This is a genomic window from Altererythrobacter sp. CAU 1644 (assembly GCF_029623755.1).
Taxonomy (GTDB): domain Bacteria; phylum Pseudomonadota; class Alphaproteobacteria; order Sphingomonadales; family Sphingomonadaceae; genus Erythrobacter; species Erythrobacter arenosus.
This window is the reverse complement of record NZ_CP121106.1, coordinates 165,996-392,918: the sequence shown is the minus strand read 5'-3', so window position 1 is coordinate 392,918 and position 226,923 is coordinate 165,996. Positions and strand designations below refer to the sequence as shown.

228 protein-coding genes, 3 tRNA genes and 1 pseudogene (2 of these 232 running past the window's edge) are annotated in these 226,923 nt (G+C 61.3%); 105 read left to right on the top strand and 127 right to left on the bottom strand.

From position 1 onward, the window contains the following. Both P7228_RS02050 and P7228_RS02045 read right to left on the bottom strand, forming a co-directional pair. A protein-coding gene (locus P7228_RS02050) for a phosphatase PAP2 family protein (RefSeq protein WP_278016566.1) crosses the window boundary here: on the bottom strand, positions 1-40 show its beginning. The gene continues 1,010 nt to the left of window position 1, outside the view; only the first 40 of its 1,050 coding nucleotides appear in the window; it begins with the start codon at positions 38-40; the stop codon falls past the left edge of the window. A 179-nt stretch (positions 41-219) separates the two neighbouring features. Further along, on the bottom strand, positions 220-1,221 hold the full coding sequence (locus P7228_RS02045) for a phosphatase PAP2 family protein (protein ID WP_278016565.1): 1,002 nt from the start codon (positions 1,219-1,221) through the stop codon (positions 220-222). A 227-nt stretch (positions 1,222-1,448) separates the two neighbouring features. On the opposite strand from P7228_RS02045, the gene glmS reads away from it, so the two are divergent. From glmS to P7228_RS02030, 3 genes are all read left to right on the top strand, one after another. After that, positions 1,449-3,272 carry a glutamine--fructose-6-phosphate transaminase (isomerizing) gene (gene glmS / locus P7228_RS02040; RefSeq protein WP_278016564.1) on the top strand — a complete coding sequence of 608 codons (1,824 nt, stop codon included), beginning with the start codon at positions 1,449-1,451 and terminating at the stop codon, positions 3,270-3,272. Further along, a complete protein-coding gene (locus P7228_RS02035; protein ID WP_488350064.1) occupies positions 3,269-3,646 on the top strand; it encodes a GFA family protein in 378 nt (125 codons plus the stop codon). The genes glmS and P7228_RS02035 overlap by 4 nt, the downstream gene beginning before the upstream one ends. A gap of 75 nt (positions 3,647-3,721) precedes the next feature. Then, positions 3,722-6,076 (top strand): putative bifunctional diguanylate cyclase/phosphodiesterase, encoded by a 2,355-nt coding sequence (locus P7228_RS02030; RefSeq protein ID WP_278016563.1) that lies wholly within the window; start codon positions 3,722-3,724, stop codon positions 6,074-6,076. Positions 6,077-6,106: 30 nt separating this feature from the next. Here P7228_RS02030 and purQ read toward each other — a convergent pair whose 3' ends face one another. Beyond that, on the bottom strand, positions 6,107-6,784 hold the full coding sequence (gene purQ / locus P7228_RS02025) for a phosphoribosylformylglycinamidine synthase subunit PurQ (RefSeq protein ID WP_278016562.1): 678 nt from the start codon (positions 6,782-6,784) through the stop codon (positions 6,107-6,109). Continuing rightward, on the bottom strand, positions 6,784-7,032 hold the full coding sequence (gene purS, locus P7228_RS02020) for a phosphoribosylformylglycinamidine synthase subunit PurS (protein WP_278016561.1): 249 nt from the start codon (positions 7,030-7,032) through the stop codon (positions 6,784-6,786). The genes purQ and purS overlap by 1 nt, the downstream gene beginning before the upstream one ends. 275 nt (positions 7,033-7,307) lie before the next feature. On the opposite strand from purS, the gene P7228_RS02015 reads away from it, so the two are divergent. Further along, the gene (locus tag P7228_RS02015; protein WP_278016560.1) at positions 7,308-9,533 is read left to right on the top strand and encodes a TonB-dependent receptor; all 2,226 of its coding nucleotides are present in this window, start codon (positions 7,308-7,310) and stop codon (positions 9,531-9,533) included. 15 nt (positions 9,534-9,548) lie between these two features. Here P7228_RS02015 and P7228_RS02010 read toward each other — a convergent pair whose 3' ends face one another. After that, the gene (locus P7228_RS02010; protein WP_278016559.1) at positions 9,549-12,431 is read right to left on the bottom strand and encodes a M16 family metallopeptidase; all 2,883 of its coding nucleotides are present in this window, start codon (positions 12,429-12,431) and stop codon (positions 9,549-9,551) included. Positions 12,432-12,528: 97 nt separating this feature from the next. On the opposite strand from P7228_RS02010, the gene P7228_RS02005 reads away from it, so the two are divergent. Beyond that, positions 12,529-13,410, top strand: a complete 882-nt coding sequence (locus P7228_RS02005; RefSeq protein ID WP_278016558.1) for a diacylglycerol/lipid kinase family protein — start codon at positions 12,529-12,531, stop codon at positions 13,408-13,410. A gap of 3 nt (positions 13,411-13,413) precedes the next feature. Here P7228_RS02005 and purC read toward each other — a convergent pair whose 3' ends face one another. Then, positions 13,414-14,220 (bottom strand): phosphoribosylaminoimidazolesuccinocarboxamide synthase, encoded by an 807-nt coding sequence (purC, locus tag P7228_RS02000; protein ID WP_278016557.1) that lies wholly within the window; start codon positions 14,218-14,220, stop codon positions 13,414-13,416. A 130-nt stretch (positions 14,221-14,350) separates the two neighbouring features. Beyond that, on the bottom strand, positions 14,351-15,664 hold the full coding sequence (locus tag P7228_RS01995; protein WP_278016556.1) for a cation:proton antiporter: 1,314 nt from the start codon (positions 15,662-15,664) through the stop codon (positions 14,351-14,353). Between the two features lie 114 nt (positions 15,665-15,778). On the opposite strand from P7228_RS01995, the gene P7228_RS01990 reads away from it, so the two are divergent. The 3 genes from P7228_RS01990 to P7228_RS01980 are packed head-to-tail and all read left to right on the top strand — an operon-like array spanning position 15,779 to position 18,716. Next, positions 15,779-16,921 (top strand): acyl-CoA dehydrogenase family protein, encoded by a 1,143-nt coding sequence (locus tag P7228_RS01990; protein WP_278016555.1) that lies wholly within the window; start codon positions 15,779-15,781, stop codon positions 16,919-16,921. Positions 16,922-16,935: 14 nt separating this feature from the next. Continuing rightward, entirely contained in the window at positions 16,936-17,673 is a 738-nt protein-coding gene (locus P7228_RS01985; protein ID WP_278016554.1) for an SDR family NAD(P)-dependent oxidoreductase, read from the top strand. Positions 17,674-17,690: 17 nt separating this feature from the next. Beyond that, on the top strand, positions 17,691-18,716 hold the full coding sequence (locus tag P7228_RS01980; protein ID WP_278016553.1) for an aldo/keto reductase: 1,026 nt from the start codon (positions 17,691-17,693) through the stop codon (positions 18,714-18,716). Here P7228_RS01980 and P7228_RS01975 read toward each other — a convergent pair. Then, complete coding sequence (locus P7228_RS01975; protein ID WP_278016552.1) at positions 18,713-19,453, bottom strand: queuosine precursor transporter; 741 nt, start codon at positions 19,451-19,453, stop codon at positions 18,713-18,715. The genes P7228_RS01980 and P7228_RS01975 overlap by 4 nt on opposite strands. Positions 19,454-19,513: 60 nt before the next feature. Here P7228_RS01975 and P7228_RS01970 point away from each other — a divergent pair. Beyond that, a tRNA-Arg gene (locus P7228_RS01970) sits at positions 19,514-19,590 on the top strand. A 17-nt stretch (positions 19,591-19,607) separates the two neighbouring features. On the opposite strand, the gene P7228_RS01965 is transcribed toward P7228_RS01970, so the two are convergent. The 9 genes from P7228_RS01965 to leuC form a co-directional block, all read right to left on the bottom strand. Beyond that, positions 19,608-20,390, bottom strand: coding sequence for an NUDIX hydrolase (locus tag P7228_RS01965; protein WP_278016551.1), 783 nt, complete (start codon positions 20,388-20,390; stop codon positions 19,608-19,610). A 288-nt stretch (positions 20,391-20,678) separates the two neighbouring features. Then, positions 20,679-21,011: a Grx4 family monothiol glutaredoxin gene (grxD, locus tag P7228_RS01960; RefSeq protein ID WP_278016550.1), complete on the bottom strand. Its 333-nt coding sequence runs from the start codon at positions 21,009-21,011 to the stop codon at positions 20,679-20,681. Positions 21,012-21,046: 35 nt separating this feature from the next. Next, positions 21,047-21,280 carry a BolA family transcriptional regulator gene (locus P7228_RS01955; protein ID WP_278016549.1) on the bottom strand — a complete coding sequence of 78 codons (234 nt, stop codon included), beginning with the start codon at positions 21,278-21,280 and terminating at the stop codon, positions 21,047-21,049. Between the two features lie 31 nt (positions 21,281-21,311). Next, a complete protein-coding gene (locus P7228_RS01950; RefSeq protein WP_278016548.1) occupies positions 21,312-21,635 on the bottom strand; it encodes a DUF1476 domain-containing protein in 324 nt (107 codons plus the stop codon). 81 nt (positions 21,636-21,716) lie between these two features. Then, complete coding sequence (locus P7228_RS01945) at positions 21,717-22,715, bottom strand: NADPH:quinone oxidoreductase family protein (protein ID WP_278016547.1); 999 nt, start codon at positions 22,713-22,715, stop codon at positions 21,717-21,719. Then, positions 22,712-23,314 (bottom strand): 3-isopropylmalate dehydratase small subunit, encoded by a 603-nt coding sequence (gene leuD / locus P7228_RS01940; protein ID WP_278016546.1) that lies wholly within the window; start codon positions 23,312-23,314, stop codon positions 22,712-22,714. Before leuD ends, P7228_RS01945 begins: the two co-directional genes overlap by 4 nt. Further along, complete coding sequence (locus P7228_RS01935; RefSeq protein ID WP_278016545.1) at positions 23,314-24,159, bottom strand: N-acyl homoserine lactonase family protein; 846 nt, start codon at positions 24,157-24,159, stop codon at positions 23,314-23,316. The genes leuD and P7228_RS01935 overlap by 1 nt, the downstream gene beginning before the upstream one ends. 29 nt (positions 24,160-24,188) lie before the next feature. After that, positions 24,189-24,347, bottom strand: coding sequence for an isopropylmalate isomerase (locus tag P7228_RS01930; protein WP_278016544.1), 159 nt, complete (start codon positions 24,345-24,347; stop codon positions 24,189-24,191). Between the two features lie 38 nt (positions 24,348-24,385). Beyond that, positions 24,386-25,819 carry a 3-isopropylmalate dehydratase large subunit gene (gene leuC, locus P7228_RS01925; RefSeq protein WP_278016543.1) on the bottom strand — a complete coding sequence of 478 codons (1,434 nt, stop codon included), beginning with the start codon at positions 25,817-25,819 and terminating at the stop codon, positions 24,386-24,388. A 248-nt stretch (positions 25,820-26,067) separates the two neighbouring features. Between leuC and P7228_RS01920 the strand changes: the two genes are divergently transcribed. The 3 genes from P7228_RS01920 to P7228_RS01910 are packed head-to-tail and all read left to right on the top strand — an operon-like array spanning position 26,068 to position 27,691. Then, complete coding sequence (locus P7228_RS01920; protein WP_278016542.1) at positions 26,068-26,466, top strand: acyl-CoA thioesterase; 399 nt, start codon at positions 26,068-26,070, stop codon at positions 26,464-26,466. Between the two features lie 18 nt (positions 26,467-26,484). Beyond that, the gene (locus P7228_RS01915; protein ID WP_278016541.1) at positions 26,485-27,006 is read left to right on the top strand and encodes a sterol desaturase family protein; all 522 of its coding nucleotides are present in this window, start codon (positions 26,485-26,487) and stop codon (positions 27,004-27,006) included. A gap of 4 nt (positions 27,007-27,010) precedes the next feature. Then, positions 27,011-27,691, top strand: coding sequence for a DUF6445 family protein (locus tag P7228_RS01910; protein WP_278016540.1), 681 nt, complete (start codon positions 27,011-27,013; stop codon positions 27,689-27,691). A 27-nt stretch (positions 27,692-27,718) separates the two neighbouring features. On the opposite strand, the gene P7228_RS01905 is transcribed toward P7228_RS01910, so the two are convergent. Genes P7228_RS01905 through P7228_RS01845 form a run of 13 tightly spaced genes read right to left on the bottom strand, consistent with a single transcriptional unit; the run spans position 27,719 to position 32,315 of the window. After that, the gene (locus tag P7228_RS01905; protein WP_430732492.1) at positions 27,719-28,072 is read right to left on the bottom strand and encodes a YbaN family protein; all 354 of its coding nucleotides are present in this window, start codon (positions 28,070-28,072) and stop codon (positions 27,719-27,721) included. 10 nt (positions 28,073-28,082) lie between these two features. Continuing rightward, positions 28,083-28,490 carry a SufE family protein gene (locus P7228_RS01900; protein ID WP_278016539.1) on the bottom strand — a complete coding sequence of 136 codons (408 nt, stop codon included), beginning with the start codon at positions 28,488-28,490 and terminating at the stop codon, positions 28,083-28,085. A 41-nt stretch (positions 28,491-28,531) separates the two neighbouring features. After that, positions 28,532-28,708: a hypothetical protein gene (locus P7228_RS01895; RefSeq protein WP_278016538.1), complete on the bottom strand. Its 177-nt coding sequence runs from the start codon at positions 28,706-28,708 to the stop codon at positions 28,532-28,534. Then, entirely contained in the window at positions 28,705-28,938 is a 234-nt protein-coding gene (locus tag P7228_RS01890; protein WP_278016537.1) for a hypothetical protein, read from the bottom strand. The genes P7228_RS01895 and P7228_RS01890 overlap by 4 nt, the downstream gene beginning before the upstream one ends. Before the next feature lie 46 nt (positions 28,939-28,984). Continuing rightward, on the bottom strand, positions 28,985-29,257 hold the full coding sequence (locus P7228_RS01885; protein WP_278016536.1) for a hypothetical protein: 273 nt from the start codon (positions 29,255-29,257) through the stop codon (positions 28,985-28,987). Beyond that, positions 29,254-29,559, bottom strand: a complete 306-nt coding sequence (locus tag P7228_RS01880; protein ID WP_278016535.1) for a hypothetical protein — start codon at positions 29,557-29,559, stop codon at positions 29,254-29,256. Before P7228_RS01880 ends, P7228_RS01885 begins: the two co-directional genes overlap by 4 nt. Beyond that, a complete protein-coding gene (locus tag P7228_RS01875) occupies positions 29,559-29,876 on the bottom strand; it encodes a hypothetical protein (protein WP_278016534.1) in 318 nt (105 codons plus the stop codon). Before P7228_RS01875 ends, P7228_RS01880 begins: the two co-directional genes overlap by 1 nt. Beyond that, positions 29,876-30,220: a hypothetical protein gene (locus tag P7228_RS01870; RefSeq protein WP_278016533.1), complete on the bottom strand. Its 345-nt coding sequence runs from the start codon at positions 30,218-30,220 to the stop codon at positions 29,876-29,878. Before P7228_RS01870 ends, P7228_RS01875 begins: the two co-directional genes overlap by 1 nt. Further along, complete coding sequence (locus tag P7228_RS01865) at positions 30,220-30,534, bottom strand: hypothetical protein (RefSeq protein ID WP_278016532.1); 315 nt, start codon at positions 30,532-30,534, stop codon at positions 30,220-30,222. The genes P7228_RS01870 and P7228_RS01865 overlap by 1 nt, the downstream gene beginning before the upstream one ends. Positions 30,535-30,558: 24 nt before the next feature. After that, the gene (pspC, locus tag P7228_RS01860) at positions 30,559-30,936 is read right to left on the bottom strand and encodes an envelope stress response membrane protein PspC (protein WP_278016531.1); all 378 of its coding nucleotides are present in this window, start codon (positions 30,934-30,936) and stop codon (positions 30,559-30,561) included. Next, positions 30,933-31,220 carry an envelope stress response membrane protein PspB gene (pspB, locus tag P7228_RS01855; protein WP_278017684.1) on the bottom strand — a complete coding sequence of 96 codons (288 nt, stop codon included), beginning with the start codon at positions 31,218-31,220 and terminating at the stop codon, positions 30,933-30,935. The genes pspC and pspB overlap by 4 nt, the downstream gene beginning before the upstream one ends. 13 nt (positions 31,221-31,233) lie before the next feature. Then, entirely contained in the window at positions 31,234-32,166 is a 933-nt protein-coding gene (gene pspA, locus P7228_RS01850; RefSeq protein ID WP_430732491.1) for a phage shock protein PspA, read from the bottom strand. After that, positions 32,163-32,315 (bottom strand): hypothetical protein, encoded by a 153-nt coding sequence (locus P7228_RS01845; protein WP_278016529.1) that lies wholly within the window; start codon positions 32,313-32,315, stop codon positions 32,163-32,165. The genes pspA and P7228_RS01845 overlap by 4 nt, the downstream gene beginning before the upstream one ends. A 151-nt stretch (positions 32,316-32,466) precedes the next feature. Here P7228_RS01845 and pspF point away from each other — a divergent pair, with 151 nt between their 5' ends. The 11 genes from pspF (at position 32,467) to rbfA (ending at position 43,090) form a co-directional block, all read left to right on the top strand. After that, positions 32,467-33,507 (top strand): phage shock protein operon transcriptional activator, encoded by a 1,041-nt coding sequence (gene pspF / locus P7228_RS01840; RefSeq protein WP_278016528.1) that lies wholly within the window; start codon positions 32,467-32,469, stop codon positions 33,505-33,507. Between the two features lie 24 nt (positions 33,508-33,531). Next, entirely contained in the window at positions 33,532-33,846 is a 315-nt protein-coding gene (locus P7228_RS01835) for a hypothetical protein (protein ID WP_278016527.1), read from the top strand. 255 nt (positions 33,847-34,101) lie between these two features. Continuing rightward, on the top strand, positions 34,102-34,968 hold the full coding sequence (locus P7228_RS01830; RefSeq protein WP_278016526.1) for a hypothetical protein: 867 nt from the start codon (positions 34,102-34,104) through the stop codon (positions 34,966-34,968). 209 nt (positions 34,969-35,177) lie between these two features. Then, the gene (locus P7228_RS01825) at positions 35,178-36,047 is read left to right on the top strand and encodes a hypothetical protein (RefSeq protein ID WP_278016525.1); all 870 of its coding nucleotides are present in this window, start codon (positions 35,178-35,180) and stop codon (positions 36,045-36,047) included. A gap of 184 nt (positions 36,048-36,231) precedes the next feature. Further along, positions 36,232-36,798: a ribosome maturation protein RimP gene (rimP, locus tag P7228_RS01820; protein WP_278016524.1), complete on the top strand. Its 567-nt coding sequence runs from the start codon at positions 36,232-36,234 to the stop codon at positions 36,796-36,798. Next, a complete protein-coding gene (gene nusA / locus P7228_RS01815; protein ID WP_278016523.1) occupies positions 36,798-38,459 on the top strand; it encodes a transcription termination factor NusA in 1,662 nt (553 codons plus the stop codon). The genes rimP and nusA overlap by 1 nt, the downstream gene beginning before the upstream one ends. After that, a complete protein-coding gene (locus P7228_RS01810; protein ID WP_278016522.1) occupies positions 38,440-39,177 on the top strand; it encodes a DUF448 domain-containing protein in 738 nt (245 codons plus the stop codon). The genes nusA and P7228_RS01810 overlap by 20 nt, the downstream gene beginning before the upstream one ends. Positions 39,178-39,193: 16 nt before the next feature. Further along, positions 39,194-41,707, top strand: coding sequence for a translation initiation factor IF-2 (infB, locus tag P7228_RS01805; protein ID WP_278016521.1), 2,514 nt, complete (start codon positions 39,194-39,196; stop codon positions 41,705-41,707). Continuing rightward, positions 41,704-42,153 carry a PaaI family thioesterase gene (locus P7228_RS01800; protein WP_278016520.1) on the top strand — a complete coding sequence of 150 codons (450 nt, stop codon included), beginning with the start codon at positions 41,704-41,706 and terminating at the stop codon, positions 42,151-42,153. The genes infB and P7228_RS01800 overlap by 4 nt, the downstream gene beginning before the upstream one ends. Beyond that, a complete protein-coding gene (locus P7228_RS01795; protein ID WP_278016519.1) occupies positions 42,153-42,695 on the top strand; it encodes a DUF1697 domain-containing protein in 543 nt (180 codons plus the stop codon). Before P7228_RS01800 ends, P7228_RS01795 begins: the two co-directional genes overlap by 1 nt. After that, a complete protein-coding gene (gene rbfA / locus P7228_RS01790) occupies positions 42,695-43,090 on the top strand; it encodes a 30S ribosome-binding factor RbfA (RefSeq protein ID WP_278016518.1) in 396 nt (131 codons plus the stop codon). The genes P7228_RS01795 and rbfA overlap by 1 nt, the downstream gene beginning before the upstream one ends. An 81-nt stretch (positions 43,091-43,171) precedes the next feature. Here the strand turns inward: rbfA and P7228_RS01785 are convergent, their stop codons facing one another. Further along, positions 43,172-44,776 (bottom strand): AbgT family transporter, encoded by a 1,605-nt coding sequence (locus tag P7228_RS01785; protein ID WP_278016517.1) that lies wholly within the window; start codon positions 44,774-44,776, stop codon positions 43,172-43,174. A gap of 102 nt (positions 44,777-44,878) precedes the next feature. After that, the gene (locus P7228_RS01780; RefSeq protein WP_278016516.1) at positions 44,879-45,448 is read right to left on the bottom strand and encodes a YceI family protein; all 570 of its coding nucleotides are present in this window, start codon (positions 45,446-45,448) and stop codon (positions 44,879-44,881) included. A gap of 98 nt (positions 45,449-45,546) precedes the next feature. Between P7228_RS01780 and P7228_RS01775 the strand changes: the two genes are divergently transcribed. Both P7228_RS01775 and P7228_RS01770 read left to right on the top strand, forming a co-directional pair. Then, a complete protein-coding gene (locus P7228_RS01775; protein WP_278016515.1) occupies positions 45,547-46,125 on the top strand; it encodes a thymidine kinase in 579 nt (192 codons plus the stop codon). 24 nt (positions 46,126-46,149) lie between these two features. Further along, on the top strand, positions 46,150-46,830 hold the full coding sequence (locus tag P7228_RS01770) for a site-2 protease family protein (RefSeq protein WP_278016514.1): 681 nt from the start codon (positions 46,150-46,152) through the stop codon (positions 46,828-46,830). On the opposite strand, the gene glpD is transcribed toward P7228_RS01770, so the two are convergent. Beyond that, positions 46,827-48,308 (bottom strand): glycerol-3-phosphate dehydrogenase, encoded by a 1,482-nt coding sequence (gene glpD / locus P7228_RS01765; protein WP_278016513.1) that lies wholly within the window; start codon positions 48,306-48,308, stop codon positions 46,827-46,829. The two genes, P7228_RS01770 and glpD, sit on opposite strands and share 4 nt — an antisense overlap. A 65-nt stretch (positions 48,309-48,373) precedes the next feature. On the opposite strand from glpD, the gene truB reads away from it, so the two are divergent. From truB to P7228_RS01745, 4 genes are all read left to right on the top strand, one after another. Next, the gene (truB, locus tag P7228_RS01760) at positions 48,374-49,378 is read left to right on the top strand and encodes a tRNA pseudouridine(55) synthase TruB (protein WP_278017683.1); all 1,005 of its coding nucleotides are present in this window, start codon (positions 48,374-48,376) and stop codon (positions 49,376-49,378) included. Positions 49,379-49,389: 11 nt separating this feature from the next. Next, positions 49,390-49,659 (top strand): 30S ribosomal protein S15, encoded by a 270-nt coding sequence (gene rpsO, locus P7228_RS01755; protein ID WP_278016512.1) that lies wholly within the window; start codon positions 49,390-49,392, stop codon positions 49,657-49,659. Positions 49,660-49,829: 170 nt separating this feature from the next. Next, a complete protein-coding gene (gene pnp, locus P7228_RS01750; protein WP_278016511.1) occupies positions 49,830-52,118 on the top strand; it encodes a polyribonucleotide nucleotidyltransferase in 2,289 nt (762 codons plus the stop codon). Positions 52,119-52,207: 89 nt separating this feature from the next. After that, on the top strand, positions 52,208-52,888 hold the full coding sequence (locus P7228_RS01745) for a spermidine synthase family protein (protein ID WP_278016510.1): 681 nt from the start codon (positions 52,208-52,210) through the stop codon (positions 52,886-52,888). On the opposite strand, the gene P7228_RS01740 is transcribed toward P7228_RS01745, so the two are convergent. Next, on the bottom strand, positions 52,885-53,415 hold the full coding sequence (locus P7228_RS01740) for a DUF1993 domain-containing protein (protein ID WP_278016509.1): 531 nt from the start codon (positions 53,413-53,415) through the stop codon (positions 52,885-52,887). The two genes, P7228_RS01745 and P7228_RS01740, sit on opposite strands and share 4 nt — an antisense overlap. Before the next feature lie 153 nt (positions 53,416-53,568). After that, on the bottom strand, positions 53,569-54,249 hold the full coding sequence (locus tag P7228_RS01735) for a GcrA family cell cycle regulator (protein ID WP_278016508.1): 681 nt from the start codon (positions 54,247-54,249) through the stop codon (positions 53,569-53,571). Positions 54,250-54,372: 123 nt separating this feature from the next. Between P7228_RS01735 and P7228_RS01730 the strand changes: the two genes are divergently transcribed. Then, positions 54,373-55,224: an ABC transporter permease gene (locus tag P7228_RS01730; RefSeq protein ID WP_278017682.1), complete on the top strand. Its 852-nt coding sequence runs from the start codon at positions 54,373-54,375 to the stop codon at positions 55,222-55,224. A 14-nt stretch (positions 55,225-55,238) separates the two neighbouring features. On the opposite strand, the gene hspQ is transcribed toward P7228_RS01730, so the two are convergent. Then, on the bottom strand, positions 55,239-55,619 hold the full coding sequence (gene hspQ, locus P7228_RS01725; RefSeq protein ID WP_278016507.1) for a heat shock protein HspQ: 381 nt from the start codon (positions 55,617-55,619) through the stop codon (positions 55,239-55,241). Between the two features lie 159 nt (positions 55,620-55,778). Between hspQ and P7228_RS01720 the strand changes: the two genes are divergently transcribed. After that, positions 55,779-55,868 (top strand) — tRNA-Ser (locus P7228_RS01720). 375 nt (positions 55,869-56,243) lie between these two features. Here P7228_RS01720 and P7228_RS01715 read toward each other — a convergent pair. Genes P7228_RS01715 through P7228_RS01705 form a run of 3 tightly spaced genes read right to left on the bottom strand, consistent with a single transcriptional unit; the run spans position 56,244 to position 58,479 of the window. Beyond that, positions 56,244-57,851 carry a recombinase family protein gene (locus P7228_RS01715; RefSeq protein WP_278016506.1) on the bottom strand — a complete coding sequence of 536 codons (1,608 nt, stop codon included), beginning with the start codon at positions 57,849-57,851 and terminating at the stop codon, positions 56,244-56,246. Beyond that, positions 57,848-58,255 (bottom strand): DUF2924 domain-containing protein, encoded by a 408-nt coding sequence (locus P7228_RS01710; protein WP_278016505.1) that lies wholly within the window; start codon positions 58,253-58,255, stop codon positions 57,848-57,850. Before P7228_RS01710 ends, P7228_RS01715 begins: the two co-directional genes overlap by 4 nt. Continuing rightward, complete coding sequence (locus P7228_RS01705; protein WP_278016504.1) at positions 58,252-58,479, bottom strand: DUF3489 domain-containing protein; 228 nt, start codon at positions 58,477-58,479, stop codon at positions 58,252-58,254. Before P7228_RS01705 ends, P7228_RS01710 begins: the two co-directional genes overlap by 4 nt. Before the next feature lie 190 nt (positions 58,480-58,669). Between P7228_RS01705 and P7228_RS01700 the strand changes: the two genes are divergently transcribed. Genes P7228_RS01700 through P7228_RS01690 form a run of 3 tightly spaced genes read left to right on the top strand, consistent with a single transcriptional unit; the run spans position 58,670 to position 61,044 of the window. Further along, positions 58,670-59,977: a site-specific DNA-methyltransferase gene (locus P7228_RS01700; protein ID WP_278016503.1), complete on the top strand. Its 1,308-nt coding sequence runs from the start codon at positions 58,670-58,672 to the stop codon at positions 59,975-59,977. Further along, complete coding sequence (locus P7228_RS01695; RefSeq protein ID WP_278016502.1) at positions 59,974-60,450, top strand: DUF5681 domain-containing protein; 477 nt, start codon at positions 59,974-59,976, stop codon at positions 60,448-60,450. Before P7228_RS01700 ends, P7228_RS01695 begins: the two co-directional genes overlap by 4 nt. Before the next feature lie 36 nt (positions 60,451-60,486). Then, a complete protein-coding gene (locus P7228_RS01690; protein ID WP_278016501.1) occupies positions 60,487-61,044 on the top strand; it encodes a DUF5681 domain-containing protein in 558 nt (185 codons plus the stop codon). Positions 61,045-61,107: 63 nt separating this feature from the next. Here P7228_RS01690 and P7228_RS01685 read toward each other — a convergent pair whose 3' ends face one another. The 3 genes from P7228_RS01685 to P7228_RS01675 form a co-directional block, all read right to left on the bottom strand. Next, the gene (locus P7228_RS01685) at positions 61,108-61,380 is read right to left on the bottom strand and encodes an usg protein (RefSeq protein WP_278016500.1); all 273 of its coding nucleotides are present in this window, start codon (positions 61,378-61,380) and stop codon (positions 61,108-61,110) included. After that, complete coding sequence (locus P7228_RS01680) at positions 61,377-61,610, bottom strand: hypothetical protein (protein ID WP_278016499.1); 234 nt, start codon at positions 61,608-61,610, stop codon at positions 61,377-61,379. The genes P7228_RS01685 and P7228_RS01680 overlap by 4 nt, the downstream gene beginning before the upstream one ends. Positions 61,611-61,741: 131 nt before the next feature. Next, on the bottom strand, positions 61,742-62,608 hold the full coding sequence (locus tag P7228_RS01675) for a M48 family metalloprotease (protein ID WP_278016498.1): 867 nt from the start codon (positions 62,606-62,608) through the stop codon (positions 61,742-61,744). Between the two features lie 252 nt (positions 62,609-62,860). On the opposite strand from P7228_RS01675, the gene P7228_RS01670 reads away from it, so the two are divergent. From P7228_RS01670 to P7228_RS01655, 4 genes are all read left to right on the top strand, one after another. Further along, positions 62,861-63,175, top strand: a complete 315-nt coding sequence (locus P7228_RS01670; RefSeq protein ID WP_278016497.1) for a co-chaperone GroES — start codon at positions 62,861-62,863, stop codon at positions 63,173-63,175. Between the two features lie 57 nt (positions 63,176-63,232). After that, positions 63,233-64,852: a chaperonin GroEL gene (gene groL, locus P7228_RS01665; RefSeq protein ID WP_278016496.1), complete on the top strand. Its 1,620-nt coding sequence runs from the start codon at positions 63,233-63,235 to the stop codon at positions 64,850-64,852. 240 nt (positions 64,853-65,092) lie between these two features. Continuing rightward, positions 65,093-65,563 (top strand): Hsp20 family protein, encoded by a 471-nt coding sequence (locus tag P7228_RS01660; protein ID WP_278016495.1) that lies wholly within the window; start codon positions 65,093-65,095, stop codon positions 65,561-65,563. Positions 65,564-65,761: 198 nt separating this feature from the next. Next, positions 65,762-66,271, top strand: coding sequence for an Hsp20/alpha crystallin family protein (locus P7228_RS01655; RefSeq protein WP_278016494.1), 510 nt, complete (start codon positions 65,762-65,764; stop codon positions 66,269-66,271). A gap of 79 nt (positions 66,272-66,350) precedes the next feature. On the opposite strand, the gene P7228_RS01650 is transcribed toward P7228_RS01655, so the two are convergent. Next, the gene (locus P7228_RS01650; protein WP_278016493.1) at positions 66,351-67,421 is read right to left on the bottom strand and encodes a S1C family serine protease; all 1,071 of its coding nucleotides are present in this window, start codon (positions 67,419-67,421) and stop codon (positions 66,351-66,353) included. 250 nt (positions 67,422-67,671) lie between these two features. On the opposite strand from P7228_RS01650, the gene P7228_RS01645 reads away from it, so the two are divergent. From P7228_RS01645 to pal, 3 genes are all read left to right on the top strand, one after another. Beyond that, on the top strand, positions 67,672-69,147 hold the full coding sequence (locus P7228_RS01645) for a sensor histidine kinase (RefSeq protein WP_278016492.1): 1,476 nt from the start codon (positions 67,672-67,674) through the stop codon (positions 69,145-69,147). Continuing rightward, the gene (locus P7228_RS01640) at positions 69,147-69,839 is read left to right on the top strand and encodes a response regulator transcription factor (protein WP_278016491.1); all 693 of its coding nucleotides are present in this window, start codon (positions 69,147-69,149) and stop codon (positions 69,837-69,839) included. Before P7228_RS01645 ends, P7228_RS01640 begins: the two co-directional genes overlap by 1 nt. A gap of 254 nt (positions 69,840-70,093) precedes the next feature. Continuing rightward, positions 70,094-70,600 carry a peptidoglycan-associated lipoprotein Pal gene (pal, locus tag P7228_RS01635; protein ID WP_278016490.1) on the top strand — a complete coding sequence of 169 codons (507 nt, stop codon included), beginning with the start codon at positions 70,094-70,096 and terminating at the stop codon, positions 70,598-70,600. A 429-nt stretch (positions 70,601-71,029) separates the two neighbouring features. On the opposite strand, the gene P7228_RS01630 is transcribed toward pal, so the two are convergent. Both P7228_RS01630 and P7228_RS01625 read right to left on the bottom strand, forming a co-directional pair. Then, a complete protein-coding gene (locus P7228_RS01630; RefSeq protein WP_278016489.1) occupies positions 71,030-71,899 on the bottom strand; it encodes a hypothetical protein in 870 nt (289 codons plus the stop codon). A 97-nt stretch (positions 71,900-71,996) separates the two neighbouring features. Next, complete coding sequence (locus P7228_RS01625; protein ID WP_278016488.1) at positions 71,997-73,229, bottom strand: S8 family serine peptidase; 1,233 nt, start codon at positions 73,227-73,229, stop codon at positions 71,997-71,999. 113 nt (positions 73,230-73,342) lie between these two features. On the opposite strand from P7228_RS01625, the gene P7228_RS01620 reads away from it, so the two are divergent. Together P7228_RS01620 and P7228_RS01615 are read left to right on the top strand one after the other, a co-directional pair. Then, a complete protein-coding gene (locus tag P7228_RS01620) occupies positions 73,343-73,798 on the top strand; it encodes an RNA polymerase sigma factor (protein WP_278016487.1) in 456 nt (151 codons plus the stop codon). After that, positions 73,795-74,508, top strand: a complete 714-nt coding sequence (locus P7228_RS01615) for a transcriptional regulator (protein WP_278016486.1) — start codon at positions 73,795-73,797, stop codon at positions 74,506-74,508. The genes P7228_RS01620 and P7228_RS01615 overlap by 4 nt, the downstream gene beginning before the upstream one ends. Before the next feature lie 282 nt (positions 74,509-74,790). On the opposite strand, the gene P7228_RS01610 is transcribed toward P7228_RS01615, so the two are convergent. The 5 genes from P7228_RS01610 to P7228_RS01590 all read right to left on the bottom strand — a co-directional run bounded on the left by P7228_RS01610 (position 74,791) and on the right by P7228_RS01590 (position 79,839). Further along, positions 74,791-75,138 (bottom strand): hypothetical protein, encoded by a 348-nt coding sequence (locus tag P7228_RS01610; protein ID WP_278016485.1) that lies wholly within the window; start codon positions 75,136-75,138, stop codon positions 74,791-74,793. 265 nt (positions 75,139-75,403) lie between these two features. Continuing rightward, on the bottom strand, positions 75,404-76,900 hold the full coding sequence (locus P7228_RS01605; protein ID WP_278016484.1) for an amidohydrolase family protein: 1,497 nt from the start codon (positions 76,898-76,900) through the stop codon (positions 75,404-75,406). Then, positions 76,897-78,099: a sensor histidine kinase gene (locus tag P7228_RS01600; protein WP_278016483.1), complete on the bottom strand. Its 1,203-nt coding sequence runs from the start codon at positions 78,097-78,099 to the stop codon at positions 76,897-76,899. The genes P7228_RS01605 and P7228_RS01600 overlap by 4 nt, the downstream gene beginning before the upstream one ends. Continuing rightward, entirely contained in the window at positions 78,092-78,787 is a 696-nt protein-coding gene (locus P7228_RS01595) for a response regulator transcription factor (RefSeq protein ID WP_278016482.1), read from the bottom strand. Before P7228_RS01595 ends, P7228_RS01600 begins: the two co-directional genes overlap by 8 nt. A 5-nt stretch (positions 78,788-78,792) precedes the next feature. Next, positions 78,793-79,839, bottom strand: coding sequence for a type 1 glutamine amidotransferase domain-containing protein (locus P7228_RS01590; protein WP_278016481.1), 1,047 nt, complete (start codon positions 79,837-79,839; stop codon positions 78,793-78,795). A gap of 290 nt (positions 79,840-80,129) precedes the next feature. Between P7228_RS01590 and otsB the strand changes: the two genes are divergently transcribed. From otsB to P7228_RS01570, 4 genes are all read left to right on the top strand, one after another. Further along, complete coding sequence (gene otsB, locus P7228_RS01585; protein ID WP_278016480.1) at positions 80,130-80,882, top strand: trehalose-phosphatase; 753 nt, start codon at positions 80,130-80,132, stop codon at positions 80,880-80,882. Beyond that, positions 80,879-82,669, top strand: a complete 1,791-nt coding sequence (locus P7228_RS01580; RefSeq protein ID WP_278016479.1) for a glycoside hydrolase family 15 protein — start codon at positions 80,879-80,881, stop codon at positions 82,667-82,669. Before otsB ends, P7228_RS01580 begins: the two co-directional genes overlap by 4 nt. A gap of 7 nt (positions 82,670-82,676) precedes the next feature. Further along, entirely contained in the window at positions 82,677-84,062 is a 1,386-nt protein-coding gene (locus tag P7228_RS01575) for an alpha,alpha-trehalose-phosphate synthase (UDP-forming) (RefSeq protein WP_278016478.1), read from the top strand. Between the two features lie 515 nt (positions 84,063-84,577). Beyond that, positions 84,578-85,006 (top strand): PRC-barrel domain-containing protein, encoded by a 429-nt coding sequence (locus tag P7228_RS01570; protein WP_278016477.1) that lies wholly within the window; start codon positions 84,578-84,580, stop codon positions 85,004-85,006. Positions 85,007-86,140: 1,134 nt separating this feature from the next. Here the strand turns inward: P7228_RS01570 and P7228_RS01565 are convergent. From P7228_RS01565 to P7228_RS01555, 3 genes are all read right to left on the bottom strand, one after another. Next, the gene (locus P7228_RS01565) at positions 86,141-86,317 is read right to left on the bottom strand and encodes a hypothetical protein (protein WP_278016476.1); all 177 of its coding nucleotides are present in this window, start codon (positions 86,315-86,317) and stop codon (positions 86,141-86,143) included. Positions 86,318-86,575: 258 nt separating this feature from the next. Beyond that, positions 86,576-86,905: a hypothetical protein gene (locus P7228_RS01560; protein ID WP_278016475.1), complete on the bottom strand. Its 330-nt coding sequence runs from the start codon at positions 86,903-86,905 to the stop codon at positions 86,576-86,578. 269 nt (positions 86,906-87,174) lie between these two features. Then, complete coding sequence (locus P7228_RS01555; protein WP_278016474.1) at positions 87,175-87,540, bottom strand: response regulator; 366 nt, start codon at positions 87,538-87,540, stop codon at positions 87,175-87,177. Positions 87,541-87,832: 292 nt separating this feature from the next. Between P7228_RS01555 and P7228_RS01550 the strand changes: the two genes are divergently transcribed. After that, positions 87,833-88,861, top strand: a complete 1,029-nt coding sequence (locus P7228_RS01550) for a sensor histidine kinase (protein WP_278016473.1) — start codon at positions 87,833-87,835, stop codon at positions 88,859-88,861. Between the two features lie 585 nt (positions 88,862-89,446). Further along, positions 89,447-89,851, top strand: a complete 405-nt coding sequence (locus tag P7228_RS01545) for a hypothetical protein (protein ID WP_278016472.1) — start codon at positions 89,447-89,449, stop codon at positions 89,849-89,851. Positions 89,852-89,963: 112 nt separating this feature from the next. On the opposite strand, the gene P7228_RS01540 is transcribed toward P7228_RS01545, so the two are convergent. Next, positions 89,964-90,743, bottom strand: a complete 780-nt coding sequence (locus tag P7228_RS01540; RefSeq protein ID WP_278016471.1) for an SDR family NAD(P)-dependent oxidoreductase — start codon at positions 90,741-90,743, stop codon at positions 89,964-89,966. A gap of 297 nt (positions 90,744-91,040) precedes the next feature. Next, on the bottom strand, positions 91,041-93,407 hold the full coding sequence (locus P7228_RS01535) for a TonB-dependent receptor (RefSeq protein ID WP_278016470.1): 2,367 nt from the start codon (positions 93,405-93,407) through the stop codon (positions 91,041-91,043). Between the two features lie 135 nt (positions 93,408-93,542). Between P7228_RS01535 and P7228_RS01530 the strand changes: the two genes are divergently transcribed. After that, positions 93,543-95,441, top strand: coding sequence for an outer membrane protein assembly factor BamB family protein (locus P7228_RS01530; RefSeq protein ID WP_278016469.1), 1,899 nt, complete (start codon positions 93,543-93,545; stop codon positions 95,439-95,441). Here P7228_RS01530 and P7228_RS01525 read toward each other — a convergent pair whose 3' ends face one another. Beyond that, positions 95,442-96,014, bottom strand: a complete 573-nt coding sequence (locus P7228_RS01525; protein WP_278016468.1) for a nucleotidyltransferase family protein — start codon at positions 96,012-96,014, stop codon at positions 95,442-95,444. 114 nt (positions 96,015-96,128) lie between these two features. Between P7228_RS01525 and P7228_RS01520 the strand changes: the two genes are divergently transcribed. From P7228_RS01520 to P7228_RS01500, 5 genes are read left to right on the top strand one after another with little or no spacing between them, the layout of a single operon-like run. Next, a complete protein-coding gene (locus tag P7228_RS01520; protein ID WP_278016467.1) occupies positions 96,129-96,605 on the top strand; it encodes a (2Fe-2S)-binding protein in 477 nt (158 codons plus the stop codon). Further along, complete coding sequence (locus tag P7228_RS01515; RefSeq protein WP_278016466.1) at positions 96,602-98,968, top strand: xanthine dehydrogenase family protein molybdopterin-binding subunit; 2,367 nt, start codon at positions 96,602-96,604, stop codon at positions 98,966-98,968. The genes P7228_RS01520 and P7228_RS01515 overlap by 4 nt, the downstream gene beginning before the upstream one ends. After that, positions 98,968-99,750: an FAD binding domain-containing protein gene (locus tag P7228_RS01510; protein WP_278016465.1), complete on the top strand. Its 783-nt coding sequence runs from the start codon at positions 98,968-98,970 to the stop codon at positions 99,748-99,750. The genes P7228_RS01515 and P7228_RS01510 overlap by 1 nt, the downstream gene beginning before the upstream one ends. 18 nt (positions 99,751-99,768) lie before the next feature. Continuing rightward, positions 99,769-100,356: an SRPBCC family protein gene (locus P7228_RS01505; RefSeq protein WP_278016464.1), complete on the top strand. Its 588-nt coding sequence runs from the start codon at positions 99,769-99,771 to the stop codon at positions 100,354-100,356. A gap of 13 nt (positions 100,357-100,369) precedes the next feature. Beyond that, positions 100,370-101,326 carry an XdhC family protein gene (locus P7228_RS01500; RefSeq protein WP_278016463.1) on the top strand — a complete coding sequence of 319 codons (957 nt, stop codon included), beginning with the start codon at positions 100,370-100,372 and terminating at the stop codon, positions 101,324-101,326. Here P7228_RS01500 and P7228_RS01495 read toward each other — a convergent pair. The 5 genes from P7228_RS01495 to P7228_RS01475 are packed head-to-tail and all read right to left on the bottom strand — an operon-like array spanning position 101,304 to position 104,758. Then, positions 101,304-101,711 (bottom strand): nuclear transport factor 2 family protein, encoded by a 408-nt coding sequence (locus P7228_RS01495; protein ID WP_278016462.1) that lies wholly within the window; start codon positions 101,709-101,711, stop codon positions 101,304-101,306. The two genes, P7228_RS01500 and P7228_RS01495, sit on opposite strands and share 23 nt — an antisense overlap. Positions 101,712-101,723: 12 nt before the next feature. Then, positions 101,724-102,194: a MarR family winged helix-turn-helix transcriptional regulator gene (locus P7228_RS01490; RefSeq protein ID WP_278016461.1), complete on the bottom strand. Its 471-nt coding sequence runs from the start codon at positions 102,192-102,194 to the stop codon at positions 101,724-101,726. Beyond that, on the bottom strand, positions 102,191-103,435 hold the full coding sequence (locus tag P7228_RS01485) for an MFS transporter (RefSeq protein WP_278016460.1): 1,245 nt from the start codon (positions 103,433-103,435) through the stop codon (positions 102,191-102,193). Before P7228_RS01485 ends, P7228_RS01490 begins: the two co-directional genes overlap by 4 nt. After that, positions 103,432-104,217: a 2-keto-4-pentenoate hydratase gene (locus tag P7228_RS01480; protein ID WP_278016459.1), complete on the bottom strand. Its 786-nt coding sequence runs from the start codon at positions 104,215-104,217 to the stop codon at positions 103,432-103,434. The genes P7228_RS01485 and P7228_RS01480 overlap by 4 nt, the downstream gene beginning before the upstream one ends. 4 nt (positions 104,218-104,221) lie before the next feature. Then, on the bottom strand, positions 104,222-104,758 hold the full coding sequence (locus tag P7228_RS01475; protein ID WP_278016458.1) for a VOC family protein: 537 nt from the start codon (positions 104,756-104,758) through the stop codon (positions 104,222-104,224). Between the two features lie 68 nt (positions 104,759-104,826). Between P7228_RS01475 and P7228_RS01470 the strand changes: the two genes are divergently transcribed. The 5 genes from P7228_RS01470 to P7228_RS01450 are packed head-to-tail and all read left to right on the top strand — an operon-like array spanning position 104,827 to position 108,898. Continuing rightward, a complete protein-coding gene (locus tag P7228_RS01470; RefSeq protein WP_278016457.1) occupies positions 104,827-105,219 on the top strand; it encodes a limonene-1,2-epoxide hydrolase family protein in 393 nt (130 codons plus the stop codon). Positions 105,220-105,235: 16 nt separating this feature from the next. After that, a complete protein-coding gene (locus P7228_RS01465; RefSeq protein WP_278016456.1) occupies positions 105,236-106,012 on the top strand; it encodes an SDR family oxidoreductase in 777 nt (258 codons plus the stop codon). Further along, on the top strand, positions 106,009-106,998 hold the full coding sequence (locus P7228_RS01460) for an amidohydrolase family protein (RefSeq protein WP_278016455.1): 990 nt from the start codon (positions 106,009-106,011) through the stop codon (positions 106,996-106,998). Before P7228_RS01465 ends, P7228_RS01460 begins: the two co-directional genes overlap by 4 nt. Positions 106,999-107,001: 3 nt before the next feature. Then, a complete protein-coding gene (locus tag P7228_RS01455; RefSeq protein ID WP_278016454.1) occupies positions 107,002-108,114 on the top strand; it encodes an LLM class flavin-dependent oxidoreductase in 1,113 nt (370 codons plus the stop codon). A 4-nt stretch (positions 108,115-108,118) separates the two neighbouring features. After that, the gene (locus P7228_RS01450) at positions 108,119-108,898 is read left to right on the top strand and encodes an SDR family NAD(P)-dependent oxidoreductase (RefSeq protein WP_278016453.1); all 780 of its coding nucleotides are present in this window, start codon (positions 108,119-108,121) and stop codon (positions 108,896-108,898) included. On the opposite strand, the gene P7228_RS01445 is transcribed toward P7228_RS01450, so the two are convergent. The 6 genes from P7228_RS01445 to P7228_RS01420 are packed head-to-tail and all read right to left on the bottom strand — an operon-like array spanning position 108,899 to position 114,853. Beyond that, positions 108,899-109,660 (bottom strand): SDR family NAD(P)-dependent oxidoreductase, encoded by a 762-nt coding sequence (locus P7228_RS01445; protein ID WP_278016452.1) that lies wholly within the window; start codon positions 109,658-109,660, stop codon positions 108,899-108,901. After that, a complete protein-coding gene (locus tag P7228_RS01440) occupies positions 109,653-110,342 on the bottom strand; it encodes a ThuA domain-containing protein (protein WP_278016451.1) in 690 nt (229 codons plus the stop codon). Before P7228_RS01440 ends, P7228_RS01445 begins: the two co-directional genes overlap by 8 nt. Further along, positions 110,342-111,085, bottom strand: coding sequence for an SDR family NAD(P)-dependent oxidoreductase (locus tag P7228_RS01435; protein ID WP_278016450.1), 744 nt, complete (start codon positions 111,083-111,085; stop codon positions 110,342-110,344). Before P7228_RS01435 ends, P7228_RS01440 begins: the two co-directional genes overlap by 1 nt. After that, positions 111,082-112,290: a cytochrome P450 gene (locus tag P7228_RS01430; protein ID WP_278016449.1), complete on the bottom strand. Its 1,209-nt coding sequence runs from the start codon at positions 112,288-112,290 to the stop codon at positions 111,082-111,084. The genes P7228_RS01435 and P7228_RS01430 overlap by 4 nt, the downstream gene beginning before the upstream one ends. Next, a complete protein-coding gene (locus P7228_RS01425) occupies positions 112,290-113,510 on the bottom strand; it encodes a cytochrome P450 (protein WP_278016448.1) in 1,221 nt (406 codons plus the stop codon). The genes P7228_RS01430 and P7228_RS01425 overlap by 1 nt, the downstream gene beginning before the upstream one ends. Next, positions 113,510-114,853 (bottom strand): metal-dependent hydrolase family protein, encoded by a 1,344-nt coding sequence (locus P7228_RS01420; protein ID WP_278016447.1) that lies wholly within the window; start codon positions 114,851-114,853, stop codon positions 113,510-113,512. The genes P7228_RS01425 and P7228_RS01420 overlap by 1 nt, the downstream gene beginning before the upstream one ends. A gap of 1,302 nt (positions 114,854-116,155) precedes the next feature. Between P7228_RS01420 and P7228_RS01415 the strand changes: the two are divergent. Next, positions 116,156-116,236: pseudogene (locus P7228_RS01415) on the top strand (molecular chaperone DnaJ); the annotation flags it as partial. A 136-nt stretch (positions 116,237-116,372) separates the two neighbouring features. Beyond that, entirely contained in the window at positions 116,373-116,900 is a 528-nt protein-coding gene (locus P7228_RS01410) for a GNAT family N-acetyltransferase (RefSeq protein ID WP_278016446.1), read from the top strand. A 1,328-nt stretch (positions 116,901-118,228) separates the two neighbouring features. Here the strand turns inward: P7228_RS01410 and P7228_RS01405 are convergent. From P7228_RS01405 to P7228_RS01395, 3 genes are all read right to left on the bottom strand, one after another. After that, on the bottom strand, positions 118,229-119,047 hold the full coding sequence (locus tag P7228_RS01405; protein WP_278016445.1) for an SDR family NAD(P)-dependent oxidoreductase: 819 nt from the start codon (positions 119,045-119,047) through the stop codon (positions 118,229-118,231). A 44-nt stretch (positions 119,048-119,091) separates the two neighbouring features. Continuing rightward, positions 119,092-120,420 (bottom strand): cystathionine gamma-synthase family protein, encoded by a 1,329-nt coding sequence (locus P7228_RS01400; protein WP_278016444.1) that lies wholly within the window; start codon positions 120,418-120,420, stop codon positions 119,092-119,094. Positions 120,421-120,584: 164 nt separating this feature from the next. Then, a complete protein-coding gene (locus tag P7228_RS01395; protein ID WP_278016443.1) occupies positions 120,585-122,012 on the bottom strand; it encodes an SLC13 family permease in 1,428 nt (475 codons plus the stop codon). 131 nt (positions 122,013-122,143) lie between these two features. Between P7228_RS01395 and P7228_RS01390 the strand changes: the two genes are divergently transcribed. Beyond that, positions 122,144-122,785 (top strand): hypothetical protein, encoded by a 642-nt coding sequence (locus P7228_RS01390; RefSeq protein ID WP_278016442.1) that lies wholly within the window; start codon positions 122,144-122,146, stop codon positions 122,783-122,785. Between the two features lie 67 nt (positions 122,786-122,852). Here P7228_RS01390 and infC read toward each other — a convergent pair whose 3' ends face one another. Next, positions 122,853-123,371 (bottom strand): translation initiation factor IF-3, encoded by a 519-nt coding sequence (infC, locus tag P7228_RS01385; protein ID WP_278016441.1) that lies wholly within the window; start codon positions 123,369-123,371, stop codon positions 122,853-122,855. A 94-nt stretch (positions 123,372-123,465) separates the two neighbouring features. Beyond that, complete coding sequence (pdeM, locus tag P7228_RS01380; protein ID WP_278016440.1) at positions 123,466-124,158, bottom strand: ligase-associated DNA damage response endonuclease PdeM; 693 nt, start codon at positions 124,156-124,158, stop codon at positions 123,466-123,468. 44 nt (positions 124,159-124,202) lie between these two features. Here pdeM and hemF point away from each other — a divergent pair, with 44 nt between their 5' ends. After that, entirely contained in the window at positions 124,203-125,060 is an 858-nt protein-coding gene (gene hemF, locus P7228_RS01375) for an oxygen-dependent coproporphyrinogen oxidase (RefSeq protein WP_278016439.1), read from the top strand. On the opposite strand, the gene P7228_RS01370 is transcribed toward hemF, so the two are convergent. Further along, the gene (locus tag P7228_RS01370; RefSeq protein ID WP_278016438.1) at positions 125,061-125,960 is read right to left on the bottom strand and encodes a glycoside hydrolase family 16 protein; all 900 of its coding nucleotides are present in this window, start codon (positions 125,958-125,960) and stop codon (positions 125,061-125,063) included. A 166-nt stretch (positions 125,961-126,126) separates the two neighbouring features. Here P7228_RS01370 and P7228_RS01365 point away from each other — a divergent pair, with 166 nt between their 5' ends. The 3 genes from P7228_RS01365 to P7228_RS01355 all read left to right on the top strand — a co-directional run bounded on the left by P7228_RS01365 (position 126,127) and on the right by P7228_RS01355 (position 130,564). Next, positions 126,127-128,004, top strand: a complete 1,878-nt coding sequence (locus P7228_RS01365) for a M1 family metallopeptidase (protein ID WP_278016437.1) — start codon at positions 126,127-126,129, stop codon at positions 128,002-128,004. Positions 128,005-128,066: 62 nt separating this feature from the next. Next, complete coding sequence (locus P7228_RS01360) at positions 128,067-130,157, top strand: RelA/SpoT family protein (RefSeq protein ID WP_278016436.1); 2,091 nt, start codon at positions 128,067-128,069, stop codon at positions 130,155-130,157. Continuing rightward, positions 130,157-130,564, top strand: coding sequence for a VOC family protein (locus P7228_RS01355; RefSeq protein ID WP_278016435.1), 408 nt, complete (start codon positions 130,157-130,159; stop codon positions 130,562-130,564). Before P7228_RS01360 ends, P7228_RS01355 begins: the two co-directional genes overlap by 1 nt. On the opposite strand, the gene P7228_RS01350 is transcribed toward P7228_RS01355, so the two are convergent. Both P7228_RS01350 and P7228_RS01345 read right to left on the bottom strand, forming a co-directional pair. Continuing rightward, positions 130,561-130,878, bottom strand: a complete 318-nt coding sequence (locus tag P7228_RS01350) for a DUF1905 domain-containing protein (RefSeq protein WP_278016434.1) — start codon at positions 130,876-130,878, stop codon at positions 130,561-130,563. The two genes, P7228_RS01355 and P7228_RS01350, sit on opposite strands and share 4 nt — an antisense overlap. After that, complete coding sequence (locus tag P7228_RS01345; protein WP_278016433.1) at positions 130,875-131,882, bottom strand: peptidylprolyl isomerase; 1,008 nt, start codon at positions 131,880-131,882, stop codon at positions 130,875-130,877. Before P7228_RS01345 ends, P7228_RS01350 begins: the two co-directional genes overlap by 4 nt. Positions 131,883-132,228: 346 nt before the next feature. On the opposite strand from P7228_RS01345, the gene P7228_RS01340 reads away from it, so the two are divergent. Further along, positions 132,229-132,319 (top strand) — tRNA-Ser (locus P7228_RS01340). 278 nt (positions 132,320-132,597) lie between these two features. Here the strand turns inward: P7228_RS01340 and P7228_RS01335 are convergent. From P7228_RS01335 to P7228_RS01325, 3 genes are read right to left on the bottom strand one after another with little or no spacing between them, the layout of a single operon-like run. Next, positions 132,598-132,849: a lipoyl domain-containing protein gene (locus P7228_RS01335; RefSeq protein WP_278016432.1), complete on the bottom strand. Its 252-nt coding sequence runs from the start codon at positions 132,847-132,849 to the stop codon at positions 132,598-132,600. Then, complete coding sequence (locus P7228_RS01330) at positions 132,836-134,902, bottom strand: alpha-ketoacid dehydrogenase subunit alpha/beta (RefSeq protein WP_278016431.1); 2,067 nt, start codon at positions 134,900-134,902, stop codon at positions 132,836-132,838. Before P7228_RS01330 ends, P7228_RS01335 begins: the two co-directional genes overlap by 14 nt. After that, on the bottom strand, positions 134,899-135,294 hold the full coding sequence (locus P7228_RS01325) for a RidA family protein (protein ID WP_278016430.1): 396 nt from the start codon (positions 135,292-135,294) through the stop codon (positions 134,899-134,901). The genes P7228_RS01330 and P7228_RS01325 overlap by 4 nt, the downstream gene beginning before the upstream one ends. A gap of 152 nt (positions 135,295-135,446) precedes the next feature. Here P7228_RS01325 and P7228_RS01320 point away from each other — a divergent pair, with 152 nt between their 5' ends. The 6 genes from P7228_RS01320 to P7228_RS01300 all read left to right on the top strand — a co-directional run bounded on the left by P7228_RS01320 (position 135,447) and on the right by P7228_RS01300 (position 142,529). Then, complete coding sequence (locus tag P7228_RS01320; RefSeq protein ID WP_278016429.1) at positions 135,447-136,088, top strand: TetR/AcrR family transcriptional regulator; 642 nt, start codon at positions 135,447-135,449, stop codon at positions 136,086-136,088. Positions 136,089-136,353: 265 nt separating this feature from the next. Next, positions 136,354-138,558, top strand: coding sequence for a TonB-dependent receptor (locus P7228_RS01315; RefSeq protein ID WP_278016428.1), 2,205 nt, complete (start codon positions 136,354-136,356; stop codon positions 138,556-138,558). A 129-nt stretch (positions 138,559-138,687) separates the two neighbouring features. Next, on the top strand, positions 138,688-139,719 hold the full coding sequence (locus tag P7228_RS01310; RefSeq protein WP_278016427.1) for a Rieske (2Fe-2S) protein: 1,032 nt from the start codon (positions 138,688-138,690) through the stop codon (positions 139,717-139,719). A gap of 130 nt (positions 139,720-139,849) precedes the next feature. Then, complete coding sequence (locus tag P7228_RS16095; protein ID WP_430732490.1) at positions 139,850-140,050, top strand: DDE-type integrase/transposase/recombinase; 201 nt, start codon at positions 139,850-139,852, stop codon at positions 140,048-140,050. 590 nt (positions 140,051-140,640) lie between these two features. Then, positions 140,641-141,516, top strand: coding sequence for a PhzF family phenazine biosynthesis protein (locus tag P7228_RS01305; protein ID WP_278016426.1), 876 nt, complete (start codon positions 140,641-140,643; stop codon positions 141,514-141,516). Further along, positions 141,513-142,529 carry an ornithine cyclodeaminase family protein gene (locus P7228_RS01300; RefSeq protein WP_278016425.1) on the top strand — a complete coding sequence of 339 codons (1,017 nt, stop codon included), beginning with the start codon at positions 141,513-141,515 and terminating at the stop codon, positions 142,527-142,529. The genes P7228_RS01305 and P7228_RS01300 overlap by 4 nt, the downstream gene beginning before the upstream one ends. A gap of 79 nt (positions 142,530-142,608) precedes the next feature. Here the strand turns inward: P7228_RS01300 and P7228_RS01295 are convergent, their stop codons facing one another. The 4 genes from P7228_RS01295 to P7228_RS01280 form a co-directional block, all read right to left on the bottom strand. Next, positions 142,609-143,535, bottom strand: coding sequence for an AraC family transcriptional regulator (locus P7228_RS01295; protein ID WP_278016424.1), 927 nt, complete (start codon positions 143,533-143,535; stop codon positions 142,609-142,611). A gap of 42 nt (positions 143,536-143,577) precedes the next feature. Then, positions 143,578-144,612 carry a transporter gene (locus P7228_RS01290; protein ID WP_278016423.1) on the bottom strand — a complete coding sequence of 345 codons (1,035 nt, stop codon included), beginning with the start codon at positions 144,610-144,612 and terminating at the stop codon, positions 143,578-143,580. Positions 144,613-144,680: 68 nt separating this feature from the next. Then, positions 144,681-145,142: a cupredoxin domain-containing protein gene (locus P7228_RS01285; RefSeq protein WP_278016422.1), complete on the bottom strand. Its 462-nt coding sequence runs from the start codon at positions 145,140-145,142 to the stop codon at positions 144,681-144,683. Continuing rightward, a complete protein-coding gene (locus P7228_RS01280; RefSeq protein WP_278016421.1) occupies positions 145,139-145,669 on the bottom strand; it encodes a DUF4142 domain-containing protein in 531 nt (176 codons plus the stop codon). Before P7228_RS01280 ends, P7228_RS01285 begins: the two co-directional genes overlap by 4 nt. 389 nt (positions 145,670-146,058) lie before the next feature. On the opposite strand from P7228_RS01280, the gene P7228_RS01275 reads away from it, so the two are divergent. Both P7228_RS01275 and P7228_RS01270 read left to right on the top strand, forming a co-directional pair. Beyond that, the gene (locus P7228_RS01275) at positions 146,059-146,424 is read left to right on the top strand and encodes a DUF4383 domain-containing protein (protein WP_278016420.1); all 366 of its coding nucleotides are present in this window, start codon (positions 146,059-146,061) and stop codon (positions 146,422-146,424) included. Between the two features lie 84 nt (positions 146,425-146,508). After that, entirely contained in the window at positions 146,509-147,345 is an 837-nt protein-coding gene (locus tag P7228_RS01270; protein ID WP_278016419.1) for a dienelactone hydrolase family protein, read from the top strand. Positions 147,346-147,433: 88 nt separating this feature from the next. Here the strand turns inward: P7228_RS01270 and P7228_RS01265 are convergent, their stop codons facing one another. After that, complete coding sequence (locus P7228_RS01265; protein ID WP_278016418.1) at positions 147,434-148,030, bottom strand: TetR/AcrR family transcriptional regulator; 597 nt, start codon at positions 148,028-148,030, stop codon at positions 147,434-147,436. Positions 148,031-148,122: 92 nt separating this feature from the next. Between P7228_RS01265 and P7228_RS01260 the strand changes: the two genes are divergently transcribed. Together P7228_RS01260 and P7228_RS01255 are read left to right on the top strand one after the other, a co-directional pair. Further along, positions 148,123-148,530 carry a hypothetical protein gene (locus P7228_RS01260; RefSeq protein WP_278016417.1) on the top strand — a complete coding sequence of 136 codons (408 nt, stop codon included), beginning with the start codon at positions 148,123-148,125 and terminating at the stop codon, positions 148,528-148,530. Further along, complete coding sequence (locus P7228_RS01255; protein WP_347402849.1) at positions 148,496-149,650, top strand: serine hydrolase domain-containing protein; 1,155 nt, start codon at positions 148,496-148,498, stop codon at positions 149,648-149,650. The genes P7228_RS01260 and P7228_RS01255 overlap by 35 nt, the downstream gene beginning before the upstream one ends. A 23-nt stretch (positions 149,651-149,673) precedes the next feature. Here P7228_RS01255 and P7228_RS01250 read toward each other — a convergent pair whose 3' ends face one another. The 5 genes from P7228_RS01250 to P7228_RS01230 are packed head-to-tail and all read right to left on the bottom strand — an operon-like array spanning position 149,674 to position 152,588. Beyond that, positions 149,674-150,315 (bottom strand): glutathione S-transferase family protein, encoded by a 642-nt coding sequence (locus P7228_RS01250; RefSeq protein WP_278016415.1) that lies wholly within the window; start codon positions 150,313-150,315, stop codon positions 149,674-149,676. Positions 150,316-150,330: 15 nt separating this feature from the next. Continuing rightward, on the bottom strand, positions 150,331-151,290 hold the full coding sequence (locus tag P7228_RS01245; protein WP_278016414.1) for an NAD(P)H-dependent flavin oxidoreductase: 960 nt from the start codon (positions 151,288-151,290) through the stop codon (positions 150,331-150,333). A 13-nt stretch (positions 151,291-151,303) separates the two neighbouring features. Continuing rightward, the gene (locus P7228_RS01240) at positions 151,304-151,516 is read right to left on the bottom strand and encodes a tautomerase family protein (RefSeq protein ID WP_278016413.1); all 213 of its coding nucleotides are present in this window, start codon (positions 151,514-151,516) and stop codon (positions 151,304-151,306) included. Between the two features lie 3 nt (positions 151,517-151,519). Next, complete coding sequence (locus P7228_RS01235; protein WP_278016412.1) at positions 151,520-151,915, bottom strand: nuclear transport factor 2 family protein; 396 nt, start codon at positions 151,913-151,915, stop codon at positions 151,520-151,522. A gap of 55 nt (positions 151,916-151,970) precedes the next feature. Continuing rightward, complete coding sequence (locus tag P7228_RS01230) at positions 151,971-152,588, bottom strand: glutathione binding-like protein (protein WP_278016411.1); 618 nt, start codon at positions 152,586-152,588, stop codon at positions 151,971-151,973. Between the two features lie 120 nt (positions 152,589-152,708). Between P7228_RS01230 and P7228_RS01225 the strand changes: the two genes are divergently transcribed. Continuing rightward, on the top strand, positions 152,709-153,062 hold the full coding sequence (locus P7228_RS01225; protein WP_278016410.1) for a winged helix-turn-helix transcriptional regulator: 354 nt from the start codon (positions 152,709-152,711) through the stop codon (positions 153,060-153,062). A 49-nt stretch (positions 153,063-153,111) separates the two neighbouring features. Next, positions 153,112-153,939, top strand: coding sequence for a PhzF family phenazine biosynthesis protein (locus P7228_RS01220; RefSeq protein WP_278016409.1), 828 nt, complete (start codon positions 153,112-153,114; stop codon positions 153,937-153,939). Between the two features lie 225 nt (positions 153,940-154,164). On the opposite strand, the gene P7228_RS01215 is transcribed toward P7228_RS01220, so the two are convergent. Both P7228_RS01215 and P7228_RS01210 read right to left on the bottom strand, forming a co-directional pair. Continuing rightward, positions 154,165-154,806, bottom strand: coding sequence for a TetR/AcrR family transcriptional regulator (locus tag P7228_RS01215; protein ID WP_278016408.1), 642 nt, complete (start codon positions 154,804-154,806; stop codon positions 154,165-154,167). Positions 154,807-154,837: 31 nt separating this feature from the next. Continuing rightward, positions 154,838-156,694, bottom strand: coding sequence for a DUF3604 domain-containing protein (locus tag P7228_RS01210; RefSeq protein ID WP_278016407.1), 1,857 nt, complete (start codon positions 156,692-156,694; stop codon positions 154,838-154,840). A 232-nt stretch (positions 156,695-156,926) separates the two neighbouring features. Here P7228_RS01210 and P7228_RS01205 point away from each other — a divergent pair, with 232 nt between their 5' ends. Continuing rightward, on the top strand, positions 156,927-159,188 hold the full coding sequence (locus P7228_RS01205; RefSeq protein WP_278016406.1) for a TonB-dependent receptor: 2,262 nt from the start codon (positions 156,927-156,929) through the stop codon (positions 159,186-159,188). Between the two features lie 461 nt (positions 159,189-159,649). Here P7228_RS01205 and P7228_RS01200 read toward each other — a convergent pair whose 3' ends face one another. Further along, positions 159,650-160,564, bottom strand: coding sequence for a LysR family transcriptional regulator (locus tag P7228_RS01200; protein ID WP_278016405.1), 915 nt, complete (start codon positions 160,562-160,564; stop codon positions 159,650-159,652). A 163-nt stretch (positions 160,565-160,727) separates the two neighbouring features. On the opposite strand from P7228_RS01200, the gene P7228_RS01195 reads away from it, so the two are divergent. From P7228_RS01195 to P7228_RS01150, 10 genes are all read left to right on the top strand, one after another. Then, complete coding sequence (locus P7228_RS01195) at positions 160,728-163,742, top strand: TonB-dependent receptor domain-containing protein (RefSeq protein WP_278016404.1); 3,015 nt, start codon at positions 160,728-160,730, stop codon at positions 163,740-163,742. Between the two features lie 94 nt (positions 163,743-163,836). After that, the gene (locus tag P7228_RS01190) at positions 163,837-165,972 is read left to right on the top strand and encodes a S9 family peptidase (protein WP_278016403.1); all 2,136 of its coding nucleotides are present in this window, start codon (positions 163,837-163,839) and stop codon (positions 165,970-165,972) included. Continuing rightward, complete coding sequence (locus P7228_RS01185; RefSeq protein WP_278016402.1) at positions 165,969-167,207, top strand: DUF819 family protein; 1,239 nt, start codon at positions 165,969-165,971, stop codon at positions 167,205-167,207. Before P7228_RS01190 ends, P7228_RS01185 begins: the two co-directional genes overlap by 4 nt. Before the next feature lie 26 nt (positions 167,208-167,233). Next, a complete protein-coding gene (locus P7228_RS01180; RefSeq protein ID WP_278016401.1) occupies positions 167,234-167,953 on the top strand; it encodes a Type 1 glutamine amidotransferase-like domain-containing protein in 720 nt (239 codons plus the stop codon). A 194-nt stretch (positions 167,954-168,147) separates the two neighbouring features. Next, a complete protein-coding gene (locus P7228_RS01175) occupies positions 168,148-168,912 on the top strand; it encodes an SDR family NAD(P)-dependent oxidoreductase (RefSeq protein WP_278016400.1) in 765 nt (254 codons plus the stop codon). A gap of 29 nt (positions 168,913-168,941) precedes the next feature. Next, positions 168,942-169,910, top strand: a complete 969-nt coding sequence (locus P7228_RS01170; protein WP_278016399.1) for a thiamine pyrophosphate-dependent dehydrogenase E1 component subunit alpha — start codon at positions 168,942-168,944, stop codon at positions 169,908-169,910. Position 169,911: 1 nt separating this feature from the next. Further along, complete coding sequence (locus tag P7228_RS01165; RefSeq protein WP_278016398.1) at positions 169,912-170,898, top strand: alpha-ketoacid dehydrogenase subunit beta; 987 nt, start codon at positions 169,912-169,914, stop codon at positions 170,896-170,898. Positions 170,899-170,901: 3 nt separating this feature from the next. Next, positions 170,902-171,132, top strand: coding sequence for a lipoyl domain-containing protein (locus P7228_RS01160; protein ID WP_278016397.1), 231 nt, complete (start codon positions 170,902-170,904; stop codon positions 171,130-171,132). A 10-nt stretch (positions 171,133-171,142) separates the two neighbouring features. Next, positions 171,143-171,529 (top strand): nuclear transport factor 2 family protein, encoded by a 387-nt coding sequence (locus tag P7228_RS01155; protein ID WP_278016396.1) that lies wholly within the window; start codon positions 171,143-171,145, stop codon positions 171,527-171,529. Between the two features lie 5 nt (positions 171,530-171,534). Beyond that, a complete protein-coding gene (locus tag P7228_RS01150; protein WP_278016395.1) occupies positions 171,535-172,452 on the top strand; it encodes an SDR family oxidoreductase in 918 nt (305 codons plus the stop codon). Here the strand turns inward: P7228_RS01150 and P7228_RS01145 are convergent, their stop codons facing one another. The 3 genes from P7228_RS01145 to P7228_RS01135 are packed head-to-tail and all read right to left on the bottom strand — an operon-like array spanning position 172,453 to position 175,435. Beyond that, positions 172,453-173,223: a sugar phosphate isomerase/epimerase family protein gene (locus tag P7228_RS01145; RefSeq protein WP_278016394.1), complete on the bottom strand. Its 771-nt coding sequence runs from the start codon at positions 173,221-173,223 to the stop codon at positions 172,453-172,455. Between the two features lie 32 nt (positions 173,224-173,255). Beyond that, on the bottom strand, positions 173,256-174,011 hold the full coding sequence (locus tag P7228_RS01140) for an SDR family NAD(P)-dependent oxidoreductase (RefSeq protein ID WP_278016393.1): 756 nt from the start codon (positions 174,009-174,011) through the stop codon (positions 173,256-173,258). After that, positions 174,008-175,435, bottom strand: a complete 1,428-nt coding sequence (locus P7228_RS01135) for an aromatic ring-hydroxylating oxygenase subunit alpha (protein WP_278016392.1) — start codon at positions 175,433-175,435, stop codon at positions 174,008-174,010. Before P7228_RS01135 ends, P7228_RS01140 begins: the two co-directional genes overlap by 4 nt. A gap of 102 nt (positions 175,436-175,537) precedes the next feature. Here P7228_RS01135 and P7228_RS01130 point away from each other — a divergent pair, with 102 nt between their 5' ends. Beyond that, the gene (locus P7228_RS01130) at positions 175,538-176,071 is read left to right on the top strand and encodes a VOC family protein (RefSeq protein WP_278016391.1); all 534 of its coding nucleotides are present in this window, start codon (positions 175,538-175,540) and stop codon (positions 176,069-176,071) included. A 9-nt stretch (positions 176,072-176,080) separates the two neighbouring features. On the opposite strand, the gene P7228_RS01125 is transcribed toward P7228_RS01130, so the two are convergent. The 12 genes from P7228_RS01125 to P7228_RS01070 form a co-directional block, all read right to left on the bottom strand. Beyond that, positions 176,081-176,890 carry a helix-turn-helix transcriptional regulator gene (locus P7228_RS01125; protein ID WP_278016390.1) on the bottom strand — a complete coding sequence of 270 codons (810 nt, stop codon included), beginning with the start codon at positions 176,888-176,890 and terminating at the stop codon, positions 176,081-176,083. 124 nt (positions 176,891-177,014) lie between these two features. Beyond that, on the bottom strand, positions 177,015-177,911 hold the full coding sequence (locus P7228_RS01120) for an SDR family oxidoreductase (RefSeq protein WP_278016389.1): 897 nt from the start codon (positions 177,909-177,911) through the stop codon (positions 177,015-177,017). A gap of 29 nt (positions 177,912-177,940) precedes the next feature. Continuing rightward, positions 177,941-179,149 carry an acyl-CoA dehydrogenase family protein gene (locus P7228_RS01115; RefSeq protein WP_278016388.1) on the bottom strand — a complete coding sequence of 403 codons (1,209 nt, stop codon included), beginning with the start codon at positions 179,147-179,149 and terminating at the stop codon, positions 177,941-177,943. Between the two features lie 19 nt (positions 179,150-179,168). Further along, positions 179,169-179,921, bottom strand: a complete 753-nt coding sequence (locus P7228_RS01110; protein ID WP_278016387.1) for a ThuA domain-containing protein — start codon at positions 179,919-179,921, stop codon at positions 179,169-179,171. Positions 179,922-179,928: 7 nt separating this feature from the next. Then, positions 179,929-180,699, bottom strand: a complete 771-nt coding sequence (locus P7228_RS01105; protein ID WP_278016386.1) for an SDR family NAD(P)-dependent oxidoreductase — start codon at positions 180,697-180,699, stop codon at positions 179,929-179,931. Positions 180,700-180,711: 12 nt separating this feature from the next. Then, the gene (locus tag P7228_RS01100; RefSeq protein WP_278016385.1) at positions 180,712-181,857 is read right to left on the bottom strand and encodes a thiolase family protein; all 1,146 of its coding nucleotides are present in this window, start codon (positions 181,855-181,857) and stop codon (positions 180,712-180,714) included. Further along, complete coding sequence (locus P7228_RS01095; RefSeq protein WP_278016384.1) at positions 181,854-182,270, bottom strand: Zn-ribbon domain-containing OB-fold protein; 417 nt, start codon at positions 182,268-182,270, stop codon at positions 181,854-181,856. The genes P7228_RS01100 and P7228_RS01095 overlap by 4 nt, the downstream gene beginning before the upstream one ends. Positions 182,271-182,280: 10 nt before the next feature. Next, entirely contained in the window at positions 182,281-183,366 is a 1,086-nt protein-coding gene (locus P7228_RS01090; RefSeq protein ID WP_278016383.1) for an acyl-CoA dehydrogenase family protein, read from the bottom strand. Next, the gene (locus P7228_RS01085; protein ID WP_278016382.1) at positions 183,363-184,601 is read right to left on the bottom strand and encodes a cytochrome P450; all 1,239 of its coding nucleotides are present in this window, start codon (positions 184,599-184,601) and stop codon (positions 183,363-183,365) included. Before P7228_RS01085 ends, P7228_RS01090 begins: the two co-directional genes overlap by 4 nt. Positions 184,602-184,734: 133 nt before the next feature. After that, positions 184,735-185,517, bottom strand: coding sequence for a ThuA domain-containing protein (locus P7228_RS01080; protein WP_278016381.1), 783 nt, complete (start codon positions 185,515-185,517; stop codon positions 184,735-184,737). Continuing rightward, the gene (locus P7228_RS01075) at positions 185,517-186,527 is read right to left on the bottom strand and encodes an NADP-dependent oxidoreductase (RefSeq protein ID WP_278016380.1); all 1,011 of its coding nucleotides are present in this window, start codon (positions 186,525-186,527) and stop codon (positions 185,517-185,519) included. Before P7228_RS01075 ends, P7228_RS01080 begins: the two co-directional genes overlap by 1 nt. A gap of 23 nt (positions 186,528-186,550) precedes the next feature. Continuing rightward, on the bottom strand, positions 186,551-188,695 hold the full coding sequence (locus tag P7228_RS01070; protein WP_278016379.1) for a molybdopterin-containing oxidoreductase family protein: 2,145 nt from the start codon (positions 188,693-188,695) through the stop codon (positions 186,551-186,553). A gap of 121 nt (positions 188,696-188,816) precedes the next feature. Here P7228_RS01070 and P7228_RS01065 point away from each other — a divergent pair, with 121 nt between their 5' ends. Further along, on the top strand, positions 188,817-190,271 hold the full coding sequence (locus tag P7228_RS01065; protein ID WP_278016378.1) for a carotenoid oxygenase family protein: 1,455 nt from the start codon (positions 188,817-188,819) through the stop codon (positions 190,269-190,271). A 28-nt stretch (positions 190,272-190,299) separates the two neighbouring features. Then, on the top strand, positions 190,300-191,301 hold the full coding sequence (locus P7228_RS01060) for an NADP-dependent oxidoreductase (RefSeq protein ID WP_278016377.1): 1,002 nt from the start codon (positions 190,300-190,302) through the stop codon (positions 191,299-191,301). 6 nt (positions 191,302-191,307) lie between these two features. Here P7228_RS01060 and P7228_RS01055 read toward each other — a convergent pair whose 3' ends face one another. Together P7228_RS01055 and P7228_RS01050 are read right to left on the bottom strand one after the other, a co-directional pair. Then, positions 191,308-191,646 (bottom strand): putative quinol monooxygenase, encoded by a 339-nt coding sequence (locus P7228_RS01055; protein ID WP_278016376.1) that lies wholly within the window; start codon positions 191,644-191,646, stop codon positions 191,308-191,310. A gap of 2 nt (positions 191,647-191,648) precedes the next feature. Continuing rightward, a complete protein-coding gene (locus P7228_RS01050) occupies positions 191,649-192,062 on the bottom strand; it encodes a nuclear transport factor 2 family protein (RefSeq protein WP_278016375.1) in 414 nt (137 codons plus the stop codon). Between the two features lie 127 nt (positions 192,063-192,189). On the opposite strand from P7228_RS01050, the gene P7228_RS01045 reads away from it, so the two are divergent. Continuing rightward, positions 192,190-193,002: an SDR family NAD(P)-dependent oxidoreductase gene (locus tag P7228_RS01045; protein WP_278016374.1), complete on the top strand. Its 813-nt coding sequence runs from the start codon at positions 192,190-192,192 to the stop codon at positions 193,000-193,002. On the opposite strand, the gene P7228_RS01040 is transcribed toward P7228_RS01045, so the two are convergent. Together P7228_RS01040 and P7228_RS01035 are read right to left on the bottom strand one after the other, a co-directional pair. Continuing rightward, positions 192,999-193,280 carry a hypothetical protein gene (locus P7228_RS01040; protein WP_278016373.1) on the bottom strand — a complete coding sequence of 94 codons (282 nt, stop codon included), beginning with the start codon at positions 193,278-193,280 and terminating at the stop codon, positions 192,999-193,001. The two genes, P7228_RS01045 and P7228_RS01040, sit on opposite strands and share 4 nt — an antisense overlap. A gap of 37 nt (positions 193,281-193,317) precedes the next feature. Then, entirely contained in the window at positions 193,318-194,094 is a 777-nt protein-coding gene (locus P7228_RS01035; RefSeq protein WP_278016372.1) for an SDR family NAD(P)-dependent oxidoreductase, read from the bottom strand. A gap of 118 nt (positions 194,095-194,212) precedes the next feature. On the opposite strand from P7228_RS01035, the gene P7228_RS01030 reads away from it, so the two are divergent. Then, positions 194,213-195,823 carry an FAD-dependent oxidoreductase gene (locus tag P7228_RS01030; RefSeq protein ID WP_278016371.1) on the top strand — a complete coding sequence of 537 codons (1,611 nt, stop codon included), beginning with the start codon at positions 194,213-194,215 and terminating at the stop codon, positions 195,821-195,823. A gap of 142 nt (positions 195,824-195,965) precedes the next feature. Next, entirely contained in the window at positions 195,966-196,736 is a 771-nt protein-coding gene (locus tag P7228_RS01025) for a SpoIIAA family protein (protein WP_278016370.1), read from the top strand. Positions 196,737-196,760: 24 nt separating this feature from the next. Here P7228_RS01025 and P7228_RS01020 read toward each other — a convergent pair whose 3' ends face one another. Beyond that, positions 196,761-198,026: a cytochrome P450 gene (locus P7228_RS01020; RefSeq protein WP_278016369.1), complete on the bottom strand. Its 1,266-nt coding sequence runs from the start codon at positions 198,024-198,026 to the stop codon at positions 196,761-196,763. 89 nt (positions 198,027-198,115) lie between these two features. Between P7228_RS01020 and P7228_RS01015 the strand changes: the two genes are divergently transcribed. After that, complete coding sequence (locus tag P7228_RS01015; RefSeq protein ID WP_278016368.1) at positions 198,116-198,640, top strand: nuclear transport factor 2 family protein; 525 nt, start codon at positions 198,116-198,118, stop codon at positions 198,638-198,640. On the opposite strand, the gene P7228_RS01010 is transcribed toward P7228_RS01015, so the two are convergent. Next, complete coding sequence (locus P7228_RS01010) at positions 198,641-198,994, bottom strand: nuclear transport factor 2 family protein (protein WP_278016367.1); 354 nt, start codon at positions 198,992-198,994, stop codon at positions 198,641-198,643. 10 nt (positions 198,995-199,004) lie between these two features. Next, positions 199,005-200,591, bottom strand: coding sequence for a fatty acid--CoA ligase (locus tag P7228_RS01005; protein ID WP_278016366.1), 1,587 nt, complete (start codon positions 200,589-200,591; stop codon positions 199,005-199,007). 104 nt (positions 200,592-200,695) lie between these two features. Between P7228_RS01005 and P7228_RS01000 the strand changes: the two genes are divergently transcribed. Next, complete coding sequence (locus P7228_RS01000; protein ID WP_278016365.1) at positions 200,696-201,115, top strand: PaaI family thioesterase; 420 nt, start codon at positions 200,696-200,698, stop codon at positions 201,113-201,115. Here P7228_RS01000 and P7228_RS00995 read toward each other — a convergent pair. Continuing rightward, entirely contained in the window at positions 201,112-201,651 is a 540-nt protein-coding gene (locus tag P7228_RS00995) for a nuclear transport factor 2 family protein (protein ID WP_278016364.1), read from the bottom strand. The two genes, P7228_RS01000 and P7228_RS00995, sit on opposite strands and share 4 nt — an antisense overlap. Beyond that, on the bottom strand, positions 201,648-202,649 hold the full coding sequence (locus tag P7228_RS00990; protein ID WP_278016363.1) for an NADP-dependent oxidoreductase: 1,002 nt from the start codon (positions 202,647-202,649) through the stop codon (positions 201,648-201,650). Before P7228_RS00990 ends, P7228_RS00995 begins: the two co-directional genes overlap by 4 nt. Positions 202,650-202,783: 134 nt before the next feature. On the opposite strand from P7228_RS00990, the gene P7228_RS00985 reads away from it, so the two are divergent. Then, positions 202,784-203,731 (top strand): SDR family oxidoreductase, encoded by a 948-nt coding sequence (locus P7228_RS00985; RefSeq protein WP_278016362.1) that lies wholly within the window; start codon positions 202,784-202,786, stop codon positions 203,729-203,731. Between the two features lie 99 nt (positions 203,732-203,830). Continuing rightward, entirely contained in the window at positions 203,831-204,286 is a 456-nt protein-coding gene (locus P7228_RS00980; RefSeq protein ID WP_278016361.1) for a hypothetical protein, read from the top strand. Between the two features lie 48 nt (positions 204,287-204,334). Here the strand turns inward: P7228_RS00980 and P7228_RS00975 are convergent, their stop codons facing one another. The 3 genes from P7228_RS00975 to P7228_RS00965 form a co-directional block, all read right to left on the bottom strand. Next, positions 204,335-205,564 (bottom strand): aromatic ring-hydroxylating oxygenase subunit alpha, encoded by a 1,230-nt coding sequence (locus P7228_RS00975; protein WP_278016360.1) that lies wholly within the window; start codon positions 205,562-205,564, stop codon positions 204,335-204,337. A gap of 171 nt (positions 205,565-205,735) precedes the next feature. Continuing rightward, on the bottom strand, positions 205,736-208,321 hold the full coding sequence (locus P7228_RS00970; protein ID WP_278016359.1) for a TonB-dependent receptor: 2,586 nt from the start codon (positions 208,319-208,321) through the stop codon (positions 205,736-205,738). Positions 208,322-208,504: 183 nt separating this feature from the next. After that, positions 208,505-209,806 carry an aromatic ring-hydroxylating oxygenase subunit alpha gene (locus tag P7228_RS00965; protein WP_278016358.1) on the bottom strand — a complete coding sequence of 434 codons (1,302 nt, stop codon included), beginning with the start codon at positions 209,804-209,806 and terminating at the stop codon, positions 208,505-208,507. A 165-nt stretch (positions 209,807-209,971) separates the two neighbouring features. Between P7228_RS00965 and P7228_RS00960 the strand changes: the two genes are divergently transcribed. Together P7228_RS00960 and P7228_RS00955 are read left to right on the top strand one after the other, a co-directional pair. Further along, a complete protein-coding gene (locus tag P7228_RS00960; RefSeq protein WP_278016357.1) occupies positions 209,972-210,739 on the top strand; it encodes an SDR family oxidoreductase in 768 nt (255 codons plus the stop codon). Then, a complete protein-coding gene (locus P7228_RS00955) occupies positions 210,720-212,033 on the top strand; it encodes a spinster family MFS transporter (protein ID WP_278016356.1) in 1,314 nt (437 codons plus the stop codon). The genes P7228_RS00960 and P7228_RS00955 overlap by 20 nt, the downstream gene beginning before the upstream one ends. A gap of 9 nt (positions 212,034-212,042) precedes the next feature. Here P7228_RS00955 and P7228_RS00950 read toward each other — a convergent pair whose 3' ends face one another. From P7228_RS00950 to P7228_RS00935, 4 genes are all read right to left on the bottom strand, one after another. Further along, complete coding sequence (locus P7228_RS00950) at positions 212,043-212,810, bottom strand: SDR family NAD(P)-dependent oxidoreductase (protein WP_278016355.1); 768 nt, start codon at positions 212,808-212,810, stop codon at positions 212,043-212,045. Next, positions 212,810-213,454: a glutathione S-transferase family protein gene (locus P7228_RS00945; RefSeq protein ID WP_278016354.1), complete on the bottom strand. Its 645-nt coding sequence runs from the start codon at positions 213,452-213,454 to the stop codon at positions 212,810-212,812. The genes P7228_RS00950 and P7228_RS00945 overlap by 1 nt, the downstream gene beginning before the upstream one ends. A 50-nt stretch (positions 213,455-213,504) precedes the next feature. Then, a complete protein-coding gene (locus tag P7228_RS00940) occupies positions 213,505-214,269 on the bottom strand; it encodes an SDR family NAD(P)-dependent oxidoreductase (RefSeq protein WP_278016353.1) in 765 nt (254 codons plus the stop codon). Between the two features lie 138 nt (positions 214,270-214,407). Continuing rightward, on the bottom strand, positions 214,408-216,441 hold the full coding sequence (locus P7228_RS00935) for a TonB-dependent receptor (RefSeq protein WP_278016352.1): 2,034 nt from the start codon (positions 216,439-216,441) through the stop codon (positions 214,408-214,410). A 328-nt stretch (positions 216,442-216,769) separates the two neighbouring features. On the opposite strand from P7228_RS00935, the gene P7228_RS00930 reads away from it, so the two are divergent. After that, positions 216,770-217,786 carry a HupA family protein gene (locus P7228_RS00930; protein WP_278016351.1) on the top strand — a complete coding sequence of 339 codons (1,017 nt, stop codon included), beginning with the start codon at positions 216,770-216,772 and terminating at the stop codon, positions 217,784-217,786. Positions 217,787-217,789: 3 nt separating this feature from the next. Further along, complete coding sequence (locus P7228_RS00925; protein ID WP_278016350.1) at positions 217,790-219,115, top strand: surface lipoprotein assembly modifier; 1,326 nt, start codon at positions 217,790-217,792, stop codon at positions 219,113-219,115. Positions 219,116-219,123: 8 nt separating this feature from the next. On the opposite strand, the gene P7228_RS00920 is transcribed toward P7228_RS00925, so the two are convergent. The 5 genes from P7228_RS00920 to cysN all read right to left on the bottom strand — a co-directional run. Then, positions 219,124-220,629, bottom strand: a complete 1,506-nt coding sequence (locus P7228_RS00920; protein WP_278016349.1) for a winged helix-turn-helix domain-containing protein — start codon at positions 220,627-220,629, stop codon at positions 219,124-219,126. Positions 220,630-220,743: 114 nt separating this feature from the next. Then, complete coding sequence (locus tag P7228_RS00915) at positions 220,744-222,321, bottom strand: winged helix-turn-helix domain-containing protein (RefSeq protein ID WP_278016348.1); 1,578 nt, start codon at positions 222,319-222,321, stop codon at positions 220,744-220,746. 2 nt (positions 222,322-222,323) lie between these two features. Next, positions 222,324-224,378, bottom strand: coding sequence for a TonB-dependent receptor (locus P7228_RS00910; protein WP_278016347.1), 2,055 nt, complete (start codon positions 224,376-224,378; stop codon positions 222,324-222,326). A gap of 111 nt (positions 224,379-224,489) precedes the next feature. Continuing rightward, positions 224,490-225,224, bottom strand: coding sequence for a 3'(2'),5'-bisphosphate nucleotidase CysQ (locus tag P7228_RS00905; RefSeq protein ID WP_278016346.1), 735 nt, complete (start codon positions 225,222-225,224; stop codon positions 224,490-224,492). Between the two features lie 10 nt (positions 225,225-225,234). Beyond that, on the bottom strand, positions 225,235-226,923 hold the 3' portion of the coding sequence (gene cysN / locus P7228_RS00900) for a sulfate adenylyltransferase subunit CysN (protein ID WP_278016345.1). Its footprint extends 237 nt past the window's final position; only the last 1,689 of its 1,926 coding nucleotides appear in the window; its start codon lies beyond the right edge, outside the window; it ends in the stop codon at positions 225,235-225,237.

Here is a 226,923-nt window from a genome sequence, read left to right as displayed (position 1 = left end):
TCGCCACACCGATGAGTGCGACGAAGGAAACGATGAGCACGTCTTCGCGTCTTGGTATCAGACGTTTGAAATCGAAATTCGGTATCCGACCGGCAATAACGTCCATCAATGCAACCCCCCGAAAATGAACGCAGTTCGCAACGGGTCGCCGCGGTCCGCTACAACCCCTTCCGCGGGTCTAGATCGACATGGTAAACAAGAGATAAACGCCAAGCTTTTTCAAGCAGTTCTCGATTTCGCCGGGGCGGAGACATCGCGGCGGCGCACGAGGCGGACCGCCAGCCATGTGGCGACGGCGGCGAGCGCCATGCCGACGGGCAGGTCGATCGCGTAATGCCAGCGGTTCGCTATCGCATCGAGCGAGATGAAGGCAAACAGGAGCGCGAACGGGATCGCCAGCTTGCGCGCATGACGCAGGGCATAAAGCAGGAACAGGAACGACCCACCGGCATGGAGAGAGGGCATCGCCGCAAGGCCCACCGTGAGCTGTCTGCCGCCTTCCGCCGCGATCCACTCGCCCCCGCCGGCGACATTCGCCTGCCAGGATGCCAGCATCGATTGCTGCGCCAAAGTGGCGGGCGGCTCGACCCCGGCCTCGTACAGGAACGGGCCAAGGGCAGGTGCGACCAGATAGGCGAACGAACCCATGATCTGCAGGATGATCGCGGCCAGAACCAGTTCGCGGAAGCTCTCGGGACGCTTGAGGCAGGCGAAGCCGAAAGCGATGTAGAACAGCACGATAAAGCCGATCATGTAGAAATTGCTTTCAAGCGGAATGACCGGATCGAGCGATGTGCGGATTGCCATCGATGCTTCGATGGCGGGGCGAATGGCCTGGTCGGTCGCCCAATAGGTTTCGTCCCACAGCGCCGGGTTGAGGTGGGGAATCCACAGCTTGAGATTGAAGTGGCACAGCAGCACGAGCGCATAGGCGGGTAGCGCGACGAAGAAGGTCGCGGCGATTTCCTCGCGCCGGCTGAACACCATGATCGCCGCCCAGATCGCGATACCAATCAGCGGGTAGAGATAATGAACGCCGACGAATGCGGCGCGCTCTCCACTCGGCAGGCTGAAGGGCAGACCGTAAAGGTTGGAGACTGCGAGCGTGAAGGCGAGGAATGCCAAGGCGATCCCGATCTCGAGCGGAATCCGCAAATTCCTGAGGCGGACGGGGCGGAGGTTCTCCCCGGCTTGCTCCGCGATATTTGCCGTACCGTGCATCGAACTCAGCAAACCCTAGTTGATCCCGAAGATCCCGCCCTAGGCTGAAGAGCTAAAGCACTCGTTAACCCTGATCGAATGAGCAGCGAAAACAGGCTTCGCGGGCGTGGGGCTGGGGGCAGTGCGTCAAAGCCGATTGATCGCCCGGAATTTAAGGCTAGAGCCAAGCAACCGTTCACCAAAGCGCCACCATGGGCGCGTTGCCCTGCAGGATTGCGAGAGATCATATGTGCGGAATTATCGGCATCGTCGGAACTGAACCGGTCGCAGAGCGGCTGATCGACGCCCTGCGACGCATGGAATATCGCGGCTACGACAGCGCCGGTCTCTGCGTGATCGATAACGAGCGACTGATCCGTCGCCGCGCCGAAGGCAAGTTGGCGAACCTGGTCGAAGCGTTGGCGAAAGACCCGGTCGACAGCGACATCGGCATTGCCCACACACGCTGGGCGACGCACGGCGCCCCGACCGAGGAGAACGCGCACCCGCATGCGACGGGCGAAGTTGCCATCGTGCACAACGGTATCATCGAGAATTTCAAGCCGCTGCGCGATGAGCTGCGCGAGGCCGGCCGCTCATTCGAGAGCGAAACCGACAGCGAGGTGATTGCGCACCTGGTCTCGCAACTGGTGGAATCCGGGAAGAGTCCGGAAGAGGCGATGGGGGAAGTGCTTCCCCGGCTGCGCGGAGCCTTCTCGCTGGCAATTGCGTTTCGTCAACATCCCGGGCTCCTGGTCGGAGCTCGGCTCGGCTCGCCGCTGGTCGTCGGATATGGCGAGGGCGAAATGTACCTCGGCTCCGATGCACTGGCGCTGGCATCGCTGACCCAGCGGATCGCCTATCTCGAGGAAGGCGACTGGGTCGTCATCCGGCACGATGGTGCGCAGATCTACGACGCCGAAAACCAACCCGTCGAACGCGAAATTCGCGCCTCGGGCGCTTCGGCTGCGGCGGTGGAGAAGGGCAATTATCGCCACTTCATGCAGAAGGAGATTTACGAGCAGCCGACGGTGGTCGCGCAGACGCTCGGATCCTACCTGCGCCAATCAGACAATTCGGTAGCCTTGCCCCAGCTCGATTTCGACATTTCGGAGATCAAGCGCCTCACAATCGTTGCATGCGGGACCTCCTTCTACGCCGGGATGGTGGCCAAATACTGGTTCGAGCACTTCGCCCGCGTTCCCGTCGATATCGATGTGGCGAGCGAGTTCCGGTACCGCGAGCCGGTGCTGGAGGATGGCGGGCTTGCGCTGTTCATCTCGCAAAGCGGGGAGACGGCCGACACGCTTGCCGCGCTGCGCCACTGCAAGGCGGCGGGCCAGACCATCGGCGTCGTGGTCAACGTGTCGACCAGTACGATGGCGCGCGAGGCCGATCTGCTGCTTCCCACCCACGCTGGCCCGGAAATCGGCGTCGCCTCGACCAAGGCCTTCACCTGTCAACTGGCCGTCCTGGCCGCGCTCGCGGCGCATATGGCGGTGAAGAAGGGCTTGATGAGCCGCGTCGAGGAAGAAGAAGTGGTCAAGCATCTGCTTGAAGCCCCGGCCGCGCTCAACGCCGCGCTCGACCATGACGATGATATCGCCAGCATGGCCCATCTGATCGCCCCGGCACGCGACGTTCTGTACCTGGGGCGGGGGCAGGATTATCCGCTCGCGCTCGAGGGCGCGCTCAAGCTCAAGGAGATCAGCTACATCCATGCCGAAGGATACGCTTCGGGCGAGATGAAGCACGGTCCGATCGCCCTGATCGACGACGAGGTACCTGTGGTGGTGCTTGCGCCTTCGGGACCGCTGTTCGAGAAAACCGTATCGAACATGGAAGAGGTCCGGGCGCGCGGCGGCAAGATCGTGCTGATCTCCGATGCGGCAGGGCTCGAAGAGGCCGGTGAAGGCTGCATGGCGACCATCGAGATGCCCAAGGTGCACCCGCTGATCGCGCCGCTGGTCTATGCCGTACCCGTGCAGCTGCTCGCCTATCACGTCGCCGTGGTGAAGGGCACCGACGTCGATCAGCCGCGCAACCTCGCCAAATCGGTAACGGTCGAGTGATCGTCACGGGCGGTTGCCATTGTGGCGCGGTCCGTTTTCGCGCCGAAGTCGAAACCTCGCGCGAAGTGCTCGATTGCAACTGCTCGATCTGTACGATGACCGGATATCTGCACGTTTTCGTGTCGCACGAGGATTTCGAGCTGCTCAGCGGACAGGCAGAGATCACGGATTACCGTTTCGGTACGGGCGAGGCCGAACATCTGTTCTGCCGGAAATGCGGGATAAAGAGCTTCTATCAGCCTCGCTCGCACCCGGATTGCTGGAGCGTTAATTTTCACTGCCTTGACCAGGGTCATGGGTGGCAGCCCAGCCCGGTTACTTTCGATGGCCGAAACTGGGAACAGTCGGCAGCCTCTATCCCGCAGAAATCCTAGCGTTAGGGCGAATTTTACCATCGTATAATGGATTGCTTTACCGCAGGATAACCTTTGGCGCTTATCCGCATTGGCGTGAGTAACGAAGACACCCTTCGCGAAACGCTCGACGGGAGCATTCCGATTGCCGCCGTTCTGGGTCTCAGGGACTCGGATGGCGTCGATTGGACGCGGCTCAGGGGCCTGCAATTGGCCACTGTCGCTCGTCATGCGCGTATTCGCATGGCAGCGCATATCGTGCTGGGGCTTGTCACGGTCTGGACATTCTTTGGCAGCGTAAGCCTGGCTTCGCTCGCCTTGTGGTTCGGAGTCCTGTGCGTCGTCCACATTCGCGGCGGACTGGCAGATTTTCGCCTGATCGATGCCGAACGGCGCCGCGTCACGATGACCGAGTTTCGCCGGCCGCTGATTACACCGATAGGATCGGCCATCACCTGGTCGGTCGCGACACTTGCCTTTGCCCCATCGGCGGGCATGGCAGAGCAGGTGATCCTGTGGAGTTCGCTCGCCGTACTGATTGCGGCGTCGATCCTGTTCTATTCAGCCGCCCCGATGGGCGTGTTCATCTTCGCTTCGGTCGTCGGGGCAGCATCGATCGTGAACTTCACGATCCAGGGCCATCCCGAAATGGTGCTCCTTGTCACGGCGATGGTGGCCACGGCGCTCGCCGGTTCGATCGAAATCGCTCGCACGACGCTCAGTTCGCGAATGGCGGAAAGCCGCGTGCGCGAGAAGGAAGAAGTCGTTTCGCTCTTGCTGCGCGAATTCGAAGAGAACGAGGCTGACTGGTTGTGGCAGATCGACACGGCGCGTCGCTTGAGAGCTGTATCGCCGCGTTTCGCTTTCGCTCTGGGTCGCCAACAGGCCGAGGCCGAGGGTCGACCGCTGTTCGAGCTCATCGGCGGCAAGAACTGGGAATCCGGGGATCTCCCGCCCAGTCTCCATGACCTGATCGAGCGGATCAAGGCGCAGGAGAATTTCTCCAACCTGCTGGTCAAGGTTTCGATCCGCGGCGAGCAGCGCTGGTGGGAACTCTCAGGGACGCCGATCCGCGACAAGAATGGCAACTTCGGTGGGTTCCGCGGTGTTGGCTCGGATGTGACCGAGCAGCGCGAATCTTCCGAGAAGATCGCCTATCTGGCCAAGTTCGACACGCTAACCTCGCTCCCCAACCGCGTGCAGGTGAACGAGGCCCTGGGCGAAGCGCTACGTTATTCCGAACAGTGGAAGACCACTTGCGCCTTCCTGATGATCGACCTCGACCGGTTCAAGGCCGTCAACGACTCGCTCGGTCACCAGGTGGGGGACAAGCTGCTCGCGCAAGTATCCGAGCGGCTCCAGTCGATCATGGGCGAGAACCAGCTCTGCGGTCGCCTGGGTGGTGACGAATTCGCCGTCGTCATTCGTGACGCGTCGAACAAGAAGGTCGTGAGCGAAGTCGCCAACAAGGTGATCACGCTGCTTTCCAAGCCCTATCGCGTCGATGACCAGACCCTCCACGTGGGGGCCAGCGTCGGTTCGGCCATCGGGCCGCGCGACGGCAGCACGGTCGAAGAACTGATGCGCAATGCCGACCTGGCGCTGTATCGGGCCAAGGACAACGGACGCGGGGGCCACTTCGGCTATGTCCCGAGCCTGCATGCCTCGGCCGAAGAGCGCCGCCAGCTCGAACTGTCTTTGCGCGAGGCGCTCGAACGCGAGGAATTGACCCTTCAGTTCCAGCCGGTCGTCAATGCGCAGGATTCGAGCATCGTCAGCTTCGAAGCGCTCAGTCGCTGGAACAGCGAGGAACACGGTTTCGTCAGCCCGACCAAGTTTATCCCGATTGCGGAGGACACGCGCCTGATCGTGCCGATCGGCAAGTGGGTGATGCGCAAGGCCTGCACGGAGGCGCGCAATTGGCCCGAGCACGTGAAGGTCAACGTCAATGTCTCGCCCGAGCAGTTGCTCGAAGAGGATTTCGCCGAGGATGTGGTCAACTGCCTCGCGCAGACCGGCCTGCGCCCCGAGCGGCTCGAGATCGAGGTCACCGAGAGCATCTTCCTGCGCGATGCGAGCATTGCGCGGGCGGCGCTTGAGCAGGTCCTGGCGCTGGGCTGCCAGGTCGCGCTCGACGATTTCGGAACCGGATATTCCTCGCTCGGCTACATTCGCCGCCTCCGCTTCTCCACGATCAAGGTCGATCGCACCTTCGTGAAGGGTGCGGCGCAGAACAATGCGGAAAGCCTCGCGATCATCCGCGCGGTGGTGGCGATGGCGCAGAGCCTCGACATGTCGACGACCGCAGAGGGTGCGGAGACCGCCGAGGAAGTCGAACTGATCCGCAAGCTCGGCTGCGACAAGATTCAGGGATATTACTTCGGTCGCCCGATGACAGCGACCGATGCCCGCCGCCTGTTCCGCGATCCGCAGGAATTGCGCCGCGCCTGAGGCGCCAGATGCGCTACCTAGCTGTCTGCGTCAGGCGCCGACCAGCGCTTCGACCGCACCTTCGAACAATTTGCGCCCATCGCTGCTGCCAAGCTCCGGCTCGATCGCGCGTTCGGGATGCGGCATCATGCCGAGCACGTTGCCGGCCGAATTGATGATCCCCGCGATGTCGCGCTGCGAGCCATTGGGGTTCGCAAGGTAACGGAACACCACACGCCCGTCGCCTTCGAGCCGGTCGAGAGTCTCGCGATCCCCGAAGTAGTTGCCATCGTGGTGTGCAATGGGAATGTGGATCGTGTCGCCTGCTTCATACCCGCGGGTGAAGAGCGACTGGTTGTTCTCGACCTTGAGCGGCACCGTGCGGCAGATGTAATTCTGGCTGGCATTGCGCATCAGCGCGCCGGGCAGCAGCCCGGCCTCGGTCAATATCTGGAAGCCGTTGCAGACGCCGAGCACGGGGACACCCTTGCCCGCAGCTTCAACGACCGAACGCATGATCGGGCTATTGGCCGCCATCGCGCCGGAGCGGAGATAGTCGCCGTAGGAAAAACCGCCGGGCAGGGCGATGAAATCGAGCCTTTCCGGCAGTTCGGCATCGCCATGCCAGACGCGCAGCGGTTCGCTGCCCGAAATCTTCTCCAGCGCCACCGCCATGTCGCGGTCGCAGTTCGAACCGGGAAAGGTGATGACGGCGGCGCGGAAGCTCATCAGGCGGGCTCCTCGGCGCCGATCTTTTCGATCGCGTAGTCCTCGATCACCATGTTGGCGAGCAACTGGCGGCACATCCGGTCGAGGTCGTCGTCGCTCGTGCCGTCTGCCACGTCCATCTCGATCATCCGACCGATGCGGACATCCTCGACGCCGTCGAAACCCAGACCTTCCAGAGCATGATGAACAGCACGACCTTGGGGGTCGAGCACGCCGGGCTTGAGGCGGACCATGATGCGGACCTTCATGCGTGGTTCCTTCGCTTGCGTTCGAGCTGGGGTTCGAGCTTTGGCTTTGGCGCTGCCTATAGCGAAGGCGGCGCAGGGTGCAATCGGCCCGTTGGCCTTGTTCGCAGCCGAATTGCCGCAATAGTGTCGCGGCATTGCAACATTCTGGCCGTTTCCGTGGTGAAAGCGACACAGATTCCCGGAGTGAACCTCGCCAAGCAGGGCGATTTGAGGCAAGGGCCGGGTCCTCCACCATTCCATAGTCCGGCATTTCGGACCCGCTTCGAGGTTTTCCCATGACCAAGCGCTTATCCACCGCTCGCCGTGCCCTGATTGGCACCAGCCTGATTGCTGCCGCCATCGCCATGCCGCAGACTGCATTCGCACAAGACGATGCAGAGGCGACCGAGGCCGACAGCGGCCAGCTCAACACCATCATCGTGACGGCCAACCGCCGCGAGGAAAATCTGCAGGACGTCGCAGTTTCGGCCGCGATCCTCGATTCCGCGCGCGTCGACACGATCTTTGCCGCCGGCGCCGACAACACTGCGCTGGCCGGCCAGGCGCCAGGCCTCAACGTCGAAAGTTCGAACGGCCGCGTCGCTCCGCGCTTCTACATTCGCGGCCTCGGCAACACCGACTTCGACCTCGCCGCTTCGCAGCCTGTATCGGTGGTGATGGACGAGATCGTGATGGAAAACACGACGCTCAAGAGCTTCCCGATTTTCGATGTCGAGCGGATCGAAGTCCTGCGCGGCCCGCAGGGTACGCTGTTCGGCCGCAACACGCCGGCCGGGATCGTCAAGATCGACACGCGCAAGCCTGAAGACCAGTTCAGCGCGCACGGTGCACTGTCCTATGGCTCGTATGGTTCGATGAGCCTCGAGGTTGCTGCCGGTGGCCCGATCGTACCCGACACGCTGGCGTTCCGCGTTTCCGGGCTGGTTCAAAGCCGAAACGACTGGGTCGATAACGGCTTTACCGGCGAAGACGACGCATTGGGCGGCTATCTCGACTTCGCGATGCGCGGCCAGTTGCTCTTCACTCCGGGTGACCGCTTCAGCATGCTGGGTGCAGTCCAGTACCGCAACCTCGACGGTTCCTCGACGCTGTTCCGCGCCAATATCCTTGGCCCCGGCAACAACGACCTGAACGACAATTACGATCGCGACACGGTGTTCTATGATGCCGGCGACGGCAATGTTGCCGAGTACGAAATCTTCGGCGCGTCGCTGAAGATGGACTATGAGTTCGACGGCCTCACCCTGTCTTCGATCACTGGCCACCAGGAAAGCAAGGGCTCGAGCCGCGGCGATATCGACGGCGGATTCGGTGCTGTTTTCCTGCCGGTCATGGGCCCTGGCTTCATCCCGTTCCCGTCGGATACGCAGGACTCGATCGACCTGCGCCAGTTCACGCAAGAAATCCGCCTTGCTTCGGACACGAGCGGGCCGCTCACCTGGCAGATCGGCGGCTTCTATTTCGACAGCGATTTCGACGTGACCACGGTTGGCTTCACCTTCCCGCCGCCCGTGACTGTCAATCACACCAACGAAAGCTGGGCAGTCTTCGGACAGGCGACCTACCAGCTGACCGAAATGCTCAAGCTGACGGGTGGTCTGCGCTGGACCGACGACGAGAAGGATTTCGTGGTCGTTTCGGGCGCCGCGCCGCAGCCGGTTTCGGTTTCGGACGATCGCCTGAGCTGGGATCTTAGCCTGTTCGCCGATCTTTCGGATGACGCCAGCGTCTATGGCCGCGTCGCCAGCGGTTTCCGCGCGCCGACGATCCAGGGCCGCGACGTGGCGTTCTTCCAGCCACCTTCGGTCGCGCAGTCGGAAAAGATCATGTCGTACGAAGTCGGCTTCAAGAGCGAGCTGGCCGACCGCCGGGTCCGTCTCAACGGTGCCGTGTTCTACTACACCGTCGATGATCCGCAGTTCACTGCGGTTGGCGGGGGCGGCAACCTCGTCCAGCTGATCAATGCCAATGAGGGCAAGGCGTGGGGCTTCGAGCTCGACAGCGCGTTTCAGGTCACGTCCGATTTCCTGATCACACTTGGACTTGCCTACAACGACACCGAGATCAACGATGACGCCCTGGCTGTGGGCATCTGCGCCCAATGCACCGTCACCGATCCGCTGGTGACGATCAACGGCAATACTCGTGCACAGGTGGACGGAAACCCATTCCCCAACGCACCCAAGTGGAGCGGCGATATTACCGCACGCTACGGCCTGCCTGTGGGCGACGATGGCGAGTTCTTCATCTTCACCGATTGGACTTACCTCGGCGAAACGAATTTCCTCCTTTACCAAAGCGAGGAGTTCAACGCCGACAGCCGCATCGAAGGCGGTCTCAAGGTCGGCTATTCGGGCGGCAATGGCACCTGGGAAATCGCTGCGTTCGCTCGCAACATCACCAATGAGGACAATGTCCAAGGCGTGATCGATTTCAACAACAACACCGGCTTCGTCAACGAGCCGCGCATCTTCGGCGTCTCGGCCCGCATCAATTACTGATCGGACGCGACCGAACTATTCGACGGGGTCGGCGGCTGCTGCTGCCGGCCCCGTTTCCGTTTGGGGTAGGGCAATCACCTCGACCGCATCCCCCGGTGCCAGGTATTTGCGCGCAACCTGGCGGATGTCTTCAGGCGTCACCGCGCGGATGATCGCAGGTGCGGCGAAATAGCGGTCGAGGCGCTCCGATTGGCTCTGGGCATTGTCAGTCAGCGACATCCAGCCGCCCAGCGACTTGAGCATATTGGCGTAGTTTTCGAGCATCGGCTCGCGTGCCCGGTCGAGCAGGTCGACATCTAACGGCCGCTCGGCAAATTCTGACAGCAAATCCGCAATCGCGGCCCGTGTCGCTTCGACTTCACTCACGTCAACCGATGCCGTGATGCTGAAGGTACCGTAGCCTGGATAGGTGCGCGTCGGTGAGCTGCTGGCCGAGGGCGAATATGTCTTGCCGAGCTCTTCGCGCAGCTTGTCCTGCAGGGCGATCCGGATGACACGCTCGAGCAATTCGAGCCTGAGCGTTTCGCCCAGGTCGCTATCGTCAGTGGTCGGCCAAGTCATGCGTACAAGCGCCTGGTCGGGCTCCCCGCGGTGCATGATCCGGTGGCTGATGCGCTGCGATGTGAATACGCGCTGACGGGCTTCCTCGCGCGGCAGGAAATCGGTCTCCCGCGGAGGAAGTGCGCCGAGCGTCTGGGCGACCGCTGCAATGGCCGCGTCCTCATCGAAATCACCGACCAGCGCCAGCTCGATCGCGCCATGCGACAGCCGGTCGGCGATATCGGATCGGAGCTTCGCAAAATCGAGTGTCTCGAAGGCTTCGCGCGATTGCAGGGTGAAACGAGGATCGTTGTCCGACAGAATCCCGCCCAGGCTGTTGCTGACCGCGCTGCCCGGGGTGGCATCGAGCCTGGCAAAGAACTCGTCGAGGCTGCGGCGGTACCTCTCGATTGCCTCGCCGCGGTAGCCCGGATCGGTGATTGCCGCGGCCAGCAATTGCATCTGCAGTTCGAGATCCTTCGGCCTGGTTCCGCCACTGAAGCGGAAGGCGTCCGAAGTCGATGACAGCGAGAAGCGCACGGTACGACCGGCGAGGACGGTCTCGAGCTCGTCCTGACTGTGCTTGCCGAGCCCGCCTGCTGGAAGCGAGGATACCAGCGCGGTCTTGAGCGGATCTTCCCGCGTGTTGAGCAGGTTGCCGCCATCGAGCGAAAGTCGAAAGCTGATCTGGTCCTTGCGGATATCGGTCTGCTTGAGGTTCAGCATCACGCCATTGGCGAAGCGAATCAGGCGCAGGCCCAATCGCTCATCCCGGGTGTCGCTAACAACGGTGCCGGGCTCGCCAAAATCGGTGTAGGCAAATTCTGCCGCTTCGCTCGTTTGCGGAGGCAGGATCGGGAGGGCGACGAGTTCATTCCAGGCGCTGCGCAACGCGCTCTCGCCTCCTGCGGGTTCGGTGCGACCCTGGAAGCGGATCATCGGATCTTCGAGCGGCGCTGCTTCGGCGAGGAGCGCGGCCAGCGTCAGTTCGGGTGTGATCGCATCGGCGTAGGATTCGAACCTTTCCAGCGCGCTTTCGGGCGTGGAGGGCACCGACTGTTGCTCGACCAGCGCGAGGGCCGATTGAACCAGGGCACTGTTGGTGCGGGTTTCGCTGCTCCGCGTGGCGTTTTCCAGGCTGCTGCGCAGCCTTGCCAACTGCTCGGCAACTTCGGCCTCGCTGAAACCGTGCGCCAGGGCGCGGCGCAGCTCCGCAGTCGCGGCCGCGAGACCCTTGCGCCATTCACCGTCGGCAGTGTCGACAACGAGCCGCGTCATGCGGCCGTCCTCGAATATGTCGCCCGTCCCGAAACCGGCGCTGCGGAAGGGGGCGTTCTCGCCGCGCGCAAGCGTGGCCAGACGGCGGTTCACGATGGCATAACCGATCTGCCGCAACACATCCTCGCGCCGCTTGGCGAAGCTGTCGGGCCGGTCTTCCCACGCCCCAAAGCTGCTGACGACGACCCGTTCGGACAGTGCCGGATCGACATAGATGTCGGTCTCGCTGCGCCGCGTCAGGTCGACCGGGCCAGTCTCCGGTTCGACGGGATCGGGCCCGCCGCGCCACTCGGCGAAGTGGCGGTGAACCAGTTGCTCCATCGTCGCGATGGGGAAATCACCGACCACCACCACGACGGTATTCTCGGGCACGTAAGTCCGCTCGTAATAGCCGCGCAGGTCGGCAGCGGTAGCGCTTTCGAGCACTTCGATCGCCCCGATCGGCAGACGATCGATGAAGCGCGCGGCAGGCGAAGCGAAGGTCAATTCGTCGATGGTCTGCTTGTAGGCGTAGTTGTTGCGGTCACGACGTTCCGAGAGGATGACGCCGCGTTCGCGCTCGACCGCTTCCTGTTCGATCAGCAGTTCGCTCGCCGTTTCGCGCATCAGCATCAAGGCGGTGTCGAGCAAGGCCTCGTCGTTACGTGGCAGGTTGAGCATGTAGGTGGTGGTTTCGAGCGATGTCGTGGCATTGGTATCGGCGCCGAACGACAACCCCTCTCGTTCGAGGAGCTTGACCATCTCCCCTTCGGGAACGCGCTTCGAGCCGTTGAAGGCCATGTGTTCGAGAAAATGCGCCAGGCCGCGCTCGCTGTCGGTCTCATCGAGCGAGCCCGAACCGATGTGAAGCCGCACGAGCGCCGTCCCTTCGGGCGTGGCATTCTGGCGCAAGATGTACCGCACGCCATTATCGAGCCGACCGAAGCGAAACTCGGTGTCGACCGGGATGTCGCTGCCTTCGACGCCCCAGTCTGCGGCATTCCAGCCCGCAGCCGCGGGAGGCGAATCTTCGGCGGTCAGGGCGCTCGAACAAAGCAGGAGCGCGGCAAAGGAAAGCGTCAGGCGGGACTTCATCATCATGTGCTGCCCTATGGCGCGGGGCGTGACAATCAGATGAATGTGGTTTTCCCTTGCGGCGCTTATGGTTCTTCAACCTGCGCGCCGCTAAGCAATTCCAATGCCGACGCTCGACCTCGTCTATAACCCTGTCTCGGGGAGTTTCCGGAAGGATCGGATGGAGCGACTGGCAGCGGCATTCGAGCAGCGGGGATTTTCGGTCGAGAAGCTCGGCACAAAAGCCGACGGCGCACAGCTTTCGGGACGCGCCGACCTCATCTGCGTCCACGGGGGTGACGGGACCTTGCGCGATACGATCCAGGCGATGATGGCGCAGGGGATCGATGTACCGCTGTGCATCGCGCGTTCCGGTACGATCAATCTCGTCGCGCGCGAGCTCGACTATCCCAAGGACCCCGAAAAGCTGGCGCAGAAGGTCGCCGACGCCTGGGCGCGCGGACCGGAGGGGTGGGTGCATTCGCCGCTCTATACGTTGGGTGAGATGCCGATCGCATCTTGTCTCAGCATCGGTCCCGATAGCCACGCTGTGGCGCAGGTTTCGGGCACGCTCAAGAAGCGGATCGGGCGCTTCGCCTATGCCGTCGCCATGCTGCGGCAGTTGCGCGAATGGCCGCGCAACCCGATGACGATCCGTGGCGAAATGGCGGAGGGCGCAGGCTTCGAATGCGAGGCGGAGGCTGCCATCGTCTCGCATGGCGCGCTCTATGCCGGGCCGTTCAGGCTCAGCCCCAAGGCGGCGCTCGCGGCGGATTCAATCGAGCTGATCACCCTACGGCGCTGTACACGCCTGGGCATGCTTGGTTTCGTGATCGCGGCGATGCTCCGCCTGCCGGTCGAGAAGTTCGCTTTTGCCGAAATCCGCAGTTGCCGCAGGGTTGCGTTCGATCGCTGCGTCACCCCGGTGCAGGTCGACGGCGATCACATGCCCGAGTGCGCCTTTGCAATCGGGCCGAGCGGACGCACGATCCGCTACGTCGTCTAGCAGCTACTTCTTGGGAGGCTTGGGCGTGCTGCGCAGCCGGCCGCGATGGGCCGAAAGGTCGAACACCTCGCCCGGACCGTTGTCATCGCCCTGCAGCAAGCCGAGACGTCGCGCGACTTCCTGGTAGGCTTCGCTCTCGCCGCCGAGGTCGCGGCGGAAACGGTCCTTGTCGAGCTTCTCGTTGGTCTTCATGTCCCACAGGCGACAGCCATCGGGGCTGATCTCGTCGGCCAGGATCACTCGGCTGTAGTCGCCGTCATAGATGCGCCCGAACTCGAGCTTGAAATCGATCAGGCGGATATCGATCGCCGCGAACATGCCGCACATGAAGTCGTTGATGCGGATGGCCATGCTGGCAATATCCTGCATCTCTTCGGGACCGGCCCAGTTGAAACAGGCGATATGTTCTTCCGCGATCAGCGGATCGCCCAGCGCGTCATCCTTGTAGTAATATTCGATCAGCGTGTGCGGCAGCGGTTCGCCTTCCTCGATGCCGAGGCGCTTCGAGATCGAGCCTGCCGCCACGTTGCGCACCACGACCTCGATCGGGATGATTTCGACCTGGCGCACCAGCTGTTCGCGCATGTTGAGGCGGCGGATGAAATGCGTCGGAATGCCGATATGCGCGAGGCGGGTGAAGACGTGTTCGCTGATGCGATTGTTGATCACGCCCTTGCCGTTGATCGTGCCCTTTTTCTCGGCGTTGAAGGCGGTCGCATCATCCTTGAAATACTGGATGATCGTGCCCGGTTCGGGGCCTTCGTAAAGGATCTTGGCCTTGCCTTCGTAGATCTGGCGGCGACGCGACATGGAGAGACTTCCTGCGAGAAAAACACATGGCCCCGGCTTGGCGAAACCGGTGGAGTCGCGCGGGCCGGGGCGAGGGCTTGGCCTTTACTCGCAAAGCAGCCGCAAGGCAATTGCGGCGGAGCGCGGCGGTTCAGGTCGTCTCGGAACTGGCCGGAATGCCCTCCTCGACTGCAGGAGCGTGGCTCGCCTTCATGCTGTCGATCAGCTTACCCAAGGTGGCGCGCTGGACCAGAACGCTGAACAGCACGGCGGCAAAGGTTGCGGCAAGCAGCAGGTCACGCGTCTCGCCTGCCGGGAGCGAGAGCGCCAGGGCGATCGAGATGCCGCCCCGCAGTCCGCCCCACCACAAGACGCGTCCGGCGCCCTTGGTGTCGAGGCGGGCAGCAGGGATGATTTTGATCGCTCCACCAACCGCGATGGCGCGCGCCGCGAGGGTGATCGCGATCGCGGCGAAGCCAAGGATGATGTGTGGGACGCCTGGGACCAGCGCGATCAGTTCGAGCCCGATGAGGAGAAACAGGACCGAATTGAGCAGTTCGTCGACCAGTTCCCAGAACTTGATCACGTAATCGCGAGTCACGTCGCTCATGGCATAAGTCACGCCGTGGTTGCCGATCAGCAGTCCCGCTACTGCCATCGCCAGCGGGCCGGAGATGTGGAACTGCATGCAGAGCGCGTAGCCGCCCATGACGATGGCCAGAGTAATCAGCACTTCGAGCGCATACTCGTCCATGCTGGCGAGCGCGCGGTAACCGATCCAGCCGAAGAGGAGGCCGACCAGCACCCCACCGCCAGCCTCGAGCGCGAATAGCCGCGCGCCTTCCGAAATCGAGAACTCTGCCCCGGTCACCGCCGCGCCGAGCAGGATGGTGAAGACGACGATGCCGACGCCGTCGTTGAACAGGCTTTCGCCGGCGACCGCGCTCTGGAGCGATGCGGGGACGTTTTCTTCCTTGAGCACGCCGAGCACGGATACGGGATCTGTGGGTGATATCAGCGCGCCGAACACGAAATACCAGATCGGCGCAATCGATAGGCCAAGCAAGCCGCCGACGCCCCAGGTGGCGAAACCGATCAGCACGGTCGAGATCATCACGCCAACAGTCGACAACAGCAGAACGGGGAACCAGCTCTGCCGGAGTCGCTCAAGGTCGACGTGGAGCGCGCCGGCGAACAGCAGGAAGCTCAGCATCCCCTCAAGCAGCGTGTCGGTAAAATTCATCGTTTCGAGCAGCCGAGCGACCGTGTCGTCGAGGGTCACGCCCGGAATGAAGGCATTGGCGAGCATCAGCCCGATCGCCGCAAGCGCGCCCATCACGGTTAGCCCGATCACATGCGGTAGCTTCAGGAAGTGATGGTTGAACCAGCCCAACAGGGCAGCGGCGACCACCAGCATGGCGGCAAGATCGAAAGCGGAAAGCGCGCTGTTGGCAGTCTCATGCATGGCGCAGCGATAGCGCGGCGATACGCAGGTGGCCAGCACGCGCCCTTTACAAAACCGTGTGGGCTGGCATTCCTGCTAGCGATCAATCTCGATTTGCAACGAAAGCCGATTGCCATGCTCGATACTGCTAGGCGCTTCGCCTACAACGAAGATCATGAAGCCTTCCGCGACACGGTGCGCAAGGTCTTGGCCGAGCATATCGAGCCGCATCTCGATCAGCACGAGGCCGACGGTATCGTCCCGCGCGAGGCGTGGAAGGCGGTGGGCGAGGCAGGCATGCTGTGCCCGACGGTGGCAGAGGAGAACGGCGGTCTGGGTCTCGATTTTGGTTTCAACTGCATCGTCAATGAAGAGATCTGCTACCTCGGCTCCTCCGCCGGTTTCACCCTTCAGAATGATATCTGCGCCAATTACTTCGAGCGGCTCGGCACCGAGGAGCAGCGCCAGAAATACCTGCCCGGCATGGTTTCCGGCGACATTATCACCGCAATAGCGATGACTGAACCGGGGGCGGGTTCGGATCTTCAGGGGATCCGAACGACGGCGATCGAGGATGGCAACCACCTCGTGATAAATGGCTCCAAGACCTACATCACCAACGGCCAGAATGCCGACGTGGTGATCGTGGTGGCCAAGACCGACCCGAGCCAGGGCGCAAAGGGCACTTCGCTGGTGCTGGTCGAGGCCGGCACCGAAGGGTTCGAGCGAGGGCGCAATCTCGATAAGATCGGCCAGCACTCGGCCGATACCTCCGAACTGTTCTTCACCGATGTACGCGTTCCCAAGACCAATATCCTTGGCGGTGAAGGTCGTGGCTTCATCCATCTGATGGAAGAACTGCCGCAAGAGCGCCTGTCGATCGCCGTCAGCGCCCAGGCCGGGGCGCAGCGCGCCTTCGACGAGGCGGTGAATTTCACCAAGGAGCGCAAGGCATTCGGCCAGACGGTGTTCGAATTCCAGAACACCAAGTTCACCCTCGCCGATCTCAAGGCCAAGCTCCAGGTCGGCTGGGCGCACCTCGACTGGGCAATCAAGCGGCACCTCGATGGAGAACTGACCACCGACGAAGCCTCTGCCGCCAAGCTGTGGCACACCGATCTGCAATGGGAAGTCTGTGACGCGGCGCTGCAGCTTCACGGCGGTGCTGGCTACATGAACGAATATGCGATTGCGCGGCTGTGGCGCGATGCGCGTGTCACCCGCATTTTCGGCGGCACCAACGAGATCATGAAGGAAGTGATCAGTCGGGCGATCTAGGGAGGCAGGATAGAATGAGCGACCCACTCGATTTTTCCGGCAAGCGCGTGCTCGTAATCGGCGGCTCGAGCGGGATCGGCAATGGAATTGCCCAGGCTTTCCGATCGCGCGGAGCGGAAGCGCATGTCACCGGCACGCGGCATGACGAAGGGGATTATCTCGAGAACGAGGATTGCGACTTCACCGGGCTCACCTATCACCAGCTTGACGTGACCGACCGAGACGCGGTTGACCAATTGGCGGGCGGGGTCGGCGCGATGGACATCGTCGTCTGCTGCCAGGGCGCGGTTCGCTACGGGCGGCAGGAATTCGAGCGCGCGGGCTGGGACTTGGTGGTCGACGTCAATCTCAACTCGGTGATGGATTGCGCGCGTGCCTTCCATCCCGGATTGGCCGAGCGCGACGGCTCGCTGATCATCGTCAGCTCGACCGGCGCCTTTCACGCGATGATCGGCAACCCTGCCTATGGCGCGAGCAAGGCTGGCGCGGCCAGCCTGGTCGGGTCGCTGGCGCAAGCCTGGGCGCGTGACGGCATCCGCGTAAACGGCATCGCTCCGGGCTTCGTCGCCACCAAGATGACGCGCGTGACGACCGAGAACGAGAAGCGCCGCGCGGGCGTGATCGAGCGGGTGCCGCTCAGCCGGATGGGCACGCCGGAGGACATGGCGGGCGCGGCACTGTTTCTTGCCTCGCCACTCGCCGCTTACATTACCGGACAGTCGCTGATCGTCGACGGCGGTCTATCGCTTTAGTTTTATAAGGATAGCGCATGAAATTCACCCGCCTAGGAAACTCCGGTCTCAAGGTATCGCGCCTCTGTCTCGGCTGCATGAGCTATGGCGACACCAGCAAGGGCTGGCACGGCGACTGGCTGCTCGACGAGGAACAATCGCGCCCGCATTTCCGCCATGCGCTCGAGAGCGGGATCAATTTCTACGACACCGCCAACGTCTATGCCGGTGGCACGTCTGAGGAGATCACCGGCAAGCTGCTGCGCGAGATGGCGAAGCGCGACGAGATTGTCGTAGCGACCAAGGCCTTCTTCCCATGGCGGCAGGCTCCAAATGCTGGCGGGAACTCGCGCAAGGCACTGATGCAGGCGGTGGATGACAGCCTCGCGCGGCTGGGCATGGACTACATCGACCTGTTCCAGATCCACCGCTGGGATAGCGAGACGCCGATCGAGGAAACGATGGAGGCGCTGCACGACATCGTGAAAGCGGGCAAGGCGTTGCATATCGGCGCATCGTCCATGTTTGCGTGGCAATTCGCCAAGGCGCAGGAAGTTGCGCGCGCCAATGGCTGGACGCGCTTCGTGTCGATGCAGAACCAGCTCAACCTGCTCTACCGCGAGGAGGAGCGCGAGATGCTGCCGCTCTGCGCTGAGGAAGGCGTGGGCGTAATTCCTTGGAGCCCGCTCGCGCGCGGCCGGCTGACCCGCGCACCCGATGAGGAGACGGTGCGCAGCAAGACCGATGGCGTGGGCAAGGCGCTCTACAAGGATGACGATGCCGCCGATCGCGCGATTATCGAGGCGGTGGGCGAGATCGCCGACGCGCGCGGGGTAAGCCGCGCGACCGTTGCGCTGGCATGGCATTTCACCAAGCCGCAGGTTTCGGCCCCGATCATCGGGGCGACCAAGCCGCACCATATCGACGATGCGGTCGCAGCGACCGAGGTCGAGCTCAGCGAAGAGGAAGTGGCGACGCTGGAAAGCCCCTATCGCGCCAAGTTCCCGACCGGCATGGGCATGCCCCTTCCGCCGATGGACCAGGTATCGGTCGTCGAGGGTTAGCGTGCATCGCTTGTCGCGAAGGGCGAGAAATCGGTATTGCTGTCGTAGATGTCGACGCCTTCGGCCCGTTTGAGGCGGTTCACCACCAGATAGGTCACCGGCGTCAGCACGGCCTCCCATACGGTCTTGATGATCCATTGCGAGATCACGACCTGCATCAGCGTTTCGGGCGGCCATCCGGCGAGTCCCCAGAACGCGAGCGGGTAGAAGATCAGGCTGTCGAGGCCCTGTCCGACAACGGTCGAACCGATCGTCCGCATCCATAGGAAGCGCCCTTCTGTCCAGACCTTCATCTTGGCGAGCACGATCGAATTGGCGAATTCGCCGACCCAGAAGGCGGTCATTGAGGCAAGCACGATGCGCCAGCTGTTGCCGAAGACGTTCTCGTAGTCGCTCTGGAACGGCCAGCCCTCAGCCGGCGGCAGCTTGACCACGACCCAAGCCATGAATGCCATGAATGCAAGCGCAGCAAAGCCGGTCCAGATCACGCGGCGCGCGCGGGCATAGCCATAGACCTCGGTCAAGACGTCGCCGATAATGTAACTGATCGGGAAGAACAGCACCCCGGCGCCGAAGATCCAGGTCTCGCCGCCCGGCAGGCTGATGTAGCTCGGTTTCGAAGCACCGATGATGTTCGACAACAGCAGGATCGCGACGAATGCCGCCATCACGAGGTCGTAATAGCGGAAGCTCTGCGGCGCCTTGCTCGTGCGGACGGGTGAGGGTTCGTTATCCATCGATTGCCTGCCTATCCGCATTTGAAAGCGCGGAAAAGCGCGCTAATGCGGCAGCGGCGCGCGCCCGTAGCTCATCTGGATAGAGCGCGAGACTTCTAATCTTGAGGCAGCAGGTTCGAGTCCTGCCGGGCGCGCCAACCATCTGGCATCCGATCTACCCCCGCATCACGCTGTCAAGCGGTTCGCCGGTCACCGGATAGCCAAGGTCTTCGCCGATGTTTAGCCAGGTCTTGCCTTCGAGCTCCGCCATATAGGGCGTGATCGTGCGTACCGGGATCGCCTCGGCCTGGGCCCTGGCTTCATCGTAGCTGGAAAAGAGTGCCAGCCGTTCAAGATTGCGGCGCGTCGGAAAGATGACCTTGATCTCGCCCGCCTCGGCCGCGTCGAGCGCACCCTGCGCAGTGGTCCAGAACAAATGCGTGTTTTCCGATAGGTCCGCCTCGATATCGACCGCACCGGTGCCGAGGTTGGCGAGGTAGAACCGCGTATCGTAGACGCGCGGAATGCGCTCGTTCTTGGGAAACCACCGCGCGAAGGGCGTGAGCTGGCCAAGATCGAGCGACCAGCCGAATTCGTCGAGAACCGGGGCGAGGGCGCCCGTTTCCAGCAGGCGGTCGCGCGCCGCGTGGGCTTTTCCTGCCGTCACTTTGCCCGCCAAGCCGATTGCAAGTGCAGTCTCTTCGAGCGTCTCTCGCACGACGGCAATCTGATGCGCCGCCTCGTCCAGTTCGAGGCCGGTGTCGAGATTCTTGGCAAGTTCGAAATCTGCCGGATCGACGCGTCCGCCGGGAAAAACCGCCATTCCGCCTGCAAAGACCATGTTGCGCGAACGGATCGTCATCAGGATTTCCGGAGGGCTGCCCTCGGCGCCGTTGCGAAAGATTATCACCGTTGCGGCGGGGATCGCGTCGGGCGGGCTATCGGTTGCGTTGCTCATCGCCACTGGTTCTGGCCTGAACCCGTAAGAAAGCCAAGCCCGGTCGAGAGGATGCTTGTCGGGAAAGTTTACAGGGCGGGGCGTGGCAAATTTCTGTTAAGCATGAAACTCCGCAGTTTTCCGGGGCTTGCCATTTTTGGCACGGCCCATGCAAAGTTACAGGCATCCCAACTGGTCTTCGACATGAGGCGGGACCACCCTGGTCTCCCGGTCCCGCCTCCCCGAAACAAGAAACCGCCCCAAGGTAACCCCCGGGGCGGTTTTTTTGTTGAGTTGAGGACGCGCGCGTCAGCTTTCCGCTTTGGCGACCTGCTGTTCGTCGAGCATCTGCTGAAGTTCGCCCGCCTCGAACATCTCCATCATGATGTCGCTGCCGCCGACGAATTCGCCCTTCACATAGAGCTGCGGGATGGTCGGCCAATCGGAGAACGCCTTGATGCCCTGACGGATCTCCATGTCCTGCAGGACATCGACGCTCTCGTAGGAGACACCGCAATGATCGAGGATCGCGACCGCGCGGCTCGAAAAGCCGCACTGGGGAAAGAGTGGCGTACCCTTCATGAAGAGCACGACATCGTTATCGCCGATGATGGAGGAAATGCGAGAATTGACGTCGGACATGGCTACCGGACCTGACTTTAGAATTATGCTGCGACTTAGTTGGGAACGGCGGTGGTCAGTTGCAAGGCGTGGAGGGCGCCGCCCATCCGGCCACCCAATGCCTCGTACACCAGCTTGTGCTGCTGCACCCGGCTCTTGCCGGCAAACTGCGGAGCCGTGACCTTGGCCGCCCAGTGATCGTCGTCGCCGGCCAGATCCTGCAACTCGATCTCTGCGCCCGGCAGTGCCTCGGCTATGAGGCGCGTGATTTCATCGCCGCTCATCGGCATGTCGAAATTCCCCGTAGGTCTACGATTTGAACTAGACTTCGCCCATCAGCTGGCGGCGCGCCTCGATGTTCTTTTCTTCAAGCTTGCTGCGGATGTCGGCCTCGGTCACGTCGCATTCGGCGGCGGTGAGATCGCCCAGAAGCTTGCGGATCACGTCTTCGTCACCCGCCTCTTCGAAATCGGCCTGGACGACCGCCTTCTTGTAGGCGTCGGTTTCTTCTTCGGTGAGGCCCATGAGACCGGCGGCCCACTCACCCAGCAGGCGATTGCGGCGTGCTGCGATCTTGAAGGCGTTTTCCTCGTCGAATGCGAATTTGGCTTCTTCACCGCGTTCGCGGTCTCTGAAATCGGTCATGGGGTCCCCTCGGGAATTGCTATCCCATTCAAAATAGGGTGCTGCGCACTCCGCGGCAAGGTTCGCGAAGGCCGAATTTCGTCAATCCATCGTAACGACGAGCTTGCCCACCGCCTGCCGGCTCTCAAGCTTGGCAATGGCTTCGCCGCCGCGTTCGAGCGGGAATGTCTCGGACACCAGCGGATCGATCTTGCCGTCCTTCATCAGTTGGAACAGCTCTTCAACCTGTTGGCGGAATTTGACAGGTTCGCGTGCGGTAAACGCGCCCCAGAACACGCCCGCAATGTCACAGCTTTTCAAGAGCGTGAGGTTGAGCGGCATCTTGGCGATTCCGGCCGGGAAGCCGACCACGAGGAAGCGGCCCTCCCACGCGATTGAGCGCAGGGCGGGCTCCGAGTACTGGCCGCCGACGATATCGTAGACAATGTTAGCACCCTCGGGGCCGCATGCGGCCTTGAAGGCATTGGCAAGTTCCTTGGAGGCATCCTTGTCCATCTCGCCCCTGGGATAGATCACCACCTCGTCAGCGCCGGCGTTGCGCGCGACTTTGCCTTTCTCCTCGGACGAGACTGCCGCGACCACGCGCGCACCGAATGCCTTGGCGAGTTCGACTGCAGAAAGCCCGACGCCGCCCGCGGCGCCTAGTACCAGGACGGTGTCGCCTTCCTTGATGTGGCCGCGGTCCTTTAGCCCGTGGATCGTGGTGCCATAGGTCATCAGGAGCGAGGCGGCCTTCTCGAACGAGACACCATCGGGCACCGGGAACATGCGCCCTGCCGGCACGACTACCTTTTCCGCCAGGCCACCATTGCCGATTCCGGCCATGACCTTGTCACCCACCGCAAAGCCTTCGACTCCTTCGCCGATGGCCTCGATCACCCCGGCGATCTCGCCGCCTGGCGCGTAGGGCCGCTGCGGCTTGAACTGGTACAGGTCGCGGATCATCAGCGTGTCGGGATAGTTGATTGCGCAGGCCTTCACATCGACCAGCACCTCGCCCTTGCCGGGAGTGGGCACACCGACTTCATCAAGCGTAAGTGTGTCCGGTCCACCGACTTCGTGCGTGCGAAGTGCCTTCATACTGCAATCTCCGTTCCCTTGGTAAGCCACGGCAGCGTCGCGCCGAGCCTCTTTTCATATCCTGCGATGGCGTCGTCGCGCTCCAGCGTCAGGCCGACTTCGTCGAGCCCGTTCAGCAGGCAATGCTTGCGAAACGGGTCTATCTCGAAGGCGAAGCGATCCTGGAAAGGGGTCGTGACGGTCTGGGCTTCCAGATCGACGTGGATCTGCTCGGTTTCCGCGACTTCCATCAACCGATCGATCTGATCCTGTGGCAGTTCGACCGTCAGGATACCGTTTTTGAAGGCGTTGCCCGAAAAAATGTCCGAAAAACTTGGCGCAATCACGGCCCTGATACCGAGATCGAGCAAGGCCCAGGCGGCATGCTCGCGGCTCGAACCGCAGCCGAAATTGTCGCCGGCGATCAGGATGGGTGCGCTTGAGTATTCTGGATCGTCGAAGATGTTGCCTTCCTGAGCACGAATGGTTTCGAACGCTCCCTGGCCCAGCCCCTCGCGGCTGATCGTCTTGAGCCACTCGGCAGGAATGATGACGTCGGTATCGACATTCTTCGCGCCGAAAGGGTAGGCGCGGCCTTCAATGGTGGAAACCTTGTCCATTATTTCGCCGACTCCGGAAAGGCGGGGAGGCGATTCAGATGGCGCGCATCGTGCTGGATCACCACCGTAGCATCGAGCGATTTGGCAATGGCGTTGAAGCGTTCGAACGATGCCAGCGTATCGGCGCGATTGGTATTGAATGTCGGGACGCCGCGATTGGTGACCTGCTCCTCGAAATGGTAGAGATCGCCAGTCAACAGGACGTCACCCTTTTGCGGCAAGCGCACCAGCAGGCTGGTGTGACCAGGCGTGTGACCAGGCATGGCCTTTATGATCACCGAACCGTCGCCGAAAACATCATGATCGTGCGGTATCGCGGTTACAGGCGATGGAGTTTCACTCAGCCACGGCGCAAATGGCCGCGGATCGATCAGCGGGTTAGGCTCCGCGGTCGACTTTACGATATCCCAATCGGCCGCCCCGATCAGCAATGTCGAGCTGGGAAAGGCGGTGAGCTGGCTGGTGTGGTCGAAATGGTAGTGGCTGACGCCCACAAAGGTGACCCGTTCCGGGGCAACGCCTATATCGCCAAGCTGGTCGACGATCGAGCGCTCCATCGAAACCGTGAAGGGGCCTTCCGTCATCGTGGTCCCGACGAGATCTGCTGTCAGCCCGGCATCCCACAGCAGGTAGCGGTCGCCGTTGCGGATCAGATAGCAGCTGACGATGAGTTCGAAGGATTTCCCGTCATATAGATGGGCGTCGGAGAATGCGCCCAGATCTGACGTAGTGAGTTCGCCGCAATCGAGCCGCCACATCTCCAGGTCGGGGGTATCCTGCGCCAAGGCCTGTGGCGCGAGTACGGAGCCGGCCAGTACGGCCGCTACGGCGATCAGTTTTCTCATCAGACTCTCCCCCTTCGATTAGGCGGCGTTCAGTCGGTTTCGGGGTTCTCGCCCGAAGGAATCTTGCCCGGCTGCGTCGGCTCGTTCTTCTTCTTGCGCTTGCCTGCATAAAGCAGAGCGGCGGCGATAGCGGCGGATCCGATGGCGGCAGCGCCTAGGGCGGCCTTGCCTTTGAGGTTCTTGGTCATGGAATTCTTTTGGTGAGGGTCATGAGCGAACGCAAGGACTAACGGGTGAATTCACGTACATCTGCCAGCCTACCGGCGACTGCGGCGGCCGCAGCCATCGCGGGTGAAACCAGGTGGGTCCGGGCTCCGGGCCCTTGTCGACCTACAAAATTTCGGTTGGAGGTCGAGGCGCACCGCTCGCCCGGTGGGACCTTGTCGGGGTTCATGCCGAGGCAGGCAGAGCAGCCTGGCTCGCGCCACTCGAATCCGGCAGCGGTGAAAATCTTGTCGAGACCTTCCTCTTCGGCTTGGGCCTTCACCAGGCCGGAGCCTGGAACAACGATCGCCCAGCGCACGCCCGGTGCCTTCGTCCGGCCGCGCAACACTTCCGCTGCTGCGCGCAGATCCTCGATCCGGCTGTTGGTACAACTGCCGATAAAGACGTTTTCGATCGCGACGTCCTGCATCCGCGTACCAGGCGTAAGCCCCATATACTCAAGGCTTTTCTGCGCCGCCTGCCGCTTCGACGCGTCGGCAAAGCTTTCGGGTGAGGGCACAGTTCCGCCAATCGCTACGACATCTTCCGGGCTGGTGCCCCAGGTGACTGTCGGCTCGACGGTAGACGCGTCGATTGTCACGGACTTGTCGAAGGTCGCGCCGGGATCGGTCTGGAGTGTACGCCAGTAAGCGACGGCAGCGTCCCACTCCTCGCCCTTTGGCGCTAGCGGACGCCCCTTTAGATAGGTGAACACGGTCTCGTCGGGCGCAATCAGCCCGGCACGCGCACCACCCTCGATGCTCATGTTGCAAACGGTGAGTCGTTGCTCGACGCTCATCGCCTCGAACACCGGACCGCGATACTCGATGACGTGGCCGGTTCCGCCGGCGGTGCCGATGACGCCGATAATGTGAAGGATCAGGTCCTTGGCGGTAATGCCCGGACCGAGCTCGCCCTCGATCCGCACTTCCATCGATTTCGAGCGCTTGAGCTGCAGCGTTTGTGTCGCCAGCACATGCTCTACTTCACTGGTGCCGATGCCGAACGCCAACGCACCGAGCCCGCCATGGCTGGCGGTGTGCGAATCTCCGCAGACGATTGTGGTGCCGGGCAGCGAAAAACCCTGCTCGGGTCCGACGACATGGACAATTCCCTGCGCCGCCGCGGTAGCATCGATATAGCGAATGCCGAAAGCAGGAGCATTGGCCTCGAGCGCGGCAAGCTGGGCCGCGCTTTGCGGATCGGCGATAGGGATGCGGTTGCCGGCTGCGTCGCGCCGGGGCGTAGTGGGAAGATTGTGATCGGGGACCGCCAGTGTCAGTTCGGGGCGCCGAACCTTTCGACCCGACAGCCGCAGCGCCTCGAAGGCTTGCGGGCTTGTGACCTCGTGGACAAGGTGGCGATCAATATAGATCAGGCTGGTTCCGTCGTCGCGGGTCTCCACGACATGCGCGTCCCAGATTTTTTCATAGAGTGTGCGGGGGCGACTGGCCATGGATCGGGCCTAGGCTCTGCGCCCCGGAATGGGCAAGATGGGAAAACTTGGTCCGGCTATAGCTTCAGGCGGGAACCTGTTGGGCGCGTTCATGACGGCGTGCATTCTCTCGGAAGTCGCGCACTTCGCTTGTTTGATATCTCGCCCAACAATTTTGGTTGGCAAAGGCGCGGATGGTCGCAGATTTATTCTTTGCACAGAGCCCTGTGGTCATTGATTCGCAATGATTGCGTGTTTAACTGACAGATATGTCAGCAACGCCCTTTGCCTTTTCGATCAAGGTCCTGCCCGAGGATATCGATTTCATGGGGCACGTGAACAACGCGCGCTACCTCAACTGGGTGCAGGATGCGGTGCTGGCGCATTGGCGCAAGCTCGCCCCGGCCGATGAGGTGGCCAGCAAGGCCTGGGTCGCGCTCAAGCATGAGATTACCTACCGCAAACCCGCCTTTCTCGAGGACGATGTCATGGCGCAGACCGTGCTCGAACATTTCCAGGGTGCACGGGCGTTCTATCACACCGTGATCTCACGCGGCGAAGAGGTGCTTGCGGAAGTGAAATCGAGCTGGTGCTGCATCGACGCAGAAACGCTCCGCCCTGCGCGGATCGGCGAACATCTGCGCAGCTTCTTTTTCCCGGACGTCTGATCGACTATACTGCCGGGCATGCCCGACTGGCTCCTTCCGATACTGATCGTTTTCGCCACCATCCTTGCGATGGAGTGGGTCGCGTGGGCGAGCCATAAATACATCATGCACGGCTTTGGATGGGCTTGGCATCGCGACCATCACGAGCCGCATGACAATGTCCTCGAGAAGAACGATCTCTACGCTCTCGTCGGCGCGGCCATGAGCATCTCGATGTTTGCGATCGGATCACCCCTCGTCATGGGAGACGGTGCCTGGTGGCCGGGTACATGGATTGGCCTTGGCATTCTCTTCTACGGCATCATCTATACGCTGGTTCACGATGGACTGGTTCATCAGCGCTATTTCCGCTGGGTGCCGAAGCGCGGTTACGCCAAGCGATTGGTGCAGGCGCACAAACTCCACCATGCGACGATCGGCAAGGAAGGCGGGGTGAGCTTTGGCTTCGTCTTTGCGCGCGACCCGACGAAGCTCAAGGCCGAACTCAAGGCGCAGCGATTGGCAGGAATAGCTGTCGTCAGGCCAGGCGCCGGGGATTGATCGAGTGAGCGCGGACCTGGAAATTCGGGTCCAGCCCATCGTCCCAGGAAATCCTCCCGTCGCCATCATCGAAGACTTCGCAGAAGATCCGTCGGCTCTGCGCAAGCAGGCGATCATGTCTCCTTTCCGCCCGGCCCGCGAACACTACCCCGGTTTGCGCGCTGAGCTGCCGCGACAGTATTGGGTCACGCAGCAGCCGATCATCTCGCGCATCCTGAAGCGGGTCTACGGATTGGCCGGCGCGGTAGAATTGATCGACGCCAGCTTTTCGATGGTGACGTCCACGCCGGCGGAGCTTTCGATCCTGCAACGTATTCCGCACTGCGATGCTTTCAGCAATCGGCAGTTCGCCCTGATCCATTACCTCTCGCCGGATTTCAGCAACGGCACCGCATTCTTCCGGCATCGCTCGACGGGACTTCAGACCCTCAATGAAGGGCAGCGAGACCGCTTCTTCGATTGCTTGGAGGCGGAGTTCGAAGAGCATGGAACTCCTCCTGCCGACTATATTTTCGGTGACTCGCCGTTGTTCGAGCAGGTGCTGGCGATAGACGCGCGGTTCAATCGCGCCATTATCTATCCAGGAAACGCGCTCCACAGCGGGGTCATCCCGCCGGGTGCAAGACTGTCGACTGATCCGGCAGATGGCCGACTGACGATAACGGCGTTCTTCACTGTGGGTTGAGGGACGGTCGCCTCAAACCCGAACCCGCTACTCGTTCCGCGTCGCGATCCAGCTACCGGCGATTACGAGAATGGCTATCGAAATCCAGTACCAGGGCGAGCCGAGCGTATACCAGGTGAACACCGCGCCAGTCGCCATGGCGCCGATCGCCATGGTCTTCGCCCGGCGGCTGATGGCGCGGCGCTCGCGCCAGTCCTTGACCTGCGGGCCCCAGGTCGGATGGTCGAGAATCTTCTTTTCCCACTCCGGATTGCTGCGAGCAAAGAAATAGACCGCCAGCAGCAGGAACGGCACTGTCGGCATGATCGGCAGGAATGCGCCGACGATGCCGAGACCGACGGCGATCAAGCCCAGGGCGCTGTAGAGTGGCCGCATCACCATCGAATGCATCCTAGCCGGCAGCGATCCTGGCGGCGTGTTCCTTGACCAGCGCAATCATGTTGGGGACGCCCTGCGTGCGATTGGAGGAAAGCTGATTCCTGAGGTCGAATGGGGCGAGAACCTGGGAGATATCCATGTTGGCGACTTCATTAGCCGGTCGATCCTGAACTGCAGATATCACCAGCGCGACAATACCCTTGGTGATTGCTGCGTTGCTGTCGGCGAGGAAGTGCAGCTTTGCCGCATCGCCGGTTGGATAGACCCAGACCTGTGCCGAACAGCCGCGCACAAGCGTGGCATCGGTCTTGAGCGCAGCCGGCATGTCATCGAGTTCCCGGCCAAGCTCTATCAGCAGGCGATAGCGTTCGTCGCCTTCGAGGAATTCATACTCTGCAAGGATGTCGTCGAGGGTGCGCATGGCCGCGCCACTAGCGAGGGAATGCCGCCGCGTCCAACACTTCAGCCCGACAATCCGCCTTCGCGGGTAAACGCATAATAGATCACATAGAACCAGCTGAAGACCCCGTGGACAATGGCCCAGATGATCGACTTGTGGAGGCTCCACGAGATCGCGACTGCAATCGCGCTGCCGAGGCCGATGCCCGCTCGCGCGGCGTCGGTTCGGACGACAGTCAAAGGTCTACCCCGCTGGCGATCGCCTCGAGCTTCTTGATCCGCTCCTTGAGGTCGGCGATTTCAATCCGCGCAGCACCTACGCCGACGCCGCCTTCGACCTCGTGCGCATGGCTGTCGAGTTCGCGCTGCTTCAGCGCGAGCCAATCTTGCCATCCCTTGAGCATCGCGAAGGCGACCACACACAGGCCGATCAGCGATGCTGCCGCGATGATGAATGCTGGTTCGAACATTTCCTCATGTCCTCCTTGAACCTCGGCACTGGGCCTCGAATTGAACCTAACTGTCCTGCTTGTCGCGCAGGGCTTCGATCTCGGTTGCGATGCGTTTGGTTTCGGTGGCGTCGAGCGAATTGCCGTCGGTGGCGATCCGTTCGAGCACCTGGATCCTCTCACGCAGGGCTTCGATCTCCTTGCGCGTTTCCTGGTCTTCTTCGACTACGCGGTGTTGGTTGCCGTCCTTGTCGGTGGTGATCCCGTGCCGCGCTTTGATCGCCTGGACGATACCCCAGACAGCTATTGCGACGACCGCGACGATTGCCCAACTGCTCATCGTGCAACTTCCTTCTGGGATTCAATGCCATCCAGCTCGTGCAGGTCGCGCAGCTGTTCGATCTGCGTTGCCAGCGCATGGTTGCTGTCGGTGGCGATCCGCTCGAGCACGCGAACACGCTCTTCGAGTTTGCGGTAGGTTTCACCGCCTTTTCCGCCCTTGGCCTCTTCGGCGCGGGCGAGCAGCTCCAGCTTGCGCTCTTCGTGCATGATCGTTCTCAGATGTGCCTTCTTGGCAAAGGAGAGCAGCATCGAGGCCGCGATCAGGATGAAGCCGAAGATGATGAGAAGTTCAAAGTCCATCAGTTGACCTCCTTCTCTTCGCGCAGCCGGTCGATCTCGTGCGTCAGCTGATAGCCGCTATCGGTCACGATGCGCTCGACATTGGCGAGCCGATCTTTCAACGAGCCGAGCTCGGCGCGCAGTTGAGCATTCTCCTGGCTGAGTAGCTTGACCCGCTCGATCGACTCATCGTTCTTTTGCGGATAAATCGGCTTGCCCCAGCTGCTTTCCAGCGGATAGCCGTTGCGTACGCGAATCCAGGTGTTGACCACCCAAGCGATCGACATGCTGACGACGCCGATGCCCATCACGGCGGGGGTGATAATTCCGAAATCCATTATGCAGTTTCCTTGTTCGAGAAATCGAGCGACATCACGCTGCCGGTCTCGTCGCCGCGCTTGTCGCGCAGTGCTTCGATTTCTTCGGAAAGGCTGTAGCCGCGGTCAGTGACAATCTTTTCGAGCACGATCATGCGGTCTTGCATGGTGTCCAGCTTCTTGAGCAGTTCGCGATTTTCAGCGCGGAGCTGTTGCGCTTCTACAGTGTTGGATTTTTCAGTCGTGCCACCCCACTCGTTCTCGAGAGCGTAGCCATTCTTCGCGCGGATCCAGTTATTCACCAGCCAGCACGAGTAGCTCAGTGCGATGATCGCCAGGACAAAAACAGGGCTCCCCCAATCCATCACGCGGTCTCCTTCTTGGCGATCTCGAGCGGCACGCCGCTGCCAGCCTCTTCAACCTGGCGCGTGTCGCGCAGCGCCTCGATCTGGGTTGCGACGTCATAGCCGCGATCGGTCACAATCCGTTCGAGCACCTGGACCCGGTCTTCGAGCCGCTGGATCTGGCTCGCGTATTGCGCAGCCTTTTCAGCGCTGGCTTCAGCCGTGGCCCCGATTTGCATCTCCATCATCTTCTGGCGATGTTTCGACCAGATCGCGACGATCGGAATGGACACACCGATAATCGGAATGAGAAGTGCTAGAAATCCGGCATCCATAATTCAGTCCCTCCCCTTCCAGGCTCAGCGCAGGCGCTCGATTTCGGCATTCAGTCGCGGATTGCTCGAGACGTAGTAGGTCTCGACATCGGCCAGCCGACGATCCACGTCGCGGAAGCGGGCGCGGATCTCCCTGGCGGTGCGCTTGGGACTCTGCCGGACTCGCTGCCAATACTGCTGTTCGTCCTTGTCGACGTAGAGATTGGCGGGCTTCTTGTTCAGCAGGATGCCGGCGATGAAGTAGGCCGGGATCACCATGCCGCTCGTCATCGGGATGAGGAGCAGCGCGCCAAGGCGGACCCAGAAGGTATTAACCCCGGTGTAGTCCGCGATGCCGGAACAGACGCCCATCAGTTTCGCGTTGAACTTGTCGCGGTACAGCGTCGTGCGGGGGCTATTCATCGTGCACTTCCTTTCTTCTCGGCAAGCAGGTTCTCAAGCTCGCGCAACTGCAGATTGTCGCGTTCCTGGTCGGCGATCAGGCGCTTGGGCTGGAACTCGGGGTTGTCGCTCGCGACCAGGCGTTCGACCGTGTCCATCCGTTCGTCGAGGCGCTTGGCAAGCTGATAGAGCTCGTCCAGCAGCACTTCATCGTCGGTGGTGATGGTCGCGGCGGTTTTCCAGCGGGTGATGTAATGCAGGATCAGCCACGGAAGTCCGATCACAACCATGGGTATGATGAACATTTCTTCCACGGTCTTAGCCCTCCTTCTCGGCGCTATTCTTTCCCAGCGCCTTCTTCATCTGTTCAAGTTCGTCATCGATCTGGTCCGCGCCTTCGAGCGCGGCGATCTCGTCGGACAGGCTCGGCTTGCCCGACTGGTCGGCAATGCTTAGCGCTTCGGCGCGGCCTTCGGCGTAATCGACCCGGCGTTCGAGCTGGTCGAAACGGGCGAGCGCCTCGTCGGTCCGCTCGGTGCTCATCAGCGTGCGCAGTTTGACGCGGTTCTCGGCGCTTTCGAGGCGCGCGGCGATGGCGGTCTGGCGGCTGCGGGCTTCGCGAAGGCGATGCTGCAGCTTCTGAATGTCGGCCTCGTAGGCGCGCAATGCATCGTCGAGCACCGCGATTTCCTGCTTCAGCTGGTCGGCCATGTCGGCCGCTTTCTTCTTCTCGACCAGCGCTGCACGGGCAAGGTCTTCACGATCCTTGCTCAACGCCAGCTGCGCCTTCTCGCCCCAGTCGGCCTGGAGCTTGTCGAGCTTGACGGTGTGGCGGTGCATTTCCTTCTGGTCTGCGATCGTGCGGGCCGCGCTGGCGCGCACCTCAACCAGCGTCTCCTCCATCTCGAGGATGATCATGCGGATCATCTTGGCCGGGTCATCGGCCTTGTCGAGCATGTCGTTGAAGTTGGCAGCGATGATATCGCGAGTGCGGCTGAAAATGCCCATGAAGGCTACTCCATTGATGAAAGCGTCGTCACGCTGGCGTTCGGCGCTGGTACCTTGCGCCTGGGTTGGTGTTGGGCTGCGGCGCAGCTTTTCTATTTCGGCATCGAGGCGCGAGATGCGCTTGCCGGGAGGGGTTTGGGCCGGAGCGGAAGCGCTGGGACTGGAAGAAGCGCCTCCGGGGGGGGTATCAGAGGGGACTGAGCGCTCCGGCCCAATTTCGGTATTAGGTGTAGGCTTGGTCATGCGATCTCAACGAGTTCATGTTGAGGCGCCGACGCAAAGGCCGGGCTCGCATGCATCTGCGTGGAGAGGGCCACGAAGGCGGCCATCGCCGCGATGCTCGCGAGAGCAGCCTGTCCCAGCTTGGTCTGGAAGAAGCGGCGATTGTACATGTTCTCAAACTCCCTTGTGTTTCGTTCATCATTCAGCAAGGGGTGTGCCAAACTGTAAAAACCATGTAGTAACAGTGTATTACGAGATAGATTAAAATTCCGAAAAGGTAGGTATTGCCAAGAATTGGGAATTTTCACTATAGATTGGTCAATGGAACGGGATAACCAGTTTATCGGCCAGTCGGGCGCTTTTCTTGATGCGGTCGAGCGTGCCTCGCGCGCCGCCCCGATGAACCGCCCCGTGCTGGTGATCGGCGAGCGAGGAACGGGTAAGGAACTCATCGCCGAACGTCTTCATCGCCTCTCAACCCGCTGGGACGAGCCGCTGGTGGTCATGAACTGCGCCGCGCTTCCCGAAACGCTGATCGAAGCGGAACTGTTCGGTCACGAGGCAGGTGCGTTTACCGGTGCTACCAAGGCGCGGGTCGGAAGGTTCGAGGAAGCCGACAAAGGCACGCTATTTCTCGACGAATTGGGCACTCTTTCGATGGGCGCGCAAGAGCGGTTACTCCGCGCGGTAGAATATGGCGAGGTTACGCGCATCGGATCTTCGCGTCCGATCCGGGTCGATGTGCGGATCGTCGCTGCGACGAATGACGATCTGCCCGCGCTGGCCGATCGCGGCGAATTCCGTGCCGACCTGCTCGACCGATTGAGCTTCGAGGTCATCACACTGCCGCCCTTGCGGGTGAGGGAGGGCGATATCCCCGTGCTCGCCGATTACTTCGGGCGCCGCATGGCAGCCGAACTCGACTGGCATGACTGGCCGGGTTTCGCGCCGCATGTCGCGAACGAGCTCGAGAAGCACGAATGGCCCGGCAATGTTCGCGAACTGCGTAACGTCGTCGAGCGCGCGGTCTATCGCTGGGACGATCCCGGCCAGCCGATCGGCTATGCCCAGTTCGATCCATTCGAAAGCCCTTGGAAACCTTTCGTGCCTAACCACCGCAAATCGGCAGATGCCTCTGCGAGCGCAATGGTGAGTAACGGGGCGGCCTCAGCCGCAGCACCCGATTACGACTCGATTGACGATCTGCGCGCTGCGGTAGACGAGCATGAGCGGACGATAGTCGAGCATGCGCTGGGCAGGCATCGGTGGAACCAGAGGCAGACTGCCAAGGCGTTGGGATTGAGCTATGACCAGTTGCGCCATTGCATCAAGAAGCATGGCCTGATCGAGGCGAGCGAGTAGAGGTAAGAGAAGGGTCAGGGTTGCATGCGCGGACCGGGTCGATTGTTGGGCATCTTGCTCATTGCGCTGATCATTGCTGCGGTCGCCGTTGCTCTCAACAAGTATGCCGACGACCAGGCGGAAGAGATCGCCTCCGTTGCCTTGGAGCAAAGGGCTGAGCAGGAGGATGACGCAGACGAAGTGGAGCCGACGACAGACGAGCCCAGCGAGGATTGCGTCAGTGCGCAGGCGGAATATGACGAGAAGTGGGACCGCAGCGTCGAGGAGCCGGACAACGTTGAAGCGGAGGAAGCGCTCGAGGAGGAATTGACCGAGCTCCTGGCGGCCTGCGAAACGTAGCGATCTTCAAGCTTCCGTTGGCCAATGATTCATCCGCTCGCGTTGAGCCCGGCGATTTCCATGGTTGATGACGATCTCGTGCCAAATTCGTCCCTATTGCCCAAGTACCTGTAAACACAGAACTTACCCGATTCTCCCTGGCTTATGATCATACTTGCATCGACATTAGCCATCGATGTCAGTCATCAAATTTCAGCTGGAATTAGCCTTCACTGGTCGAACCCCTGATCCGGGAAAGACCGAGGGGACCAGGCAATGATTTCGAAGCGGCTATATTCTGCTGGAGCGGCTGTCGCAGCCTTGGGGGCTGGACTCGCGGTGCCGACCGCACAGGCGCATCACTGGTGGGGGAGTTATGCCTGGTCCTATGACGGGGTGAACCCGGTCGATGCGGTGATCGTCGACAATACCGATGTCAATTGGCGGGCGCACGTCGAGGAAGCAGCATACGATTGGAATCTTTCACCGGCGATCGAAGCGCCAATGGCCTATGGCAACAATACCTCCTGCAGTTTTGTCAGCGGCACGATCCAGGTCTGCAACGACAATTATGGCTCGAATGGCTGGCTGGGACTGGCCAGCATCGCGCTTTCCGGGGGCAAGATCGTTGCGGGCACGACCAAGCTCAACGATTATTACTTCCTGCAGGAGCGGTACAACACTTACAGCTGGCGCCAACTGGTGACCTGTCAGGAAATCGGCCACGACTACGGGCTCGCCCATCAGAACGAGAACTTCGGTACCGATGCCACTAATTCGTGCATGGAATACACGAGTTGGCCTGCCGACAACGAACATCCCGACTACCACGACTACGAGCAGTTGCAGATCATGTACGCCGGTGGCGGCGGAACTGACGGCGGCGGCGGGACCGATGGCGGCAGCGGTGGCGGCGGCAAGGGCAAGGGCGGCGGCAAGGGCGGGGGATCCGGCGGTGGCAAGGGCAAGAACAAGTTCACCCTGCCTCCGGTCGGCAACACGCCCGAACACTGGGGGCGCCCGGTCGATTACCTTCCGAACGGGAAACCGCACGTTTTCGTCCGCGATGTCGCGGGCGTGAAATTCGTCACGCATGTCACTTGGGCACCCGACAAGGGACCCGACCACGATCACGAACACTGATCGGCTGAATCAACCGTTGCCCTTGGGTCGCGCCAGGGCCGCATCGGGGCGGGAGGAGGGGTCTCTCCCGCCCCTTTTTGCTCCGCCAATAATTCCTGCGCCCGGTTTGCCTTGAGCAAGGTCAGCGCTTATCAACAGTGACTTGGGACTGGGGTTTTGGAGCAAGGGCGGGGTCGCCAGAGCGAAAATCCCCATTGCGGGAGATGATCATGAAATTTCTGCTGAAATCCGGCGCAATTGCCGGCGTATCCGTTGTCGCACTTCTCGCCACTTCGGCCGATGCGCGCCACCAATGGCGCAAGTATGCCTGGGCTTGGGACGGAACGCCCCTTGCCGTGGTGATCTACGACAATACCGCCAGTAGCGATTGGCAAGGCCGCGCCGCTGCAGCCAGTGCGGCCTGGAATGAATCGCCTAGCGTCAATGGTACGGTAAAGGGCGGCAACAATCCTGAATGCGACTTCATCACGGGACAAATCCACGTTTGCAGTGACGACTATGGCTCGGTCGGGTGGCTGGGCCTAGCCAGCATCAGCCTCAACGGGAACGAGATCAAGGCTGGCTGGACCAAGGTCAACGACTTCTATTTCAACCAGCCCCGCTACGATAGCGACATCTGGCGCCAGCTCGTGATGTGCCAGGAGATTGGACACGATTACGGTCTCGGCCATCAGAACGAGAACTTCAATTCGAATACAACCGACTCGTGCATGGAATATACCAGCACTCCGACCGAGATCGACATGACGCCCGACGCGCACGATTATGAGCAATTGGAGGCAATGTATCCCACCAGCGGCGGAACTGGCGATGGGGGCGGCAATGGTGGTGGCAAGGGCGGGAACAAGCCGCGTGGCAAGCCCGCCAGTCTTCCATCCGTGGGCAACACGCCTGAGAGTTGGGGCAGGCCAATCGACTTCCTGCCCAATGGCAAGCCATTCGTCTACGAACGCGCACTGAGCGACGGGACGAGGATCGTTACTCACGTAACATGGACGATCGAGGCAGCGGGCGAGCATGGTGATCATCATCATGAAGGACCCCGGCGTCACAAGGGTGAGCGGATCTTCGACTTCTGATTTTTTGGGTCTGACTGGGAAAGGGGTTCGGTGGACGGCCCCTTTTCTTTGGTGCTTGCCTTTCTATTTGGCCGCGCCTATTTAGCCGCCATCCCGACATTGTCGTGACAAGGTTTGGATGCTGGCGCCGCAAGGGGCCGGCCCAAAACCTCGTTGCTGCGATGCGGATCGAAACGGAGACCGAATGGCGGATATCGCGCGACTGACCGAGATCATCGAACCCGAGGCGAAAGCCCTGGGATTCGACCTCGTGCGCGTGAAGATGATGCCGTCCGAAGCCGGCGATGGCGGCATGGCGCTCCAGATCATGGCCGAGGACCCGGCAACCGGGCAGCTGATCATCGACCAGTGCGCCGCGCTCAGCCGCCGTGTCTCCGATGCGATCGACGCGGCCGAAGAAATCGGCGAGGTGCTGATCGAGGGTGCCTATCATCTCGAAGTAAGTTCGCCCGGCATCGACCGTCCGCTGACCAGGGCGAAGGACTTCGCCGACTGGGCCGGGCACGAGACCAAGGTCTCGCTCAACGAAAAGGTCGACGGCGTTCGCAATTTGCGTGGTAAGCTCCTCGGCATCGAGGGCGACACGGTTACCGTTGAAGATAACAAGGCGGGCGCGGTTTCCTTCCCGCTCGACAATATTCATAGCGCCAAGCTCGTCCTGACCGACGAGCTGATCGCTGCAACCCAACCTCTCGACACCACCGGTGCCGAGGACATAGTCGAAGACGAAACAGAGAAGGCTGACGACTGATGGCCAGTGCAATTTCCGCCAACAAGGCCGAGCTGCTCGCGATCGCAAACGCGGTTGCCTCGGAAAAGATGATCGACAAGGCGATCGTCATCGAGGCGATGGAAGAAGCGATCCAAAAGAGCGCCCGCAACCGCTATGGTGCGGAGAACGACATCCGTGCGAAGCTCGATCCGCAAACCGGCGACCTGCGCCTGTGGCGCGTTGTCGAAGTGGTCGAGGAAGTCGAAGACTACTTCAAGCAGGTCGATCTCAAGCAGGCGCAGAAGCTGGACGCGGATGCCAAGCTGGGCGACTTCATCGTCGATCCGCTGCCGCCGGTCGATCTCGGCCGCATCGACGCGCAATCGGCCAAGCAGGTGATCTTCCAGAAGGTCCGCGATGCCGAGCGTGAGCGCCAGTTCGAGGAATTCAAGGATCGCGCGGGCGAAGTCATCACCGGCGTGATCAAGTCGGTCGAATTCGGTCACGTGATCGTCAATCTCGGCCGCGCCGAGGGTGTCATTCGCCGCGACCAGCAGATCCCGCGCGAAGCCGCGCGTGTCGGCGAACGAGTTCGCGCGCTGATCACCAAGGTCGAGCGTAACAATCGCGGCCCGCAGATTTTCCTGAGCCGCGCGCACCCCGATTTTATGCGCAAGCTGTTTGCGCAGGAAGTACCCGAAATCTACGACGGGATCATCGAGATCAAGGCCGCTGCCCGCGACCCGGGCAGCCGCGCCAAGATCGGCGTGATCAGCCACGACAGCTCGATCGATCCGGTTGGTGCCTGCGTCGGCATGAAGGGCAGCCGCGTCCAGGCCGTCGTGCAGGAACTGCAGGGCGAGAAGATCGACATCATTCCGTGGTCGGAAGACACCGCGACCTTCATCGTCAACGCGCTGCAGCCGGCAACGGTTAGCCGCGTGGTTCTCGACGAGGACGATGGTCGCATCGAGGTGGTCGTTCCCGACGATCAGCTTTCGCTCGCCATTGGCCGCCGCGGTCAGAACGTGCGCCTCGCCAGCCAGCTCACCGGTCACCAGATCGATATCATGACCGAGGAAGAGGCGAGCGAAAAGCGGAGCAAGGAATTCGCCGAACGCTCGAAGATGTTCGAGGAAGAGCTCGACGTCGACGAAACGCTGTCGCAGCTGCTCGTGGCGGAAGGTTTCGCCGAGCTCGAGGAAGTCGCCTATGTCGAGTTGGCCGAACTTGCCAGCATCGAAGGCTTCGACGACGAACTTGCCGAGGAACTCCAGAACCGCGCCCAGGAAGCGCTCGATCGTCAGGAAGCAGCGCACCGCGAGGCACGCCGCGAACTGGGCGTCGAAGACGACCTTGCCGAAATCCCGCACCTCACCGAAGCTATGCTGGTGACGTTGGGTAAGGCCGGGATCAAGACGCTCGACGACCTCGCCGATCTCGCCACCGACGAGCTGATCGCGAAGAAGCGCGAGGCTCCGCGCCGCCGCAACAATGCCGACGGGCCGCCGATGCGGCGCCCGCAGCGCACCGAAGACAAGGGCGGCGTGCTGGGCGAGTACGGCCTCAGCGAAGAACAGGGCAACGAGATCATCATGGCTGCCCGCGCCCATTGGTTCGACGACGAGGAAGAGGCACCCGCCACTTCCACGGAAGAGCCCGACACCCAGGAGGCCGCCGATGCGGACTCCACCCAATGAGCGCCTGACGTCCGACATCGCTGGCCGGCCCAAGGCACGGAACGCTTCCGAGCCCGAACGCCGCTGCATCCTTTCGGGAGAGCATGGCTCGCGCGATAGCCTCGTGCGGCTGGCGATTTCTCCCGAAGGGCTGGTGTTGCCCGACCCGGCCGCAAAGGCGCCGGGACGCGGGGCCTGGATCGGCGTGACCCGCGCTGAACTTGAAGCAGCCACGGCCAAGGGCCATCTCAAGGGAGCGCTGGCGCGTGCCTTCAAGGGTGCGTCGCTGTCGATCCCGGAGGATCTCGCCGATCTGGTCGAGCAGGCGCTGGAACGCAGCCTCAGGGACCGGTTGGGCCTCGAGCTGCGAGCGGGCAAGCTTGTGCTTGGGTCGGACCGTATCGCCGAACAGGCCCGGATGGGCCGAATCGCAATGCTGCTCCATGCAGCGGATGCGAGCGAGGACGGACGCAAGAAGCTCGATCAGGCATGGCGCGTGGGGCGCGATGCCGAAGGTTCGGGCGAACGTGGGCGAGTGTTACCACTGGACCGGGCGGCTTTGTCTGTGGCATTGGGCCGCGAGAATGTCGTCCATCTGGCGCTAGCCGATGCCGCAGCGGCAGAGCGGGTCGAACAGGCCCTGGCGCGCCTGCTGCACTATATCGAGGGCGAAAAGCCTGTTGAAACAGAAGGTTCTGTGCCGATGGCGCAGCGCCAGGACGACGAATTGAACGCGTGAAGGAAAAGCGAGCTAGATGAGCGACGAAGAAACCAAACCTGCCCGTAAACCGCTAGGCCTCAAGAGGTCGGTCGACGCTGGCGAGGTCAAGCAGACCTTCAGCCACGGCCGCACCAACAAGGTTGCGGTCGAGGTCAAGCGCCGCCGCAAGCTCGTCAAGCCGGGCGAAGCGCCCGCGCCCGAGCCGACGCCCGAACCGGCACCCGAGCCCGCACCGGTTGCGGAGGCACCCAAGAAGGCTGCGCCCAAGAAGCCTGCTCCGGCTGCCGAAACGCCGCAGGAGCGCGTCGCTCGCCTCCAGCGCGAGGCCGAGGAAGAGCGCCTGCGCCTGGCCGAGGAAGCGCGCAAGCGTGACGACAAGGCTGCCAAGAAGGCTGCCGAAGACGAGAAGAAGCGCGCCGAAGAAAATCGCAAGGCCGAGGAAGAGGCCGAGAAGCGCGCCGTTGACGAAGCCAAGGTCGAGGCCGAGGCTCCGGCAGCGGATGACGCCGTCGAAGTGCCGGACCAGGCCGATGAGGGTACGCCCACGCCTGCTCCGCGTAAGTTCACTCCGGTAGCCCGGCCCGAGCCGAAGCGTCCGGAAAAGAAGAAGAAGGAAGAAAAGCCCGCTCGCGGTGCGCCGACCGGTGGCAAGGACAAGCGTCGCTCTGGCAAGCTGACCGTCACTCGTGCGCTCAACGAAGACGAGGGTCGCCGCGCCCGTTCGCTCGCCGCGCTCAAGCGTGCGCGCGAAAAGGAACGCCGCCTTCACGGTGGACCAGCCGCTCCGCGCGAGAAGCAGGTCCGCGACGTGGTCGTGCCTGAGGCGATCACCGTCCAGGAACTCGCCAACCGCATGGCGGAAAAGGGCGCCGACCTGGTGAAAGCGCTGTTCAATATGGGCATGATGGTGACCGTCAACCAGACGATCGACCAGGACACGGCAGAGTTGCTGGTCGAGGAATTCGGCCACAACATCACCCGCGTTTCCGAAAGTGATGTCGATATCGACACTTCGGAGGATCAGGATCCGGAAGAAACGCTCAAGGCACGCCCGCCGGTCGTGACGATCATGGGCCATGTCGATCATGGCAAGACGTCGCTGCTCGACGCGCTGCGTGGCACCGACGTGACCAAGGGCGAAGCCGGAGGCATCACCCAGCATATCGGCGCCTACCAGATCCAGACCAAGGACAAGCACAAGATCACGTTCCTCGACACGCCGGGGCACGAGGCCTTTACCGAGATGCGTGCGCGTGGTGCCAATGTCACTGACATCGTCGTGCTGGTCGTGGCGGCCGATGACGGCATCATGCCGCAGACGATCGAGGCCATCAATCACACCAAGGCTGCTGGCGTCCCGATGATCGTGGCGATCAACAAGATCGACAAGCCCGAGGCGAACCCCGACAACATCCGCAACCGCTTGCTCGAACACGAAGTGATCGTTGAGAAGATGTCGGGCGATGTGCAGGACGTCGAGGTCTCGGCCAAGGCCGGAACGGGTCTCGACGAGCTGATCGAGAAGATCCTGCTGCAGGCCGAACTGCTCGAGCTCAAGGCCCGCCCCGACCGCGATGCGGAAGCGACAGTGATCGAAGCGCAGCTCGACAAGGGCCGCGGCCCGGTCGCGACGGTGCTCGTCACGCGCGGCACGCTCAAGCGCGGCGACACCTTCGTCGTCGGCACCGAGAGCGGTCGTGTGCGTGCACTGATCGACGACAAGGGCAAGCAGGTGAAGGAAGCCGGTCCTTCGACGCCGGTCGAGGTGCTTGGTCTCGGCGGCGTGCCGGGGGCAGGCGACCAGATGACCGTGGTCGAGAACGAACAGCGCGCCCGCGAAGTCGCCGCCTATCGCCAGGAAAAGGCAACCGAAAAGCGTACCGCCCTCGCGCCGACCAGCTTCGATACGATGTTCAACAACCTCGCATCGAACGTGATCGAATTCCCGCTGCTGGTGAAAGCTGATGTGCAGGGTTCGGTCGAGGCGATCACGACTGCGCTGCACAACCTTTCGAATGACGACATCAAGGTCCGCGTCCTGCACGCTGGCGTCGGTGCCATCACCGAAAGCGACGTGACGCTGGCTGCGGCGTCCAACGCGCCCATCATCGGCTTCAACGTGCGGCCTAATGCCAAGGCACGCGACCTGGTGAAGCGCGACGGTGTCGAGATGAAGTATTACGACGTCATCTATCACCTGACCGAAGAAATCGCGAAGGAGATGGCAGGCGAGCTCGGCCCCGAGCGGATCGAGCATGTCGTTGGCCGGGCCGAGGTCAAGCAGGTCTTCCCTGCGGGCAAGAAGGACAAGGCTGCCGGTCTGCTGGTGCTCGAGGGTGCGATCCGCAAGGGTCTCCACGCTCGCCTCACCCGCGAGGATGTCATCGTTTCGGCAACCACAATCGCCTCGTTGCGAAGGTTCAAGGACGATGTGGACGAAGTCCGCGCCGGTCTCGAATGCGGCGTGGTGCTGGAAGACACCAACGACATCAAGCCGGGCGACAACCTCGAAGTCTTCGAAGTCGAGGAGCGTGAGCGGACCCTGTGACCGAGGCGTTCTTTCCGGACGACCAGATCGGCGATCACGGTTCGCCCCATACCGCTCTGCTCGGCTCCGAGTTCCTCGGTTTCGACGAGGAGAGCGCGACCGCGACCATGAGGTTCGAGATCAAGCGTGCGATGACCACCTGGCGCGGCGGCGTGCAGGGTGGTCTCGTCGCGGGCTATCTCGATGACGTCATGGGCTATGCCTATGTCGCGATGACTGGCGGCGAACAGGCGCCGCTCAACCTAGAGATCTCGATGCAGCTCCTGGGGCTTTTGCCCGAAGGGGCGACGATCATCGGCAAGGGCAGAGTTGTACGCGCTGGCCGTCGGGTGGTGTTCCTCGAAGGCGAATTGCTGAGCGAGGAAGGGCAGGTGCTTGCCCGCGCCACGTCGACCGCCATTCCGACAGCACGACCGGTTCCGCCAGAAGCGGGATCGACCCGCTAGTGGCGCGTTATCTGGCGTTGCTCGGCAGCATCAATGTCGGCGGCAATCGGATCAAGATGGAGGCCTTGCGCGGCGTGCTGGATAAGGCGGGCTTCGGACCGGTAGAAACCGTCGCCGCCAGCGGCAATGTCATCTTCAGCTCGAGCGAAAGCCGCGAATTGCTCGCCGATCGCATCGCCGAGGTGATCGCCAGGAATTTCCAGATTGCGAGCGTCGTCACGCTGCGAACACTCAATGAAGTTCGCTCGGCCGTCAGGGACAATCCGTTTCACGGCGAGGGGAGCGACAGGATGGTGCACACCATCTTCCTGCCCCGGCAGCCTTCGCAGGAAAGCTTCGACACACTGCTGCAAGAACATCGTGACCGCGGAGCCGAAAGGCTCGCATTGGGAAACCAGGTACTTTATCTGGACTATGTCCATGGGGTAGGGGTTTCCGACCTCACGGGGAGGTTCCTCGAAATTAGGCTTGGCTGTCGCGGAACGGCGCGCAATATGACCTCGCTCAAGCGTATCATCGCGAAGATGGAAGCATCGGAATAATGGCCCGCCAACAATTCACCCCCGAACAGCACTCGGTCCGAGTTCTCAAGGTGAGCGAGCGCGTGCGACATATCCTCAGTGAGCTGCTCGCCCGCCAGGAGGTGCATGACGAGCGCGTTTCGGCTGCCAATATCGCAGTTACCGAGGTGCGCATGACGCCGGACCTGCGCAATGCGACAGCTTATGTGAAGCCGCTGCTCGGCAAGGGTGAGGACGAGATCGTCACCGCGCTGCGGCAGAATACCGCCTTTCTCCAGCGCGAAGTCGCCAAACGACTGGGCCTGAAGTTCGCGCCCAAGCTGCAGTTCCGCGCCGACGAGAGCTTCGACGAGGCAGACCGGATCGAGGCTCTTCTCCGCGATCCCAAGGTTGCGCGCGACCTCGACGAGGACTGATCGCCCATCAACTAGCGGCAACCATGTCGCTTCGCGGGCCCGTCACGTCGCGCCAATCCGCGACGCACGCAGATCGGCAAATCAACCAGTAGAAACCGCTCCCGCTGGCTCGATCGTAGTCGGCGTTTCGATGAACACGTCTGCACCCGGACCAAGCGGCAAGTCGAACACGACCCAGCCGATCGTCATTGCCAGCCCTGCGATCATCAGGCCGATCGAGAAGGGCAACATCATCGCAGTAAGGCTGCCGAGGCCGAAATTCCGATCCCAGCGCTGGGCGAAGATCAGGATCAGCGGGAAGAACGTCATCAGCGGCGTGATGATGTTCGTCGCGCTATCCCCGACGCGGTAGGCGGCGGTTGCCATCTCCGGCGAGATACCGAGCAGCATCAACATCGGCACCAGCACCGGGCCGAGCAGCGCCCATTTCGCGCTGGCCGATCCTACGAACAGGTTGATGAAGGCCGACACCAGGATGATCGCGGCGAGCAGAGCCCAGGCCGGTAGACCGGAAGAACCCAGCACATCGGCTCCGAACACGGCGAGTATCAGCCCGAGGTTCGACCACCCGAACATCGCCACGAAGTGCGAGATCGCCAGCACCAGTACGAGGTAATAGGCCATGTCCTCCATCGCGCCGGTCATCATCTTGACCAGGTCGCGATGGTTGCCGATCACGCCCGTTGCCTTGCCATAGGCCCAGCCCGCGGCGAGGAACAGCACCATGAAGAAGGCGACGAGGCTCTTGTAGAACGGTGCGAGGCGCGCTTCGGGCGCTGCCTGTGCATCGTAGAGCGGGGCATTCGGCATGAAAACGAACAGCGCCCACACAGCGCATACGGCCAGCACGGCGAGGCCGGCCCAGCGTAGCCCCTTGCTTTCGCCTTCGGTCAGCGGGCGGTCCTCCTGCGGGCCGGCCAGCTTGGCATCGGCGAACTGCGGATCCCAGGTGCCCAGTCGCGGTTCGACGATCCGGTCGTTGACGTACCAGATCACCGGCAGGAAGATGAAGGTCATCCCGGCGATGAAGTACCAGTTACCGGCAATGTTGGCGGCGTAATCCCCGAACACGGTTTCGACCGAAGCCTCGGTAATCCCGAACAGCAGCGCATCGAGCTGGCCGGGAATGAGATTGGCCGAAAAGCCGCCAGATACCCCGGCAAACCCGGCGGCGATGCCTGCGATCGGATGGCGACCGGCGGCATGGAAGATGATGCCAGAGAGCGGGATCAGGACGACATAGCCTGCGTCTGCGGCATGATTGCCCATCATCCCCACGAAGACCACCAGCGGCGTGAGCAGTGCCCTGGGCGCATTGCGCAGACCTGCCCGCATGGCCGTACCGAACAGGCCGACCCGTTCCGCCACGCCCGCGCCGAACATAACGATGAGCACATATCCCAAGGGGTGGAAATGGGTGTAGGTCTCCGGCATCTCATTCCAGAGACGGCGGATGTTCTCGCTCGACAGCAGGCTCTCGGCGGCGATGATGCGCGCCGCGCCCGTGTCGGGATCGATCTCGGTCGGGTGTGCGGCGCCCAGGCCCATCAGGTCGGCCACCAGGCTGATCGCGATCAGCGCGAGGATGAAATAGAAGAACAGGAAGACGGGGTCGGGTAACTTGTTACCGCTACGCTCTATCCAGCCGAGGAAGCCGCCATTCTTGGCGGTTGCCGCTCCATCCATCCAAATTCTCCGGGTTCGACGATATTTTCCAGGGGCCTAGCATTGGGAATACTCCCTGTCTGCCCCGTGAATGGCGGTCGTCGAATACGGCGGAGCGTCCAGTCAGCCGCCGGGCACCAGCCGCGCGTTCATCCTGATCGTGACCTTGCGACCCACGATCAGGCGATAGGCGGTCATCCCATAATCGCGGCGGTCGATCTGCATTTCGCCCGAGAGCGTGATCGCCTTGCCCTTGGGGGCAGTCAGGGGCGCAGTATCGAATGTGACATCCAGCGTCTCCTCGCGGGTGACACCGCGCGCGGTGAGCTTGCCCTGGACCTTGGCGCGCCTGGCATCGATCATCGTCAACCTGTCGCCGAAGAACTGGATGGTGGGATATTTCTCTACCCAGAAGAACTTTTCTCCCCGCAGGCGCTTGAGTGTCACTTCGTCGGGCGCAGTCAGCTTCCTGGCATCGAGTGTGACTGCAATGAAGGCCTTGTCGGGTTGCTCAGGCGCGATCCGGACGCTCCCGGCCATGTTGGGAAACTGCGCGGTCTTGCTGGCGAGGCCGAAGAAGGCGACCTTGGCGGACACCGAGCTGGCGCTGGCATCGAGCACGTAGTTGAGCGGTGAGCTGGCGATTGTGAGCGCAGCCAGGATCGGCAACAGCAACAGGCGGACATGTATCATGCGACTCTCCATCATGTCCCCAGCGGGCACCATAACCCAATTGTGGAGTAACGTTTAGGGTGCTGGTCTATTCCCTTCCGCTGGGCAAGAAGGGGCGCATGGCGAAACTCTATTTCTACTATGCGAGCATGAACGCTGGTAAGTCGACCACGCTGCTGCAGGCGGACTTCAACTATCGCGAGCGCGGGATGCACACCATGCTGTGGACTGCACAGCTCGACGATCGCGGTGCCGACAAGGCGATTGAAAGCCGGATCGGGCTCGGCGCAGAGGCGCATCGCTATGGAAAAGCCACCGATCTGTGGGCGGACGTCATGGCGTCGCATCGGGTTGAACCCCTCGATTGCGTGCTGATCGACGAGGCGCAGTTCCTCAGCAAGGAGCAGGTCTGGCAGTGCGCGCGCCTCGCGGACGAGGGCGGAATTCCCGTGCTTTGCTATGGCCTGCGCACCGATTTCCAGGGCGAACTCTTCCCGGGCTCGGCAGCGCTGCTAGGCATTGCCGATGCCTTGGTGGAGCTGAAGGCGGTGTGCCATTGCGGCCGCAAGGCGACGATGAACCTGCGGGTCGATGAAAGCGGCGCTGCGGTAAAACAAGGCGCGCAGACCGAGATCGGAGGCAACGATCGCTATGTCGCGCTGTGCCGCAAGCATTTCAGCGAGGCTCTGGCGGGATAGGCCGGGCTACCCTATCTACCGTCAATGAACGAAACCCTCGCTCTCATTATCGTCCTGGTCCCGGCACTGATTGTCGCGATTGTCTTCCACGAAGTTGCGCATGGCTATGTCGCCAACCTGCTCGGCGATCCGACCGCCAAGGAACGCAAGCGGCTGAGCCTCAATCCGCTGCGCCATGTCGACCCGGTCGGCACGCTGCTGGTGCCGGGCATGCTCGCGCTGGCGAGCGGTCCGATTTTCGGCTGGGCCAAGCCAGTGCCGGTGGTGAAGCAGCGGCTCGATAACCCGCGCTATGGCATGATGGCAGTGGCCGCGGCAGGGCCGGGGACCAATTTTGTCCTCGCTGCTATCGGAGCGATTGCGCTCGGCCTGCTGGCGCCTTCGCTGCAGATCGAGGCGGGGGCCGAACCGGGATTGCTGACGCAGGGCCTGTTCTACTTCATCCTGATCAACATATTCCTCGGCATTTTCAACCTGTTGCCGATCCCGCCTTTCGACGGCTCGCACATCGTCGAGGGCTTGATGCCGCGCAAATACGTGCATCTCTACGAGAAGCTGCGCCCGTTCGGCATGGTCCTGTTCTTCGGATTGGTCGCGGTGACATGGTTCGCGCCTGAGCTGGGCGTGCTCGAAAACACGATCGGTCCTCCGGTCGAATGGGCGCTCGAAAAATACCTGTCGCTGGCCGCTGCCGTCTCGGGCTAGGTACGGGCAGCAAACCAGTCGGCGACGCGCTGCTGCGCTGCGGAGTCGAGATGCAGCCCCAGCTTGCTGCGCCGCCAGAGCACGTCTTCGGCACCCTGCGCGAATTCCTCTCGAACAAGGTATTCAAGCTCGGCTTCGTAGAGGTCGCCGCCCATGTGTTCGCCCAGATCGTCGGTGCTCCGCGCTCCGCCCAGGACGCGTTCGATCCGAGTGCCATAGGCGCGCATCAGGCGGCGCACGCCTTCCGGGCCGAACCAGGGAAAGCGGGCCATGGTTTCGGCAAACTCGTGATCGAAGCGCGCCGGATCGATATCGCCCCCCGGTAGCGGCGAGTTCGCGGTCCACGCTTCGCCGTCGAGGCCGCCCAGCTTCTCGAGCGCGTGTTCGGCGAGCTTGCGATAGGTGGTGAGCTTGCCTCCGAAGACCGACAGGATCGGCGGCGCCCTTTCCGTATCGTCGAGTTCGAAGACGTAATCGCGCGTAACCGTGGAATTGTTCGCCGAGTTATCCTCGTAGAGCGGGCGTACGCCGGAGTAGTCCCAGATAGCCTGATGGTGCGTGACATCGACCTTCAGGTATTCGTTGATAGCGTCGCAGATGTAGCGCTTTTCCTCATCCGAGATTCTGACCAGATCGGGATCGTCCTTGAACAGCACATCGGTGGTCCCGACCAGCGTGAACTCGCGCTCGTAGGGAATCGCGAAAACGATCCGGTTGTCGCGGTTCTGGAAGATATAGGCGTGGCGACCTTCGTAGAGCTTGGGGAAGACCAGATGGCTGCCTTTGACGAGCCGCAGGTTCTGGTGCGGCTTGTCGGGAATGGCGCGGCCGAGGACTTCGTCGACCCACGGCCCCGCGGCATTGACGACGATGCGGGCCGAAACCTCGCTTTCGCCATGCCGGTCGCGCAGGCGAGCGGTCCAGCGATCCTTGCCGCGTTCGAGCGCGATACACTCGGTCCGGGTGCGAATGTCGGCGCCGCTCTCGCGGGCGTCCATGCAATTGAGCACCACCAGCCGCGCGTCCTCGACCCAGCAGTCCGAATATTCGAAGCCCCTGGTCAGCCGATCCTCGAGAATTTCCGAATGCGGGTAGCGGCGCAGGTCGACCGTGCTGGTCGGCGGCAGGAGCTTCCGCCCGCCGAGGTTGTCGTAGAGGAACAGGCCGAGGCGCAGCATCCACTTGGGCCTCAACCCCTTGTCGTGCGGCAGGACGAAGCGCAGCGGCCAGATGATATGCGGCGCGATCCTGAGCAGCCGCTCGCGTTCGATCAGGCTTTCGCGAACCAGCCTAAACTCGAAATGCTCGAGATAGCGCAAACCGCCGTGCACTAGCTTGGTCGAGGCGCTGGAGGTGTGCGCCGCCAGGTCGTCCTTCTCGACCAGCAGCACCTTCGCACCGCGCCCCGCCGCATCGCGCGCGATGCCCGCTCCGTTGATACCGCCGCCAATGATGAGAAGGTCGAAGTCTGCGCTCATTGCCGGAATGCTTGGCGTCAATGCCCAGGTTTGGCTAGGGGGCGCCCGTGACCGATGCCGAAAAAATGACCGCTAGCAGGAAACCTGCACCACACGGATGGCTGATCCTCGACAAGCCGCGCGGCCTCGGCTCGACCCAGGCCGTTGCCGCGGTGAAGCGCAATCTGCGCGAAGGGGGCTATGCCAAGACCAAGGTCGGGCACGGCGGCACGCTCGATCCCTTGGCCGAAGGCGTGCTGCCGATCGCACTTGGCGAGGCGACCAAGCTCGCCGGGCGCATGCTCGATGCGAGCAAGATCTATGAATTCGCGATTCAGTTCGGCGAGGAAACCGCTACCCTCGATACCGAGGGAGAGGTGATCGAGCGTTCAGATCGCCGGCCGCCGATGGTCGCGGTCGCGGCAGTGCTCGAGCATTTCACGGGCGAGATCGAACAGGCGCCGCCCGCCTATTCTGCCATCAAGATCGACGGCAAGCGCGCCTATGACCGTGCGCGCGCTGGCGAGGACGTCGAGATGAAGACGCGGCGGGTCACGATCCATTCGCTAAGCCTCGCTTCGACCTACCGGGAAGGTCGCGAGATCGAGTCCACCTTTCAAACAACCAGTGGCAGGCCCGATCCCTACGATCCATCTGCCCCGCTCGAACTGGCCGATGCCGTGACCCTCATCGCGCATGTTTCGAAAGGCACATATATCCGCTCTCTTGCACGGGATATCGCACGTGCGCTTGGAACGCTCGGTCACGTTACCTATCTGAGGCGTATCAAGGCCGGCCCGTTCCGCGAGGAACAGGCGATTTCGCTGGACAAACTGAACGAAATCGGTAAGGGCGCGCCACTTCAAGACCTACTCCTGCCGCTCGAGGCAGGGCTGGACGACATCCCGGCCTTGCAACTCGATTCCGTTAGCGCGCAGGCGGTCCGCCAGGGCCGGGTGCTTACGGAGATGCCCCACAGCGATGGGCTCTATTGTGCGATGCTGGACTGCGTGCCCGTGGCGCTGATGGAACTCAATGCTGGTACGGCCAAGGTCGTCAGGGGCTTCAACCTACCAGATGTCGCAGAGTAAGTGAGAAGAACATGTCGGTTACTGCCGAAAAGAAGACAGAAATCATCAAGGACAACGCCCGCGACAACAACGACACGGGCAGCCCGGAAGTACAGGTCGCGATCCTCACCGAGCGCATCCGCAACCTGACCGAGCACTTCAAGGATCATCACAAGGACAACCACTCGCGTCGTGGCCTGCTGATGATGGTCAACAAGCGTCGCAGCCTGCTCGCCTATCTCAAGAAGAAAGACGTCGAGCGCTACAACGCACTGATCCAGAAGCTGGGTCTTCGTAAGTAAGAATTTTACGGAGCGGCCCCTTTGCGGGCCGCTTCGCTTATCTGGCATCCTTCACAATCCGGTGAGGGGGCCTCGGGGCTAAGACAGGCCCCACACCGGACCGGGACGGCTTACCCGGAACTGTAGGCCCCGCGCGGCAATGAGGCCCCGCGGGTTCAGAAGGAAAATCAATGTTCGACACGAAAACCGTATCGCTGGAGTGGGGCGGAAAGACCCTCACTCTGGAAACCGGCCGCATTGCCCGTCAGGCTGACGGCGCGGTCCTCGCCACCTATGGCGAAACCGTGGTGCTCTGCGCAGTTACTGCCGCCAAGAGCGTGCGCGAGGGGCAGGACTTCTTCCCGCTCACCGTTCACTACCAGGAAAAATTCTCTGCCGCGGGCCGTATCCCGGGCGGCTTCTTCAAGCGCGAAGGTCGCGCCACGGAGAAGGAAACGCTGACCTCCCGCCTGATCGACCGCCCCGTGCGGCCGCTTTTCCCGGAAGGTTTCTACAACGAAATCAACGTCATCGCCCAGGTCCTGTCGTATGATGGCGAGACCGAACCCGACATCGTCGCCATGATCGCTGCTTCGGCCGCGCTGACGATCTCGGGCGTGCCCTTCATGGGCCCGATCGGCGCCGCACGCGTCGGCTTCAAGGACGGCGAATACATCCTCAACCCGAGCCTCGACGATGCGCTCGGCGAAGACGGTCGCCTCGACCTCGTCGTCGCTGCGACGCAGGACGCGGTCATGATGGTCGAATCCGAAGCCAAGGAGCTGACCGAAGAGGAAATGCTCGGCGCCGTCATGTTCGCGCATGAGGAAAGCCGCAAGGTTATCGGTGCGATCATCGATCTCGCTGAACAGGCCGCCAAGGATCCGTGGGAAATCGACACTTCGGACGATACTTCGGCGATCAAGGAAAAGCTGCGTGGCATCGTCGGCGACGACATCGCCGCTGCCTACAAGCTGACCGACAAGTCGGCCCGCTCGGATGCGCTCAACAATGCCCGCGCAAAGGCCAAGGAAGCCTTCGCCGAGGAAGAGCCGCAGACGCAGATGGTCGCCAACAAGGCGGTCAAGAAGCTGGAAGCGGAAATCGTTCGCGGCGCCATCCTTAAGGACGGCCAGCGCATCGATGGTCGCAAGCTCGACCAGGTTCGCCCGATCGAGGCGATGGTCGGCCTGCTTCCGCGTACGCACGGTTCGGCGCTGTTCACCCGCGGTGAAACGCAGGCGATCTGCACCACCACGCTGGGCACCAAGGACGCCGAGCAGATGATCGACGGCCTCGAAGGCCTGTCGTACAACCACTTTATGCTGCACTATAACTTCCCGCCCTATTCGGTCGGCGAAGTGGGTCGCTTCGGCTTCACCAGCCGCCGCGAAACCGGCCACGGAAAGCTTGCATGGCGCGCGCTGCACCCGGTGCTGCCGAGCCATGAGGACTTCCCCTACACGATCCGCATCCTGTCGGACATCACCGAGTCCAACGGCTCGTCCTCGATGGCGACCGTCTGCGGCGGCTGTCTGTCGATGATGGACGCCGGCGTTCCGATCGAGCGTCCGGTATCGGGTATCGCCATGGGCCTGATCCTCGAAGGCGAAGACTTCGCCGTCCTGTCGGACATCCTGGGTGACGAAGATCACCTTGGCGACATGGACTTCAAGGTCGCCGGTTCGGAAAAGGGCATCACCTCGCTCCAGATGGACATCAAGGTCGCCGGCATCACGCAGGAGATCATGAAGACCGCGCTCGAGCAGGCCAAGGCCGGCCGTGCGCACATCCTCGGCGAAATGACCAAGGCTCTTGGTTCGGCTCGCGGCGAAGTGTCCAAGCACGCTCCGCGCATCGAGACCATGCAGATCGACAAGTCGAAGATCCGTGACGTCATCGGCACCGGCGGCAAGGTGATCCGCGAGATCGTCGCCGAAACCGGCGCCAAGGTCGACATCGACGACGAGGGCGTGATCAAGATCAGCTCCTCGAACGCCGACGAAATCGCCGCCGCGCGCGCGTGGATCGAAGGCATCGTCGAAGAGGCGGAAGTCGGCAAGATCTACAACGGCAAGGTCGTCAACATCGTCGACTTCGGTGCCTTCGTGAACTTCATGGGCGGCAAGGACGGTCTCGTCCACGTCAGCGAAATGAAGAACGAGCGCGTCGAAAAGCCGACCGACGTCGTGTCGGAAGGCCAGGAAGTGAAGGTCAAGGTCCTCGAGATCGACCAGCGCGGCAAGGTCCGCCTGTCGATGCGCGTGGTCGACCAGGAAACCGGCGAAGAGCTGGAGGACACCCGTCCGCCGCGCGAAAAGCGCGAAGGCGGCGGCGGTGACCGTCGTGGCCCACGCGGCAACCGCGATCGCGGCCCGCGCGGTGACCGTGGCGGGCGTCGTGGCGGTCGCGATGGTGGCCGTGACGGTGGCGACAGCGATGGCGGCGCCGCACACGTGCCGGACTTCCTGAAGGACTAAACCCTTCAGTACGAGTTGGAGAGGAAAGGCCGCGGGGAGCGATCCTCGCGGCCTTTTTCCATCACGCTGCGAAGGCTAGGACAGATACGATGTTACCACGCGAAACCATTGCGACAGCGCAGATCCCGGACGGCGAGGAGTTGACGCTCGTCAGCCACGGGCGCGACTTCATCATCATGCTCGGGCGCGACGAGCTGATGGGCACGCGCATGCAATATAGCGAAGAGCAGCTCGCGGTGCTGACCCTGGCGGAATTGCGGGCGGCGCAGCCGCGCGTGCTGATCGGCGGCTATGGCATGGGCTTTACCTACCGCGCAGCGCTGGCAGCCATTCCTGAAGGCGGAAAGGTTGTCGCCGCCGAGATCGTGCCGGAGATCCTCGACTGGGCCCGCGGGCCGCTGGCCGAGCTATCGGGTGACTGCCTCGACGATCCGCGGGGCGAAGTCGTCATCTGCGACGTGGCAGCGCTAATCGACGATGCGAACGACGGCACCTGCGCCAAGTTCGACGCGATCCTGCTCGACGTCGATAACGGTCCCGACGGGATCGTGCGCGACGCGAATTATCGCATCTATTCGAAGACCGGCCTCGGCAAGGCGCGCGATGCGCTCAATCCTGGCGGCATTCTTGCCGTGTGGTCAGCCGCGCCGGACCACAAGTTCACCCGCCGCCTCAAGGATGCGGGTTTCGACGTGCAGGTGCGTGAAGTTCGCGCTCGGCCCAACAACAAGGGGCCGCGCCATACGATCTGGTTTGCGCGCAAGCTTTAGGCCGGGGTCAGCATCCGCGGCACGCCCATGAAGTCGCGCTTGCCCAGCGGCACGCCCTTCATGCGCAGGATGTCGTAGAAAGTCGTCGCGTGGAAATAGACGTTGGGCTGGCTGAAGCTCATCAGGAAATTCTGCCCGGTGAACTCCATCAGGCGCTGGCCGCCCAGCACGAAGCCGATCGTCTTGTCGGCCATTTCCTCGAGATCGTTTGGCGTGACCTTGGCCAGCGCGTCGAGCGTTGTCGCGACCTGTTCGCGCATCCCGTCCCAGCTGTCGGCGATCTCGGTGAAGTCCGGCGAGAACTCGCCGGTCGGCAGCAGGCTGATGACATAGGCCGAATGGACCCAGCAGCTGCGCACGTGCCAGGGAAGGTTCCACATGTCGTCGGCCAGCCGGGCGCCGATCATGGCTTCCTCGGCGATGTTATTGTCCCTGGCAAAGGCTTCGCCCTTGTCGATCAGACCGTTGAGGGCACCGACCATCTGCTGGCAGTTCGGGACGAAAGCTTCATAGAGCGAGAGCGACATGCGGGTTTCCTTCCTTGATCCGGTTGCCGAAAGCTAGGGCACTGGGTTGCAAGTCGCAACTCAAATTGAGAATCCGGTTATTGGGCAGGTAGCACAAAGAAAACGCCGCGCTCCGGGTGGAGGCGGCGTTCGCTTGTTCGATAGCTGCGTGTCCTAGCGGACGCGCGGGCCGCCGAAAGGCAGCGGCGGAGGGGGGCGGCGTGCGCCGCGCGGCAGCTGTGCCTGATAGGCGCGGCCGCAGTGTTCGACGCAATAGGGGAACCCGGGGTTCACCTGCTCGCCGCAGAAATGGAAGTCCGGCTCGCCCGGGTGACCCATCGGCCAGCGGCAGACCTTGTCCGACAGGTCGAGCAGGCTGGTCTTGTCGGCGATCTCAGCGCTCGGCTTGGCCGGAACTAGGCGCCGGGGCGGGGCCGGCGGGATCGGTGCCTGCTGGTCGCCGGGGCCTTGCCGCAGGAAACCGCCGGGACCGACCGAAACGATCTTGGGCAGGTCGGGCGTCGGATTGGGCAGCGGCTGCGAAGGTACCGAGCTCTGCGCGCCCGTTGCGGCGGCAGGAGCATCGGCCTTCGCGGCGGGCTTGGCGGCAGGCTTTGCCGGTGCCTTGGCCGCTGTCTTCTTGGCCGCGGGCGCTGGAGCGGCCGCCTTTTTCGCGGCAGCTTTCTTGTCGTTCGCCTTGACCGGGGAAGGGCGCGCCTTGAGGCCAAGCCGGTGCGCCTTGCCGATCACGGCGTTACGGCTCACCCCGCCCAGCTCGTCGGCGATCTGGCTGGCGGTTGCGCCGCCTTCCCACATCTTCTTCAGCGTTGCGATCCGCTCGTCGGTCCAACTCATCGAATTCTCAATTCCTGTTCAAATCTCGCGCCATGCTTGCCAGGCCCGATGCTTCGCCCTAACCGCGCATTCATGGCCGATCAAGCACCAGCCAGTCCAAGCATCACCCAGAGCGCCGAGGACATGTCCCTCTCCGATAACAACCCGGGGGAGGGCACCCGGTTTCCGCCGCGAGGCGAGCCGATCATCACCGGCATCAACCGCATTGGATTGTGGAGCCTCTATATTAAGGAGGTTCGCCGATTTCTCAAGGTGCACACCCAGACAATCTGGGGCCCTGCGGTCACGACCCTGCTGTTTCTGATCATTTTCTCCGTCGCCCTTGGCCGCGGCGGGCGAGAGGTGCTGGGCGCACCCTTTGCCAGTTTCGTTGCACCGGGCCTCATCATGATGGGAATGATGCAGAACGCCTTTGCGAATTCGTCATTCTCGCTACTGTCGGGCAAGATCCAGGGCACCATCATCGACCTGCTGATGCCCCCGCTGTCCGAAGGCGAGCTGATGACGGGGATCATCGCCGCCGCAATAACACGCGCGGTGATGGTGGGATGCACGGTCGCGCTCGCCATGGCGCTATGGCCGGGAGTGTCGCTGGCGGTCGAGCACTGGTGGGCGGTGATCTGGTTCGGGCTGATGGGTTCGGCGATGCTGGCGATCCTCGGCCTGGCGACCTCGATCTGGGCGGAGAAATTCGACCATAACGCGGCGATCACCAATTTCGTGATCGCGCCGCTCTCGCTGCTGTCGGGGACATTCTATGTGATCGACAACCTCGCGCCCGCATTCCAGGCGGTCAGCCGCGCCAACCCGTTTTTCTACGTGATTTCGGGCTTCCGCTATGGCTTTCTCGGCCAGAGCGACATCGGCGACGCTGGCGCCGTCATGGTCGCTGCCGTCTGCCTGCTGGTGCTGAACGTGGTGATGGGCGTGGTGACCTACCGCGTGCTCAAGTCGGGCTGGAAGCTGAAGGACTGAGGGCTGGGGCCAGGCTAGTGCGTCAGCGCGCGCCGCATGCGGTAGCGGCCGTTCTTGAACTGCTCGAACAGATGCGACAGCTGCGGATGATCGACCGGGCCGCCTTCCGGATCCGCCAGCAGGTTTTGCTGGCTGACATAGGCGACGTAGGAGCTGTCCTCGTTCTCGGCCAGGAGGTGATAGAACGGCTGGTCGCGGCGCGGCCGGATTTCCTCGGGGATGGACTCGTACCATTCCTCGCTATTGGCGAAGACCGGATCGATGTCGAAAATGACGCCCCGGAAATCGAACATCCGGTGGCGAACGATATCGCCGATACCGAACCGGGCGCGGGCGTGGCGCGGAACCTCGATGGTGCGACCTGCCTGGGTCGAAAAGAACACGGCACGATCCATGGTTGGGAGGATATGGCCCTTCGCAGGTGCAAAACAAGGCGTAGGGCAGGAGATTCCCCAGTTTTGCGACGAAAGAGGGCTTGGCAAGGCGGTGGGCATCGGCTAACCGGCGCGCTCGCTTCGACCGGGGCCACGAGCCCGCGAGCGCACCCTACATGCGGAGAGGTGGCAGAGAGGTCGAATGCGCCGCACTCGAAATGCGGTATGCGGGCAACCGTATCGTGGGTTCGAATCCCACCCTCTCCGCCACCCACCCCCGGCACTTGTCTCTGGTTACAGGACCGCGTGCAACTCGCGGATAACAGGCGGGTTTTCGCAGGCCAATCCGTAACTCCCGCATCATTCGTGCAGTCTCTGGAGCCGTTTCAGGAGCCATTTCGAGGGACCGTCTCTGCGCCCACGAACATCGGTTCGGTTTGCCCGGATTTCCCTGTTTATCAGGGAAAGAACAGGGAATTCTGCAAATATGAGGCCCAAAACAGGCGATTTGGGACAAATCTGGCGGATGTCGTCCGGATAAATCGCCCACTTTTCCGTGGCTTACGCGCCCGAAATCACGGTTTCCCTGTTCTTCGACGGAACAGGGAATGTATTCGCCGGTATCAGGGACTTTAATCGCCCCTATCAGGGTATTTGTTCGGCGGAACAGGGATCGCTGGGTTCGCCAAATCCGAGCGCTTTGCGCTGCTCAGGCCAGGCCAGCGGGATCGCTGATTTCTTCAATGTCTCGAGGTTGAGCTCGAGCGGCTGGCGGCCGTCAAGGATGGCGCGCTGGATGTCGGGCGCGAGGAATGCGAGCCGCAGAATGTTGCGCTCGTAGGGTGAGCCTGGAGCGGTCTCCATGACCGGCATCCCGCGCTCGGATCGCAGCATCGCATGCGCCTTGCGCAGCGCAGCGATGAGGACCGGGTCTGGCTGCGCTGGTCTTGACTTGGCCGGCAGGATCTTCTGCTTGCTGCCGCGCGCCGCAAACCGGATCGGCAACAGGATGGTGATCGTGTCGGCGGTGCGATCAAGGATGATCTCGTCCTCGGCGAGCCGCGCAGTGAGGCTGGCCGAATGTGCATTCTCGGCGCTGACCTGCAGCCCTCGCTCGCTGAGGCAGACCGACCGGACGATCGCAAGTGGATCGCCAGCGCTGGGGTCCCAGCGGCATACGGCTTCGGAAACCACCTTCTCGATCTCGGTCGCTGACACCCGCTGGACGAAGTCGCGATCTGAACGACCTGATCCCTGCTGGAGCGATGCCGAGACATAGTAGCGATAGGAGCGCCCCGACTTCCCGCGCGAGGTAGTTGGACTCATAGCTTCGCCTGCAGCGTCGAGCAGCTTGCCGGTGAGCGGGGCCCTGGCGGTGCGGCGCTTCGCTTTGCCGCGATGTCGCCGCACCTGCGCGTCGAGCAGCGCCTGTACCTGGTCGAACAGATCTGCATCGACGATCGGATCGTGCTCGCCTTGATGCACTTCGCCCTTGTGCGTGATCTGGCCGAGATAGACGCGGTTGCGCAGCAGGTGGAACAGCGCGCCGCGGCTAAATGGCAGACCACCCATCCTGTGACCCTTGGCGGTCATGTGGAGCTTGGAAGTTACGCCGCGCTTCTCGAGATCGCGCTGCAGCGCATGGACCGAGCCGAGTTCAAGGTAGCGGGTGAAGATGTGCCGCACGCGGTCAGCCTCGCTCTCGTTGAGCTTGAGTGTGCGCGAGCCATCGGTGGGCGGATCGTAGCCCAGTGGCGGAACGCCGCCCATCCACATGCCCTTGGCCTTGGAGGCGGCGATCTTGTCGCGGATCCGTTCGCCGGTTACCTCGCGCTCGAACTGCGCGAACGAGAGCAGGACGTTGAGCATCAGCTTGCCCATCGATCCGGTGGTGTTGAACGACTGGGTGACCGAGACGAAGCTGACGTCAGACCTCTCGAAGATCTCGACGATGCGCGCGAAGTCGGCGAGGCTCCGGGTAAGGCGGTCGATCTTGTAGACCACGACGATGTCGATGCGTCCTGCTTCGATATCGGTGAGGAGCGCCTGCAACCCTGGCCGTTCGGTGTTGCCGCCCGAGAACCCGCCATCGTCGTAGCGATCTGGACGCGCTTCCCAGCCTTCGCATGCCTGGCTCAGAATGTAGGCCTCACAAGCCTCGCGCTGGGCGTGGAGGCTGTTGAACGACTGGTCGAGGCCTTCCTCGGACGACTTGCGGGTATAGATCGCGCAGCGTTTGGTCTTGGTGCTCATGGACTAGCTCGCAATCCGAAGAACCGCGGCCCGTTCCAGCGGCTCCCGGCGATCGCGGTCGCGGCAGCCGAGAGGCTGGGGAAGAGCTGGTCATTCCAGCGAAACCCTTGTTCCTCGACTAGAACAGTCACTTCGCGCCCCTTCCAGATGCGGGTGAGCCTTGCCCCGACACCAAGGTGCTTGCCCTCCGGCTGGACCGGTCCGCTGCGAGCAAGCGCCTTGCGGGTCTCCTCATCCAATCCGCCCAGCGCCTGGGCTTGCACCCGCCACGCGAGCAGCTGCCGCATGATCGGCTCCGAACGCAAAGGCGGAGGGGCGCCGAAGCGGCCCTGCCAGAATGCGCGCAGGCCATCGAGATCGAGCGTCTCGATCTCGTCGGCGAGCCGGTCGATCGCCTCTTTCATTGTTCGGTCTCAATCCGGTAGTGGCGGGAGCCATCGATCTTCTCCGAGGCGATCGCGTGCCCGCGCTTCTTGAGCGCTCCTGCCATCGCCCCGCGCACCGAGTGTTGCTGCCACCCGGTCGCGCTGGTCATCTCGGCGATGCTCGCGCCGGTCTTGCGCTTCAGCAGCTTCTCGAGCGTGTCGAGCTTGCTGGCAGGCTTCTTGATGGTGTTCGTGCTGGTCATGTTGTTCTCCGGTTCTACGCGGCGACCGGAAATGGCCGCCGCTACCGGGACGAGCCCGGCTCACCGGGCGTGGACGACAGCTATGCTCTGAAAAGGCACGAAGTCCAGTCCAAACTGCGGGGATGGCTTGTGGAAAGATACGGGAAAACGTTCCCTTCCTGATTGCGCTTTGTTCTATTATAGTTCCCGCATGACGAACGACGCCATGATGGCAGACATGACTGCCACTCGCCGGCTCGAGGTCACCTATCGCGACCTTGAAAGCCTTGTTCCTGACCCACGCAATGCGCGGACGCACCCCAGGCGGCAGATCGAGCAGATCGCCCAATCGATCCGCGCCTTCGGGTTTACCAATCCGATCCTCGCCGATCCCGATGGTCTGCTTATCGCCGGTCATGGCCGCTTGCGGGCGGCGAAGGAGATGGGGCTCGAGAAGGTCCCGGTGATCACGCTCGATGGCCTGACAGATACGCAAAAGAAGGCACTTCGGCTTGCCGATAACAAGATCGCGCTCAATGCTGGCTGGGACCTTGAGATCCTCAAGCTCGAACTTGCCGATCTCGCGCTGCCCGAAATCGACATCGATCTGGGACTGACCGGCTTCAGTCCGGGCGAGATCGACGTGGTCCTGTCCGAGGCCGACGATCCTGACGACGAGGTCATCCCGGCAGTGCCCGAGAACCCGCGGGTCCAGCCCGGAGACATCTGGCAGCTGGGCGAGCACCGCATCGCCTGCGGCGATGGCCGCGATGGGGCGTTCCTCCAGCGCCTGGTCGGTGCAGGCGAGGCGATCGACTGCGCCTTTCTCGATCCGCCCTACAATGTGAAGATCAACGGCCACGCCAATGCCAAGGGCCGCCACCGCGAGTTCGCCATGGCCTCGGGCGAGATGACCGAAGCCGAGTTCCGGACCTTCCTCAGCGATACACTGGGCGCCTGCGCCAAGGTATCGCGCCAGGGCGCTGTGCACTTCGTGTGCATGGACTGGCGCCACATGGATGACGTCACCGTATCGGTCGAAGGCGTCTACGATGACCTTCTCAACATCTGCGTGTGGAACAAGAGCAATGCCGGGATGGGTTCGCTCTATCGCTCGAAGCACGAAATGGTGTTCGTCTACCGTGTCGGTAGCGCGCCGCACACCAACACGGTCGAGCTCGGCAAGCATGGCCGCAACCGGACCAACGTGTGGGATTACCCTTCGGTCAACTCGATGCGCGGGTCGAGACGTGAGGATCTCGCGCTCCACCCGACCGTCAAGCCCGTTGCAATGGTCGCCGATGCAATCTGCGATGTGACCAGGCAAGGCGAGCTGGTGCTGGATATCTTCCTGGGCTCTGGCACAAGCCTGATCGCGGCTGAGCGCGTCGGACGCCGGTTCCGCGGGCTCGATATCGACCCGGCCTATGTTGATCTCGCAATGCAGCGCTGGAGTGATCTGACGGGCAAGGAACCCGAACTGGTCCACCGCGAAGGCACGGCCGAGGCATCGGCATGAGCGACACCCGGTTCCAGAAAGGCCAGTCGGGCAATCCCCGGGGCCGTCCGCCCAGGCCGCGCCGTCCCAATATCTCAGCGTTCGAGATCGTGCTCGACAAACGCCTCACAACAACCGTCGGCGGCAATGAGCGCGAACTGACGGTCGAAGAGGTCTTGCAGCAACAGACACTCAAGGATGCGCTGGCCGGCAAACGCATGGCAATCCGCAAGGTGCTCAAGATGATCGAGAAGCGCGAGGCGGCGCTGGCGAAGAAGTTCCCTTCCAGCCTCTGCGTCCGTCACGATGGAAACGCATCACTGCGCGGACAACGCCAACCAAGCCATGCGTATCTTGGACATCGCAGTGCCGGATCACACCCATCCCAACAGATGGATGGTTCAGGCATGGGCTACACAAGCCGCGATCAGCCGGCCCGGTCGCAGCAAGTTCTCTCAGAGGGACGTCCACGACATCAAGTTCTTCACCAATGATGCCGGCACGCTGCGTTGGCCGCGAGGCAGGATCGAATGAGTGGAGCGAAGCAGCAGGTCGGATACCAGCAGCCGCCCAGCTCAACCCGGTTCCGCAAAGGACAGTCCGGCAATCCGCGAGGTCGCCCGAAAAACCGGCGGCGCGAGATCCCCTATGACACCGTCCTCGGACAGATGGTCACGATCCGCGAAGACGGCAGGGAACGGCGGGTGACAGCAGCCGAAGCATTCCTGCTTCAGCTGACCCAGAAGGGCCTCGCCGGTGACAGCGCCGCCACCCGCGCCTCGCTTGATGCAATCGAGGCAGCGCGGGCGACTCGGTATGGCAACATGTCCGGACCTTCAAAGATCATCCGCTTCGCGATCGACAGCGGGGCCGATGCGATCATCGGCAAGCTCGGGATCGCCTTCCATAAGTATCCCGCTGACGAAGCGCGGACACGCTGGGAACTCAACCCATGGATAGTCGAGGCGGCGCTGGACCGACTGGGCGATCGGCAACTCTCCGAAACCGACCAGAGCGAGGTGTGGGGTGCCACACGCACGCCGCAGAAGGTCGCTTGGCCAGAATGGTGGCGGCACTTCGGCGGATGACCGCTTTGCGCCCCAAAAGTCGGACTTACAGGCCAGGAAAGAGCCACCTAGAAAGCGGACCTATCAGTCTTCCCACGAGATAACCCCATCCGCCGAGCGCCAGTTGGCGGGGCGGATGAGTTTGTCGTGTGCGATCCGCACTGACTGGATGTCAGCCTCGATCTCGCGCCTCCAATAGTCAAGAAAGTCGAACAGCACCGGAAAGTCCGGTGCTGCGTCGTATTCCTGCCATGCGAAGGTTTGTATGATGGTCGGATGATCGGGCATGAAATAGCAGATTTCTGCCGTGGTCAGTCCGTAGCCATCAAGTTGCACGAGAAATGCCCGATCCGTCATTGTGACCTCCTAGGGCGGTTTTCGTCGTCGAGTGACTTCATGGCATCGAAGATATCATCAATCCCCACAGGCTTTCCCAATTCGGGCGGCTTTCGCATTCCGGGCTGGCTCTCGACCGCGTTGCGGTCGGATGCCCAGGAGGCAAGTATCGCCCGCTTTACCTCGGGTTCAAGTGAGGGATGATGGGCAACATCAAAGGGATGCAAATAGCGAGAGACAGGTTGCGACATAATCGATCCTCCTTTGTTTTGCGTCGCGTTTTGCCATTTTGCGCTTTCAACATTTGAAGGGCGTTCGCTGATACTGAGCGAACTCCAAGGCAGCCTTGCAGTGATACCTCGGAGTAACGCTTAGCCGCACACTAGCCCGGTAGCGGCGTCCGGGTTGCGGTGAAGCTGTTCTGCTTCATCGTTCTACGCGTCAATTCGCGCAGAGCCGAAATCCGGCGTTCGGTCGCCGGATGGGTCGAGAACAGCTCGCCCACATGCGTCGGAACGATGTAGAGCTGGGCTGCAGCTGGGTTCCGCTCTGTCACCGGGTTCGGCACCTGGCGCGCCGCGTGAGAGATCTTTCGCAGCGCCGAGGCCAGTGCATCGGGATCTCCGCAGATCTCCGCTCCCGCTCGGTCAGCACCGAATTCGCGTGTCCGACTGATTGCCATTTGCACAATCATCGCGGCAAAAGGTGCCAGCAGCACGGCTCCTGCGAGTGCAAGCGGGTTGCTGCGATTGTCGCTGGAGAAGAACATGCCGAAGTTCGCCAGCATGGAAATCGCACCGGCAATGGTCGCCACCATCGTCATGATGAGCGTGTCGCGGTTGCGGATATGGCCAAGTTCGTGCGCCATCACCGCCGCGATTTCATCGCGCGACAACATGTCCAGTAACCCCGTCGTAGCCGCGACGGCCGCGTTTTCGGGATTGCGTCCCGTTGCAAAGGCGTTGGGGTGCGGGCTGTCGATGACATAGACTTTGGGCATCGGAAGACCGGCGCGTTGAGCCAGGATGGCGACGACGCCGTAGAAGTCGGGCGAGGTATTCGCATTCACTTCGCGCGCTTTATGCATCGACAGAACGATCCTGTCGGCCTTCCAGTAGGTAACGAAATTCACCGCGCCCGCGATGATGAGCGCAATGAGAGCGCCGCCGGTGCCGCCAATCATGTAGCCGGTGCCCATGAACAGCGCGGTCAGGGCAGCGAGCAAAATGAAAATTCTCATAATGTTCACTGTCAATCCTCCAACCTAGAGAAACTTCCCCAAACCTAGTGAACGGGCCTTTCGTTTCAATACCTCTGATGCTCACGAATGAATCATGTGAATGAGGGGCCAATCCATCGCGATTCATGCGCTCGCCAAGCCGTGCAAACTTTTTGCCGAGAGGTTCTTGAAGCCGTTTTCGCAAAAACTAGATCGCAAAAATCTCCTGCCGAGAATGGGGGAGATGTTTGTGTTCATATCGCTTTGTAACGGAGGTTATGCATGCATTTTAAACCTTTGCACGATCGTGTGCTGGTTCGTCGCATTGAAGCGGAAGAGAAGACCGCTGGCGGCATTATCATTCCCGACACTGCCAAGGAAAAGCCGATGGAAGGCGAAGTCGTCGCAGTCGGTCCAGGCACTCGTGACGAGGCCGGCAAGCTGATCGAGCTTGGCGTCGAGCCGGGACAACGCATCCTGTTCGGCAAGTGGTCCGGAACCGAGGTGCGGATCGATGGCGAGGATCTGCTCATCATGAAGGAGAGCGACATTCTCGGCATCATCGAAACCACCGCCGAGCTCAAGAAGGCGGCTTAAGCCCGATACGTTCAATCTTCTGTTCAACCGAAAGAAGCTAAGAAAGGAGCAGGCCAAATGGCTGCTAAAGAAGTAAAATTTGCGTCGGATGCGCGTGATCGCATGCTCCGCGGCGTGGATACGCTTGCGAATGCGGTCAAGGTAACTCTCGGTCCGAAAGGCCGAAACGTGGTGATCGAAAAGAGCTTCGGCGCGCCTCGCATCACCAAGGACGGCGTCACCGTCGCCAAGGAAATCGAGCTTAAAGACAAGTTCGAAAACATGGGCGCGCAGATGCTGCGCGAAGTTGCCAGCAAGCAAAACGACAAGGCCGGTGACGGCACGACCACCGCGACCGTATTGGCTCAGGCCATCGTGCGCGAAGGCGCCAAGGCTGTTGCGGCCGGCATGAACCCGATGGACTTGAAGCGCGGGATCGATCTTGCGGTAAGCACCGTGGTCAAGGACCTCGAAAGCCATGCCAAGACGGTCTCCGCCAACAGCGAAATCGCGCAAGTCGCCACCATCTCGGCTAACGGTGACACCGAAGTCGGTCGCATCCTTGCCGAAGCGATGGACAAGGTCGGCAATGAGGGCGTCATCACCGTCGAGGAAGCCAAGAGCCTCGAGACCGAACTCGAGACCGTCGAAGGCATGCAGTTCGATCGCGGCTATCTCTCGCCCTACTTCGTAACGGATGCTGAGAAACTGCGCGTTGAGCTCGAAGACCCTTACATTCTCATCCACGAGAAGAAGCTGTCGAACCTGCAGGCGCTTATCCCGCTGCTTGAAAAGGTCGTTCAGTCGAACCGTCCGTTGCTCATCATCGCGGAAGATGTGGAAGGCGAAGCGCTGGCGACGCTCGTGGTCAACCGCCTGCGCGGCGGCCTGAAGGTCGCGGCCGTCAAGGCACCCGGCTTCGGCGATCGCCGCAAGGCCATGTTGCAGGATATCGGTATCCTGACAGCGGGCGAAGTGGTGAGCGAAGAGCTTGGCACCAAGCTCGAAAACGTCACCATCGGCATGCTGGGCCGCGCCAAGAAGGTCATCATCGACAAGGACAACACAACGATCGTCGATGGCGCGGGCGAAAAGTCCGAGATCGAAGCGCGCGTCAGCCAGATCCGCGCCCAGATCGAAAGCACGACCAGCGACTATGACCGTGAAAAGCTGCAAGAGCGCGTGGCCAAGCTCGCTGGCGGTGTCGCCGTCATCCGCGTTGGCGGTGCGACCGAAATCGAGGTCAAGGAACGCAAGGACCGCGTCGACGATGCTCTGCACGCAACCCGTGCGGCCGTTGAAGAAGGCATCCTTCCCGGTGGCGGGATCGCTCTGCTGCGCGCGCTCAAGTCGCTCGAGGGCCTCAAGGCTGCCAATGATGACCAGCAGTCGGGTATCGATATCGTCCGCCGTGCGCTGCGTGCCCCGGCTCGCCAGATCGCCGAAAATGCAGGGGAAGACGGTGCCTATATCGTCGGCAAGCTGCTTGAAGGCGAAGACTACAACCATGGCTTCAACGCCGCGACCGGCGAGTATGAAGACCTGGTGAAGTCCGGTGTGATCGATCCGGCGAAGGTCGTTCGCACGGCGTTGCAGGATGCGGCATCGGTCGCTTCTCTGCTCATCACTACCGAGGCGCTCGTGGCCGAACTTCCGAAGGAAGACGCACCGGCACCGATGCCGGCAATGGACTACTGATCCGCCAGGCTACAGTCTTCGCAGACTGGCAGGCGCGCTCGAAAGGGCGCGCCTGTTTTTCTTTCAAACACCTGAATTGAACGCAGAAAAAGTTGAATTTCGGCTCTTGAAACCGTTTTTGACCTTACTAGATCAAAAGTTGCCGGATGCCATAATGGGTCCGGTTGGACATTAGGGCGTCAGCTCTTTCGTTCGCTGGCGCTTCTCGTGCCCAGATTGCTCAATAAGGAGGATTTGGAAATGAGAACTGCATTTGACCTTGCTCCGTACCGGCGTTCCACCGTCGGCTTTGACCGTCTTTTCGACGCTCTCGAACGCAGCACGCGCGTCGAGACGCAAGACGGCTACCCACCCTTCGATATCGCCCGCACTGGCGAGGACAGCTATCGCATCACGCTCGCGGTGGCTGGTTTCAGCCCGGACGAAATCGACATCACCGCGCAGCAGAATCAACTCGTCATTTCCGGCGAAAAGGCCGACAAGGACGAGGAAGGCGTCGAAATCATTCATCGCGGAATTGCAATGCGAGCCTTCGAACGCCGGTTCCAGCTTGCCGATTATGTCGAGGTCCGCGACGCATCCTATGAAAACGGGATGCTGACTGTCTCGCTCGAACGCGTGGTTCCCGAAGCGATGAAACCGCGCAAGATCGAGATCGGTACAAGCGGCAACGACAACACCCCTCAGCTGACAAAGGACAAAGCCGCTTAAAGGCTTTGGACCCTGGCCAAACGGGTGGGCCGATGCACCAACCCGTCCGTCATCGGGTTCGCCCTGTCCCCCTGGCGAACGTGAGACGGTGGCTGATGTCTGCCCGTTTGGCAGAGGGATGCTCGCTCTCCCCCAAGTGACCCGAACGCGGGCATCCCTCACCCATTCTCAAAGGTTGAATAGTGAAAGGAGAAAATGATGAACGTTCGTGATCTTATTCCATGGTCTCGTAATGCCGAGTCTCTCCCTGTCACTCGGCGGTTGGAGCGCACTGACCCTGTCAGCACTCTTCGCAGCGACATTGATCGCCTTTTCGACCAGGCCTTTGGTTCTTTCGGCTCATTCGGTTTTCCAGCCTTTGGCCGAACCCCCTCCTGGCCAAGCGTCGAAGTGCGCTGCAACGAGGGAGAGATGCTGGTAATCGCTGAAGTCCCCGGTCTTTCGCAGGACGATATCGAGCTCTCGCTTGATGACGGCATGCTCGTCATTCGTGGCGAACGTCGTTCGGATGAAGGCGAAACCGCGAGCGGTTACTCAGAACGCTTCTATGGCCGGTTCGAACGGCGAATGAGCCTTCCGGCAGGCATAGAAGAAGACAAGGTAAACGCTGAATTCCGCGACGGTGTGCTCACGGTGCATTTGCCGCACACTAAGGAAAAAGAAGCCTCAGGCCGACGCATTCCCATCAATCAGGAAACGCGCCACTGATCGAGGCGGCATGGAGCGACCGGATCCCGCGTCGCTCCGTGCGATTTTCCATTTCTGGCGAAGAAGCAGGCGGGGCAACTCAGTCGCTGGCTTCCAGCTCGAGCCGCACCTGCCTTCTCTCCCCATCGCGCAGGACGGTAATCTCCACCGTATCGCCTATCTTGAAATCGTCAAGACGGGCGAGCAGGTCTCCCCAGCGCGCGACGGGGCGGTCATTCAGAGCAACAATTACGTCGCCGGGCACCACTCCACGTCGTTCGCGAGTGGCTGCGGTGAGGCCAGCGCGGTCAGCGGCAGAGCCGGGTTCGACGCGCAAGATGAACACGCCTTCGAGGCGAGCTGCCCGTTTTAGCCGGTCATTGATGGAATCGTCGCTATCGACACCCAGTCCGGGCCGAGCATAGGAGCCAGTCGCGATCAGTTGTGGGACAACGCGCATGACGGTGTCGACCGGAACCGCAAAGCCAATTCCGGCAGAAGCGCCCGAGGGGCTGTAAATCGCCGTATTTACGCCAATCAGCCTTCCTGCGGAATCGAGCAGGGGACCGCCCGAATTGCCCGGATTGATTGCCGCATCGGTCTGGATGAGATTGCGGATATCGGCGCCGTCCTTGCGGGGAAGCGAGCGGTCAAGGGCCGACACGATCCCCTTCGTCAGCGTCCAGTCGAGACCAAAGGGGTTGCCGATTGCGAACACGTTCTGGCCCACCTGCAGATCGTTGCTCGTCCCGATCGGCACCCGTCGCGGAGCGGTAAATCCGGCCCCACCGATCTTGAGGACTGCGAGATCATGTTGCGGGCTCGCACCCACAAGCTGCGCGCTGAATTGCCTTCCATCGGCAAGCTGAACCTCGGCTTCCGATGCGCCTTCGATTACGTGGTAATTGGTGATGATGTGTCCTGCTTCATCCCAGACAAAACCCGAACCTGACCCTCGCGGAACGCTGTAAGCGTTGCGGGTCCAGATGTTTGTGACGCGGCGCTTGGTTGAGATGAAGACGACCGATTCCCGTGCATTGCGGAAGAGGTCAATGGTCGCCTGTTCATCGGCAGCGAGGTCACCGCGAGGGGTCACGACGGGCGTTGGCGCTGCGGGCGCAGACTGCATCAAGAGAAGCGCGGCGACCGCCGAAAGAGAGAGCAGATTCATAGCGACTAGAACAACGACGAGTTTGTGGTTTGAGGGTTTGGAGATCGATTGGTTTGACGACATTGCGGCGATCTAGTGAGCAAGCCTGTCGGTTCAATGAATGGCCTTGACCGGCAAAAGGAAGCACTCGGCGCATATAATCCGGACGCTTTTTTATCGAGCAGAAAGGTGGTGTAAAAATCGCGTGGATGCACATTTGGCGTCGATCAGGTATCTGGTGCGGCAATTCGGAACCAGGGATAACGATCACGTGAACAAGCGCATTCTTCTGAGCGCCGCGATAGACAGCGCAATCTTTGCAGCGACGGTGGGCGGAACATACCTTGCCCAGCAAGCAGACCGGCCGATCACAGCTGTCCTTGTGTTCCTGTCAGGCGTCATTCTGGTCGCGTTTCGCTCGGGCCTTGTGAGCGGTGTAATTGCGGCAATCGCCGCGTCTCTGATTTACAATTTCTTCCTCAGCGAACCCACCTTCCAATTCGGCATCACCTCAGCAGACGAAGCCGTTCCGCTTCTGGCTTTCAACGTCGCAGCAATCGCAGCGGCCGCAATGGTCGGCCGGCTCAAGGATTCGGCAGAGAGAGCCTATATCGCCCAATCGGAAACCGCCTTTCTGCTGACGGTCAGTGATCGCCTGCAGTCAGCGGTCAAAATCGAGGGAGTTGAGAAGGCAATACACAACATCGTCCCCCGCCAAGGAGTAAGCGCGGTCGAGATCTTTCTCGAACGCGGAAATGTCTATTACCGACCTTCAACAGGCGAGGTCGAGGTTGATAAGCTTCAGCCGCTGCTCGACTATGACGATGAAGCTCTGCCTTGGCGACCCACGAAATCGATCATCGTCGAACTTCCCGGCGCACGAGGCCCCCTCGGCTTGGTGAAGTTTAAGCTGACCGAAGGGGGAGTGGAGAAGGTCGACCAAAAGAACCTTCAATCCGTCGCAGCGATGCTTGGTCTTGCTGTCGAGCGATGCCTCTTGCTTGATGAGCTTACCGAAGCGCGCGCCTTGGCACGTAGTGAAGCCTTGAAGGACGCGCTGTTATCGTCTGTCTCGCATGATTTGCGGACCCCGGTCACCGTCATCCAGGCTGCCGCCGGCGCACTGACCTCGAAGGAAGTCGATTTGCCTCCCGCGGGACGCGAACGCCTGCTCTCGTCGATCTTGCAACAATGCGAACGGCTCGACCGCTATACGAGCGAATTGCTGGATGTCGGCCAGATCGAATCCGGTATTCAGAACGATGCGCTGGAAGTTGTCAGCCCTGCGGAAGTTCTCTCTGCGGCAATCAAACATATCCGCGTCACCCACCCTTCGGTAAGGTTCGATCAGGATGTGTCGCGACAAGAGCACTACCTCCGTGCAAATCCCACCATGCTCGAGCAGGCGCTCTACAATGTTATCGACAATGCCCAGAAGTTCGGCGGAGAAGCTGGCCCGATCAGCGTGAAGCTCGACTATGAGGAAAACCAGGCAGTGATCTCCATCACCGACATGGGACCCGGTATATTCGAGCACGACCGGGCAAAGGTTTTCACCCGGTTCTTCAAGGGCAATGCAACCGATAGCAAAAGCGGTCTCGGACTCGGATTGTTCATTGCAAAAGGCTTCATCGAAGCATTCTCCGGCACGATTGCGGTGGAATCCCCGGTGGCAGAGGGGCATGGTGCACGTTTCGTGGTCCGCCTGCCGCTGATCGCTGCGAATGAGAATATGGTGGCAGCCTAGTGCGCATACTCGTTGTCGATGACGAGCCATCCATTATCGATGCTTTGCGACCGGTCCTTCAATCTCTGGGCCATGATGTCGTCGAAGCTGCAAACGGGAAACAGGCGCTTGAAGCGATTGCGGCATCGCATATTGATCTTGTCCTGCTGGATCTGGGGCTCCCCGATGCAGACGGGATCGAATTGATCCCGACAATCAAGCGCACGGCGAAAGCCGCGCTGATTGTCATCTCCGCCCGTCACCTCGAAAAAGACAAGGTCCGCGCTCTCGATGAGGGTGCGGACGATTACGTCGACAAGCCCTTCAGCCTTGGCGAGCTTTTGGCGCGGATCAGAGTGGCCGGTCGCCGCCTTGCCGAGCAATCGGGCGGTGCGGTGGTCAAGTATGTGTCCGATGATCTCGTCCTCGATATCGCGAAGCGCGAAGTGATCCTCATGGATGAGCCGATCCGGCTGTCTCCCAAGGAGTTTGCCTTGTTCGAGCTGCTCGCGCGCAACAGCGGCCAGATTGTGACCCAGCGTCAGATGATGATTGCGGGCTGGTCCACACCTACCGTCGATGGGCAGTACCTGCGCAGCTACATCGCGATGTTGAGAGAGAAGCTGGAAGAAGACCCGTCGGACCCGGAATTGATCCTGACCGAACCGGGTGTTGGCTATCGGTTGAACGCCGAGCTTACGCCATCAAGCTAAGCGATCAGTCGGCAGGCCCGACCCACTGAGGGGCGTTGGGGGGGCGGGTAGAGCCTGCCGACCTTCACTCGCTGTCAAGGAGCCACTATGCGTAAATCGCTCCGGACATTGTTGTTCTAGCAGCAGAATCTCCGATCAATTAGCACGGCTTTTTTATGCCGCGCGTGAAAATCTCATACTAACCCGAGGCCAACGTCGACGGCTATCTGAAGGGTAACAGAAGTGTTCTGATCCCACCCTTGGAGTATCTTTCAATGTCGCGTTTCGTCACCACCATTACCGTAGTTTCGCTCGCCCTGGCCGCCAGCGCCTGCTCGAAGAAACCGCCTGAGTCCCTTCCACCTGCACCAACGGATGCTCGGATTGATGCGGAACCACGCGGAAGCAGTATTTTACCCGGAAGCCAGGCCGATTTTGTGCAGCAGATGGCAGGGCAGGATGTCATCTTCTTCGACACGGACCGGTTCAACATCGACGACATCGATGCGGTCGCCTTGCAGGCGCAGGCCCAGTGGCTGATGCGCTATCCGAACAAACGCGCCACAATCGAAGGTCACGCAGACGAACGCGGGACTCGCGAATACAACCTTGCTCTGGGCGAGCGCCGCGCAAATTCGGCAAAGAATTACCTGGTTTCCCTCGGCATCGACGCATCGCGTCTGACCACGGTCAGCTATGGGAAAGAGCGGCCCGTCGCGACAGCAAGCAACGAAACCGCCTGGGCACAGAACAGGCGCGCAGTAACCATAACGATCGACTGAAACTGCGAGCCATGCGAGGCGGCGCGACTGGTGGACCGCCGCCTCGCATTCCTTACTCATCGCTTCCTGAGCAATGGAAACAGGGCACCATCTCGAATGAACCGCAAGGCGTTCGTACCCAGATCAAATAGGATCGTTTCACTTCGCTAGAGCTGGAGTCCTGAAATTGGACCTCAATGCCTACCCGCAAAAGCAGAATCTAATGGATGGCAGAATTACGCCACCGGCCGGCTATTAGCAGACGGTCCGCAATCGGCCCAAAAACTGGTCATCTGCTGATTGGCAGTAGAGGCGTCTGGAACTGGGCCGGAAGCTGACTGCCTGTGTTTTGAATGATAAGCTCGATTAGCGGCCGTTCCCAACTCCAGAAATGCGAAAACCGGGAGACCCTTGGGACTCCCGGCTTCATGTAATCTAGGGCGATTTCCGTTACTCGGCTTTGGCTTCGGCGTTCTCCGGCCCGGAATCCTGTTCAGCGGTATCGGCAACAACATTGCCTTCGCCGGCGATCAGCGCGTTCCCGCTGGCAGCAAGATTACCCACCGGAATGAGCGTACGGGCATTCCCATTCGAGACAAGGACGTGCTGCACCTGGCCACGCGAGTCGGCGACGATTTGGCGCACCTTGCCGATCGGCAGGCCTTCAGGCGTTACGACTGGCATTCCTGGTGCGACGGTCGCAGCGCCATGCGCCGCGCTGGCAGCGGTTCCGGCGACCGCGAGTGGCATCGAAGCGAAGCTGGCCGAGCCTTCACCCGAAGCCGAACCTTCGCCGTTGGCCGATCCGCCTAACACCGGCAAGATGCCCGCCAGCGAGCCTGCAGCACCGCGTGCTTCGTTCACGACCGGGCTTGCGAGTGACTGGGTGGTTGAGGCGGCAGAGCGCGCCTGGCCGACAGCAGAGCCGGCCAGGCCGCGAACCGCGTCTGTGCCGATCAACTGCGCTTGGGCTTCGCCGCCGCCCGATGCCTGTCCCCCTCCGTTGGCCGATGCGGCAACCGGCGCGATGGGCGTGGTGGCGAACTGGGCTACGTCTGCGGCACCTGTAATATCGGCGCTACGGCGCGCTTCGACGCGGCCGGACTTGCGGTCGACCTTCTGGTCGCCATCGGTCTTTGCGCTACCGTTTACCGCGCCGCGGGTGGTGGTGCGGACGGTTTCGGTGGTGCGGGTGATCGTGCTGCCGAGATCAAGGCCCGAGGTCAGGCCACCTGTCAGGCTGCCGTTGCCCAGCAGCTGGGCGTGCGCGGGAACGGCGGTGAGAGCGATAGCCGTGGTGGCGATAAGGAGCTTTTTCATCGTTACTTCCTTTCATTTCGTAGCGAGCTGGGTTTGTGCTCGCTCAAGGAAGAAACGGATGGGTTTTGGTGCTTAATCCATCGATCGCGAAAAAATTTCAGTTACGCGGCCGACAGGTCTCGCACAGCAGCCCGCGCCCATAAACCGGATCGGGGCCCTTCTTGCCCAAATCGCGCGCTTCTTTGTCGAGCCGCGTACGCCAGTTGCCGCCCACCTCCATGGCCGCGGCGAGCCGCGCCGCTACGAGCGGAGAGGCGAATGAGGTGCCGCGCAACTTCATGCGATTGCCCTTCGCGTCGCGCGCATAGATATCCGCGCCCGGGCTTGCATAGTCGAGGTGCAGGGCACGGCCAGCCTCGATCAGGGCGCGGTTTTTTCGGTCGACGGCGGTGACGGCAATCACATTGTCATAAGACGCGGGAAAGGCTGGCGGGGCGGCAGGACCATCGTTGCCCACAGCGGCGACCACTGCGACACCGCGCGACTGCGCCCGAGCAATTGCGCGCTCGACCAACGCATTCCTCGGGCCGACAAGGCTGATGTTAATCACCTTGCTGCCGTTGCCGACCAGCCAGCCCATCGCTTTCGCCACAGCGAGCGAGTTGCCGCCCGCCTTGTCGGTCCCGTAAACGTCTGCGACGCGAATTTTGCGAGCACCGGCATAATGAAGCAGCGAAGCCACCGCACTGCCGTGATTACTCGGATAGGGCGCGCCCTGCGCGAAGCCGCGCACCGCGTCGACCTCAACGCTCTTACCAGGGGCGCCATCGATGACCCCCACAGGCGTGGTGATCTGTGCCGAGGCGCCAGCCGCCATCATGGCTGCAGAGGAGACGGCGCCGCTCTGAAAATGCAAATTGTCCGCAGTGATCGTTGCAGCGGGCAATGCGTTTTCTAGCAGCGCCTGTGCAGCCTTGAGCGAGAGATCGCCTGAGGCACCCAGCCTCACGACCTGCAGTTCGAGGCTATCGAGCCTCTCGGTTCCGAGCACGGTGAAGCCCAGCGCCTTTGCGGCCTCGACCTGTGCATAGACGGGGTCGACCAGTAACAACTCGCCCTTTCGCGCAGGGGCGCCGCGTGCATCGAGATCGATGATGTCGCGGTTGCCGCGAATGAGCCGGTCAATCCGGTTCAGCCGTTGCTCGGCCAATCGCATCGCCTGATGCGCGACCGAGCGCGCTCGATCATCGATTTCATCCAGCAATTCGCCCGTGAGCGGGTCGATCACGCCGCCCAGTGGCGGCGGCAGGTCGGTCCTCGGAAGCGAAAGTTGCGCACTCGCGGGCACGGCCAGCAAGGCCAACGATATGAGGAAAATCCGGATGCGCATATGGTGCCCTTTCACTAATTCGCATTAAGCATGGATGAAACGGGCGAGCCCAATCGTTTAATCCACGGAAGGCAAAGGCACTGAGCACGTCGTTCGAGCAAGATGTCCTTGAATTGCTGCCCCGGCTGCGGCGTTTCGCAACCGGGCTGGCAGGGCACCCTGCGGACGGCGACGACCTTTGCCAGGTAACGATCGAGCGCGCGCTGACCCGGCAGGACCAATTTACACAGGGCACGCGGCTTGACAGCTGGATGTATCGGATCATGCGCAACGCCTGGATCGATGAAAGCAGGGCCCGCTCGCGGCGGTCCGAGACCTTCGTGGACGAAGAAGCCGGCCTTTTGGTCGGCGGCGAAGGCGCGCAGGAAGCGGCCGTCGCATTGGGCGACGTCGACCGCGCGATGCAACGCCTGCCCGAAGAACAACGCGAAGCCGTGCTGCTGGTGATGGTCGAAGGCTATTCCTATAAAGAAGCCGCCGAAATTGTCGGATGCCCGGTCGGGACGCTGAACTCGCGACTCGTGCGCGGACGCGATGCGCTGATGGAAATGATGGAGGACGGGACATGAGCATCTCGCCCGAAGAACTGGCCGCATTCGCCGACGGCGAACTTATCGGCGAGGACGAAGCACGCGTCGCCGCAGCCGTGGCTGCCGACGAAGATCTCGCGCGCCAGGTCGAAAAGCATCGCGCCTTGAAAGCGAAGCTCTCCGGCCATTTTGCTCCGATCCTCAAGCAGGAGGTACCTGAGCATCTCAAGCAGATGCTCGCTGGCGCGGACGAAAGCGAAGCAAACGAACCCGCTGAAGTGGTCGATTTCGCCGCCGCGCGCGAAAGGCGCGATGCCAGGCGCACTCTTCCCGGCTGGGGCTGGGCAGGTGGCGCAATCGCGGCGTCGCTGGTCGCGGTGCTTGTATTCACCACAGGCGACGAAGCGAGGCCCGGCTATGCCGATGCGCAACTGGCATCGGCGCTGGACAGCCAGCTCGTCGCGACCCAGCCAGGCGACGCCGACACGCGCATTTTGCTCAGCTTCCGCAATGATGCGGGCGAGTTCTGCCGTGCCTATAGCGCCGCCCAGGAGAGTGGCATCGCATGCCGCGATTCCGAAGGCTGGCGCCAGCAGGTAATCGGTGCAGGCAGCGAGAGCGCGCAAACTGAATTCCGCATGGCGGGCAGCGAGGCCGAGATCCTTGAAGCTGCACAGGATATGGCCAGCGGCCCCGCCCTTTCCGCCGAAGAAGAAGCCGAAGCGCTCAAACAGAGCCGGTCGCGCTAGTCCGACCTGTCGCAGCGCCCCTTTCGGCGCATCTCTCAGCTTTCGCCAGAAGTCACGACAGACGGGGCGCGCTTGTGGACCTCCTACCGACGCGCTGCGGTTTGAATGCCGCCTACTCCATGAGTGGCGCTCGTTTCTTGACAGCGCTCGCCGCCGAAAATTCTTAAGCGAGCCCAGCACCCTTTCGGTTCAACTACGCAAAAAGGAAGGGCCGGATTTGCAACCGGCCCTTCGCGGACGAGCAGGTTAGGAGTGGGAGGGTCGGCCTGTCCGTCCTTGGGGTCAACCTTCGACGGTCACGGTTCCCATGCGGTAGCCGCGCTCGGCCATTTCCTCGATGTAGTGGAAACGCTCTTTGCGCAGCTCGACGCCGTACTCTTCCCAGGCATCGCGCTGGTCCTCGATATCGCTGGCGCGGCGAAGATCGCTCGCGAGTTCCTTCTGCGCTTCGGTCACGTCGATGCGATAATCGAACCACAGGCTATTCTGGATGCCGGCGATCGGGCTCTGGATGATCAGCTTTTCCTCTTCGCGAGCAAAGGCTTCTTCGTAGAGCATCGGGGCGGCAGCCTGAACTGCAAAGCTCGAAGCGAGGGCCGCAATGGCGGTGGCAAAAACAGTCTTCTTCATCCGAATTCTCCTTCAATCGTGGACCGGGTTCTCCGGCCGGTCATGAAGGGAACGAAACGCGCTTGTGGTTTAATCCACCGAACCCGAACTTTTTTCCGATGCTTTGAATCTGGATCGCTCGCAAAGCTGGTGGCGTGAAGTGGGCCGTAAGCGGTTCGTCCGGTTTTCGGCAATTGCGTAACAAAAGCGGACCTTTGACAGGAAAACCCAGCTTAGTTTTTCGACATCGCAACCATTCGATGACGTCGCCCGGCCGGTGCATTGCCTAAAGATCCGATCTGACCGACGTCCGCGCGAAACCCCAGAGCAATTTCGCCCAATTATGCGGAGCACGAGCCTGCCCTCGAACAAACGCGAGCATGTCATCGAGACGCTCCCGATCATACAGCCGTCCGTTCTGGAAGACAGCTCGGATGGTTCGTGTGTTATCGATATTCTGTAGGGGATTGTCGCTCAACAGCACAAGATCGGCTCGTTTCCCCACTGTGACAGAGCCGGTCGCGTCTTCAAGACCAACGTATCGCGCTGCATCAATTGTAGCGGCGCGGAGCACTTCGGCCGTGGTTAGACCTGCTCGAATCAGATGCGCCATTTCGTCGTGATAGCGAAACCCGCCGATCACGGTGTCGGTGCCGACCAATATCCCGACCCCGCCATCATGCGCTTGCGATGTGAGATGCAGGCCATGATCGAAATCGGCATTTAGGGCACGTTTGCCGCGTTCACCGGGATAGCGGTCGCGAGTGCCGCTCAAATCGTCGTTATACGCCCAGCGTGAGAGCGGATCGAGATAGGCAAGCCTGGGATCATCGATAAAGTCCGGATCGGTGGCGCGCGCGTCTTCCTCCCGCGTCGTATGGGTGGGGACGATCCACGCTTCGGCGCTCGCGAGAGCGGCTATCGCTTCGTCGCAGCGAGCCGGATCGTAGCCAGTGACGAACAATTCGGTCAGCGCTGTATCCGAGAGGTCATCCAGTTCACCCTTGCGCCAGGCTTCGACTCGGTCGAAGCAATGGCGTGGCAATACGCGCGCGTGTTCGAAGCTGATCTGCCCGGCCTCGATTGCTTCCGGAAGACTGACAGCTTTGGGCAGATGGCCCACCAGCCTCAGCCCCCGCGATTGCGCTTCGTCGGCTGCCGCGAAATAACTGTCCGGGCGCAGGCGGTTATAAACCTTGATCGCGTCAAGGCCTCGCTTCTTATAAAGACGCACCCTCGCGACTGCTTCCGCCGGCGTCATATCAGGATTTTCGAGATAATAGCTGCCTGTTTCAACGAGATGGGGCGCAGCGAGGCGCCCTTCCGCGCTTTCGTTGTTCCAACGTCGCTTGTCTTCGACACAGGCAATCAGGCTGTCCTCCTCTTCTGGACAGTCCATCAAATCCCGAACGCTGGTAACGCCATTGGCCACCCAGAGCGGCAGATGCATTTGCGGCGACGACTGGAAAGTGTGGACGTGCATGTCCCAGAACCCCGGCACCAGATATCCGCCAGCGCCCTCAGTCACCCGTTCGCCCTCAACCGGTGCGAGGTTCGGATCGATTGCGGCGATAACCCCGTCGCGTATCCGCAGGTTGGTAAGTTGGCTGGTCTCGCCCCTTTCGACGTCGATGATATGAATGTTCGATATCAGCCTGTTTTGCGACGCGTCTGGTAGAGGAGCAGAGCGCTGAGGCCAAGCTACTGCCACGAAGAAGAGCGCGACGAGGATCACGATCATCAGGCCTAACGCTTTCCCTGTGACGGTGGCCGCCTTCTTCACTTGTTGTCTCCAGATAAAGTTATCCGAGCTTCGAAATGCTCGTCCGCTTCGCGCACGCTTAAATCCCAATCCAAACGCTCGCAGAGGCGCTCGACTATGGTCAGACCCAAGCCGAAGCCAGGGGAGATGTCTGCTGCGATAGAATTGCTTATGACAAATGTGCCGCCTTCGGCCCGAAATCTTATCGCTCCCGACCCGCTATGACGGAGTGCGTTGGCGAGCAGATTGGAGACGATTGCTTCCACCGCCTCAAATGGCGCAACCGGCATCGGATCGTCGCCGGTCGCTTTGGCTAGCGTTTGTCCCCGATGCTTCGCCAGAGGCGCGAACTCAGCGCACAGTTGATCCCATATCGCGAATAACGACAGAGGACTTTCTGCGACCGGGGCGGTTTTTGCGCCGAGAAAGAGGGCTGCGTGCGATGCACGGATCAACCGCGAGATCGCGCGACTAAGCCGCTCCACGGCGACGATATTTGCCGTTTCGCCGTGAAGGAGCGCGAGGCTCGTTCGGGCCGATTGCAGCGGTGTTCTCAGTTCATGCGCGAGGAAGCTGACGAGCTCCTCCTGCTGTTGCAAGGTCTCGCTTCGCTCATCCCAAACATCGGCATGAACCGACAAGAAGGCATGCATTTCATCCATTTCTTGGCTGGCGGCGAGAGTGCGAACTTCTCCGGGCGTCCGGCATCCGGCAAGGTCATTCAGAAGTCGCTGGCCCTCGATCCCCGCCCGCCGCCCCAAAATGCGTGCGACGAAGACTGCGACTAGTACGAAGGCGAGCAAGCAAGCGAGACCAGCCAGCGCCGCGTGTGCCATGTTCGGTCCGACGACCAACGCATCCGAAACGTCATGCAGGAGATATTGGCGTTCGGCCCTTTCGCCGATTACAAGCACATGGACATAAGAACCATCGGGCCTGCGAAACTCGCGAATGTCGCCATTTTTCGGCGAGACGAACTGCGCGCCGATATCGATCGGCAAATTGGATTCGCGAAAGAGCGTGAAGTCCGAAGGCAGCGATGTCGCATCCCTCGTGCCGCCGCGCACTCCCATCGCGGTGTTTAGTAATTGTCCGTCGATTAGCCTGTCTTCGACGACATAGGCGGTGATGGCCGCCAGCCCGAGCGCCGCCGCTCCCGTCAGCAGCGTGAAAGCCAGCCAATACCGCAACAGTATGTCGCGCAGCCGGTGCCTACGCATCGCCTTGCCACCGGTATCCGAGTCCGCGCACCGTCCTGATCGGATCGCTCCCCAAAGCCTCTTTCAGCGCGCGGCGCAGGGCATGGATATGTGCGCGTAGCGGATCGCTGTCAGGCGTGTCATCGCCCCACAAGAGCGCGTTGAGGCGTTCTCGTCCCACAGTGCCGGGACTTGCCTCCATCAATGCTCCGATGATGCGCAGGCCAGACTTCTGCAGATGCATTTCGCGATCCGCACGTCGAAGAAGCCCGGTCGTCCGATTTAATGCATATTCACCGGCATCGAGGCGATCGTCAAGACGCTTGGTCGCCGTCCGACGCAGCGCCGCTCGTATGCGGGCCAGAAGTTCGGCAGGCTCGAAGGGCTTAACGATATAGTCCAGCCCGCCCGCTGCAAATCCTGCCAGCCGGTCGTCCAGATGGCTACGCGCGGTCAGGAACAGTACAGGTGCGGGAAGGTGGCCTTCATCGGCGATAGCCCGGCAGAAGGCAATGCCGTCTCCATCCGGCAATTCCACATCCAGAAGGATGATATCTGGATCGGTTTCCGAGAGGCAGCGCCGCGCATCTCCGAGCGAGTAGGAGAAATCCACCTCAACCTCGTGCGTTTCTAGATATTCCGACAGCCCTTCCGCCACATCGAAATCGTCCTCGATCAACAACACGCGGATCGACCAATCCTCGTCCAACTTGCTCAATGCGCCAGACTCTGCAGTTCGAAGGCCCGCCATAGTTCCCATTCCATTGCTGCAATGAGGGAATGAAGCAGGATCAGTCGCTTGTCCGCATCCGGTAACGCCTTCCGAGTATTCTTCGCCGCTTCGAGTCCCTGTTCATAGTAACTTGCCAAGACCTCTATCGCTTCCTCTTCCCGCGTTGCCTCGCGTTGAACGGGTTCATGTCCCATCGCGCGAACCATCTCCTCGGCGACCGACCAGGTCGACCAAGGATTCTGCCCTGTCACGAGACGCCCGTCGACCACAGTGTGGTCGAGGTATTTCTGCGCTTCTGTATAATGGCTGCTTTGATCGCGCAGAGCATCTTCTAGGAGAAATGGAAAAACCTCGCCTGCGTTCGGAATGAGAAAAATCTCCTCCTCGTTCGTGAATCCCGCAACCGACTTATCAACCAGGAAGGGCGTGCCATCACTCAGCCGAGCACCGACTAGGGCAGCGGGACCGTGGCACACCGCGCCGACCACGCCGCCTCGTTCGTAAATATGGACCGCCAGATCCTCTGCCTCGGGATTGTTGCCGAAATCGAACATCGCGCCCTTGCCGCCCACGAAATACACCGCATCATACTCGCTGCTGTCCACATCGGTAAGGCGCCGGGTAGCATTGACGAGTCGCTGCGCTTCTGGATCGTTCAGAAACGCATAATCCGCTTCGGTCAGCTCTTCATCAATGTTCACTGGCGCACGACCGCCCTGCGGGCTGGCGATCTCCACGTCGTATCCATTTGCTCGGAATACGTAATATGCTCTCGCAAGCTCTGTAAGCTCATAACCAGCGTTGATCGCATCCCCGGCTGTCGTAGTGCTGGTGACCACGGCAAGGATGGTCCCGCGCTTTTCCTGAATGCCATCGGAGAGGAAAGCGAGTTGACCCGGCATCGTCCGCGGATCGGCTAACCTTTGGCTGCTCAGGTCGAGGCTGTTCCACCAAAGGGCACCGCCGAGCACAAAGGCGGCGAACAAAACCAGTGTCGCCTTAATCACGGTTCTGAGAACACTTTTCATGAATATCAGCCATCCTGGGTTGCGTTGAGGATGGAATATCGGATCAATGTAAAATGAAACTCAGTCGGTCGTGCTTAGCCTCACGTGACTTTGAAAATGCGAACCGCAAGCTAATAGCGCTCCATTACCTCCTAAGCCACTAATGGGAATATCACAGATGGGGCCGAATGCGGAATGTCTGCATACAGTAAGATTATCGTGCAAAGCCGCCGCTAAGCATCACAAATGCTGTTGTCAGCAACTCGACGATGATTTGACCCCGGCATTCGTCGCGCTATGGAGCTGCTGCAATGCAGCAATACCCGCTCGCACCTCCTCCTTCGCTTGACGAAATCCGATCCGATGGTGCCGCGGCATTGTTTCTCGATTTCGACGGTACGCTGGTCGATATTGCACCAACCCATAATGCGATCGAGGTCCCTGCGGATTTGAGCCGGGATTTGGAGTATCTTTCTTCCCGGCTAGAAGGCAGGCTCGCGCTGGTTTCGGGTCGTTCGCTGGAGGACCTTGCTTCGCACATCGGAGAACTTGCCATAGCCCAAGCGGGGTCGCATGGCGCGGATAGCAGGCTGGCTGATGGATCGCGGATAGGCGCTGAACCGCGCACCATGCCGCTAGAAGCGGTCGAGCAACTCAAAGCACTTGTCGAAGGCGACGATGGACCAAGCCTCGAAATCAAGACCCATGGCGCCGCGGTTCATTACCGCGCCCGGCCCGAAATCGAGGATGAAGTCATCGCAGCCGCCAGCGAGATTGCCGCTCGGCACGGACTTGCCGTCAAGCGCGGAAAATGTGTTATCGAACTGCTGGCCGACACCAGGAACAAGGGCAATGCGGTTCACTCCTTGATGGCCGAAGCGCCTTTTGTCGGATCGCGACCGATCTTTATTGGGGACGATTTCACCGACGAGGACGGGTTTGCTGCAGTAAAGGATTTCGGGGGACTGGGCATATTGGTCGGGGGTTCACGCGAGACCTTGGCTTGCTATCGCCTAGAGAGCCCGCACGAAGTCCACCGCTGGCTTGGCCTGGAGATAGAATGACAAGCAGCCTCGAACTCTGGCCGATCGGCAATTGCCAGGTCTCCGGCCTGCTCGATACGACCGGCTCGATCGTGTGGGGCTGCGTACCGCGCGTCGATGGAGATCCGGTGTTCTGTTCGCTGCTCAACGGAGATTTGCGCGATCAGGGGCTGTGGCAGTTCGAGCTCGAAGGGCAGGTCAGCGCGCGACAAGGATATATCCGTAATACTCCCAACCTGTTGACCACGCTCGAGGCGGAAGACGGCAGCGCGGTCGAGATTCTCGATTTCTGTCCGCGCTTCGAACGTTCGGGCCGGATGTACCGTCCGGTTGCTTTCGTGCGGATCGTGCGGCCGATAGCTGGTAGTCCGCGCATCACCGTGCGGCTCAAGCCGATGCGCGACTACGGAGAAAAACTCGCCAAGGGAACCAATGGTACGAACCATATCCGCTACCTCGTCGGTGACCAGGCGCTCCGCCTCTCGACCGATGCTCCGGTGGGCTATGTGCTTGAGGAGAGAAGCTTCCGCATCGAGCAGGATACGCATTTTTTCCTCGGCCCGGACGAGCCATTCGTGGGCAATCTGCGCGAAGAAGTACGCCATATGGAGCAGCTCACGCGCAAATATTGGCAGCACTGGGTAAGGGGCCTCGCCACGCCCTTCGAGTGGCAGGACGATGTGATCCGCTGCGCGATCACGCTCAAGCTGTGCCAGCACGAGGAAACGGGGGCGATCGTGGCGGCGCTGACCACTTCGATCCCCGAAGCCCCGGGCAGCGAACGCAATTGGGATTACCGCTACTGCTGGATTCGCGATTCCTATTATACAGTGCAGGCGCTCAACAGGCTGGGCGCGCTTGACGTGCTAGAGAAATATCTCGGTTACTTGCGCAATATCGTCGACCAGGCTGCAGGTGGGCAGATCCAGCCGCTTTATTCGGTGATGGGCGTGGCCGAACTGGAAGAGAATATCGCGGAAGAGCTCGCGGGCTATCGCGGCATGGGCCCCGTGCGGGTCGGGAACGCCGCCTACAAGCAGGTGCAGCACGATGCCTATGGCCAGATCGTCTTGCCGACGGTGCAGGGTTTTTTCGACCGGCGTCTGCTGCGGATGGCCGACGAATCTGATTTCGAAAGCCTCGAGCAGGTGGGCGAGATGGCCTGGGCGATGCACGACCAGCCCGATGCTGGCTTGTGGGAGTTTCGCACCCGGCAGGAGGTGCACACCTATTCAGCGGTGATGAGCTGGGCGGCCTGCGACCGGCTCGCCAATGTCGCCGAGCGCCTGGGCAAGGAAGATCGACGGACTTTCTGGCAAAACCGCGCCGACGCAATTCGCGAAAAGGTACTCGCCAATGCCTGGACCGAGAATGGAGGAGAGAGTCATTTTACGGCCAGTTTCGAGAGCGACTATCTCGACGCCAGCCTGCTGCAGATGATCGAACTAAGATTCATCGATCCGCACGATCCCAAGTTTGTTTCCACCTTCGAGCAAATCGAGAAGGCGCTGCGGCGCGGCGAACACATGCTGCGCTATGCTGCGGAGGATGATTTCGGCGCGCCGGAGACTGCATTCAACATCTGCACCTTCTGGCTGATCGAGGCGCTGGCGATGTCCGATCGCAAGGACGAGGCGCGCAAACTGTTCGAAGCAATGCTGTCGCATCGCACGCAATCGGGGTTGCTGAGCGAGGATCTCGACTTTGAAACCGGCGAGCTGTGGGGGAACTTCCCCCAAACCTATTCGCTGGTGGGTATTATCAATTGCGCTGGCCTGCTGTCCAAGAACTGGAATACGATCCGTTGACCTGCTCATGAGCCGTCTTGTCGTAATCTCGAACCGGGTCGCCGTCCCCAAGGCGCGGGGGGCGGCCGGTGCGCAGGGCGGATTGGCAGGCGCATTGCTCGCCGCGCTCAAGCCGCAAGAGGGATTGTGGGTCGGATGGTCGGGAAACGAAAACGACAATCCACCGAGCGCGCCTCATATCCAGACCAATGACGGGGTCACGACCGCAACCATCGATCTGCACCCGCAGGACGTCGAGGAATACTACAACGGTTATGCCAATTCGACACTATGGCCACTATTCCACTACCGGATCGACCTGACCGAGTACAGCCGCGAGACGGGCAAAGGCTATGAGCGGGTCAACGACCTCTTCGCCAATGCGGCAGCGCCGCTGATCGAGCCCGACGACTTGGTGTGGGTGCACGACTACCACTTCATTCCGCTGGGCGAACGGCTGAGGAACCAGGGCCTGAAAAACAAGCTCGGTTTCTTCCTCCATATTCCTTGGCCGCCGACGAGGCTGCTGGTGTCGCTACCGTACCACGAGCGGTTGGTGCGCGCGTTGCTCAAATATGACCTGATCGGCTTCCAATGCACCGAATGGCTCGAAAGTTTCCTGCATTATTGCGTCAAGGAGCTGGGCGCACAGGTGGATGAACGGACCGGCGAGATTACCATCGAGGGTCGAACGACCACGGCGCGCTCCTATCCAATCGGCATCGACTACGAACATTTCATGGAAGAGGGCCGCTCGCGCGAAGCAGGCCAGGCCGAACAGCGCATCATTGCCAGCACGCGCGACCGCACGGCCATGATCGGGGTCGACCGGCTGGACTATTCGAAAGGCCTTCCCGAACGACTGGAAGGGCTTGCTCGCCTGTTCGAGCGCTATCCCGAGCGTGTGCGCGACCTTGTCTTCATCCAGATTGCGCCGCCCAGCCGGGAAGATATCGGTTCCTACCAGCGCATCCGTGAGACGCTTGAGCAGAAGACCGGCGAGATCAACGGCGCGTATTCTCAGATCGATTTGGTGCCGATCCGCTACGTCAACCGGGGACATTCGACGGCCGAACTCTTCGGCATATATCGCGCCTCCAAAGTCGGTTTCGTCACGCCGCTGCGCGACGGCATGAACCTCGTTGCCAAGGAATATATCGCAGCACAAGACCCAGACGATCCCGGAGTCCTGATCCTCTCTCGCTTCGCTGGGGCAGCTCAGCAATTGACCGAGGCATTGCTGGTCAACCCGCATAGTCCGGACGAGCTGGAATCGGCCATCCGCACCGCGCTCGAAATGCCGCTGGCCGAACGCAAGACCCGCTGGAACAAGCTCAGCGAGTGCGTCCGCAACGAGAATATCTCCAGCTGGACCGCGAGTTTTTTGGGCGACTTGCGTGATGCCAACTTATAGCGCGCGGCGACCGCCAGCTTCGCGGAACTAGAGGCGACTACTTTGGTCGAACACTGAAAGTCAACTCGTTGAAGGCTTTGGGGCAATAACGGATGATCGTCGACCCACGATTTCTGACGTCAGCATTGCGGAACAAGCCCGGCCACCTGCCGTTCTATTGTTACGCAGGGCCATCCTGCGTCGAGCGGCCTGTCTTCACGTGCTGACCCTCCCAACGGTGGGCAGGTCGTTCGCTTCCTCTACCGATGCACTGTTAGGTTCGCGGAGATCATTTTGCGTTGCAGCAAAGAAGCGTGAGCTGAGTCCCGACTATAGTTTCCGCGCCTGATGATTGCCTGGCGCGACGCTGCCAAAAGAAGCGAGTAGATCACGCTCTCCCCGAATTTCGGAACAGTAAAGTCGGTTCGCTCGTAGATAGGGTACACCGATGGCGCGCAAGATGCCGTCGCCTTAGTTTCGACAAGCCGACATTCTCCATTTGGAGCATCCGCCATCGATCCTTCCAGGAGGAGTAAATGGCAGAAACGATTGAGAAAAAGCAGAAGCAACATGTGATGCTGTCCCTGCGCGAAAGAGCTGGAGAGGACCCGTGTTTTGCAAGAGAACAAGGCCCGGACCTGGTTTCATCGACACATGTGACAGGGACTGCGGTCTATCGACCGAATGGCACCAAGATCGGCCGTGTCGATCGCGTGATGATTGGAAAGTACAGCGGTCAAGTTCAATACGTATTGATCAGCTTTGGAGGGTTCTTGGGCATCGGTGCCGAGTTAAGACCAGTTCCTTGGGAAGCGCTCGTCTACAGCAAGGATCTGGGGGGCTTTGTTGTCTCCGCGGAAGACGATGTTCTCGAGTCAAGTCCCTATCTCGAAGGGAACGAAGAACCCAATTGGAGCAGCGCCTACGGGCAGTACGTCTTCACGCACTGGGGACTGGCTTACTGAACGATGGAGCTTATTCTTCTTATGGAGAGAAGTCGCGTAGAGTAGCGCATCTTCGGCGCCCAGCCCTCTGCGCCAAGCGGTGACAGACAGCGAGTGCTCCTTAATCTAATCGAACACGGAGATGACCAAAACAATGATGCTCAAATTACTCAGCAGCGGCACCGTCGGTCTTCTCGGCTATTTGATTTGGTGGAAGCGTAGGCAGCCAAGAAACGCGGCGTATGCCGACCATCAACCTCAGTTTAGTCATAGAGACGTGCGTGATGCAGGGCCACAAGCTATGCGTGATCCGACCGACCGAGAGTGGACCGAAACTGATCAAGACCTAGATGAAAGTTTTCCCGCGAGCGATCCGCCTGGCGGATATTGAGCGGGCGCGCCTACTATCCCACTGCCGCTACCGAGGTGCTCCTGTCAGCTTGATCGACGGACGGCACACGGATCATCTTGAATGATGGAGTGTGGCGCCAAGTTAACGCGGCGAACCGCCGGACAAGCTTCTGCCCTTCATAGTCAGTCTTCAGAAAAATGCCCCGCCTCAAGCCTTGCCAGGGGCGGGGTTGCCAAGTTGAAGGCCAAAACAAATGCTCGGGCCTTTCGGGTCGCATTTTGACAGCTAAGCGATCGATGAGTGGTGTTCAAGCGGGAAGGACTATGCCGCCCCAAAGTCGCACTTTTGCGGCGAGTGTTGTTAATACCGATTATTTTGGCCAACTCATCCAGCGAGTGCGCGGGCAGTTCGATCGATCCGGCCGTTACAGCCGAACATACTGCATTTCCATTTCTGTCAGCAACCCTCGCCTTCCAGATCAAAACTACGAAAGGCGATCATTACTCACTCAATGGTTGAAGCTTGGGCCCGTTAGGCAACACGGCAAGTCCACCATCGTCGTCAGCTGCGACTGGCGTTCCGTCAATAAGCTGGTAGCTCCGTTCTCCGGAAATCCAGTGAACGCCTCCCAGAGCCTGAGCCCGTATATATTGCTGGGTTTCCTGGACGGTATGAACGGCTCCGTCAGGAGCTTTCATTCTTCGACTTGTGGTGATGGTCTTCTTCAATGCTTGCCTTCTGCGCTTTGAACGGCGCGACCGAATTGCTTTTTCGAAACCAATCCCTCGGTCGTCCGGCGACGACTAAATCGATTCTGCGGGCAAGAGCGCGACTGCGTTCGCGCCCTTGGCGGCCTGCAGGAATGTTATCTTTTGTGCGATTTCATCGGCCTTGGCATTAAGTTCATCTCGGTCACGCGCATGCTCTGCGGCGGAAGCGTCGATGAGTGTGCGCTGGTGGAGAGAAAATAGTTCATTCAAATGCATGCTCATTAGCATAGCATAGAATGACTGCGCCTCGGATCGATCCGTCCTTCAAGCTGAACGTACTACCGCGCAATAATTGCGCAATCCCGCCTTCGAAGACTTCAAATGGCGCGAGCGCTCAGGGCGCACTTGGATTGGAGGGGAGGCAAATCGGTGGTGCACCAAATTCGAAATCAATTCAGCGCATCTGAATGACCAACATTATCGCGATCAGTATAGCAAAGCCTATCATGATGAGTTGGTAGCCGCGTCTCATTGGATTGCCCAAAAATCATCCCCGAGACGGGTCAGCTCTGCCAGACGCTTATCATCCTCATGGAGAATTGCTTTTCTGCCCTTGGGTTCATTTTGCAGCACATTTAGCGCGGCAAAGCTGCTGATCGCATCGAATTCCATGCGTCGTGCCGGACCGAAATCGTCGTCTTCGAATATGAGGGTATAGGTGGGGATAGTGGTGCTCCTGCATCCTCCTGGATGCTTCGGCATGTCTTGTTCCCAGAGACCGGAAATTGGCGGCGAGAAAAAATCTATGACCTTGAGCCTCAAAACATGTCGTTCGGGATTCTCCACCAACAGGCTCAATCAGGTAGCTAACTGCTTATAGCATGATCGAGAAGTGATCGCGAATCGGAACAAGGAGCCCGCAGAGTTCGCGCGTGGAACCAATGCTTGAAAATGGAAACCGGTGAAGCGATTCTGGGATCAATGCGAAAATCCAACAAAGGGATGATTCTGCTATGTTTTCCTCGAGTGCGAAAACGGGGCGGAGGAACGATCATGAGTGCCAAGGATTCAGTTTCAATGCGCGCTAGTCGATTTCGCGTATGCCAAAAAGAATCGAAAAGTATTGGCTAAAGGCGGCTACTAAGTTCGCGCAGAAGAGCAGAATCGAGAACTGGCTTCTCCATCAGCACGCTGTGCTCGACCCCTTCTGTTTCCCAATCGGCTTGGCTGTCCCCAGTCATATAGATGACCGGTAGCTTTTCCAGTATCGAACGGGCGTGGCGGGCTACACTCCACCCATCGGCACCTTCGCCCAGCCGTATATCGGTGATGAGAGCGCCAAGCTTGGCTCCCAGCTGATTGATCAGATTGTTTGCTGAAGATGCATTTGAGGCTGTCTCGACTGCATAACCTGCGGTTTCGAGCGTGTCTTGCAGGGCGATCCGGATGAGCGGTTCGTCCTCCACGATCAGTATGTGCGGTGGGCCCGTCATTTCATACCCGTATTCATTGCGCCCGATTCGTCATAGAATCGCCCGATAAGCGGTCTGGTTCCGTCCCATTCAAGAATGACGCAGCATGTTGCAAAATCGACACATAAGGAATTATCTCTGCAAATGAGCACATTCGAACTAATCGTAGCTTCCCAATTGTCGTGCTCTGGTGGTTCATTCGACATCCTATCTGAAGAGGAGTAAGTTCACATGGCCGAATGAGCGGGACCGTATCGGCTGACCGGATTGAACCATCGATCCGGTGACATTTGTCCCGCTCGAAAGGGTCTCAATGCAACGCCTCGCGCAATTCGACGTCAGTCGACAATTCATTTCACGACCGGCCAAGATCACCTCGCAGATCATGTTCGGCGGATTTTGTGCAGCTGCCATGATCGGCTTGCGAACGCTATTCGACATCTGGGCTCCGACCTCGGGACCATTTGCGCTGGTTTATCCGACCTTACTGCTTGCAACGCTCTATGGTCATTGGCGCGCGGGCATCACGGCGATGATCGTCTCGTTTTTTTGGGCGTGGTATTTCATTTTGCCCGCCACAGGGTCGTTGGCATTTGTCGATCCGACCGATCCACAGCGCGTGATTCTAAATGCCTTGTGCTGCCTCGTGGTGATCATCTTCGCCGAGGGTTTTCGCAAAGCGGCCAGCATCACGGTTGAACAGATCCGCGAATCAGCCGATCGCAGACTGATGTTGCTCGCCGAGCTCGAACATCGGACCAAGAACAATTTCGCGCTTGTCGCAAGCATGCTCGAAATCCAGAAGGGGAGGCTCACGGACGAAGCCCTGCATGGTCCGCTCGACGACGCAGTCGGTCGTGTTCGGACCTTCGCCGATGCTTACAGCAATCTCGACCTGGAACATGCCGAGGAAACGACGGTGGCCATGAAGCCATACCTCGAGCTACTGCTCGATCGAATAGAACGTGCAGCGATCCCGAAGAACGTTAGCCTATTCCGCGAAATCGAGAATCTAATCGTTCCCCGCGATACAGCGGCTGCGATAGGGCTTTACCTCAACGAGGCGATTTCCAACGCGCTCAAATACGCCTTTCCCTCCGGCACTGCGGGCGCGATCGGTGTGTATTTCAACGTCGATGGCGCTCATTGGCACTTGTCCGTAGAAGACGACGGTGTGGGTGAGGCTGCCATCAAGGATGGCGCCGGGGGCCTGGGCTCAAAACTGATGACGGCATTTGCGAGCCAGGCGCAAGCAGAGCACGACGCCAGGCCGACTGCGAAGGGCTTTCGTGCCGAACTGACGGCCAGGAACGCGGATTTTCGGGAATCGATTGGGAATTGAAGCAGCAATAGATTGCCAACGCGACGGGCTAGATCCGCTCATGCAAGGCCGCAGCTCCACCCATTTTTAAGCATGAAAGGGCGCCGCAGCTGACGGATGGGTCTGCTTCAGGAGCGGCGGCGCCCCCCATCGCTCAATTTCAGCCCAGCGCTTGGCATTTGCCAAGCTCTGTTGCACCTAGGCGCCCGACATGATGCCAATCGATGGAAAAGCCTTATGACAAGCGTTGTCCATGGACAGCGTGTGGCCCTCGACACCTTCAATCCAAAAATTACGTTCCATTTCCCAGACTGCGACGTCACTCATAAAATGCCTCCAGTATTCCATACGAGACAAGGACCTGAAGCGCCGCCGGGTCGAATAATAGCAAGTCATCGTTCTTCTCCTGGATCGACATGGCCGTGGGGAATGTCCGCTTTCGGGAACTAATATCTCGAAGTGCTACGTCTTACATTGGGGCGCAAAGCGGACGCTGATATGGAGACGAGTAACGGTCAGACTGACAGCACCGCCATCACTTCCTCGGCAAACGAGATAGAGGGCGATAGTGGTGGAACTCGGGCGACGAAGCTCAGTTCTGCCCTCATGAACAGCAAACTCATCGCGGCGGGCGCCGCATCTGCCCTATTCGCATCTTTCTTGGCTGGATGCGGCTCGAACGAGACACCCGCTCCGGACAGCGAGCGCGTGCAGGCCCCGGCTACCGATGGGTCGGCCACGGGCGCTTCCGGTAAGGCTGGCGCTCCTCACGCGGTCGAAACCAATCCCGTCGGCGATCCCGATGCGCCTGATATTGCGGGCACCAATTGCATCGAAGAACTGGCGTCGACGGCGAACCAGCCCAAAGCGAGGATATCCATCCAGCGCGTGGAAGTCGACGAGACCGGGCCGACCCATTTCCTCATGATCGAGGGTGCAGAGGCTCCCTGGTCCTGCAAGACGCTGCCCAACGGCAGCGTGACCGAGCTCATGTACACCCAGGAAGGCTAGGTGTGACCGACGGACACCGCCTTCAGGATTAAGCCTTCTCACCTGATTTGGGCGGTTTGGCACAGTCCCAATTATTACTGACAAGCGTCGGTGCCCCCAACGCCACCTCGGTTCAGACCGAGACGTAGCCGCCGTCGATGACCAGTTCGTCGCAGGTCATGAAGCTTGCTGCATCCGAGCACAGGAACACCACGCCCCCAGCGATCTCCTCGGGCTTGCCCATGCGGCCCATCGCATGGCGCTGGCTCGATCCGGCCGCAGCGGTTGCCGCATCAGGCGCAAAACCCAGCTCGACATAGCGCTCGAAGATCGAATTGAGCAGGCCGGTATCGACCCCGCCCGGGTGAACGCTATTGACGCGTATCCCGTATCCGAGCGCTGCGAATTCCGCACCCATGCACTTGGTCAGCATCGCGACAGCCGCCTTGCTGGTGCAATAGGCCGCATTGAAAGCAGCTCCGCGCAAACCGCCAATGCTCGAGATATTGACGATCGAGGCACCGCTCGCGCGCGCCTTCGCCCCCTCGTGCAGCAGCGGCATCAGCGCCTGTGTACCCAGGATGACGCTGTCGACATTGACCGCGTTGACGGCATGGAACTGCTCAAGCGGGGTTTCCTCGAACTTGGTGACGATCGAAATGCCGGCATTGTTCACCAGCGCATCGAGCTGCCCGTATTCTTTCGAGACAAGGTCGCGCACCGCCTCCCAACCAGCACTGTCGGTCACGTCGTGGCGCAGGAAATGGTCGCATTCCAGATGATCGCCGCGCTCGCCCAGGTCTGTCCCCACGACCTGCGCCCCGGCAGCCTTTATTGCCTTGGCAATCGCGCTGCCGATGCCACCATTGGCCCCGGTCACCACGCAAACCACACCGTCCAACCCAATCGTCATTCCGCCCCCTCCGGTCAGGCAATTAACGAGAGGATTTCTAGCAGACCCGGCAAAATCGAGATACATCGAAATCGATAGGAATTGGGCAAGCGCGAACACTCGCGGCGAGATCTGCGCCGCTTTCGCGCGCCGCGCTTCCTGCCAAACTCCAGGACCGGGCCTGCAACGCACCCATCGGATGTCGCGCCGGGCAACCAAAAAGGGCCCGGCGTTCAGCCGGGCCCCTGGTTGCCCTTCACCCCCCAAAAGTGAAGAGCGGCGATCAAGTTTGGAGCGAGAGCGTTGCTCCGTCCCCGATCAGAACTCGATCGTCACCTCCGCACCGTAGGTGGTTGGCGCGTTGATCGTGCCGAAGCTCCAGAGCGCGAAGGTCGGAATGGGTTCCGTGCTGCCCGGCAAGACTCCGAAGGTGGTGCCGACATCCAGCACGTGCTGGAAGTAGTCGGCGCCGGTCAGGTTCCGCCCGAAGATCGAGACCTTGAAGTTCTCCGCCTTGTACGAAACCGACCCGTTGAGAAGCCCGAAGCTGTCGATCAGCCCGGGATTGCTGCCACCGGGCAGAGCCGTGTGCGTGTTGATGGTATTGGCGACGATGTAGTAGTCGTCCTTCAGCGCGTAATCGGCGGCAAAGACCAAGGAGTCGCCATTGCCCAGGACGTACTCGTAATTGACGTCTGCCTGAACCGTCCAATCGGGCGAACGACGCAGTTCGAAATCGGACTTGTCGATCAAGGCGAGATCGCCTGCATTGGGCCCTGCCAACAGCGGCGCCTGGTCGAACCATTCGTCGTAGCTTGCACTGAGATGACCCACTGACAAGCCGAAGGTCAGGCCGTCGGTCGGCATGATCCGGGTTTCGAGTTCGAAGCCGCTCAACGACGCCGCTGCAGCGTTCTGCACGATTGTGACGGTTGCCCCGCGCGGGTCGGGGAAGACGACGTCCTCCTGCTTGTCCTTGTATTTGGTATTGAAGTACGCACCGTTCACGATCAGGCGGTTGTCGAGCCATTCGCTCTTGAAGCCGACTTCCCAGTTCTCGACCGTTTCGGGGTTGTACGGCCCGAGCGTCAGGATGTTGTTGCCGCGGCCGTTGAAACCGCCCGAACGGAAGCCTTCCGAATAGGACGCGTAAATCAGTTGATCGCCAAAGTCGTAGCTGAGGCCGATCTTGGGAGTGAATTTTTTCCAGGTTTCCCGCCCTGTGGCGGTGCCCCCGCCAGGAATGGCGTTGTCGAACGAGGGGTCGGCGCGCCGTTCGGCGCTGCAATCGCCGTAGGAGACCAGAAACGTACGATTGTTGCGAGGACCTTGGCCGAGTCCGCCGCAGGCGGATTTCTTGTCGACCAGGTAACGGCCGCCCAGCGTCAGCGTCAGACCATCGAGAATCTCCCAGTCCAGCTGGGCGAAGGCCGCATAGCTCTTGGCACTTTGCTGGTAGTCGGTCCCGCCGACCTCTCCGCCGAAGAAGAAGGTCTGCTGATTGATATTGTAATCGCTCTCGAAGTAGTAGAGCCCGGCAACCAGCTGTGCCGCACCCAGATCGCCGTGATAGCGCAATTCGGCAGAAAGCTGATCGATCTGCTGTGGCCTGATCGTGTTGAACAGGGTCGCCGCCACGGCGTCGAATTCCTGGATCGCATTCTCGTCCGTGTCGCGATAATTGAACACCGCGTGGAATTCGTGGCCGTCGGCAAACTCGTAGCGTCCGTTCGCCGTGATCGAATGGGTGTCGAGCCTGGCATCCTGCTCCAGCGATGTGGTCGTGCGCCGGTGGAAGCTGGCATCGCTCGCTGGCGCGCCCAGGCCGGGGCTGCCCGGCGGGAAGCCGAACAACTGGTTGACATCGGTCAGCGAGGTAACAGGCCGGGTCGGCGTCCGATCGCGGATGTAATCATAGACCAGCGTTAGCTCGCCGCGATTGCCAAGCTCGAACTCGACCATCGGACTGATCATCAGCAGGTCGTTGTCGCCCTCGTCCACACCGCGAGTGATATTCTTGAAGTAACCGCCGCCATCGAGCCGCACCGCCGCAACCTTGGCCTTGATCGCGCCATTGGCGAATGAGGGGAGGTTGAGCACGCCCTTGATGTCGAACTGGTCGAAGCGACCGTAAGTGACGCTGAGCTTGCCCCCCATCTCGCCGGTTGGCCGATTACGACGGACATGCATCAGGCCGCCGATGGTGTTGCGCCCGAACAGTGTACCTTGCGGTCCGCGCAAGACTTCGATGGTCTCGGCATCGAAGACATTGAGTAGCGCGCCAGTGGTCGATGCCAGGTATACGCCATCGAGGAACACGCCGACCGGCGGATCGAAGCTTTTCTCGACATCGTTGAGCTGGATACCGCGGATCGAGATCGCCGCGGTTCCGTTGCCGAGGATCGGGTCGACCACAAGGTTTGGCGCGATGCTGCCGAGGTCGAGCAAGTCGCGGCTGAACTTCTGTTCTATCAGCTCCTCGTTGAGCGCGGTGACAGCGATGGCGACGTCCTGCACGTCTTCGGCGCGGCGGTTGGCCGTGACGATGATCTGACCGAAGCCGCCTTCCTGGGCTTCGGCAGCCTCTGCCTCACTGTCATCCTGCGCCCATGCAGGCGCAGCCGTTGCGAGCAGCGCGAGCGCGCTGACCGATGCCATAGTATATGGAAATGCGCGGAGCTTCACGTCAATCCTCCCCAATTGACCTTTCGATAAGTACAAGACATATATCGATTTCGATATAAGTCAATTGCGGCGGTTCGGCTTTTCTACACACGCTATCAAGATGGATAGGGCCAGCCGGGGAGAGGAGAAAATCCAATGACTCAGGCACGTGCTCTCGCCGCTTTTGCGATCGCCTTGTTGCTCGTTTCCTGTGGTGACACGGCCGACTTGGTCGGCGGAGAAACGCTGGGATCAACCGACGAATTTGCGACGGGCGAAGGGCTGATCGCTGATCGCGACAGCCTGCCAGGTGCAAAGCTCTATGCCGAGAATTGCGCCTCTTGCCATGACGGGAGCGTACCGAAAGCGCCGCACTTCCAGTGGCTTGAAATGATGTCGCCCGCCTCGATTGTCGCCGCGCTGAGCGGAGGCGTGATGGCCGAACAGGGCGCGATGCTCTCCGAAGATGAGAAGCTACGCGTGGCCGAATATATCACCCGGGTGGACCTTTCGGACGGACTGCCTGACGTGAATTATGCCGCCAAGTGTAAAGGTTCGGCAGCCCGGTTCGATCGCGCCAAGCCCGCCGTCCAGGCCGGCTGGGGCCACGATACGCGCCGGTTCGTTTCTTCGGCGCTCGGCGGCCTCGAGGGTGGCGATCTGGGCGAACTTGAGCTCAAATGGTCCTATGCATTCCCCAATGCGACCAAGGCACGCTCGCAGCCTGCGATCGGCTATGGCGCAGCCTACGTGGGCAGCGACGACGGTACGGTCTATGCCTTCGACCTTGAGACGGGCTGTGCGCGTTGGACTTTCAAGGCTTCCGCAGAAGTCCGCACGGGCATCGTGCTGGTCGATGGTGCTACGCCGATGGTCTATTTCGGGGATCTCACCAGCAAGCTCTACGCCGTCGATGCCCTGACCGGCGAGCAGCAGTGGTCGCGGCGAATGGACGACCACCCCAGCGCCACGCTGACGGGCACGCCGGCGTTCCATGACGGCACGCTATATGTACCGGTATCCTCGCTCGAGGTCGTCCCGGCGGCAGATCCGAATTACGAATGCTGTACCTTCCGCGGCCATCTCGACGCAATCGATGCCAAGAGCGGCGAAGTGAAGTGGCAGTTCTGGGCCATTCCCGAAGAGCCCAAGCGTAGCGAGAAAAACGGCAAGGCCAGCTACGCCCCGTCGGGCGCGCCGATGTGGACCAGCCCGACCGTGGATCCCAAGCGCGGCGTGCTCTATGCCGGGACCGGCGAGAACTATTCCTCGCCCGCTGACGGGAACAGCGACTCGATCTTCGCAATCGACCTTAACACCGGGCGGCGCGTGTGGCACCGCCAGACGATCTCGGGCGACGCGTGGAACGTCGCCTGCATGATGGAGGACAATCCCAACTGCCCGCCCGAACGCGGGCCGGACTTCGACCATTCCTCTTCGCCGCTGCTGATCGATGTGGGTGGCGGCAAGCAGGTGCTTGCGGTCGGCCACAAAAACGGCATGGTTTATGGGCTCGATCCCGACGCCAAGGGCAAGGTTCTGTGGGAGACCAAGATCGGTCGCGGCAGTATCCAGGGCGGCGTGCACTGGGGCATGGCGGCCGAGGGCACCACGGTCTATGTCCCGATCAACGACATGAACAACACGCGCAATGGCGATCCGCTCGATCCGAAAGCGGCTCGTCCGGGAATGCATGCGGTCGACGCGCGCACGGGCACGAAGCTGTGGAGCCAGGTACAGAAGAACGTCTGCGGCGAAGGTCGACCTTTCTGCGATCCGGGCGTGTCGGCTGCGGTGACGGCGATTCCCGGAGCAGTGGTCGCCGGACACATGGACGGCTGGATCAGGGCCTACGATCGTAAGTCCGGCAAGCGCTTGTGGGAGTTCAACAGCGCCAGACCGTTCGAAACGGTCAATGGCATGAAGGGGCGCGGCGGGAGCATGTCCGGGCCGGGCGCAGCGGTCGGCGACGGCCATCTCGTGATCAATTCCGGCTACGGCCTCTACCAGCACGAGGCCGGGAATGTGCTGCTGGTATTCGCGCCCAAGCGCTGATCAGTCGGCGTTACGGGCGAAGTCTTCCGGGCGGTCGAAATCGGCCAGAAGCTCCGCGTCGCAAGGGATGGTGCGGGCCGTCCGCAGCAATTCGCGCGCGCCTTGATCGCCGGTCAAAGCGATCAGCGCTGCAAAATGCTCTTTGCCGAACACCGCTGGAACCTGGGCCCGATCGCCATTGGCGGTGGCGACGATGTCGCCATCGCTGCGAGCAACGCCATCGAGTAGCGCTAGGAAATGGGCCTCAGGCACCAGTGGCATGTCGGCCAGCGCAATGAGGCAGGCATCGAGATGGCGCGGCAGCAGCGCCTCGACCCCCAGCGCGATCGAGTGCGACAAACCCAGCGCCGGATCGGGATTGGTGACGGTTTCGAATTGCTCGGGCAGCTGCAAGCGGCTGTCCTCGCCGACCACGGCGATATGCGCAGCGAAGGGCAGGGCAGCGAGCGTATCGGCGGCATGGCGAGCGAGCGGCTTGCCGCGCCAGTCCTGCGCCAGCTTGTCCTGCGGTCCGAACCGCCGCGATCGACCGGCGGCGAGGAGCACCAATCCCACGTGGCCCACGCCGGTCATCGAGCCACTCCTGTCGCGAGCGGGTTTATATCGATATCGATAGGTATTGGCATTACTGCCGACATGCCATAGGTTTGGGTGTAAGACGAGGGTGGAGAAGGAGAGCCAAGCGCCATGACCGAAATTTCGCTGGAGGTGAACGGCAGGCCGACAAAGCTCGATCTGCCCGACAACACGCTGCTCATTCATGCTTTGCGCGATCATTTGCGGCTGACAGGCGCGCACTTGGGCTGCGACACAAGCCAGTGCGGTGCTTGCACCGTCCATGTCGACGGCAAGGCGGTGAAGAGCTGCGCCATGCTCGCGGTCCAGGCCGACGGGTGCAGCGTCACCACCATCGAAGGGCTGGCGAAAGAGGGCGAACCGCTCCATCCGATGCAGCAGGCCTTCCATGACAATCACGGGTTGCAATGCGGCTTCTGCACGCCTGGCATGGTGATGGTCGGACTCGATATCGCGCGGCGCCACGGCAAACCCGATCCGGCAACTGTACGCGAGGAACTTGAAGGCAATCTCTGCCGCTGCACAGGCTACCAGAACATCATCGCCTCTATCGTCGAAGGGGCGAGTAAGATGGAGGGCCGGCCATGAATATTGCGGCTACCAGCGTGAAATTCGGCCAGTCGGTCAAGCGGCAGGAAGACGGCCGCTTCCTGCGCGGCAAGGGCAAATATGTCGACGACATGATCCTGCCGGGACAGCTCTATGCCGCCTTCGTGCGCTCGCCGATGGCGCATGCGCGGATCACCGGGCTGGATATCGAAGGTGCCTCAGGAATGCCTGGGGTCCGCCGCATCCTGACCGGCCAGGAACTGGTCGACGCGGGCCTGCCCGCGCTGCCTTGCGGCTGGGCGATCACCTCGCGCGATGGAGTGCCAATGAAGGTCGGCGTGCGCAATGCGCTGGCGGTCGACCGCGTCCGCTATGTCGGCGAGCCGGTTGCTCTGGTCATCGCCGAGACGCAGGCGCAGGCGCGCGATGCGGCTGAAGCCGTCATGGTCGATTACGATGACATGCCTGCCCTGGTCGACGTGCTCGATGCAACGGCAGATGACGCGACACTGATCCATGACGAGATAGCCGGAAACTGCGCCTTCGATTGGGAACTGGGCGATGCAGCCGCGACCGAATCCGGTTTCGCCGGAGCTGCGCATCGCGTCGCGCTCACGCTGCGGAACAACCGGCTCGTCCCCAATGCGATAGAGCCGCGCGCAATCAACGCGCAATGGGATGCGGGAAGCGAAGAGCTCACCGTCTACATGACGCATCAGAATCCGATCGGCATGCGCATGTTCTATGCTGCCGCCTTCGGACTGGCATCGGAGCACAAGCTGCGGATGGTTTCGCCCGATGTGGGCGGCGGTTTCGGGTCGAAGGCGCACAACTATCCCGAGGAAGTCGCGGTGACATTCGCATCCAAGCTGGTCGAAGGGCCGGTCAAATGGACCGCCGATCGCAGCGAGGCATTCCTAACCGATGCACATGGCCGCGATCACCTGACCGATGTCGAACTTGCGCTCGATGCCAAGGGCCGCTTTCTTGCGCTCAGGGTCGATACGCAGGCCAATGTCGGCGGCTATCTGTCGAGCTCTGGCTCGCTGGTGCCGACCTACATGTATGCGACCATGCTTTCGGGCCAGTATGCGATCCCGGCTATCCATGCGCGGGTGCGTGCGATCTATACCAACACCTGCCCGGTCGACGCCTATCGCGGCGCCGGGCGACCCGAGGCGGCCTATGTGATCGAACGGATCGTCGATGTCGCCGCGCGCGAGCTCGGAATCGATCCGGCCGAAATCCGGCGGCGCAATTTCATCCGCCAGTTCCCGTACCAGACTCCGGTCGTCTACGAGTATGACTCGGGCGACTATGAGAAGACGCTCGATGCGGCGCTCGAACTCGCCGATTACCGCGGGTTTGCCGGCCGCAAGGCCGAGAGCGAGGCGCGCGGCAAGCTGCGCGGGCTCGGGCTCGCCGCCTATGTCGAGGCCTGCGGCATCGGCCCCTCGGGCAAGCTAGCGAAGCTCGGCGGCGGCGCGGGCATGTGGGAATCGGCCGAGGTACGCGTGCATCCCGTCGGTACGGTCGAAGTGCTCACCGGCGCGCATTCGCATGGTCAGGGCCATGCGACGACTTTCGCGCAGATCGTGTCCGACCGCTTCGGTGTCCCGATCGAGAATGTCTCTGTCATCCAGGGCGATACAGCGCGCATCCAGGCGGGCACCGGCACCTATGGCTCGCGCGCTTCGGTCGGCATGTCTGCGACGCTGCGCGCCTGCAACCAGATCATCGAGAAGGGCAAGAAGATCGCCGCGCATCTGATGGAGGTCGATTACGACGCGGTCGAGTTCGAGGACGGCATTTTCTCGAGCAAGGACAGCAATGTCACCATCGCCTTTGCCGAAATGGCCTTCGCCGCGCATGCCGCATCGGGCTTCCCGACCGACGAGATCGAGCCCGGCCTCGTCGCGACCAGCTTCTTCGATCCGCCCGAGTTCACCTATCCGGCGGGCGTCTATGTGTGCGAAGTAGAGATAGATCCCGACACCGGAACGGTCGAGGTCGCGAGCTTCTGCGCTGCCGACGATTTCGGCAATGTCGCCAACCCGATGATCGTCGAAGGCCAGGTCCACGGCGGGGTGACACAGGGCATCGGACAGGCGCTGTGGGAGAACGCGCTCTACGATCCCGACACCGGCCAGCTGATGTCGGCGAGTTTCATGGACTACGGCATGCCGCGTGCGGGCGGCGTCCCCGAATACAAGCTCGTCTTCAGTGGCACGCCATCGCCGAGCAATCCGCTGGGCATGAAAGGCTGCGGCGAGGCTGGCGCGATTGGTTCGCCGCCCGCGATCATCAATGCGGTCTGCAATGCGCTGGACGTGCGTCATGTCGATATGCCAGCGACGCCGGAGAAGATCTGGCGGCTGTGCCAACAGGGGGAGCAGGGCTGATGTACGAGTTTACCTATCGCCGCCCCAGTTCGCTCGATGAGGCCAAGAGGCTGATTGCCGAGGAGGACGGACAGGCGCTGTCGGGCGGACAGACGCTGATGCCGGTGCTGCGCGCTCGCCTCGCCATGCCTAGCATGCTCGTCGACCTGACCCGGCTCGACGAGCTCAAGAGCGTGAGCATGGAGGGCGAGCGCATCGTCATCCTTGGTGCGACCACCCATGCGGAAGTAGCGAGCAATCCGTTGGTGCATGAGCATTGTCCGGCACTAGCCGCACTCGCTGGCGGGATCGGCGATCCGCAGGTGCGCCATCGCGGCACAATCGGCGGATCGGTCGCCAATAACGATCCGGCGGCCTGTTATCCCAGTGCCTGCCTTGCGCTCGATGCCGAAATTCGCACCGACCGGCGCACGATTGCGGCGCGCGATTTCTTCACCTCCATGTTCGAAACTGCGCTCGAGCAGGGCGAGATCGTCACGGCGGTGAGCTTCCCCGCCTGCCGCGAGGCGCATTACGAGAAGTTCCCCAATCCCGCCTCGCGCTTCGCGCTGATCGCGGTCTTCGCCGCGCGGCTGGGTGGCCAGACCCGGCTTGCCGTGACGGGTGGCGGCACGGGCGTATTCCGCTGGCAGGGCGGCGAAGGGGCGGCGGACCAGGGCGGCGATCTCGCCACTGCTTCGCTCGACGAGGCGCATTTCACCGGCGATCTCCACGCCAGCACCGCATATCGCATGCATCTCACCCGGGTAATGGCGCAGCGCGCGCTCGCCGCAATCGGCTGACAAGGATATTGCACACCAATGGAAATCAAGGGTTCCTATCACCTGCCCTGCGAACCGCAGCGCGCCTGGGAAGCGCTCAACGATCCCGAATTGCTCAAATCATGCCTGAAGGGTTGCGAGCGGCTGGAGAAGACCGCCGACGACCGGTTCGAGGGCACGGTCCAAGCCAAGGTCGGCCCGGTCAACGCACGATTCAGTGGCTCGCTCACACAGACCGAGGTCAATGCGCCGCACGGCTGCACCATGGTGTTTGAAGGGCAGGGCGGGGTCGCCGGTTTCGCCAAGGGACAGGCCGATGTGTCGCTCGACGCGGTCGATGGCGGGACGCAGCTGTCCTATCTCGCCGACGCCAAGATCGGCGGCAAGCTGGCGCAAATGGGCGCGCGTTTGGTCGAAGGCACTGCACGCTCGATGGCCGAGGATTTCTTCGGCAAGTTCTCTGCCGCGCTTGGCGGTGATCAGAGCGCGGCAGTTGAAGCGGCGCCACTTGCTAAGGAAGCGCCTGCCGAACCAATGCCCGAGCCGGCGGCTTCGGGTTCTGGCCGTATCTGGCTTGCGCTTGTCGCGCTCCTGGTCGCGCTGCTGGCCATCTACTGGCTGACGTGACACAAGCGCGCCCGTGTTCGACGCGCCGCGCATCCTCTCCTTCCTCAGGGACTCGCTGACACGGGGGCAGCGCGCCTGCCTCGTCACCGTGACCGACGTCACCGGCGCATCGGTGCGCAATCCGGGCGCGCATATGGCGGTGGTAGAGGACGGGAGGTTCTCGGGCTCGCTGTCGGGCGGCTGTATCGAGCAGGCGGTGGTGGGCGAGGCGCTCAAGGCGATCGAGGCCGGGATGCCGCACCGGATCGCATATGGCGCTGGCACACCGATCATCGACATCCGCCTGCCGTGTGGCGGGCGGGTCGACCTGCTGTTCACTCCTCTGTGCGACCCCGCGATCGTCGAGGAATTGCTCGAGCGCCTGGACGCGCGCGAAGCGGCTCTGCTTGCGCTGCCGACCGGAACGGAGCCGGCGCAACTGCGCGAAAGCGGCGAGACCGGCTGGGATGGCGAACATTTCCTCGTGCGCCATCATCCGCCGCTGCGGCTGGTGATCGCGGGCCACGGCGGCACGGTGGAGACACTGGTCAGGCAGGCAGCCGCGCTCGACATCGAATGCTGTGTTGCAAGTCCCGACCCACTGATCGTGGAGGCCCTGGCCTCTGGTGACGCTCAAACGCAGCTGCTGGGGCGGCTGGGCGAGCCGCTCGGCTTTGCGCTCGACCAGTGGACCGCTGCCGCGTTCTTCTTTCACGATCACGACTGGGAAACCGCGTTGATGGCAGAGGCGCTCGCCTCGCCCGTGTTTTACGTGGGCGCGATGGGAAGCCACGCCACGCATGAAAGCAGGATCGGGCTGCTGCGAGATGCAGGCGCCGCGGAAAGCGCGATCGATCGCATCGTCGCGCCGATCGGGCTCATCCCCTCCTCGCGCGATCCGGAAACGCTGGCGCTCTCGGTGCTGGTGCAGGTGGTCGACCGTTACAACGCGGTGATCGGCGCGCAATTCAGTCCTTCGCGCGATCCCTGAGAAAGCGATCGAGCACAGCGGTGTCGTAGAAATAGGGCAGCATCCGTTTGATCTTGCCACCCTCGATTTCGAAAAGTTCGGCGACCGGCATGATGAAGTCCCCATCATCGCTGTCGAACACGAGGTCGAGCAGTGAGACCACTTGGCTTTCATTGGCTGTCATCGACTTGAGCTGGACATCGCGCGGCTGCAGCGCCCCAAGCACCGAGCCGAACACTCTCTCAAGCGCATCTTTGCCGCGATAGGCACCACCGAAGGAGAGCCCCGCCGGTTCGACGATCTCGAAATCGTCGCAGAGCAGCGTTTCCAGTTTCGCCCAGTCGCTCGCGAACCCGCAATCATAGACGCTCTGGGCGAGAGCAATGTTCTCCTGGTGACGCGACAATCCGGCCCCCCCTCAATCTTCCTTCAATTTGAAGCTTTGCAAGGCGAGATCGGCCCGCTTGAGCGCGGCACGGACGGTTTCGATATTTTCTTCTCCGATCGATTCCATCAGCAGGCCGACAACCTGCTCGCTGAGCTTGTTCGCCTGCAAGGCAACCTCACGCCCGTTGCTGGTGAGCGAAACCATGCGCACGCGTGAATCCTGCTTGCCCTGTTCGCGCTCGACATAACCGAGCTTTTCGAGCCGCTTGATCTGATGCGAGATCGTCGATTGGGGCAGGGCCATGAACCGCACGATTTCTCCGGCCGGCAGAGGGCCGTGTTCCAGCACGACAACCATCATGCGCGACATCACCAGGTCGACGCCCCAGGTCTGGAAGTAGGGGTTGCAGACCCGCGCCATTTGCGCATTCAATCGGTGCGTGAGGAACGAGACACGCTCCATCAGCGGCGGCAATGCTATTTTGGTATCGGTTCCGCTCATCGGGTTCCCCCCACAGGGCCTTCTGTGTCTTGCTCGAATTTCGGATAGCGCCCCAGTAGGGGCATTAACAATGCCGCGATAGCAAAGAATCCCGCGGCGACCATGAAGCTGGCGTCGTAGCTTCCCGTGCGATCGTGGACCGTCGCAAACAGGAATGGCGCGGTCGCGCTGCCGGTCGCCAACGCGGCATAGGCGAGCGCATAAATCTTCGAGTAGTGGGCCAGGCCGAAATAGCGGGCGGTGAGGAACGCGAGCAAGTCAAGTTCGGCGCCCGCAGCGAGGCCGAGCAGAGCACAGGCAATGAGCAGCGTGGTCGGATCGGTCGCATCGCGCAAGATGTAGCTGGCGGCAGCGGGAAGAAGCAGGACGACCGTCGCGACACCCGGAGCCCATATCCGGTCGACCACGAAACCTACGAGGATGCGCCCGGGGATCATGGCGATGCCGATCGCCCCGGCAAAGGCTGCGGCGGCCTGCGCCTCGATACCGCGATCGATCAGCGCGGGGACGAGGTTGGTCAGCGTACCGGAGATCGCCAGGTAACCTAGCAGGATCGAGAGCGATAGTACCCAGAACCGGTAGCTGCGCAGCGCTTCGCCGAGGGAAAGTCCGGTGAGATTGCGCGCTGAATCGCCCCCTGCGGCATTGTTCGGGTCGGTACGCAACCAGAGCCACACCAGCGGGAGGGCTAGGGCGACCGGCAGGAGGGCGGCACCCCGAAGCGCAAAGCGCCAGCCGCCATATTCGACCAGCACGACGATGAAGCTGGGGAGCAGCAGCGCAACCAGCGCCGTGCCGACGAGCGCGAGGCCGAGCGCGGCGCCGCGCGCTTTCTCGAAACTGCCCGAGACAACGCGCGACCACAGCACCGGATTGGTGCCTGCTCCCAGGATCGCGCTGGCGGCGAAGCCGAGATAGAATATGGTCAGCGTCGTAGCGGAAGAAGCGATCAGCAGGCCGAGCGACACGCCGATGATCGATGGCAGCGCGACAACGCGCGCGCCGAAACTGTCGATCATCCAGCCGGTGACCGGCGCGGTGAGCGCACCGAGGCCCGAGCTGAACAGGATGGCGAGCTGGATATCCGCCCGAGCCCAGCCAAGGTCCGCTTCGATCGGGCGGGTTAGCGGTCCGATGGCGTAGAAGGGGAGGGCGATGGCGCTCAGGCCCACGCCGACCGCGCAGGCGACCAGCAGCGTCCATCCGCCCCTCAGCTCCTGCCAGCCAGCGGCGCCGCTCAAGCAGCGCCTCCGAACTCGAGCCTTGCCTCGCCCAGGCCCGGACATTCGAGGTGATAGGTCGCGGAAGCTTCCATCGCGATCGCCGGACCCATCGCGCCGGTCAGAATGATGTCGCCCGCCTGCAGTTGCCGCCCGCGCCGGTGCGAGTCCACGACGAACCAGCGATAGACTTGGAGCACGCTGCCAAGACAGGCCGAGGCGCGTCCTTCGCTGATCGTCGCGCCATTCGCGGTGATCACCATGGTCGTATTTTCGAAATCGGCGTCCGCTGGAGCGACCGATTGCGGCGCACGCATCAGCCAACCGCAGCAGGCATTGTCCGCCGTCGCCCCGCCGATCGCGCGCGGCCAGCCGAGGAAACGTGAATCCGCGATTTCATAGGCCGCGCTGACCGAAGCGAGCGAGGCGACAAGCTCGGCATTGCTTGCCCCGGCTTGTGGCACGGATGCGAGTTCGAGCAGTATCTCGCCCTCGATCCGGGGGCTGATCACGGCGCCGGGGGGCAGGCTCGCGCCATCTTCCAGCATGGTGTCGGCATAGATTACCCCGATCATCGGCTCGCTCGCGCCGAACATGTCGAGCGCGGTCTGTGACGTAAGGCCGAGCTTCCAGCCGATCGGCTTGCGTCCGGCCTTTACGAACAGCGCGTTAAGCGCGGCCTGGATCGCGCGCCCCCGGTCGACGTCGCGCGATGCGGCAAGTTCGGGCTCGCAGTCGATCGCTTGCCGGTCGCGCCAGGCCACGAACAGCTTGTCGGCGATAGTGTCGGCGTTGCTATCCATGAGGTCAAACCTCGATCGCGATGGTTTCGCCTTCCCAATCGCGCGCGGCATCGGCGACGGCTCGATAGAAATCGTAGAGCGTTTCGTTGACGCGGTAGACCTCGACCATGTGGCCGAGTGCGGCGGTGGTATCGATATGGGCTGCGCCGCGCTTCTCGGGCGTCACCAGCTCGGTCGCGACCTCGTGACCCTGCGCGCGATAATGCGCGATCATCGCGTCGTAGTTTTCGGGGAACAGCGCGAGGTGGTGAAGCCCTTCCTCGCTGGCCGCATACATATCGCGAAATGCCGAGCGGTTGCTGCAATGCTGCATGACCAGCTCGATCTGAAGCGGACCAGCCTGGGCATGCGCCGCGCTGATATCGAGCGCGCTGGGCTCTCCGCGATAGCTCACCGGCTCGAGCCCGATGTGACGCCGCACGAGGAAGGGTCCGATCCCCATCATTCGCGCGAAACGCGGCATCGCCTCGTCGATATCCGCGACGTGGTAGGCGACTTGCACGAAGTGCTGACGCTCAGGCGTGCTCGACGGCGGTCGCAAGTCCCTCTCCCATTGTATCGAAATCGATACTTCACCCCCGGAACGTTTGATGTCAATAAGCAGGGGACATGGGAGGAATAGCGGGCGTGACGCAGGATCAGACACCGGAAGCTGTGGTGCGCGCCTTTGTCGACGCCTGGCGTGGTCCCGATCTCGACCGCGTCTGCGCGCTGCTGGGCGAGGACATTGCCTATCACAACATTCCGATGGAGCCGCTGACAGGCAAACCGTCGGTGGAGGGCTATCTTCGTGCAGCCGGGCCGTTCGAGGAAAGCGACTGGGAATTGCTGCACATTGCCGCGGTGGGCGAGCATGTCCTCACCGAGCGGGTCGACAGGATGTTGGTTGGCGGCAAGCGGATCGCGCTGCCGCTGATGGGCATTTTTCGGGTATCGGGCGGGTTGATCCGCGAATGGCGCGACTATTTCGACCTCGCCATGTATCGTGCCCAGATGGGTTGAAGGGAGTGAGATTGCGATGAAACTGGGCCTTGAAGGGCGCACCGCGCTGGTGATGGCGGGAAGCCAGGGGATCGGGCTCGCTTCGGCGCAGGGGTTCCACGCGGCGGGCGCCAATGTGGCGATCTGCGCGCGTTCGCAGGGGCCGCTGGACGAGGCTGCCGCCAGCATGCCCGGCTGCCTCGCCATGACCGCCGATGTCACCAGCGAGGCCGATATCGATGCCTTCGTCGCCGCGACGAAGGAGCAGTTCGGTGCGGTCGATATCCTCGTCAACAATGCGGGCGGGCCGCCGCCCGGCTCCTTTGCCGAGCTGGGTGATGACGACTGGGCGAGGGCGGTCGAACTGACGCTGATGTCCGCCATCCGGGCGACGCGTGCGGTCCTGCCCGGCATGAAGGAGCGCGGCTGGGGGCGGATCCTCAATGTCTCTAGCTTTGGCGTGAAGCAGCCGGTGCCCAATCTCACGCTGTCGAACAGCATCCGCATGGCGGTGCTCGGCTGGGCCAAGACGCTCGCCAACCAGGTCGGCCCGGACGGGATCACCGTCAATACCGTCTGCCCCGGCTGGACCCGCACCGCGCGGGTCGAAAAGCTCTTCGCGCAGCAGTCGGCGCAGACCGGCAAGACTGAGGCAGAGATCGAGGCGGGCCTCGTGCAGAATATCCCGCTGCGGCGCGCGGGCGAAGCGGAGGACATCGCCAATTGCGTCGTCTTCCTCGGCTCAGAGGCGGCGAGCTATATCACCGGGACCGCGATCGCCGTCGACGGCGGCGCGGCGCAGGGCTACGCATGAGCCTCGCTGACGCAAAAGTGATCGACATCCACGCCCATGCGGTGCTGGAGGAGACCTTCGGCACGGCGGGCACATTCGGCCCCGAGCTGACCGAAGAAGATGGCGTGCCCGTCTTCCGCATCGGCAGCTACAAGTTGCGCGGCGTAAAGTACCGCGGCAGCGCCTTCATGGACCCCGAAGTGCGGGTTGCGGCGATGGACCGCGCAGGGATCGACTGGCAGCTGCTCTCGCCCAATCCGCTGACCTATTTCCATTTCATCCCGCCCGTCGAGGCGGCCGATTTCTGCCGTCGGCACAATGACACCATGGCTGCGTTGGTGGCGGCTCGCTCGGATCGTTTCGGAGGCGCGGCGGCACTTCCGATGCAGGATGTGCCCGCGGCCACTGCTGAACTGCGCCGCGCGGTGACCGAGTTGGGCCTCAAGGCCGGCTACATCGGCACCGACATGCCGCACGGGTTCGACGACCCTTGCATGGACGCATTCTACGAGACCGTCTGCGAACTGGATGTCCCGCTCTTCATCCATCCCGCGCCCGCCGGGATCGATGGCCCCGCCGCCAGCCCCGCGCTGGCGAAGTACGAACTCGACATCATGCTCGGCTTCACCATGCAGGAATCGATCGCGGTAGCGACGCTGCTGTTCGGCGGAGTGCTGCATCGCCATCCCACCCTCAATATCTGCATCAGCCATGGAGGCGGTGCGCTGGCGCTGGTGTGGGGGCGGCTCGAGCATGCGGCGCACAAGCGCGCCTGGGCGCCCGATCATCTGCAGCGCGACGGCGCCTTTGCCGAACAACTCGGAAGGCTGTGGTACGACATCCACATGCATGACGATCGCGCGGTTGAGCTGCTGGTCGAGCGGGTCGGGACGGACCGCCTCGTCTACGGCACCAATTTCGCCGGGTGGGATGCGCCCGAGACATTCCGCGTACCGACGATGGACGTACCGCTCGCCGACAACGCGCGGAGACTGCTGAGGGGATAGGTCATGGACGAACACCGCACGAGCAACCCGATCCTGTCGAGCAGCAACCGCCTGAAGCTCGGCCTGTTCGGGCTCAATGTCTCGAACGGCTGTTCGATGGTCGAAGATCCGGCGACGCTCAATGTCACATGGGACGAGAGCAAGCGCATCGCGCAGACCGCCGACCGGCTAGGATTCGAGGCGATCATCCCGGTCGCGCGGTGGAAGGGTATGGGCGGCAAGGTCAATTTCAACCACCGCAATTTCGAGACCTTCACCTGGGCGGCGGGGCTATCGGCGGTGACCGAATATTCCTCGATCTTCGCGACCTTCCATGTGCCGACGGTTCACCCCGTCCGCGCGGCGAAGGAAGTGGCGACCATCGACCACATCTCAGGCGGGCGGTTCGGCCTCAACATCGTCGCAGGGTGGAATTACAAGGAAATCGCGATGTTCGGGCTGGAGCAGCGCGAACATGACGAGCGCTACGATTATTCGGACGACTGGATCGAGATGTGCAAGGCGCTGTGGACGCGCGAGGAGCCATTCGATTACGACGGGCCCTTCTTGCAATCGCCGCAGCTCTATTCGCAGCCCAAGCCGGTGCAGCGCCCTTGGCCGGCGCTGATGAGCGCAGGCAACAGCGCGCGCGGGCAGGAATTCGCGGCACAGCACACCGACGTCAATTTCGTCGTCGCGCAGAATATCGCCAAGGCGGGCGAGATCGCGGCGCGCGGGCGGGCGCTGGCGAAGGACAAGTTCGGACGAAAGATGCAGGTCTTCGGCCAGGCCTATGTAGTCTGCCGCGAGACCGAGAAGGAAGCGCAGGACTATATCCGCGAGGCGGTGGAGAAGCGCGGCGACTGGGAAGGTGTGCGAAATTTGCTCGACGTCCTGATCCCCAATTCGAAGAGCGCGCTGGGTGACGGGTGGGAAGCGATGGCCGCCAATCTCATCGCCGGTTACGGGGCGATCCCTTTGGTGGGCACCAAGGAGCAGGTGGTCGAAGGGCTTGTCAAGTTCGCCGATGCTGGGCTCGACGGGCTGACGCTCAGCTGGATCGACTATGATGCCGGCCTTGCGCAGCTCGAAAGCGAGATACTGCCGTTGATGCGGCAGGCGGGCCTGAGGGAGTAGCGCGATGCGCGCGATCGAGGGCATGTCGGTGCTGGTGACCGGCGCGAGTTCGGGCATTGGCGAGGAGACCGCGCGCTATCTCGCTTCGCAGGGGGCAAGGGTGACCGCGACCGCGCGGCGGCAGGACCGCCTCGACGCACTCGCCGAAGAGATCGGCCCCAACTGCCGGGTAATGGCGGGAGACGTCACTGTCCAGTCGGACCGCGAAGCGATGATGGCGGCGGCGCTCGACCATGGCGGTGGGCTGGAGGCGCTGGTCAACAATGCCGGGGCGATGTTCCGCCAGCCGGTCGATGGCTACACCGAAGAGCATCTGCGGCAGGCCTTCGACACCAATGTCATCTCGGGGATGATGCTTTCGAGCATGGCGGTGCCGCATCTGGCTGAACGGGAAGGCTCGATCACCTTCATCGGCTCTACCCACACGCGGCGCGCCTTTGCCGGGGCGAGCCCCTATGCGACCGCCAAGGCCGCGGTCGAGGGGCTGACGCGGGTCATGGCGGCGGAGCTTGGGCCGCGCCAGATTCGCGTCAATTGCGTGCTGCCCGGTGCTGTGATCACCGAACTCAATACCAGCGCCGGGGTGATGAGGCCGGAAGATATCGAAGAGCGCTATGTTGCGATCGCGCGCGAGCATGTGCTGGGGCGGATCGGCACGGCGCGCGAGATTGCCGAAGCAATCGAATATCTCATCCGCGCCGAATGGGTGACCGGGGTCGCGCTCGAAGTGGACGGCGGGATCGGGCTGGGCGCCTCTGCCGGGGTCGCGACCAAGCCTAAGTGATCAGATTCCGCGCGTGACGCCGAGGCCCATGCCACCATCGACGGTTAGGCTGGTACCTGTAGTGAAGTCGCTCTCCATGAAATAGGCGACCGCCTGCGCGATATCCTCGCCCTGACCTAGCCGGTCGATGGTTTGGATCATGTTGAGCGTCTCGTAGCGCGCCTTGGCCTCTTCTTCGCTCACCAACCCTGCGCGCACGTTGATTTCGGTGAGTACACTGCCCGGGATCACGCAATTCACGCGAATGCCGCGATCGCCCAGCTCGGCGGCATAGACCTTCGCCAGCGTTTCCACCGCCGCCTTGGTCGCGGCATAGGGCGACGCGCCGGGAAAGGCGCGCTGGGTATGGACCGAGCCGACGAAGAGCACGAGGCCCTTGGTCGCCGCGAGGTGAGGCGTGGCCAGCCCGGTCAGCATCATCGCGCCGACGACATTGGCATGAAAGATGGCGAGCAGCTCCTGCTCATCCAGCTCCTCCACCGGCCCGCGCACCATATTGCCGGCATTGTTGAACAGGCAGTCGAGCCGCCCGCCCGCGTTGTCGACGGCAGCCTCGACCATGGCAGCGCGATCTTCGGCGCTGGTCACATCGCCCGCGATGCCGTTGCAGCCAATTTCCGCGGCCTTTTCCGCGATCCGGTCGGCGCGGCGGCCAGTGATCGTGACCTTTGCTTCGCGTTCGGTCAGGTAGCGCGCGGTTGCTTCGCCGAGGCCCGATCCGCCTCCGGTGATCAGCACGCCTTGACCTGCAATCTCACGCATCACCCGTTCCCTTCAACCATTCGAGTTGGCCCGCAATCAGCTCGCGGTGCCCAGCCGCGTTGATCGATCGCGCATCGTGGCCGAGCGCATCGACCGCCACACGACCTGTTCGGAAATGCCTGACCCACGCAATCGGCTGCGGACCTTCATCGATCGCGCAAGTGGCAAGCACTGTGCAATCCTCTTGCGGGTCGAGATTGTGGTAGGCTTCGTCGAGCAGTTCGAACTCTGCCGGGCCCGATGAGAGCTTTGTGCCCGCATCGGTCAGTCGCACGGTGATCCGCCCCATCGGCGGGTGGTGAGAGCGCCCCCAGCTCCAGCCGCCTCCCATGACCTTGCACCACCGTGGTTGAGTGTCGAAGCAAATGGTGCCGACATGCTGGACATATAGACGTCCCCCGCCTGCGACATAGGTCTCGATCGCGTCCATGTGCTGATAGGGTAGGGCGTAGGCATACTCGGCGCGGTCCGGCGCATACTTCTCATGCTGCATCATCGACCAGTGAAGAGCATTGACCGCAAGCAGTGCCGGCCGTTCGGCCAGTTGCGACACCGCCGTGTCGATGTCGATTTCGATCTGCGGTGACCAGCCGGCTTCGGCGATCAGCTCTGCCAGGGCAGGGGAGGAATCGTGGAAGGGGTGCGAATAGCCTCCACTAAGCAGGATCGCCGCCCGCGACACTATTCGCGCGGCAGATTCTTGAGCACCGCATGCGTCACCCCGCCATCGACGATGAGATCGTGCCCATTGATGTAAGCGCCCTCGTGCGAATCGAGGAATGCGACGGCGTTGGCTATGTCTTCTGGCGTACCTAGACGACCGAGCGGAACGCCTTTGCTGCGCGCGGCGCGCACCTTGGGATCGGCGTAAATTGGGGTCGACATGCCGCCGTCGATGAAGCCCGGAGCGATCGAATTGAAGCGAATGCCGTTCTCGCCATATTCGAGCGCGAACTGCTTCATCAGCTGCTTCACCCCGGCCTTGCTCGCGGGATAGGCACCCGATCCGGGGCCGGGCGAATAGGCATTGATCGAGGTGAGCGAGATCACATGCCCGCTGCCACGCCCGGCCATGCGGCGCACGGCGGAACGGGTCGCCCAGAACACGCCCATCAGGTTCACTTCGATCACCGCGCGAATATCGTCGTCGCTCTGCTCGGCAAGCTGGCCGAAGCGCACGATCCCGGCATTGTTCACCAGCAGATCGGGCGCATCGCCAAAGGCGTCGAAGGCGCGCTCGACAGAGGCAGGATCGCGCACGTCGCAGGGCAGGGCGAACGCCCCGACGACCTCGCCACAGCGTTGCGCAACCGCCGCTTCATCGCGGTCGAGAATGCCGACGCGATAGCCCTTGGCGGCGAGCAAAGTGGCGATAGTCGCGCCGATGCCATTGGCGCTGCCGGTAACGATGGCGCTGCGGCTCATGTCATCTCCCTGGCGAACTGGATGGGATAGCGGCCCCAATTGGGCCGGACCGTCTTGGTGTCGGGCGTCGGCGGATCATCGGCGACCTTGCGCGCACCAAGCGAGAGCAGCTTGATCACGATAAGCGGGACGATGCCGAACTGCGCTTTCTCTGGCGGCGTTCCTGGCTTGACCAATACGCCCCCGTCCAATTCGCGGCCCAGGCAGTGATGTGTCCCGAATCCGAAACTGAGCCCGGTCTTCATCGCGCCTCTGGGTGCCGGTCTGTCCGGTTCGAAAATGTCGGCATCCTCGCCGAACAATTCCGGATCCCGATTGGCATTGAAAAAATCGAGAATGATCAGCTCCTCGACTTCAAGGTCGCCCGCACCCTCGATATGCATCGGGCAAGTCGGTGCACGCCAGGCTTCCGGGCTGGCCGGATGGAGGCGCAGGCTTTCATGGACGCAGTGCTGGACGAAGACCGGGTCTTCCAGCCGCTCCCAACGCGCCTCGTCATCGCCCGCCCAAGCGAGGATTTCCTCGATCGCGTGGACGACCGAATTGGCGGTCGAATGCGATCCGGCCTGCATGTAGAACCCGATCTCGCGGATGCGCTGCGAATGATCGAACTGCAGTTCGTCTTGCCCGCGCAGGATGACGGTCAGCACGTCGCGCGGCAGATCGTCCTCTTCGATTCCGCCAGCCTGAAACTGTGCCAGCAAGTCTTCGCGTCTGGTTATCGAGGGTGTCAGGAACACTGTGTCGAACTCTGCGATCGCTTCGCGAACTTCGGCTTCCAGCTCGGTCTTGTCACGGGTCGAATGAACCATCGTCGCCGCTTCGGAAAATTTCTTGGTGAGCCTGATTAACTGCTCGGTCTCCTCGACCGTTTTCAGCGGCCGGTCCACTCCGGCAAAATCGGCCGTGAGATTGACTGTAAGGCGATAGCCAAGCTCGATCAGGTCACCGCCACCGGCAGCGACAAATGGCGCCAGCGTGTGCTCAAGCGTCGCCGGGAAGACCTCTTTCTCGTAATATTTGAAGAAGTTGCGCCGGAATACGCGCGATTCGATCTCGCGCCGTTTGAGGTGCGGCTTGCCGTGCAGCATCAGCAAGGTGCCCTCGGTGATAACCGCACCTGCATCATACATCGCCTGCCGCAGATCCGGATTGCGCAGAGCTGCCTCGCACTCGCGATAATCAGTCAGCCGATGCACCTCCATCAGATCAGCGCCTCTTCGGGCTTGAACACGACGGGATATTCGGACCAAGTGATGCGGGTGATGGTCTCGTCCTTCCTCGGCTCGCCATCCGGATCGCGCTGCACGCCAAAGCGCAGCAGCGCTTCGACGATCAGCGGGACGGTGCCGTATTGATGGTCTTCGGCGGTGGAGTTGGGTCGCGATTCGACTCCGATCGCGAGATTGCGCCCGATGCAGGCGTGCATGCCGTAGCCCATCGAGAGGCCATAGGGCGTCTTGCCGCCAGACACTTCGCGATGCGGATTGTAACGGTCGGGATCCTCGCCAAACAATTCGGGATTGCGATTGGCCTGGCGCATGTTGACCACGACCTCCTCGCCTTCGGGCACTTCCTCGCCCTCGGCCAGCGTCACCGGGCAGAGCGCGCGGCGCTTGGCGACGGGGCTCGACGGGTGCAGCCGCAGGCTTTCGAACACGCAGCGCTGGATAAAGAAGGGATCGTCTTTGAGCAGCGCGATATCCTGAGGGTTCGCATCGAGCCATTCGAACAGTTCGTGCATCGCATGGGCGAGCGAATGGATCGTCGTATGCGCCCCTGCGAGCATGTAGAAGATGCCTTCCTGCAGGAACTGCTCGTCGGTCATCTGGAGCTTTTCCTGGCCCAGGATCAGCGCCATCAACACATCGTCGGGCAGTTCGTCCTTCTCCATGCGGCCCGCCTCGACTTCGGCCAGCAGAGCTTCGCGGCGGCGGCGTGAGGGCGTAAGGAAGCGCTCTTCGAATTCACCCATCGCCTTGCGGATGCGGGCTTTCTTGGGCTCGATATCGTCTTCGAGCGATTGCCCAAGCGCTGGCGCGAGGCTGAATTCCTTAAGCAGGCGCAGCAGCTCGCTGGTTTCCTCATGGCTGCGTTCGGGGCGATCAATCCCGGCGAAATCGACCGTCAGGTTCATCATCACCCGATAGCCGATGTCGACCAGATCGCCGCGCCCCGCCTCGAGGAAGGGCCGGATCGTTTCGTCGAGCGTGCGAGGCAGGAAGTTCTTCTCGTAATGGAGGAACACATCCTTGCGGAAGATCGTCCCTTCGACCAGCCGCCGAGCGCGGTGCTCCTTGCCATGCAGATTGACCAGCACATCGCTCATCATCAGCGCCGCCGCGTCATAGAGCGATTGACGCAGGTCGGGCTGCTTCAGCGCATGGACGCAGCCGTCATAGGTAGAGACTTCGTGCCCGGACATTACTTCCAGCCTAGAGTCGTTGCGCGGGTTGCGGGCAGGGTCGAGTAGTTCGAGACCCTCCACGATGGCAGCGGCGTGCGGGTGGGCAGCGGCGTCTCGGTGTCGATGCGCCGGCCTCCCTTGAAGATGTGCTTCATGCCGCCCGGCCGCCCAAGCAGTGTGACATCCTTGGTCACGTCGCCTTCGACCACGATGACATCGGCGATGCGACTTTCCTCGAGCGTGCCGAGCCGGTCCTGCATCTTGAGCGCCCGCGCGCCCTCGCGCGTGGCGCAGATCAGCGCCTGTTCGTGGGTCAGCCCCATGTTCTCGACAAAGACCTGGAGCTCGCGCCAGTGCCATTCGCCATAGGGCGTGATCGAGAAACCGCTCTCGGTACCGCACATCATCGGGACACCGGCGTCATAGGCGCGCTTGAGCTGGACGCAGCTTTCCTCGATCTCCTTGGCGAACAGGTCTTTCAGGAAGGCGCTCGATCCGATCTTGTCGCCATGGTCGGCCAGCACCGCCTGGAAGGTCAGCGTCGGCACGATCGGCGTCTTGTGCTCGATCACCGTCTCGAGCGCTTCCTCATCCATATAGGTGGCGTGGAGGATCATGTCGAAACCGGCGCGCGCCGCATCGCGGGTCGAGCTGGCATTGCGGCAGTGCCCGGTCACCGGGAGACCAAGCTCGTGTGCGGTATCGACCGCCAGCTTGAGCTCGTCGTAATTCCAGACCTGGATTTCGCCTTCGCCGCGCTGGCGCGGGATGAGGCCGGTGACATGGATCTTGATCCAGTCGACCCCGCGCTTCGCCTGGTTGCGGATTTCGGTGACGATCTCGTCCTTGGTGCGCGTTACCTTGAGATAGCCGATCGCGCCTTCGTCCGGCACCAGCATGCCCGCCGTGCCACCCACCGAAGTGAACAGCGCGTTGCCGCCGCAGGTCATGCGCGGTCCTTCGCACACGCCGCCCTCGATCGCGTCGCGCAGGTCCAATGAGACGCTGAATATCGTGTCGGCATCGAATAGGCTGGTGACGCCCGAGCGGAGCACTTTCTGGACATTATGCGCCGCGACCAGCGCCGAGAGTCCCTCTCGCCGGTGGAAGAATAATTCGTCGTTCGAATGCGGTTCGTCGAAGCTGATGTGGCAATGCGCGTCGATCAGGCCGGGCATCACGGTGCAGCCGCTGGCGTCGATGCGGTTCACATCGTTGCGCCCCTCGGCCCAGTCTAGCGCGGCCTGACCAGTGGCGGCGATTTCGCCGTCAAAGGCAATCGGCTGCACACTGGCGGCCGCGCCGGTAGCGTCGAAGACGAGACCGTTCTCGATGAGCGTGGACTGGTTCTTGGCTTCCATAACCCCTATCCCTCAGATCATTTATATCGAAATCGATATTTGTGACAAGTGATGTCTCGAAGTTTTCTAGAGCACCGTCAGACCAACTGCACCTCTTTCGAATTGAGGCGGCGTGGGCAGGCCGTTTTCATGCCTAGGCGCTGCAAGCCCGACAGCCCGTTCAAGCGCTTCAACTCATCGCCAGAGGTCGTCCGATTGGTTGTGATGCTCTACGTTGGGTTTCCGCATAGCTTGCGGAACGTGGAAGACTTGCTTGTGGAAGGCGGGATCGAATCTTTGATCGAGGCTGTACGGTTAAGGTCGAATAGGTTGGGCCCGCTTTAGCAGCGCACCAGCCGTCGTTTCCTTTGCCCCCGGTGATGATTGGACAAGGCAAGCTGTCAGGCGACGTAGCGCCTGCGGATTGCATCGGCATGCGATTGGATAGACCACACCTTGAACGGTGAATGATGATCTGCAGCCGGCAGCACGTATCGATGCGCCCATCGCTCATTCTGGGTTGTGGTGACTGCGACCGGAAGGAGGTTGCCAAAATGCAGACAGTCTCCTTCAAGCCCAAGTTGGCGTAGTCCGATTACGGCCCAAGACAGTGTGAAAGCATTTAGGCTCAGGTGCCGCAAGAGAACTCGAGAAAACAGGAACTATCTAGGTTCTCGCCAAGCAGGCGGCTCGCAGATTTCATGATCCTCGGTGCGTGAGGCGCAATTGCAAGTCCTCACTCGATAGGAGGATTTTTTGAAGCTACTCGACATCTCGTACAGCTTGGGTTGCTATCTATTCGGTGTTGCGTCCCTGGCCGGATTGATCCTTTTCGTGGGCGATCTCTATCTGCCTTGGACGATCAATGCCCCTTCACCCTTGTCGCCCCAGTTCGAAGGGGCGACGGCTATCTCGCCAATATTGGGCTGGTCACGATCTGGAGCCTTCAACATTCGGTAATGGCCGATCCCGGGTTCAAACGTGCGTGGACCAGGATCGTCCCGGCCCATTTTGAGCGCAACATGCGGAGTAAAGCCAGAGACGGCTCGGCGTTCTTCCTCTCGAGTTAGAGCCCTAAGGTATGTTGCCTGGAATTGGGTCCGCCTAAGGCGAATTCCATTACCCTCTTTCCTGTTGATCTACAGTTTCTAAGAAACCGGCGCGAAGCGTTGGTCGAGCACTCTTCTCCAAGCGGAGACGAGTTAGATTCGGACTTAAAGCACCGCCATTTATCGCATCGACAATTCTCTACCTGTAGGACTTCTCAGGAAGTCCGGTTTTTCGGTTTTCCTCCCTGACGAGCTTGCCGATGTGCAGGGCGTGGCGGCCGCCGAGTTCCAGAAGCTGCAACTCGCCTATGAAGTGCTCAAGGCCGCCGAAAAGCGGAGGGAATGGCACGGCTAGGGCTTTCCAGAGACAGCTAGCGACCCCAACTCGGACGAGCGTCGCCAAGGCCCATTCAGTAGTCTTGCAAGTGTGCAATCGGGATGTTGTCGTCGGATCGCATGCTTCTTAGACTGACGGTTCTCAGGCCCCCCATATGACACAACACTATCTCGAAACTGAGCGTCTCATTCTCCGTCGTTGGCGAAGTGAGGATGTTGCACCATTTGCTGCGATCTGTGCGGATCCGGATGTGATGGAGTTCATCGGCGACGGCTCCACCCGCACCGCCGGAGAGACGGTGAGCCTCGTGGCGAAGCTGGAACGCTTCTGGGAAGCTAGGAATTATGGCTTGTTCGCGATTGAATTGCGCGAGACGAACGAGTTTCTTGGCTTTGCTGGCCTGTCCGATCCCGACTTCATGCCGGAATTGCTTCCCTCGGTGGAAATCGGATGGCGCCTCGGCAAGGCACACTGGGGCAAGGGATATGCAACCGAGGCCGCAACCGCCGCGCTGGCCTTCGCAATCGAATCCCCAGATATCGAGGAAATTGTCAGCATCTGTCAGGTCGGCAATGGTGCATCCACCAGCATCATGAAGAAGATCGGCCTTGAATTCGATCGACGCAGCCTCGATCCGACATGCGATAGGGAGGTCTTCGTCTATCGCTTGCCCAGGAAGTAAGGCATCGCTCGCCGCGCACGGCGCGTGCCAGAGGCTCCAGCTCACCCATTAAGGGCTCACGGTCGCCAAGGTGCGGCGCGAGTGGCGGGGGTAGGGCTTGCTAGCGACCCGATTGCAGGCGATGGAATTTCGGCTTCTCAAGTGACAATCTGCCTCTGGGGAATTTAGTCCAATGGTCTTCGGCGGATTTCTTCGATTTCGTTCCTAAAGAGGTGGTAGCGTCGGTCGATTTCGAGCATCCTTGCAACCTCCGCGGGCCTCTCGCATCCAAATTCTGTGAGCAAGCCCTTCATTACGAAAAGCTCCCCTTTTTCTCTCGCCCCCATCCATTGATTGCGTTTGTCGGACTGGTGTATCCGCAGGTGGACCGGTTGCTCGCGAGGAGCGTCGCCGCTGCAGTCAACTAGCGGCTTCTCTAGGTTGGTTTCTCGCTGCCAAGGAGATCGAACGTCCCTACGCTGCCAGAACTGCAAGATTTCAATTTCCAAGGACGACATGCAATACCCAGCCGAACACCTCTTTGCCCCTAGCGCCTCACAAGCAAATGGTGGGTCCCCAACTTCAAGGGAATTTGTGTACGCGATGATATCGCGCAAGCTATGGAAGAGCGGCCCTTGTGAGCTAACAGCGACAATATATATCGTCCCGCAATCCTGACATTCGGTGTGGACCAGTGCGACCTCCGAAGATGCCACCAATCCTGGGTCGAACGACTCAAAACGGGGAATCCCTTGATGCCACCACAACGGCGGTTGGTCCGAATTGCGCAGAATATCGTGAAACTTCCGATGCATAACGAGACTATTTAGTCACCCCGCTCCAACAAAGCGTAAACTCTCTGAGAGCAGTCTCGCTTTGACTGCTTTCCACCCATTATCGGTTATTTCCAATTCGTCATTCCCTCGGACGCGAAGCAGACCGAAGGTCAACGCGGGAACCGAGGGTGGCGTAGCACCAAGGCCAATCTGGATCCCCGTTTTCACGGGGATGACGAGTGGAGTGAGGTCGCGATCTTCTTCGGCCGTGTTTCCTACTCGACGCGGCGGAGACATAAGATGCATCGCTCTTTCTCGCCGTCTGGTCTCTTTCGCTTGTCTCGCGAAGTTCCGCGTGCCCCATGACACTTGTGATCCATAGAGTGACACCTTGCGCCTGCGCGCGTCACACTTCGGCGCTCAAGGGTCACACTTGGCTCGGTGAAAGTCACACGTCAGGCCCTACAGTCACGCTTTTGCGTCGTAAGTTCACACAATGACGCTTTTCGCCCCTGGACCGTGTTCCATGTGTTCCATCCTGTTGGAATTGGGCACCTCGGCGCCCCTGAGCGGTCAGGTCTTTGGCCCGGCAAACCCCTTGCCGGTGGAATCGATTTGCGGGTTCGGGTTGTCGTTCCACCACGGCACGTCGTCATGCGGTCGCACATCGACCTCGTGGCTCCAGCAATTGCGCGGCTGCTGCGCGAGGTGCCAATAGGTCTCAGCCAGCGCGGCCGGGTCGATCATCCCGTCCGGCCCCTTCATGGCCTTGTAGTCCTCCCACTTGTCACCCAGCAGCTTGCCCAAAGTATCGGGAGCATTGACCGAGCCATCGACCACCACATGCGCGACATGCACGCCCTTGGGAGCAAATTCGGCATTGAGCGTCTGGCACAGCATGCGCCGCCCGCCCATCGCCGCAGCGTGGCTGTGTTGCCCGGCGTTGCCGCGCATCGCGGCGGTGGCCGAAGTCACCAGCAGCGTACCCTTGCCGCGTTCGACCATCGCCGGAAACATCGCATAGGCGAGGCGGAAGACGCCAAAACAGCCGAGGCGCCAGCCCAGTTCGAAGGTCTTGTGCGGCGTGTTCTCGAGCGCGCGGTTGCCGATCTGTGCGCCGAGATTGTAGAGTGCGCATCCGATCGGGCCGATGTCGCGCTCGATCCGTTCGACCAGTTCCTCCATCGAGCGGTCAGCCGCCGCATCGAGCAGCGTGCCGCTCGCCGAACCGCCCGCGTCCTCGATCTGCCTGACGAGCCGCTCCAGCCCGTCCTGGTCGCTACGCCGGGCGAGCACGGCGTGATAGCCACCCGCGGCAAAGCGGGCGGCGGCGTGGCCGCCGATTCCCGCGCCCGCTCCGATCACCAGGAATACGGGTTTGTCCTGTGCCATGCTGCGCTCTCCCAGTAGCGTAAGAGCGCAGACTAGGCGCGGGGTCAGACCTTGGCCAGAGCCTGGTCGAAGTCGGCGATCAGATCGTCCGGATCCTCGATACCGATCGAGATACGGACGAGGTTGTCGGTGATGCCGAGCGCAGCCTTGCGCTCATCGGGGACCGACAGATGCGTCATCGCTGCCGGGTGGCTGGCAAGCGTTTCGGTCCCGCCGAGGCTCACTGCCAGCTTGGCGATGGTGAGATTGTCGAGGAAACGGAAGCTTTCCGCTTCGCCGCCCTTCACGAACAGCGAAAAAGTGCTGCCCGCGCCGCTGCAATGGCGGTCAAAGATGTCCTGCTGGCGCGGGTCCTTGATGAAGCCGAGGTAGCCGAGCCCGTCGACCTTGGGATGGTTGCGCAGGAAAGCGCAGACCTTGGCGGCGTTCTCGCCCGCGCGCTGCATGCGCAGTTCGACCGTCTCGAGCGAGCGCAGCAGCATCCACGCGGTGTTGGGATCGACGATCCCGCCCATCGTGTTGCGCAGCGCACGGACCGGGTCCATCCACCGCTTTGCGCCAGAGATGCCTCCCGCGACGAGGTCCGAATGGCCACCGACATATTTTGTCAGCGAATAGACCACGATGTCCGCGCCGTGCTTCAGCGGGCGCTGCCACAGCGGACCGAGGAAAGTGTTGTCGATCGCGATCGGGCAGTCGGGTGTCAGGACCGCGTCACGCGCCGCCTTCATCGCCTCGATATCGACCAGCGCGTTGGTCGGGTTGGCTGGGCTTTCGAGATAGACCATCGCGACCTTGCCGCCGTTGTTCGCCGCCTGGTCTTTCGCCTTCTCGAGCACGGCTTCCATTTCCTCGCGCGTGGCGCCGGCGGGGAAGTCGAGATAGGTGACGCCGAATTTCGACAGCACCTTGGCAACGAAGCCTTCGGATGCGGCATAGAGCGGGCCCGAGTGGACGATTACGTCGCCTTGGCTGACGAAGGCCATCATCAGAATGCAGATGGCGGTCATGCCGCTGGAGAAGGTCAGCGCATCCTCGGCACCGTCCCAGATGCTGAGGCGGTCTTCGAGGATTTCCTGGTTGGGACCGTTGAAGCGTGAATAGACGAGGCCCTCGGCACCGCCCGCGCGCTTGCCGGTGATCCCTTCGAAATGGCGCTTGCCGTCGGCCGCGCTGGGGAAGGCGAAGGTCGAGGTGAGGAAGATCGGGGGCTTGAGCGAGCCTTCCGACAGGACCGGGTCATAGCCGTGGCCCATCATTAGTGTGGTGGGAGTAAGCTCGCGCCCGTTGATGGTGGTCTTTTCCGGCTTGGGGTTGCGGCGCGGGGTCGGGGTGTCGGGTGCGGAATCGGGTGTAGCTGGGGCGTCCGTCATGCGGGCGATCCTTCCTAAAGCACGCTCCCAGGAAGGCAGGAGCCGATGGGGCCTCCGGGGCACCCGTTCCTAACCTCCGCAGGAACGCCTCTCCGCCGACAGCCCGAATTGACCCCAGCCGATTACTCGCGCGGCGAGCCGACTGCAACCGGTTGCAAGTGAAATTACCCGGAGATGCCAGCGACCGCCCACACCGCGCCGACGATCAGGAATATGCCGACAATGTCGAGCGCGAGGCCCGCGCTGACCAGCTTTTCGATCCGCAGCCGCCCGGTCGACCATGCAATGGCATTGGGTCCTGTTCCTGCCGGCAGGATAAAGCCCCAGCTTGCTGCCAGTGCCGCGGGCATGGCGAGGAGCAGGGGATCGGCCCCGAGGCCCACCGTCAGCGCGGCGATCACCGGCATGATACCCGAGGCAGTGGCGACGTTGCTGGCGAACTCGGTAACGACGATCACCAGCGCGACGGCCACCGCGGCGATGACGATCAGCGGCAGTACCTCGAGCGGGAGCAATTGCTGGCCCACCCAGTCCGCGAAGCCCGAAGCGCTCATCCCGGCAGCGAGCGCCAAGCCGCCGCCAAACATCAGGAGGACGCCCCAGGGCGCGCGATCGGCCTCGTCCCATTGCAGCAAGGGTCGCCCGGTCCCGTCCGGAATTAGGAACAGGGCGAGGGCTGCGGCTACCGCCACAGTGCCTTCGGTCAGCGCTCCGTCGGGCAGGAACGGTTCGAGCAAGGCCTGCGTCATCCATAGGAGAAAGGTGATCGCGATGATCGGGACCAGCCGCCGCTCTGGCGTGGTCCAGACGTCATGCGACTCTACTGCCGCACGGGCGGCTGCGACGTCGAAGGGGTGGTCGGCGATGCGCTGGACGCGGGCGATCAGCCATGCGGCGAGCGGAACGCCCACCAGAACGATCGGCAGCCCGAAGGCGGTCCATTCGGCGAAGCTGATCCGCACGCCCAGGATCTCGTCGATCAGGCCGACGGCAATGGCGTTGGTGGGCGACCCGACCAGCGTGCCGAGCCCGCCAATGCTGGCGGCAAAGGCAATCCCCATTGGGAGAGCGCCCAGCATACCTCGCTTCATCCAGTCGGGATCATCGGGAGCGGGATGTTCGCCCCCGGCAAGTACGGCCAGCGCCACCGGCATCATGATGAGCGCGGTCGAGGTATTGGAAATCGCCATCGACAGGATCGCCGCCGCCGCCATGAATGCAAGCAGGAGCCGGAACTGGCCGCCTCCGCGCGCTAGCGTGCTCAGCAGGAAGATCGCCAACCGCCGGTGCAGTCCGGTCCGCTCGATCGCGAGCGCCAGGAAAGCGCCGCCGAGCAGCAGGAAGATAATGTCGGAGTAGTAGGCGCTGGCCGTCTTCTTGGCGTCCATCACTCCCGCAAGCGGCAGCACGAGAAAGGGGAGGAGAGCCGTGACGGCGAGCGGCACCGCCTCGGTAATCCACCAGGCGGCCATGATCACCACGAGTCCGGCGACGATCCAGGCCTGCGCCGACATCCCGGCAGGGGGTGCGGTCAATGCCGTGATCGCAAGGCCCAGGGCTCCGACGATCAAACCTGTTTGCTTAGCAGTCATCGCCTCTCCCCCGGGATGCGCAGACTAGCGCGAGTGCGTGCGGTAGCAACTGGGACGAAAGACGATTTGCCCGCAATTACGACGACAAGCGGTTCACTCGGGAGAAATCGTTCATCTTGTACCCGATTGGCATGAACAGAATCGCTTTGGCAATCGCAGCATTGGCTGGCAGCCTTACTGCCGTTCCCCTGATCGCGGGTGACGGCCCTGCGGCGGCGCAGTGGGACATCGGCCCCGTGATCAAGGGCCGCAACTATTCGGTCAACATGCCGCGTACCCTCTACGAGACGCGCGAAGGCCCGGCCTTCGAATTTCCGCATTCCTCCAAGGCCGATGGCCACGTTCATTACGTGACCGTTCCGGTCCGCTCGCTCGAGGGTGCGCGCGGCATTACCATGACCTATCGCATCGATGCCGACCGGGACGTGCGCTTCATTGCGCAGGAGAGCCCGCAGCTCCAGGCGACCATGTCGCTCTATTTCCAGCGTGCGGGCGATCGCTGGACGGCCAAGCAGCCGCGCCATCGCTGGTATGCGCCGACCGCACGGACCATGCCGCTCAAGCGGGGTACGCACACGGTGAGCATTTCATTCGACGAACCGTGGATCGCGATGATGGGCGGTGACAACCGCGCCTATCCGCGCGAGTTCGAAGCGGCGTTGGCTGACGCGCAGCGGGTTGGTTTCGTGTTCGGATCGCAGGGCGGACGCGGACATGGCGTCTACGCCACCGGCCCCGCTCGATTCACAGTGCTCGATTTCCGGATCGACTGAGGCGTGAAACGAAAAGGGCGTCCGGTGAGGGACGCCCAAATCGCAGCCGGACCTTGGTCGGTCGCGCTTACTTCGGTGCCAGCACCATCAGCATCTGGCGACCTTCAAGCCGCGGGAAAGCTTCCACCTTCGCCACTTCCTCGACATCGTCCTGCACCCGCTTGAGCAGGTTCATGCCCAGGTCCTGGTGCGCCATTTCGCGGCCGCGGAAGCGCAGCGTGATCTTGACCTTGTCGCCATGCTCGATGAACTTGAAGACATTGCGCATCTTCACGTCGTAATCATGCGTGTCGATGTTGGGACGCATCTTGATCTCCTTGATCTCCTGCGTCTTCTGGGTCTTGCGTGCGGCGTTGGCCTTCTTCTGCGCCTCGTAGCGGTACTTGCCCACGTCGAGAAACTTGGCCACCGGCGGATCGGCATTGGGAGAGACTTCGACCAGGTTGAGGCCGAGTTCGTTGGCCTGTTCCATCGCTTCGCGGGTGTACATCACGCCAAGGTTTTCGCCTTCGTGATCGATTACGCGAACCTTGTCGGATTGAATGAATTCGTCATAGCGAGGGCCGCTTTTGACTGGCGGGGCCATCGAACGCCGGGGTGGACGGGCTATGTGTAGTCTCCTGTGTAGCCGTGATTCTGAAGGGCGCTATGTAGGGGGTAATGCAGGGGAAGGCTAGGGGTTACGCCGCCTCGCGCCAAAGCGGCAACTGGACCAGCATCCCCTTGGCCGGAAGCACAGCGTCAATCCGGCTCGCAGGCTGGAGCGCGCGCAGGATTTCGGGTGCCTTCGCGTCCATCCCGCCGGTTAGTGCACCGAAGGCCGGGAGGATCATGCGATCCGCGCCATCTGCACCCCGGCTCACCACGCCGCAGGGCCGCGAGATATGGCGGTCGCGGATCTTGACGCGAACCTTGGGATGGAAATGCCCCGACAGCTCCGCGCGGGACTCACCGCGTTTAGCGATGTGCCGCAGGACGATACCGCCCAGTTCAAGTTCCGCGACTACGGTGCCGCCGAAAGAACGATGCATCACTTCGTCGTGATTGCCGGTAATCCAGACCCAGTCGAGCGAACGCGTCAGCGCCTCGAGCATGCCTGCCGCATAGGGTTCGAGCCGGTTGGTGCCGCCCTCGTCGTGGAAGTTGTCACCCAGAGTGATGACTCGCTGTGCGCCGGTCTGCTTTACCGCATCGGCGACCCGCTCAAGCGTTTCGCGGCTGTCATAGGGCGGCAGCATCTGCCCGTGCTGAGCAAAAAAGCTCGCCTTTTCAAGGTGCAGGTCGGCAAGCAGCAAGGCACGCTCGCGCGGCCAATAAAGCGCGCGGCCCTCTGTCAGGACCAATTCTTCGCCAGCGAACGAAAGGGGAACCATTACCCTCCCTTGCCGCGACTCATTGGCTTTGGCAAGGGGCGCACATGACTGATTGGACATCCCAGACCGCCCGCGCGAAAGAATGGTTCGAAAGCCTGCGTACCCGCATCTGCAACGAGTTCGAGGCAATCGAGCGCGAGGCGGGATCGGATGCCGCCTTCGAGTTCCGGCCATGGCAGCGCGAGGAAGAGGGCAACACCGATCCTGGCGGCGGCGTCCAGGGCCTGATGAAGGGCAAGGTATTCGAGAAGGTCGGCGTCAATGTTTCGACCGTGAAGGGCAGCTTCGCACCCGAGTTCGCCGCGACCATCAACGGTGCCTCGGCTGAGAGTCCCGGCTTCACCGCCACCGGCATCAGCCTGGTCGCGCATATGGCGAACCCGCATGTCCCGGCGGTCCATATGAACACCCGCTTCCTCACGACGCAGGCGGCATGGTTCGGGGGCGGGGCAGACCTCAACCCGCCGCTTCCCTATGACGAGGACACGGCAGACTTCCACGCAGCCTTTCGCGCTGCCTGTGCGCTCCACAATCCGACCTATTACGACCGCTTCAAGAAGTGGGCCGACGACTATTTCTACATCCCTCATCGCGGCGTGCACCGCGGGGTTGGCGGGATTTTCTACGATCACATGGAGTGCGCCGACCCGCAAGCGTTCGGGCGGAACTTCCAGTTCACCCGCGACGTGGGCGAAGCGTTTCTGGGCATCTTCCCCAAGCTGGTGCGCCGCCGCATGGACACCGAATGGAGCGAGGCTGACAAGCGCCAGCAGCTCGAATGGCGCGGGCGCTATGCCGAGTTCAACCTGGTTTACGACAGGGGCACGCTGTTTGGGCTCAAGACTGGCGGCAATGTCGACGCGATCCTGATGAGCCTGCCGCCCGAAGCGACCTGGAGCTGACTACTCGCTCGTTTCTGCCGGCGCGTAGATGCGAACCCAGTCGACCAGCATGGCAACCTTGCCGGTCTTGATCTTCTCGACCGTTGCGGCCGGGACGCCGTTGTAAGGCTGTTTGATGCCATTGGTCTTGAACGGGTAGGCCCCGCCCAGCGCGAAGTTGAGGATCAGGTGCTTCGGGTTGTCGAAGCGCCATTTCCCGTAATTCTCGACCATCGGGCGGGTCACGCGATAGATCAGGTGGCCGTCGACCTCGAACAGCAGCTGGTCCTCGGTCCATTCGACCGCATAGGTGTGCCACTGAGTCACATCGGAGCCCTGCGGGAAGAAAAACTTGTTCACCAGCGGGGTCTCGCCCGAATAGCCCGGGCCGTGCAGTGCAACGCCGATCCAATCCTTCTCGCCGACATACTCCATGATGTCGATTTCGCCGGTGTCAGGCCACTTGCCGTTGCCGAGCAGCCACCAGGCGGGCCAGACGCCAACTGCGTCGGGCATGCGGATGCGGGCTTCGGCGCGACCATAGGTGAAGTCGAACTTGCCCTTGCTCTCGATACGCCCAGAAACGAAATCGGCCTTGCGTTCAGGGTGAGGATCGACGCCCGGCTTGTAGAGTGGCCTCAGCATCAGGACGCCGCCGTCGGCCCCTTCGACATCGTCGATGAATCCGATCACGGCGGGATCATCGATATAGGCCTGTTGCTCGTTGTTGACCCAGAAATCGGCACCGATGACGACCCAGTTGTCCCGATCGAGGGCCATTGCATTGAACTCTTCCGCGAATATCAACTCGCGCTCGGGCGAACTTGCATCCGCAGCCTCGCGGACATCATCGGACGCGCTGAGCGGAGCTGTCACTGTAAGCGCGACTGCGAGTGCCAGTGCATTTGCAAGCCAGTTCATGACCATCTCCTTTTATTGATAACGTTCACATATCAATGCCGCACTTACTGCGCCAGACGGCAAACGAATGCATCGCTTCAGGCTGGCGCAAGCCGCAGGGTACGATATAGGGCCAAGTTCAATCCTCCGGACCCAGTGCCGGCACCCGATCTGCGGAGTTTCTCGAATGCGCCTTGTTGTTGCCGCCACCGCCCTTTTTCTCGCTGCCTGCAGCCCGTCGGGCGGCGACACCAGCGCGCCGAAAGTGGCTCCGATCCTGACCGGAGCGGACGCGGTCGACGGCAAGACCTATGCTCGTCCGCAAGAAGCGCGCGTGGTGCATGTCGATCTGGAGCTCGATCTCGATTTCGACCAGCAGTTGGTTGCGGGGACGGTAATGCTCGATCTTATCGCGCAGGAAGATGCGCAAGAGGTCGTGCTCGACAGCAAGGGGCTCGAGATTGAATCGATCACCGACGGCGAAGGACGCCCGCTCGAATGGGAACTCGGTGAAGAGGATGGTGAGAAGGGCGCGCCGTTAACGGTGCAGATTGGCGAAACACGCGAGCTCACGATTGCCTATTCGGCCAAGGATGCGGATTCGCTCCAGTGGCTGACGCCCGAACAGACTGCGGGCGGCAAGCACCCCTTCGTGTTCAGCCAGGGGCAGGAAATCCTCAATCGGACCTGGATCCCGACGCAGGACAGCCCCGGCATCCGCCAGACCTGGAGCGCCAGAATCACCGCGCCCGTGGAACTTACCGTGGTGATGTCCGGACTGTCGCAGGGCGAGCCTGAAGACGCAGGAGATGGGCGGCGGAGCTTCGCGTTCGAAATGGACAAGCCGGTCGCACCTTACCTGATCGCTATCGCCGCGGGTGACATCGTCCATCGCGATCTGGGCGAACGCAGCGGTGTCTGGGCGGAACCGTCGATCATCGAAGCGGCGGTTGCCGAGCTCCAGGACACCGAGAAGATGATCGATGCGGCCGAGAAGCTCTACGGCCCCTACCGTTGGGGCCGCTACGACATGATCGTCCTGCCGCCGGCCTTCCCATACGGCGGGATGGAAAACCCGGTGATGACCTTCCTCACACCGACCTTCATTGCCGGCGACCGGAGCCTGACCGGCCTCATCGCGCATGAACTGGCGCATAGCTGGTCGGGCAATCTCGTCACCAATGCAGTGTGGGGCGACAGCTGGCTCAATGAAGGGGTCACCTCCTATTTCGAGAACCGCATCGTAGAAGAGATTTACGGCAAGGAACGCGCCGAACAGGAAGCGGCATTGAGCTTCCAGGAAATCGAAGACGCGCTGGAAGAGAAAGGCGCTACTGACCCCGGGACAGCACTGCACCAGAAGGTCGGCGATTACGAACTCGGCAGCGGTATCGCTTATGACAAGGGCTCGTTCTTCCTGCGGACGCTCGAGCGCCAAGTCGGGCGCGAGCGCTTCGATGCGTGGCTGCGCCAGTGGTTCGACAAGCATGCTTTCCAACCCGCGACTTCGGCGATGATCTACGAGGACCTCAAGACCAATCTCGCCAAGGACGAGGCCGAAGCCGAGGCGCTGATGCTGCGCGAATGGATCTACGAACCCGGTCTGCCGAGCAACGTCGCGCGCCCCGACCCCAAGGCCTTCGCCGAAGTCGATGCGGCAGTTGCAGCCTATTCCTCAGACGCAGCGATCCCGGCTGCAGCATGGAAGGGCTGGACTGCGGCCGAACAGCAGCGGTTCCTGCGCAACCTCCCAGCCGAGCAAACCGGCGAGGCGCTGGCGAAGCTCGACCGTGAACTCGGCTTGTCGAAGACTGGCAACAACGAATTGCGCTTCCTCTGGCTCAAGCTGGCGCTCGACAACCGCTACCAGCCTGCAGTCCCATTGGCGGAGGAATTCATGGGCCGAATTGGCCGCGCCAAATTCATCAGGCCGTTGTTCCAGACGCTTGTTGACGAAGGCGCCTGGGGTATGGCGATCGCGCAGCCCCTCTATGCCAAGACCCGTGGCCGCTATCACTCATTTACCCAGGGCGAGGTCGACAAGCTTTTCGCCAAGGGCGGCTAGAAACCGGAAATCCCGCTTTTTGCGTTGCAATAAAACGTGCCGCACCGCACATTTGGCTCAGCATGCTGCGCCAGTACGAACTAGTTGAGCGGGTCCTCGATTACGATCCCGACGCCGATGAGGCGGTGCTCAACCGTGCCTATGTCTATACGGTGCAGAAGCACGGGACGCAGAAGCGTGCTAGCGGCGACCCCTATTTCTCGCATCCGGTAGAAGTTGCCGGCTTGATGACCGACCTTCAGCTCGACCAGGACACGATCATCACCGCGCTGCTGCACGACACGGTCGAAGACACTTTGGCGACGATCGAGGATATCGAGGCGAATTTCGGGACGGATATCGCGCGCCTTGTCGATGGCGTGACCAAGCTGTCCAAGATCGAGCAGATGCCGGAGAATGAGCGCGCGGCCGAAAACCTGCGCAAGTTCCTGCTCGCCATGTCCGAGGACATTCGCGTGTTGCTGGTGAAGCTGGCCGACCGGCTGCACAACATGCGCACGCTCCACTTCATCAAGTCACCCGACAAGCGCCGCCGCATCGCGCGCGAAACTATGGATATCTATGCGCCCTTGGCAGAGCGTGTGGGCATGTACGAGTACATGCGTGAAATGCAGTTGCTGGCCTTCGAGCAGCTCGAGCCCGAAGCCTTTCACACCATCACCAAGCGGCTGGAAGAACTGCGCAACCAGGACGGTGGGCAGGTCGATGCGATTGCGCTTAAGATCAAGCAGGCACTGGCCGAGGCAGGGCTGAAGGTCGAAGTCTCGGGGCGCGAGAAACACCCCTATTCGATCTGGCGCAAGATGGCTGAGCGGCACGTCAGTTTCGAGCAGGTTACCGACATCATGGCCTTCCGCGTCATCTGCGAGAGCGAGGCCGATTGCTACGCCGCGATGGGCATATTGCACACCACCTGGCAGTTCCTGCCGGGCCGCTTCAAGGACTATATCTCGACGCCCAAGTCGAACGGCTATCGTTCGCTCCACACCTCGCTGATGTACGAGAACTCGATGCGCGTCGAAGTGCAGATCCGCACGCGCGAGATGCACCAGCGCAACGAATTCGGCCTCGCCGCACATTGGGCCTACAAGCAGGGCGATCGTCCCGACGGTCAGGTCGGCTGGCTCCGCGACTTGATCGAGATTGTCGATGCCAGCCACGATGCCGAGGAACTGCTCGAGCATACCCGCATGGCGATCTACCAGGATCGCATCTTCGCCTTTTCACCCAAGGGCGGGCTGTTCCAGCTCCCGAAGGGGTCGACGCCCGTCGATTTTGCCTTCGCGGTGCATACCGATCTCGGTGCGCAAACGGTGGGAGCCAAGATCAACGGGCGGCACATGCCGCTGCGCACGCCGATCAACAACGGTGACGTGGTTGAGATCATCAAGAGCAAGAACGCGGAACCGCAGCTGAGCTGGCTCGGCTTCGTTATCACCGGCAAGGCCAAGGCCGCGATCCGCCGGGCGGTGCGGCTCAAGGAGCATGCCGAGGTTGCCGAGATCGGACGCAAGCTGTTCGACGAGATTGCAAGCAGGGTCCCGGCCCGGATCGGCAAGAAGGCGGTGCGCGAGGCGGTCAAGCGGCTCGAACTCGATGACGAGGAAGACTTCATGTTCTCGATCGGTGCAGCAAAGCTCACCGACCGCGAGGTGATGGAGGCGCTCGTCCCCGGTTGCACCGCTGATATCAGCGACGACTATGACTGGTCGAAGCGCGATCACGCGATTTCGATCCGCGGCTTGACCCCGGGCGTCGGTTTCAAACTCGCCACCTGCTGCCACCCAGTGCCGGGCGACCGCATCGTCGGCTTGCGCAAGAAGGACGAGGGTGTGGAGGTCCATGCGATCGACTGCCTCGAGCTTGCCAGCGGGATCGATGCCGACTGGCTCGACCTGTCATGGGGCAAGCGCTCGCAAGGTGCTGTCGGCCGCTTGCGGGTCACGCTCTACGATCGCCCGGGTACGCTGGCCGAGATGGCGGGTATTTTCGCGCAGAATGTCGCGAATGTGAAAACGCTCGACCAGGTCGAGCTCGACCATCCGTTCACCACTTACGAGATCGACGCTGAAGTGCAGGATCTCGCCCACCTCACCCGCATCCTCAGCGCGCTGCGTGCCTGCGATGCGGTCGCCCAGGCGGAGCGTATCTGATGGCAGTTCTCGGCATTGACCATATCCAACTCGCCATCCCTCATGGCGGCGAATACGAGGCGCGTGAGTTCTTCGTCGACATCCTCGGCATGACGGAAGTGCCCAAGCCGGCGCATCTTGCGATCAGCGGCGGCTGCTGGTTCACGGCAGGCAGCGCGCATATCCACTGCGGGGTCGAGCAGGACTTCCTGCCGGCGCAGCGCGCGCATCCGGCGCTGCTCGTCGACGACCTTCCTTCCCTTGTCACCAGGCTGGAAGAAAACGGTATTCCCTTCACGCCGGGCAAGCCGCTCGATGGCTACAAGCGCGGCGATGTCGCTGATCCCTTCGGCAACAGGATCGAATTGATGCAGAAGGTCGAGCTCGTTTCCGAGAGCGCCGAGGAAGCCGAGCAGACGGAGCGCTAGAGCAGTTCCAGTTCCACCGACAGCATCTCGCCGAGCGCCAGATCCTCTGCGCGGATCACCTTTCGGCTGACCAACAACCACCACTCGCCCGTCTTGCTCGGAAAGACCGACGTCTTCCACTGCGTATCGCCGATGCGCGCCATGACCTTGACCGAGCCGAAGCCGCGTCGCGAGCCGAGTTCGAGCCGCCGGATGCGCTCATGCATGGTGATGGCTTCTGCCGCCTGGTTACCGATCACGACATGGTAATATGTGCCGCGATCACCCTCCCACCGCTGGAGGGGCGTGGTGTGAATGACGCGCTCGAGCGTCATTCGGTCGGCACGGCGCGAATGGGCACAGGAATATTGCAGATATCCGCGCCGCCCGCCGGGATGATGAAGAACGGGTCGCGCCGGTTGGCGCGCGCCTCGGCATATTTGGCGAAGCTCTCGCTTTCGGTCGAAAGATATTCGAATTGCGGCTGCGGGAATTCCTCCAGTTCGTTGCCCATTCGCACCGCAACGATCTCGGTGCGCTTGTCGAGTTCGTCATCGGCATAGAAGCCGAGCGGACCGTGGCCGCGCGGCAGCGAGGAGAGGTGCTCCATTCCCTCGACGATCCGCCCGACCAGCGCGATATTGCGGTCGAGATGCCGCGGTGCGTGTCCGATCACGGTATAGAGTGAGCTACCGTCACCCGTGTTGGGCGACATGCCGCGCCCGACCCCGACCATGCCGTAGCAATGGACGGGCCAGGCCTGCGTCTCATCAATTGCAACTGGCCACCCGGCATGGAACTTCACGCCTTGGAATGGAGCCCGTGAATAGGGGTCGGAGGGAAGCCACTGCTCTAACCGAAGTTCGTCTCGCTTGCGAAGCGATTCGTAGGTTACAGGCGCAGGCGACCCGATCGTGCGAATATGTGTCGAGGCCGAGTATTCGCTCTCCTCCATCACCTTTAGCCCTTCGGGCAAGGGCTTGGCGCCTTCCTCGTCAGCAGCAGGATCGCCCCATTGGACAACGTAATTGTCCTGCACCCGGATCACCGCTGTCCCGTCGAACCATCCGCTACGGGTGAGTGTTTTGATGTTCTCGACCCAGCCTTGCGAGAACGGGGCGGGCATCAGTTGGATGATCACGCGGCGCGCATTGCCCTCGCGATCGGGCGTCAGATCCATCACCAGCAGTTCTTCGGCCGGGATTGCGACCCATTCCTCGGGCGCAGCCTGTTCGACGATCTCGCCGGGTGAAAGGAATGCCTCAGCGGCTTCGTCTTGCGCGTGGATGGGAGAGGCGAGGGAGATCGTCGCTGCGGCGGCCATGAGGAGATTCTTCATGGCAGCGGTGTGCCATCGGCGCGCGCCAATCAAAAGCCCCTTTCCACGCGTTTTTGAGGGCGGAAAGGGGCCTCGAAAGCGGTGTTCGCCAGGGTATGCCTAACCGCGCAGCACCGCTTACCCGAGTCGGTATATCACAGAATGTGAGAAGGTGGCATGGGAGAAAGGCGCTTCGCCTTGCGCTTGCTGCATGCTGTCGTTAAAGGCGCGCCTTCTTGCTGGCCAACCGCGCCTCCCGCTACTTGAAGTCCAAGGGGTGATCACCGATCCCTTGCACTCATGTGGAGAAGCGATAGGGCAGACGGGAACGCGCTCAAGCAGCGAAGCAATAGCGCGGACATAGTGCGGAGCAGTGGCCGAGTGGTCGAAGGCGCACGCCTGGAAAGTGTGTATACGGTAACCCCGTATCGAGGGTTCGAATCCCTCCTGCTCCGCCACCTATCTTATTGATATTTCGCGTGTTTCAAAGCTTCTCAGCAGGCCGTGGTTATGTCGGCTCTACTCCCTGGCAAGCCATCAGAAGAGTTCAGATGGATACGCCGGCACTTCTCTTGGACGGAATGCCATGAGACTGCCCCATGCTTTCAACATCCGATTGGATGCGTGGGTGTGAACTTTCCGCAAGTGGCCTGTCAGAGCAAACCCACTTGATTGACGGACAAAGTAAGGCGTGGAAGCGAGCTAGTCTTAGACCCAGATAGCCGGCGGCTATCGATCATGCGCTCGTTGGGAGCATGTCGATTTCGATAACCTCTGTTCCGACCGGGATCTCGTCTCCCACCATACGCAGCCGAGTCACGACCCCGGCTATTGGGCTCTCAACTTCAAAGGTGGTCTTGTCTCCCTCTACGTCGTAGAGTTTCTGTCCTTCAGAGACGCTCTCGCCGTCGTTCACATGCCATGCGGCAATAGTCCCGCTCTGCATCGAGACGGCGAGCTTAGGCAGCTTCAACTTAACTTTCGCCATCTGCACCTCCGATCAGCGATTTGAGCCGTTCGACAATTGAAGATGGATCGGGAAAATGAGCCGCCTCGAGGTTTTGGGCAAAGGGTACCGGTGTATATGCGGACCCCAGTCTGGCGACAGGAGCTTTCAGTTCCGCCCCGTGGTTCTCAGCGAGGCGTGCAGCGATCTCGGCTCCTATTCCGCCAAACTCGACCGCCCCGTGAACTATCATCGCACGACCGGTTTTTGCGACGGAAGCTGAAACAGTAGCCATGTCGAGTGGAACAATCGATCTCAGGTCGACCACCTCAATCTCTATCCCTGCGTCTGCCAATTCGCCTGCCGCAGCAAGAACTTCGTGAAGGGCCCAACCGTATGAGATAACGGTGGCATCTGTACCTTCACGCACAACTTTCGCTACCCCTAGCGGCACACGATAATCGCCGTCCGGAACATCGCCGGGCGTGAAATAGCATCGCATGGATTCTATCACGATGCAGGGATCCGGATCGTTAATTGCCGATAGCAACAGACCTTTTGCATCTGCAGGCGTAGCGGGAAGTGCAATTTTCAGACCGGGAATGTGTGCAAACCAAGCCTCAAGGCTCTGACTGTGCTGAGCGCCAAAACTGCCGATATTGCCGGCTGTTAACATCCTGATTGTCAGCGGAACTGTGGTCTTCCCCCCTGACATGTAGCGCAGTTTTGCCGCATGGTTGGCGATCTGATCCATGCAAACCATCGCGAAATCGGCCAGCATGATCTCGGCAACGGGCCTCAATCCCTCCATTGCGGCACCGATCGCTGCCCCCACAATTGCTTGTTCTGAGATCGGCGTGTTGCGCACACGTTCCGCACCATGCTTGGTGGAAAGGCCGATCGTGGCCTTCGCTACTCCGCCTGCGGGATCGGCGATATCTTCCCCAAGAACGACGACCTTGTCGTCATGCGTCAGAGCATGATCGAGAGCGGCGTTGATTGCACCGGCATAGGGCATCGATGTAAATGCCGCGTCGCAGCCGACTTCAATTGGCCTGCTCGGCAAAGATTCGATGACCGGCTTTTCTCCAGGGGCGAAAACATCGCGGATCAGCTGCTCTTCGGTCGGGAAAGGAGCGGCTTTTGCAAATTCGAGCGCGTCCTGCACCTCGGTCTTGGCCTCTGCATCAATTGCGTCAAGCAACGTTGGATCAACACCGAATGAATCGATCAGTTGTCGACGGTACTTTGCTATCGGCGGATCGGCACGGCCAGCGGCCAACATCTCGGCATCCATATGCGCTTCATCGGATCCAAAAGCGTGGCCCTGCAAACGTGGAGCGACGCATTCGAGCAATGTCGGCCCTTCACCGGCGCGGGCACGCGTGATCGCCGTCTGCGCTGCCTCGTAGATTTCTTCAGGCGACGTACCGTCCACTCTGTGGCCGACAATACCATAAGATGGGCCTCGCTCTGCGATCGTCCTGGCCGCAGTCGATTCTTCGAACGAGGTGTATTCGGCATAGAGGTTATTCTGACACACAAACACAACTGGCAGGTTCCACAACCCGGCAAGATTGAGCGCTTCGTGGACAGCGCCAATATTGGCGGCTCCATCTCCAAAAGAGCAGATCACAATCTGACCGCTGCCGGCCAGTTGCTTGGCTAGGGCAATGCCGTTGGCTATCGGAGCGCCGGCACCAACGATACCGGTCGTGGCCATCAGGCCATTTGCAGGATCGGATAGGTGCATCGGGCCGCCTTTGCCGCCGCAAGTCCCCGTCGCCTTGCCGAACATTTCAGCCACGATCGATTTGATGGGGGTGCCCTTGGCTACAATGTCATGGATGCATCGATATGTGATAACTGCCCGATCATCTGGCGAAAGCAGTGGGGCAATCGCCGCCGGGATCGCCTCCTGCCCGCCACAGGGATAGTATTGGAATTGTAATTCACCCGCGGCGAGCTGCCGCTGTATCGACTGATCGGTCTCTGCAATTCTTCGCATAATTTGATAGATGCCGATTGCCGTCTCACTATCCAGCCTGGTATCGAAGGAACCCGTCTCGCTGAAAACTTCAGGTGAGATGTTCATTGCGCGCCATCCGCAATCATTGCGACAACCTCTACTTCAATGCGCAGATCAGGATGAATGAGACGCGAGACACCAATCAATGTTGAGGCAGGGACCGCGCCTTCGCCAAAGAACCTTCGGCGCTCCTCGAGTGCCGCTGTGACGCCATCAACGTCGGTTGTGTAGATCGTCTCTTTCACGATGTGGGCCATGTTAGACCCGTTGGCTGCCAGCAGTTCAGCAAGCTGCGAATAGACCTCGCCCAGCTGCGCGCGAGTATCGCCAACATGGATGGGGGACATTGTTGCGTCCCAAGAGACGACGCCTGACACCCAAAGGAACTGACCCGTTTGTACCGCGGAAGCGAATCCCATCGCCTTCTCGGTGTCTTCTGAGCGAAAAATTCGATTCATAGCTTTTCTCCCGACATAACATCGAGCCGGGTATGTCAAAAATAAAAGAAACGCAATCAGATTCTAATAATGTAAGATTCTTGTGCCGGGGCCGAAAGGGCTTTAGGTTCTCAGGGCATCAAATATAGGCTGGAAGCTGAGTGGGGGCAGGATTGGCAGGGCTGCGTGAAAAGTCGAAGAAACGGCGGCGTGAGACAATTCTGACTAGCTCGCGGAGCCTCTTCCGGGAGCGTGGTTACACGAAGACCACGATCGACGACATTGCTGCAGAGGCAGAGGTCAGCATAGGGACGATCTACAGCTACTTCGGCTCCAAGGGCGGAATATTCCTTGCGCTGGTTCAATCGATGATCAGCGAAATGCAGGTCAAGACGTCCCGTATCGCAGCTGACCCCCCCGAAGATCCCGTCGATGCCATCGCCGCGATGTACGAAGCTTGCCGCTTCTCCGACGAATGGCGAGAATTGAAACTATGGGATGCATTTCGTTCAGGGAATCTGGGCCCTTCATCGGTAGAAGGGGATCCGGCGATCGACGCCATTCGCAATGAGTTTGAGGTATTCATCTACTCGCAGTTTGAAGAACTGCTCAACAAACTGGTTGCATCGCGCAGGATCAGGGAATCGGTGAACATTGATGATGCAAAGTTCATCTTGTTTCATTTCCTGCTCGCGCATTTCAACGAATTCATCCGGTCAAATGGCAAGATGCCATACGAAAGGATGATTGTGGACCTTCACCGGAGATTGAGGACGCTCTTTCTCATGGGGCAGCCAGTTACCAACAGCCGATAGCTTTCGAGAACAGCCCGCCTTCCTCTCGCCTCTCCAGGGCGCAAACCCTTGCGTCTTCCGGTAAGAAAAATATAAAAATTGACAGGACATTCTAAAATTATAATATGGGTTCCAGTATTCAAGAAAACGGGAGGGTTTCTCGATGCGCTGGGATCAACATAAGTCACGCCTAAGTCGGACAGCATGCCTCACGGCGCTCGCCGCCTGTGGCGCATCCTATTCAATGCCAGTGTCGGCTCAATCGAGTGACAGCCAGCCTGCCGCAATGGAAAGCCAGGCGGAGGCTGGCGAGATCCTCGTTACCGCTCGGAGGCGGACGGAAACTTTACAGGAAACACCGTTATCTATCACGGCGTTTGACGCAGACGCCCTGCTGGCGCGCGGAGTAACCGACCTGTCTGGTGTAGGCGATTTCACACCAAATCTCGTTTTCGATCAGGGGACGGGAAATACCGGTGGCAGCACGACGTCCCAAGTATTCATCCGAGGAATCGGGCAGGCCGACTTCCTTTTCACGACTGAGCCCGGCGTCGGTATCTATGTAGACGGAATCTACTATCCGAGGTCGATCGGCTCTGTGATGGATCTGATCGATCTTGAGAGAGTGGAGATTCTTCGAGGACCACAGGGCACGTTGTTCGGAAAGAATAGCGTTGGTGGGGCAATCAACATCACGACGCGCCGACCTGGTGACGAATTCTCCGGACGTGTGAGAGCAAGTTATGGCAGCTTCAATCGGCTCGAAGTGACGGGCGCGGTAGATATCCCGATTCACGATGGGGTGCTGCTCGCCAGTATCGCTGCTTCGACAAAAGATGCAGACGGATACGTCAAACGCATTAACGACGGCTCGACGCTCGGAGACATCAATTCAAGTGGCGTACGTGGTCAGCTGCTTTGGAATGCTTCGCCAAACTTCGATCTCCTGGTAGCGGCCGACTATACGCGTAAGCGCGAGAACAGCATTGCCAATACGTTGATCGAAGTTGATCCGTCTGGCAGCCTCATTGGCCTTTACAATGCCCTCGTAGCTCCAGCGACGGGCGACTTCTACGATGATCGTTATATCTCTGACGATCCATTCAAGAGTTTCGGGACGGGGTTCAATCGAAGTGATCTCGACCTTTGGGGGATATCGGGAACCGCCACGATTCACCTGGGTGCTGCAACGATTAAATCGATCACGGCCTTTCGCGAACAGGACGCCGTTTTTGGAGCAGACTCTGATCATTCACCGATCAGATATTTCGAGCAATCAGTCACTGATGAGCAGGAGCAGTTCTCCCAGGAGTTTCAGATCTCCGGCGAGAGCCTTGGCGGTCGTTTGAACTGGGTCTTCGGGACTATGTACTTTCATGAAAAGGGCTTCGATCTATACGATATTGCCTTCGCGCCCGGTCTGTTTGACGCGCTCGAGGCGTTCCCGCCCGGAATCATTCCAGGGCTGGGAGGTGCAGGGAACCCCATTCATCCCGCGCTCGATTTCGAGGCGCTGGTATCAGCGCAAATCAACAATGATAGCTACTCGGGTTACGGCCATGTCAGCGTCGATTTGACCGACCGGTTGAGTGTTTCGGGCGGACTACGATACACTTCGGACAAGAAGGACTTCGGTTCTCGGATCGATCGCCTCGCGGCGGGCGTCACAACGCATGATCTTGCTGTTTCGGACAAGTGGACTGCGTGGACACCCAAGGCCAGTGTCGAGTTCGATTGGAGCGACGACTTGATGACATATGCCTCTGCGGCGCGAGGCTTCAAGTCGGGTGGTTTCAACGGCCGGCCGACAAACGCTTTCGTTGCCCAAACCCCCTTTGCACCGGAGTATGTGTGGACCTATGAATTCGGCTTTCATGCGCGCACAGCCGACAGGCGACTGAGGCTGAATGGCGCTGCATTCCATAGTGACTACACGAATCTCCAGCTTCTCAACGTCACATCAGATCCGCAAGGCGGTATTGTGGCAATCATTGAGAACGCCGGTAAAGCCAGAATTCGTGGCTTCGAGCTCGAACTCCTCGCCAAGCCAATTGATAGGGTGCAGTTCGATGCGGCTGTTGGATATCTTGACGCTGAATATCGCGAGCTGGATCCGGGCATTACAACGATCACTTTGACCGATAAGTTGGTCAAGACGCCCAAGTGGAGCTTTTCTGTCGGGGCGGAGTTTGGGACCGAAATCTCAAGCAATTGGGAGGCCAAGTTTCGCGCCGATTATGCCTACCGTTCGACGGTCCAACACGTTTCCTCGAATGACCCGTTGCTTGAACAGCCGGGATATGGCCTGCTCAATCTCAGGCTTGCCGTAGCTCCAACAGGAAGCGATTGGGAGCTGTCGGTGTTCGGCACCAATCTCACTGACAAGCTGTACATAGCCAATGGACTGACCCAGCGCGACACGCTGGGAACAACAGACGTATCTTATGGGCGTCCACGTGAGTGGGGCGTCGCAATCGATGCGCGCTTCTGATGAAGCTGAGATCAACACCTGCTGTCCACGCCGTCGAATGGACGCAGCAGACCACTCACTATCGCCACGCAACTGGGTGGTGAGCTGAGTAGCATTGCCCCGAGCCTTAAATCTTAGACAGGACCGCTCATGGAAAAGACATTACACACGCCCGCTCGCTCAAGGGTCGAATTGCCAGAAAACAATCCAGTCGAACGGCTCGGTGAGCTGATGCCAGCTGAGGGTGAAAAGGGTCTTTTCTCGGAAAGCTGGTTTCCTGTGTGCCTTTCATCGGAAGTTGGCCCTGGTGAGATTCGCGGCGAGAATTTTCTGGACGGCAAGATCGTTATCTTCCGTGGCGAGGACGGAATCGTGCGGGCGATGAGCGCTTACTGCCCGCACCTTGGCGCTGATCTTTCCATTGGCACGGTAGAAGGCAATCACATTGAGTGTGCATTCCATCGCTGGCAATTTGACACGGATGGCGGGTGTGCAAAGACTTTCATTGGCGATCCTGCGCCGAAACGCGCACGCCTGTTCAAATTCCCGACTCAGGAAGCCTACGGTGTAGTTTGGGTATTCAATGGCAACACGCCCCATTGGGATATCCCGACGTTCCAGGTTCCGGACGACAAGATTGTCTATCGAACATACCGGATGCCCAGCCACTTCGCCTGCGACCCGTGGGTGTTTGCGGCGAATACGCCGGACATGCAGCACTTCAAGGCAGTCCATCAAATACAGTTTTCAAGCGAAGACCCGCATGCAGATGTTGATTGGAGTGATTGGGGTTTCCGTTACAAATTGATCGCTGGCCACCAGAACAATGTTCCGATCGAGTGGACGTTAGGTATCCTTGGTACCAGCCTGTTCTGGCAAGAGGGACCCTATGGGGACTTTTGGATGGGGGGCATGGTAGGCTTCGGGTTGCCGGAAGTCGGTAAGCATCAGCCGTTCGCGGTGATGGCACTGGAAGATTCCGGCGATCAGGCAATCAATTCCGAACGATTTGATATTGCGCAAATGTTGATGGAACGCACACTCGGCGAGGACTCAGAAATCCTAAATACCATTCACTATCGTCCTGGCGCTCTGACACGAGGCGACACGACGTTGAGTCGCTATCTAAAGTTCGTGAAGGACTATCCCCGAAGTCACCCCTCCGCCCCTTTCATCAACTAGGACCGCTCGAGGATCGTGACGGCACTGTCAGATTACTTGCTCCTGATTAGCGGATAGGGTTCTGGGGGTAGGGCGCGGTATCCGGATTTGCCACGAGGCCGTTCGGCACTGGTAGGATGAATTTGGTCCTATGTTCGCTGCCGACGTTCGCAGTCATAGAGGAAGTCGGATGCGAAGCGTTCGCCTTTGGCGCCGGCACCTCGATGAGATTGGCGTCCAGTTGCTTGGCGAGACTGCCCATCTCTTACGTGCCGTAGATCACGAGGGAGAAGTTCTCTCGAATCTCACTTCGAGAAAGCGGGAAAAATCCGCGGCTTTGGCGTTCATGTAGAAGGAGCTGAAGCGAAAAGGTAAGGCCAAAACAATCGTCGCAGAAATTTGCTTCATTGCACGCCTTTAACTCCAACCTACTCAACGCCGAACGCCATCCCATCGGCCGAAGACCTACAAGACCCGCCCATCTGCAAACCTGGAAGAGTGGCAATTACTCATGGCTTGAAGCGCGGGTCGGGTAAGGATCACCTTGCACTGCGGAGGCGAGCTGGCGTCAGACTAACAGCACCCATTCTAGACTTGCCAGAGGCCGCAAATTCGCTATTTAGCAAATATGCGAAATGACGAATCAGAACGGCTGACATTGGGCCTGAAGGCCGTTTCCAGCTCCGTGCGTCTTGCCGTAATGGACGCGTTGAAGAGGCCTCTCGAATTTCCTCCGCAGCTCGACGGCGATCGAGAGCAAGACGGGATCTGCGCGGACTTCATCCGTGAAAGGACCGGGCTGGCCGCTGCAACGGTATCGCGTCATCTTACGATTCTGACGGACGCGGGGCTCTTGGTCGCAACGCGTAGGAAGGGTTGGACCTTCTATCGCAGGGATGAGCAGGCAATCGCGGAATTCGTTCGAGCACTGGCGGTAGCGCTTTGACCACTACTGCAATCCGGTATGTCCATCTCGACGTATTCTCTGACCGTCCATACGGCGGAAACAGCCTAGCCGTCTTTCCGAATGCCGTCGGGCTAAATGGCATGCAGATGCTCCAGATTACGCAAGAGATGAGGCATTTTGAAAGCATCTTTCTCGAGCCAACCGACGATCCGTATTGCTTCAGAACGCGGGTTTTCGATCTTGTGGAAGAACTCCCATTCGCCGGACATCCATTGGTGGGTGCTGCCGCAACACTGCATCGGCAGGTCGGTTCAATTCCAGAAGCCAGGTGGAAATTTCTTCTGGGAAGAAGGGAAGTGGAGGTAAGCACGCGGTGCTTCGGACCCAATAGCTATTCAGGCCTGATGGATCAGGGGCGCCCCGTGATCGGTTCGCTGGTCGATGACAGGCATGAGATCGCAGCATCATTTCGTCTTGAGCCTCAAGACCTCGCCGAAGCACTTCCGATCCAGGTGATTAGCACTGGCCTCCGCTACCTGGTCGTTCCGGTTAGGCAGGAGGCGCTTGCTCGTGCATCGATAGCGCGAGACATTTCTCCACTAGTCGCGAAGTGCGGTGCCGAATACGCGGTCATTTTGAGCGAAAATTTGGACGAGATCCGCCATTGGACCAATGACGGCAGTCTTGAAGATTCTGCCACAGGGAGCGCCGCGGGCACGATCGCGGCATATGCCTTGCATCATGGCTTGGTTGAGGCGGGCAAGTTCTTCAGGCTGAGCCAGGGGCGATTTGTCGGCCGCCCCAGCACGCTAAACCTGAGACCGACAGGTAGCGCTGGCGCGGTCGAGAAGGTCGAGATCGAGGGGCATGTGGCCTTTGTTGGCTCTGGAGAACTCGAGGTCATCCCATGAGGGCGATGCTGGAGGTGCGTGACAATTCGAATCGAGCGGCGCGGAATTCGACTTCCCCGAGATTCGTCACGCCAAGCGAAGTCGAAGCGGCGCTTGGCTTGGAGGATCTAATTGAACCAGTCTCCCGAGCGTTCCAAGCCTACAGTTGCGGACGCGCGCACAACGAGATGATTAGCCTGCATCCCCTCAGAGACCGAACGGCGGGCGATGTACTTGTCAAGGCTGCGACGCTTGAGGGAAGCACGGTATTCGTTGTGAAGGTCGCGCCTTGGTTCGCCGCGAATGTGGCCGATGGTAAGCCACAAGGCGGATTGGTTGCCGCCTTCAACGCGCTCACCGGTCATACCATCGCGCTAATCGATGATCAGCACAGGATATCGGACTTGCGAACCGCGGCCGCTGGAGCACTGGCTGCGCGGGTGCTGGCGCCAGCAACAGTTGAAAGCGCAGCAGTTCTTGGCTCGGGGACCCAGGCCTATTGGCAAACAATGGCCTTGCATCGCGAGCGGCCATTCGACCGCCTTTACATCTGGGCTCGTGATGAGCGAAAAGCTCGTCGGCTAGGCGGACGGATTAGCCAGCGCCTACCGCACCTGACGATCCAATATGTCGGAGCGGAAACGGCTGTTAGGCAATCAGACGTGATAATCACTGCGACCGGGGCGCGGGAACCGATCGTGAGAGGCGATTGGCTACATGAGGGTCAGCATATCACAGCTATCGGGGCAGACGATGCGACCAAGTGTGAGCTTGATGCTACTACATTGCAGCGCTCAAGGGTGTTGGTCGACGAAATCAAGCTTGCTACGGAAACGGGCGATGTCCATGCCGCGATCGCTCGAGGGCAGTATCGAGCGGACCTGCTTGCAGGCGAATTGGGTGAGGTCCTCGCAGGGCGGAAAATGGGACGCCAATCAGAAAGCGAGATTACAGTCGCGACGCTAAGCGGATTGGGCGTCCAGGACATTGCAGCGGTGGAAGTCCTCCTGAGAAAGATGGGTGAGAAAACTTGAAACGTGAGCAGGTTTCTTGGCCCCCTCCGTTCGGAAAAATCTGGCCGACCAGACATCTGGATAAGACGTCGCGGGAGTTCTAACCCGCTTTTCGCTTGAGCTCACGTGGCGAGTATCCAAACCTCGAAGTGAAGGCGCGGGTAAAAGCGGCCGGCGATTGGTAGCCGGTCCCCGCCGCTGCCTGCTGCACCGAGCAGCCGGTGTCCTCAAGCAGGGAAAGCGCCTTTTGCAACCGCCATTCGGACAGATAACTCATCGGGCCCATGCCCATCAACTCGCTGAATCGGTCGGCAAAGCTACTACGCGACATGCCCACTTCACTCGCAAGACTTCCGACGGTCCAATGCTGGTCCGCGTGGCGGTGCATCAGTTGCAAGGCTCTGCCGATCTGGCGATCAGTGAGTGCGGTAAGGATCGATTCCATCTCTGGTGTCCGGCCCACGCCGAGCCGCAGCAGCTCGATGAAGAACACTTCTGACAGGCGGGTCACCGTCGCGTTGCCCACGGCACCCTCGTGGAACATCTTTTGCGTCAGCAGACGCAGCACCTCGTCGAGCCAGACCTCGCGGGCGCGAACCGCCGAACAGGTCATCAGATAGTCCGGCAATGCGCGGAGCAGGGGATGGTCGGCGCCATCGCGAAATGTGAAATGGCCACAGATCAACTGGGTCGAGGCATTGGGATCGCCTTCCCCGACAACCAGCACGCCTTCTCCGTCATAACCGGCATCGGCCAGAACCGTTTCGAGCGGCGGGGCCTCCTCGACAGGTGTGCAGGAAAGCGTGTGCGAGCGACCGCGTGGGATGAGGATCAAGTCTCCCGGCTTGAGCTCGGCACTTCTCCCATCTTCAAATCCAACCAGGCACGTTCCCTGCACGCACAAGTGAAAGCGCGCTGCCTGCTCAAGGTCGGGAACTGTTACCGCCCATGGCGCTGACAGGTCGGTCCGGAAATAGAGCGCCCCCTTGAGGTTGAGCGTGCTCAGTATATCGTCAAGGACGTTCATTGGGCGCTCCGTTCGAGACGTGTTGATTGTCGTCAAGCATGGTCAGAGGACTAGCCCAACCCCGAGCTTGAAGCGAATATCGGTTTCATTCTGTATGCCTCGCAGGTCTTCATGGACCGGGATTCCAACGGAGCTGTAGATTGCCCAGCCATTGGCCGAGCTATAGCGAAAACCGGGCGACAGGAAGATCTGCGTGCCGCCGCTATGCGGGTCGCGCAAGGTGCCGACGCGTTCACGCTCTTCCCATTCACCGTTGATTTCGACGATAAGATCGAGCGCCTCATGCCGCTCGAAAGTGCCATCGTCGTGCGTATGCGCGCCTTGCCCGATCCGCCAACTGAGGCCGGCATTGAAAGCCAGATGATCCCCGCGATTGGTGTCCTGCGATCCCTTGGTTCGAAGGGTGTAGAGCAGGCTTGCGTCCGCCGAAAGCGGGCCGAAGCTCTTCCCCAAGGCAAAGCCACCGCGCGGATCCCACGATCCTGATCCGGGCTGGAATTCTGTTTCGAACCGGCCCCCTTCGTTAGTCCGCTCGCGCGTTTCTCCGGTTGGGACGCTCAGTCCTGCCATAAGCGCCAAACCGAATCCGTCGGATGTGCGATCGAGCAGGGCATACCTCACACCAAGTTGAAGGTCGCCAATGCCTTCAGAGCTGCCAAGTTGCTCGATCTCGGGGTGGGCCGCGTGCCCGTGCCCACCTTCATGGTGTTCGGTTTCGCGTATGCCTGAGCGAAGAACGAACGGCAGCGAAAGGCTGAGGCTCAGCCGGTCCGTTACGCCATATTCCAGGCTGAGCGTTGTGAGGTAGGCCGCATCGGTATTGTGCACTCCCTCCAGCCCGTCTTCGGCGAATTCGCCCAGCTCATTATCGCGAAAGGCGTCATAGTTTTCGGCATAGATATCAGCGCTGAGTGCAAGCTCGCCCTTTGCAAGCGTATCGGGGCTGATCGTGTTGATCGGCCCCGCCGTATTCGACGGTCCGGACGCGACCACATGGTGTGCCATGGCCGCGCCACTACTGGCACACCACAGAGCAATCGCCGCGGCAAATGCGGCCGTACTCGATGAGATTTTCATGTTGATTTCGACTCTCTGTCGGCAATTGATGTAGCGGACGTCGGGGGGGGCTGCGACCCGTTACCCCCTCATTTGACGACGATCTTGCCTTTCATCCCGGGGTGGTAGGCGCAGATATACTCGACGGTTCCCTTGCCCGTTATCTTCAGGCTCCAACTCTGATTGCGGTTCAGCTTTCCCGAATCCCAAGCCTGGCCTATTGCAGCGAGCGGCGCAGCGGCGAGGTTTTTCCAGGCAGCAACACTTCCAGGCTTGCCTCTTGCTGTCGCAGTATGCGGAGCGGCATCGAGGTTCTTCCAGGTGATGGTGTCGCCTGTCTTCACCTCAAGCGTGGCGGGAAAGAACTTGAATTGCCGGATCTCGACCACATGGGTTCGTGATCCTTCGTTACCCTTGGCTGATGCAGAATCCGCAGACGCGAACACGGCACCAACGGCTAGAACAGCCAACGTTGCAATCAGCAGAGTCGGCGTCGCCAGGGAGGCGCCTACGCGCCCCCCTGATTTGCGGCTGAATACGGACGCCTTCACTTGAGCACCCGAACCATGTGTGCAGCGTGCTGCTCGTGCACCTTGAAGACTTCGAGAGCCTGACCGAGGAGATCCTTGAACTCCCGATTGTCGACGGCCGGGATGAAGGCTGTTTCCACCGTCTTGTTGACGAACTGATGGTAGCCAAGCTCGTTGGCCGCATAGGCACGATCAAACTCCGCTCCGTGCATCTGAGCGAGCTGATCCAGCTTTGCGTGCGCATCTGCGGTAAGCTGCTGGCTGGTCGGATTGTCTTCCGGTGTGGCACCCAGCTTGGTGAGAAGCGCGACCGCAAGCTCGTTAACGGCTGTGTGATCCTGGATCATGAGTTCAGCAAACTTGCGAACTTCCGGATTGTTCGACTTCGCCAGCGCCAGGTGCGCGTAGCGAATATCGAGATTTCCGGCCGTATAGGCGATGTGGGCGATCTGCATGTCTGATGGCCCATCTTTGGCCACAGCTGGAGTGGCGAAGACTGTCGAAGCGAGCAGCGCTGCTGCTGCCAGACGGGAGATAGTCAAGGTCATTTCGAACTTCCTTTAGCGGTTGAAGCAGTGTTCGTTCCTGCGAACGCAACCGCAGTTGGCACTGCAAATCTTGTTGGAAAATACCGGCCGGCACATCACGGACTGCCCGCAACGCAGTTCGGACGGTTGGCAATGAAAGCAGAGGAATACGGGATACTTTGGCGGCAGGGATGGATCGAATCGGCAAACAAGCGGAGCTGATTCAATCAACGCTCAATCTGGCGGGACAAGGTTGACCCCGCTGCCAACCTGCCGGGATGATGCGGCTCATCCGGAACAATTTGCTGGCCGTCCGTATGACGGCCCGACCCCTAGCCCACGAGTTGTGACTGTATCTAGAATTCCATGTCACCGGCCACATGGTCGTCAAACATCATGGGAAACAAGTTATGATCGAAGCAAAGATACTTGCTCGCGTGCTAGGCGCGACATTCATAGGCGTGGGGTTGCTCGGCTTTGTCCCTAATCCGCTCGTCGCGCCGGACGGCATCTTCGCCGTAAACACGATGCACAATCTCGTCCACATCGTCACCGGGGCAGGATTCCTGATCGGCGCTAGCATGGGGAAATCCCGCGCAACGATAATCGGCATCGGGATCGGCTACGTGGCAGTTGCCGTTCTTGGTTTCATGACCGACAGCCATCTTCTCCTCGGGATGATCCACATCAATGAGGCTGATCGCTGGCTGCATGCCGGGTTGGCAATCGCCATTCTCGCCGGCGGATTTCTGTCGAAGGAGCGCGCGATTGCGTAGCTTGCCCTTCGGTCGCATCCGGAGGCGGCGTAACGGCAATTGTCGGCTTCGCCTCCGGGCCCCTTTCTGAAAAGGAGACCATGATTGGCCAATTCTCAGGAATCGCTTAAGACCGATGACCCGCTCACCGATTTCGAGCCTTTGGAACTCACATTTCCGGACCACGAGGGAAACCCGGCAACTCGCCGAGTGTATCGTTCGGGCGAGGGTCCCGCTGTGGTCGTCATGCATGAGATGCCCGGACTCAGCCCCCATGTCGCGCGATTTGCCCGTTGGACCAGGGATGCCGGCTTCACCGTATGGATGCCGTCCCTGTTTGGCCGTGATGGTGCCGTTCCGGAAGCCAAGGAAGGCGGAGAGGTTTTTCGCCGCATGTGTGTGGCGCGGGAATTCAATGTCCTGGCAGGCAAAGGCGCGAGCCCGGTGACTGTCTGGCTGCGTGCTCTGGCGCGCTTCGCACATATGGAATGTGGCGGCAGAGGCGTTGGTGCAGTGGGAATGTGCTTTACCGGCAATTTCGCGCTTACGATGATGCTGGACGAGTCAGTGCTCGTCCCCGTCCTGTCGCAACCGTCATTGCCGCTCGACAACCCCGCTGCGTTGGAGAGCGATGCCGATGAACTGGCACAGATCCGCGAACGTATAGAGCGCGAAGACCTCTCTGTGCTCGCTTATCGCTTCGAGGGAGACCGGATTTGTCAGGCGGCGAGATTCGAGGCTTATCGCGCCGCGCTTGGCCCTCGATTTATCGGCAAGACTCTCCCCGATGTCGCCGCCAATTCCGACGTCTCGCCATTCTTCGCAGAGCATGTGAATTATCCGCACAGCGTCCTGACACAACATTTGATTGATGCTGCAGGTGAGCCCACTGTCGCGGCAAGAGACGAAATCATTGCGGCGCTGCATGCCAGGCTAACTTGACGCATATTGGCCGTGACACCGAGTTCCTTGCGTACATGGCGGCAATATTCGGAATCTCACGGTGGGGCGGCTGCGAGCCTATCCGCTTTCAAGTTGCATACGGTGCCAGGAAGATGTCGAGAATCGCGTTCGCGCGTGGCTCGCCGGTCACATCGTCGGTAGCCGGATCGAAGTTTCCATCGAGCCTCATCGAGACGTAACCGTGGGCAAGGGACCATAGGGCTATCGCTAGCGTATGGGGATCGGAATTATCTGGCTGGCCGATCGACGATATTTCCGCGATCAGCCGGTCATAAATGCCGTCCATTGCCCGAATTAACCGCTGATCTTCATTGCTCACCAGATCGCGCCGCCAGAGCATTCGGTACCTTTCGGGATGCTCCAAACCGTATTCGATCAGGCAATCCGCAAAGGATCGTATCCGCGCCATGCCCGACTGCCTCTCCGCCTCGATCTTGTTCTCGATGTCGGACGCAAGTTGTCCAAACAAGAGCAAGCTAACCTCCGTCAACAAGGCACGTCTATCGGCGAAGTGATTGGCAGGGGCGGCATGCGAAACGCCGGCTCTTCGGGCTACTTCGCGGATTGTGATCGCGTCTGGGCCGGACGCGTCGAGAATGCTCAACGCCGCATCCAATAGAGCTGACTTCAGATTGCCATGATGAAAACGTTTCTTCGCCTGCAAGACGATCTCCTACTCAAGCTTAGCCGCTGACTTGGAAATTGACATGGCATTGCATGCGACTTAAATTGACACTGTCAATATAAAGGTGGGCCATGCTGTTACGTATTCCGATCTATCTGAATGCTTTGGTGTTTCTTGTGCTAATTCCGTACCTTGAGATCAGCCCGACTCACGTTTTCAATCCGGATTGGCCTGCCCATGCGAAGCTCCATGAAGTCTGGCAACTTGTAACTAATGGCCTGCTTTCGATTCTGACAGTGCTCCTTGTGCGCAATGCGCGCCACGCATTGGTCAGCGGAGCAACCGCATTGGCAATCAATGTTGGCTTTCTCGCGGCACTTGCCGGAGCAGGATCCTATGGTGGCAGTATGGCACACAGCGACGGGTCGGAACTGCTGGTTGCAGGGATAAATCCTGCTTCCGCAATACTGGCATGCCTGTCGCTGGCGATCCTGGCTGGTATGTTTGCCGCGAGGAAAACTGATCTTGCGGCCGAATAGACGCGGGCGGCAACTCCAATCGCGATCGGCCAAAGGTCGGGGTTGGATCGCTCCCCTTGTCGCCGTCGCGGTCGCGCTGCTGGTTGCATTCAATGCAGCCTCAGCGAAGGCCTCTGAATGTAGCTCGTCCCACGCAAGCGCGCGCGAACTCGACCGATTGATCGAAGCGGCCATGACTGAAAGCGGTACTCCCGGCGTTGCAGTGGGCGTGATCGTGGACGGCCAGATAATCTATGTGAAGGGACACGGAATCGTTCACCGCGACATGCCGACAGCGGCGGTCGATTGCCGGACACGCTTTCATGCCGCGTCTCTTTCAAAGCCGGTTGTCGCATCCGCGCTGATGACCGCGTTCGAACGCGGTGAGATGTCAGAGACGCAGACGCTGGCGGACCTTGTGGCGGGATCGAACGCCCATTTGCTGCTGACCGATCTGATGACCCACACTGCCGGGTTGCGCGATCGTCAGCGTGCAAGGGCACGCACCTCTCAGAAGGAGAAGGCGGAGTACTTTGAACGGGCACTCAGGCAGGCAGGCCGCGCCACTGGCGCGCATCGATTTCGCTACACCGATGTCGACTACAATCTGCTCGGCTTTGCCATCGAGCACCGCAGCGGCGGCAGTCTCCAGCATTTTGCCCACGCGCGAATATTTGGTCCGCTTGGGATGATGGACAGCAGCTTTGCACTTGATGCACCCGGTGAGGCAGTCACCGCCTGGCCGCATGTGGGATTGGGCAACACACCAGCGTCCTCGCACCCCCACGATATCGCCTTCGCTCCTTCTTCCGGCTTGCAGACTACGGCCCACGACTTGGTCTTGTTCATGCAGGCCTATCTGGATCGAGATGAGCGGTTGATGGCCCGAACGAGCTATGACAGGGCAGAAGCGATCAAGATGACGACACAGTGGGAAGGCATCTCGCAATCGCTTGTCTGGCAGGTCGCGACACGAGCGGGCCAGAGAGTGCTACAGCACGGCGGTTCGGACAAAGGCTTTCGATCTCTTATAACAATCTATCCGGAAAGCAGAGCTGGCATTGTCATGCTTGCCAATGGCGAACACTTCGACCGATGGACGTTACGCGCCCAGATCGAACGGCTGATCTTTGACAGGTAACGGCTTGGCACTATCCCGCCGGTTCAAGGATTGGGATGAGGCATTGCCGGACGCTCGGTCACGTCGGGAACGCCATAGCCTTTCTGCACCGCCGAACGTCCCGCCACACGGACGTACCAGTCCAACACACACGGAAACTCTTCCAGGTCGATCTTTTGGTGCTCGAAACGCGACACCCATGGCCAGACGGCTATATCGGCGATCGAATACTCCCCGACGATGAACTCGCGGCCTGCAAGCTGTCCGTCTAGGACTGCGTAGAGCCTCCGGGTTTCGGTCAGAAAACGGTTCGCGGAATAGTCCGATGCGCCCGCATTGTAATGCAGGAAATGCGCCGCCTGCCCCAGGATCGGGCCAAAGCCCCCCATCTGCCACATGACCCACTGGATCGTTTCCCAGCGCTTCGCTGGATCGGATGCAAGGAATTGGCCGGAGATTTCCGCCAGGTAGAGCAAGATCGCGCCGGACTCGAAAAGGGTCTGGCCTGTCTCCGTATCCCTGATTGCCGGAATCTTGTTGTTCGGCGTTATCGCATTGAAAGCGTCGGAGAACTGGTCACCCGCATAGATATCGATCGCATGGACGGTGTATGGAATTCGCATCTCCTCAAGCGCGATCGATATCTTGCGCCCGTTGGAGGTGTTCCAGGTGTAGAGTTCAATCATGAATTTGCCTCTGAACTAGCGAAGAAGCTGGGGCGCGTCGCGCAGAGCATCTTCCGCCTCACGCTCAATTCTCGAGATTATGTCTGCGGCAGTCTCGATACGTTCGACCAACCCCACACCTTCGCCAACAATGACGGGTGCTATGTCGAAGTCTCCGACCGACGCCGCATCAGCAAAGTTGGCTCTTTCTGAGGAGTTGGCCGAGGCAAACCCTTCCGCATCGCGCCAACGCTTGGAGAATACATTGCTGGCGACCCTGAGCGTCCAACCGTCTGGCCAGTTGAGCCCGCGCGCCGCATCGAACAGATTGGTTCGTTCGGTTTCGTCACCACACACGGCAAGCGCTCGTTGCTTCGCAGCAGAATGTGCCAGAGATTCCCTTGCTGGATAGAATGCGGTGCCAATCAGGGCTCCACTGGCGCCGCGCACCAGATTTGCCGCGAGTCCGCGCCCGTTGCTGATTCCCCCGGCCGCAATGATAATCGGCCCGAGATTCGCATTGACGACTTCATCGACCAATGGACCAAGTGCACGGCTTGCCCCGTGTCCGCCAGCCTCGCTACCCTGCGCGACAATTACGTCTGCACCCAATGATGCGGCCTCGCGGGCAGCAGCAAGAGATTGGACTTGCATGAACAGGAGTGCGCCGGCTTTTCTGACCTTTGAAACAAGCGGGCCGGCATCGCCAAAGGAAAGAAAAACAGCCTCGGGTTTGCGTTCCAGCACTGCTTCGAATGCTGCTGGATCTTGCAGCACCCTCCAGGTGATGAAGCCTACGCCGTGGCGCGCTCCGCTGGCCAATGCGAGTTCCCTCAGGACTTTCTCGGGCGTCAGGTAGCCGGCGGCGACGAAGCCGAAACCTCCTGCACGCCCGACGGCGTAGGCAAGCGCGCCACCGGAAATACCTGCCATCGGCGCAACCACAATAGGTGCGCGAATATTCAATTCCTTGGTAAGGCGGGTCGAAATTGGCATGGACGTCTGGAACCTATTCTCTTGCCGCAGCCTGCTGTCTGAATTGTTCGACCGGCAGGCCGCCAAGCCCCCAGTCCTCCAATTCGACGACCTCGATCACCACATGTGTAGTCGCCGGGTTCTTGTTCAGCGACCGCTGTAACAGGTCAGTCACCCCCGCGATCAGCTCGGCCTTCTTCTCGGGTGTGGCGCCCTCTGGCGTAATCTTGATGTTCACATAAGGCATGGGTCAAATCCCTTCGTTCTCGAGCAGATCGAAATGAAAGACTTTAGAGATGATCTGCCAGCGACCTTCGCTGTGGATCAGGGTCAGAAAGTCGGTAAAATGTCGCTTGCCGATCGAACACCGTACGCGGGCGAATGCGGTCTTCTGGCCAGCAAAGGAAATCGTCTCGATCGCATCCCTGCGTTGCTCACTATTGGCCGCGGGCGGGGTACGGCTTGCGACGATCGGGAAATACTCCTGCATCGTCAGGTAAGTGAGATGATCCTCTGTTGCACACACGTAGATGGCGCCTGGGTGAAACACCTCCCGAAGGGCATCGAGGTCGCCATGATGGCGACCGTCGAAGTAGCTCTGCAGTACTGTAAGGACTGCAGGTTGCGACGCAGGTGCTTGCGACATCTTGTGCTCCGAGGATTCGTAATTTGAGGGAATGCGACCGAGACGACAGATCGCCTCAGGAGGAGGTAAGTCCTTCGGCGACCATAGCGTTTCGAACCGACGGACGGCTCGAAATACGCGCGACGTAAGCCTTTACCGCAGGCCATCGGTCGAGGCCGATACGTGTTGGGCCAGTCCAGGTCGCGACGGTGTAGGTATATGTGTCGGCCACGGTGAAATTGCTGCCCAACAGATACTCGCGCCCATCTGCCAGCAGGGATTCGATGTAATCCAACCGAACCGCTACCTTCGCCACTGCAGCTTCGCGTTCCTCAACCGACATCTCCTTGCCAGAGAAAAACGGGGCGAAAGCCTTGTGGAACTCGGACGCCGTGAAATTGAGATACTGCTGCAGCCTTGTGCGTTCCAGCGTGGCATTTGCAGGCGCGAGCCCCGCTTCAGGATTCGCATCTGCCAGATACTGGAGGATGGCAGGCGCTTCGATCAGGATATTGCCATCGTCGAGTTCGAGCGCTGGAACATAGCCGAGCGGATTGATCTCGCGGAAGTCCGCTCCGGCTTCGGTTTTCTTGCTGTCCTTGTCGACTTTCTCGATTTCAAACTCGGCGCCGATTTCATTGAGAGCAGTGTGGACTGCAAAGGAACAAGCGCCCTGAAGATAGTAGAGTTTCACTTTCATACTCCTGGTATTGGGGGTGGTCAGGAGTTAGAAACGAAGGTATCTAATGTAAATCAGGTATCCTATGGTAACCTGCAGAATCGAGTTTCCAATTGGTAACCCATGGATTGTGTCATGGCGCTCAAGATGCGAAAGAATGTCAGCCCGAAACCTCCTGAAAGCTGCCCGCTCACCGAATGCATGAAGATTATCGGCGGCGCCTGGACGCCCAATGTCATATGGTCGCTTCGTGGAGGACCACGTCGTTTCAGCGAACTTCGGGTCGATATTCCTCCCGTTTCGCCAAAGGTCCTCAGCACTCGCCTGCGCGAATTGGAAGAGCGGGGCGTCCTGACCCGTACGATCATGCCGACATCACCGCCATCGGTCGAGTACGCGCTGACGCCGCTTGGTTCGCGGCTAATCCCTGCGATCGAAGCCATTGTGGAAGTTGGCCACGAACTGAAGGAGCGAGGGCTCGCGCATTGAAATCGCGCGCTGTCGTACTTGGCTCCAAGTTCATTGCCTCGGAACTCTGATGTCATCCCTCAAGTACCAGTTGTACGATGTTTTCACCCGCATGCCTTTCAGCGGAAATCCGCTGGCGGTATTTCTTGATGCTCATGGTCTGTCATCGGAGTTGAAGGCCAGGATCGCCAACGAACTCAATCTGTCGGAAACCGTATTTCTGGAGCGCCTGGATGGAGGCTCATCTTGGCGTTTGCGTATCTATACTCCGCAAGCCGAGTTGCCCTTTGCCGGTCATCCGACAATCGGTGCGGCTATCGCGCTGCGTGATGCCGGGCTGGCCACGAACAAGGTTGATTTCGAACTGGAGTTGGGTGCGGTTCATGTCACTGTCGACGAGCGTCGAGCCAGCTTAGCAGCTCCGATCCAAGCGTCGAAAGTAGGTACGACCAAGAGCACAGTTGATTGCGCCGAGTTGCTCGGCATCGAGCAAAGTGAAGTCATCGGTGTTACGGGAGCCAGTGCTGGAGTTCCGTTTGCGTTTGTTGAGCTCGGTTCGCGAATGGCACTCCGGAAATGCAGCCTTTCGCTAGGGCATTGGCGCGATGAATGGGCGGATAGCTCGACGCCGCACGTTTATTCGTTCTACCGACGTTCGGCTTCGCAAATTGACGCACGCATGTTCGCTCCGGCGATGGGAATACAGGAAGATCCGGCGACCGGCGGTGCTGCGGCCGCTATGGCGGCGCTGCTTCCCGACGGATTCTACGATATCTCCCAGGGGGAAGATATGGGGCGGCAGAGCCATATGGCGCTACGGGTAACCGGTGATCGAGCTACAATCAGTGGTGAAGCGGTCAGAATCGGGAGCGGAGAGTTCATTGATCTGTTGGTTTAGGCGGGGGATTACCAACCTATCTGCAATGGTCTGGTGGCCTGAAACAAGGAGCGGCTACCGATTGCTCTGCCAAGTGGAGAGCAGTTAGCGTCCGACTTACATCATCAGACCCAGGCATTCGCTGGGTCGCGGGTGGGTTCGGACTTGGGTCCGCAATCGGACTACCTAATGTAGGCGAGATCCCAGCCAGAAGCCGTCTGTCGGCTCGCACCCCATTTTCCTAAATCAATCATTCCCTATCGAAAGCAGCGCTTTTGCCGCGCGAACGATGCGATCGAGATCGCCATGCCCGTCATGATAGAGCCGCACCGTTCCGATAGCGTTCGATGTCAACGCCATCAGCAATTCGCCGGCAATTTGCGCGTCGATTGAATTCGGCAGGCCTCCTTCCTCGATCGCTTGCCGCGCGATGCAGGAAAAAATCTCCGAGTACTTGTGACGCATTTCAATCACCGGCTGATAACGCTCTGGGAAGCGGATCATTCGGGCCTGAACCACGCTGTAGATGAGCGGGAACGTCCGCACTTCCTCTTGCACACCGCGCTGTGCGTCGATCACGCGGCTTAACCGCTTGTCCCAGCTGCCGGGCTCAGCAGCGGCCTCCGCCAGGATCTTATGGCCGCGCTGGATGAACGCCAGCGCGGTCTGGATGAAAAGATCTTCCTTGGATTCGAAGTGGGCATAAATCGCTGGCCCGGTGAGCTCTGCAACTTTGGCAATCTGCTCCAGGCTGGTTTCCGAATACTCGCGCGAGTTGAAACATTGCGCGGCCGCGGCAATGATCCGCGCACGAGTTTTCTGCGCATCGCCACCCGCCGGACGCCCCCGTTTTGGCTTGGCTGGATTGTCCCTTGGACGCTTAGGCATCGCATCCCTTCACTAGGTTCGTAGCGAGAATTCAGTCGCCAGGCTGGTACCAGATTGGCGAGCTGTAGGCGCGCTCTTGCGTGACGAGCGGGACTTCGCTCGGTGGTTTTACTCCAAACCGCACCGCGTCGTAGAGAGTCCATCTGGGCGTCGGTATCTCGATGACCCTGACATAGTAGAACGCCGGAACGGAGGCATCGAAATCAGGGTCGCGCCAGAGCGTCGCCAGCTGAGGCTCCCCGATGTCGTTGGTGTAAGTTGCCGCGCCAAGGTTCACCGTTGAGCCGATGGCAGGAAGCTTTCCGGTCGCAGGGTCAACCTTTCGATCACCCGCGAATGCAACTTCATAGATTTTCTCTTTCAGTTCGCCTGACGCGTCGCGCCAGCCCTTGATCACCTGAACACGGTCGAGATGCGCGCCATTCGGGTCTTTCAGAGCGTGGATCAGAAAGCTTGGCGCATCGCCATCGCCGGTCAGCACCGATCCCATTGGCACTCCGCGCTGGTATCCGGCCCGCGGTAATCTCTCGGCCGCTGCGTCAGAGGCTGAAAAATCCCAGCCGCCGAAAAACCGAAGGCTGATCCGCGGCCCCGTCGTCGCATAGACCTCGCGTCGCTTGAATGCCGCGAACAGCTCCTCGCGCGTATTGGCCCGTGCCCAGGCGCCGATATAGCCGGAGGCGGTGAGCCGCCAATTGTCCCACAAGCGGCCGCCCATCTTCGAGCTGATACGCTCAGGCCTCGGTTCGGACTCCACGAACTTGCCCCAGAAATTGTCGTCGTCCGACGTCGCCAAGCCGGTGTGCGAATCCGTGCTGCCGATCAGGCCGAACTGATAAGGGTTGGTGCCAAAGCGCGCTTGCAAGTCGAGCCCTTGTTTCAACGCCTCACGGGCATATTCGTTGGCAAAGATCTTGCGGCGTTCCGCGGCATCTTCGGGCCGCTCTACCATCGAGATATTGGTCTGATCCCATGTCTCGAAATCAGCGAACTCGTCGGTCGGCGAAAGCAGTGGGTGCGCTTCGCTGTCGCCCTTGACCTGCGTCATCTCATAGAGCGGCTCCCAGCGCGCGCGGGAAGTCACATATTCCCGGTCGAACGGTTTGCCGTCAACCTGGACATCACCGAACATATTGCCGTTCGACACATTGCCATTGTGCGCAATGGCGATGGCTTCTCCGCCAGTCTTCTCCTCGTAACTTTGCAGATAATTCCACAATTCTGCGGGATTGTTGCCATCGGCGGCCGAGAATGGGATCGTTTGCAAGGTCTTGTCCTTGCCATCTTTGTAGACGACCACCCTGTGCTGGTTGCCGCCGCCGGGCATGGAGGTCCATTCGTATCCGGCAAAAGTCGTGAATTTCCCCGGCTGGTAGTGGCGCTCGGCAGCCTCGACGAGTTCGGACCAGATGGTGCGCTTGAAGGCTTCCGGAGGATCGCGTTCGGCTCTTCCCTCTCGCAGCGACGCGACGACCTCATCCATCGGACCGACGGTGTCGCCGGCAGCATCCATGGCGGCCCAGGCGCGCCCCAATGCCGTATCTACGATGTCCGGGTTGCCGTTCTCCATACCCACAAAAACACCAGTGTATTCGGCGTGGTCAGAGATCATCAGGAAGTCGAGCGGAACGGAAAGTTGCGCGACATCGCCCGTATGCGCCTCGATCGGCTCGCCCTTGGCGAACCGGTAGGCCTCGTCGGGACCGAGCGACTTGTTGCCGAAGCTGTAGCTGTCGAAGGAGTAGAACGTGTGAAGGTGCAGATCGCCCCAATAAACGCGTTCCGGAAACTCGGCGATCGGTACATCTGCGGCTGAAGCATACTGCTCATCGCCTGTGCTCTCGGCATTGCAACTCGCCAATGCAAACGCCAGCGCAAAGGAAGCCAAGACACAATTCTTCGAGCTGGGTGGCCGAAGCTTTTCTACCGAAACTTTGCGGGGAGTCCCACGATGCTCTGCCATCCAATCCCTCCATTTCAGCGCGCCTGACCCATGACTGCGGCTGTCCTGGCCCGTTGCCCTCACACTTTTGCGAATGGCGCATGCCGCGCATTAAATTAATCGTCATTCAATAAAATGCAAACGCGATCGGTTTCGGTCGCATCCTTGGGAGGGGAACATGCGCGCAGCGAGCAACCTGAAATCTGGAATTTCGCTACTGACGATTGGGGCGGCATTTGCATCTTCCGCCATGCCAGCCTTGGCGCAAGATACCGCCGATGGCACTTCAGCCGACGACGGTGATGTCATTATTGTCACCGGACGATTGAGGGGCGACGAATCCGTTCAAGACGTCCCACTTGCGGTGACTGTGGTCAGTGTCGAGCAACTTGGCACGCAGGGCGCGCTCAACATTGAAGACATCGAGACATTGGCTCCCAATGTCATCATTGACCCCGTCGGCGCCGGTCCGGGCGGTGGTGCCATTTCGATGCGCGGCGTGAGCTTCGAAGATATCGAGAAAAGTTTTGAACCGACGGTCGGCGTGGTCATCGATGGTGTTTTTCTCGGCACCAATACCGGCCAGCTTACAAATGCATTCGACTTTGAGCAGGTGGAAGTCCTGCGCGGGCCGCAAGGCACGCTGTTCGGGCGCAACACCATCGGCGGCGTCATCAACATCCGTCGCTCGCGCCCGACCAAGGAGTTTGGGATCAAGGCAGAAGCGACCTTGGGCAAATACGGCCGCGAAGAATACAATGCCGTGCTCAATGTCGGCGATGGCGACATGTTCGGGCTCAAACTGTGGGGCTATGACAGGACTTTCGACGGCTTCTACGACAACGTCACCCTGGGCATTGATGCGGGATCGAGCAGCAACACCAATATCGGCGGGACGCTCCTGTTCGAGCCGACACCGGACCTCGAGATTCTTCTGACGGTCGAGCATTCCAAGATTGGCGGTGACCCGGCGGTGGCATCGGTTTCGCAGAATACCGACCTGATCTGCATTCTGTTCGCAAATCCAAACCCCGCGCCGCCCGCAACGTTCAACCTGATCCCGGAGCAGTGCAATCGCGATCTGAAAGACGATCTCTACACTGTATTCGGCCAGTTCCTTGGCGATATCGACTTCAGCGAGGAATCCTATTCGGCTCAGATCAATTACAGCTTCGGCGACTTGAAGCTGACCTCGATCACGGCGCTGAAGGATTCCGACGAGCGGCAAACGCAGGATTTTGATGCGACATCGATCCCCTTCTTCCAGACAGATCGAGCGCAAGACTACAGGCAGTTCAGCCAGGAATTGCGGCTTGCCGGCGACTTTACGGACTCGATCAGCGGTGTTCTGGGGTTCTTCTATTTCGAGAACGAGTACCAGTTGGATTCGACTACGATCCTTCCCGGCGGTGTCTCGAGCAGCAACGGAACCGATCACCAGACCACCAGCTACGCATTCTTTGCCGATTTCGACGTTGCATTGACCGAAAGACTGCGACTCAGCGTGGGTGGGCGCTACTCGATCGACGAGAAGGAATATCGCCGCTTCGTCCTCAATGGCATCGATCTTACCAATGAGGATGAGTGGAAGGAGTTCACTCCGCGCGTCAGCCTCGACTACGATGTGAGCGATGACGTGATGGTCTACGCCTCCTATGCGCGCGGCTATCGTTCCGGTGGCTTCAACGGTCGCGGCATTTCGCCGACTTCGGTCCAGACCTCGTTCCAACCTGAAACCGTCGATTCCTACGAACTTGGCGCGAAAACGACCTTCTTGGGTGGTGCTGGGATCTTCAATATCGCGGCATTCTACGCGCAGTACGACGACAAGCAGGAAGAAGTTGTACAGGCCACGCCGCCAGGTTCTCCCAACCCGCAGGAAACGGTTACACGGAACGCAGCGAGTGCGACCATCAAGGGGCTGGAGGCCGATTTGCGTGTCGAACTCTTCGACGACTTCACGATTACAGGCTCGTTGGGCCTGCTCGATGCCGATTACGACAATTTCTTCATCGACCTCAATCTCAACGGCTTGCAGGATCCGGGGGAAGATGCCTCGACCCGCGAGATGCGCCGCACGCCGGACGTCACCTTCTCGGTTGCGGCGGACTACAAGATTCCGGTGAGCAACTCGAGCGAACTTGCGCTCAACGCACGGCTCTCGACCAGCAGCTCGTATCAGACGACGATCGTTGCCGCTCCAGGCGATTTCGGATCGAATGATCCGCGAGGGGTGCACCCGTCCACGACCGATCTGTCGGCAGCGGCGACATACCGGTTCGACCTGAGCGATCAAGCATCAGCTTATCTCCGGGTGTTTGGCCGCAACCTGCTTGATGAGCGCGGCATCAGTTCAACACTTCCGGTCGCAGGCTTGTTCACGTTCGCAGGCGCAATTCCTCCGCGCCAGTACGGCGTGACGCTCGGCTTCGAGTTCTAAGATTTTCGGAACTCGGGTCTCACCGCTCTCGAGACCATTCCTTGGGCCGCCGCATGGCGGCCCATCTTTTTGGCGTTGGCGGTCTTGTCGGCCTCACCGATTACCTCAGGGGGCCTATGGAGCCCCTCTAATGCGGATCGAGATTCGCTTCCCACCCAAGGCATGAGATACTCGCAGCATATTACCTATGCGAACAACCGACAGAACGTCTCGTGGGTCAGATGGTATGATTTGCGGCAATACCAATTCGTACCACGGCATAAATATCTGAAATTATAGTAGAAGATTGAGGGAGCAAGTTCCCGCACCTCCCGCCACCTATCTCATCGATATCAATCGCAAGGTCGTTTGCCGCAATCTTCACACCAGCCGTTTCTCATTGGCTGGCAGTCTGAGCAGGTTCACCTGCTTACCTGCCAGTCTGTTAAGATTTGGACGCCGGTTTCGACGAGCACATGATATCAGCGGGCGGACTGGAGTTCGCTCCATATACTATCGACGATCGGGCGATTGTTCGATGCGGCCCGAATGGCAACAATCTCGAATTGGCTTGCCCAATGCTCGCTGACACACGTCAGAGGCGCGCGGTTCTGCGTATGCTCTGCGATGGATTCAGGAAGCCAGCCCACACCCAGGCCCTGCTGCACGCCGGTACAGAGGCTCTCAGCGAGCGATGCCCGATAGACCGTGCGTAACCTCTCCGCGAAGTGGGACTTGAGCAGCACGCTTTCGACCACGCGCGACATGAACGACGTGCCTGAGTATTCGAGGTAGGGAATTCGCGCCGTGGCGTCTTCTGCGAGGTCCACATCAACAAGGGCTGAGTTGACGAACGGCATGATACGCTCGCGCCCGAGCGAAAGCTTCGGAAACTGGCTCTCGTCGAGATCGATGGGAACGGACTCGTGGCTGAAACTGATGAAGATATCAGTCGCGCCGCTTTGCAGGCTGCCCAGGTACTCCTCTATGGTGCGGGTTTCGGCAATGATGGAAACCTCGAACCGGCCAATCTGCTCTTGCAGTTGCGAAATCCTGCGTGGCACAAAGTAGAGCGCTAGCGTGTGCAGGCACGCAATGGTCACGGCCCGATCCGAAATTCGTACCAGTTCGGCAGCGCGGCCCCTCGCCTCGTAGGCGCTTGCGATTATCTCGCGCGCGGTCGGTATGAACTCCAGTCCGGCCGGGGTGAGGGCAATGGGATGGGTCGATCGGTCGAGTAGCTCGGTTCCGATCCATGTCTCGAGCGATTTGATCCTTCGGCTAAGCGCGGATTGCGTCAGATGTCGTGCATCTGCAGCCCGGGCAAAGTGTCCCTTCTCAGCAACAGCGATCAGATCCTCGAACCACTTAAGTTCCAAGAAAACCCAACCTTTCAATATCTTGCGTTTTTCGCAATGAGCCTTGCTTATAATGAATTGGATGTCAAGCGGGCTTCGCGCGATCAATTATTTCACGGGACCGATCTCATCTGGGAGGAATATGATGATTGTTCGCAAGGCAAGGCTTATGGGATGCTCCGGAATTGCATTGGCAGTTGGTTTGGCTGCACCGCTGGCAGCCCAGCAGCAGGAAACGATCACGGATCAGTCGGATGCTGCGACAGCATCGGGTACAAACATCGTCGTGACCGGCAGCCGCATCGACAGAACAGTCGAGGAAAGTGCCGTTCCGATCCAGGTGCTGGGTGCCGAAGAGATCGAGGAATCGGGCACGACCGATCTGGCGGAGGCCGTGCTTCAGCTTCCCGGCGTGTCCGAATCGGTGTCTCCGCAGGGTTCAAACAACCAGATCCAGACGAGCGGGCTTTCGACCATCAGCCTGCGCCGGCTGGGCGATGACCGGACCCTTGTCCTTGTCAACGGCAAGCGGGCGGTTTCCAACTCGGGCAATTCCGATCGCGTCAGCCTGTCGACGCTCCCGGCGGGTTTCGTCGAGCGGACGGAAATCCTCACCGGCGGCATGTCGGCTGTTTACGGATCTGATGCGATTGCGGGCGTGGCCAACTTCATTCTGGAGGATGACTTTACCGGAATCTCGCTCGATACTCGTTTCTCCATGCCCGAGGCCAAGGGCGGTGACGAATTTCGCTTCAATGGCCTCGCCGGCACGGAGTTTGCCGATGGACGAGGCTACGCCCTGCTGGCTGTCGAGTACCGCGACGAAGACGAAGTATTCGCCGACTCGAGCCGTCCTCTGACCATCGCCGCGCTCGAATTCGACGATCCGGAGCCGTCCACCGGTGCAAATGGCTGGACCAACGAGATTAACTTCCCTGGGTGCTTCGGTATCGACACCGAGCGGCATTGCATCCTGCCAAGCGGCACCAATTCTATTCCGGGCGGTGTGTTCGAAGGCAACGATGCCTGGTTCGTCAACGGTCGCTGGTTTAACGATCAATCGCTAGCTCCGTCGGACCGTCCGGCTGGCGAAGATTTCTTTGCCGACTACGACGTCCATAATTTTCGTCCTGGCCGCTCCAACTTGCCCGAACGTCAGGTGTTTAACGCCGCGATCCATGCGACCTATGAGTTTTCGGATGCAGCCAAGTTCTCGATCATTGGCTCCTATTCCGATGTCGATACGATCTACTACACCGGCTACGAAACGCTCAATGACAGTGATACGCTGGGCGATGGAACCACCATCGGGAATATGGCGTCCAATCACCCGTTTATCCCGCCGGAAGTTCGTGAAACCTACCTCAACAGTGCAGGACGGCCGACGAGCGTTGATTTCGATCGCGAGTTGGTTGAACTCGGCGAGCAGGCCCGCATCAATGATCGCAGTACCTGGCGCGTCATCGCCGACGTAACGGGCAGCCTGACGGACAAGCTCGATTACGAAGTGTTCGGTACCTATGGACACTTCAAGCAAATCCAGGACAATCCGAACGAATACAATTTCCTTCATGCGCGAAATGCGCTGAGCATCGAATCCGACGGTGCCGGCGGCTTCCGGTGTCGCGATGCCACGGACCGTGCCAATGGCTGCGTTCCGCTCAACATTTTCGGTGCAGGTACAATCAGCCAAGCCGCCGCGGATTACATCCGCTACAATGGCCATGGCGAACAAACTCGCGAGCAGATCACGGCCGGCGGTTTCGTCAAGGGATCGCTGTTTGCACTGCCTGCAGGTGATGTGCGCTTCGCGCTCGGCGTAGAATGGCGCAAGGAGAGCCAGGACACGCACGGCGATCCGGACGGAGACGATTTCGCGGGCATCAACGGCGTACGCGATCGCCAGGATGGGGCAACGCGGGACACGCCGGGCTACCTGCCCGATACCGACTTCGACCTGACCTCGCTCGCAACCTTTCCGAGCGTTTCGGCCAGTTACACGGTCAAGGAGGCATATGCCGAACTCGACGTGCCGGTCTTCGACGGGATGAACGTGCAACTCGCTGCCCGGGTCGGCGATTACAACACCATCGGGACGATCTTCAGTTACAATGCCGGAGCGGTGTGGCAGGCCTCGCAGGACATCTTGTTCAGGGCGCAGTATTCGCGTTCCCAACGCGCTCCGAACCTGACCGAGATCTTCTCGCCGCCGCGCCCCGATGCCGACGACCTGTCCGACCCGTGCGAAGGTTTGTTGCCAGACGGCACGGGCATCACGGCAATTGTCGGCAATGGCGCGGATAACGCCGACCTCGCGCTGGTCGCCCAGAACTGCCTCGCCGAACCCGGCATCCAGGCCTTCTTTGCCGACCCGGATAACGCCGGCGATCCGTTCAATGATGGACAGGCGGGTACGCAGGGCCCGAACGCGGGTAACCCCAATGTGAAGGAGGAGACCGCCGATACGATAACGGCCGGCTTTGCCTTCACGCCGAGCTTTATTCCCGGCCTGTCGCTGGTTGCGGACTACTATCGTATCAAGATTACCGATGCCATCACTTCGATCTCGACGCAGGACACGGTTTCGCTTTGTTATTCGTCCGCGGATTATCCCAACAACAAGTTCTGCGATGTCATCACGCGCAATGGCGCGGGGCGGATCACCGAGGTAATCAACTTCCAGGAAAACCTCGACACCGAGCTGGTAGAAGGGATCGACGCTCAGTTGAGGTATCGCTTCGAACCGGGCTTCATACCCGGACGTTTCGATCTCGATTTCCGTTATTCGCACTACTTCAAGCAGGAGGTAGAGTTCGAAGGTATCGGTGGAACGATCATCAAGGCATCGCCGCTCGGTGAAATCGGCAATGGCGAAGACGAGTTCCGCGCCCAACTCGGCTACCGCAACGGTCCGTTCCGGGCGACCTACACTGTGACCATGCTGGGTGGCGGCGTCGACAATATCGAACAGCACGGCAATCGCGGGGACGACCGGTATTACAAGGCCGACAACCAGTACTTCCACCGCGTCTACTTGGCGTATGACTTCGGGGACAACGAGCAGTACCGGATCTATGGCGGCGTGAACAACCTGTTCAACAACTTCGGTCCATTCATGCCGACGGGTCTCGATTACGGCTCGAGCTACAACCTCGATACGCCCCTCAACGATGTGCTAGGCCGGGAATTCTACCTCGGTCTAAGGGCACGCTTCTGAAGCCCTCGGGTCGGGTTTAGGGGCGGGTGAAATCCAATAAATGGAGAACATCCGCCCCCCTTTTTAGTCCGACGCAAATAGGGGTCTCAGGCGCATGAAATACGAAAACTACCTTCTCGCCGCGGCACTCGCCTGCATGGGCACGACCGCTGCCGGACAGTCGCCCGAGCCGATGACTGCGATCGACTTCGTCGAGATCAGCCAGCTTGATGAGCCGACCCTCTCTCCAGACGGAAAGACGCTGGCATTCCTGCAATCCCATACGGATTGGAAGGAAAACAAGGTGATCGAGCGCCTGCAATTGCTCAATGTCGAAACGGGCGTGAAGACAGCCGCCATTACCGCCGTCAAGGAGGACGAAACGCACTCGGGTGCAGTGTGGTCGCCTGACGGAAGCCAGTTTCTCACCCTGCTCGAACGCAAGGGCGACAAGGAAAAGCAGGTCTACCTCGTCATCCCGTCGACAGGATCGATCGAGCGCTTGACCGAGTTGGAAGATGAGGTCGAGGATCCGGTCTGGGCTGGCGACGGAACAGGATTTTATTTCCTAGCCGCGCGGCCGCTCGATGAGGACACGCGAAAACTGCGCAAGCGGCAGTTCCTCGTGCGCGAATACGAGACGCGCGAACCGGCAGCACTGTGGCATTTCGATCTTGCCACGCGCAAGGCAGCGCCGGTCATTGCCGGCGAGTTCTTCCTGCGCGAATACTCGCTGGCGCGCGATGGCGGCGCAGTCATCGACTTGCGTGCACCGGGCGGCCTGGGCGACGATATTCACCGGGGCGAACTATGGCTGACTCGGTTGGCCGACGGAACGACGCGCCAGTTGACCCGCAACGAATATGCCGAGCGCTATGCCAAGCTTTCGCCGGACAACACGCATTTCGCCTTCATCGCGACAGTCAATGAGAAGGGCGAAGGCTATCACGAAGATAACCTCTTCGTGCAGCAGGTGGGCTCAATGGAACCGCGGCTGCTGTTGCCCGCAGAGAATTTCGAGATGGTCGACTTCGCATGGGATGCGTCGGGCGGCGGACTGTTCATCCTCGGCAATATCGGGCTCCGCACCGAGCTGTTCCACTATGATCTGGACGGCGACAGGCTGAGTAAGCTGACCCACGGCGATCACGTGATCACCAATTGGGAATACGATCATCGCACCGACCGTCACCTGGCAATCATCCGGAATGAGACCAATCCGGGCGAGATCTATCGTCTCGATCCATCGGAAGGCGGCGCGCTGGCGTTGACGCGCCTGACTGGACATTACCGGGATTGGCCCGAACGTTTCGCCTTGCCACGGCAGGAGGCCTTCCGCTGGACCGGGCGCAAGCGGCAGGAACTCGAAGGGCTGCTGGTCTATCCGGTCGGCCATGTCGCGGGCGAGCGTTTCCCGCTGGTGACCATTACCCATGGGGGCCCGCGGTCATCTTCGCAGTTCGGATCTTGGAACGATTCCCGCTTCGTGGCCGTGCTTGCGGGCGAAGGTTATGGCGTGTTCCTACCCAACCATCGCGGCGGCACGGGCTATGGCGATGCCTTCATGCGCGACATGGTCGGCGGCTATTTCACCCATGCGCATCACGATGTCATGGATGGCATCGACGCGCTGATCGAGCGAGGCCTTGCCGATCCCGATCGCCTTATCAAGATGGGCTGGAGCGCGGGTGGTCACATGACCAACAAGCTCATTACCGAAACCGGTCGCTTTAAGGCAGCATCCTCAGGGGCCGGCGCATCGGACTGGCTCTCGATGTATGGAGAGAGCGACATTCGCCACGATCGCACGCCATGGTTCGGCGATGCGCCATGGGTCAGGAAGGCTCCGATCAAGTCCTATCGCGACCAGTCGGTCATCCAGAATGCATGGCAAGTCACGACACCCACCGTGTTTTATGTCGGCGGAGACGACGTGCGGGTCCCGCCCACACAATCGATCCTGCTTTACCGCGGTATCAAGGCTGCGGGTGTCCCGACCGAACTCTTCATCGCCAAGGGCGAACCCCACAATTTCCGCAAGCCTTCGCATCAGCTCTTCAAGATTCAGACCGACCTTTCTTGGTTCGCAAGTCATCTGGGCCGGGACCAGTATGTGCTGCGGTTCCCCGAGGCGGCGCTGCGCGAAGAGGATGAGGAGGAAAAGGAGAAGGACGAGAAAGTAGACGAGGAGCCAGCGGTGCCCGATACCACGCTTCCAGAGACACCCGAGACGGTCGAGGAAGCGCAATGAACGAACCGCTGATTACCAATGACGCTATCGTACTGGGGCTATTCGCCCTGATCCTGGGAGGATTGTTCTATCTGCGCAGCTTGGGCGGCAGATGGGATCGGTTTTTCACTTTCGTCCCCATTATCCTGCTGTGCTACCTCCTCCCGTCGCTGCTCAACACCGCCGGGGTGATCTCATCGAAAGAGTCGCAGTTGTGGGATGTGGCCAAGGACTACTTCCTTCCCGCCGCATTGATCCTGTTGACCCTCAGCATCGATCTCAAGGCGATCCTCGGTCTCGGGCCAAAGGCGCTGATCATGTTCCTTACCGCTACGGTCGGGATCATCATTGGCGGGCCGCTCGCGGTCCTGATGATCGGGACGATCGATCCGGCGACGGTCGGGGGCGAGGGTGCGGACGCGACCTGGCGCGGGCTCTCAACACTGGCGGGAAGCTGGATCGGCGGCGGTGCGAACCAGACCGCCATGCTCGAGATCTACGGTTACAATCCCGAACGATACGCCGCGATGGTGGCGGTCGACATCATCGTAGCCAACGTCTGGATGGCTATCTTGCTGTATGGTGCGGGCAATCCGGCACCGATCGATCGCTGGCTCAAAGCCGACACGACCGCCATCGACCGGTTGCGCGACACTATCGCCGACTACAGCGCCAGGATCGAACGGCCGACGACCGTGCCCGATCTCATGGCGCTGCTCGCCGTGGCATTGGGAGGGGTTGGCCTTTCGCACCTCGTGGCTTCGATCGCCGGGGCTGCATTCGCCCAGATTGAAGGGATGGGCGACACCATCCTGGCTAATGACTTCTTCTGGATCGCCGTGACTTCGACCACGGTCGGGCTGTCGCTGAGCTTCACGCGGGCGCGCGGTCTCGAAGGGGCGGGGGCATCCAAGATCGGGACCGTCTTCATCTTCCTGCTGGTGACAATCATCGGGGCGAAGATGGACGTCCTGCAGATTGCGGACCAACCCCTGCTGTTCCTGCTCGGTTTCGTCTGGATGACGATCCACGCCTTGCTGCTGATCATGGTGGCCAAACTCATCCGCGCGCCGTTCTTCTTCGTTGCGATTGGGAGCAAGGCGAATGTGGGCGGGGCGGCCTCGGCACCAGTCCTCGCCGCCGCATTCCATCCGGCTCTCGCGCCGGTTGCGGTACTTCTCGCCGTGCTGGGCTACGCGCTGGGAACCTATGGCGCGATCCTGTGCGCGGAACTGATGCGGATGGTCGTGGGATAGCGAATTCTCGATGAGGACGGGATAGGATGGCCGAGGCTCGATCACGCCAGTTTATCGCATTGAGCGACTCTGCATCGCTATTCGTCCCGTCGTGGCGGCCGACCCACCTGCTTGACTACATCCTCGACAGTTCGGCGCAGCCTAACCCTATCGTCCGCTATGTTGGTGCTGCAAAAGGTGACCAGCCGCAAAGGATCAATGCGTTCTTCAATCTCGCCGAACGGGCTAAATTCCGTCCGGAAGTCCTGAGTTTCTTCGAGCTTCAGGACGGTAATCCGGGCAGCTTCTTCAGCGGTGCGGACATAATCTTCATCGATGGAGGCTCCACCCGGAACCTGCTGGCGATATTTCGTGAATGGGGAGCAGTGCCTGCGCTGAAGGATGCCTATGAAGCAAGAACGGTAATCGTCGGGGCCAGCGCGGGCGCTTCGATGATGTTCGAGTGGTGCCTGACGGACAGCATAAGAACCGCGATCATGCCGTGGGAAGGGATCGGGCTGATCCCCGGGACGATCTGCGTCCACCACAATGCCCGCCAGGAACGCCGGCAGGCGCTCTCATCCTTCCTTTCAAGCGGGGGCGCGCGCTTTCCCGCCTATGCGCTGGACGACGGTGTGGGCCTCCATTTCGAGGATGGGCGCTTGAAGAGAGGGGTGAGTGCTGTCCCGGATGCGCGATGTGCCGTGATCGAGGAACGGCGCGGCATCCCGTACTATGTCGAACTTCTGGCGCTGTACAACGCCTAGTCGCCTGTTTTAGCCATATGAAATTGCCGGGCGCCCCCAATCGTTTCGATACGGGCGGACTGGTTGAGATCGCCGTGCACGATGGCCGCGAGCTTGGGCTGCTGATCGCCGGTCGCTCCCATTTTTGACGATTAGCGCCGGGGAGCGCCTCGGCTAGACCGGTGGCTACATCATCGACTTGGGAGAAGGCAGCCATGGATCTCGGATTAGCAGGCAAGAAAGTCATCATGAACGGCGGTGCGCACGGACTGGGCCTCGCTTCGCTCAAGCTGTTTGCCGCCGAAGGCGCGGACGTAGCCTTCTTCAGCCGGAAGGAAGACAAGATCGAGGCCGCCAAGAAGGCGATCGACGAGGCTGGGCCGGGTAAGGTCTTCGCCGAGGTTTTCGACATGGCCGCAGGTGGCGATGCCTACAAGGCATGGCTCGAAAAGGCGGCGGGCGAGCTGGGCGGTTGCGACATCTTCATTCACACCGCGTCCTCATCTGGCACCGGCGGCACCGGCGACTGGCAGAACGGTCTCGACATGGACATTATGGGCGCCGTGCATGGCGTCGAGGCGCTGACACCGCATCTGGCGGAGTCGTCGAGCGGCTCTATCGTGTTCATGAGTTCGACCGCCGCGCTCGAGACCTTCATCGCTCCGCAGGCCTTCAACGCGCTCAAGGCGGCGCTGATCACCTATGGCTCGCAGCTTTCGCAGGCGCTCGCGCCGCAGGGCATCCGCGTCAACTGCGTCAGCCCCGGCGCGATCTACTATCCCGGCGGCAATTGGGAAGTGATCGAAGGCGCGATGCCTGAACTGTTCAATGGCGTACTCGCCAAGATGCCGATGGGGCGGTTCGGCAACGACCAGGAAGTCGCCAAGGCGATCGTCTTCGTCGCCAGCCCGGCGGTACCTTACATGACCGGGTCGAACGTGGTCATCGACGGCGGCTTTACGCAGCGCGTCCAGTTCTAAGCAGCACAACAGGAAAGAGACTCCGGCACATGGCTGAAATTGATCGCGACAAGCTGCTCGATATCTACACCCGCACGATGAAGGTGAACCGCACCGACGAAAAGTTCCGCCAGCTGCTGATGCAGGGCAAGGTCGCGGTGATGTATTACTGCGTGCGCGGGCAAGAGCTGGTTTCTGCTGCTGCGATGGCCGCGCTGGAGAAGGACGATTACGTCGTCTGCACCTATCGCGGGCAGGGCGAACAGACCGCCAAGGGTATCCCGATCGAGAAATGGTGGGGCGAATGCCTCGGCAAGGCGACCGGCACCTGCAAGGGCAAGGGCGGCACCATGCACATCACCGATCCCGAGACCGGGATCATGGTGACGACCGGTGTCGTTGGCTCTGGCCTGCCGATCGCCAACGGTCTTGCCATGGCCAGCCAGAACAATGGCGACGGGCGCGTGACGCTCGTCAGTTTTGGCGATGGCGCGGCCAATATCGGCGGGTTTCACGAGGCGATGAACATGGCGCAGCTCTACAAGCTGCCGGTCGTTTTCCTGTGCCAGAACAACCGTTACGGCGAGCATACCGCCTATGCCGACCATACCGATACCAAGCGGATGAGCGATAGAGCGGTAGGCTACGGTATGCGTGGCGTAACCGTCGATGGCAATGATGTGCACCAGGTGTACCCTGCGGTAAAGGAAGCGGTCGATCGCGCGCGCGCCGGTGAAGGTCCGACGCTGGTCGAGGCCATGTGCTACCGCATGATGGGCCATTTCTTCGGCTCCGACTTCTCCTACATGCCGCCCGAGCATATCGAGGAAATGAAGCGCGAGGATCCGCTGCCCAAGCTGCGCAAGGTCATGCTCGAACATCAGTTTACCGAAGAGGAGCTCGACAAGATCGTGGCCGATATCGACGCCGAGATCGATGCCGCGGTGCAGCACGCGCTCGACGCGCCGCTGCCCGATACCGACGAAATCTACAAAGACGTGCTCGAGGAGGTGAACTGACATGGCCGAAATTACCATGACCCAGGCGCTCAACCTCGCGATCGACGAGGCCATGGCCGAAGATGACGGCGTGTTCTGCCTCGGCGAAGATGTCGCCGCCAAGCAGGGCGGCGGGGTGTTCAAGATCACCTCCGGCCTGACCGAGAAATATGGCGAGAAGCGCATCCGCGCGACGCCGATTTCGGAGACCGCGATCATCGGCGCGGCGGTGGGCGCGGCGCTCGCCGGTCAACGCCCGATTGCCGAGATCATGCTGATGAACTTCGTCGGCGTGTGCATGGACCAGATCGTCAACCACGCGGCCAAGCTGCGCTTCATGAGCGGCGGTCAAACGCCGTGCCCGATCGTGATCCGCACCACCACCGGCGTGGGCGTCGGCTTCGGCGGCCAGCACTCGGACATGCTCGAGGCGTGGTTCGCGCATGTCGCAGGCCTGCATGTGGTGACGCCGTCCAACGCTGCCGATGCGCGCGGGCTGATGCGCGCCAGCATCGATGCCAACGATCCGGTGATCTTCATCGAGAATATCCTCTGCTACGGCCTGACCTCCGAAGACCCGGGCCCGGGCTACCGCGTGCCACTGGGCAAGGCGGCGATCGCCAAGGAAGGCAGCGACCTCTCGATCATTACCTATGGCCGCACCGTGCTCGATGCGCTCGAGGTGGCAGGCGAAATGGAGAAGGAAGGCGTTTCGGTCGAGGTCGTCGACCTGCGCACCATCGCGCCCTATGACGAGGAAACCGTGCTGAGCTCGGTCCGCAAGACCGGCCGCGCGCTGACCCTGCACGAAGCGGTCCGCCCCTTCGGCACGGGCGCCGAAATCGCCGCCAATATCCAAGAGAAATGCTGGGGCGATCTGAAGGGTCCGGTTCGCCGGATCGGCGGGACGTTCTCGGCCGTGCCCTTCGCGTCGCATCTCGAACAGGCCTGGATTCCGACCAAGGCGGAAATCGTCGAACAGATCAAAGCCTCGGTAGGAAAGGACTGAGCCTTGGCCGAGGAAATCCGCATTCCCAAGCTTGGGATGAGCGCGACCGAAGTGACCCTGTCCGAATGGATGTTCGGCGACGGCGAGCAGGTCAGCAAGGGCGACATCATCTATACCGCCGAGACCGACAAGACGACGGTCGAGATCGAGGCGCAGGCTTCGGGCACGATCCGTCCGACCGGCGAAGAGGGCGTCAAATACAAGGTCGGCGACCTGATCGGCACGATCGAATGAGACCCACCGCATGAGTACTCCGCGCGAGTTGCTGTCGGCCGTCTATGCGGCTGCCGGCGCTCGCGACTGGGACAAGGTCGAGAGCCTGCTCCATCCCGAATTCGTGCTCCACGAAGCCGAGGTCCTGCCGTTCGGCGGCGAATGGCGCGGGAAGGATGCGCTGCAGCGCTGCGCCGCGGCCATGTATGGCACCTGGGCCGAGGCCAAGGTGGACATTCACGACATTACCGGCGGCGATAGCTGGGCGGTCGTGGTTCTGACGCTCACGATGACGCCCAAGGGTGGCGGCGAGACCTTCCAGCAGACCGTATGCGAAGCGGGATCGTTCGAGGACGGCCTGCTCAAGGACTTGCGGATCCATTATTTTGACGCCGCCGAAGTGGCTGAAAAGGCATAACAATCATGGCAATCGAGAAAGTCTGCGTACTCGGCGCACCCGCCGACCAGGGCCAGCCGCTGGTGGCGGAGCTGCTGCGCGAAGGCTACGCCGTGACCGCCGGGGTACGCCGCGACGACGCGATGAAGGACACGCCCTTTCCCGAGGTGCCGACCGTCTTTGCCGACATTACCGATGCCGAGGCGATGGCACAGGCGTTCGCCGGGCAGGATGCCGCCGCATTCCACCTGCCGTTCGAATTCGACCGCGCCAAGGCGGCGAATTTCGGCAGGCAGATTGCCGAAGGTGCCAAGCGCGCGGGGCTCAAGAAGATCGTCTTCAACACTGCCTGCTTCGTCGCGGATCACGACCTCGACCTGTCGGCGCATGACGGCAGGCGCGATATCGAGCGTGCGCTGGAGGAAACCGGCATCCCCTGCGTTTTCATCGAACCGACCGTGTTTATGGACAACCAGTACCGCATCTGGACGCGGCCGCTGATCATGCGCGAAGGCATCTTCGCCTATCCCGCCAAGCCCGATCTTAAGATCAATTGGGTGTGCCTGGAGGACGTGGCGCAAGCGATGCGGCGGGCGCTCCAGACCGATGCGGCGGATGGGCAGCATGTCCCGCTGGGCGGCCCCGAAACGCTGCTGGGCGATCAAGTTGCCGCCAATCTGTCGGAGGCCATCGGCAGGCCGGTGCGCTTCCAGAGCCTCAAGCCCGAGGAATTCGCGGCGCGGATGAGCGAGCTCGTCACCGGCTCGCGCGAGGTCCAGCCGCTCAGCATCTATGACGGCATGGCCAAGTTCTACTCATGGTATAACGCCCAGCCGGAATCGCCGCTTGTGGTCGATCCGCAGAACGCGCGCGACTTGCTCGGCATGCAGCACACCTCGCATCTCGACTGGGCGAAGTCAAAAGACTGGTCGGCGGGGCTCTAGTCAGTCCTGCGCGGAGTGGCCGGCGAGCCAGGCGCGGCTGGTGCGCGCCACTTCGCGGGCTCTCTCGTTGAGATCGGGGAAGCGTTCGCGCAAGACTTGTGATCGCTCCTCCACCGCCAATGGCAAGGCAGACGGAAGCGCGGCGATAAAGCTGGCAAGATCCAGCCCGCCCGCTCCCATCGCCACGCGTTTGTTGATCGCGTCGTCGACGATCGCGTCCATATCGGAAGGATCGGGTCCTTTGGCCGGCGCATCGCAGGGCTGGGCATAGCCGAGCCACTCGCGCGGCAAGTTGGCGATATCTTCCGCCGTTCCGCCCGAGCGTGCCCAATGCAGCGTGTCGCAAAGCAGACCCTTGTTAGCGCCGTCGAGCTGCTCGAGAATGGCGCGTGCGGCATGGATCGACTTGACCTCGGTAAACAGCCCGAATTCAAGATTGATCCGCACATCGGTCCCGGCCGAGCGATCGACCATTCGCTGCAGCTTGGCGGTGGTCGCGGCAGCATCCGGATCGCTCGAGACGCAAAGCAGGTTTCGCGCGCCGAGCTCGGCGGCAATGTCGACCAGTTGCTCGAGCCACGGATCGGACGGGCCGGGCATGATCCAGGCCACCTCGACATCGAGCAATTGCACCCCGGCGTCGCTCAGTTGCTGGCGGATCGCGCGCGTGGTCGCGGGTGTCCAACTTTCCCGCTCGACCCACATTCCGCCGAAGTCGAATTGTGCCGCTGCCGCCGCTTCGACCAATTGGGTCGGGGTCGCTTCGGGCATGATCCCCGCCGCCATCGAAATGGGCCGGCCCGTCACAAGGTCTGCCCGTCATCCATCACGAAGTCGCTCCCGGTGACGAACTCGGCGGCATCGGAACACAGGAACAAGAGCGCCGCATCAAGCCCTTCCTCGCCCATCAGTCGCCGCTTGGGAAAGCGCGCGACCTGTTTCTTGCCGAGATCGGTATCGAACCAGGCGTCGTTGATCGCGGTGCGGATATAACCGGGCGAGATCGTGTTCACGCAGATGCCCGCTCTCGCCCATTCACGCGCCATGCTGCGCGCGGCCTGTTTCACGCCGGCCTTGCTCGCCGAATAGGCGACGAGCCCCGGGGAGGGTTCGAAAGCGGTGATCGAGGCGATGAGGACGATGCGCCCTCTCTCCACCCCTGCTGCCATCATGCGCCTGGCGCCTTCGCGCGCGGTCAGGATCGCGCCCTTGAGATTGATGGCGAGCGTCCGCTCGATCTCGTCTTCGGGCATGTCGGCGATCATACCCGCGCCATCGACGCCCGCATTGGCAACGACGGTGTCCACCGTTCCGAACGCCGCCTCCGCAGCATCATAGCCCGCGATGATATCTGCTTCGCTCGCGACATCCATTTGAACCGCCCGTGCCTGTTCACCTATCTCGCCAGCGAGGGCCTGCAGCCGGTCGGCGCGCCGCGCACCCAGTGCGACCTGCGCCCCCGAGTTTGCAAGGATGCGTCCGAAACGCGCACCAAGGCCGGATGATGCGCCGGTGACCAGCGCCTTGCGTCCGGAAAGGTCGAAGCTGAACCCGCTCACTTGGCGGCGGGCAGTTCGCCGTTGATGTATTTCCTCAGCGTGGTCTGGAAGTGCCGCACGCGGCTGTCCTGATAGGCACCGAGTTCCATCATCCCTTCCTTCATCGCCTTCATGCCCGTCTGGACGTGGGGCAGGTTCGCCATGTCCTGGTCGAAGACGCCGGCCAGCGCCGGGCCCATCTTGTCGGCAGCCCAAGCAAAGGGCTCGTCATCGGGAATGTAGGTGCGTTCCACCGAACGCGGGCGCTCCTCGCCCTTGGCCGTCGGGAACAGCAGGCGGATTTCCATGATGCACCAATCGGGCGTGTCGCCGGGCAGCCAGCGATAGACCAGGGTCGGAAGGTAGCCGATCCAGGGGCTGAAATTGGGGAAGATGTTGTAGGTGAAATTGTCGAGCAGTTCGGCATCTGAGGCGTCCGAATAATCGTAGCCATATTGCTCGGAGAAACCCTGCCGGCTCGCCTCCGCCAGGACCTTGCGGGCCATCAGCGGATCGTTGTCGTCGAAATCGTCTCCGCCATCGCCGGCGGCAAACCGCCGATTGGTGTCGGCATCGGCACCGCCCGAGAATTCGTTCATCTTCTCAAGGATATAGCGCTGGTCCTTGCCCTTCATGTGCGGGCTCAGCACGCCCGAGGGCGTAATCGCGCGATTGAAGTGATCGCCAATGTGGTCGTAGCGCGAATTGGCATCGCCCAGGAACGGCAGCAGTTGCGGATGGGTGGTGACCGAATGCCACGCTTCCATGAACGCTTCGGCGGTCGCTTTCCAGTTGGCCGGGATCCGCTTGGCCACCCACATTCCGGTGTAGCGATTTTCGAAATCGTATTTCTCGTAATGCGACGCCGCCGGGCCCAGCCACTCCTCAAACAGTGGCAGCGACTCGTTTTCCGTGATCATCACGAAGCCCTGCCACAACTGGACCCGCACTTCCGGCAGGCTCATGTCCTTGTCGTCGAGGTGCTTGAAGTCCCAGGCGCAGGGGATTTCCTTCAGCGAACCGTCATTGCGCCAGGCGAAGCCGTGGAAGGGGCAGGTCAGGTTCGGGGCCTTGCCCGATTTGGACCGCAGCTTGCGGCCCCGATGCAGGCAGGCGTTGTAGAATCCCTTCACGCTGCCATCGGTTTGGCGGACGAGGAGAAAGCTCTTGTCGTTGAGGTCGAAGACCACGGTATCGCCCGCATCGGGCAATTCGTCTTCGCGCGCCGCGAACAGCCAGACATTGGGCCACATCTTCTCGCGCTCGAGCCGGGCGAATTCCTCGCTGATGTATGGCTCGACGGGGAGCGGCTCGGTCGACATCTCGACCGTTGTCTCTTCGAACAGGTAGTCTGGCGGCGGACGCGTGTCGCCTTCCAGCATCTCAGTGTAAGTCATCCCCGGGCAGCGATCCTCGCGGGGGTCGATCTTCTTTACCTCATTCATCGCAGCAATGCCTCTCCTCGCATTTTGCGCAGTGTCGGTCTGAGCTTTTATCGCACAACCTAGACATATGGCATCCTAGCGGATTGAAGAGGAGAGGGCACCATGGCGAGAGCGGGCGGCATCGCTGCATTGGGCGAGGTCATGCAACTCGCCTTCGTCCCGGACGATTTCGACGCAGCCATCACGCACTGGACCGAGGTGATGGGCGTGGGCCCCTTTTTCATGATCGAGAACATCCATCTCGACGGAATGAAATATCGCGGCGAGCCTACCGACGCGGTGTTCACCCTTGCGCTGGCCTATTGGGGCGACATCCAGATCGAATTGATCCGGCCGGAGAACGATGCCCCGTCGATCTATTCCGGCGAATATGCGCAGGGAAACCGGCTGCACCACGTCTGCATCCTGGTCGATGATATCGCCAAAGCGCGAGCGGTCTGCGCCGAACAGGGCGCGGAAGTGATGGTAGAGGGTAAGTTCGGCGCGAGCGAAGTGATCTATGTCGATCCTGGAGCAGGCCCCGGAAGCCTCGTCGAAATTTTGCAGCAGGACCCCGACGGACCGGATCTATTCGGCATGATCAAGGCAGCCGGTATCGACTGGGACGGCAGCGATCCGGTGCGAAAACTGGGCTAGATTCGTCGATCAGTCGCTGGCGCCAAGGTAGCCGAGCTGGCCTGCCTTGAAGATCGTCTGCGCGCGGTTGACCGAATCCAGTTTCTCGCCCGCGCGGTGGATGTGATAGCGGATCGTCGCGTGGCTCCGGTCGAGGATCATGCTGATTTCCTTGTCCGTCTTGCCGATCGCGGCCCAGCGCAGGCATTCGACCTCGCGCTTTGACAAGACGCAGTCGGACGGAATCCGCCGCTTCGTACGGATCGCCTGGACATATCCGGCGATGAACCGCCGGGTGAGCTGCGAGAACAGCGAGCCGTAGAGCGCGAATTCTTCCGACAGGTCGGTCTTATCGCGGTCCATGCTGATGAAGCTGTTGGCCGAGATCTGCCCGAACGGCAGATGCACCGGCACGACGATCGCCGCCTTGCACAGCGAGCGCTTCTCGAAGTCGGTCAGGTCGAGCTCTTCGAGATAGGAATTTCTCCAGCGCGTGTTGAAACCGCTCTCGTTGACCCAGAAAGGTTCGCTTTCATAGCGGCAGGCGCGGGGCAGGGGGGAATGCAGCGCGAGGCGATGATCCTCCCACCACCGGGCGCCGTCATCGAGCCAGCGGAAGATATCGGCATTGAGGATCGTCCCCTCGGCATCGACCATCGGCTCTTTCGACGAGATGTCATCGCACATGGCGATCTGCATGCCGCGCTCCTGCGCGACGCGCGCCATGGTGACCGCGGCATCGTGAATGTCATCGATGCAGCGAATCGTCACCTCTTCGAGCAGCTGTTCGAGCTGCTCGCGCCCTTGCGGGGTGCGCAATTCAATTACGTTAGCGGCCATCGGTCGAAGCCTCTCCTCTCCGATTCGCCTTCCTTTTTACGCTATTCTGCGCACTTACGCCTAACTTTTTACCCTCAGGGCCATTCCGAACGCAATATTCGGTCGCTTGGGCGCAGGTGTCGCGTCAGGCTGTCCGTTCCGACTTGTCCTGCGCGTTGGTGCCCTTGATCATGGCGCGCATCTGGTCCCATTCCTCGTCGCCGAGCGCCTGCAAAGTGGTCCAGAACGTGCCGCCGGTGGCCTGGTAGCCGGCCCCGTCGATCGCGATGGTCTGGCCGTTCACATACTCGGCCCCCGGGGCCATCAGGAAGACCGCGAGATTGGCCAGTTCGTGCATCTCGCCGTGGCGCCCCATCGGATGACCTTCCATCCGCGAGTTGCCGCCTTGTCCGCCGGGCGAGAGCCGCGCGCTCATGCCCTTGGTCGGAAACAGTCCCGGCGCGATGGCGTTGAAGCGCATGTTGTAGCGGCCCCATTCCACGGCGAGGCTTTGCGTCATGGTGTTGATCGCTGATTTCGACATGGCCGATGGCACCACGAAGGCCGAACCGTTCCAGACCCAGGTGGTGAGGATCGAGAGGACGTTGCAACGTCCGCCCTCGGCGATGATGCGCTTGCCGATATTGTGCGTGACATAGAAGGTCCCGCGAAAGACGATGTCGGCGATCGCGTTGAAGCCGTTGACCGACAGGTCCTCGGTCCTGCTGATGAAATTGCCCGCCGCATTGTTGACCAGGCCGGTGAGCGGTCCGTCGGTCCAGATCCGGTCGATCATCTCGTTGATCGCATCGGCATCGCGGATGTCGCAGGCCAGCGGGACAACTGTGCCGCCATGCGCGTCCATCAATTCCTGCGCGCAATCGTCAAGCTTCCCCTGACGGCGTCCGCAAATGTAGACGGTCGCGCCGAGCTTCAGGAAGGCTTCGCTCATTTCGCGCCCGAGGCCGGTGCCGCCGCCGGTCACGAGGATGCGCTCGCCAGCCATCAGGCCGTCACGAAACATGAGTTGCGAGGTGTCCATCCTGCTTACCTTTCGATTGCGGCCGGGCGTCAGAGACCGAGAACGGTCTTGGCGATGATATTCTTCTGCACCTCGTCCGACCCGCCAAAGATGGTTGCGGCGCGATTGTTGAGATACCGGCCCATCGCGGTCTGCGCGATTTCGCTGCCGATCGGCTCGGGCGCGGCATTGCCGTAGAGCGGGCGTTCGGGCGGCAGTTGCAGCGCGTCGTAGCCCAGCAGTTCGAGCCGGAGGGTATCGACCTGCTGTCCGATGTTCGAGCCCAGCATCTTCACCAGCGAGGTCTGCGGGCCCGGAGCGCGGCCCTTGGCCAACTCGGACAGGATGCGCAGTTCGGTGACTTCCAGCGCTTCGGCCTCGAGTCGTGCGCGGGCCAGCTTGTCGCGGAACCGGGGATCGTGGGCGACCGCGCCGTTCACGCCGGACGGCTGGGTCTTGGCCAGGTTCTCCAGCCGATCGATCGACTGCAGCAGGCGCGGGGCGAAGCACGATCCGCCGCGTTCGTTTTCGAGCAGGAACTTGGCGATCGTCCAACCCTGTCCTTCTTCGCCGATCCGGTTGTCGACCGAAGTCTCGGCATCGGTGAAGAACACCTGGTTGACCTCGTGATCTCCAGACATGGAATGGATCGGCGTAACCTCGACCCCCGGCTGGTCCATCGGCAGCAGAAGGAAGGTGATGCCCTGCTGCTTCTTGACCGTGTTGTCGGTCCGGACGAGCGCGAAAATCCAGTCGGCGTGATGCGCGTGGGTGGTCCAGATCTTCGAGCCGTTGACGACATATTTGTCGCCTTCCAGCCGCGCCGAGGTTTTGAGCGAGGCCAGATCGCTGCCCGATCCGGGTTCCGAATAGCCCTGGCACCAGTAGTCCTCGCCCGACAGGATGCGGGGGAGGAAGCGTTCCTTCTGCTCCGGCGTTCCGAATTCGCAGATCACCGGCCCGACCAGGCGCAGGCCGAGGATCGAGATCCCCGGCGCGCCCGCCAGCGCGCATTCCTTCTCGAAAATGAATTTCTGGGTCGGCGTCCAGCCCGTGCCACCGTATTCCTTGGGCCACAGCGGAGCGACCCAGCCCTGTTCCGCCAATGTGCGGTGCCATTCCATGCCGATATCGGGTTCGACGAAGACGCCCGGCGTCCGGCGTGCGCCTTCCTTGAGCCGCTCGGGCAGCTTGTCCTTCAAGAACGCGCGAACCTCGTCGCGAAAGGCGAGATCATCGGGCGAGAAATCCATGTCCATGGTGCCGTTCCCCCTCCCGCTATTCTACTCTCATGGCCCAGGCGATCGAGCGCCTGAGCAAGTCATAATACACATCGTAGTTCCACGCGCACATTTCCTTGTGCGGATAGAAATCGACCATGCCCGGCAAGTCGTAGTGGCCGCGGCAATGGCCCAGCGTGTTGTAGACGATCCGCCCCTTGCCGATGTCGCGCGTGTAGAGGATCGGAACGGTGGTCTTGTCCCAATTCTCGGCGATGAACCCGGTCGCCTCGCCCTCGAAGGTCGTCTGCATCAGCGTGTCGATTTCGGCGGTGATGTCCGACAGGTAGAGCTCGTCCACCACTTCGAAATCGTCGATCCCGCGCGTAAGTTCGTGATCCTTGTTGACCACTTCGACCGGGAACGGCCCGATCGGCGGGTGCGCCTTGAACTGGGTGCCGAGCATTTCCATCACGTCAGGGCGGTCGTTGGGCGCATCGACCAGCCCGCTCTCGGTAAAAACCAGGATCGAGTTGGTGCCATGGAGCGCGAGCCATTTGCCGCCCGCTTCGAGCCAGGCGCGCAATTGCTTCGCCTCCTCCTCGCTCGGCATCAGGTCGCAGGTATAAGTGACGAGGAAGCGGCACGAATCGAGCCGCTCGAGCCCCGAATAGTCGCATGCCACCGTCGTGCGGATATGCGGGTGCTCGGCCAGCAGCTTGAGGATCTCCAGCCGCGGATAGTCGATGTCGTGATATTTGCCCGCGGCAACGAAATGCGCGTCGATCCGCTTTGCCGGCTGTTCGCTCATCCTGCCCTCAGCTCCTGATCGATCCGCCGCCGTCGACGGTGATGTCGCAGCCCGTGGTAAAGCTCGCTTCGTCGCTTGCCAGCCAGACCACCGCGCGTGCGACCTCCTCCGGTTCGCCGATGCGGTTCATCGGGTGGGTCGCGGCGAAATTGGTCTCGATGTTCTCGGGGGTGTCGGCGCCCGAGTATTTGTAGCGATTGTACATCGGCGTGCGGATCGCACCGGGATGCACCATGTTGGCCCTGATCGGCACGCCACGCTCGGCGCAATCGAGCGCGACCGACCGGGTTAGGCCGAGCAGCCCCGCTTTCGAGGCGCTGTAGGCTGCGACAAAGGATGCCGCACGCAGGGCAATCATCGAGCCGATGTTGACAATGGCGCAGGGTTCCCCGCTTCTCTCCATCGCGGGAATGGCGGCGCGCATGCCGTAGAAGGGGCCGTTGAGGTTGATGTCGATCGTGCGTTCCCAGGTGTCGAGCGGCCCCTCGGGAACATTGCCCGGTTCCGAAATCCCGGCGATGTTGCACAGAACCGTGAGCTTGCCGAAGCGGTGAACCGTCGCATCGACGGCTTCTTGCCACCGGTCGAGATTGCGCACGTCGAGTTCATAGGCCTCGGCATTTTCGCCAAGCTCGTCGGCCAGCGCCTTGGCTTTCTCGATCTGGACATCGCACAGCATCACGCTGCCGCCTTCTGCCACGATCATTCGCCCGACCGTCGCCCCGATGCCTTCCGCTCCGCCGGTGACCAGCGCAACCTTGCCCGACATCCTCCCCATCGGATTCTCCTTCTATCGCTGCAGGATCGCTACCGCGCTCAATCCCGGAGCGCCGTAGACGTGGCTGTATCCGGTCTTGGCACCGGCAACTTGTCGTTCGCCCGCGCGTCCCCGCAATTGCTGAACATTCTCATAAACTTGCCGCAGGCCCGAAGCGCCGATGGGCTCGCCGCATGCGATGCACCCGCCATCGGTATTGATCGGCAATTTGCCGCCGATCTCGGACCAGCCTTCGGCCAGCCATTGTTCCTGATCGCCGTCCTTGCAGAAGCCGTTTTCGGCCATGTGCATGATTTCCGCACCGCTTTCGGTGTCCTGCAGCTGCGCGACGTCGATGTCTTCGGGGCCGATTCCGGCGCCTTCGAAGGCGGCCTGCGAAGCGAGCACGGTCGGCTTGCCGCCGTCTTTCACGCTGACCCCGGCCTGGAACACCTCGAAACTGTCGGGCGGGCGCGTTTTGACCGCGATCTTGGCGATCTTCACCCCGTCGGCGCCCAGTTCCTTCATCTTCTTCTCGCTGGCGAGGATCAGCGCGACCCCGCCCTCGGACGGGCTGCAGAACATGTACTTGGTCAGCGGGTCGTTGATCATCGGCGCGTTCATAATCGTGTCGAGATCGATCGGGCTGCGGCGCCAGGCATGCGGAGTGATGGTGCCGTTGCGGAAGGCTTTCTCCGCCACCCGGCCCAGCGTCGTGCGGCTGATGCCGTGCAATTGCATGTAGCGCTGGATCTTGAGCGCGAAGAATTGCGTCGTCAGCATCATGCCAGTCTGGCCGTACCATTCGGGCAGGCCGTATTGACTGGGCTTGGCATTGAACGCACCGCGCGGATGCTTGTCGAAGCCGGTCGCCAGCGCGAGGTCGTAGAAGCCGCTGGCAATCGCCATCTGGGCCGAGACGAGCGCACTTCCTCCGGTCGCGCAGCCATTGGCGACATTGGTGAAGGGCAGGGAGGTCAACCCCAGTTCGTTGACCATGATGTCCGCGCTGCCCGCCGCCGCCGATCCGCCATAGGCGCATTCGATGTCGGTCCATTCGAGGCCGGCATCCTTCATGGCTTCGCGCACGGCGTAGACGCCCTGTTCGCGGCCCGAGCGGCTTTCGGTCCGGCCGAACGGATGGATCCCGGCGCCGATAATGTAGACGTTCTCGCTCATGCGGGCTTCTCCGGACGAAATGCGAAGGTGGTGTGCCGGTCGTTGAACGGCACGATGCAGAATTCGAGCGGCATGCCGAGCTTGAGATCTTCAAGCTTGGCATCGACGATGCGGCTTTCGACGATCACCTCTCCAGGCAGTTCGACGTAGCCGAGGAGGAAGGGCTGGAAATCCTGCGGGCCTTCGCCTTCGCCCGATCCCGGCCCCTCATAGGGCTCTTTGGGGAGGAAGTCCTGGCTGGTCCAGCTCCACAGCTTGCCATGGCGCGAGAGCTTGTAGGGCTCGACGTCGCGCGCCGCGTCGCCCTGAGGCATCGGGAACACGATCTCGCCCGAAGGGAGACGGCCGCCCATCAGGTGTGGTTCCGCGTCATTGCTCCACAATTCGGGATCGATGGGGGAGAGGGCGCCCATATCTGTCTCCTCAGGCCGCGAGTTCGTATTCGGCGAGATTGGTGTCGACGTCGCCGAACAGCCGCGACAGCACCAGCACGCGCTTCATCGCGTGACCGATCGCCAGTTCGTCGGTGATGCCCATTCCGCCGTGCATCTGCACCGCCTCGCGCGCGACATGGTCAACATTCTCGGAGATGAAGGCCTTGGCGCCAGCCGCGCTGCGCTGCCACTGCGCTAGGTCGCTGCGGTCGGCGAGAGCGGCACGATAGAGCATCGAGCGGGACTGTTCGATCCGGGCGTAGCAATCGACCAGCCGGTGCTGCAGCGCCTGGAAACTGCCGATCGGTACGCCGAACTGCTCGCGTTCCTTCACATAGGCGAGCGTGTCGTCGAGCAGCTTCTGCCCCAATCCGGCGAGCTCGGCTGCGGCATAGAGGCGGCAATCGGCGACAATCCGCGCAAGGTCGGAAGCATCGAGCGCCAGTTCGTCGCCATCGTCGACTTTTACCTGGTTGAGGCGCAATTCGCCCGCAAGGCTGCCGTCCGCCAATTGATAGTGGCGAAGGTCGAGCCCGGCGCGGTCCGCCGAAACGAGGAAAATACCGGTCTCTCCCTCGCGCTCCGCCGTAATCAGAAACGCGTCCGCGATGGCCGAACCGAGCACGAAGGTCTTTTCGCCGCTGAGCGTCCTCGTCGATCCCTTGCCCACGGTCGTCTTGTGGGCGGCGAGATTGTAACGCTGTCCGCGCTCGGCCCACGCGAAGGCGACGATCTTTTCCCCGCCGAGCACTCCGGCGAGCGGCGCTTCGGCCTTCCCAGCTTCCAGCAGGAGCGCCGGCAGGACACCGTTCTCGAGCCAGGGATCGGGTGCGTTCGCGCGGCCGATCGCTTCGGCGACGAGGGCAAGATCGACCGGGGAACCGCCGAGGCCGCCGTTCTCTTCGCGCGCTGCGAGGGCGATCAGGCCGAGTTCTGCAAGCTCGCGCCAGCGCTCGCGCGGATAACCTCCGTCCGCCCCGCGCAATTTGCGCCGAGCCTCGACATCGATTGGCGCCGCAAACCGCTCGACGGTCGAGCGGAAGAGTTCCTGCTCCTCGGACAGGTCGAAATTCATGCGCGTACCTCGTAGGTGATCGGCAGCTTCGTCACCCCACGCAGCATGATGTTCGGCAGAATGGTGATGGCATCCTCGTCGGCCACCTGGAAATTGCCGAGACGCTCGAGCAGTTCGTCGAACGCGACGAACATCTCCTTGCGGCTCAGCATATTGCCGACGCACATATGCGGACCCTTGCCGAAGGCGAGATGCGCGCGCGCGTTCTTGCGCTCGACGTCGAACTTGTCGGGGTCCTCGAATCTGGCCGGGTCACGGTTCGCTGCGGCATAGCGGACCTGTAGCATCGATCCAGCCGCGATCTGCTCGCCGCCCAGCTCGACATCCTGCTTGACCACCCGCCAGATTCCCGCGCTAGGCGATTCATAGCGGAGCATTTCCTCGACCATGTTCTGGATCAGCTTGGGATCGCGGCCACCTGCCGCGGCCCGGGCCTTCTCCATTTGGTCGGGATTACGGATGAGCTGCAGCAGCCCCCCGGCAATGGTCGAGGTGGTGGTCTCGTTTCCGGCGACCATGAACTGCTGCATGATCGACATGATTTCTTCGTCGGTCAGCGGCGTTTCGCCCTCGACCCGCGCTTCGACAAGGTCGGTCAGCAAGTCGTCGCCGCCATTGGCGCGGCGATCGTCGATCAAGCGCTTCATGTGACGCTGGTAATCGACAAAGCTGTGCGCGCATTCGAGTTCGCGTTCGCGGCTGATCAACTGGCTGAAGCGATCGACCGCTGCGTCCGACCAGCTCTTGACCTGCTTGGGATCGTTGTCGAGCCCGATCTGCTGCGCAATCATCGCGACCGGCAGCGGAATGGCGAACTCTTCGACGAAATCGCCGCCATCCTTCTGCGCCATTTTCTCGATCAATTCGATGGCCTTGGTGCGCATGTCGGCTTCGATCGCGTTTACGCGCGGCGCCGAAAAAGCCAGATTGACCAGCTTGCGGTTGCGCGTGTGGATCGGATGATCGGCTGTCAGCAGGGTCGGGGGATTGTCCCACCCCTCGGCCAGGATCGCGTTGATCTCCTCGTCGTCCGCCCCCATCAGCGACGCGAAGTCGTTCGAGAAGATCTCCGGCTTGGCCGTCACTTCCGAGACCAGGTCGTAGGAATAGACGACCCAGGCATTGGCTTGTGTCTCGAACTGGAGCTTGATGCCTGCCTCGTGCACCTCGCGGTAATGGTCGAACGGGTCGACCAGCGTCTCGGGTGAAAACAGATTGCCGACTGGCTTATTCATCGATGCAACTCCGAAAGAAGAGCGGATTCCCTATTTTGCCAGACTAGCGCCGGGCCAGCGGAAGGCGCACTCCGTGAAAGTGTTAGGAAATCGGCCTGAAAGGAGCAATTTTCCGACCGGCGCGCGCTGAATGTCAGCCATCGTGAATTGAAGCAGTTGCGGTGTAACGCAGGGCATTGGCCAGCAGGCGATGCACATGCGGATTGCGATAAGTCTCGGGCCCGTCACCGAATTGCAGGTAAATCAGGGGGGCTGCGCCGATCCTGCGCTCCCATCCGATCAGGTCCGATCCGTCGGCGTGATCCCATCCGTCATTGCTGAACATGGTCCCACCAACCGCCAGTGCGGCGGAATAGAAATTGTCGCGGGTGAAGACATGGTTCGCGCGAATCAGCGGAGTGACGGCCGATTCGTCCACTTGGGCGAGGTAGAGTTCGTCGATGACCGCGAAGGTCGAAGGGACGCCGTCGAAGATCGGGTGGTGGCACAGCGCTTCGGCCTGATAGGCGACGTCGTGGCGGTACCCGGAATCAGGTGCCGGCCGACCTTGCCATTCGTCTGGCTGGTAGAGAAAACGCCCGCCCAGCATAGCGTGCCATTCCGGCCATTCGGCCCAGCCGGCAAGCGCGTGATGCATGGCGACCGCCCCCTTGCCCGAAGCGAACCGGCGCTCGATCGCCTGGCGGAATTCGGGTGAGGGCGGGCGAGTGGCCACCGCACCATCGGCAAAGGTGTACCCTCCCATGTCGTAGAACAGCAGTGCATCGGCGTGGTCGGCCGCTCCCGCCGCCACCGCAGCCTCCGCCTCCGGATGGACCAGGTGCTCGACCCGCTCGAAACCCAGCGAATGGATCAGCTCGTCGAACGGAGCTTCCTCGTAGGGATGCCCGCCGGAGAGGACGAGCAGTGTGCTCATCAGGCGATCTTCAGGATCATCTTGCCCTGATTGGTTCCGGCAAATAGCCGCATGAAACTGGCGTAGGTATTCTCCAGCCCTTCATCGACCTGCTCTTCGATGACCAGCCGGCCCTCCGCCGCCCACTGGCCCATCTGCGCCGCGCCTTCGCCAAAGCGTTCGACGTAGTCGGCAACCAGCAGCCCGCGGATCTGCGCGCGCTTGACGATCAGTTGCCACAGGTTGCGAACACCGCGCGGCTCGGTGTTGTATTCGCTGATCATTCCGCACAGGCCGACGCGGGCATGCAGGTTGAGGTTCATGAGACCGGCATCGAGGATGATGCCGCCGACATTCTCGAAAATCACATCGACCCCGTCGGGCGCGGCCGCGGCGATCTCCCTGGTGAGGTCCGCCTCGCTCTTTCCCTTGTAGTCGATCGCAGTATCGAACCCGTATTTCTCGGTCAGCTTGGCGCATTTCTCCGGCCCGCCGGCGATGCCGATGGCGCGGCAGCCCTTGATCTTGGCGAGTTGCCCGACGAGCGACCCGACCGCCCCGGCGGCACCTGTCACCAGCACGGTATCGCCTTCCTTCGGCTCGCACACTTCGAGGAAGCCGAAATAGGCGGTCATGCCGACTGCACCGAAAATCGAGAGGTAGTTGGTGACGCTAGGGACCAGCGACGGATCGATCGGCTGGGTAAAGCCGCCCGCCTGGCTGAGCGAGAAGTCCTCCAGCGCGTGGAGGCCCATGACCCATTGGCCCTTCTCGAAACCCTCGGCGCGGCTTTCCTCGACCACACCGATCGTACTGGCCCGCACCGGGTCGCCCAGCGGGATCGGGGGCATGTAGTTCCCCTCCGCATCCATCCATCCGCGGATCGCCGGATCGAGCGAGGCATAATGATTGCGGATCAGGAACTGACCGTCCGCCAGTTCGGGCGTGGCTTCGGTGACCAGTTCGAAGTCTTCGGGTACCGGCTCGCCGTCGGGGCGACGCTGGAGGAGAAAGCGCCTGTTCTGGGGCATGTCTGTTCCCTTGTATGAAGTGGCTAGGCCGCGGCGATCCGCACGGGAATGGCGCTCTGCAGCGCCTGCCCGGTGATCGGATCGTAATCGACCTCGTCGCTGGTCAGACGGTTGGTCGAGCCACCCACCTCGCGGACATTGTGTTTGCCGGCCTCGCTGTCGCCGAAGGCATGCGCCATCGAGATCAGCCCGCGCCGAACCCGGTCGCTGGGCTTGGCAACCCCGTGGATCGAGGCGTGCGCGCTCGAGATCTCGATCACGTCGCCTTCCTTGATGCCCTTGGCCGCCATGTCTTCAGGGTGGATATAGGCGGGATTGGTGGTGACCTTGCGCCCGAGCTTCGCCAGCGGCTGGCCGATCGAGTTGAAGCGATGCTTGGACCGGCGCGAGATCAGGCGGAAATCGTATCCGGCGGCACGGGCCTCGTCGCGCCCGTATTTCTCGAGCTGCGCCGGCATGGCACCGGCGTTGAGGTCGAACCGGTATTGCTCGGCAGGATCGGCCGCCTCGACCACCGGGTGGATATCGTCATAGACCACGGCAGCGCCGTCCCGCGCGCGGGCATCCTTGCGCACCTCGCTCGGCTTGACCAGGCAGCCGGCGGTCATCAGGTCGAGGAACAATTCCTTGGGCGGCGGGCTGTGGCCGTCCATCGGAACCGGCCCGCCCATCAGCTTAAGCTGCACGCCGAGGCGCTTGGCGATGTGCCACATCATCTCGTATTCGTCGATCACGTCGCCGGGGGCCTCGACGACCGCCTCGGTGTAGCGGGCATAGGGCTGCTCGTGCCACCATTCGGACAGGTTGGTGATGTCCTCGCGCTCGAGGCACTGTTTGGGTGCGAGCACCACATCGGCGCGTTTCGCGCTGGCGCTCATCCACGGATCGATCTGGACGAATAGTTCGAGATCGTCGAGCGCGCGGCGCATCTTGAGCTGGTTGGGAAAGCCGACTTCGGGATTGCCTCCGACCGAGATCAACGCGCGGATCTGCCCTTCGCCCGGCGTGAGGATTTCGTCGGCCAGGACATTGCAGGGCATTTCGAACAACAATTGGCCGAGCCCGCGGAAGCGCGATTTGGCCATGCCCGGCGCGCCGAACATCTGCATGGGCGGACCGACCTGCGCGCGCTTGGGCGCCTGCGGTGTGGTGAAGACCCCGGGAATGGCGCATTTCTCGCCTTCCTGCTTGAAACGCGCGCACAGCGTGTTGAGGCAAGTGACGAGATATTCGGTGAGCGTGCCGTTGCCCGCCATTTCCGGCCCGGTCCCGGTCACGGCGCAGCCTTTCGATCCGTTAGCGAACATGCGCGCTGCGGCGACCAGCTGGTCCTTGTCCACTCCGGCGCGATCTGCGGCGACCTGGGGGGTGAAGGGTGCCACCGCCGCCTGCAATTCCTCGACGCCGTCGACATGCGCGGAGACGAAATTGCGGTCGTAGAGCTCTTCTTCGAAGATGACGTTGAGCATGCCTGCGAGCAGTGCGGGATCCTCGCCAGGCTTTACCGGCAGGTAGATGTCGGCGAGCGCCGCGACATCGCTTTCGCGCGGGTCAGCTACGATCAGCTTCATGCCCTCGGCCTGACGGTCGCGGATGCGGCGCGAGGGGCTGAACGGCGGCACTCCTCCCGGCGGCGAGTAGTGCGAAACCAGGGGATTGTTGCCGACAAGCAGCGCGACATCGGCCTCCGAGAAGGTATTGGTCCCGCCCATCCACTTGCCGTAGCGCGTGGTGGTGAAGACCTTGGCGGGCTGGTCGAGCGTGACCGAAGTGTAGAAATTGCGCGTGCCGATCGCCTGCGCCAGGCTGAGCGAGGCCGCCATGGCGGAGCTGTTCTGGTAGCCGCCCGAACCCATGAAGATGGCGACCGAGTGCGGGCCGTAAGTATCGATGATCCGGCGCAGCTCGCCGGAGACATGTCCCAGCGCCTCCATCATCGGGGTTTCATCGAATTCACCTGCCTCGTTGCGCACCAGCGAATGCCGCAGCCGGTGCTCGGCATTGTGCGAATCCGGCAGCTCGCGGCCCTTCAGGCAGGTATATCCGCCATAGGCCGGATCGTCGGGGTCGCCCTTGACCCTGATGACCTTGCCGTCCTCTACCTCGGCAATCATTGCGCAATTGGCGTGGCAAAAGCGGCAGAATGTGCGGTGTGTCTCGACGGGCATGGGGCGTTCCTCGATTTGATCCTGCCCTTATGCCCCCGCAGGCACCACCGGTTCGACGGTTACTTTTGCTAGCTGATAGGTCACCCCGCTTCCTGCACTAGTCGATGCAAGGAGCATTGCGATGACCCAACCCTTCTTCGACCACCCCTATCTGAGCGGGCACCACGCCCCGATGCGGATCGAGGCCGACGCACCGGATCTGTTCGTGCATGGCGAACTGCCGGACGACCTGGCCGGCATTTTCTACCGTAACGGGCCGGAATCGCTCTATCCGCCGATCGAGGGCGACTATCACTGGTTCGACGGTGACGGGATGATCTACGCCTTCGAGATCGCCGACGGCCGCGTGTCGATGCGCAATCGCTGGGTTCGGACCGAGAAGTTCGAGCTCGAGAAGGAGGCAGGTCGGCGCCTGTTCGGAATTTTCGGAAATCCGATGACCAGCGATCCCGCCGTTGCGGGCAAGCGTTACAACACCGGCAACACCAATATCATCGTCCATGGCGGCAAGCTGCTGGCGCTGATGGAAGGCGCGCCACCGGTCGAGATGGACCCGCGCAGCCTCGCGACCCGCGGGGAGGAGCACTACGGCGAAGTGGTCACGACCACTTTCGGCGCGCATCCGACGATCGACCAGACCACGGGCGAGATGTTCAACGTCAGTTCGATGATCAACGGGCCGATGGGTGCCAAGCAGATGCGCTATGACATCATCAATGCCGACGGGTCGCTGCAGAAAAGCGAAGTGCTAGACGTACCCCACATGGCGTTGCTGCATACGTTCTTCCTGACCGAGAACTGGGCGATCATCCCGGTCATTCCGATCGACACCGATATCGAACGCGCGCAGAAGGGCGGGCCGATGACCGCATGGGTCGAAGGTCGACCGACCAAGATCGCCCTGATGCCGCGCTACGGCAGCGCAGACGACATCCGCTGGTTCGAATACGAACCGCGGCACATGTTCCACGAGCTCAACGTGTGGGAAGATGCCGACGGCAAGATCATTGCCGATGTGGCGGCTGCGGATCGTACGGCTCTGTTCCCGAACGATCGGGGCGAGAAACGCACTCATGCCGAAACCATGCAGAACCTGCGCCGCTGGACGATCGATCCGAACGGCAACACCGGCTGGATGAAGGAGGAAGTGCTTAACGGGCGCGACATCCAGTTCCCGCGGCCCGACGACCGGTTGATGAGCCGCGCCTCGCGCCAGGCCTACGGCAACATCAATCTCCATTCGCGCGACGGACGGGTTGAGGGGATGGACGCGGTGCTGCGTTACGACACCCAGACCGGAGAAGAGGATATCTATCACTTCGGGGATGGCGCCTCCTGCGGCGAACTGATTTTCGCGCCGCGTCTCGGCGGGACGGAAGAGGGTGACGGCTATGCACTGACCCTCGTGCACCGCGCCAATGCCGCCACGAGCGAACTGGCGGTGTTCGCGGCCATGGATATCGCCAGCGGTCCGATCGCTACGGTCGAGATCCCTTTCCGCGTGCCATCGGGCTTCCATTGCAACTTCTACGCCGCCGACAGCGCGCTCTATCGCCAGGCGATGGGCAGCGCTTGACCCTCGACCTGCTCCCAAGGAGAATTCCATGCCGACCACCACCCGCCAATGGCTCTTGAACGGACACCCGCGCGGCCGCGGGATCGAAGATGGCGATTTCAAGCTGGTCGAGACCGAACTGGCCGATCCGGGCGAGGGCGAGATGCTGCTCGCGACGCGCTATCTCGGGTTCGACCCGGCGCAGAAGGGCTGGATGGAGAACATCGCCGACTATGTCGCGCCGATGCAGATCGGCGACGTGATGCGCGGTAGCGGGATCTGCGAAGTGCTCGAGAGCAACGGCGGCCGCTTCCAGAGAGGCGACTGGGTCTTCGGCACAACCGGCTGGACCGAGCATCTGGTGACCGATGGCAAGGAATTGACCAAGGTCGAAACCGAACTGTCGCCCACCGCGGTGCTGTCCGTGCTCGGCACGACCGGCGTCACCGCCTACTGCGGGTTGTTCAAGGTTGGGAAGCCTGTCGCTGGCGACACGGTGCTGGTGTCGGGTGCGGCAGGCGCGACCGGCTCGGTCGTCGGCCAGCTGGCCAAGATCGCCGGGTGCCGCGTGGTCGGCATCGCGGGCGGACCCGACAAGTGCCGCTGGCTGGTCGAAGAAGCCGGCTATGATGCCGCGATCGATTACAAGGCTGATGACGTAAAGGGCCAGATCAAGCAACATTGCCCGGGCGGCGTGGATGTCATCTTCGACAATGTCGGCGGCGCGATCCTCGACGACATGCTGGCCAATATCGCCACCGGCGCGCGCGTGGTGATTTGCGGCGGCATCAGCCGTTACGAGTCAGGCGGCAAGCCGATCGGGCCAGGCAACTACTTCAACCTGATCTTCCGCCGCGCGAGCATGGCAGGGTTCATCGTGCTCGACTGGGCAGCCGAGTTTCCCGCCATCCGCAAGCGACTGGAGGGGTTCGTCCAGGACGGACGCCTACAATATCAGGAAGACATCCAGGAGGGTTTCGAGAACGCGCCCGAAACCCTCAAGCGCCTGTTCGTCGGCAAGAATCGCGGGAAGCAGATGCTGCAGCTCTGACGCCGGTTAGAAGCCGGCCGTCGCCACCCCGGTCTCGTCATAGACCGGTGCTTCCGCGTCTACGCGATATTTCTTGCTGACGGCACCCGTCAGCCCGAACTGGCCGATGTGATCGCGCATTCCGGTATAGGCCGGATCCTCGAAATGCGCGGCGAGCGCTTCCTCGCTTTCCCATTCCTCGAACACGTTGATGCGGGTGGGATTGTTGAGATCGGCGCTCCAGTCGTAGTGGATGCACCCGTTCTCTGCGAGCGCAGCATCGATCCATTTCTGGGCGCTGCGCAGCGCCTCGTCGCGCTGTGCGGGGTCGAGGTCGATCTGGGCTGATATCAGGATCTTGGCCAAGCTTAGTCTCCCTTGGGATTGTATTCTGCAACGATACCGAACTTGCGATGCGTAAAGGCCCATTGCCCGTCGATTTTCGCCAGCCGGTCTTCATAGAGACCGCCGACGACGCGGGTGGTGCCGTCCTTCATGTGGAGGATTTCCTGCGTCTGGACGCGCGCGGTGGCGGTATCTCCGGTCACTTCGGTCATGCAGGGTACGCAGTGGAAGCTGACCGCTTCGATTCCGCTCATCGCCTGCTCCCAGAAGCTGACGATCGCCTCCCTGCCTTCGAACAGATTGCCGAAGAAATCCCAGGTCGCGTCCTCCGCCCACACGGTTCCCCACGTCCCTGCGTCCTTGCGCACCACGCCATCGGCATAGGTCCCGTTGAGTTCTGCGATCGATTGCCGGTCTTCGTGCGGTCCTCTGAACATGACTTTCTCCTTGTCGGCCTGCCTATCGACGAGACGGTGCCCCAGCGGCAATGAACACTTTTGGGAAGGGCGCGACCTCGCCGGTGCGCCTAGGGTGGGGCAAAGCTGGAGATGAGAGGACTATTCCATGGCGTTACTCGATGGGAAGAAGGCCGTAATCCTGGGTGCGGCGGGCAAGGACAATATGGGCCAGACGATCGCCCGACTCTTTGCCGCGGAGGGCGCTGAAGTCCTGGTGACTGGACGGCACGAGGAACCGCTCGCCGATCTGGCCAGCGAACTCGGCGGGCATTATGCCTTGTGCGACATCACCAACCACAGCGAGGTCCATGCACTGGCCAAGACGGCTGCCGAGAAGATGGGCCGGGTCGATGCGGCGATCAACGCCAGCGGCTGGGGGCTGCTCGCCAATTTGCTCGACACCACCCAGGAACAGCTCGATCAGATCGTGGCGCTGCAGTTCAAGGGCGTGCACCATTTCCTGCAGGCGTTTGTCAGCGTGATGAAGGATCAGGATCCGCAGGGCGGTTCGCTGATCTCGCTGTCGTCGGCAACCACCAAGGCGCTAATCAACAATCACGCGGCCTATATCGGCACCAAGACGGGCGCCGAGGCACTGATCCGTTGCGTCGCCAACGACTTCGGCCAATACGGGATCAAGGCGAACACGGTGTCACCCGCATTCACCGAAAGCCCCATGACCAAGGACAGTTTCGCCGTGCCCGGACTGGTCGATGCATTCCTGCCAAAATATCCCCTCGGTCGGCTCAACACCTCGCAGGACGTGGCCGAGGCCTGCGCCTGGCTGTGCAGCGACAGAGCCTTCGTGACGGGCCAGAACATCCAGCCCAATGGCGGGCTGACGCTGCGCGGTAATCCGCAGGCGGTCGATATCGAGGCCGCGGTGGGAGCGGCGATGGCAAAGCAGCAAGGCGGCTAGCGAACCGGTCCCCGCTGGGATTGATCCCAGTGGTCGATCACATATTTCGAATCCTTGAGGCCGAGCCCGCTGTCCTCACGCAACAGGCGGATCGCCTCGATCTTGGCATTGCGCTTCAGCGCATCCTCGATCTGCACCCGCACGGCAGGCGATAACGATCCGATGTCGAAGTCCGGCGGCGGGGCGAGGTCCGCGCGCTTCCTCCTGCCCAGCAAAAAGCCGGACAGGAACACTGCCGCGGTCCAGATAACGAATGACCAGTCGATTTCGCCCATCATGGGGTGACCTTACTGCGACCGACCAAGCGGGCAAGGATCAATACTGCGCTGTCCCGCCGTCGACGCTGATCGCGGCACCGGTAATCCCGCCGCCTTCGGGCGAGGCGAGCAGCATGGCGACTGCGGCTATCTCCTCCACGGTGTTGGGACGCTTGATCGCCGCTTCCGACGCGAACATCGCGATCATCTCGTCGAACTCCATGCCCATCGCCTTGGCCGTGGCGGGGCCGTTGTTCTTGATGATGTCGGTGATGACGAGGCCGGGGCAGATGCAATTGGCGGTGATGCCGAGCTCGCCGACTTCGCGCGCGAGCGACTTGGTCATCCCGGTCACTGCGTGCTTGGCGGCGGTATAGGCAGTGAAGACGGGCTTGCCGTGCTTCCCTTCCATCGACGACATGTTGATGATCCGCCCGCTCTTGTTTGGGATCATGGTCTTGAGCGCCCGGCGCGAAGCCCAGAAGGTCGAATAAACGTTCCACTTCATCGCCTCGTCGAAAGCTTCGTCCGACAGGTCGACCATCGGCTGAAGGTCGCCCGCGCCGCCGGCATTGTTGACGAGAATATCGACCGTGCCGAAGGCAGCGACGGTCTGATCGATGAAGCCCTCGACGTCCGCCTGGTTCATCACATCGCCGGCGATGAAGATCGCCCGATCACCGACCCCCAGTTCCTCGATCACTTTCGCGCCCTTGTCCGGATTGCGGGCAAACAGCGCGACCTTGGCGCCTTCCTTCAGGAACGCCTCGGCGATGCCGCGCCCCAGCCCCGCAGTCCCACCCGTAATTGCTGCGACTTTGCCTTCTAGTTTCATGCGCCTCTCCTTGCGTCCCCTCGGCAATAACCGCGAGCGCGCGCCTGTGCACCTCGTCAAAATGAAGGGCCAAAATGGAGAGTTGCCGCATTTGGCCGCGGGTCCATGACTGTCGGTCATGGAATCAGTCGATGTGATCGTGCTTGGAAGCGGGGCGGCCGGAATGGCAGCGGCGCTGGCGGCGCACGAAGCGGGCGCGAGCGTAACATTGCTCGAACGCGAGGCGCGCGTGGGCGGAACTTCGGCCGTTTCGGGCGGGGTGATCTGGGTGCCGGACAATCCGCGCCAGCGCGCTGCCGGGATGAGCGACAGCCGCGAGGAGGCGCTCGCCTATTTCCGCAGCCTCGATCACGGCGACCTGGTCGACGACACGCTCGAAGCCTTTGTCGACAAAGGCGGCGCGGCGCTTTCATTCCTTGAGGATATCGGTGCACTCAAGGTGGAGTTGCTTGATGGCTATCCCGATTATTACCTCGACCGGCCGGGCGCAAAGCCCGAGGGCGGCCGCGCGCTGGACCATGATCTTTTCGCGCTGACCGAACTCGGCGAATGGGCCGGGCGGATCTACGCGATCGAGGACATGAAGCCGATGATGCTGCGCGAGACTCCGCTCGGCGGCGGCACGGGCATCGTCGAAGAGTCCGAGATGGAGCGGCGGATTGCCGCACAGGAACGCGGCTTCGGCCAGGCCATGGTGGGCCGCTTGCTCAAGGCCTGCCTCGATCGCGGGATCGAACCGCGCACCGGCAGCGAAGTCGTGCGGCTCATGATGGAAGAGGGCCGGATTGCGGGCGTAGTACTGGCAGACGGCACCGCCTTGCACGCCGTCCAGGGCGTCGTGATCGCCACCGGTGGATTCGAGTGGGATGCCGAGATGCGCCAGGCCTTTCTGCGCGGGCCGATGGATGCGCCGGCTTCTCCGCCGACCGCTGCGGGCATGGGGCTGGCGTTGGCGATGGCGGCAGGGGCGAAGCTCGGCAACATGACGCAGGCGTGGTGGGCACCGACGCTGGCGCCGCCGGGGCGGAAGTGGTCGGGCGGTGAGCAGCGCGCCGAACCGGTGCTGATCGAGCGCACCGTTCCGCATTCGCTGCTGGTCAATCGCGCGGGTCAGCGCTTCTGCAACGAAGCTGCCAACTATTCGGCGCTGGCGGGCGCCTTCCACCAGTTCGACCCGCAGACCTACGATTATCCCAACCTGCCCGCATGGCTGGTGTTCGATCAGGATTATGTCGAGCGCTACCCGATAGGCACGCGTATGCCGCACGAGCCCGTGCCCGACTGGGTACCGCGCGCCGATACGTTGGGCGAGCTGGCCGGGAAGCTCGGCATCGAAGGCGAAGCCCTCGAAGCGACCGTCGCGCGCTTCAACGCCCACGCACGCGAGGGGCATGACCCCGATTTCCAGCGCGGCACCAGCGCCTACGACCATTTCTATGGCGATCGCAGCCGCGAGGGGACCGCCGTCACGCTCGGCGCGGTCGAGCGCGCTCCCTTCTACGCTGTGGAGATCCACATGGGATTGCTCGGCACCAACGGAGGGGCGCGCACCGATGGTGCCGCGTGCATCCTCGGCCATGACAGCAAGCCAATCCCCGGCCTATTCGGTGCCGGCAACGCCATCGCCTGCCCCACCGGCGGGATCTACGCCGGGGCAGGGGGTACGCTCGGACCGGCGCTGACCTTTGGCTATATCGCCGGTCGCAGCGCGGCGAACGCGAACGCCTGAGTCCGAATTCCCTTGACCGGTTGAAATCGAAATTCGCGTTCGCTGGCATTGACCACAGTCAATGCGATCGTCTGGGCCCCGCACTATCTTGATAGAATATCGCAACCAGAAGGTTGCGATCCCCCCAAGATCCGGAGCCCCCATGTATAAGAAGCTAGATTCGCCGCCAAATGTTCTGGCCTATTCCTTCTCGGGAAAACTTACAGCCCAGGATGTCGATGCAATATACGACGAGTGCCTCACGGCACTTCGAGAGCATGATCGAGTCAACGTCTTTGCCGAGGCGTTCGGAGATTTTGAATTCGGAGGCGAAGCCATCTGGCGCGACCTGACCCGTGTGCATGAGATGTTTGGCCATTTCAGGCAATTCGATCGCATCGCCTTCGTCGCCAAGCCCAGCTGGATTCAGAGGATTGCCCGACTTGAGGAATCGATCCTCGCATTCTTCGATTTCAACATGCATGTGTTCGATCCCTCGCAGCGCGAGTACGCGATGGCGTGGGCCAGAGGTGAAGTCGAGGATCGCGATGCACCCTCGGTACGCGAACTGCCGAGTGACGATCCGGACATCGCGATCTTCGAAATCGACGGAAAGATCCGCAAGCGCGACATGCAGGTCTCGAAGGAGATCCTGACGAGGTTTCTGGATGATCGCCAACCGCGCAAGCTAATGGCGATCGTCAAGGACTTCTCCGGCTTCGAAGTTGCTCTTCTTGCCGATCGGGAGTTGATCAGGATGAAGCTCGAAGCAGCCAAGCATCTGGATCGCTACGCCTTTGTCGGTGCTCCGAAGTGGCTTGAAGGTTACATCGATGCGATGGATGCGATCATGAAGCCGGAGATGAAGACATTCGACGCCGACGAGCGTGACGAAGCGGTCGCGTGGCTGAAGGAAGAGGAGCTTGTTGCCTAACCCGTTCGAGGATTGGGATCGATCTCAACCCCGCTTCGGTTGGAACTCGATGTGCAGTTGCTTGAGGCTGCGCAGCAGGAAGTGCGGGTGGTAGGCGAAGTCGTTCTTGCCTTCGGCAAACCACATGTCCTCGAACCGGTCGATCACTGCGGTGAAGCCCCAGGTCAGTTCTCGCCGGGCGAGGGGCGCGCCGAGGCAATGGTGCACGCCTGACCCGAAACCCATATGTGCGCCAGCCTTGGGCCGCTCGAGGTCGAGCTTCTCGGGGCATTCGAACTGCCGCTCGTCGCGGTTGGCGGCGGCGAAGCGGACGTTGACCATTGCGCCAGCAGGGATCGTGACATCACCGACTGCAATGTCTTCGGCAACGAAGCGCATCAGGCTCTGCACCGGGCTTTCGAGCCGCACCACCTCCTCGACGAAGGTCTTCATATATTTGTCGGGATCGCTCTTGAGCTGGTGCCAGACGTCCTTGTTCTCGATCAGCAGCTTCATGCCCGCGGCAAGCGCATTGGTGGTGGTCTCGCTGCCCCCGACGAAGGTGTCGGCCATCATCTCCGCGTGCAATTCATTGTCGGTGAGCGTGCGCCCCCAATCCTCGATCACCGTATTTACCAGCACGCTGATGAGCGAGCCATCGGGCTCTTCGCGCAGCTTCTCGAAAATCGGCTGAAAATAGTGCTGCGCCTCGATCTCCTTGTCGACCATCTCCATGTGCCGATCTTCCGGCAGCATGAACGAGATGCGGTGGAAGAAGGCCTCGGTCCAGCTTTTGATCCGCCAGATATCCTCGCGCTTCGCGCCCATCTGTTCGCCGATGATGTAGAGCGGCAGGGGGATGCAGAACTGGCTGACCCATTCGCAATGGCCATCATCCAGGAATCCGTCGATCAGTTCATAGGCAAGGTTTTCGACCTTGCCGTCGATCTCCTTGATCCGGCTCGGCTTGAACGCCTCGTTGAACATGGCGCGCATCTGCTTGTGTTCGGGATCGTCGCGGCCGTTGAGTGTCGCAGCGGGCAGCCAGCCTTTCTCCTCGAACCGTTCGGCGACAAGGCGGCCCCGCTCCATATCGGCTGCCGAGGCGCGAAAGCGGCCCTTGGGCGCGGAGCTCGGGAAGGCCTTCGGGTCGAGCAGGACGCGGCGCACATCATCGTACCGGGTGACGACATAGATGTCGGTGCCGGGGATATTGTAGGCAGGCGCCTCGTCGCGCAGCGTGCGGTAGGCGTCATAGGGGCATTGCTGCACCTCGGGATCGAACAGGTTCACCTGCAGTTGGGTCGCCACGCTTTCCTCCCGAAATTGCGAATGGGCTTGAGCCGAGGCTGCGCCGATAGTCACCCGATCACAACTCGCGGAAATGGGGAGAGAGTGCGATGGACCAGGCGCTGCAGGAATTGCTCGACCGCCGGCAGATCGAGGATGTCGTCGCGCGCTATGCCCGCACGCTCGATTGGCTCGACGACGACGGGCAGGCGAGCTGCTACTGGCCCGATGCCGAGATCGACTACGGTTTCTTCAAGGGCAAGGCGGCGGACTTCCTGCCCGTGGTGATGGACATCGAACGCGGATCGGACCGGCGCTGGCACATGCTCGGCGGCCTGATCGTCAAGTTCCACTCGGAAACCACCGCGAGCAGCGAATGCTACGGCATTTTCGCAGGGGCCCGGCGGCAGGAGGACGGGTCGCTGGCGGGCAATCTCTACGGCGGGCGCTACCTCGATGAATGGGAAAAACGCGCCGGAGAACAAGGTGATGAGTGGCGTATCTCTAACCGTCTCTACCTCGTCGACTGGCAAAGCGACCTGGTGAACCAGCCCGATTTCACGCCCAATCCGGATTTCCCCTTGCCCACCGCGCAGATCGCGGAGAGCGGCCACCCGCTCTATCGGCCGATGTAATCAGCCTTCGTTTTCGGGGTCCATATAGTCGCGATAATAGGTCAGCTGGCCGTTCGACACCTTGTAGATGCCGCATCCGCCGCGCGTTCCCTCGGGCGAATGCATCGTCCAGCGCGACCAGCACGAATGGTCGTCCCCGCAGATCTCGTCGACGGTGAAGTGGATTTTCCGCTCGCCCATTTCCTTGACCATGGTGGTCATGAAACCGAGGATCGCCTCGCGACCGCGGTGGGTGCCCCAAACCGGGTCCTCGACCACGGCATCCTCTGCGAACAGCGGGGCCAACTGGGTGTAGTCGCCGCTGTCCTGGATCTTCCAGAAGCGTTCGATCGTGTCCTGTGCGTCACCCGGCATTGCTTGTCTCCTAGTTCACTGCGCGGTCCTTGCCTTCCCAATAGGGCGCGCGCAGGTCCTTGCGCAGAATCTTGCCCGATGGGTTGCGCGGCAGGGCGGGAATGAAATCGACCGACTTAGGGCATTTGTAGCCCGCGATATGTTCGCGCGCATGGGCGATCACCTCGGCCTCGCTCAGTTCCTCGCCTTCCTTGACGACGACGCAGGCTTTTACTGCCTCGCCCCATTTCTGGTCGGGCACCCCGATCACGGCGACATCGGCCACCTTGGGGTGCGCGTAGATCGCGTTCTCGACCTCGGCGGGATAGACGTTCTCGCCGCCCGAGATGATCATGTCCTTCACCCGGTCCTGGATATAGAGATAGCCGTCCTCGTCGAGATAGCCCGCATCGCCCGTGCGCAGCCAGCCGTCGGCATCGATGGTTTCGGCGGTCGCTTCGGGGCGGTTCCAGTAACCCTTCATGTTCTTCGGGCTGCGGGTCGCGATCTCGCCGATCGTACCGGCGGGGACCGTATTGCCGCTATCGTCGATGATTTTGATCTCGACGTCCTTGAGCGGCGTTCCCACGCTCCGCATCTTGGGGCTGCCTTCGGGCACGTGGTCTTCCGGATCGAGCGTCACGATCGTGCCTGAGGTCTCGGTCATCCCGTACATCTGGACGAAGCCGCAGCCGAGCACCTCCATCGCCCGCTTCATCAACTCGAGCGGGATCGGCGAGGCGCCGTAAGTGATGTATTTCAGGTCGGAGAAATCCACCTCGTGAATGCGCGGGTGGTTGAGCAGGATCTGGATCGCGGCCGGCACCATGAAGATCTTGGAAATATTGTAGTTTTCGATCAGGTCGAGCGCCTGGGTCGGATCATATTCGGGCAGCACCACCGCCTTCGAGCCGCTGAAGATGGTGCCCAGCCCATATCCCGTCCCGCTGATATGGAAGCACGGCATGGCCAGCAGGGCGACCTCGCCCGGCACGGTCTTCTGCCATTCCATCAACTCGTCCTCGTTCCGGTCGTTCATGCGTGAGGAGAAGATCGAGCCGTGGGTGAGGATGGCGCCCTTGGGATGGCCGGTCGTGCCGGAGGTGTAGAGCTGGATGGCGTCATCCTCCACTGCGCACTCCGCCAGCGGGTCGCTATCCTCGAAACCGTCACGCCAGTCGGGATAGGAAGCGAAGTTCTCCTCCGGCCCCTGCGCGCCGAAAATCTTGGCGACGTGCTCAAGCTGGCCTTCGATATCGCCGACGAGTTCAGCGAAACCGGGGCCGACGAACAGGACCTTGGCCTGGCAATCGTTGAGGACATAAGCGACCTCGGGTCGGGCGAGGCGCCAGTTCACGGGTGTCATAACCGCGCCGAGCTTGGCCGCGCCGGCCATAATTTCGAAATAGAGATGTGAGTTCTTGCCGAGATAAGCGATCCGGTCGCCCTTCGATACGCCCAGCGAGGCCAGCGCATTGGCCGCCCGGTTGCTGCGGCGGTCGAGATCGCGGAAGGTCATCAAGTCGCCTTCGAATTCGAAGGCGACATCGTCAGGGATCTCGCGACCCTGATGGCGGATGATATCGCCGATGTTCTGTGGATCGTCGATGCTCGACATGCATATCCTCTCAGCTGGCGGCCCTTGGTCTAGGTCAGATCGCGCGCGCTGCCATTGGCACATTTCATAGCGGCGTCGCGGCGATACCGGGCTAGGGAAGGAGAATGGCCGAGACACAGCATCCCGAAGGTTTCAACCGAGCGCCCTTTTCGCCCGGGTTTCTCGATCATGGTGGACCCTATTACCTCAGAGCCAATGAGGGACGTCCGGCCACGGTGGCCCTCAGGATCGAGCCGCATCACATCAACTACCAGGATTCCGCGCATGGCGGGGTGCTGACGACCTTTGCCGACGTCGCGCTGAGCTATGCCGTCTACGATGCCGAGCGACCGCGACTAACCCCTTCGACGATCACGCTGACGACCAACTTCCTGGCCGCAGCGAAACTGGGCGACTGGCTGGAGGCAGAGGTGCAGATCGACCGCCTGGGTGGCCGCACTGCCTATTGCAGCGGAACCATCTTCCGGAATGGCGAAGCCATCGCGACGATGTCCGGCGTGTTTGCCTTCAGCCGAAACGGCTAGCCGCGCCAGCGCAGCACGACCGGCGTCGAAGGGTCGCGATCGTCGTGATAGCCGCAAGACCCCTCGGGCAGGCCAGCCAGATCGACACCCTCAACCTCGCGGAACTCGCGCCAGTCGTAAAAGCCCTCGCGGTGCTTGATCCGCCATGCGCCGCTTCGCTTCTCGAACCGGTCGACATAGCGCCCGGCAATGACGGCCGAGTAGGTCTTGCCCTTGTCGGGAAAGACGTCCGGCACCGGATAGCCCGCGGGTATCGTGTGCATCGCGGTCATATATGTTTCGGTGTGGCAGAGATCGTCGTCCTCGAACCCGAACTGGACCTGGCCAAGCTGGTGCTGGGTGGCGAGGCACGGGTCGATGATCGCGCGGGCACCGACGACAAAATCCTCCCAGTTCCCGCCGACGGTGCCGAAGCCGAATGTCGCATCGGGATGAAACAGGTTCTGCATCATGTCCCACCGCCGGCGGTCGACCGCATGGGCGTAGGCAGCAATCACATCGCGGATGGCTTCGCGGTCTTCGAGGCGCAGATTCATTGTTCGAGCTCCACGATCACTTTGCCGATATTGCCGCCGGTAAACAGCTTTGCATAGGCGTCGAGCGTGTTTTCGAGGCCCCGGGTGACGTCGTAAGGCATGGTCAGCGCGCCCGCCTCGACCCATTGCCTCAGTCGTGCGGTGAGCCGCTCGCCCTGATCCATGAAATCGGGCGAGAAAAAGCCTTCGATCCTGAGGCGACGCATCAGCACCTGGTCGAACTCCTGGGGCGCAGTGCGACTGCCCGAGGAATAGTCCGACACCAGCCCGCATACGGCAATGCGGCCGTAGTGGTTCATCCGGGTCAGCACGGCATCGAGCAACCGCCCACCGACATTGTCGAAATAGACGTCCACCCCGCCGATCCGGTCGAGTTGCGCGGCTACATCGGCCGCCTTGTAGTCTACCGCCCCGTCGATCCCGATCTGCTCGGTCAGGAAGCGGCACTTGTCGGCGCCTCCGGCAATGCCCCAGGACTTGCAGCCCAGCAGCTTGGCGATCTGCACGGCGAGGATGCCTGTGGCCCCGGCCGCGGCGGAGACCAGCACGGTTTCGCCTTCCTTCGCAGCGCCGGTTTGCTCGACGCCCCAGAGCGCGGTCCAACCGTTCATGCCGAGCGGGCCGAACCAGGCGCGGCGGTCCTCGACCGTGGGATCGAGCTTGATTGCGCCGCTCATCACCGGGTCGACCACGCTCAAGTCGCCCCACACGCCAAAGGCGCGGACGAGGTCGCCCTCGGCAAAATCGGGATGGCGCGAATGCGCCACCTCGCCCAGCACCAACCCGGTCATGGGCGCGCCGATCTCAAGCGGCGGCTGGTAGCCGTCGGTCCGGTCGGTCAGCCACATCCGCGTTCCCGCATCCATGGACAGCATCGCGTTGCGGATGGCGATCTGGCCATCGCCCGGCTCTGCAACGGGGGCTTCGACCAGCTTGAGCGCACCCGCGAAATTGGTGCCTTCGGGTCGCGCGTCGATACGCCAATAGCGGTTCATCATGCCCCGGTTTCTCCGTACCTGGCGACGCTACGGCAATGGGTCATTTCGCTAGGCAGCGGCGGCTATCATTTTGGCTCGGTGCGCATCCCTCGCGGACTTCCTAGGCTTCTCGCCAATCGAGGGAGATACTAACCATGGCACTCATCACTGTAATCGGGGCTTCGGGGCGCCAAGGGATGGCGCAGGTTCGCCAGGCGCTCAAGGCGGGCTACGATGTGCGGGCAATCTCAAGGCAGGCAGACCCCTTCGCGGGTGCACCGATTGAGGGAGTGGAGCGGGTCGAAGTCCGGCCGATGGATCTCTACGACCCCTCCTCCTATCGCGGCGCGCTCGAAGGATCGGATTACATTTTCTACACCCATCCTTTACAGGCGCGCGCCGACCGGGCGGTGCTGGTCGGCGATGTAGGCAAGGCGGCCGCCGAGCTGGGGGTCAAGCGGGTCGTCTGGAACACGTCGAGCTGGATTCCCGACAAGCCGGGCGATGCCTTCACCTATGCCGGCAACACGGCGGGGATCAACGCGCTGTGGCGCTCGGGCGCGCCGGGCACGGTGTTCGGATCGGTGCTGTTCATGGACAACCTCCTGACCAATTGGGCGCGGCCCTTCATCGTCAACGAAGGGCGTTACGTTTATCCGCACGCCCCGCATCTCGAGGCGAACTGGATCAGCCTCGACGATGTCGCGCGCTTCATGCTGGCGAGCCTCGAGCGGCCCGACATGGAGGGTGCCTGGCTCAATATCGGTGGGCCCAAGCGGATGCGCGGGCAGGAAGTGGCCGCGGTGCTTTCAAAGACGCTCGAAAAGCCGGTCGAATACGATCCCTGCACCCCGCAGGAGTTCGGCGATTATCTTGTGCGCGCGGCAGGCGACGACATGCCCGAGGAGATGCGCACGGAGTTCGCCGCCGGGATCGCCGCCTTCTACGAGTACAACAACACGGCGCCGACCAAGCCTTTCTCGGTCGATATGGACCATGTCTACGAACGCTTCCCCGAACTCGAGGGCAAGCTGGAGGACATGGAGGAATGGGCGGGCAAGCAGGACTGGGGCGAGAGCAATTTTCGTCCGGCGTTTGGTTAGGGTTCGCCTGAATCCCACCCCGTTACCTGCCGCCTGGAACCGGCCCTTCGGCGTTCGATCCAATTGCTGTCGTTGCCTTGATGCGGCAAAAGTCGGGCCATGGCTATGAAACCAGCTGATTCAGTCGAGGTTTTCGAGCGCATCTACCTCCCATCTGCTGGCAGAGAGGCGAGCCCGATCAGGAAATTGCTTCAGTCAGTCTGGGATTTCTACCGGAATGAGCGGCCGTCCGGACTGGCTGAAGTGGAAGGCGATATGCTGCTGTTCCAAAGCGGAATCTACGACTGGGGTTCAGGGCCATTCTTCGAAATCGACCTGACCCGGCAGTTCATAGAGTCGGTGAGAGATGTTGAGGAGGACGTCTACAGCCAGTTCCATCTCACATGTTACTACGCGCCAGACGAGAGACTGCTGGCGCTAGCACGCGAGAGTCGCTGGTGCGCAGACATGTCCGAACTCGAAGACTTCACGACCTGGGTCGAAGGCCATGGGGTGCTGTCTGCAGTGGACAATACGCCGCGTTTGAAGACTAAGATCTCGTGGGAGTTGATCTAGAAAATTACGCAGATCCGAACGCATGTGCGGCGTGTCATACCCAAACGCCTACTCCGCCGCCTGCTTGCATTCCGCGGCGAAGATTTCCTTGAGCTGCTCGTCGCTCGCATCGGTGAGCTTCTCGACCCATTGGTGGAAGACCTGCCCGCCGCGCTCGTTGCGGCCGAACAGCACTTCTTTGAGCATGCCCGACTGCAAAGCCTCGTGTTGCCGCTTGCCAGTGGTGTAGTCCTCGTCGCGCACCACCACTTCGAGAAAATCGAACTGTTCGCGTGCAGCCTTGATCTTGTCCTCGTCGTCGGGTTCGTGCTCCATCACATAGAACTGGGTGGTGTAGCTCTCGCCCACCGTGTCGCCCGGGAACAGCTGGCTGATCATCGCCCCGCGCAGCCCGCCGCCGTAGAAGCTGGCGATCGAGATATGTGGGAAGATCGTCCACACGCCTTGAACGAGCACCTCGTATGACAGGTCGTCATCGGCGACCGTGGTCAGGTCGAGTTGCATGTCGTCGTCGCTCGAGACCTTGACCGCGTACTTCGTCGGCGTCGACAGCCGCTGGTGCGGCCCCCAGGCGAAGTAGTTGGCCCGGTTGTAGAAATCGGCGCCGAAGGTGTTCGCGTGCAGAACGGGCAGATGGTAAAAATCGAGATAGCCGTCGTAGGCCGTCTTCCAGTTCGGGCCTGACAGGGTGCGCTGGCTGAACAGGTGCCAGCTCTCGAAGCCAAAGGCCTTGAGCAGATCGTCGTAGCCGCACAGGTAATCGGCGATGTCGAGCGTCGATTGCGGATCCAGCGTGGCCCAGATCAGCCCCGCGTTCTCGTAGACCGGGAAGCGCGTCAGGCACAGGGCGGCCTTGTCGACCGCGCCGAAATCCTGCGGGCTCGCAACCCCGACGAGCGTGCCATCGTTCTTGTAGGTCCAGCCATGATAGCCGCACATGAGGCGCGTGGCATTGCCCGTGCCCGCGGCGACGGGGTTCCCGCGATGCTTGCACATGTTGAGGAAGGCGCCGACGCTGCCGTCCTTCTGCCGGGTGAGCAGCAGCGGGACACCGCAGATGTCCATCGCCTTGTAATCGCCCGGGTTTGGTAGCTCGCACGAGGGCGCGACCATCAGCGGAAGGCGGCGGAAGATCTGCTTCTTCTCGCGCTCGAACAGCGCCTCGTCAGTGTAGCTCGAGGCTGGAATCCGAACGACGTCGTCCGCCAGTTCCATCGTGCCCGCTTCGCCATGCGCCACCAGCGACCGCGTCATGTCGATCAATTGCTGTCGTGACATCGTCTGTTCCCTCGCGCGTTTCTGTTTGCGTGCTGCATGATGTTGCGTGCGGCGCGCCGCGGCAATGCTCACTTTTGGATAGGCTCGCCAAACAAGTGCCGGAGCTCAAATCGATACGGGCGGACCTTGCGGCCCGCCCGTACCTCTCACCCCCCAGTGAGATCTGTAAGCCTAGAACTTGAAGCTCGCCTCGACATAGACCTGGCGGCCGCGGTTCTGCGAGATGATGATGTCATCCCCAGGGATCACGCCGACATCGGTTGGTCCGGGAAGGAACGGTCGACCACCAGCCGAAGTGACGAAGATCTCGTCGGTCAGGTTTACGCCGACCAGCGCCAGCTTCCACTTGCCATCCGCGTCGCCGATCGAAACGGATCCGTCAAACGTCACATAGCTATCCTGGATGAACGTAACGAGGCCATTGTTCGTGTGATAGCTATCCGAGTAGGCAGCGTTGCCACTCAGCCCCATCTCCATGGTATTTCCGACGGGAATACCCCAATCGAAGGCAAGGTTGCCGGACCAAGTTGGCGCCCTGGCGACGTCACGTCCGTCGAGGTCGATAGTACCGCCGACCAGAAACGTGTCCGTGAATTTCGCGTCGAGCCAGGCGATGTTACCCGAAAGGCTCAAGCCATCGGCCGGCGTGATCCAGTTCCAGCCGAGATCCACGCCCTTGGTCGTCACTTCCCCGGCATTCTGGGTGATGAACTGGATGTTCACAGCGTCGAAGTTCTGCACCTGCAGGTCATCGAAGACATAGTAGTACGCCGTTGCGTTGAGCGTCAGGGTGCGGTCGTTGAACTGCGACTTCACACCAATCTCGCCGCCGATCGCTGTTTCCGATTGGTAGATCAGGCCATTTGCAGCAGCCTCGCGGACGGCCGGATCGGGACTGCCGAAATCGAGCAGGGAGTTGGATGGAAGGGCCGAGTTATCGATGCCACCGGATTTGAACCCGGTCTTGAAGGAGGCGAAGATGTTCACGTCATCGGTCGCCTGATATTTCAAGGTCACTTCAGGGGACCAGTTGCTGTCGCTGAAATTGATCGGTCCCGAAAAGAATCCGCTCGGCGCGAAGCCCGAACCTGTAGGGATCGCATGCATGTACGGAATTGAGATGGTCTGGGTCTTGGTCTCGTCCGTCCAGCGCAGGCCACCCGAAAGTTCGAGCTGATCCGACAGGTCAATTACGACGCTACCGAAGAGCGAGTAGGCTTCCGTCTTGGTCGTGTGGACCTTGTCCCAGTCATAGGTAAAGCCGGTGACCGGATCGGGAATGATGAACGAGAAGTTCACCGCCTGCTGCGCGGTATCGAACACGAACTTGCGCCATTCGTAGAAGCCACCGAACATGAAGTTGATCGCCCCGTCGAAGTCTGACGCGAGGCGCAGTTCCTGGCTTACCTGCTGCAGAGTATTGCGCGGATCGCTTCCGCCGACACCGAAGGGCACGCCCGGGCCATTCGTGGCGTTGAGCGCCGGGAAAGGCAAGAGCGTGATCGGAAGCTGCGAACCCGCGGGGAATGGCGGCGAAGGGGCAGGCAGCGGCGAAAATGCCGGACCTATCCCGCCATAGGAGTAGATGTCGAAATCGACGGCATCCATATCGAGATAGCCGGTGACCGAGGTCAGCGTCAGGTAATCCGTTGCATCGAAGTCGAACTGCAGTCGCCCAAAGAGCACGTCGGTTTCCCCAAAGGGAACCCCATTGCGCCCAGCCGCTTTCGACGGCGTTGGCACCCCGCCGGACAGCGCCGGTGCGGCATCGGGGAGGAAGTATTTGCCGTCAAAGGCGTTGCAGTCATATCCCGCAGGAATTGCAACGGGCGATGGAGCACCAGCTCCGGGATTGCCAAACAAGACGATCGGGTCAGCAATTCCGTTTGCGCCGCAGAACAGGTCCGAGTGCTGGATCGCGCCGTCATTCTCGTTGCGGACATACTGCAGCTTGAAATTACCGGTGAAACGATCATCCGGCTCCCACGCCAGCGTGACGCGACCGACGAAATTCTTCATGCCACGCGAATCGCCGTGTGCCGTCGGCGTGCCGTCCTGAAGTTCCACGTAATCCTTGATGTCGTTGTACTGCGCCGCGACCCGGATGCCGACGGTGTCGGAAATGGGGCCCGAGATATAGCCCTGGATGGTGTATCCCTTTTCCTCGAATTCGTAGGACGCCTTGCCCCCGATTTCCCAGGTCGGCGTGGGATTGGCCGACTTGATCGAAAACACGCCAGCCGATGCACTCTTGCCGAAAAACAGCGACTGCGGGCCCTTGAGCACGTCGATCTGCTGGGTATCGAAGAAGCCTGCCTGGACGAGACGCATCGAGGACACCACGACTCCGTCGAAGTCGAAAGCGACGGCCGAATCGAACGCTGCGGAGATATTTGACGAGCCCACGCCGCGAAGGGAAAGCTGGCCGCCTGAACCTGAACCGCCGACCTGGACGTTGAGCGTCGGCACGCGGTTGACCACGTCCGCCACTTGGTCGACATTGTATTTGTCGAGCAGCTCGCCACCCACGCTGGTGATCGTTACCGGGACTTCCTGCAGCGTTTCGACCTGCTTGCGGGCGGTGACCAGGATCACCGGCAATTCGTTGACATCTTCCTCCGCGGCTTCGTCTGCATCCTGGGCGAATGCCGTGCCCGGAGTAAGGGCAAGGGCAGCGACCGCGCCGCCTCCCATGAGAATAGACCGTGTTCGACCGAACAGGCCGCCAGATGGATTCCGGGTGTCAATCTTGGTCATAGTCGCTCTCTCCCAAAGCGGCCGGTCGTTGCTCTCCCGTGCCGGTCGTCCCTTAGGCCGGGGAAGACAATCCCAGGCCATCGTGCAATGTTATGGTGAGGCCCCTCGGCACTCATCTAGCAAAAGCGCTAGGCGGTTCGCGGCCATGCGACATATTGGCCACAGACGCTGCGGGCCGTAACGTCATTCGGCGGCTTGCCGCTCTTCCAGCATCTGCCTGGTGCGCGGATCGTTGGGCCAGACCCAGTCCTCTCCGATCACCTGCTCGATGCGCAATTCTTCGGGCACATTGTCGATTCCGATCATCCGGTCGCAGGCCTGGTGGAAGCTGTAGATGCGCGCCTCCTGGTACGAAAGCGGGACGCTCCGGAAGGCAGCGCTTTGCATCGACTGCTGGATTGCCTCGCCGAATTGCGTGTCCTCGAGGATGATCGGGCTCATCTGCCGCCCGTTCGGCTGGCTATCTTCGGGCACGGTCCACAGGTCCGGCGCGGGGCCGTCGCCCCAATCGAGCGCCATGGTGACGAGTTCGAGCCGGGTGGTGGTGAGCGATGTCGGCCAGAATACCAGCGGCGGCACGAAGTAGTTCGACAGCGGCGAGACCCAGTTGGGAAACAGCGTGTAGCTTTGCGTGCAACTGCGCCCCAGTTCGCCGACGGTTTCGATCTGCTGCCATTCCGGCGGGCTGTCGATGGCACGAACATGTTCGCGGTCCGTCTGGCGTGGAGGCGGCGCGATCATGCGCGCATGACCGCCCGGATACATGGTGTTGAGGTTGCGCTTGCTGTCTACCAGCGGCGCAACGGTGGTCGGATGGATGAAGGGCACATGGTAGACCTCCATGTTAGCCTCCATCGCGACTTTCCAGTTGCAGTTGAGTTCGAACGAATGGCGCGCCGCGAGCCGGATGCGATCGAAGGCGAATTCATCCCATTCCCGCGCGATCGGCCCCAGCCAATCGAGCAGGCTCGGCGCATCGGGATCGAAATTGACGAAAATGACCTTGCCGAACATATCGCACCGGACTGGCAGCAGTCCGCGGCAGCTCATGTCGAAATCGGGTGGGAAATCCTGTCGCTCGGGCACCCCCACCAGGGTTCCGTCGGTCTTGTAGGTCCAGTTGTGATAGCCGCACATCAGTCGGCTCGACTTGCCCCGATCTTCGGTCACGACGGGTGCACCGCGATGTCGGCACGTGTTGTAGAAGGCGCGCACCACGCCATCCATGCCATGCACGATCACGATCGGGTCGCCCGCGTTGTGCCAGCGCATGTAGCATCCCGGCTCGGGTATTTCGTCGAGATGCCCCGCGAACAGCCAGCTCTTACGGAAGATGTGCTCCTGCTCGAGCGCGTAGTATTCGGGGCTGGTGTAGCGCGCCGCAGGCATGTCGGGCAGCGTGGGGAATCCCTCGGGCGGTGCATCGCGCCCGGCTTCCCATTCCATCAGGGCCTTGATCCTTTCGACCTCAGCCGGTTCCAGCATTGCACCTCTCCCTGTTCCGCAAGCTAAACCCGCAGGCGTGCTTGGCGACTGACATTTTCGTGCATCGCCGCGGGGTTGGCCACGCCAAGCTCTCATCGCTTTCGACAGTGGTGAAGCCGCCGATGGCCGATAGTCTGATAGGTGGAGAGAGAACGGGAGACATCTATGGGCGGAAGGGTCGAAGGCAAGATCGCGCTGGTCACAGGGGGCGCGATGGGTCTGGGCAAGGCTGACTGCGAACTGCTTGCCGCCGAGGGTGCGCGGGTCATCGTGACCGACCGCGAAGTCGAGCAGGCGCACAAGGTCGCCGACGCGGTTGGTGGAGATGCGATGGCGCTCGACGTCACCAGCGAAAGCCAGTGGAAGGAAGTCTACAAGGCCATCGAAGAGCGCCACGGCGGTCTAGACATCCTCGTCAACAATGCCGGCAATGTCATCTTCGAGAACGTCGAGGAATGTTCGGCCGACAATTTTCGCCTGCATCTCGACATCCATGTCATGGGCACCTTCTTCGGCTGCAAATACGGCATTCCGCTGATGAAGGGCCGAGGGGGCGGCGGTGCCTCGATCATCAACATGGCCTCGACCGCGGCGCTGATGGGCTATGGCAATATCGTTGCCTATACCGCGGCCAAGGGCGGCATCCGCGCGATGACCCGCTCGATTGCCATGCACTGCCAGGACCAGGGCTATGGGATCCGCTGCAATGCGATCGCGCCCGGGGGCATTGAAACGCCGATGGTGCGTGACATCAGCGGGCGTGCGGGCGAGGAACTGATGGAAATCCCCGACGGCCCGCTACCGGCGGATTCGCTCGGCGCGCCGCGCGATGTCGCCAATGCGATGCTGTACCTCGCCAGCGACGATTCGCGTTTCATCAATGGGATCGTCATCCCGGTCGATAACGGCCTCGATGCCAGACCCCATCACTGAGACCCAGCCTGATCGGGACTGTGCGCCCGCCGGGCGCTATCGCTGGTACGTGCTCGGCCTGCTCACGCTTACCAGCCTGTTCAGCGTCGCCGACCGGCTGGTGTTCTCGATCCTGCTCGAAGACATCAAGGCGGAGTTTTCCTTCAGCGACTTCGAGCTTGGCCTGCTGGGCGGGCTGGCCTTTACCGCCACCTACGTCCTGATCGGCTTTCCCGCCGCACGGCTGGCCGATCGTTCGATCCGCAAGAACATTATCGCCGGCGCGATCAGTTTCTGGAGCGTGATGACTGCGCTGTGCGGCGCGGCGGTGGGCTTCTTCTCGCTCTTCCTTGCACGCACCGGGGTCGGGGTGGGCGAGGGCTGCAGCGGTCCGGCGTCGCAATCGCTGATCGCCGACTATTTCAAACGTGAGGAACTTGCCAGGGCGATGGGGTTCCTCACCTGGGGCGCAACGCTTGGCACGGTGACCGGGTTGATGGCGGGCGGCCTGCTGGCCCAGGAATACGGGTGGCGCATGGCCTTCGTGCTGATGGGCCTGCCGGGCGTATTCATCGGTGCCTTGCTCTACTTCACGGTGATCGAACCGCGGCGTGGACGCTATGCGCCGGTCGGTTCTCGCATCGAGCAGATGCCGCTGCGCGATACCGCCGCGTCGTTGCTGACCAACCGCGTGTTTTTCGGCATCGCGATCGGCTGGGCGGTGCAGATCATGATCGGATATGCGCTGGCGTTCTGGATGGCCGCAGTGATGATGCGGAATTTCGACGTCTCGACCGGCGACGTCGCGGTCTATCTCGGGCTGGCATTCCTGCTGGGCGGCATTCCCGGCCCGGTGCTGGGCGGCTTCCTGACCGACTGGCTGACCCGGCGCGACGAGCGCTGGCGGGCGTGGCTACCCGGCCTCGTCAGCCTGCTTTGTTGCGTGCCGCTGGCGGCGAGCCTTGCCTCGGACCAGTTCTGGGTCTTCCTCGGCTTCTTTGCGCTCGCCTACGGCATCTATGTTGCGAGCCAGGCGCCGATCCTTTCGGGTATCCAGAACACCGTCGAGCCATCGCAAAGGGGCTTCGCCGTCGCCATCGCCTTGTTCTTCAACAATCTGGTGGGGCAGGCGCTCGGCCTCGCGGTGATCGGCTGGGTCAGCGACTGGCTGCAGCCGAGCCAGGGCGACTATTCGCTGACCATTTCGGTCTTCGCCGTTTGTCTCGTCTCAGGTGTGCTGGCGATGGGGGTGTTTGCCTGGACCGCGGCGCAGATGCGCAGCAGCGGCTATCTGGAGCGCATGGGTCGCGCCTAGCAGTGTGCGCTAGAACCCGGGATGCAGCGACATCATCCCGCCATCGACCAGCATGTCGGCCCCGGTCATGTAGGGGCATTCGTCTGACGCAAGGAAAGCGATCGCGGCGGCGGTCTCGGCCGGATCGGCGAGTCTTTTCAAAGGCGAGGTCGCCGCAACTACCTGCTTGAGGCCCGGCGTTGCCTTTTCCGCCTCGGCGAGGATGCCCGTATCGGTTGCGCCCGGGATCACGGTGTTGCAGCGGATCGCGTTACCTTGCTGCGCGCACCAGGTGGCTACCGACTTGGTCAGCGCGCGCACGCCCGCCTTGCTGGCGGAATAGCCGACATCGGTCGGCAAGGGGGTGATTGCCGTGGTCGAGGCGATATTGACGATCGCGCCGCTGGCACCGCCGGGGTTCTTCGTCATCGCGCGTATCGCCGCGCGGCAACCCATCATCGTGCCGGTAAGGTTGACCCCGATCACCTGCGACCAGGCCGCCATGTCGACGTCTCCGATCGAACGGCCCGACACTTTCCCCGCATTGTTGACGAGGATATCGAGCCTACCGAAGGCTTCGACCGCCTCCGCGACGACCTCGTCCCAGCGCTGCTCGTCGCTGACGTCCTGCTGGGCAAACCGCGTGCCGATTTCCTGGCAGAGCGCGGCACCACCTTGGGCGTCGATATCGGTCCCGAGAACCTGCGCTCCGTCGGCCACCAGCCGCCGCACCGTGGCAGCGCCGATCCCGCTGGCGCAGCCGGTGACGATGGCCACCTTGCCGGTGAGATCCGGCACTATTCGGCCTGTTGCCAGATCGCTGCGCTGTCGCGCTCGTTATGAGTGGCAACGAAACGCGCGAGATTGTCGGTCCCTTCGGGGAGCTTCCACCCGACCGTGAAGCCGAAATTGGCGAAAGCGAACATGATCAGGTCAGCGAAGGTGAACCGCCCCAAGGCGAGGTGATTGCTGTCGCCCAGCACGCTGTCGAAATAGCGCCATTTGTCGTCCGACATGGCCGATAGTTCGGCACCGGCCTCGGCGCTGACAACGGCCATGCGCGGTTCGAACATGGGCCGTCCTGCCCCGGCGCGAAAGCCCATCGTCATCGGCACCACGACCTCCTGATCGAACAGACGGACCCACTTGCGGACCTCGGCGCGCTCCAGCGGCGTCTTTCCGAACAGGTTTGGCTCCGGGTGCAACTCTTCCAGATATTCGCAAATCGGCCAACTCTCGGTCAGCACGGTCCCGTCGTCGAGTTCGAGGGCAGGCATGGTCCCGAGCGGATTCTTGGCGACGTAGTCCGCGCTCTGGCGGTTCTCGCCCGTGATGATGTCGTAATGGACCCGCTCGAAACCCGTCCCTTCCTCGATACCCTTCTCGACCAGGAACATGCGCACGAGGCGCGGATTGGGTCCGAGACTGGAATGGAGCTTCATCGCGTTTCTCCTTTCAAGATGGCGGCCGTGGGAAGCACGCGAATTGTTGCCTAGACCGTGCCGGCAAGCCTGATGGACTGCCCGGTCATCCACTCGCTGGCCGGGCTTACGAGATAAAGGACGCAGGCCGCGATGTCCTGGGGCGTGCCTAGCCGGCCCGCGGGCAGGTTGAGCTGCTCGAGCAAGGGACCGAAATCCTCATCCTTCATCGATAGCGCCTGTTTCACCGTGTCGGTCGGGACGAAGCCAGGCAAGATCGCATTCACCCTGATGCCTTGCTCCCCCAGCTCGAGCGCGAGCGTCTTGGTGAGCATGATCACTCCGGCCTTGGCCGCGCTGTAATGGCCGCTGCCGGGGAACGGATCCTGCCCGGCCAGCGACGAGATGTTCACGATCGCACCGCCGCTCGTCATGCGTTTCACCGCCGCTCTGACGCTGTAGAAGACCGAGCCGAGGTTTACCGCGAGGGTTTTCTCCCACTCTTCGACGGGTAGTTGGGTCAGGGGGGCAGATACCAGCGAACCCCCAGCATTGTTCACCCAGATATCAAGCCGGCCGAATTCGTCGATCGCCCGCTGCGCGAGCGCTTCCATGTCAGTGTCGCTCGAAACGTCGGTTTGCTGGAATATCGCCCTTCCGCCCGAGTTCGCTCCGTTGATTGCCTTTGCCGTACGTTCGATCTGGTCGGTGCTGCGCGCTGCACACACAACATCCGCGCCGGCCTCGGCCAACAGGGTGGCAATGCCTTCTCCGATACCTCGCCCCGCGCCGGTGACCACCGCGACCTTGCCTTCGAGGCCAAATAGATTGTCCATCTTCCGTTCCCGTTTGCCTGCCAGCGATTGTTACGGCGCGGGTCGGGGTCGGTCCACTTGTCTAATTGGTCAGGTGATGCTGGTGCTGAGCAGCGAGCGGCGTCCGGATTGCACTATCCAACGACGCGGCCATCTCGACTAGAGGCCGACCTTGAACCCGGCCCAAAGCGTTCGAGGCGTGCCAAGGTCGATCGAACCGCCCTGGTTGCGCGTCACAATGGTTTCATCGGTCAGGTTTTCCCCGCGCAAAATCAACCTGATGCCATCGAGGACCGGGATTTGGGCAAAGGCGTCAAGCGTGGTTGCGGCTGGCAGTACATTGGTTTCCAGGTCGTCCTCGAACTGCGCACCGACATGCCGCAGCGTCGTCGAGAACAGCCAATCGTCCGCCGGTCGATAGGCCAGCGTAGTTCCCGCAACCCACTTCGGAGTTTGCGAGGGGCGGTTCGCGTCGAGCGCGGCGGCAGGTCCCGAACCCTCCGCTTCGGCATCGGTAAAGGCGATGGCGCCGTCCAGGCTAACCGCGCCGAACTTCAGCGCCGCGCTTGCTTCGATACCCCGCGAATGGATCGCGTCGATATTGCGCCGCTGGCGCAGGTTCGGGCCGATCGTGACATTGGCAATCGCGTTCTTCACCCGGTTGTCGAAGGCGGTCAGCGCAAGTGAGATGGCGTCCGCAGGCGCCCAGTCGATCCCCGCTTCGAACCCTTCGAGACGTTCGTTGTCGAGCGCAGCGTTCGCCTGGGTGACGATCGGGAAAACGACGAAGGGACGGTAGAGCTCGTTCAGGGTGGGAAGACGAAGGCCGCTATAGGCTGCGGCGCGCAAGCTAAGCGCATCGTTCACTCGGTAGAGCGCGCCACCGCGGAATGAGGCTTCCCAGCCTGACCGGTCGGGATAGGTCTGGTTGTCGACTAGCAAGCCCGCACCATTTCGCTCGATGAAGAATCCGTCCCGAATGGTGAATCGATCGACCCGGGCGCCCGCCGTCAGGGTGATGGCACCCAGGGTGAGGTCGTTCTCGGCAAAGATGCCAAGGTCCGTATTCGTCCCGCCCGCGTTTCGTCTGGCGGTGACCGCGCCGGAAAAGGCGCTCTGGGCGATTTCGAAGAGCTCGCCATCGGACTTGCGGTAGTCGATCCCCAGCCGCAGCACGTTGCGCCGGCCGGTCGGGGGACGAAGTTCGAATTTCCCGCCAAGGCCTGTGGCGGGCGTATTGCGCTGATCGAGCACGGGTACGAAGCGGGTCGAGGAAATCACGACATTGGTGAAGTTGCGCGCCTGGACGTAGCCAAGCAGGTCGAACTGCCACTCGCCTCGGCCTACCACTCGCAGGCTCGCGTCCTGACCCTCCATGCTGCTTTCGGCGCCGTCAAAACGCAGAGTGCGTTCCTCGCGGTAGACGAGGCCGCGTGCCTGCAATTCGATCATCTCGGTCAGCGGGGCGACGCCGCGCACCTGGACCGAGTAGCCGTCGAAGCTTGCCCGTGCGCTGGCCGGAACGCGATCGGAGGCCGGCGTCGTCCAGAATCCCTTGCCGCGATCCCAGCGGCCCGACACCGAACCGAAGCCCGTGCCGAGTTGTGAAGAAAGGGTCGCGCTCGCTTCGGTATCGCCGCGATCATTCGCGACGAGCATGCCACTGAAATTGCCCAACGTTGCGCCATCGGCGCTCGTCAACTCGATGGTCCCGGCCAGGGCGCCGGCACCAAACGGTCCGGAACCACCGCCGCGGGTCACGCGCACATGCGCGAGCCGTTCGGCCGCAAGCGCCGAGAAGGGAACATAACCGAAAAATGGATCGGTCATCGGTACGCCGTCGAGCAGGACAAGCGCGCGGCTCGTGGCATTACCGCCCAGCGCGCGCAGTGTGGCCCCTTGCGCCGACGGGTTGGCCGAGCGGCTGTCCGAACGGCGGAACTGCTGGAACCCCGCGACCGAGGTGAGCGCGTCTTCGATCCTGCCCGATGGTGCGGATAGCAATTGCTCGCGATCGATGGTCTGGGTGTCATAGGCGGGCGAGGCCGGGGTTTCTCCAAGCCCTTCGCCGGTAACGACGATCACCCGCGTCGGTTCGCCATCCTCATCACCATCTTGAGCCAGGGCCGGTCGCGGCAGCAGGGCGTTGGCCATCGTCCCTGCCACGATCATCGGCGATACGCGTTTCAACATCTGGCTCGACTATTCCTTCCATTCGCACAATCAAGCCGGCGGAAGTCGGGGGACATTCGCCGGCTGCGGGTACGGATCATACAGACGGTTCTGCTCAGTCCAAGCTCGAAGGGTGAAGATTGTGCCCGGCGATTCCTCGCAAGAGCCTTAATTCCACTATCGCGAGCCCCGGTCAGCTCAGCTTCGGTTGATCGAAGGGGGCGCGACCTGCACGCCTCGGTCCTAAGCAATCGATTACCTCAGATCAGGCAAACATCGGCAAGCCATCATGGATCGGAGGGAGGTGCAGTGCCAGCTTCGCAATCACCAAATCAATGCGGAGGGTTGCATGAGGGAATCCATTACCGTCGCCAGCGCCACACTGGTGCTGCTGCTCGCGCTTGCAGGATGCGGCGGAGGAGGGGGGGCGAGTCCAAATTCGACGCCGCTCCCCCCTCCGCCACCCAGTCCTGCGCCGGCTCCGACCCCTACGCCGACGCCGGCCCAGGTGATCAAGCCCGAGACTCTCACTATCGGGACGAATGCGCAGACGGTCGCCTACACGGTTTATGAGACTGACACGCTGTCGAGCGAGAGCAATGTCTCAGGTAGCAAGGATCTCGCGAAATTCATCAAGTCGGTGCCGAGCGAGCAAGGCGCGACCATCCAGCTGGATTTCGATGAAGCCCGCCAGATCTACAAGATCAAGCTGCCAACCGGGGAAGCGGGAGAACTGACCGATCTCGGCTTGAACGGATCGGCAGGCCAGATAGCGAGCTCTACCTTCCACCGCATCTCCTCAAACGGAGAAACCGTGGGTTCGGTATGGATGCCGGTGCCGTTTCGCGAACGCTATCCCTACACCTACTCGCACTACGGGAGGTGGTACAAATCCGAAGGCAACGCCGACGGTACCCATACCAAGATCTACGGCTGGTTCGTTTACGGCTATCAACCTGCTGCTGATGCGATTCCTAGGAGCGGGACCGCGACCTACCGGGCCGAAATCTTTGGTGAGACGCCGGTGGATGCATTCGAAATCTCCGGCACGGTTAAACTGGCCTTCGATTTTGGCTCCGGCACGCTTTCGGGCAGCATGAATCCGTTTCTCTACACCAACGGCTGGTACACCGATCTCGACTATGATTACGGGGTCTATGATTTCGCGCAGACGGTCTATTCCGTTGGCAGCGCGAATTACTCCGGCAAGTTCAGCAAGGATGGCGTACTCCTCGACGCATCGTGGTTCGACGGCAGCCTGACCGGACCCAATGCACAGGAAGTGATCGGTCGGTTTTCGGCCCCGTTTACCCGGGACGGCACGCAGGGAACGATGACCGGCGTCTGGATCGGCAAGAAGGACTGAGCCGTGTTGCTGGTCGCGCTTGTGGCGCTTGCCCAGCCATCGACCGAACGTGCGCCCGCAGGCGAAACCTTGCCGGTCGGAACGCGGGCCGAGATCGAGGCGACGGGGGAACAGATGCTGGAATTTGCAGCAAGGGCGCTCGCCAACAAGGAAGAGGCGCTTGCCGTGCAGATCCTCGAGGCATTGCTCCAGGATCCCAACTTACCGGTCCGAAACGAGGCGCGTTTCCGCCTCGCGATGCTGGCGATGCGCGATCACCGCTGGGACCGGGCGGGCAGCTTGCTGCGATCGATCATTGACGAGGATCCCGGTGCACAGAGGGCCAGGCTGGAGCTTGCGCGGGTGCAGGCCGAAATGGGGCAAATCGAGGCTTCGCGGCGGACCCTGCGCGAGGCGCAGGCCGGCGGGCTGCCACCTGAGGTGGCGCGCCTCGTCGACCGGTTTTCGGCTGCGCTGCGCGAACGCAAGCCCTTCGGCGCGAGCGTGCAGGTCGCCATCGCTCCCGATAGTAACGTCAACCGCGCGACGCGATCGGACACGTTGGGTACGGTGATTGGTGACTTCGACCTAGAGGATGCGGCGCGCCAGTCCTCGGGCGTCGGCCTGTCGCTGCGCGGGGAGGTCTATTATCGCAAGCCGCTTTCGCAGCTTACCTCGCTGATCACTCGCGCCGGCCTATCGGGTGATTTCTACCGTCGCGGCGACTTCAACGATCTGCTGGCTATCGCCTCGATCGGCCCCGAATTTGCGCTCGGGGGAGGGCGGGCCAGCCTCCTCGCTGGGGGGCAAAGGCGGTGGTTCGGCGGGGAGCGCTTCTACGACGCGCTGGATGCGAACCTGCAATGGCAGCGTCCGCTGGACCGGCGTTCACACCTGCGGGCCGGGGCGGGCTATGCGCGCACGAATTACCGTATCAACGACCTTCAGGATGCGCATGGAATATCGGGGTTCGCGAGCTACGAGCGGGCCTTGAGCAGCCGCTCGGGCATCAATCTTACGCTTGGTGCGGCGCGGCAGATGGCGCGCGATCCGGCCTATTCGACTGCCAGCGGGCAATTATCGGTCACCGGTTGGCGCGAGTTCGGGCGAACGACGCTGTTTGCATCCGCATCATACCAGCATCTCGAGGCGGACAAGCGGCTGGCAATCTATCCCAAGCGACGGGTGGACGACTTCTACCGCCTTTCCGTCGGAACGACATTGCGCACGTTCGAATGGAAGGGGTGGGCGCCGCAGCTCCGGCTAACCTGGGAGAAAAACACCAGCCCGATCGAAATCTATCGCTACGACAGGTGGCGCGGTGAGATTGGCCTGACGCGGGCCTTCTAGATCGACCATCAGCTGGTGCGGAGCGATCCCCTGACGAAGGGATCCGGCCAGATTCCGCGCTCGCGCCAATAGGCCGTCAGCCCCAGCCGTTCGGAGAAATCGGAAAATCTCCCGTCCTCGCGAAAGGCGACGGCGGCGGGTGTGAAGATGACTTGGGTTCGCCCCCAGCCTGCGGTCGAATAGAGATCGCCGATACCCTTGCCGTGCGATTTCTGGACGACGGCCCCGCGCCCTTCGAACAGGCCCTCAGCGACCTGGTAGGACGCGTCCACCTCTCCCAGATAGGCGAAGGCCATGATTGCGTTAGCCGCCAGCCCTGGCGCGAGCTTGGCTTGCGCGGTGCAGACTTCCAAGGCGCGGGCGATATCGGGGGAGGAGCGCGTGGCGATCGCCCCCAGGGCGGCGCGCCAGGAATCGATGCTGGCAGAAGTCAGGTTTGCCGGCCGATTGGGCACGTCGTCGAGCAGCGCGAGCCCCGCAGGCGCCCGGTTCGTGAACGCATAAATGACCATCCGGGCGTTCCAGAGCAAAGGATGGCGTGGCCACAGGCGAAGCGCCTGATCGGCAATTTTGTCTGCCTCACCGTTCTTGCCGAAGATCCAGTGTTTCAGGGCGCTCGTGTTATGGCTCGCGGGATTGAACGGCTCGAGCTTGAGGGTCTGCTCCTGGACACTCCAGGAATCCTTGCAGCGACCCATCCCCTGGTAGAAGAAAGACAGTGATCGCTGTGCGGCAGTGTTGTCCGGTGCATCTTTCAGGACTTCGAGAAGTTCGTCTTCCCATTCGGTCCAGGAATGAAGGTCCTTGCGTTGGCTGATCAGCACTACCCGGGCGTTGGCTTCGCGCGGATCGATCTCGATGGCATGGAGCGCCGCCTCGCGCGCTGCGGCATCGTCACCAAGAACGCGTGCCAGCCAACCCCATGCATCGGCTCGTTCCGGATCCATCGCAATGGCCTGGCGAAAGATTTCTTGAGCCTGCGTCCTGCTGTCGGGACGCCCGGACGCCTGGACCAATCGGCCCCGTTCGATCAATTCGTCGATTGCCGTTCCGCGGCGATAGTGGAGCAGCCCATATCCACCGCCCGCGATGGCGGCTGCTGTCGCCAGTCCTCCGATAACAAGCTTTCGCCGAGGCAAGGCGGGTCCGCGCACCTTGGCGCTCTTGCCGACCTTGCCCGCCGCATCTTCCTGTGAGGCGAGGCGATAACCCACCCGAGGGATGGTCTCGATCACGATCACGGCACCGGTATCGCGGGCGACCCGGCGAATTTCGGCGATGGTCCGGTTGATGGCATCGTCACCGACGATCACGCCAGGCCAGCAAATCTCGAGCAAGTCCTCGCGGCTCAGCACGCGCCCCTCGGCGTCGTGCAAGGCCAGGAGCACCTGCATCACGCGGGGTTCGACGGTGGCTTCCGATTCTGGGCCCGTGATCAGGCGGAGCGATGGCTGGACGAGAGCGTTGCCGATCGTGATGTCGGCACGTCGTGCCAGATCCAGTGATTCGTTCACGCAGGTTCGTCCGTCGCTTGTCTCCCGGCGAGAATCTCGCGGCGAGAGCCATGGCATTAGAAGCATAGGGTTTTTCCTGCAATCACGATTGCGCGCCGCAGTCGGACGGTATGGTCAGGCACTGACAAGCGCTCCGCGCACGAATTCGTCCGGCCATGCGCCGCGCTTGCGCCAATAGGCTTCCAGCCCCAGCCGGCGGCAGAGCCCCGGAAATCGTTCGTCGTCGCGGAACGCGTTGGTTGCAGGGATGAAGACGAACTGCGTGCGCCCCCAGCCGGTGGCCGAGTAGATGTCCCTGATGCCGACTCCGCGAGTTTGCTGGACCACATTGCCTTTGCCTTCGAAAAGCCCTTCGGCGACGCGGTACGCCGAGTCGAGTTCTCCGAGATGGGAGAAGAACATGATCGCGTTCGCCGCGAGACCCGGAGCGAGAGGGGCGGCTGCCGTGCAGACCTTGACCGCATTGTCGATTTCGCTGCGGCTTCGGCTATCAATGGCGCGAAGCGCCGCACGCCAGGATTCGATATTCGGTTGTGTCAGCTTCTTTGGCCGACTGGCCTCATCCTCAAGCAGGGTGAGCGCGGCCGGAGCCCGGTCGGTGAAGGCATAGATCACCATGCGCGCATTCCAGGTAAAGGGATTGCGCGGCCACAAATGCATCGACTTGTCGGCGACCTTGTCGGCCTCGGCCAACCGACCGAAAATCCAGTGCTTCAACGCTCGCCGCATGTGAAATCCGGGATTGAATGGTTCGGCTGCAAGGGAGCGCTCATTCATTTGGAGCGAGAGCTTGCACCGCCCCATCCCCTGGTAGAACAGCGTGATGAACCCGAGCGCGAGCGCATTCTCGGGGGCATCATCCAGCACTTCGAGCAGGGAATCTTCCCACACGGTCCAGTCTTCGAGATCGAGCTTCTGCCAAGCAAGAACGACACGTGCATTGGGTTCTTTGGGATCAAGATCGAGCGCGCGAAGCGCCGCCGACCGCGAATGCTGGTAATTCGGCGCGACGGTCGAGAGCCATCCCCAGGCCTCGGCACGTTTCGGTGCGCGCTCGACGGCAGCAGAAAACAGGGCAAAGGCGCGCTCCCGGCCGTCCGGCGCACCCGATCCTTGGAGGATCTTGCCGCGTTCGATCAATTGGTCGACAGCTGCCTTCTCCCGGTAACCCGATATCGCTACCGTGCCGCCGGCCAGCGCAACGGCGGCGACGGCTCCGCCGAGCACGTAATTGCGTCGGTCGATGTCGAAACCGCGGATAGGACGCGATTTGCTGTCCAAAGCGTCGGGGATCGTGTTTGCGGCGAGCCGGTAACCGACGCGAGAAATGGTTTCGATCGCGAGATCGGCGTTCGTTTCTCGGACGGCACGGCGCAGCTCTGCGATCGCGCGGTTGATAGCGTCGTCGCCCACGACCACACCGGCCCAGCATTGTTCGAGCAGGTCTTCGCGGTTCAGGACCTTTCCATCTGCATCGTACAGGGCGAGCAGGACCTGCATCACGCGCGGTTCGACGCTGACACTCGAGTTCGGACCTGCGATCAACCGCAAGGATGGCCGGATCAGCGTATCCCCGATCGTAATGTCAGGCCGCTTGGCCAGATCGTGCGTCTCATGGATGTCGGCCTTGCCATTTCCCGGCCTTGGCGCCGGCGAAGCTGGATCCTGGCCGAATTCAACGTCGCCGGACATCGCTATATCCTTGCCTCGATCCCGATGCCGTATTCGCGGGGATCGCCCGCCGTAGCGAGCGGATCGGGTCCGGAGAAGCGGGCCACCAGGTAGAAATTGTCGAACATATTGCGGACGAATCCGAAGATCCGCGTTGACCCGCGCTCCCAACTGACCCGGGCGTCGAACACGCTGGCCGATCCCACCCTCAGTTCGGGGGAGTTGACGTCGTCGCTGTAGTAGCCCGTCCGGTGGCGGTAGCCGAGGTCGATGGCGAGCGAGGGGGCAGGGCGCCAATCCACGCCCAGCGAGGCCGTGAAGTGAGGCGAGCGCTGGAATTGCTTGTCGAGCAAGGGATCTTCGCTGCTGGGCGTCCGGGTCAGGCGGGTGTCGAGCAAGCCCAGGCCGGCATTCACGCTCAGCCGGTTGCTTGCCTGCCATTGTAGTTCGAGCTCCGCTCCGTGGCTCCATGCGCGCGGGGCATTGCCGATCTCCGACAGGAAAACCGGCCCGGCGGGGGTGAGAACGCCGAAGGTCACCGAACGCTGCGCATCCTTCATCTCGTAGCGAAACAGATTGGCCGCATAGCGCAGCCTTCCGTCAGCCAATCGACCGCGGGCAAAGAGCTCGAAATCCCACAGGGATTCTTCCTCGAAAGCATCGAGGCCGCTTGGCGGCGTGAGCGTGATGCCGCCGGGATTGGCCGCCTTCTGCACGAGAATGCCCAGCGTCAGATCGGGCGAGGATGCGAAGGACAGCGAGAACTTGGGCAGGAAGAACTCGAAGGTCCGATCGAAATCGAGCACCTGGAGAGAGCCGACGCGGCCCAGGGTTCCGCTTCTGACCTGGCGATCGCTTTGATACCGCGCGCCGACTATCAGGGACAGACGCTCGCCGATTTGTGCTTCGCCCTCACCGAACAGGCCGAAGCTGTCCTGCCGGTCACGGAAATCGCCCACACCGAACGGCGTGGAGGAGAGGTCGATGGTCTGCCGCATGCGGCTGCGCGATGCGCTGACTCCGGCGACGGCCTTCCAACCCTCTGCAGCGTGATTGAGGATCAACTCGCCTGATCGATCACGCGCCTTGGTGAGCGTTTCACCGAAGCCGGACGGGGCGAAGCGCTGCAAGGTCGAGCCACCTGCCGTCAGGGTCGAATGCAGGGTTGTCTCGGCGGAAATGTCCCAGGAGGCCCGCAAGGTCCCCGACTCAGACTCGGCCCGGAATATGCCGTAACGCGCGCGCGGATCGCGTCGCTCGCGAAAAGGGATGCGGACGCCTTCGGTTTGCGGGGCCTGCGATCTTGCAATCCAGTACGAGGTCTCGAGCCGCAACCCGGGGAGGGCATCGGGCAGGGCCAGCAGCTTGAGGCGCAACTGGTCGTATTTGTCGCGATTGGGATCGATGTCGACATCGGGCGTGGTGAGTTCGCTGGACGGGCGGCTGCGACGGTGGTCGGCAACGACACGCAAGGCCAGCTGTTCCGAGATCAGCGGGCCTGTTGCCATGGCGGACGCCTGGCGGGTGTCGTAATTCCCGCCGATCAGCCGAGCGGCACCGCCCCAGTCGAACTCGGGCGAGCGGGTTTCGAGGAAGATCGCCCCGGCAATCGAATTGCGCCCCTGGGTCGTCGTCTGCGGGCTGCGGAACACTTCGACGCGCTCAACGTCCCACAGCGGCTGGGTTCCGAACACGAATTCCCCATAGGTGATCGCGCGGCCGTCCACCGTCACCGTGGTCCGTGGGCGGTTGCCGCCGAGAAATGCAGGGAGGTTGTTCAACACCCCGGTCGTGTCGAGACCTCGGATCGCGGGCCCGAGACCTCCCGAACCGATCGTGATGTTGGGCGTTGCGTCGAGCAGTTGGTCGAGCCGGTCGGTATCGGGCTGGCGCGCGAGGTCTTCGGCCGATGTGACCGATACACTGGATGCGGTTTCGGCGAGCGTTCGCTGCCACCGTTCCCCGGTGACGATGATCGGTTCCGAGGATGGAGAGGTGTCTTCCTGGGCGAGCGCCGCGCTTGCGCCGCAAGCGGCCAGAAGCCCCGTCAGGATCGTTGCGGCATGGTCCTTGCCCATACCTAAGAATTACCCTGCTATGGCCCTCATTCTCAATGAATTTCAACGATCATCGGCAATCCATCGGCAATCCATCACCGCCATTTGCCTGCCATTACCGCGCGGGAGCTGCTATGGGGTCAGCTTGGCTACTTCCGCCAACACCCGCTCGGCGTGCTCGCGGCGACAGATCAGCAGGTCGGGGACGAAAGTGTCGCTCTGGTTGTAGACCAGCGACGACCCGTCGATCCTGGAACAGTGCAGGCCATGTGCCCTGGCCACGGCCACCGGCGCACAGCTGTCCCATTCATGCTGCCCACCGGAATGGAGGTAGATATCCGCCTCGCCGCGGATCACCGCCATGGCCTTGGCCCCGGCGCTGCCCATCTCGACGAGTTCGGCCCCCAAGGCCTGCGACACGGCAACCGCTTCTGCCGCTGGTCGCGTGCGGCTGACGACCATCCGGAGCCGATCCGGAGCGGGCGGCATCGCTTGGGGGCGGTCGGTACGCAGGATGGCATTGCAGCCGGGCAGCGCGACCGCACCGACGGCAGCCTCGCCGCCGATCGCCAAGCCGACGTGGACGGCCCAGTCGGTCCGCGCCTCGCCATATTCGCGGGTGCCGTCGACCGGGTCGATGATCCACACGCGCTCCTTGGCAAGGCGCTCCCTCGTGTCCTTGCTCTCTTCCGACAGCAGCCCGTCATCGGGCCTTTGCGCGCGCAAGGCATGGACCAGAAACTGGTTGGCAGTCTGGTCGCCCGCATTGCCCAGCGCCTTGCCTTCGAACATGGCCGAGCCTCTCACATCGAGCAGGATGCGACCGGCCGTTTCGGCAAGATGAGCGGCAAGTTCGGCGTCGGTCATACTCGTTCGCTCACTTCAGCGGCAGGATTTGTCGGATGATATAGTCGGCGGCTTCTTCTGGTGTCATCGCGACGGTGTTGACCACGATGTCGGGGTTTTCCGGAGCTTCATAGGGGCTGTCGATCCCGGTGAAATTCTTGAGCTTTCCTTCGCGCGCCTTCTTGTAGAGGCCCTTCACGTCGCGTTCTTCCGCGACTTCGAGCGGCGTGTCGACGAAAATCTCGATGAACTCATGCTCGGCCAGCATGTCGCGAACCATCTGCCGCTCGGCGCGGAACGGGCTGATGAAGGCTGTCAGCACGATCAGGCCGGCGTCAGTCATCAGCTTGGCGACTTCGCCGATGCGGCGGATGTTCTCGATCCGGTCGGCTTCGGTGAAGCCGAGATCCTTGTTGAGCCCGTGGCGCACGTTGTCGCCGTCGAGCAGGAAGGTGTGCCGGTTCATCAGCGCCAGCTTCTTCTCCACCTCGTTGGCGATGGTCGACTTGCCCGATCCCGAAAGGCCGGTGAACCACAGCACGCGCGGGGTTTGGTTCTTCATCGAGGCATGATGCTCGCGGGTGATATCGGTCGGCTGCCAATGGATGTTCTGCGAGCGGCGCAGCGAGAAATTGAGCATGCCCGCCGCAACGGTCGCATTGGTGATCTTGTCGACCAGGATAAAACCGCCGAGCGTGCGGCTGTCGACATAGGGTTCGAACACTAGCGGCTTGTCAGTGTGGACCTCCGCCACGCCGATTTCGTTCAGCTCGAGCGTCTTGGCGGCAAGTCGTTCGAGGCTGTTGATGTCGATCTCGTATTTCGGCTCGCGCACCGTGGCAGAGACAGTCTGGGTCGCCAGCTTGAGCCAGTAGCTGCGCCCGACATGCAGCGCATCGTCGGACATCCACACGATGGTCGCCTCGAACTGGTCGGCTACCTGCGGCGGGGCGTCGGCGGCGGCGATCACATTGCCGCGCGAACAGTCGATTTCGTCTGCCAGCGTCAATGTGACCGATTGACCCGCTCCGGCTTCATCGAGGTCGCCGTCGAAGGTTACGATCCTCTCGATCGTGCTGGTCTTGCCCGAGGGAAGGACCCGGATCGGGTCGCCCGGACGCACTTCGCCACCCGCGATCAGCCCGGCAAAGCCGCGGAAGTCGAGGTCGGGGCGATTGACCCACTGCACCGGCATTCGGAACGGCTTGTCGCGATCGACAGCCGAGCGCACCTCGACGCTTTCGAGATGGTCGACGAGGCTGGGCCCTGAATACCACGGAGTGTTGGCAGATGGTGAGGCGGTGATATTGTCGCCACGAAAGCCCGAGATCGGGATGGCGGTAAAGCTCTCTATCCCGATCTCGCTGGCGAACTCGCGATAATCGCTGACGATCTTGTCGAAGGTCGCCTTGTCGTAATCGACCAGGTCCATCTTGTTCACCGCCAGCACGATATTCCTGATGCCGAGGAGGTGGCAGATGTAGCTGTGCCGCCGGGTCTGGACGAGTACGCCCTTGCGCGCATCGACCAGAATCACCGCGAGATCGGCGGTCGAGGCGCCGGTCACCATGTTGCGGGTATATTGTTCGTGGCCGGGGCAGTCGGCGACGATGAACTTGCGTTTCTCGGTATTGAAGAAGCGATAGGCGACGTCGATGGTGATGCCCTGTTCGCGCTCGGCGGCGAGGCCATCAACCAGCAGGGCGAAATCGATTTCCTG

Coding starts and splice junctions, on each gene's coding strand:
- P7228_RS01035 (WP_278016372.1), bottom strand. CDS start 194,094: ATGAAACTAGAAGGCAAAGTCGCAGCAATTACGGGTGGGACTGCGGGG.
- P7228_RS00935 (WP_278016352.1), bottom strand. CDS start 216,441: ATGTTGAAACGCGTATCGCCGATGATCGTGGCAGGGACGATGGCCAAC.
- P7228_RS01540 (WP_278016471.1), bottom strand. CDS start 90,743: ATGACGATTGGGTTGGACGGTGTGGTTTGCGTGGTGACCGGGGCCAAT.
- P7228_RS00915 (WP_278016348.1), bottom strand. CDS start 222,321: ATGTCCGGCGACGTTGAATTCGGCCAGGATCCAGCTTCGCCGGCGCCA.
- P7228_RS01280 (WP_278016421.1), bottom strand. CDS start 145,669: ATGACCTTGACTATCTCCCGTCTGGCAGCAGCAGCGCTGCTCGCTTCG.
- P7228_RS01295 (WP_278016424.1), bottom strand. CDS start 143,535: ATGAACGTCCTTGACGATATACTGAGCACGCTCAACCTCAAGGGGGCG.
- P7228_RS01095 (WP_278016384.1), bottom strand. CDS start 182,270: ATGGGCGCCCTCTCCCCCATCGATCCCGAATTGTGGAGCAATGACGCG.
- P7228_RS01355 (WP_278016435.1), top strand. CDS start 130,157: ATGGCAGTTCTCGGCATTGACCATATCCAACTCGCCATCCCTCATGGC.
- P7228_RS01060 (WP_278016377.1), top strand. CDS start 190,300: ATGCCGACCACCACCCGCCAATGGCTCTTGAACGGACACCCGCGCGGC.
- P7228_RS01470 (WP_278016457.1), top strand. CDS start 104,827: ATGGGAGGAATAGCGGGCGTGACGCAGGATCAGACACCGGAAGCTGTG.
- grxD (WP_278016550.1), bottom strand. CDS start 21,011: ATGTCCGACGTCAATTCTCGCATTTCCTCCATCATCGGCGATAACGAT.
- P7228_RS01335 (WP_278016432.1), bottom strand. CDS start 132,849: ATGGCGAAAGTTAAGTTGAAGCTGCCTAAGCTCGCCGTCTCGATGCAG.
- P7228_RS01465 (WP_278016456.1), top strand. CDS start 105,236: ATGAAACTGGGCCTTGAAGGGCGCACCGCGCTGGTGATGGCGGGAAGC.
- P7228_RS01515 (WP_278016466.1), top strand. CDS start 96,602: ATGAATATTGCGGCTACCAGCGTGAAATTCGGCCAGTCGGTCAAGCGG.
- P7228_RS01325 (WP_278016430.1), bottom strand. CDS start 135,294: ATGAATCGAATTTTTCGCTCAGAAGACACCGAGAAGGCGATGGGATTC.
- P7228_RS01275 (WP_278016420.1), top strand. CDS start 146,059: ATGATCGAAGCAAAGATACTTGCTCGCGTGCTAGGCGCGACATTCATA.
- P7228_RS01010 (WP_278016367.1), bottom strand. CDS start 198,994: ATGCCGGGTGACGCACAGGACACGATCGAACGCTTCTGGAAGATCCAG.
- P7228_RS01915 (WP_278016541.1), top strand. CDS start 26,485: ATGCCCGACTGGCTCCTTCCGATACTGATCGTTTTCGCCACCATCCTT.
- P7228_RS01080 (WP_278016381.1), bottom strand. CDS start 185,517: ATGAGCACACTGCTCGTCCTCTCCGGCGGGCATCCCTACGAGGAAGCT.
- purQ (WP_278016562.1), bottom strand. CDS start 6,784: ATGAGCTTCCGCGCCGCCGTCATCACCTTTCCCGGTTCGAACTGCGAC.
- P7228_RS01120 (WP_278016389.1), bottom strand. CDS start 177,911: ATGGACACCTCGCAACTCATGTTTCGTGACGGCCTGATGGCTGGCGAG.
- pspB (WP_278017684.1), bottom strand. CDS start 31,220: ATGTTCATCATACCCATGGTTGTGATCGGACTTCCGTGGCTGATCCTG.
- P7228_RS01870 (WP_278016533.1), bottom strand. CDS start 30,220: ATGGATTGGGGGAGCCCTGTTTTTGTCCTGGCGATCATCGCACTGAGC.
- P7228_RS01050 (WP_278016375.1), bottom strand. CDS start 192,062: ATGTTCAGAGGACCGCACGAAGACCGGCAATCGATCGCAGAACTCAAC.
- glpD (WP_278016513.1), bottom strand. CDS start 48,308: ATGAGCGCAGACTTCGACCTTCTCATCATTGGCGGCGGTATCAACGGA.
- P7228_RS02005 (WP_278016558.1), top strand. CDS start 12,529: ATGCCGACGCTCGACCTCGTCTATAACCCTGTCTCGGGGAGTTTCCGG.
- P7228_RS01735 (WP_278016508.1), bottom strand. CDS start 54,249: ATGAGTTGGACCGACGAGCGGATCGCAACGCTGAAGAAGATGTGGGAA.
- pspF (WP_278016528.1), top strand. CDS start 32,467: ATGGAACGGGATAACCAGTTTATCGGCCAGTCGGGCGCTTTTCTTGAT.
- P7228_RS01070 (WP_278016379.1), bottom strand. CDS start 188,695: ATGCCCGTCGAGACACACCGCACATTCTGCCGCTTTTGCCACGCCAAT.
- pspC (WP_278016531.1), bottom strand. CDS start 30,936: ATGAATAGCCCCCGCACGACGCTGTACCGCGACAAGTTCAACGCGAAA.
- P7228_RS01835 (WP_278016527.1), top strand. CDS start 33,532: ATGCGCGGACCGGGTCGATTGTTGGGCATCTTGCTCATTGCGCTGATC.
- glmS (WP_278016564.1), top strand. CDS start 1,449: ATGTGCGGAATTATCGGCATCGTCGGAACTGAACCGGTCGCAGAGCGG.
- purC (WP_278016557.1), bottom strand. CDS start 14,220: ATGTCGCGTCGCCGCCAGATCTACGAAGGCAAGGCCAAGATCCTTTAC.
- groL (WP_278016496.1), top strand. CDS start 63,233: ATGGCTGCTAAAGAAGTAAAATTTGCGTCGGATGCGCGTGATCGCATG.
- P7228_RS01300 (WP_278016425.1), top strand. CDS start 141,513: ATGAGGGCGATGCTGGAGGTGCGTGACAATTCGAATCGAGCGGCGCGG.
- P7228_RS01555 (WP_278016474.1), bottom strand. CDS start 87,540: ATGACGGGCCCACCGCACATACTGATCGTGGAGGACGAACCGCTCATC.
- P7228_RS01865 (WP_278016532.1), bottom strand. CDS start 30,534: ATGGATGCCGGATTTCTAGCACTTCTCATTCCGATTATCGGTGTGTCC.
- P7228_RS01570 (WP_278016477.1), top strand. CDS start 84,578: ATGGCAGAAACGATTGAGAAAAAGCAGAAGCAACATGTGATGCTGTCC.
- P7228_RS01885 (WP_278016536.1), bottom strand. CDS start 29,257: ATGAGCAGTTGGGCAATCGTCGCGGTCGTCGCAATAGCTGTCTGGGGT.
- P7228_RS00960 (WP_278016357.1), top strand. CDS start 209,972: ATGGGCGGAAGGGTCGAAGGCAAGATCGCGCTGGTCACAGGGGGCGCG.
- P7228_RS00985 (WP_278016362.1), top strand. CDS start 202,784: ATGGCACTCATCACTGTAATCGGGGCTTCGGGGCGCCAAGGGATGGCG.
- P7228_RS01550 (WP_278016473.1), top strand. CDS start 87,833: ATGCAACGCCTCGCGCAATTCGACGTCAGTCGACAATTCATTTCACGA.
- rpsO (WP_278016512.1), top strand. CDS start 49,390: ATGTCGGTTACTGCCGAAAAGAAGACAGAAATCATCAAGGACAACGCC.
- P7228_RS00930 (WP_278016351.1), top strand. CDS start 216,770: ATGAGGGAATCCATTACCGTCGCCAGCGCCACACTGGTGCTGCTGCTC.
- P7228_RS01650 (WP_278016493.1), bottom strand. CDS start 67,421: ATGAATCTGCTCTCTCTTTCGGCGGTCGCCGCGCTTCTCTTGATGCAG.
- P7228_RS01410 (WP_278016446.1), top strand. CDS start 116,373: ATGACACAACACTATCTCGAAACTGAGCGTCTCATTCTCCGTCGTTGG.
- P7228_RS01450 (WP_278016453.1), top strand. CDS start 108,119: ATGCGCGCGATCGAGGGCATGTCGGTGCTGGTGACCGGCGCGAGTTCG.
- P7228_RS01170 (WP_278016399.1), top strand. CDS start 168,942: ATGGCTGAAATTGATCGCGACAAGCTGCTCGATATCTACACCCGCACG.
- P7228_RS01185 (WP_278016402.1), top strand. CDS start 165,969: ATGAACGAACCGCTGATTACCAATGACGCTATCGTACTGGGGCTATTC.
- P7228_RS01395 (WP_278016443.1), bottom strand. CDS start 122,012: ATGACTGCTAAGCAAACAGGTTTGATCGTCGGAGCCCTGGGCCTTGCG.
- P7228_RS01505 (WP_278016464.1), top strand. CDS start 99,769: ATGGAAATCAAGGGTTCCTATCACCTGCCCTGCGAACCGCAGCGCGCC.
- P7228_RS01730 (WP_278017682.1), top strand. CDS start 54,373: ATGTCCCTCTCCGATAACAACCCGGGGGAGGGCACCCGGTTTCCGCCG.
- P7228_RS00910 (WP_278016347.1), bottom strand. CDS start 224,378: ATGGGCAAGGACCATGCCGCAACGATCCTGACGGGGCTTCTGGCCGCT.
- P7228_RS01115 (WP_278016388.1), bottom strand. CDS start 179,149: ATGGACATGGATTTCTCGCCCGATGATCTCGCCTTTCGCGACGAGGTT.
- P7228_RS01590 (WP_278016481.1), bottom strand. CDS start 79,839: ATGAAAAGTGTTCTCAGAACCGTGATTAAGGCGACACTGGTTTTGTTC.
- P7228_RS00905 (WP_278016346.1), bottom strand. CDS start 225,224: ATGACCGACGCCGAACTTGCCGCTCATCTTGCCGAAACGGCCGGTCGC.
- P7228_RS01530 (WP_278016469.1), top strand. CDS start 93,543: ATGACTCAGGCACGTGCTCTCGCCGCTTTTGCGATCGCCTTGTTGCTC.
- P7228_RS01945 (WP_278016547.1), bottom strand. CDS start 22,715: ATGAAGGCACTTCGCACGCACGAAGTCGGTGGACCGGACACACTTACG.
- P7228_RS01075 (WP_278016380.1), bottom strand. CDS start 186,527: ATGCCCCAGAACAGGCGCTTTCTCCTCCAGCGTCGCCCCGACGGCGAG.
- P7228_RS01030 (WP_278016371.1), top strand. CDS start 194,213: ATGGAATCAGTCGATGTGATCGTGCTTGGAAGCGGGGCGGCCGGAATG.
- P7228_RS01365 (WP_278016437.1), top strand. CDS start 126,127: ATGCGCCTTGTTGTTGCCGCCACCGCCCTTTTTCTCGCTGCCTGCAGC.
- P7228_RS01400 (WP_278016444.1), bottom strand. CDS start 120,420: ATGACGGACGCCCCAGCTACACCCGATTCCGCACCCGACACCCCGACC.
- P7228_RS01825 (WP_278016525.1), top strand. CDS start 35,178: ATGAAATTTCTGCTGAAATCCGGCGCAATTGCCGGCGTATCCGTTGTC.
- P7228_RS01990 (WP_278016555.1), top strand. CDS start 15,779: ATGCTCGATACTGCTAGGCGCTTCGCCTACAACGAAGATCATGAAGCC.
- pal (WP_278016490.1), top strand. CDS start 70,094: ATGTCGCGTTTCGTCACCACCATTACCGTAGTTTCGCTCGCCCTGGCC.
- P7228_RS01965 (WP_278016551.1), bottom strand. CDS start 20,390: ATGAGCAACGCAACCGATAGCCCGCCCGACGCGATCCCCGCCGCAACG.
- purS (WP_278016561.1), bottom strand. CDS start 7,032: ATGAAGGTCCGCATCATGGTCCGCCTCAAGCCCGGCGTGCTCGACCCC.
- P7228_RS02010 (WP_278016559.1), bottom strand. CDS start 12,431: ATGATGATGAAGTCCCGCCTGACGCTTTCCTTTGCCGCGCTCCTGCTT.
- P7228_RS01615 (WP_278016486.1), top strand. CDS start 73,795: ATGAGCATCTCGCCCGAAGAACTGGCCGCATTCGCCGACGGCGAACTT.
- P7228_RS00995 (WP_278016364.1), bottom strand. CDS start 201,651: ATGAATCTGCGCCTCGAAGACCGCGAAGCCATCCGCGATGTGATTGCT.
- leuD (WP_278016546.1), bottom strand. CDS start 23,314: ATGGACAAGGTTTCCACCATTGAAGGCCGCGCCTACCCTTTCGGCGCG.
- P7228_RS00975 (WP_278016360.1), bottom strand. CDS start 205,564: ATGTCACGACAGCAATTGATCGACATGACGCGGTCGCTGGTGGCGCAT.
- P7228_RS02015 (WP_278016560.1), top strand. CDS start 7,308: ATGACCAAGCGCTTATCCACCGCTCGCCGTGCCCTGATTGGCACCAGC.
- P7228_RS01980 (WP_278016553.1), top strand. CDS start 17,691: ATGAAATTCACCCGCCTAGGAAACTCCGGTCTCAAGGTATCGCGCCTC.
- P7228_RS01810 (WP_278016522.1), top strand. CDS start 38,440: ATGCGGACTCCACCCAATGAGCGCCTGACGTCCGACATCGCTGGCCGG.
- P7228_RS01905 (WP_430732492.1), bottom strand. CDS start 28,072: ATGGTGATGCGGCCACTCTACAGCGCCCTGGGCTTGATCGCCGTCGGT.
- P7228_RS01775 (WP_278016515.1), top strand. CDS start 45,547: ATGGCGAAACTCTATTTCTACTATGCGAGCATGAACGCTGGTAAGTCG.
- P7228_RS01390 (WP_278016442.1), top strand. CDS start 122,144: ATGAACAGAATCGCTTTGGCAATCGCAGCATTGGCTGGCAGCCTTACT.
- P7228_RS01950 (WP_278016548.1), bottom strand. CDS start 21,635: ATGACCGATTTCAGAGACCGCGAACGCGGTGAAGAAGCCAAATTCGCA.
- P7228_RS01520 (WP_278016467.1), top strand. CDS start 96,129: ATGACCGAAATTTCGCTGGAGGTGAACGGCAGGCCGACAAAGCTCGAT.
- P7228_RS00980 (WP_278016361.1), top strand. CDS start 203,831: ATGGCTATGAAACCAGCTGATTCAGTCGAGGTTTTCGAGCGCATCTAC.
- hspQ (WP_278016507.1), bottom strand. CDS start 55,619: ATGGATCGTGCCGTGTTCTTTTCGACCCAGGCAGGTCGCACCATCGAG.
- P7228_RS01490 (WP_278016461.1), bottom strand. CDS start 102,194: ATGAGCGGAACCGATACCAAAATAGCATTGCCGCCGCTGATGGAGCGT.
- P7228_RS01205 (WP_278016406.1), top strand. CDS start 156,927: ATGCGCGCAGCGAGCAACCTGAAATCTGGAATTTCGCTACTGACGATT.
- P7228_RS01740 (WP_278016509.1), bottom strand. CDS start 53,415: ATGTCGCTCTCGCTCTATGAAGCTTTCGTCCCGAACTGCCAGCAGATG.
- pnp (WP_278016511.1), top strand. CDS start 49,830: ATGTTCGACACGAAAACCGTATCGCTGGAGTGGGGCGGAAAGACCCTC.
- truB (WP_278017683.1), top strand. CDS start 48,374: ATGACCGCTAGCAGGAAACCTGCACCACACGGATGGCTGATCCTCGAC.
- P7228_RS01215 (WP_278016408.1), bottom strand. CDS start 154,806: ATGCCTAAGCGTCCAAGGGACAATCCAGCCAAGCCAAAACGGGGGCGT.
- pdeM (WP_278016440.1), bottom strand. CDS start 124,158: ATGGTTCCCCTTTCGTTCGCTGGCGAAGAATTGGTCCTGACAGAGGGC.
- P7228_RS01780 (WP_278016516.1), bottom strand. CDS start 45,448: ATGATACATGTCCGCCTGTTGCTGTTGCCGATCCTGGCTGCGCTCACA.
- P7228_RS01350 (WP_278016434.1), bottom strand. CDS start 130,878: ATGACGCTCGAGCGCGTCATTCACACCACGCCCCTCCAGCGGTGGGAG.
- P7228_RS01610 (WP_278016485.1), bottom strand. CDS start 75,138: ATGAAGAAGACTGTTTTTGCCACCGCCATTGCGGCCCTCGCTTCGAGC.
- P7228_RS01130 (WP_278016391.1), top strand. CDS start 175,538: ATGGCGAGAGCGGGCGGCATCGCTGCATTGGGCGAGGTCATGCAACTC.
- rbfA (WP_278016518.1), top strand. CDS start 42,695: ATGGCCCGCCAACAATTCACCCCCGAACAGCACTCGGTCCGAGTTCTC.
- P7228_RS01040 (WP_278016373.1), bottom strand. CDS start 193,280: ATGATGGGCGAAATCGACTGGTCATTCGTTATCTGGACCGCGGCAGTG.
- P7228_RS01880 (WP_278016535.1), bottom strand. CDS start 29,559: ATGGACTTTGAACTTCTCATCATCTTCGGCTTCATCCTGATCGCGGCC.
- P7228_RS01100 (WP_278016385.1), bottom strand. CDS start 181,857: ATGAGCGAGAACGTCTACATTATCGGCGCCGGGATCCATCCGTTCGGC.
- P7228_RS01715 (WP_278016506.1), bottom strand. CDS start 57,851: ATGAGCACCAAGACCAAACGCTGCGCGATCTATACCCGCAAGTCGTCC.
- P7228_RS16095 (WP_430732490.1), top strand. CDS start 139,850: ATGTTCGCTGCCGACGTTCGCAGTCATAGAGGAAGTCGGATGCGAAGC.
- P7228_RS01600 (WP_278016483.1), bottom strand. CDS start 78,099: ATGCGTAGGCACCGGCTGCGCGACATACTGTTGCGGTATTGGCTGGCT.
- P7228_RS01695 (WP_278016502.1), top strand. CDS start 59,974: ATGAGCGACACCCGGTTCCAGAAAGGCCAGTCGGGCAATCCCCGGGGC.
- P7228_RS01180 (WP_278016401.1), top strand. CDS start 167,234: ATGGCCGAGGCTCGATCACGCCAGTTTATCGCATTGAGCGACTCTGCA.
- P7228_RS01420 (WP_278016447.1), bottom strand. CDS start 114,853: ATGGAAGCCAAGAACCAGTCCACGCTCATCGAGAACGGTCTCGTCTTC.
- P7228_RS01900 (WP_278016539.1), bottom strand. CDS start 28,490: ATGCGCACCCTCGACGACATCCTTGCAGAGTATGAATTCCTCGAAGGC.
- P7228_RS01105 (WP_278016386.1), bottom strand. CDS start 180,699: ATGGGGAGGATGTCGGGCAAGGTTGCGCTGGTCACCGGCGGAGCGGAA.
- P7228_RS01155 (WP_278016396.1), top strand. CDS start 171,143: ATGAGTACTCCGCGCGAGTTGCTGTCGGCCGTCTATGCGGCTGCCGGC.
- P7228_RS01890 (WP_278016537.1), bottom strand. CDS start 28,938: ATGTTCGAACCAGCATTCATCATCGCGGCAGCATCGCTGATCGGCCTG.
- P7228_RS01545 (WP_278016472.1), top strand. CDS start 89,447: ATGAACAGCAAACTCATCGCGGCGGGCGCCGCATCTGCCCTATTCGCA.
- P7228_RS01250 (WP_278016415.1), bottom strand. CDS start 150,315: ATGATTGAACTCTACACCTGGAACACCTCCAACGGGCGCAAGATATCG.
- P7228_RS01785 (WP_278016517.1), bottom strand. CDS start 44,776: ATGGATGGAGCGGCAACCGCCAAGAATGGCGGCTTCCTCGGCTGGATA.
- P7228_RS01845 (WP_278016529.1), bottom strand. CDS start 32,315: ATGTACAATCGCCGCTTCTTCCAGACCAAGCTGGGACAGGCTGCTCTC.
- P7228_RS01025 (WP_278016370.1), top strand. CDS start 195,966: ATGTATAAGAAGCTAGATTCGCCGCCAAATGTTCTGGCCTATTCCTTC.
- P7228_RS01125 (WP_278016390.1), bottom strand. CDS start 176,890: ATGGCCGCTAACGTAATTGAATTGCGCACCCCGCAAGGGCGCGAGCAG.
- P7228_RS01370 (WP_278016438.1), bottom strand. CDS start 125,960: ATGAACTGGCTTGCAAATGCACTGGCACTCGCAGTCGCGCTTACAGTG.
- P7228_RS02045 (WP_278016565.1), bottom strand. CDS start 1,221: ATGCACGGTACGGCAAATATCGCGGAGCAAGCCGGGGAGAACCTCCGC.
- P7228_RS01710 (WP_278016505.1), bottom strand. CDS start 58,255: ATGAAAGAGGCGATCGACCGGCTCGCCGACGAGATCGAGACGCTCGAT.
- infC (WP_278016441.1), bottom strand. CDS start 123,371: ATGGCCCCGCCAGTCAAAAGCGGCCCTCGCTATGACGAATTCATTCAA.
- P7228_RS01480 (WP_278016459.1), bottom strand. CDS start 104,217: ATGGATAGCAACGCCGACACTATCGCCGACAAGCTGTTCGTGGCCTGG.
- P7228_RS01445 (WP_278016452.1), bottom strand. CDS start 109,660: ATGCGTGAGATTGCAGGTCAAGGCGTGCTGATCACCGGAGGCGGATCG.
- P7228_RS01975 (WP_278016552.1), bottom strand. CDS start 19,453: ATGGATAACGAACCCTCACCCGTCCGCACGAGCAAGGCGCCGCAGAGC.
- P7228_RS01330 (WP_278016431.1), bottom strand. CDS start 134,902: ATGAACATCTCACCTGAAGTTTTCAGCGAGACGGGTTCCTTCGATACC.
- P7228_RS01630 (WP_278016489.1), bottom strand. CDS start 71,899: ATGAAAAAGCTCCTTATCGCCACCACGGCTATCGCTCTCACCGCCGTT.
- P7228_RS01405 (WP_278016445.1), bottom strand. CDS start 119,047: ATGGCACAGGACAAACCCGTATTCCTGGTGATCGGAGCGGGCGCGGGA.
- P7228_RS01670 (WP_278016497.1), top strand. CDS start 62,861: ATGCATTTTAAACCTTTGCACGATCGTGTGCTGGTTCGTCGCATTGAA.
- P7228_RS01000 (WP_278016365.1), top strand. CDS start 200,696: ATGGCCGAGACACAGCATCCCGAAGGTTTCAACCGAGCGCCCTTTTCG.
- P7228_RS01875 (WP_278016534.1), bottom strand. CDS start 29,876: ATGGATTTCGGAATTATCACCCCCGCCGTGATGGGCATCGGCGTCGTC.
- P7228_RS00945 (WP_278016354.1), bottom strand. CDS start 213,454: ATGAAGCTCCATTCCAGTCTCGGACCCAATCCGCGCCTCGTGCGCATG.
- P7228_RS01360 (WP_278016436.1), top strand. CDS start 128,067: ATGCTGCGCCAGTACGAACTAGTTGAGCGGGTCCTCGATTACGATCCC.
- P7228_RS01625 (WP_278016488.1), bottom strand. CDS start 73,229: ATGCGCATCCGGATTTTCCTCATATCGTTGGCCTTGCTGGCCGTGCCC.
- P7228_RS01225 (WP_278016410.1), top strand. CDS start 152,709: ATGGCGCTCAAGATGCGAAAGAATGTCAGCCCGAAACCTCCTGAAAGC.
- P7228_RS01995 (WP_278016556.1), bottom strand. CDS start 15,664: ATGCATGAGACTGCCAACAGCGCGCTTTCCGCTTTCGATCTTGCCGCC.
- otsB (WP_278016480.1), top strand. CDS start 80,130: ATGCAGCAATACCCGCTCGCACCTCCTCCTTCGCTTGACGAAATCCGA.
- P7228_RS01045 (WP_278016374.1), top strand. CDS start 192,190: ATGGCGTTACTCGATGGGAAGAAGGCCGTAATCCTGGGTGCGGCGGGC.
- P7228_RS01310 (WP_278016427.1), top strand. CDS start 138,688: ATGGAAAAGACATTACACACGCCCGCTCGCTCAAGGGTCGAATTGCCA.
- P7228_RS01245 (WP_278016414.1), bottom strand. CDS start 151,290: ATGCCAATTTCGACCCGCCTTACCAAGGAATTGAATATTCGCGCACCT.
- P7228_RS01260 (WP_278016417.1), top strand. CDS start 148,123: ATGCTGTTACGTATTCCGATCTATCTGAATGCTTTGGTGTTTCTTGTG.
- P7228_RS00970 (WP_278016359.1), bottom strand. CDS start 208,321: ATGACCAAGATTGACACCCGGAATCCATCTGGCGGCCTGTTCGGTCGA.
- P7228_RS01110 (WP_278016387.1), bottom strand. CDS start 179,921: ATGAGCGAACAGCCGGCAAAGCGGATCGACGCGCATTTCGTTGCCGCG.
- P7228_RS01700 (WP_278016503.1), top strand. CDS start 58,670: ATGACGAACGACGCCATGATGGCAGACATGACTGCCACTCGCCGGCTC.
- rimP (WP_278016524.1), top strand. CDS start 36,232: ATGGCGGATATCGCGCGACTGACCGAGATCATCGAACCCGAGGCGAAA.
- P7228_RS01680 (WP_278016499.1), bottom strand. CDS start 61,610: ATGTCGCAACCTGTCTCTCGCTATTTGCATCCCTTTGATGTTGCCCAT.
- P7228_RS01165 (WP_278016398.1), top strand. CDS start 169,912: ATGGCCGAAATTACCATGACCCAGGCGCTCAACCTCGCGATCGACGAG.
- P7228_RS01240 (WP_278016413.1), bottom strand. CDS start 151,516: ATGCCTTATGTGAACATCAAGATTACGCCAGAGGGCGCCACACCCGAG.
- P7228_RS01460 (WP_278016455.1), top strand. CDS start 106,009: ATGAGCCTCGCTGACGCAAAAGTGATCGACATCCACGCCCATGCGGTG.
- P7228_RS01085 (WP_278016382.1), bottom strand. CDS start 184,601: ATGAATAAGCCAGTCGGCAATCTGTTTTCACCCGAGACGCTGGTCGAC.
- P7228_RS01315 (WP_278016428.1), top strand. CDS start 136,354: ATGGAAAGCCAGGCGGAGGCTGGCGAGATCCTCGTTACCGCTCGGAGG.
- P7228_RS01135 (WP_278016392.1), bottom strand. CDS start 175,435: ATGAATGAGGTAAAGAAGATCGACCCCCGCGAGGATCGCTGCCCGGGG.
- nusA (WP_278016523.1), top strand. CDS start 36,798: ATGGCCAGTGCAATTTCCGCCAACAAGGCCGAGCTGCTCGCGATCGCA.
- leuC (WP_278016543.1), bottom strand. CDS start 25,819: ATGGCCAGTCGCCCCCGCACACTCTATGAAAAAATCTGGGACGCGCAT.
- P7228_RS01525 (WP_278016468.1), bottom strand. CDS start 96,014: ATGACCGGCGTGGGCCACGTGGGATTGGTGCTCCTCGCCGCCGGTCGA.
- infB (WP_278016521.1), top strand. CDS start 39,194: ATGAGCGACGAAGAAACCAAACCTGCCCGTAAACCGCTAGGCCTCAAG.
- P7228_RS00940 (WP_278016353.1), bottom strand. CDS start 214,269: ATGGACAATCTATTTGGCCTCGAAGGCAAGGTCGCGGTGGTCACCGGC.
- P7228_RS01430 (WP_278016449.1), bottom strand. CDS start 112,290: ATGGAGGTGCATCGGCTGACTGATTATCGCGAGTGCGAGGCAGCTCTG.
- P7228_RS01930 (WP_278016544.1), bottom strand. CDS start 24,347: ATGACCAAGAACCTCAAAGGCAAGGCCGCCCTAGGCGCTGCCGCCATC.
- P7228_RS01190 (WP_278016403.1), top strand. CDS start 163,837: ATGAAATACGAAAACTACCTTCTCGCCGCGGCACTCGCCTGCATGGGC.
- P7228_RS01580 (WP_278016479.1), top strand. CDS start 80,879: ATGACAAGCAGCCTCGAACTCTGGCCGATCGGCAATTGCCAGGTCTCC.
- P7228_RS01150 (WP_278016395.1), top strand. CDS start 171,535: ATGGCAATCGAGAAAGTCTGCGTACTCGGCGCACCCGCCGACCAGGGC.
- P7228_RS01510 (WP_278016465.1), top strand. CDS start 98,968: ATGTACGAGTTTACCTATCGCCGCCCCAGTTCGCTCGATGAGGCCAAG.
- P7228_RS01015 (WP_278016368.1), top strand. CDS start 198,116: ATGGACCAGGCGCTGCAGGAATTGCTCGACCGCCGGCAGATCGAGGAT.
- P7228_RS01425 (WP_278016448.1), bottom strand. CDS start 113,510: ATGTCCGGGCACGAAGTCTCTACCTATGACGGCTGCGTCCATGCGCTG.
- P7228_RS00955 (WP_278016356.1), top strand. CDS start 210,720: ATGCCAGACCCCATCACTGAGACCCAGCCTGATCGGGACTGTGCGCCC.
- P7228_RS00965 (WP_278016358.1), bottom strand. CDS start 209,806: ATGCTGGAACCGGCTGAGGTCGAAAGGATCAAGGCCCTGATGGAATGG.
- P7228_RS01175 (WP_278016400.1), top strand. CDS start 168,148: ATGGATCTCGGATTAGCAGGCAAGAAAGTCATCATGAACGGCGGTGCG.
- P7228_RS01935 (WP_278016545.1), bottom strand. CDS start 24,159: ATGAGAAAACTGATCGCCGTAGCGGCCGTACTGGCCGGCTCCGTACTC.
- P7228_RS01660 (WP_278016495.1), top strand. CDS start 65,093: ATGAGAACTGCATTTGACCTTGCTCCGTACCGGCGTTCCACCGTCGGC.
- P7228_RS01235 (WP_278016412.1), bottom strand. CDS start 151,915: ATGTCGCAAGCACCTGCGTCGCAACCTGCAGTCCTTACAGTACTGCAG.
- P7228_RS01005 (WP_278016366.1), bottom strand. CDS start 200,591: ATGTCGAGCATCGACGATCCACAGAACATCGGCGATATCATCCGCCAT.
- P7228_RS01065 (WP_278016378.1), top strand. CDS start 188,817: ATGACCCAACCCTTCTTCGACCACCCCTATCTGAGCGGGCACCACGCC.
- P7228_RS01955 (WP_278016549.1), bottom strand. CDS start 21,280: ATGCCGATGAGCGGCGATGAAATCACGCGCCTCATAGCCGAGGCACTG.
- P7228_RS01290 (WP_278016423.1), bottom strand. CDS start 144,612: ATGAAAATCTCATCGAGTACGGCCGCATTTGCCGCGGCGATTGCTCTG.
- P7228_RS01145 (WP_278016394.1), bottom strand. CDS start 173,223: ATGCCCGAAGCGACCCCGACCCAATTGGTCGAAGCGGCGGCAGCGGCA.
- hemF (WP_278016439.1), top strand. CDS start 124,203: ATGACTGATTGGACATCCCAGACCGCCCGCGCGAAAGAATGGTTCGAA.
- P7228_RS01690 (WP_278016501.1), top strand. CDS start 60,487: ATGAGTGGAGCGAAGCAGCAGGTCGGATACCAGCAGCCGCCCAGCTCA.
- P7228_RS00990 (WP_278016363.1), bottom strand. CDS start 202,649: ATGATGAACCGCTATTGGCGTATCGACGCGCGACCCGAAGGCACCAAT.
- P7228_RS01830 (WP_278016526.1), top strand. CDS start 34,102: ATGATTTCGAAGCGGCTATATTCTGCTGGAGCGGCTGTCGCAGCCTTG.
- P7228_RS01655 (WP_278016494.1), top strand. CDS start 65,762: ATGAACGTTCGTGATCTTATTCCATGGTCTCGTAATGCCGAGTCTCTC.
- P7228_RS01435 (WP_278016450.1), bottom strand. CDS start 111,085: ATGAGCCGCAGCGCCATCGTTACCGGCAGCGCCAATGGCATCGGCGCG.
- P7228_RS01455 (WP_278016454.1), top strand. CDS start 107,002: ATGGACGAACACCGCACGAGCAACCCGATCCTGTCGAGCAGCAACCGC.
- P7228_RS01745 (WP_278016510.1), top strand. CDS start 52,208: ATGTTACCACGCGAAACCATTGCGACAGCGCAGATCCCGGACGGCGAG.
- P7228_RS01685 (WP_278016500.1), bottom strand. CDS start 61,380: ATGACGGATCGGGCATTTCTCGTGCAACTTGATGGCTACGGACTGACC.
- P7228_RS01920 (WP_278016542.1), top strand. CDS start 26,068: ATGTCAGCAACGCCCTTTGCCTTTTCGATCAAGGTCCTGCCCGAGGAT.
- P7228_RS01770 (WP_278016514.1), top strand. CDS start 46,150: ATGAACGAAACCCTCGCTCTCATTATCGTCCTGGTCCCGGCACTGATT.
- P7228_RS01090 (WP_278016383.1), bottom strand. CDS start 183,366: ATGAATTTCGACCTGTCCGAGGAGCAGGAACTCTTCCGCTCGACCGTC.
- P7228_RS01220 (WP_278016409.1), top strand. CDS start 153,112: ATGTCATCCCTCAAGTACCAGTTGTACGATGTTTTCACCCGCATGCCT.
- P7228_RS01345 (WP_278016433.1), bottom strand. CDS start 131,882: ATGAAGAATCTCCTCATGGCCGCCGCAGCGACGATCTCCCTCGCCTCT.
- P7228_RS01705 (WP_278016504.1), bottom strand. CDS start 58,479: ATGACCAGCACGAACACCATCAAGAAGCCTGCCAGCAAGCTCGACACG.
- P7228_RS01575 (WP_278016478.1), top strand. CDS start 82,677: ATGAGCCGTCTTGTCGTAATCTCGAACCGGGTCGCCGTCCCCAAGGCG.
- pspA (WP_430732491.1), bottom strand. CDS start 32,166: ATGACCAAGCCTACACCTAATACCGAAATTGGGCCGGAGCGCTCAGTC.
- P7228_RS01985 (WP_278016554.1), top strand. CDS start 16,936: ATGAGCGACCCACTCGATTTTTCCGGCAAGCGCGTGCTCGTAATCGGC.